The organism is Luteimonas sp. A277, from assembly GCF_054052045.1.
Genome location: NZ_JBSVRG010000003.1, coordinates 1 through 229,321, shown reverse-complemented (window position 1 = coordinate 229,321; position 229,321 = coordinate 1). Strand labels below are relative to the sequence as shown.

Sequence of the window (229,321 nt, the reverse complement as noted above, 5' to 3'; positions counted from 1 at the left end):
TGGCGACTTCCTGCCTTCAAGCGTGCTGGTGACCGGCTTTGACATCATTTTCTTCTGGGTAGCCCGGATGATCATGATGACCGACCAGTTGACCGGCCAGGTGCCGTTCCGCGATGTCTACATCACCGGCCTGGTGCGCGACCGCGACGGGCAGAAGATGTCCAAGTCCAAGGGCAACATCCTCGACCCGCTGGACATCATCGACGGCATTGGTCTGGACGAGCTGGTTGCCAAGCGCACCACCGGTCTGATGCAGCCGCAGATGGAGGCACGGATCGACAAGGCCACCCGCAGGGAATTTCCCGACGGCATCGATGCGCACGGCGCCGATCCGCTGCGCTTCACCATGGCCGCGCTGGCCGGCCCGGGCCGCGACATCAAGTTCGACCTGGGCCGCGCCGAGGGCTACAAGAATTTCTGCAACAAGCTGTGGAACGCCACCCGTTTTGTGCTGATGAACACCAAAGGGGTGGATGCCAGCGGCGCCCACGAGCCGGTGACCGACGCCGAGAAATGGATCCTGGCGCGCCTGGCGGCCACCGCCGCCGAGGCAGAGGCCCACTTCGCCAGCTACCGCTTCGACCTGCTGGCGCAGGCGCTGTATGAGTTCACCTGGGACGAGTTCTGCGACTGGTTCCTGGAGCTGGCCAAGCCCGCGCTCAACGGCACCGACACCGCGGCCGCCGACAGCACCCGCCGCACCCTGCTGCACGTGCTGGAGGCGCTACTGCGAATGCTGCATCCGCTGATCCCGTTCGTGACCGAGGAGCTGTGGCGCCATGTGGCTCCGCGGCTGGGCATGCAGGCAGACACCATCAGCCTGCAGCGCTATCCGCAGGCGGCCGACTTCGACAGCGGCGCCTATGCACAGGCCGAATCGGACGTGGAATGGCTCAAGCAGATGGTGTCCGCCCTGCGCCGGATCCGCAGCGAGCTCGGCGTTTCCCCCAACCGGCAGGTTCCGCTGCTGGTGCAGGGCGGCAGCGCCGACGACACCGCCCGACTGCAGCGCTTTGATTCACAGCTGCGCTTCCTGCTGCGCCTGGACGGGATAGAAGCCGTCGAAGGCGATCCGCCGCCTTCCGCCACCGGCCTGGCCGGGGAGCTGAAGCTGTTCGTGCCGCTGGAAGGCCTGGTGGACCTGGACGCCGAACGCGCGCGTCTGGACAAGGAGATCACCCGGGTCTCGGCCGAGAAGGACAAGAGCAGCGCCAAGCTGGCGAAGTTCAGTGACAAGGTGCCGGCCGCCGTGGTCGAGCAGGAGCGCAAGCGCCTGGCTGACTGGACTGCCCAGCTGGACAACCTCAGCGCGCAGCGCGCGCGCCTGTAAGGCTTGCCGGGGCTGTTGCAGACAGCCTCGGCGGCAGCGCCTCAATCGCCGAACAGCTCCCGCGCCATCACCAGCGCGTCTTCGCGACCTTCGTGGTCCGGGTAGTAGCGCGGACGCCGGCCGATCTCGTTGAAGCCTTCGTCGTGATAGAGCGCCACCGCGTGCTCATTCGAAGGCCGGACCTCCAGGTACATCCGCTCCGCGCCTTGCTGGTGGGCGATCTTCAGCAGCGCGTGCAGCAGACGGCGGCCGTGCCCGTGACTCTGCAGTCGCGGATCCACGCAGATGTTGAGCAGGTGCGCCTCGCCCGCCGCCACGCTCACCACCCCGTATCCGCACAGTCCCTCCTCTTGGTGCAGCACCCACGCCTGGTAGCCCGCCCGCAGGCAGTCGCGGAAGATGCCCGCGGCCCAGGGGAAGGGATAGGCGCGAAGCTCGATCTCCATGACGGACTCGACGTCCGCCTCGCGCATCGGCCGCATTGCCGGGCGCGATGCCGGCAGCCCGGCGGCCGGGGCGCTCACGCCGGCGGCTGTCCGCGCATCGCCCGCAGCCGCGGCCAAAGGGCACGTTTTGCCGCCGGATCGCGCAGCTGGGTCAGTGGCGACCAGGAACGATACAGCGCCCCGGCATCGGCCGAATTCCGGTCACGCCCGGCAGCCTGCAGCAGTGCGTCAAGCAGCGGATCGTCCGGCAGTTCAACTGCCTGCGGATCAATCCGCTGCCACAGCGGATAGCCCAGCGCTTCCAGTGTTTCGCGCTGCAACCCGTCCCAGCTCATGCGGCTGCCTCTGCCGGCCTCCAGCGGCGCCAGAGCCAGGTCGCCGGCCCGGACAGGGCGTACAGCAGCGAAGCGGCAAGCAGGGTTTTGGGGGGATCGATCCACAGCGCGATCAGCAGCCCGACGGCAATCAGCAGCGCCACGAACGGCACCCTGTCCGAACGCGGTCCGCTGCCACTGCCCTTGAAGCTGGAATAACGGATGCGGCTGACCATCAACAATCCGGAAACCACGGTCACCGCGATCGCCGCGAAGCGCATTTCATAGCCGCCCATGCCCAGCGTGTGCGCGGTCCACACGAAGCTGGCCATCAGCCCCGCCGCGGCCGGGCTGGCCAGGCCCACGAACCAGCGCTTGTCCACCTGCGACACCTGGCTGTTGAACCGCGCCAGCCGCAGCGCGGCGCAGGCGGCATACAGGAACGCCGCCAGCCAACCCACCCGGCCCAGGGTGACGCCATCCAGCCGCAGCTCCAGCAGTGCCCAGTGATACATCACCAGGGCAGGCGCCATGCCGAAACTGATCAGGTCGGCCAGGGAGTCGTACTGCACGCCGAACTCGCTCTGGGTGTTGGTCAGGCGCGCTACGCGCCCGTCGATCCCGTCCAGGATCGCAGCCACGAAAATGGCCGCGCAAGCCGGACCAAACCTTCCCTGGGAGGCGGCGATGATGGCAAAAAATCCTGCGAACAGCCCCCCTGTGGTGAACAGGTTCGGTAGCAGGTAGATGCCGCGGGGTCGGGTGCGGGCGGCCGGGGTTTGCTGATCATCCATGCCCGCAGTTTACGGCCCCGGAGCGGAATCCGCAGTTTTCCTTCTTTGCATCCCGATGCGGCGACTTGCGCCCCCGGCAAGGGAGTGCTGCAATCGCTGCCATTCCCAGTCCAGCCGGAGTCTCCATGCGCCTCGCGATTGTCTGTGCAGTTCTTTCCTTGGCCGCAGCCACCGCAGGTGCCAGCGACATCTACCAGTGGACCGACGTCCGTGGCGTTACCCACTACTCCGAAAGCCCTCCCCCCGCTGGCACCCAGTACCAGGTGCGCCGGATCACCGATTCCGGCGCCGGTCTGCGCACCGAGCAGCCCGCCAGCGCCGCACCCGAAGTCAATCCCCAGTGCACCGCCGCGCAGGCCAATATCGAGGTCCTGCAGAGCGAGGGCCCGGTGTTCCAGGAGGATGACAGCGGCGAACGCGTTGCCCTGAGCGACGACGACCGCAGCCGCCAGCTGGAATTGGCCCAGGCCGCGGTACGGGCCTACTGCAGCAGCGCCAGCTGAGTTTCAGCAGCCGGCCCAGCCGGCCCGCCGGCCCGCCGGCACGGACCATGGCGGCCCGCGGCCACCCGCACGGCACATGGCACAATGCCCGGCCCTCCTTTGCCGAAGCCTGATCCATGCGCCTGTCGCGATTCCACCTGCACACCACCCGTGAAGTCCCCGCCGACGCCGAGATCGCCAGCCACCGGCTGATGCTGCGCTCCGGTCTGATCCGGCGCCTGGCCGCGGGCCTGTACACCTGGTCGCCGCTCGGCCTGCGCGTGCTGCGCAAGGTGGAGGCCGTGGTGCGCGAGGAAATGGATGCCGCCGGCGCAATCGAACTGCTGATGCCGGCCGTGCAGCCGCGCGAGCTGTGGGAGGAAAGCGGCCGCTGGGAGGAATTCGGCGGCCAGCTGCTGAAGCTGCAGGACCGCAAGCAGGCCTGGTATTGCGTCGGCCCGACCCACGAGGAAGTGATTACCGACTTCGCCCGCAACGAACTGTCCAGCTACAAACATCTGCCGGTCAATTTTTACCAGATCCAGACCAAGTTCCGTGACGAGATCCGGCCGCGCTTCGGGGTCATGCGTTCGCGCGAATTCCTGATGAAGGATGCGTATTCGTTCCATATCGATGCCAGTGGCCTGGCGGACGAATACGCCAATATGCACGCGGCCTATACCCGCATCTTTACCCGCCTGGGCTTGGACTTCCGCGCCGTGCAGGCCGATTCCGGGGCCATTGGCGGGGATTCCTCGCAGGAATTCCACGTGATGGCCGAATCGGGCGAGGACGCCATCGCTTTCTCCGATGGCTCCGATTACGCGGCCAACGTGGAAGCCGCGACGGCGGCGGAACCGGGCCCGCGCCCGGCCGCAGCCGAAGAAATGCGAAAAGTGGAAACCCCGTCACAGAAAACCTGCGCGGCGGTGGCGGAACTGCTGGATATCCCCCTGCAGCGCACCGTCAAATCGGTGGCGACGATGACCGACAACGGTTTCGTGCTGGTGCTGGTCCGCGGCGATCACGAGGCAAACCCGGTGAAACTGGCCAAGGCCGCCGGAATGGCCGATTACCGCATGGCCACCGAGGACGAAATCATCGAACACCTGGGCAGCGAGCCCGGCTTCATCGGCCCGGTCAATCCACGCGCTGCGATCCGGGTGATCGCCGACCGCGAAATCGCCGCCATGGCGGATTTCGTGGTGGGCGCCAACGAGGCCGGTTATCACCTCACCGGAGTCAATTGGGGCCGCGACCTGCCCGAGCCCGACATCGTGGCCGATGTGCGCAGCGTGCTTGCGGGCGACCGTGCCGCCGACGGCGGCGTCCTGCAGATCGCCCGCGGTATCGAAGTGGGCCACATTTTCCAGCTGGGCCGCAAATACAGCGAATCGATGGATTTCACCGTGCTGGACGAGAATGGCAGCTCGGCCCATCCGTGGATGGGCTGTTACGGCATCGGCGTATCGCGCATTGTTGCAGCGGCAATCGAGCAGAACCACGACGAGGCGGGAATCATCTGGCCCGAGCGGCTGGCGCCGTGGCGGGTGGCGGTGTGCATCATCAACCCGAAGAAGAATCCCGAGGTGGATACCGCCGCTGCGGAGCTTTACGCGGAGCTGGCCGCTGCCGGCATCGATGTGCTCCTGGACGACCGTGGCCTGCGGCCCGGGCCGATGTTTGCCGATATGGAGCTGATCGGCATTCCCCATCGGGTGGTGGTATCGGAACGCGGCCTGGCCGCACAGACCTATGAATACCGCGCCCGGACCTCCGAAGCCTCCGAAAACCTGGACCGCGAGGCCCTGCTGGCACGCATCGGCTGAACAGCGCGTCGGTATCCACGGGTCCGTGCGGCGTGAAATACGCCGCCGGGGTTTGTAAGTCATTAACCCGATCGATTACCATCTCGGTTCCAGCGGCGGGCGCCCTCGCGCCTTCCGCATAATCCTCCAATAACAAGGAGCGCTTCAATGGCAATCGACCTCAATGAACTGACCCCGAAAGAACTCGGCAGCCTGATCACGCGGGCCAAGCGGCGCCAGGTCATCCTGAAGAAGCGCAAGCCCATCGCGACCGTTCGCAACAGGCTCATCACCCAGGCGGAAGCCGAGGGTTACACGATCGAAGACCTGTTTGGCGTCGTGGCAACGAAGAAGACCGCGACCCGCAAGACGACCAAAACCACCACCAAGGGCCGCAAGGTGCCGCCGAAATACCGCAACCCGGAAAACCCGGAGGAGACCTGGACCGGTCGTGGCAAGCAGCCGCGCTGGATGGTGAGGGAAATCGGAACCGGCAAGCAGGTGGAGGATTTCCTGATCAAGTGATCGGGCCCCACCCTGCCCTGTGAAACGCCGGCTATTCGCCGGCGTTTCCATTTCAGGCAAACCCGCTCAGAGATTCTTGCGCGCCGGCAATATCAGGTTGCCGAACAGCAGTCCGGCAATCAGGGCGAGAATGATGTTCATCACTGCCATCATCGCCTCCTGGCCCACGGCCAGGCTCTGCTGCTGGATCAGGTCCATCAATCCGCGCAGGCTGGCCGTTCCAGGCACCAGCATGATGATCCCCGGCACCCGCACGATCGCCCCGGGACGGTTGGCCCAGCGCGCGTACCCGTTGCCGGCCGCTGTCACTACAAGCGCCGCCAGGAACAGCCCGACCGACACTCCCCACGCCAGGCCTGCGTAGCGGGAAATCAGGTAGCCGGTTGCGGCCGCGGCCATCACCAGCGGCACATCGCGCATGCGGGCGCGGAACAGCACCGCAAACGCCGCCGCAGCCACTACCAGGCCCGCCCACTCCACCCAATCGGGCTGGGGGCGCCAGGCACGCACCTGCGGCTCGATGCCCATCATCTGGGCCAGGGTCAGGGCGATCATGGTGCCCACGGTGAGCTTGAGTACGGTGGCAATGGCACCGGAAAACCGCGCCGTGCCTGACACCAGGTGCTGGCTGGTGAGCTCATTCACCGCATTGGTGAGCGCCATACCGGGCAGCAGCACCAGCAGGGAGGCGATCATCACCGTGTTGAGGTTGAGCGGGCCCACCGTGCTGGCCACCGCGATCGCGGCCGCGGCCGCCACCATGCCGGCGATCGCCTCGAACGCCTCCTTCAGGCGGTCGCCGTTGCGGGTCACCATGTCCAGCAGGCCCACCAGCAGGCCGATGCCCGCGGCGGTGGCGATATCCAGCCATGGCAGCCGCCACAGGCTGGCAACGCCCGCGGCGATCAGCACAAAGCCCAACGCGTGCAGGATCTTTCCGCCGCGGCTGGGCCTGCGCCGGTCCAGATCAAGCAGGGCCGCATGGCCTTCGGACAGATCCAGCGTGCCCGCCAGGACTTCTTCGGCGATCCGGTCCGCCTCGCTCAGCTTGTAGAGATCCACCTCGCCCAGGCCCATGCGCAGCACCCGGGTGGTATCGCTTTCACCCGGGGGACATTGGGGATCACTGAAAGAAAACAGCATGCCCGTGGGCGACACCCTGGGCTCGCAATCCAGTCCAAGCTGCTGGGCCACGCCGATCACCGCGCCCTCAAGCCGCTGCGCGGTGGTGCCATAGGCGTGCAGGTGCTCGGCCAGTTCCACCACGAAGGCGATCCGGGCTGCATAGCTGTAGGTAAGGGGAGGCAATCGGGTCATCACAACAGCATGGCATGGGGCCCGCCGGACGGACAGGCCCGACGCACCGGTGCCCCGTGGCGAGGCGCATTTCACTCCCTTGCGACACGATCTCGTACTCTATTGCCTCCCCAGGCCCCTGGCACTCCAGACCGCTGCATGCCGCTTCCTCCCGCTCCGCCGACCGCCCACAGCGATTCCAATGACCCGGCCCGCCTGCGTCTGGAAGGCCGATGGACGCTGCGTCACACCGGACTGATCGGCGAGGTGCTGGCCGAGGCGCCCGGGCAGGTGGCGAGCATCGACGCCACCGGGGTGGAGCGGCTGGATACCCTGGGCGTGCTACAGCTCATCCGTTTCGCACGTAGGCACGAGCTGGACTTCTCCGCGATCGACTTCCACCAGGACCACCACGCCCTGGTCGCCGCCATCGAGGATGTGCAGGACGACCGGCCCGAACGCCAGCACGAATACGGCTTCGGGGCCGCACTGGGCAGGCTGGGTTACGCGGTCCACGACAATCTGAAGGAAGCCACCTCGCTGGTCAGCTTCCTGGGCGAGAACCTGGTCAAGCTGGTGCGCCTGGTCAAGGAGCCCTCGCGCTTCCGGCTCACCTCCACGGTGCACCACATGGAGCAGGTGGGACTGGACGCGGTGCCGCTGGTGATCCTGCTCTGCTACCTGGTGGGCGCGGTGATCGCTTTCCTGGGCGCGACCATCCTTGCGGACTTCGGCGCAGAGATCTTCGTGGTCGAACTGGTCAGCATTGCCTTTCTGCGCGAGTTCGGCGTGCTCCTGACCGCAATCATCCTGGCCGGGCGCACCGCGAGCGCGTTCACGGCCCAGATCGGCGCCATGGTCAGCCGCGAGGAAGTCGATGCCATCCGCACCCTGGGCCTGGATCCGATCGACCTACTGGTGCTGCCCCGGCTGCTGGCCCTGCTGGTGATGCTGCCGCTGCTGACTTTCCTGGCGATGATCGCGGGCCTGGCCGGCGGCCTCAGCGTAGGGGTGTTCAGCCTTGAAGTACCCCCGCAGGCCTATCTGGCGCGGATGCAGGACACCTTCGAAATGCGGCACATGGTGATCGGCCTGTCGAAGGCGCCGCTGTTCGCGCTGCTGATCGGGCTCATCGGCTGCCTGGAGGGCCTGCAGGTGACCGGTACCGCGCAGTCGGTGGGCGAGCGCACCACCTCCAGCGTGGTGCAGGCGATCTCGCTGGTGATCGTGATCGACGCATTCGCGGCGATCTGGTTCATGCACATGGGCTGGTGAGGACGATGGCTGCAGAAAACACGGACGAGCCGATCATCCGCATCCGCGGACTGGAGAACCGTTTCGGCGAACAGGTGGTGCACGAAGACCTGGACCTGGACGTGCGCCGGGGCGAGATCCTCGGCGTGGTCGGCGGCTCGGGCAGCGGCAAATCGGTGCTGATGCGCACCATCATCGGCCTGCGCCGGCCCAACGCCGGCAGCATCCAGGTGCTGGGCCAGGATGCGCTCAGCGATGACCGCCGCGCGCGCCACCACATCGAGCGCAACATCGGCGTGCTGTTCCAGGACGGCGCGCTGTTCTCCTCGCTGACCGTGGGCGAGAACGTGCAGGTGCCGCTCAAGGAGTACTACCCGGACCTGGGCGACTCGCTGCGCTATGAGCTGTCGCTGCTCAAGGTGAAGCTGGCCGGCCTGCCCGCCGATGCGATCGACAAGCTGCCCTCGCAGCTGTCGGGTGGCATGCGCAAGCGCGCGGGCGTGGCGCGTGCGCTGGCGCTGGATCCGCCGCTGATGTTCCTGGATGAACCCACCGCCGGACTCGACCCGATCGGCGCGGCGGCGTTCGACCAGCTGATCCGCACCCTGCAGCAGGCCCTGGGCCTGACGGTATTCCTGATCACCCATGATCTGGATACGCTGTACACCATCTGCGACCGGGTCGCCATCCTGGCCGAGCGCAAGGTGCTGGCCACCGCCCCGATCCAGGAAGCGGAGCAGATCGACCATCCGTGGGTGCAGGAATACTTCCACGGTCCGCGCGCACGCGCAGCACGCACCGCGCGCGACGGCAACCCCACACACGACACACCGCTGGAAGCCTGACCATGGAAACCAGAGCCAACTACGTCCTGATCGGCGCCTTCACCATCGCGGTGGCCGTCTTCGGCCTGCTGTTCGCACTGTGGGCCGCCAAGTTCGCCTCCGATCGCAGCTGGCAAACCTACGCGGTGGTGTTCAACGAGCCGGTCACCGGCCTGTCCGAGGGCAGCAGCGTGCAGTACAACGGGATTGCGGTGGGCACCGTGCAAGGCCTGCAGCTGTCGCCCGACGACCCCCGCCAAGTGGTGGCCAGGTTGCGCATCGACGCCCGCGCGCCGGTCAAGTCCGATACCCAGGCCCGTCTGTCGATGACCAGCTTGACCGGTCCGCCGATCATCCAGCTCACCGGCGGCAGTCCCGAAGCTCCACGTCTGGTCGACACCACCACCCGCGACGTGCCGATCATCCCGACCGCGCCATCGGCGCTGCAGAACATCGCCGACACCGCCAACCGCCTGGTCGAACGGCTCGACGGCCTGCTCAGCGAGGAGAACATCGCCAGCATCGAGAGCACCCTGGCCCACATCGAGAATGCCACCGCAGCCTTCGGCGATCGGCGCGAGGACATCTCCGCCCTGCTGCGCAGCGCACGTGATACCAGCGAACAACTGGAACAGACCCTGGCCACTGCCAACAGCACGATCAAGGATTTCGACCGCAACTTCGTGCAGGAGCTGCCGCCGCTGATGGAGCGGCTGGACGGCACCATGGTCCGGCTCGACTCGGCCGCCGACGGCGCCGACGCGATCCTCAACGAGAACCGCGCCGCGATCAACAGCTTCGCCAACGAAGGCCTGTCCCAGCTCGGTCCGACCCTGGGCGAACTGCGCGGTCTGGTGCGTGATCTTCGCCGGATCAGCGACCGTCTCGACAACAATCCCGTCCGCTATCTGCTGGGCCGCGACACGCCCACGGAGTTCGAACCCGAATGAGCGTCCATCACATCCCCGGCTTCCGCGTCGCTGCCATCGGCGGTCTGGCCCTGCTGCTGGCCGGCTGCAGCCTGCTCGGTGACAGCGGTCCGCGCGAGCGCGGTGCAATCTATTCACCCGACGTGCGCGTGCAGGCCGATCCTTCCTGGCCCAAGGTGGACTGGCAGCTGTCAATCGGAAGCGCCACCGCCGCACGCATGGTCGACAGCCCGCGTATCTCGGTCCGCCCTGCCCCATCGCAGCTGCAGGTCTATGCCGGCGCTTCCTGGGCACAGCCGTCAACCGATCTGCTGGAAACCACGGTGCTGCGTGCGTTCGAGGATTCCGGCCGCATCGACGCGGTGGCCCGCAGCGAAGTGGGCATCCGCCCGGACTACAAGCTGGTGATGGATATCCGCCGGTTCGAGGCGGACTACGCCGGCCAGGCGACCCCCAGCGCCACCATCGAAGTGGCTGCCAAGCTGCTCTACAACCGCGACCAGCGGGTGGTGGCTTCGCGCACCTTCCTTGAAGCCGTGCCTTCCCCCGGCACGGCCGTGCCGGAGGTCGTCACCGCGTTCGAACAGGCCCTTGCTGCGATCAGCACCGACCTGGTGGGCTGGACTCTGTCCAGCGGCCAGGCCGATGCACAAAGGGCGGACGCACCCCTGCCCTAGCCCGGCCCCGCTTCCGGATCATTCCGGATCAGGGGGCGAAAAGAACAGCGTGGCCACCACGCCCTGCCTCTCACCCGGCGCCACCCGCACGTTCCAGCCGTACAGATCGCACAGCCGCCGTACGATCGACAGGCCGATTCCACCGCCCTGCGAATGCTCGGCGTGGGTACCACGGTAGCCGCGCTCGAACAGCTTGGCCGCCTCCTCGCCCCCCAGGCCCGGCCCTGAATCGATCACTTCGGCCGCGCCGGGCAGGATCCGCACAATCACCTCGCCCGCGCTGGTGTACTTGACCGCATTGCCGATCAGGTTGCCCAGCGCGACCGAGACCGCCGACTCCGGCGCATCGACCACGAGCTCGGCCCCGGTTTCCATCCGCAGCTCCAGCGGCTTGTTGCCTACCTGCGCGCGGTGCGCGTCGAGCAGCTGCTCGGCCACCTTGCCCACGTCGGTATTGCCGTGGCCACGTTCGCTGCGTGAGAGCAGCAACAGGGCGCTGATGAGGTCGGTGCATTGCTGCTCTGCGCGCTGGATCCGCAGCAGCCTGGTACGGGTCCGCTCATCAAGCTCCGGGTGCGAGAGCAGCAGCTCGACAGCCCCGCGGATCACCGCCAGCGGCGTGCGCAACTCATGGCTGACGTCGGCGTTGAACTCCCGGTCGCGCTGCACCACCTCGGTGAGCCGGGCGGCGTAGTCGTCCAGGGCACCAGCCAGCTGCCCCACTTCGTCGTCAGGGAAGTGCACCGCGAGCTCTTCGGGCCGGTCACCGCCCGACTGGCGCAACCGGTTGGCAAGCTCGGAGACAGGGCTCATCACCCGGGACGCCGACCACCATCCCAGCAGCACCGACATCAGGGCCACCACCAGCACCACGCCCAGGATGGCGCGCTGGAACTGGGCTTCACCGCGCGTGGCCTGGGTCATGTCATAGGCCAGGAAAAACCACTCGTCCGGGGTCTTGCGCACGGCCAACTTGTAGGCGAACGGCTCGCCATACTCGTCCACGCCGCTGAGGGTGTGGTTGCCATTGGGCAGGTCGTACCAGTCCGGCTCTTCCGCCCTCAGGGCCTCGAACCGCCCGCTCTTGACCACCCGGCCGACCATCTGCTGCACCGGCAGGTCGGGATTCTGGCTGGGATCGGTGTAGTACCGGCGTGCGTACTCGTCGATGTTCTGGTTCATCACGTCCTCCACCAGGTCGTTCTCGACCCGGTTGCGCGCTTCCTGGGCGAGGAAGGCGAACAGCACCGTCAACCCGAAGCCGAGCAGGACGAAGGACACGATGATGCGGCTGCGCAGGCGCCGCCGGTACCGCCTGCGCCTGCGCGCGGGCGTGCTTTCCAGGTCAGCTGCCGCCATCTGGCTGGGCGATCCGGTATCCGATGCCGTGTCTGGTCTGGATCATCGGCGTGGGGAACGGCTTGTCCACCATCGCGCGCAGGCCGTGGATATGCACCCGCAGCGAATCCGAATCCGGCAGTTCCTCACCCCAGACCCGGGTTTCCAGCTCCTGGCGGGTGACCACGGCCGGCGATGCCTCCATCAGCGACTGCAGGATTTTCAGCGCGGTGGGATTGAGCTGCAGCAGCTTGCCTTCGCGGCGCACTTCCAGCGTATCCAGGTTGTACTCCAGGTCGCCCACTTCCAGCACCCGGGTCTGCACCCCGCGGCCGCGGCGCTGCAGCGCGTTGAGCCGCACCTCCACCTCCTGCAGGGCAAAGGGCTTGATCAGGTAGTCATCGGCGCCGGAATCAAACCCGGCCAGCTTGTTGTCCAGGCTGTCGCGTGCAGTGAGCATGAGCACCGGGGTCTGCTTGCGCGCCTCGGTGCGCAGCTTGCGGCAGACCTCCAGCCCGTCCATGCCCGGCAGGTTGAGATCCAGCACGATGGCATCGAAATCGTGCACCACCGCAAGATGCAGCCCGGTCACGCCATCGGCGGCGAAGTCTACGGTGTGGCCACGATCTTCAAGATAATCGCCCAGGTTGGCGGCGATATCCTGATTGTCCTCTATGACGAGTATGCGCATCGGCGGTGATCCATCTCGGTAGTCGACTCCGGATTCTGGCACATCCCCGTGTAAAGCCGCGTGGCCTCAACGCGTGCCCACAAGTTGAGGGAGCAGACACAAAAGACCCGGGCTATGCCCGGGCCAAGAGATCAACCACCCCATTTGCCGCAACCTGATCAAGGAGAGAGATTCATGCGGTGTGATCACACTACGCCCGTAGCGATTAAACGTCTGTTAAGTCGTGCGTAGGGCCCTGTTAAACACGAACGCGCCGCGCTCGCCTGGACCGCTCACCCACCCCGGCGTGGACGTGATCGACGATGGCCCCGGCAATGTCCACCCCGGACACTGCTTCAACGCCCTCCAGCCCGGGCGAGGCATTGACCTCAAGCACCAGCGGGCCACGCCCGGAATGGACCAGGTCCACCCCCGCCACCCCGAGACCCAGCACCCGGGCCGCACGCACCGCCAGCTCCAGCTCATCGGCAGTGGGTTCGGCACGACTGCCGCTGCCGCCACGATGCAGGTTGGCGCGGAAGTCGCCTTCCGGGGCCTCACGCTGCATCGCCGCCACCACCCGGTCGCCCACCACCAGGCACCGCAGGTCGCGGCCCTGGGATTCGGCCACGTACTCCTGCACCAGGAAAGTGGCGTGCAGACCGCGCAGCGCTTCCACCACGCTGCGTGAGGAAGACAGTTTCTCGGTCAGCATCACACCTGACCCCTGGGCGCCTTCGTTGAGCTTGATCACATGCGGCGCCGGACCCAGCATCGACAGCAGGTCGCTGGTGTCGTCGGGGTTGTCGCCAAACACCGTCGCCGGCATGTCGATGCCCTCGGCGGCCAGCAGCTGGTGACAGCGCAGCTTGTCGCGCGCCCGCACGATGGCCGCCGAAGGGTTGGGCGTGTGGCAACCCATCAGCTCAAACTGGTGCAGCACTGCATTGCCATAGCGGGAAATGGACGTGCCGATGCGGGGGATGACCGCGTCATAGCCGGTCAGCGGCTTGCCCTTGTAATGCATGGCAAACCCTTCGCGGGCGATCCGCATATAGCACCGCAATGGATCCAGCACCCGCACGCTGTGACCACGCACGCGCGCGGCCTCGATCAGGCGCCGGGTGGAATACAGCCGGCTGTTGCGGGACAGGATGGCGAGTTTCATCGGCAAGCAGGTGGCTGGCGGCGGGGATTCCTTATATCAGCAGTCCCGGCCCGTGCTCATAAAACCCCGCGCCTTTGGGCCAGGGTGGGCGCCTGCCAACCCCGTGTTTGCGCCATTGGCGCACCCCAGGCCCTGTGCCATAGTCGGCAGGCTGCCAATTATCGGGCGCATTTTCGATGCATCACTCTGGGAGGGGTTTCATGCTCGAGCAATATGGTCTTTGGCTGGCGCTTGGATGCGCCATCATCGCGATTCTCTATGGCGTCATCGCGGCGCAGTGGATCAACCGGCAACCGGCCGGCAACGAACGCATGCAGGAGATCGCCGGGGCGATCCAGGAAGGCGCGCGTGCCTATCTGAACCGGCAATACCTGACAATCTCGATTGTCGGCGCGGTGCTTTTCGTGCTGGTTGGACTGTTCCTGAACTGGCCCACGGCCATCGGCTTCCTGCTGGGTGCAGTGCTGTCCGGCGCGGCCGGCTATATCGGCATGAACGTATCGGTACGCGCCAACGTGCGCACCGCCGAAGCGGCCCGCAACGGCATCAGCGCGGCGATGGAGGTGGCCTTCAAGGGCGGTGCGATCACCGGCATGCTGGTGGTCGGCTTGGGCCTGCTTGGCGTGGCCGGATACTGGGCGGTGCTCAACCTCATGGGCATGCCGACCGAGGACGTGTTGCACGCGCTGCTGGGCCTGGCGTTCGGCTCCTCGCTGATCTCCATCTTCGCCCGCCTGGGCGGCGGCATTTTCACCAAGGGCGCCGACGTGGGCGCGGACCTGGTGGGCAAGGTCGAGGCCGGCATTCCGGAAGACGACCCGCGCAATCCCGCGGTGATCGCCGACAACGTGGGCGACAACGTTGGTGACTGCGCCGGCATGGCCGCCGACCTGTTCGAAACCTACGCGGTTACCGTGATCGCGACCATGCTGCTGGGCTTCCTGATGGTGGCCGAGGTCGGCAGCAACGGCGTGCTGTACCCGCTGGTGCTGGGCGGCGCCTCGATCATCGCTTCGATCATCGGCGCGATGTTCGTCAAGGTGAAGCCGGGCGGCTCGATCATGGGCGCGCTGTACAAGGGCGTGATCGTGTCCGGCGTGCTGGCTGCGGTGGCCTTCTACCCGATCACCACCGAGCTGATGGCCGACAACGTCCACGGCGCCAACAACATCTTCGCCTGCGCCATCATCGGCCTGGTGCTGACCGGGGCGATCGTATGGGTCACCGAGTACTACACCGGCACCCAGTACAAGCCGGTGCAGCACATCGCGGCTGCCTCCACCACCGGCCACGGCACCAACATCATCGCCGGCCTCGGGATCTCGATGAAGGCCACGGCGCTGCCGGTCATCGCGGTGTGTATCGCGATCTGGGCGTGCTTCGAGCTCGGCGGGCTGTACGGCATCGCCATCGCGGCCACCGCGATGCTGTCGATGACCGGCATGATCGTGGCCCTGGACGCCTACGGCCCGATCACCGACAACGCCGGCGGCATCGCCGAGATGGCGGACATGCCGCCGGAGGTGCGCGCGGTCACCGACCCGCTGGACGCGGTCGGCAACACCACCAAGGCCGTCACCAAGGGCTATGCGATCGGCTCAGCCGCGCTGGCGGCGCTGGTGCTGTTCTCCGACTACACCCACAACCTTGAGACGCACCTGGGCGTGGAGACCACGTTCGACCTGTCCAACCACATGGTGATCATCGGCCTGCTGATCGGCGGCCTGATCCCGTATCTGTTCGGGGCGATGGCGATGGAGGCCGTGGGCCGCGCCGCGGGCTCGGTGGTGGAAGAGGTGCGGCGCCAGTTCCGCGAGATCCCCGGAATCATGCAGGGAACCGCCAAGCCGGACTACAGCCGCGCCGTGGACATGCTGACCAAATCGGCGATCAAGGAAATGATCATCCCGTCGCTGCTGCCCGTGGCGGTGCCGATCGTGGTCGGCCTGCTGCTCGGTCCGCAGGCGCTGGGCGGGCTGCTGATCGGCACGATCGTCACCGGCGTGTTCGTGGCGATCTCGATGACCGCCGGCGGCGGGGCGTGGGACAACGCCAAGAAGTACATCGAGGACGGCAACCATGGCGGCAAGGGCAGCGAGGCCCACAAGGCCGCGGTCACCGGCGACACCGTGGGCGATCCCTACAAGGACACCGCCGGCCCGGCGATCAACCCGCTGATCAAGATCATCAACATCGTCGCGCTGCTGATGGTGCCGCTGCTCTGAGCACACCGGCTACAGCCTGACCATACAAAACGGCGGCCCCAGGGCCGCCGTTTCTGTCACACCCGTCCGCGATGGACCCTGCGGCGCAGCGGAAAAACCGGGCAGCGCCGATCAGTCCGCAAATGCGCCGCTGCGGCTATCAAACCACGGCGTGCACAGCAGCTGCTGGCTGCCGGCAAGCGTGAATGATGCCTGCCAGACCTCGATGCCCGCACCCTGTTCCGGGGAGCGGAACAGTTCGTCATCGAACGGGGCGACTCCCAGGCACCAGCGGACCCTGTTCGGCTGGTCGCCCACCAGGGGCGCAAAGCTGAAGTCACCCTCCAGCACGCCACCGGCAGCAAGCCGCGCCGCCAACGGAACCGGCGGCAGCGTGGGGCTGGGATCCGGCAGCGGCAGGGCCTTGTGGCTGAGCGTCAGGCCGCCGTCTTCCTCATGGAACACGGGGTCGCCCACTTCACCAACCGGCAGGCGCCTGGTCAGCACCGCATGGCGGTTGCCACGGTCGAATACCCCCAGATCGGCATTGCCGGTGTTGTGCACCCGGTAACGCACCTGCAGCGGCCCTCCGGCCGCGGTTTCGAACGCAACCTCCAGACGCACGCCGTTCCCTTCAATCGTGGTGGTGGCGCTGGGCATTGCTGCTGTCTCCGTCGCTTCGTCGGCCTGATCGTAACCGGCAGACCGGTCGTGCGCACAAGCAGTGCTGGCTCCTGCTGCAATCGCCAGGGCGAGCACTGTCCGGGCTGCTGCAGCAGTGGAAAAACTGGATGTCATGCGATGTCACCTCGGGATTCGGAACGATCTACCTGAGCATAAAAAAGCGGGCAGTCTGTTGAACAGACTGCCCGCCGCCTCCGTCCCTGGAGAAGCAACCACTGCCTTGCGGCAGGAGGTTACAGCCTGTAACCGGGGCGATCGGGCAGCCCCATTTCCCGACGGATTCCGTTCTCCGTCAGATGGATCGGGTTGTGGGTGGTGGGCGGGGTGGACGGATCGCCGTCGTAATCAAAGGGATCATTCGAGGTTTCCAGGCCCACCGCCTGGCGCTCGGCATTGGAGATGCCGTTATCGGGCCCGCCACCGGTGTAGTTGCCCGGCTGGAACGTGCCGGTCACACCGTTGAATGCGTGCGAGAGCTCGTGGAACAGGACCACGTTGGAAGACGGGAAGGCGTCCATGTGGAATGACGGGTTGTAGCTCACCAGCACGTCGGAGCCGCTGCCGGCCTCGCCGTTGCGGATCTCGGCATTGCGGCGATCCATGGTCTGGGCGAAGCCATTCTGCTCATTGGCCAGTTCGCGGATGGTCACCACGTTGCCCTTTTCGGCCGCGGCATCCAGTTCGGCCAGCATCTGCTGCCCTGCCGGCGAGGCGCGCAGGAAATCAAGCTCTGCCTCCATGCGCTCGCGGAAGGTATCCGAACCCGTCACTTCGATACTGCGGCCCAGCTCCGGATCGATCTCCACGTTGATCACGGTCGGCGCAGCCATGCCCGCGGTGTTGATCAGGTCGCTGGCCTTGGCGTAGACGGTATCCCCCGCCCCGGCCCCGTTCACCGTACTCGTACCCGCGCCAGCGTAAACGGTGTTGGCGTCTCCGCCCGCGAGGTTGATTTCGTCATTGCCGCCGCCGGCGGAAATGATGTTCTGACCGCCACCGCCGTGGATGACGTCATCACCGCGGCCGCCGTCGATGTAGTTGAATCCGCCACCGGCGTGGACCTGGTCGTTGCCGCGTCCGCCATAGACCACGTCGGCGCCGTCGCCGGTGTGGATCACGTCGTCACCGCTGCCGCCGTCGATGTCGTTGCGCCCGCCGATGGTCTGGATGAAGTCATTGCCATCACCGCCGAGGATGCGGTCGTCACCCATGCCGGTCACGATGTGGTCATCGCCGGCACCGGCGTCCACCACCATGTTCACGGTCACGTTGGGCGCGGCCTCGATGACGTCGTTACCGGCGCCGGTGCGGATGGTCAGCTCCTGGCGCTCGGTCAGGCGCACTTCGTACGACTCACCGTTGACGTCGATGTCCAGGGTGCCGTCATCGCGCTGGCTGACCCGCACATGCGCGTCGCCCTGGGTGTTGGTTGTGAAGACCACCTGGTCGCTGGTAATGCTGGTGGAAAAAAGCCCGGCCTGGGTCTGCTCACGGGTCACCGTGGCCTGCTCACCCTGGTGCAGCTGGGCGTTGCGGATGTTCTTGCCGTCGGGGGTCTGCTTGCCGGGCAGGCTGCTGCCCGCGTCGGTGCCGCTGATGGTGACGGCGCCGTCCGTGGCACTGTCATTGGAAGGCTCGGCCGGGGCGCTCATGTCGCTGCGCAGCGGTGCCTCTGCAAACTTTTCGCCGCCGCCCACGGAGGTATCCCAGTACTGCTGCTGGGCCTGCACAAGGGAAGCGGAACTGGCTGTGGGATCAAGATTCAGCGACATGGGACCGTCCTGGTCAGTGTTGTACGGGGGAGGTATTGGGGCTCAACAGCCGGCGCGGGCCAAGCTGGGGCCGACCCTGGGAACGGCTGCACAGTCCGCTCCGGGTCAGATCACGCGATAAAACGCCGGTCAGAAATCGTTGTAGCTCGGGCGCAGGTCCAGCCCCATTTCCTCGCGGATCCCGTTCTCGGTCAGCGGGAACGGGTTGGTGTTGGTGATCCGGCCGTTGCCAAAGTCGAAATCGGGATGGCTCGTGGGCAGACCGACGGCCTGGCGCTCAGGATGGATCAGCCCGAAATCAGGATGGCTCATGCCCTGCTCCCCGCCGTCGTACTCACCCGGCATGAAGGTGCCGGTGACCGCGTTGAAGCCGTGCGCCATCTCGTGATACAGGATCACCGACGGTGCCGGCAGCCCTTCCACGAAGAACGACGGGTTGTAGGCGATGGTCACGTTTGAACCGGGGGCGGCTTCACCATTGCGGATGTAACCGATCTGCATGCTGGCGTAGCCGTTCTGCTCGTTCTGCAGCTCCATGATGGTCACGCTCTTGCCGTTGCCATGGGCCGCATCGAACTCGGCCAGCATCTGCTGTCCGTACGGCGAGTTCTGCATCATGGCAATGTCGGCCTGCACGCGGCTGACGAACTCCTCCGAGCCCTCGATCACCAGACTCTGGCCCAGCGCCGGATCCAGGACCACGTTGACCACGGTATTGCTGGCGCCGTCATCCGCGCTGATGCGATCTGAAATCGCATCCGGTGCGTAGATCACGTCGGCGCCGCCATTGTTGACCACGCTGGTGTCGTTGCCGGCATACACGCGTGAATCACCGGTCCCGGTGTGGATCACGTTGCTGCCCAGGCTGCCGACCAGGATGTTCTGCCCGGCCACGCCATCGATCCTGTCGTCACCGGCACCTGCGTCGATGTAATCGATGCCCTGGCCGCCGCTGATGTTGTCATTGCCATCGCCGCCGTAGAGCACGTTGCGGCCCTCGCCCAGCACGCTGATGCTGTCGTCGCCGGCGCCGCCGTAGACATAGTTGTTGCCGGTGCCGACTTGGATGGTGTCGTCACCCTCGTTGCCGAAGATGCGGTTGTCACCGCTGCCCAGGGCCTCGATGGTGTCGTTGCCCTCGCCGCCCTCGATGACGAAGTTCACCGTCACCCCGGAATCCACCTTGATCACATCATCCCCACCCTGGGCGCGGATGGTGATCTCCTGGCCCCGGGCCAGGCTGGTTTCGAAGGTCTCGCCGTTGACGTCGAAGTTGACCGCGCCATTGGCGCCCTGGGTGACCTGGATGTTGTCGTCACCGTCACCGGCGGTAAACACCAGCTGGTCGCTGATGATGTACCAGACCTGGTTGCCATCCTCGTCCTGCCCTTCGGTCAGCGTCCGTTCGCGGCTGATGGACACTCCGGCGGTCTGGTGCAGCGGATCGCTCAGGATCGGGTTGCCGGTGGTGGTTTCGGTCTGCGTCTGGGCGCCGGAGTTGGTGGCATTGCCATCGATCCGGGTCGCGCCGAACTCCGCGCTGCGACTCTGCGGCTCGCGCACCTGGCCCGCTTCATCGGCACGCGGTGCATTCGCCACTTCCTGGGGGCTGACCCGGGTGAGATGGTCGGTCGACGGATTCCAAACCTCCATCTGGCCGCGCTGGGCTGTATCGATCGGGGTCTGCGACGGGAGTTGGACGGACATTTCGGGTGCCTCCGTGGATACGATGGAGACATAGATACGCCCCCGTATGGACCTGTCCAAGCTGGGGCGTTCCCCAGCTGGGGTTTTCCCGAGGTGGTCGGCGGGGTGCACAATGCCCCGCCAAGCACGGCATGCTGCGTCGCAGCAGAAACCCGTTAAAATAGGGGCCCTTTCCAAACCCCCTGTGCGCTGCCGCGCGCATGTCGGAGACCTTTTATGGCCCCCCTGCACCTGATCCGGACCGGCGACAACCCGCCGGATGAAATCAACGTCGTCATCGAGATCCCCAAGGACTCGGAGCCGGTGAAGTACGAAGTCGACAAGGACAGCGGCGCGATCTTCGTCGACCGCGTGTTGTCCACGCCGATGCGCTATCCCTGCAACTACGGCTATGTGCCCAACACCATCTGCGGCGACGGCGACCCGGCCGACGTGATGGTGATCCTGCCGCTGCCGCTGGTTCCCGCTTCCGTAATCCGCTGCCGTCCGGTGGGCGTGCTGAAGATGTCTGACGAGGCAGGCGCCGATGAGAAGCTGCTGGCCGTGCCGGTACCCGAGGTGTTCGCCGGCTATGCCCACGTCACCGACATCGGGCACGTCTCCCCGCACTGGCTTGAACGTATCGGCCACTTCTTCCAGCACTACAAGGACCTGGAAGAAGAAAAGTGGGTGAAGCTGGAAGGCTGGGGCGACGCCGAGGAAGCCAAGCGCCTGCTGGTTGACGCCATGGAACGCTACAAGGCGGGCTGAGCCGGCCAGTAGCAGGTCCAGATACCGGACAGACAGGAGGCGGACCGCTGGCCCGCCTCCGCGTTGCGGCCCGTACGCGGCAGATCAGAACCGCTGGGTATAGCGCATGTAGGCGAAGCGCCCGATGTCGAACTCGGGGTAATACGGGAACGCCGTGCTGACGTTGTTGCCCGAGAACATGATTGATGCCTCGCGGTCGAGCACGTTGTCCACGCCCAGCGCGATCGTGGCGTTCCACGGCGCCTGGTAGGCCACCTGCACGTCGTGGAAAGTATTCGACCCCAGCCGGTTGCGCGGTGCGGATTCACCATAGGCGTAGCGGTCAGGATCGGAACACGGCCGGGCAGTGACGCAGCCGTCGTGATAGGCCGAGTAGAAGCGTGCAGTCCAGGTGGCATTCCACTCGTCGCTGACCCGCCAGTTGGTACTCAGCACCGAGCGCACCCGGAAGAACCCGGTTTCACCCGCGCCGCCGATCAGGATGTCGTCTCCGGCGGCGTTCTGCCCCAGCACGTCGTAGCTGGACAGGTAGGCGGTCTGCCAGTCGAAGTTGAAGCCGCCAAACGCGGTCTCGGGCGTGCGGTACTTCAAGCCGAAGTCCCAGCCTTCCGTCTCGATCTGACCCAGGTTGGTCAGCCCGAAGAACACGTGGCTGATGTGCCCGTCATCCGGGTCGCGGGTCACCAGTGCGCAGCGGGAGGCATCACCCAGCACGTAGCAGTCCCGCAGGATCCGGTTCACGCTGTCGTCGAAGATCGCATTGCTGATCTTGTACGAATACCAGTCCAGGCTCAGGTCCAGGCCGTCGGCGAACCCCGGGCTCCACACCACCCCTGCCGTCCAACTCTTGGACTCCTCCGGACCAAGCCGGGGGTTGGAGCCGGTGGTGAACTGATCCGGGGTCTGGCACGGCCAAGAAGTGCACGGCTGCAGGCCCTGGCCGAGTTGCACGTAGTTGACGGGCACGCCCGCATTGATGCAGCTGGCGCTGCCTGCGACCGAACCGGCCACTCCCACCGAACAGGGATCGGTATAGAACTCGAAGCTTGATCCGCTGCCGCCAAACAGATTGTCGATCGACGGGGCCCGGAAGCCCTCGGCCCAGGTGGCGCGCACGGCGAGCTCGTCGAGCGGCCGCCACAGGAAGCTGGCCTTGCTGTTGGTGGTGGTGCCGAAGTTGCTGTAGTCGGAATGGCGGCTGGCGAGATTGACCGTCAGCTCCTGGGCGAACGGCACATCGCGCAGCAGCGGGATGTTGAACTCCAAGTAGGCTTCATCCACCTCGTACTCGCCGCGGGTGGTCTGCGCCGCCAGGCCGGTGTGGTTGCCGCTCTGCGCGAATGCATCCGGGACGAACTCGCCCGACTCTTCCCGGCGCTCGACCCCCACGGCGAAGGCCAGGTCACCGCCGGGCAGCGCAAACAGCCCGCCGGTCAGGTTCGCACTGAAGATCTTGGTCTTGGTCTCGCCGCTGTCGGTGTAGAGCGGGAACAGGAACTCCTGGAGGTTCGCGTTGGCCAGCGAACCCTGGCCGGGCACGCCGTACGGCAGCAGGGGGTTCCACGGCACGCAACCATCGATCACCGCGCCCGGTGCACCGCAGCGGGCCACGCCGGCGTCATCAAAGAACGACGGGCCGAGCGCCGGCGCGGTCGCCAGCAGGCTGGCGTCGCCACGGGCGGTCTTGGTCAGGTCGTTCTTGTTGTATGCATACGACACCGTCCAGTCCCACGGCCTGTCGTTGACGTCGAAGTAGCCCTCCAGGCTGCCCACGAAACGCATGGTGTCCAGTTCGCTGCGCGTGGTCCGCGGCACCTCCCAGAGCCTGCGCCGGAAGTCGATGTCGCGGCCGAGTACGTTGAACACGCTGTCGGCCGACAACGGCGTGCCGAACGCACCGGCCTGGTAGGGATAGCCGGCGATCTGCTGGTTGGTGGTGCGCTGGTTGTAGGTGATGTCACCGTTGAAGGTGATACGGTCGGTCAGGTCGTAGTTGATGTTGGTGAAAACGGATTTCCGCTCCAGGCCCGTCTGCAGCAGCATCTGCAGGTTGGAGTTGGCGTACTGGTCCGGGGTGATGGGCACATAGTCAGCGGCGTTGGCCGGGTTGCCGCCCGGGCGCAGCGTGTTCCACACCGGAGTGACGTAGCCGGGATCACCCGGCGACAGGCCGGGCACAGAACAGGGGTTGCAGAACGATCCGTTCTGGCTCACCGGACTCCAACCCGAGCCGGGAAAATCCGGACCGGCGTTGCCGTAGCGGGAAAACCAGCGGCTCCCGGCCAGCACCGGGTCGGACTCCATGACCTCGGCGGCAATGGTCACCCCGCCCCGGTCGTTGCTGGCCCCGAACACGCCGGAGTAGATGGTCTCGCCGCCGTCGCCATCGGTGTACTGGCCGTACTGCACGGACGCCTCGGCACCCTCGAAGCGCTTGCGGGTGATGATGTTGACCACCGCAGCGATCGCATCGGAACCGTAGATCGACGAGGCACCGTCCTTGAGGATGTCGATGCGATCAATCGCCGCCATCGGGATCTGGCTCAGGTCCTGCAGGCCGCCGGTGGTGGACCCCAGCCGCACGCCGTTGACCAGCACCAGGGTACGGGTGGCGCCCAGGTTGCGGATGTCGACGTAATAGCCGCCCACGTTTTCACCCGAGGCCAACGCATCGGCGCGCGAAATGGCCGGCGAGCCCGCCGAGGCGATGTTCTGCAGCAGATCGGCGACCGACACGTGGCCGGTGCGCTCGATTTCCTCGCGGGTGACGGTGACGATCGGCTGCTGGTTCTCGATCTCGACGCCGCGGATGCGCGATCCGGTGACTTCAATGCGATCAAGGGTGGTGGGATCGGCAGGCGGAGTTTCCTGCGCGGCAAGGACCGCCGGAAGCAGGGCCGCTGCGATCGCGCTGGGCAGCACGCCCAGCCGGACCACGTGAGTACGGAACTTCATTGGGGCTCTCTCCGTTAGTGATGCGTTAAACGCACCTCAAACGGTAAGCGCTGCCCGATGCGCCGGCGTTGCACCCATCGCCGGTTCGCTTTGCCGATCTTGTCCGGAATCTGTGCCGAACAGCTGGCGGTATTCGCTCGCCGAGACCCCGTGGCGGGCCCGGAAGGCCCGCGCAAAACTGCAGCAATTGTCGAAACCACTCGCTGCAGCCACCTCCCCGATCATCATCGGAGTACTACGCAGCAGCCATGCGGCACGCTCCAGCCGCAGCCGCGCGCACAGCGCCTGCGGACTCTCCCCGTACAGCGCGTGAAAGGCCTTGGAGAAGTACCAGCTGGAGAAGTTCGCCATCCGGGCCAGTTCCTCCATCCGCACCACCTGATCGCGGTGGCCCTCCAGATACAGCCGGGCGCGCTGCATCCGGCCGAACACCTGGCGCTTGTGACTGCGCGAGCGCCCGGGACAGGACTGCACCCTCGCCGAAAGCTCGTGCTCGACCTCCATCAGGAACAGCAACAGGGGCCGCAGGGTTTGCAGGTCGGCGTCACTTCCCGCACCTCGCCACAGACGCAGCGCAGTGAGCCGGGCACCGGGGGACAGGTGCCCGAACCCCGGATAGAGCACGCCGCCGGTCATTTTCTCCAGCGCATCCACCGCTGCCGGATCCATCACGATGCCCAGGCACAGGCCGCGGCCGTCGACCTGCACTTGGGGGGCGGAGTCGCGTTCGAAAATGATCCAGTCGCCGCGCAGCAGGTCGAAGCGCCCTTCCCGTGCCTCCACCCAGCCGTGGCCGCGAAGCTGCAACCACGCCGTGGGCAGCCCGGCCTTGGCCGACGCCCCGCCCAGGCGCGTCAGCCCGAAGCAGCTGCCGGATGCCGGAAGTGCCGCCGTGTCGAACCGCAGTTGCCGGCCTCGGTCGGCCCAGTGGGTCTGGCTCATGCTCCACCCGCATCGATCGACTGACTCGAAGAACATGCGCCTGGGGGGATGTCGCCACACTGAACGCCTGCCCTTGCCGACGGTGGCCAGCCCAGGCCACCTAGGGTCGGCACCAGATAGGCCCCGCGGGGCTGGCGCCCTAGTCTTCTCGCCATCCCCGCTGATGCCGGCCTGCCATGAATCCCGTCAATGCCTGTTCGCCGCACTTTCCGCTGGATGCGGCTTCCGTTGCATCCCATTCCCGCCTCGACGCCCACGCGTTTGCGCTGCATGCCGCAAGCGCCGGGCCGGACCTTGCCGGTCACCTGGCTGACCTCGCAGCCGAGGGCACCTTGGGCGAATTCCTGGACCAGACCCGGGCCGCAGTCGGCCTGGCTGACCAGACCCCATTTCTGGCCGAGCGGCTTGACCCTGCCCTGACCGTCATCCGTGATGCGCTGGCCGGGCTGGACACCAGCGACCTGCCGCGCACCGGACGCGACGCGGTGGCGGACACCCTGTCCCTGCTCGATGCCCATCTGGAGGGCACGGACGCCGACACCGGCATCCAGGTGCCCGGAGGCGGGCTGCAGGCGCATGAAGACGCTGGCGGCCACCTGATCGACCGTCATGTGGGCAAGAGCGAGCAGTGGCTGGTAGACCGGGTGCGCAATGACAACATCAGCGCTGCCTCCAGCTTCCGCGACCTGCCCGAGGCGGAATACTTCGTGGCCCAGACCCTGAGTGAGCACTCCGGGGATATCGAAGCCTGGCTGGACGGCAAGGGCGGCAACCGCCTGGTGGTGGATGCAAGCTTCGATGCCACCACCGGCATTTCCGTGGGCCGCGGCCAGGACCATGCCGAGGACGTGTTCTCGGTCAGGGTAGTGCTGGAGCGCTCGGACCGACTGGACATCGGCTATAGAATCATCACCGGTTACCCTTCCGCACCCTGATCGGCTGGATGATTACGCATGAGCGATTTCCCCACCCTGCAGAACCTGTTTTCCGCCTACTTCCACCAGGACTGGTCGCTTGAGCATGACAGCGCCGATGCCGTCGTGGACGCGTGGCGCAAGGGCGAAGACGCCGAGCACATCGCCCACGCCCGGGACGAACTGGACCGCCTGCTGGCCCGCGACCTGGACGATGCTGCCCTGGGCGCTGCCGTACGGGCGCTGGGCAGCGAATACGATCCGACCCGTGACGGGTCCCGTAGCGATGGCGGTTGGCGCGACTGGCTGACCTCCGTCCAGCGGCAGCTGCACCCCTGACTCCGGGGCGCAGCCGGGCCGCGCCTACATCGGCGGCGCGGCCATTCCCGCACGATGCGGGTAGCGGGAAAAGATCTCCCCGATCGTCTGGCTGATCCGCGCCTCGCGGTTCTCCGCATTGACGTTGGCGACCCTGCCCACCGCAATTCCTTCCCAGACCAGCCGGTTCTGGGCCGAATCCACCAGGTCCACGTTCATGGTGCCCTCGGTGTAACGGCTGACGTGGGTGCGATCGTGCCAATACGGCACCGCCACATAGCGGCGCGCACGGTAGTGGTAGTAGTAGCCGTAATCCACGGTGGGAATCGAACTCACATCGGTGCGCCGCTGCATATAGGCGTTGACGTTGACCCGCAGGTCCGGATTGGCCTGATCAAAAACATAGCCGCGCGCCTGCATCTCGCGTTCGACCGAGCGCTTGACGATCTCGCTGGTAGCGGTTTCATAGCCGTAGGCTTCCACCGCCAGCGGCTCGTAGAACGCCCAGGTGCGGTAGGAGGAGAAGTCGGCGCGCGGGTCGGCCTCGGCGCTGATGCGCGGGCCGGTGGCGCAGCCGGCCAGCATCAGCGCCGCGCACAGGGCTGCGATCCAGGCGGTACTCCAGACTGTCGTTCGGCGGATGGCGTGCATGGCGGTTTCTCCGGAGGGGATGTGCCGCGGGCGTGTTGCGCTCGCTGATATCCATATACGCCCGACGGCGTCGAACCGGCGCGACGACCGCATGAAGCATTCATTCACGCCACGGCGTCCACCGGTGGGCCGCTATGATCCTGCCCATGCATGCCCATCCCGTCCGCACCGCCACCGCATTCGCCCCTGCCAGCGTGGGCAATATCGGCGCGGGCTTCGACCTGCTCGGCCACGTGATCGAAGGACCCGGGGACATCGCTACGGTCAGTCTGCTGGAGGAGCCGCTCGTACGCGTGACCCGCGTTACCGGCCGGGTCCGCGGAACAGAAGCGATCCCGCTGGAAGCGCGCGCCAACACGGCGGGAAGCGCCCTGATCGCACTGCGTGAGGCGTTGGCCCTGCCGTTCGGGTTTGAAGTGGAGCTGGAAAAAGGGATCCCGCTTGGCTCCGGCATGGGCGGCTCAGCCGCTTCCTGCGTGGCCGCGCTGGTGGCCGCCAACGCACTGCTGGACACGCCGCTCGAGCGCGAGGCCCTGTATCCGTTCGCGCTGGACGGGGAATCGGTGGCCAGCAACAGCCGCCAGGGCGACAACGTCGCGCCGATGCTGCTCGGTGGAGTGGTGCTGGCCACGGCCGAGCGCATGATCCGCCTCTCTGCTCCCGACTGGCTGCACTGCGTGCTGGTCCATCCCGACCAGGTGCTGGAAACCCGGCGCGCACGCGAAGTACTTGCCGATCCCTACCCGCTGGCCACCATCGTTGCCCACAGCGCCCACCTGGCCCAGCTGCTGCTTGGGCTGGAGCGCGCTGATCCCGGACTGATCCGGGCCGGACTGCATGACGTGCTGGTGGAGCCGCGACGCGCCGCGCTGATCCCGGGCTTTGACCGGGTGAAAGCCGCCGCCCTGGATGGCGGCGCGCTGGGTGCCAGCATTTCCGGCGCCGGGCCCGCAGTGTTTGCCTGGTTCGATTCGCGCACAGCGGCGGAGGCCGCGGCGCCTGCCATGCGCACGGGCTTCATCGATGCCGGCTTCGACGCCACGGCCTGGGTCTCGCCCGTGGCCGCCACCGGTGCCCGGCTCCTTTCCCCCACTTCGCAGATCCCCCGCCCATGACCCTGCTCATCATCTACGTTGCCATTGCGCTGGGCGTGTCCTTCCTGTGCTCGATCCTGGAGGCGTCGCTGCTGACCATCACCCCCACCCAGATCGAGGCCGGCAAGAACGACAACCAGCGCTGGGCGCAGGTCTACGGGGAAATGAAGGCGGACGTTGACCGGCCGCTGGCCGCGATCCTCACCCTCAACACCGTGGCCCATACCATGGGCGCGGCTGGGGCCGGGGCGCAGTACGCGCGGGTATTCGGCTACGGCAGCGAAGCCCTGTTCGCCGTGGCCCTGACCGCGGCGGTGCTGATCCTGACCGAGATCATCCCCAAGACCATCGGCGCCCGCTACGCGGTCGGCGTGGCGCCGTTCGTGGCCCGGGTGCTGCCCGTGCTGGTGGTGGGGCTGGCGCCGCTGGTGTGGTTCTCCCAGCAGCTGACCCGCGTGATCACCCGCGGCCGTCCGGCCCCACTGCCCAAGCATCGCGATGAACTGCTGACGGTGGCGCGCATGGGCGAGGATTCGGGACAGCTGCTGCCCGGCGAAAGCCGCGTGCTGCGCAACGTGCTGCAGCTGGACGCGGTCAAAGCCGGCGACATCATGACCCCGCGCACCGTCGTCTTCGCCCTGCCCCAGGACACACCGCTGCAGGAGTTCGTGGCCGCGGTGGAAGAGTCGCCGTTCACCCGCATCCCGGTCTACGAAGGCGACGATCGGGCGGACATCACCGGCTTCGTGCTCAAGAGCGAAGCGCTGATGCGCCATATCCAGACCCGCGACAACCCCGCCCCGACGACCCTGGCCGATCTCGCCCGCCCCCTTGCTTCCACACTGGACAAGATGCCGGTTGACCGATTATTCCGGCACTTCATCAGCGAAGGCCATCACATCCTGCTGGTAGTGGACGAATACGGCACCGCCGTAGGCATCGTGACCCTGGAAGACGTGGTGGAAACGGTATTCGGTTTCGAGATCGTGGATGAGCTGGACACCATCCCCGACCTGCGCGTCTACGCCCGGGAGCTGTGGTTGAAGCGTGCGCAACGCAGCGGCGTGAAGGATGCAGCGAGCCAGCGCTACTGACTCACAGCTGCGCCCTGACCTCCAGCATTACTGAACCTCCCGGTTCAGCATATTTACAGAACTGACAGGTATCATATTGCCGGTGATGATGCCCTCCAGCACCAAGAAAGCCGCCCGGCCCACTGCCAGCCCGGGGCGCCCCAAAGACCTGGCCAAGCGCGCCGCCATTCTCGAGGCGGCTGAACGGCTGTTCCTGCAGCATGGCTTTGAAGGCGTGAGCATGGACCAGATCGCCGCCACGGCGGACGTTTCCAAGCTCACCGTCTACAGCCATTTCGGCGACAAGGACACCCTGTTCACCGAAGCTGCAAAGGCCTATTGCGAACAGCAGATGCCCGGCTCGGTGTTCGAACCGGCGCCCGGAGTGCCGGTGCGCGAGCGGCTGCTGGATATTGCCCGCAGTTTTTTTTCCATGATCAGCGCGCCCGAGGCGGTGGCCGGGCATCGCCTGCTGTGTTCGCCGCAGATGGTGGAAAAGCGGCTGGCCGAGCTGTTCTGGGAAGCCGGCCCCGGACGGGTGCAGAAAGAGTTCGCGCATTTCCTGAGGCGCCGCATTTCGGCTGGCGACCTGGAGATCGACGACGTTACCCGTGCGTCGGCCCAGTTTTTTGCGCTGGTCCGCGGTGAACTGCACATGCGCATGGTGTTTGACTGCCACCACCACCCCGAAATGGCCCAGGCCGAACAGGAGCGCGCCCATCTTGAGGCTTGCGCGGACATGTTCTTGCGCGCCTACGGCACTTCGAAGGCCCGGACTTGAGCCCGCCGTACCAGGTTGCCCTGCCCACCGGGCCGGTGACTTTCGGCACTCAGTGCCGGACAACCGCTGCAGCGATGCTGTTTCCAGCGCAATTGCGCCCATCCCCCGGTAAACTTGCGTTTCCCCGCGATCGAGACCGCCAAAGATGACGATTGATTACGCCCAAACCCGCGATGCCATGGTCGAACAGCAGGTTCGTCCCTGGGATGTGCTGGATGCGCGCGTGCTCGAGGTGTTGGGCACGTTGCCGCGCGAGGAGTTCGTGCCCGCGCCCTACCGTTCGGTGGCCTACGGAGACCTTGAGATCCCGCTCGGCCATGGCCAGCGGATGCTCAAGCCGGTGCTTGCCGGACGTGCGCTGCAGGCGCTGCGCCCGCAGCCGGGCGAAGAAGTGCTGGAGATCGGCACCGGCAGCGGCTACGTCACTGCCGGCCTGGGTCTCATGGCCCGCGAAGTGCTGAGCCTGGAGCGCGAGGCCACCCTGGCCGACGCCGCCCGCCAGCGCCTGGTGACCCTTGGCGCCAGCAACGTGTCGGTGGAACAGGCCGACGTTTTCAGCTGGAACACGGAACGCCGCTTTGACGTGATCTGCGTGAACGCAGCCGTCGCCGAGGTCCCCGCCCGTTTCATCCAGTGGCTGCGTCCGGGTGGACGCATGTTCATTGTCCACGGGCGCGCCCCGGTGATGGAAGCGGTGGTGATCCATCGTGATGGCGACGATGTCAACGCCACGCGCACCGAATCGTTGTTTGATACCGAGCTCGACTATCTGGCAGGCGCCGAACCGGTGCCTGCGTTCCACCTGTAACCGCGGACCGTACCCGGGCCATGCCCCCGCACGGCCCTCCGGAACCCACAAGGATTTCTACATGCTGCGTCCTCTCGCCCTAGCCCTGTCCCTCGCCCTGCTCCCGGCCGCCGCCCAGGCCGCGGACCTGATGACCACCTATGAGATGGCCCGCACCGGCGACCGCCAGCTGTCCATCTCCGAGTCCAGCCGCGATATCGCCCGCGAGGGACGCGTCCAGGCCCGGGCCAACCTGCTGCCATCGGTCAGCGGCAGTGGGTCGATCGGCCGCAACTACGTGGCCGGCCAGTCCGGTGACAACCGCAGCCGCACCTGGGGCATCGGCCTGCAGCAGACCGTGTTCGACCTCGGCCAGATCGCCAATTACCGTGCGCAAAAAGAGCTGGACACCGCCGCAGGGTTCGATCTGAACGCCGCCAACAGCGAACTGATCACCCGCACCTCGGCCTCGTACTTCGACGTGCTGGTGGCGATCGAAACCCTGGCAGCCGCCATTGCCGCGGAAGAAGCGCTGCAGAAGCAGTACGACTTCGCCGACCGGCGCCTTGAGGTCGGTCTGGCACCGATCACCGACGTGCACGAAGCCCGCGCCCAGTACGACACCGCCCGTGCGAATGTCCTGCTGGCCCGCAATGCGCTGGAAGACGCCTACCAGGCCCTGGCCGAGATCACCGGCGTACCGGTGCGCGACCTGCGTGCGCTGCCGGAGGACTTCCAGCCGTCCTTGCCCACCGATGGCGGCGTAGAGCAGTGGGTTGCCAGCGCCTTTGCGCAGAACCCCAACCTGCAGGCCGCCGAATATGACGCGCGCGCTGCCGAACACGGCGTGACTGCCGCCCGTTCCCAGCACCTTCCGCGGGTCACCCTGGGCGCCGACTACAGCAACCGCGCCGGCTGGGGTGATTTCGGCAACCCGGACGTGCCGGGCCAGCCGCGCAACAGTGAAAACGAAGGTTACGGCGTGGGTCTCAACCTGACCGTGCCGCTGTTCGCCGGCGGCGCCATCCGTTCCGGCGTGCGCGAGGCGATCTCGCGCCGCGACATCTCCCACGACAACCTGGAACTGACCCGCCGGGCGCTGGAGCGCAGCACCCGCGCCGCCTACAACGCGGTAGTGGCCGGAGTGAGCGAAGTCGAGGCCAGGCGCCAGGCGGTGGTCTCGGCGCGCAGCGCGTACGAAGCATCGCAGGTGGGCCTGGAAGTCGGGACCCGTACGGTGGTGGACGTGCTGATCAACCAGCAGAACCTGTTCAACGCCGAAAGCAACCTGGCGGACGCGCGCTACCGCTTCCTGCAGAGCCGTCTGCTGCTGGCCCAGGCCGCCGGCACCCTGGACATTTCCGACCTGCGGGAAATCAATGCCCTGCTGACCGTGTCCGCTGAAGCCCAGCTTCCGTCCTCGGTCGAGTAACCCGGCAACGTATTCCGGCGGGCCTGCTCAGGGCCCGCCCTGCCCCGCGGCTGGGGGCATGTCCGCCCTGATCACTTTCAGCGTGCGCTGCACCGCCCCGCGCCCGTCCTCCACCAGCTGGGCGGCGGCCCCGGCCATCCGGCTGCGCAGCTGCGGATCCTCCAGCAGCCTCTCAAGCTCGGCGCCAACCGCCTCGGCATCGCGGCCGACGCACAGCGCGTCCACCTCCCTGAGCCGACGGGCGATGTCGGCAAAGTTGTGCAGGTGCGGACCGGTGACGATCGCGGTGCCGGTGGAGGCCGGCTCCAACAGATTGTGTCCTCCCACGTCCTGCAGGCTGCCGCCGACAAACGCCACGTCGGCGCAGGCATAGAAGCTGGTCAGTTCACCCAGGGTATCGATCACGAACACCGCATCGGCGGAGTCCGGCTCGCGGGTGAGGGTGCGGGTGGCGGTGCGCATCCCGGCTTCAACGGCCTGCTGGGTGACCGCACGGAAGCGCTCCGGATGCCGCGGCGCCCACAGCAGCAGCAGATCCGGCCAGCGCTTGCTCAGCCGGGCGTGGATGGCCAGCACCGCGGCCTCCTCATCCACATGGGTACTGGCGGCGATCCATGTCGGCCGCTCACCGGCCCGCTGGCGGAACTGGCGGGCGAACTCGGCCAGTCCGGGATCAACCTCCATGTCGTATTTCAGGTTGCCGGTCACGGTCACCTGCTGCTCCAGCGCGCCGAGGCGGCGGAAGCGGCGCCCGTCCTCCACCGACTGCGCAGCGATCACGCGCACCGTGCGCAACGCACGCGAGACCAGCGGCCGCAGGGTCCGATAGCCGCGCAGCGAGCGGGCTGACAGGCGCGCATTGACGATGTACAGCGGCACGCCGTAATCACGGCAGCAGAACAGCAGGTTCGGCCACAGCTCGGTCTCCACGATCAGGCCCAGCTGGGGCTGGAAGTGATCCAGGAACCGGTGCACCGCCCCGGACAGGTCATAGGGCAGATACACGTGTTCAACCCGCTCGCCCCACAGCTTGCCCACCCGCGCCGAACCGGTCGGGGTGATGGTGGTCACCAGCAGGCGCATGCCCGGGCGCAGCTCAAGCAGCGCGTCCACCAGCGGTGCGGCGGCGTTGACCTCGCCCACCGATACGGCGTGCACCCACAGCGTGGCCCGGTGTGGTTCGTCCGAATAGGACGCATAGCGCTCGCCCCAGCGCTGGAAATATTCCGCCTGGCGGAAGCCCCGCCAGATCAGGTGGTACACCGTCACCGGCACCAGCACATACAACATGGCCGAATACAGGGCGCGCAGCAGGCGTTCAACGATGGTTTCGCGCATTGAACAAGGATAGCCGTTCATCAAAGGCATGGAGCCCTACAATCTGCATATGTCGAACAAAGACCCCCTGCCCCGCCCGCCACTGTCTCCCCGCCACTGGCCCACCTGGCTTGGAATTGGCCTGGCGACTGCGCTGGCCCGCTTGCCATGGTCGCTGCAGCGCGCGCTCGGCCGGGCGCTCGGGGCAACGCTGCGCCTGGCCCTGCGCAGCCGCCGCGCGGTGGCTGCCCGCAACCTGGAACTGTGCTTCCCCGAGCTGGATGCCAGCGCGCGCGAACGCCTGCTGCGCGAACACTTCGCTTCACTCGGCATCGCCCTGTTTGAATTCGCGCGCGCCTGGTGGGGCTCGGTCGCCCCGCTGCGTCGCGGTCTGGTGGTGGAAGGCCTGGAGCACATGGACGCCGCACGCGCGCAGGGTCGCGGGGTGATCGTGGTGTCGGGCCACTTCACCACGCTGGAGGTCTGCGGACGCCTGATGTGTGAGTACGCGCCGCTGGCGGGAATGTATCGCCCGCACGCGCAGCCGGTGATGGAATGGGCGGTGCGCCGCGGGCGTGCGCGCTACGCGGCGGCCATGTTCCCCAAGCAGGATGTCCGCGGCACGTTGCGCCACCTCAAGCGTGGCGGCCTGCTCTGGTACGCACCCGACCAGGATCCCAGCCGCGGCGATGCGGTTTACGTTCCGTTCTTCGGCCAGCCTGCCCACAGCCTGACATCCACCCATCAGCTGGCACGGATGTCGGGGGCGGCGGTGCTGCTGTTCCAGCATGAGCGCCGCAGTGATGGCGGCTACACGCTGCGCCTGCGACCGGTCGATGACTTTCCCTCCCGGAACGCGACCGCGGACACCGCCCGGATCATCGCCGGGATCGAAGAGATGGCGCGCGCGGCGCCGGCGCAGTACCTGTGGATACATCGCCGCTTCAAGCGCCGTCCGGACGGCGCAGACGTCTATTCCAACTGACTCGGCGGATTCAGCGGGGTTCTTGAGACCCGGCCGGCGGCTCGTCGCTGCCAAGCAGGCTGCCGGCATAGAGGGCCGCCAGCATCAGGGTCAGCCCACCCCAGAAGGTCGAATAGAACGCCAGATGGGTGTTGAGCGGGAATACCGTCACCGCCAAGGCGAGCATGGCTGGTCGTGCGCGCTCGCGTGCCGGGGGATCGGCATAGCGCCACGCACGCCAGGCCAGGGCCGCCCCGGCCAGCCACAGCAGCAGGCCGATGATCCCGGTTTCACTGAGCACCTCCAGCACGATCTGGTGGGCATGGAAGGCAGGCCCGTCACCCCAGGCCGCCAGGTGTTCCGGATCAGGATCGCAATCCGGATAGGCGGCGCGGAAGCCGCGCACGCCCACGCCATTGAACGGACTCTGGCGAACCATGCACAGCGCCGCGCTCCAGATGCGCAGCCGCCCCGACAGCGCCACGTCCACCCCGGACTCGTCAGCGGTGGCCAGCTGCGCCGTGCGCTCCACCCGCTCCTGCACCTGCGGGGACACCAGCGCCAGGGCAACAAGCGTCGCCGCGCCGCCGGCAAGCACCACCAGCATCCGCTTCCAGCCCAGCAGGTTCCAGCCGGAAAAGACCAGCACCAGCGCATAGGTGATCCACGAGGCACGCGCACCGGCCAGCAACACCACCAGCCCCAGCGCAACGGCCGCCACGATCCAGCCGCCGATGCCGAACCGCTGCGCCACCGGGAACAGCAGGAACGGAGCCAGGCTTGCAAGCACCAGGCCCAGCTTCAGGTTGCATGGACCCAGCACGCCGCCCAGCCGGTCGGCAGCCATCACCTGCTCCGCCGTGCACATGGGCCGGTCGCTGAGCAGCTGCTTGATGCCATCGATGCCGAAGAACAGCGGGCTGGTACCGAAGAATGCTTCCACCAAACCGTCCACGCTCCACAGCGCAACGATCACCGCCAGGCCGCCGAACGTGATCTTCCGGCCGCGGCTGTTGGCCACTGCCGATGCCACCAGCCACAGGAACGGCAGGTAGCGCAGGTCCACCAGCGCCTCGCGCAGGGATCGCTGCACATCCACCGCATCGATCGCGGAGATCAGCTCAGGCACCCAGTAGGCGCAGAACAGCACGCTGGTCAGCGCCCAGGCCTGCGGACTCAGCAGCGCGGTGCCGTGGGCGAAACGCGCCATCAGCAGTCGTGAGATCGCCACCAGCGCGCCCAGCACCATCACACCCTCGGCATAGCCGGGTGCGGGCCACAGGGCCACGAAGGCAAGGACGAAATGGGGCGACCAGCGCCATCCCGGCGCGGCCGCAGCCTGGTCAGCGGTCGTAGAGTTCGTCATACACGGAAAGCGTGGCGTCCTGCATCGCGGACAGGGTATACGGGATGGTACCCGGAGGGTCGGGTGGCGCATCAAGCAGTGCGCGGGCACTCACGAGCAGGGCCTGGATGTCGAACGGCACCACGGCTCCACCCGGCGCCAGCTCGCGCAGCACCTCGCCCACGCCGCCGTGCTCCCAGGCCAACACCGGACGGCCCACCGACAGCGCCTCCAGCACGGTGCGCCCGAACGCCTCCGGCTTGCGCGAGAGCTGCAGGACCAGGTCACTGGCAGCGTAGGCCCGGGCAATGGCGGATGTGGGCGGCGTCATCGCCACCGCATCCCCGATGCCGAGTGCGACGGCTTCGCACTCCAGCTCGGCCAGATAACGCTCACGCCCGGGCTCACGCATGCCAGGCATCCACAGCCGCGCATCCATTCCCCCGGCACGCAGTCCGGCCAGGAGCGCCAGCGCATCGGCATGCCCCTTCAGCCGGGTGCCGCGCCCCGGCAGCAGCAGCAGTGGCCCCTCCCCGGTCAGGGCCGGGAACTCCGCCGCCACTTCGGCCCGGGCGCCCCGATCGGGAGACCGGCGCCGCGGGAAGGCTGCCGGATCGATTCCGCGCGGAATCACCCGCAGCTTCTCCGGTCCGATCTGCGGGTAGTGGCGGCACACATAATCACGCACCGTCCGCGACACGCAGATCACCCGCTCACCGCTGGCCATGATCGCGCTGTAGCGCGAGGGAGAGTTGAGCCCGTGGACGGTAGTGACCCAGTGCGGACGCCGCTCGCGTGGCAGGCCGCGCAGCGCGCGCCAGCCCAACCAGGCCGGCAGGCGGGACCGCGCGTGGACGATGTCGGCCCCCGCGTCCTGCAGCATCCGCCGCAGGGCTGGAACGTGGCGCAGGGTCAGCAGTGATTTGCGGCCGATATCCAGTTGCCGATGCTCCGCTCCCACGGCTTCGAGCGCGGGCACAAGGCGTCCGCCTGCGGAAACCACCAGCGCACGGTGTCCGGCGCGCACCAGCGCCTGGGCAATTTCAATAGTGGAGCGCTCGACGCCGCCGGACTCAAGCGCCGGCAGCAGTTGGACTACCGTCAGGCGTTTTCGAGCGGACACGGGAGCGGCGTGCCTGCGGCCGCGGCCTCAGTCAACCAGCACGAAGTGTGCGCTGCAGTACGGGCAGTTGGTCTCGCCACCGTCGTCCTCGATCGGCAGGTACACGCGCGGATGCGAGTTCCACACCGCCATGGACGGAAGCGGGCAGCTCAGCGGCAGCTCGCTGCGACGGACCTCATAGGTCTGCCGGGCATTGGCCTGTTCGGAAGATGTGGTGGCTGCTGTCATGGCAAATGGAATGCATCAAATGGACCGGCGCCCAGTTTAACCTGTCCCCGCGTGGGCGACCGCGGCAGGCACCGGCTCAGCTGATCCAGCCGCGTTTCGCCGCCCGCCGCGCGTACCAGACCAGGGCTGTGGCGATCCCGATCAGCAGCACCGCCATGGGCAGCCCGGCCGCACCGGAGACCTGCCAGGCCGGGGTGAATATGTAAACCCCGGCCATCTGCAGGGTCACCGCCAGCAGCGAAAGAGCGAAGGCCGGCACCGCCCAGGCCCGCCGCAGCAGCAGCCCGAACGATCCGGCGACACCGGCAAATACGGCCACAGCGTAAGCAATCGTCAGCCAATCCGGCATGGCCTCGTACACCAGCCGGCGTCCTGGCGCCATGGCTTCAACCTGCTCCGGGGTGATGCCGGTCTGCATGATGAACATCACCACCCCGACAATGTTCCAGAACAGGGCAAGCCAGCCGATCACCCGCAGGCTGGCGGGTACTTTCAAATTGCTCATGGGTCTGTCCCCTGTGGTCTGGCGGCAGTGTATGCCGGCACGTCGCCGACTACAGCCAGCCCTTCTGTCGTGCCAGGCGATAGGCCTCGATGCGGTTGCCCACGCCCAGCTTGCCGATCGCCTCGGAGAGGTAGTTGCGCACCGTGCCCTGCGACAGGTGCAGCTGCGCCGCGATGTCCCCGGCGGACCGTCCTTCGCCGGCCAGGCGCAGCACCTGTCGTTCGCGGTCGCTGAGCGGGTCGGCCTCCGACCAGGCTTCCAGCGCCAGCTGCGGGTCGATCGCGCGCCCACCGCCGTGCACCTTGCGCAGCGCCGCGGCCAGCTCCTCGGCCGGCGCGTCCTTGAGCAGGTAGCCGGACACGCCCGCATCCAGCGCCCGCCGCAGATAGCCGGAGCGCGCAAAAGTGGTGACGATGACCACCTTGATCGGCAGCTCATGGCGCCGGATCCGCTGGGCAAGCTCCAGCCCGGTCAGGCCCGGCATCTCGATATCGGTCACCAGCAGATCTGGCTGCAGCCGCTGCAGCTCGCGCCATGCGCTTTCGCCGTCGGCGCAGGCGCCAAGCACTTCGATGTCGGGCTCAAGGCCCAGCAGCGCAGAGAGCGCGCCGCGCACCATGGCCTGGTCCTCGGCCAGCAGGATCCTGATCATCCGCGCACGCTACCAGACCACCCGGTAGGAGCGCGCCATGCGCGCGAAGCCGCGCGAATCATGGTCGTCCAACGTGGCGTCGGTTGGGACGCAGTGTCCGAAGTCACCCGCAACGATATATGTCACGCGGCTTCGCGCGCATGGCGCGCTCCTACGGCCCAACGTTGGCGGCGAGCGGGAGGCGGGCCTCGAGGCGGGTGCCGCCGCGCGTGCCCGGCCCGATGCGCAGGCTGCCGCGCGCGCCCTCCAGCCGCTCGCGCATGCCCGCCAGTCCGTTGCCGGGAACGATCGCGCCTCCGCGGCCATCGTCTTCGATCAGCAGCACCGCATCCCCGCCCTCCACCGAGAACCTCACATTCGCTATGCCAGCCCGGGCATGGCGCTGGATGTTGGTCACCGCTTCGCGCACCGTCAGCGCAAGGATCGACTCGACGCCCGGCGGCAGTGCGAGCCCCTCCCCGCCCGCGTCGAACTCGTAGCCGAAATCCACCCCATCGGTCTCCAGCAGCAGCCGGGCGGAGGCAAGCTCGCCGGCCAGCTCCGCGGCACGGATGCCGCTGACCGCCCGCCGCACCTGGTCCAGCGCCTGCCGCGCCCCGGCAGCGACCTCCTCTATCTCGCGACGCGCCGAAGAAGGATCGCGCTCGACCAGGCGCGCGGCCAGGTCCGATTTCAATGCCACCATCGACAGGGTCTGGCCGAGCAGATCATGCAGGTCACGGCCGATGCGCTCGCGCTCGGCGGTTGATGCCAGCCGCCGGATCTCTTCATGGGACAGCTTGAGCGCGGCATCCTTGCGCTGGTTGGCGCGTTCGACATGGATCAGGGGCCCGACGATCAGCACCACCAGCGGCATCCACACCACCGCCTGCCATGGGTAACCGAGCCACAGCGCGTAGCCGACAAAGCCCGCGCCGAGCAGCGACAGCCGCGCCAACGTTGCGGACAGGGAACGATTGCCGTGGACGTGCAGGTACACGCAGCCGAACACGAAGTAGCTCATGCCTGCCGGGTACCACCGCAGCAGCACCAGGCACAGCACGATCATGGCCACTGCCGGTCGCCACGCGTTGCGTTCGGGTACCGTCACCGCCCGCCCGAACAGGACCAGGAACAGCGGATACGACACCAGCGTCAGGGCCAGCCATTGCGAGTTGTAGCCGCCCGGGGTGAACGCCGGGGTGATGAATACCCACGCCGTCCACATCAGATGCACCAGCTCGGTCCAGGCCGCCCTGTCCTGACGCATGGCACAGCCGACCAGCGAATCCGGGGCCGGCGCGAACCAGCGCGCGATGACACCGGTGCCGGACATCAGCCGCCCTCCCCGGGGCCGCAGGTCCGCGCGGCGGTGCACAGCGCGGCGTCAGGGCAGCTCGACATGATCGAGGGAAAATTCAAATGACCCGGCCGGCTGGCCGGCGGTGAAGGCGATGCCACGAACCAGCGACAGGTCTGCCCCCGGGAAGTCGGCCAGCGCCAGCCGCACCTCAGCCCACTCCGAACCGGCCTGGAAGGTCAGCGTGCTCGGCATGCCCTGCACGGACGGGCCGGAGAACAGCATGGCGTTGTAGCTGCGGCCATCGCCGCGGACCTGGAACACCAGCTCGCTGCGGGTGGACAGGTCCACCGGCTGCATCGGCTCGCCGGCTGGGAAGAACATCACTCCGGCCCACGGGAACGGGAAACCCGGGCGGATTTCACCGGTCACCTCAAGCGCGCCTGGTGAACTATTGACACCGCCTGGCACCAGTCGGTGCTCGACCGTCGAAGCGCCACCGGCCATCTGGTCCGTGGTGGGCTGCCAGCTCCCGAACGCTGCGCTGACAGAGTCTGAATCGAAGTCGCTGATCAGGGTCTGCTCCGGAGCCGCCTGCGCGGCAGGCGCCGCGGCCGATGGATCGCGCCCGATCCGATAGCCGTTCTTCCAGACCCCCACGATCGCGCGAGTTGCGGTGATGTCGGTCAGCGGATCGCCGTCCACCAGCAGCAGGTCGGCGCGCATGCCGGGCGCAATGCGACCGCGGTCCCCGATCCCGAAGCGTCGGGCCGGGAGCGCCGTGGCGGCGGCCAGTGCCTGCGCCGGCTCCAGACCGGCGCGGACCAGCAGCTCGAGCTCGCCATGCATGCTCACCCCATGCGCGGTGCCGGGGTTGGGAGCGTCGGTGCCGGCCAGGATGGTGACCCCCGCGGCATGCAGGGCGCGCACGCTGGCAAGCGCCTGCTCAAGCCGGTCGGTGCGTGGAACGCCTGGGATCACCGCGCCAAGCGTCGCCCGCTGCTCACTGGTCAGCGTCGGACCAAGGCGGGGGTCCGCTGCCAGCGTGGCGCCCTCGCCCGCCCCGGAGAACGAGGCCAGGACCGACAGCGTTGGCACCACGAATGCATCGCCTGCCAGGGCTGCATCGATGAAACCCTGGTCGACCGGCTGGTCAGCGAAGATATGCACCAGCCCGTCCGCCCCGGCGTCGATTGCATGGCGGGAGTCACGCAGCGTCGAGGCATGCACCACGGCGAGACGGTCCGCGGCGTGGGCCGCGCCGATCACCGCCGTCACCTGGTCCGGTGTGAGTGTCGGCAGCGACGGCGCGCCGGGGTAGGCGCTCATGTCTTCCACGATCAGCTTGATGAAATCGACACCCTCATCCAGCCGCTCGCCGATGAACGCCTCAACGTTGGTATTGGCATCGATCGCAGGCACCGGGAATCCGTACTGGGTGCCGTGCCCGCCCGGCGCGGTGACCGCGTAGCCGGACGCCCACAGGTCAGCCAGGCCGGTATCGGCCAGCGATTCGCGCTGCTGGCGAAGTTGCGGCAGGCGATCGACCATCCCGTGCATGTCGAAGGCGGTGGTGACGCCGAAGCGCACCGCGTCGCGCCGCGCGTCTCCCCAGGCATGCACGTGGGCATCGATCAGTCCGGGGAGCAGGGTCCTGCCGGTGCCATCGACCACCGGCAGCCCCTCAGGCACTGCGATATCGGCACCTACCGAATCGATCAATCCGTCGCGCACCACCACGGTGGCAATGCCGATGTCACCCTCGCCGTCGAACACCCGCGCATCGCGGATCGCGAAGCTGTTGCCCGGCGCCTCTGTCTCTGCTTCTCCATCGCTGCCAGTACGATCACCGGCGTTGCCCTGCAGCGCCACCGCGAGGCCGAGCACCCCCGCCAGGGCCGCGAAGGCCAGGATTTCCGGAAGTCGTTTCATGGGTCGATTCTCCTGGGACACTGTGGACAGGACACTCAGACGGCTGCTGCCAATCGGCGCTGCGCAAGGATGAAGAACACGCCGGTGACCACCCCCAGCACGCCCAGATGCAGCCACAGGCTGCCACCGGCATCGTGGCCCACGACCTTCATCGCAGCCTGGCCCAGATGGTACGCCGGCCACACCGGTGCCAGGCGGTTGAAGACCTCCGGCAGCACCGACAGCGGCATCCACAGGCCGGACAGGAACGCCATCGGCAGGAACAGGATATTGACCACGGCCACGGCGGCGTTGCCACCCACCAGACTGCCGATATACAGCCCAAGCGCGCAGAACGGCAGCACACCCAGCACGTTGACCACAAACAGCAACAGCCATTGCCAGGGCGCCAGCACCACGCCGCCCAGGGTGGCTGCAAGCACCGCCAGCAGCAGCGAGATCACCGCCGCGAACGCCATCGCCGCTGCCATCTTCGCCAGCAGCCATGCACCGGGCGGGGTCGGCAGCGCGCGCTTGAGCCGCAACAATCCCCGCTCGCGCTCATGCGCGATACCCGCGCCAAACCCGAACAGGGCCGCGCCCATGATCCCGAACACCCCGTAGCCGGCCAGCATGTATTCCGCGTTGGCCGCGCTGCGCGACAACATGACCCCGAACAGCAGGTAGAAGGCGGTGGGAAACAGCAGCGTGGGAAGCACGAAAGCCGGCTCGCGCAGCTGCCGCAGCAGCTCGTACCTGGCTTCAAGCAGGTAGCAGCGCCAGGGCGAAAAAGATCGGGAGTGGGCGATGGCGGCCATCATGCGGCTTCCTGTTCACGGGTGAGGTGGATGAATGCATCGGCGAGGCCGGCGCGCAGCACTTCCAGGTCCTGCAGTGCCGGATCGGCCTCGAGCAGGCGGCGGACCACCGGCTCGGCCGTAGCGGCCACGATCTCCAGCCGGTCGCTGTCACGGCTGGCGGACAGGACCCGTGGCCAGGTGGATATCAGCGCTGCATCGAGCGTCGAGACGCAGCGGATGCGCCGCTGGGCAACGTGCGAGCGGATTTCGCCCACGCTGCCCGCGGCCACGACCCGACCGCGATCAAGCACCACCACCCGGTCGGACAGCGCCTCGGCTTCTTCCAGGTAATGGGTGGTCAGCAGCACGCCGCAGCCTTCGGCGACGAGCGCGCGCACCGCCTGCCACAGCTGCTGGCGGGCCTGGATATCCAGTCCCGTGGTCGGCTCGTCCAGGAACAACAGTTGCGGGCGACCGCACACGGCCAGCGCGAACTGGACCCGGCGCTGCTGCCCTGCCGACAGCTTGTCGTAGCGACGGTCGAGCAATCCCTGCAATCCGGCAAGGGTCGCGCAGTCGTCAATGCTGCGAGGCTGCGGATAGTAGCTGCAGGTCAGCCGCAGCAGCTCCTGCACCTTGAGGTCGCCGTGGACCCCGCCCTCCTGCAGCATCACCCCGGTGCGCCTGCGCGCCTGCATGGATCCCGGCGGGCCGTCGAACAGCGCCACTTCGCCGGCGTCGGGCCTGAGCAGGCCCAGCAGCAATCCGATCGCGGTGCTCTTGCCGGCGCCGTTGGCGCCAAGCACCGAAACGACCTCCCCCGCGAGCACCTGGAGATCGACGCCGTCCAGTGCGATGACGTCGCCGTAGCGTTTGCGGGCGGCCTGCAGCCGGGCAAGGGGAAGCGGGTGGTGGTGGGTGATCATGTCCATGGCGCCCATCGTCCACGCCTGCAGCCGGCGGCGACAGTCGCAACGGTCAGCCAGCGGAGATGACAGGTGTCACGTGACTCGGCCCCACGCGACGTTTAGGCGACAATCGGGACATCCGCACCAACGGCAGAGCCGATGAACACCAAAGCAGACCTGCTCAGGGAACTCCGTATCGACCGCACGCCTGCTCCACCGCCATCGCGCCGATGGAAGTGGATCGTGCTGGCCGTAGTCGCCGCACTGGTGCTGATACTGGCCGCATCGGCGCTGCTCGGCCGCGACGCGCCGGTGGAGGTGCGGGTGGCGCCGGTGACCGCCGCCGGTGCGGCGCCGGCATCGGTGCTGGATGCCAGCGGCTACGTGGTTGCACGACGCATGGCCACGGTGTCAGCCAAGATCACCGGCCGCGTGCGCGAGGTGCTGATCGAGGAAGGCATGGCGGTCGAAGAAGGCCAGGTGATGGCCACCCTCGATCCGATCGATGCCGACGCCCAGCGCAATCTCTCCGCCGCGCAGCTCGCCGCCGTACGTACCCAGGTGGCCAGCGTCGAGGCCCAGCTCAAGGAAGCCGAGGCCAACGCCGGACGGCTGCTGTCCCTGGTGGACCAGCAACTGGTGTCCCGCGCGCAGTACGAACAGGCCGTGGCCCAGCGCGATTCGTTGCGCGCCCAGCTGGCTTCCACCCAGCGCCAGGTCGACGTGGCTGCCGACCAGCTGCACATCGCCGACCTCGGCGTGGACAACACCATCGTGCGCGCACCGTTCGCCGGCGTGGTGATCGCCAAGGCGGCGCAGCCTGGCGAAATCGTTTCGCCGCTGTCTGCCGGCGGCGGTTTCACCCGCACCGGCATCGGCACGGTGGTGGACATGGATTCGCTGGAGGTCGAAGTCGACGTGGGCGAGGCCTACATCGGCCGGGTGCAGCCGAAGATGCCGGTCCAAGCCACCCTCAATGCCTACCCCGACTGGAAGATCCCGGCCGAGGTGATTGCCATCATTCCCGCCGCAGATCGCGGCAAGGCCACGGTCAAGGTGCGCATCGCATTGCTGGAAAAAGACGCGCGGATCGTGCCGGACATGGGCGCATCGGTGAGCTTCCTGGAGCAGGCGCCCGAGCTGGAGGACGGCGAGGCGCCGAGCCTGCGGATCCCCGCCGAAGCGGTGGTCGATCGCGATGGCGCCACGGTTGCATTCACGGTCGACACGGAAGGCCGCGTGCAGCAGCAGGCGCTTGAGCTGGGGGACACCGTTGGCGCTCAGCGCGAGGTCAACTCGGGACTTTCAGCCGGCGACCGCGTCGTCCTCGATCCACCCTCAGGCCTGGCCGACGGCGACCGGGTGCAGGTGCTGCAGTGAACCGCACTCCGCCGCCGCTTGTCTCGGTCCGCAACCTGGGCAAGTCCTACCAGCGCGGTCCGGAGAAGGTCGAAGTGCTCCAGGGCCTGGACCTGGAGATCGCCGAGGGCGATTTCGTCGCGCTGATGGGTCCGTCCGGCTCCGGCAAATCAACCCTGCTGAACCTGATCGGCGGACTCGACACGCCCAGTGCCGGCGAGATCGAGGTGGCCGGCGAGCGCATCGACCAGATGGGACCCGGCCAGCTCGCCACCTGGCGCAGCCGCCACGTCGGCTACATCTTCCAGTTCTACAACCTGATGCCCGCGCTGAGCGCGCAGAAGAACGTGGAGCTGCCGCTGCTGCTGACCAACCTCAGCGCCGCCCGGCGCCGGCGCAACGCGGGAATCGCCCTCGCCCTGGTGGATCTGGCCGATCGCACCCGGCACAAGCCCAACGAGCTGTCCGGTGGCCAGCAGCAGCGGGTGGCGATCGCCCGTGCCATCGTTTCCGATCCCACCCTGCTGATCTGCGACGAGCCCACCGGCGACCTGGACCGGCAGTCCGCGGAGGAGATCCTCGGCCTGCTGCAGGAACTCAACCGCGAATACGGCAAGACCATCGTGATGGTCACCCACGATCCCAAGGCCGCCGAGCACGCCTCGCACACCCTGCACCTGGACAAGGGCGTGCTGGTCGAACAGCCCGCGCACGCGGTGTGACCGGGGCGCGGGCATGAAGTACATGCACCTGATCTGGGCCGCCCTGTTCCGGCGCAAGGCGCGGACGTTCCTGACCCTGGCCTCGATCATGGCCGCGTTCCTGCTGTTCGGCCTGCTCGACGGCATCCGCACCGCATTCGTGCAGATCGGACAGAGCGCCCAGGGCGCCCAGCGCCTGCAGACCAGCTCGCGGCTGTCGTTCATGGACACCCTGCCGCTGGCGCTGCGCCCGCGCATCGCGCAGGTGGACGGCGTGGCTGACGTGTCCTGGGCCAACTGGTTCCTCGCCACCTACCAGAGCCCGCGCAACCAGATATTCGCCTTCGCGGTGGCCGGCAACTACCTGGACCTCTACCCCGAATACGAGGCCTCGCGGGAAGCCCGTGAGGGGTTCGCACGCACCCGCAGCGGGATCCTGGTCGGCCAGGAAACCGCGGACCGGTTCGACTGGAAGGTGGGTGACCGCATTCCGTTGCTGTCATCGATCTATCCCAACAGCGACGGCAGCATGGACTGGGAGTTCGACGTGGTCGGCATCCTCAGCGAAGCCGGCAACAACGACTATCCGCTGGCCAACGTGGTCATCCTGATGCGCTACGACTACTTCGAAGAGTCCACGCCCTACGTCAACGGCGACGTGGGCTGGTACATCGCAAGGGTGGCCGACGTGCACCAGTCAGACCGGATCGCCCGCGACATCGATGCCCTGTCGGCCAACTCGCGCCACGAAACCCGCAGCATGAGCGAGCAGGCGGCGATGGCCTCCCAAGTGCGGCAGATGGCCGACGTCGGGCTGATCGTGGGCTCGATCATGGGCGCGGTGTTCTTCACCCTGCTGCTGCTGACCGGCAACACCATGGCCCAGGCGGTGCGTGAGCGGACCTCGGAGATCGGCGTGCTGAAGACGCTCGGTTTCACCAGCACCAGCGTGCTGTTGATGATCCTGGCCGAGTCGGTGCTGCTGGTGGTGATCGGCGGGGTGGCCGGCCTGGGGCTGGCGATGCTGGCCGGTCCCGCGGTCGGCCAGGCCAGCGGCGGCATGATCACCCTGCCCCCGGTGGGCCTGCAGAGCTGGCTGCTTGGGCTGGCGCTGATGGTCACCATCGGCGTGGTGATCGGCGTGCTGCCGGCGGTGCGCGGCATGCGCCTGTCCATCGTTGACGCGCTGGCCGGGCGCTGAGGGAGAGACCGGGATGAAACTCCGCTCCATGCTCCAGGGTCTTGCACTGGGCGCGGTCGTGTTGGTCGGCCTGGTCGCGTGGATTGCCCTGCCCTGGCCGGTGCTGCTGGCCCTGGCAATCGCGTTTTCCGGCTGGATGCTGGGCACCCGCAGCGGCCGCCAGGCCGGTTCCGTCACCCGGGTGGGCGTGAGCACGCTGCCCCAGCGGCTGGGCGCATCCTCGGTGGTAGTGGTCGGCATCGCCGGCGTGGTGGCGGTGCTGGTGGCGCTGCTGGCGATGGCCGAGGGCTATCGGCAGACGGTTGCTTCGACCGGCGACGAAGGCACCGCCATCGTGCTGCGCGGAGGGTCCGGGGCGGAGGTTCTTTCGGTGCTCTCGCGCGAAAACCTGGTCACCATCGCACAGGCGCCGCAGGTCGCGCGCAATGCCGACAACGTGCCGCTGGCTTCGGCCGAACTGGTCGTGGCCGCCAGCCTCACCCGGCGCGGCGCCGCCGCGGAGGACGGCAGCGTGCAGCTGCGCGGCGTGGATCCGGTGGCTTGGGAAGTGCGCCCGGCGATGCGCATCATCGAAGGCCGCGCGCTGGAGTCCGGGCGCCGCGAGCTGGTGGTTGGGCGCGGCGCGAGGCAGCAGTTCGCCGGCCTGGATCCCGGCGGCGAGATCCGCCTGGGGCCCGACCTGTGGCGGATCGTGGGCGTGTTCGAATCCGGCGACGCGATGGAATCGGAAATCTGGGGCGACGCGGGAATCGTTGCTACCACCTACCGGCGCGGCAGCAGCCGCAATTCGTTGACCGCGCGCCTGACCGGTCCTGACGCGTTCGCGGCGTTCGCGGCCGCGCTCGAGGCTGACCCACGGGTGGAGGTGAAAGTGGAAACCACCGCGGATTATTTTGCGCGCCAGTCCGAGGGCATGACCCTGGTGCTGCGCATTATCGGGCTCGTGGTCGGCTCGATCATGGCCATCGGCGCGGTGTTCGGCGCGCTCAACACCATGTTCGCCACCGTCGCCGCGCGGGCACGCGAGATCGCCACCCTGCGCGCGATCGGCTTCCGCGGCCTGCCGGTGGTGGTGGCGGTGATGCTTGAGACCATGCTGCTTGCGGCCATTGGCGGCGCGCTTGGCGGGCTGATTGCATGGCTGGTGTTCAACGGCTATACCGCCTCCACCCTGGCCGGCGGCGTGGGCCAGCTGACCTTCGAGTTCAGGGTCACGCCGCAGCTGCTGTGGAACGGCCTGAAGTGGGCATTGGCGATCGGCTTCGTCGGCGGCCTGTTTCCGGCGGTGCGTGCCGCGCAGCTCCCGGTAACGACGGCGCTGAGGGCGGCGTGAGCGGCAAGCGCGCAGTTACGGACACTTCGTCGGCAGCGCTGCGGCGCCTTTCCGGCAGCGAACTGGACGCGCTCTACGAACAATTCCATCGCCGGGTGTTTGCCTTCTACGACGGCATCGACGACCTGCCCGAGGCCAAGCGGGGGGCCGCTCAGGTGCGCGCCCGGAACCAGGCCGAACCGCTGATCGACCAGGCCCGGGCAGTGCATGCCGAACGCGTGCGCCGGCTGCGGCTGAAGGCGCGGCGCTGGTGGATCGCCACCGTGGCCGTGGCGGTGGCCGGAAGCGCGGCGATCGCCTGGCTCGCTCTGCGCTGAAGTGCCCGCGGCTTCGCGCGCGTGGCGCGCTCCTACACCACAGGCTCCTACACGACGGGGGCGACCGCGCGGCGGCGGGCGCGCAGCAGGCCGTCGGTGGCGAAGATTGCCAGCGCGATCCAGATGAAGCCGAAGCCGATGGCCCGGTCGCGGCCAAACGGTTCGCCCAGAATCAGCACGCCGCACAGCAGCTGCAGGGTCGGGGCGATGTACTGGATCAGCCCGATCAGCGTGAACGGGATCCGCCGCACCGCGTAGGCGAAGCCGATCAGCGGCAAGGCGCTCAGCGCGCCTGCCAGCACCAGCATCAGCGCCACCGGCGCGCCCCATGCGAACAGTCCCCCGCCTCCCGGGGCACCTGCCGTCAAAGCCAGCAGCACCAGCGCCACCGGCAGCATGTACAGGCTCTCCACTCCCAGCCCGCGCACCGGCCCGACGCTGAGCTGGCGGCGGATCAACCCGTACAGGGAAAACGAGCCCGCCAGGGCCAGCGCGATCCACGGGAAGCTGCCGTAGTTGAAGGTCAGCCACAGCACGCCGCCCCCTGCGATGGCCACCGAGATCCACTGCACCCGGTTCAAGCGCTCGCGCAGCAGCACCACGCCGATCAGCACGTTGAACAGGGGATTGACGAAGTAGCCCAGGCTGCTTTCGACCACGTGCCCGGCGTTGACCGCCCAGATGTACAGCCCCCAGTTGAACGCGATCAGCACCCCGCTCAGGGCCAGCATCCAGGCCGCGCGGGGCTGGGACAGCGTCTCCCGCAGCCAGCCGCGGCCATATTTGTAGAACAGCCACGCGGCCACCAGCACCGCACCCCACAGGACGCGGTGCAGCACGATCTGCAGCGAGGGCACCGCCTTGAGCAGGTGCCAGTACAGCGGCATCAGTCCCCACAGGACGAACGCCGCCACGGCGGTCCACAGGCCGCGGCGATCAACGCCGCCGGCCGATCCGGAATTCACGGGAACTGTTCCTTCGGGTGACGGTCAGCCGGGCCTGCTCAGCGGGCCCAACTTCCGGGGCGGGTCGATTCGGGCAGTACCTGCGCCGAGATCACGCGATCGCTGTCCAGCAGGCGCATGGCATCGGCCAGGATCGCCGCGGCTTCGTCCCGCTGCGGATCCGGACGCTCCTCCGCGGCCTTCACCCGGGCGGTGTCGACCAGGATGTCGCGTTCGTTGGCGTGCAGGCCGTCATCGCGATCCTCGGCCAGCGGATCCAGCGGCAGGCCCAGTTCGCGACGGATCTCCTGGCGCTCGCGGCGCTTGCGGTCCTGACGGTCACGCTCGGCTCGGCGCTCGGCCTCGTTGAGCACCACGTACTTCTTTTCCCGCTCGGCGCGCGACTCGGCCACGTCTTCCAGGAACCACTGGAACTCATGGTGCTCCTTCACCCGCGCCTCATGCAGCGCGGTCAGGCGCGGCAGGATCGGCTTGAAGTCGCCATAGCGGGTGTGCGGCACCTCCGCGATCCGGTTCCACGGCAGCGCGTTGTCGTAGGTGCTCTCACCGAATTCGGTGGCGTCCACCGTCACCGGGAACAGGATGTCCGGCACCACGCCGCGGTTCTGCGTGCTGCTGCCACTAGGGAGGTAGAACTGGGCGACGGTCAGCTTGACCGAGCCATAACGCTGGTCCTCGCCGGAAGGCATCCGGTCCAGGTCGATCAGGTTCTGCACCGTGCCCTTGCCGAAGGTGGTCTCACCAATCACCAGGCCACGACCGTAATCCTGGATGGCGCCGGCCACGATCTCCGAGGCCGATGCCGACCCCCGATTGATCAGCACGGCAAGCGGTCCTTCCCACGCCACGCCGGGCGTGCGCACGCCTTCAACATTGACCCGTCCGCCGGATTCGCGCACCTGGACCACCGGACCGGTGTCAATGAACAGTCCGGTCAGTTCGACTGCCTCATTGAGCGATCCGCCACCGTTGCCGCGCAGGTCGAGCACCACGCCGTCGACGCCGTCGCCCTTGAACGTTTCCAGGATCCGGGCCACGTCGCGGGTGGCCGAGGTGTAGTCCCCGTCGCGATTACGACGGCCCTGGAAGTCCTGGTAGAAGGCCGGCAGCTCGATCACGCCGATCCGCTTGTCGGCTTCGCCCTCGGCGCCGCTGACTTCGATCACTTCGGACTTGGCCGCCTGCTCTTCCAGCTGCACGCGCGCCCGGGTGAGCACGATGTACACCGGCTCGCTGTCCAGGCCCGAACCAGCCGGAATCACCTCCAGGCGCACCTGGGTGTCCTTGGGGCCCTTGATTTTCTCGACCACGTCGTCGATGCGCCAGCCCACCACGTCCTCAACCGGGCCGTCAGTGCCCTGACCCACGCCGGTGATCCGGTCGCCGGGGCGGAACTTGCCGCTCATCGCCGCCGGGCCACCAGCAATCAGCTCGCGGATCACGACCACGTCGTCCTGCTTCTGCAGTTGGGCGCCGATGCCCTCCAGCGACAGCGACATGCTCTGGTTGAACAGGTCCGTGCTGCGCGGATTGAAGTAATCGGTGTGCGGATCAATCGACGCGGTGTAGGCGTTGAGGAAGGTCTGGAACGCGTCCTCGCCCCCAAGCTGGGCCACGTTGTTGGCCAGGTTCTGGTAGCGGCGGTCCAGCGTGGTGCGGATCTCGTCACCCTCGCGTCCGGCCAGCACCAGCCGCAGCCAGTCGTTGCGCACCGACTGGCGCCACACCTCTTCCAGTTCCTCAGTGGTGGCCCACTCGGCGTCCTTGCGGTCGTATTCCCAGCGATCGTCGCCGGTGAAGTCGAAGATGTCCTGCTCCAGCAGGCTGCGCGCGTACTCCACCCGCTCGTTCACCCGCTCCTTGTACAGGGCGAAGATGGCGTAGGCCGGCTCAAGCTTGCCCATGCGCACGGCGGCGCCCATCTGCGGGCGGTAGGGCTCGAACTGCTCCACGTCGTCCGCGGTGAGGAACATCCTGTTGCCGTCCAGCGACTTCAGGTAGCCATCGAAGATGTCCGAGGACATCTCCGCGTCCATCGCCCGTGGCCGGTAGACGAAGCGGCTGTCGGAGAGCAGGCCATATACCAGCCTGGAAGTACGCACCTGGTCCAGGCTGGCCGAATCGGGAATCGCTTCGCCGTCGGCGCGCGCCATCAGGGCCAGCGGCACCGACAGGGTCAGCGCGATCAGCGCGGTAGAGATCAGGCGGGAGGCTTTCATGCGGCGACTCATTACCTCGTGGGAGCCAGCGTGCAGGCTGGCAGATTGAATATGGGAGTGGACTTGGACGCGGTCACAGTGCCGAAAGTTTCACCCGGCCCGGATGCGCCCTGCTGGTCGTGGTTTCCACTCTAACCGCCGCTCGTGGCCTTGGAGTGAACGGGACTTGCGCCCCGCTCAGGACAGGCCGGGATCCGCCTGGACCGGTCAGGCAGCGACGCCGGCTTCCATCGCCTGGCGGTCGGCGTGGTAGGACGAGCGCACCAGCGGGCCGGAGGCCACGTGAGTGAAGCCCAGTTCCATGCCGTATTCCTCCAGCGCCTTGAACTCCTCCGGCGTCCAGTAGCGCAGCACCGGGTGGTGGTGCGCACTGGGCTGCAGATACTGGCCGATGGTGACCATGTCCACGTCGTGGGCACGCATGTCGCGCAGGGTGGCCTGTACCTGTTCCATCGTCTCGCCCAGGCCGAGCATGATCCCGGACTTGGTCGGCAGGTGCGGATGCTGCGCCTTGAACTTCTGCAGCAGGGTCAGTGACCACTGGTAATCCGCGCCCGGACGCACATTGCGGTACAGGTCGGGCACGGTTTCCACGTTGTGGTTGAACACGTCCGGCGGGTTGACGGCCAGGATCTCCAGCGCGCGGTCCATGCGGCCGCGGCCGCGGAAATCCGGGGTCAGGATCTCGACCTTGGTGTTCGGGGTCTGCTCGCGGATGGCGGTGATGCAGTCGACGAAATGCTGGGCGCCGCCGTCGCGCAGGTCGTCGCGGTCCACGCTGGTGACCACGACGTACTTCAGGCCCATGTCGGCGACGGTTTCCGCCAGGCGCCGGGGCTCATCGGCATCCGGGGGCTTGGGCCGGCCGTGGGCCACATCGCAGAAGCTGCAGCGCCGGGTGCACACGTCGCCCAGGATCATGAAGGTGGCGGTGCCGTGGCCGAAGCATTCGTGGATGTTGGGGCAGCTCGCGTCCTCGCACACGGTCACCAGGCGGTTCTCGCGCAGCTTCGACTTGAGCGCGGCGACGGCGCCGTTGGACGGGATGCGTACGCGGATCCAGGACGGCTTGCGCAGCACCGGGGCTTCCACGAATTCCACCGGCGAACGGCCGATCTTGTCACCAGCCACTTGGCGCTCACCCGGGCGCAGGGAACCCTGGGCCGGGGGCGGCGTAACCACCTGCATCGGGATCGACTTGTCTGCAGAACTCATGGCGTACCGGAAGGCTGTTGCACGGGCCAAGCATTGTAGACCACGGGGATGGCGCGTTCCGGCGCCGGGCGGAACGCTGCGGCGCACGGCAACAACGCTCCCGCACGGCCGCGACGCGCTGGTATCAGGCGTCCGGCCGCCTCACGCCGCAGCCAGCTGCTCCGGCAGTCCGCCGGCAGGCTCCAGCGCCAGGCCGAACTGCCGGGCCATCTCTTCCACCAGCACGGCGCTCACCGCCGCCATGCCCGACGGCCCGCCCACGTCACCCACCGAGGTGACCTGCATGCCCGCGTAGCCACAGGGATTGATGCGCGAGAACGGCTCCAGGTCCATGGCGATGTTGAAGGCCAGTCCGTGGAAGGTGCATCCGCGCCGCACGCGGATGCCCAGCGCCGCCACCTTGGCTCCGGCAACGTACACTCCGGGCGCGCCCTCGCGGCGTCCAGCGCCGATGTTCCATTCGGCCAGGGTGTCGATCACGGCCTGCTCCATCCGCTCCACGTACTCGCGCACGCCCAGCTTCAGCCGGCGCAGGTCCAGCAGCGGGTAGGCCACGATCTGGCCCGGGCCGTGGTAGGTCACCTGCCCCCCGCGATCCACCTGCAGCACCGGGATGTCACCGGCACCGAGCACGTGCTCAACCTTGCCCGCCTGGCCCAGGGTGAACACGGGATCGTGCTCCACCAGCCAGATTTCATCGGCGGTGCCGGCATCGCGCACATCGGTGAACTGCTGCATGGCCCGCCAGACCGGCTCATACGGCTGGCGGCCAAGCTCCCTCACCAGGGCGGCCAGGCCGCTTGTGGACATGCTTCCAGAACCGGCTTCCGGAATCACAGCGTCCACTTCACCTGCGGGTGCTCACGCAGGGTGGTATGCGCGGTTTCATATTCCTCGCGCGATGCGGCGCGGAAGCTCAGCCGGACGGACACGTACTTGCCGCCGCTGGAGCCACGCGTGGCCACGGTCTCGTGCAGCACCGTGATGCCGGCAGCGATCAGCAGCTTCGGTATTTCGGTGTCCAGGGCCGCTTCCGCCGGCCCCATGGCGGTGATCTCGAACTCACCGGGGAACTGGAACCCGTGATCGGGGTTGTCGGATTTGATTTCCATCGCCCGATTATGAGGGCCGCCGGCATCATTCCCAAGTGGAGGAGCGCCGGGTACCCTCCATTGCTCTCGCCGGCAAGGAGCCACCGCGGTGTCGATCTACCTGCTCAAAGGACGGTTCCAGGACCTGCTGCGGCCGGGCGTACGCGCGCTCGAGCGCATGGGCGCCACCGCCAACCAGGTCACCGTTGCCGCAGGGCTGCTGTCACTGGCGGTCGCCGCGATGGTGTTTGCCTGGGCCCCCGCCCGCCCGCTGCTCTACCTGCTGCTGCCGGCGTGGATGTTGGCCCGCATGGCGCTCAACGCCGTTGATGGAATGCTGGCGCGTGAATTCGGGCAGAAGTCCCCGCTGGGCGCCTACCTCAACGAACTGTGTGACGCGGTATCCGACGCCGCCCTGTATCTGGCCCTGCTGGGTGTGCCGGGCGCCGCGCCCCTCTGGCTCTGGGCGATGGTGCTGTTCGCCCTGCTGACCGAATATGCGGGCGTGCTGGGGCTGATGGTTGGGGCCAACCGCCGGTATGACGGGCCAATGGGCAAGAGCGACCGGGCGTTCACCGTCGGCGCCGTGGGCATGCTGCTGGCCGGAGACTGGATCGGGGGAAGCGCAGTGAATGCAGTGGCGATCGGCGTGACCGCGCTGTGTGCCCTGACCGTGGTGCGGCGGGTCCGCGCGGGGGTGGCGGAGGCGCGCCTGGCGTCCTGACCAGGGGAAAGGCGGCACATCGGGAAAGGGCTGGGGGTTCCACGTTCAACTGCGAGCGTTTCAGGGGAAAAAGATGCTGGATGGATTGATTGCCCGGGGCTTCAGCGGCGCCATCCGCGCTTTGACCGGCGCGCGTGCGCTGTGGGAAGGCTGCGCGCCCTCGGCGGAGCGGCGGGTGTATTTCGGCAACCATGCCAGCCACGGCGACTTCGTGATGATCTGGTCTGCACTGCCCGCTGCGCTGCGGCGGCAGGTGCGCCCGGTGGCCGGGGCCGACTACTGGAACCGGGGAAGGCTGCGCCGCTACCTGATCCACCGTGTGTTCAACGGCGTGCTGATCGAGCGCGATCCCGCCGTGCGCACTGCGGATCCGATCCAGACCCTGTGCGACGCTACTGACGCAGGCGCCTCGCTGATCCTGTTTCCGGAAGGCACGCGCAACACCGGCGATGGACTGCTCCCCTTCAAGAGCGGCATCTACCACCTGGCCCGGCAACGGCCGGAGCTGGAATTCGTACCGGTGTGGCTGGACAACCTGCACCGGGTGATGCCCAAGGGCCGGCTGCTGCCCTTGCCGCTGCTGTGCACCGCCCGGTTCGGCACTCCCCTGCGCCTGGGGCCCGGTGAAGACAAGCAGGCCTTCCTGGAACGCGCCCGTGCGTCGCTGCTTGCACTGGCCGGCGACGAAACGGCGGCATGGGAGACGAAACCATGAAGGAAGTGTTGCGCGACATTCCGGATACCACGCTGCTGTTCGTGGGGATCGGCGGGGTGCTCCTGCTGGCGACCGCCATCGCCGAAATCCTGCGCTGGCGTGTTGCCGGCCCCAGCGCGGTGCTGGACAACCTGGTGGCGCGCATCCGCGCGTGGTGGGTGATGGCGGCAGTAGTGGGCCTGGCCTTCCTGGGCGGACGCACCGGGGTGACGGTGCTGTTCGCGCTGATCTCGCTGTTTGCCCTGCGCGAGTTCATCACCCTCACCCCGACCCGGCGCGGCGACTACTGGGCCCTGGTGGTGGCGTTCTACGTGGTGCTTCCGTACCAGTACTGGCTGGTCTACAGCGACTGGTATGGCATGTACACACTGCTGATCCCGGTGTACGCATTCCTGTTCCTGCCGATCCTGTCGACCATTGGCGGGGACACCACCCGCTATCTGGAACGTTCGGCCAAGGTGCAGTGGGGACTGATGGTGAGCGTGTTCTGTATTTCGCACGTGCCGGCGCTGCTCAACCTGCAGATCGCCGGCTACGAGGGCCGCAACCTGCTGCTGATCGCCTTCCTGGTGATCGTGGTGCAGTCCTCCGATGTGCTCCAGTACGTGTGGGGCAAGCTGTTCGGGCGCCGCCTGATCGCCCCCAACCTGTCGCCTTCCAAGACGGTGGAAGGATTCATCGGCGGCGTGGCATCCGCCTCGGTGCTGGGTGCGGGGCTGTGGTGGATCACCCCCTTCGCGCCATGGCAGGCGGCCCTGCTGGCCCTGGTGATCAACCTCATGGGCTTCTTTGGCGGACTGGTGATGTCGGCCATCAAGCGCGACCGCGGTATCAAGGACTGGGGCCACATGATCGAGGGGCACGGCGGCATGCTCGACCGCCTGGATTCGGTGTGTTTTGCCGCTCCGGTGTTTTTCCACCTGGTCCGCTACTGGTGGGTGTGAGCGAGGCAGCGGACCGGCGCGCGCCTGCCCGGTAATGCTGTGCAGCAGAGCCTGTCCCTCAAAGGGGTCGAACGGCGTTATAGGGGGTATCCCTTCGCCACCGAAACTGCTCGCCATGACAACACTGCTCAAAATTTCCCTTCCGCTGGCCCTGCTTGGTGGCCTTCTGTGCACGGGCCCCGCGGAAGCACAGCGCGCCCAGGCTGAACGTGCCCAACGCACGGCGGAGATCCCCATGTGCAGCCGCAATCTCGGCGCCATAGCCGTGGACGAACCGCCCGGCCGCAACTGGTGGACCGGTCAGCAGCTGTCCTCCCCATCGGCGCTGATCAAGCTGTTCGTCAACCGTTCGCGCTGCTTTACCCTGGTGGACCGCGGGCGCGGCATGGAGCGCATGCAGGCCGAACGCAACCTGGCCTCCTCGGGCGACCTGCGCGGCGGCTCCAACATCGGCCGGGGTCAGGTACGTGCGGCTGACTACGTGCTCGTTCCGGACCTGATTTCGCAGAACGCCAATTCCAGCGGCAACCGCATCGGCGGCCTGCTCGGCGGAATGATCGGCAACCGCACAGCAGCCGCGGTGCTCGGCGGTATCGACATCAAGCGCAGGACCGCCGACGTGCTGCTGACCGTCACCGACATGCGCTCGTCCGAGCAGGTGGCCATGGCCGAGGGCCATTCCACCCATACCGACCTGGGCTGGAGCGGCGGCGCTGCAGTGTTCCGCGGCGGGCTGGCCGGCGGCGGCGCCACGGGCTACGCCGACACCGAGATCGGCCAGGTCATCACCCTGGCCTACCTGCAGGCCTATACCGACCTGGTCGCCCAGCTTGGCGGCCTGCCCGGCGACGCCTCGGCCGCCAACCACCAGCAGGCCGTGACCATGCAAAAGCCCGGCCGCCTGCTCCGCAGTGCCGATGGCAGCGGCGGCGCGGTGCGCGACCTGGACGTTGGCATGATGCTCTACCCCACCGGCAACCGCGCCGAACTGATGTGGGAAGTGGAAGACGAGCTCGGCAACCGGGGGTGGGTCAACTCGACGCTATTTGGGCTGTCACGCTGAGCGGACAGGTCCGGGCCGACACTTCCGGCCCGGACCTGCTTGTTTCCATCCAAACCCTGCGGCGGCTCCGGCTTTAAAAGCACCGGCCCGGCGTATCGGCCCGCTCTCAGCGCGCTTCCCGACGAAGCCTGAACCCGTCCATCAGCTCTGCCCAAAGAGCATCCAAGGCGTCCTGGTCGAGGCCATGCGCGCCTTCGGCCAGCAGCTCGGCTTCGATCTCCGGCGCGTAGGCGTCCATCGGGCATCCAGATGCATGCCAGAAATACTTGTAGTCGCCTGCGCCGGCGTCTTCCGAAGCCACGCGGATGGCAACGATGTCACCTGACAGCCCGCCGTACTGCGCTCACCGCTGTGCAGACGCGTGACCTGTCCACCCAGACTGGTCAGCTCCGCCAGGTCGCGCGCAGCCCGCTGTGCGAACGGCGGCTCGTTCGCCGCTTCCACGAGGCCGTAGATATTGAGCGAGAACGAAACTCCCGGCATGTCGGAGAACGTAACGACAAGACGCCAGCACATCGTCCCATTCGGCAGCGCCTTGGTGGCGGCCACGCAGTCCTGCGTAGGCAGCACTGAACCGAGGGCCGGCACCCTCGGGCAGATAGATTTGGTGGAGTCCCACGCAATAGGGATGTTCAACGGAGGGACTCATTTGAACCCCTCCGGATCCGGGGTGGGCCTGAGGGTGATGTCGACCAGGCTCTTGCGGAAATGCCGCCGACAGGGAAGACAGCAGCAAAAGCAAGGCCGCACACCCTGGTGCTCTTTTCACGTGCCAGCGGAGCGGACAGATTCCAACATCGCATCCCAAAGGGTGATCAGCTCTGTCTCGCCCGGAGGCATCTCGTCAGGCTGGTACTTGTCACCAACATCCATCCCAACGGTGACATCGTGCTTCGAGCTGGGAACCCGCGCATGCCAGCGGAAGCTGTAGAGCACTGCTCCGTTATTCAGCCTCTCCCTCCAGACCACCTCGCTGCCCGCCAAGCCTCCAATGGCTCGTTCCGCGTTACGCAGCACCTGGAACTCACGCGGATACTCGGGATCCGCCAGCGCTTGCGGCTCTTGTTGCCGAACGGTTGCCATGGCCTCCTGCTTACGCTTCAGCTCCCGGTCGGCAGACGGCGCCTCGTTGTTACCGGAAGGGTCTTCAACGGCGCCCGCCCACAAGCGAACATGGTTCCATGCGGGGATATCTACGCTTACTCCAGCCGTAATCTTGTCGCCGTACCCATGGACAATGGCGCCGTCAATACAGAAGCCGGCGGAGGAGATGGGAACCGGCTCGAGCTGCGGCTGAATCCTGGCAAAGATCTCGGTGAATGGCTGCAGGTCATGCGTGAACTGCGGACGCAAGGCACCTGCCGAGGTGAACGTATAGCCATGATTTTCGAGCCAGAGGTAACGCTGCATCCGGAACGCGCGCGTGGACGCTTCATGTTCCCGATACAGCAGTATTGCTGCGCTATCCCCAATGCGTTCTACCCGGGCCAGGCGCCCGGCCTCGGTGTTGTGTGGCAAAGCCCGCAGCTCGCGCTCCCTGGCCTCGACCAATTCCCAGAACCTTTCCCTCGTTCTGGCTCCACGCACCTTTTCGACTTGCGAGTGGTCGAAGCTCTGCGACCAGAGAAGTTTTCCCGACTCCGGTAAAGACAGCTGCACCTTGCCCACACATACTGTTTTGAAAGATTCGTTGACCATATTGGAAGCACTCGGGAACGCGGGGATCACCGCCATCAAAGCAGCGAGGCAGAGCCGAAGGGGCATGTTCGATTTCTTGAGTTCACGCATTGACAAGTCGGACGATGACATTGAGAACCCAGGACCTGACCCGATCGTCCAGATAGTCCGAGTTGTGGTCAAAACCCTGTTCGTGACTACAGGAAATCTCGCAGAACGGATCTACTTCCGCCGCAGATGCGGCCGCAGGGACAGTACCGTCACCAGAGTCCGCACCTTTGAGAATCCTCGCGCTGATCTCCGCTCCGGTGGGATCCCGCAACACCACATGATCCGTGCCTTTGTGCCTGTGGACCGTCCACGATTCAGGCACTCCTTCACGCGAGCCGTCCTTTTCCGAGGTCCGCCAACCCATCCCCCAGAGATTCCGGCGGGACGGCGTCATTTCCCATACAACTTCGCCCCAGCACGCGTGCGCCTCATCCTCGCTGTAATGGGCGAACGTTCTGGAGTGGAATCCTGAAGCATCCGCCAGCTTGCGGTGGTAGCTCTCCGCCTGATCAAGAACGTCCAGGAACCCGCCCTCGGGATCCAGAGCCAAGCCTGTGGGATCCAGCCATTGCGGATTCACCGCCCTCCACCAGACATCAGTTCGCGAGTAGATTTGTTCGTAGGGGTCTATTTCTTCCCCAGGGCCAACTTCAGGAAGACGCCTTATAGTTTCCCCCGAGTGATTTTTGATCACCAACCAAGGTTTTCCACCGTTGTAGCGATGGTTGGGCGCAAGCTGCAACGGACCCGGATTCAACGCGAGCACCGGCAGTGTTTCCTTTGCGGTCTTGCCAAGCGCATAGGCGGTGATGCGCCCCATGACGTCAAAGAACCCGGTGTGCTCGTTGCTGAATCCAGCCACCATTCGTTTGTAAAAGGCACCTGCGCCGTGCGTGGGCATTACACCGTGGATGACCCCAAGAATCTTGGATTCCGCACCATGTTCCATGGCAGCCGCGCGCGCGACCAGCCCTCCCATGGAATGGGTCAGCAGGATTACCCCGCCGCAGGCTGAAGCAGGCTCTCCTTCCGGATCATTGTGGTGCTTGATGACGCTGTCGATGTACTCCGCCAACTTTCTGCCTGACTCCAAGTTGCAGTCTGCCCAGTTGTACCCGAACGCATAGACCGGAAAGCTGTGATCGAGGAGTTCAACTATCTGGTTGGACCGAATTGGGTCCGGCTGCTGGCGCGCTCCGTCGATCGGCCTGTCCACCAGAGTATCCATCAGCCGCTTGAGTTCAGGGTTTGGGACACCCCGATTTTCCGCATCTTCGCTGCTTCCGGCCCCACCTTGATCTGCGGCGGATGCGACCCCAAGGTTACCCAAGCTTTCCTCCAGCCAGTTCAACAAGGAGCCGTAATAGGCCCAGCTGACTGTGCCCCACCCCCGGCGTCGTTTGTCAGCAACCAGGGCAACCTGGTCACCACCAGCCTCGCTCTTCGAGAGTTCAATCTTCCCTCTCGGATCGACTTCAAGTACGTCCTTGTCCAGCAGGCATTTCCGCGCCGCGGCGCTTCTTCCCAGCCACGCCAGCCCTACACCCGTGGGCGAATTCACCCGCCATACCGGGTCTCCGACACTGGCGAGAACTTCTCCATCCAGTTCCACCTGTACTTGGGCCCTCAAGTTGCTGCCCATAATCCCGGGAAGCAGGATAATCGGAACGACAGAGGGCGGGTCTGCCCGGATTTCCGGCCGGATCGTGTTGGCCACTGGCGACGAAACCAGATCTGAAAATCTTGTACCGTCTGCCCCGTGGTAACTGTGGACTTGCCTTGTACTGTCGCTCACACCTTGCCTCCTGCAGGTCCAAGCAATCTAATCCGGTGGCGCTCAACCCCAGAGCTCTTCTGCAACTCTGTCCAGCCCTTGGCGTCAGTGACTCCACCGATACGAGCACCATCCGCTCTTAAAATTTCATATCGGTAATTTGCGGCAGGTTTACCGCTTGGAAACCTGATCCGTACGCGCTCGTCGAACCTCGTCTCGGGCCATGAGTTCATCTCCCGGCTCAGCTGCGTCGGGCCGCTGAAGCTCTTCTTCCCTGCGTGCACCATGATCTCCCCGGGGCAGGCGATGACGATGTTGCCGTCCTCGATCGTCAGGCTGGCGCCGCCGCTGGTGGCCAGGTGCACGGTTTTGCCAGCTGCAAGGTCCACCTCGGCGTTGGCGCTGACCACCTTGAGCTGGTCGCGGCTGCGGATGCGGATCTGGTTGCTCTGGGCCTGCAGGTCCAGTTCGCCCTCGCCGCTCACCAGGCTCAGGGCCGTGTCTTCCGTCTGGCCCTCAACCGCCGCGGCCAGCATGCCGATCGCCTGCCCGCTGTGGATGCGCAGGTTGTTGGCGATCGCCAGGTTGCTCGACTGCCCGCTGGCCAGGGTCAACGTCTCGCCCACCGACCAGGTCAGACCCTGGCCGGCGACGAAGCCGATGCCGGCAGGCGCAGCCAGGCCCAGCAGGGCATCGCCTGTGTGTGGCACCTTGCCCTCACCTGCCGCAGAGCCGCGTTTAGCCGCTTCGCCGCGTGCGCCATCAAAGTCCTCGCCGGGCACGGTGGTCTTCGCGCTGGCCAGCAGCGCCGCCAGCGGCGCCTGCGTATCCACCAGCCGCGATGAGGCCGCACTTTCCGCGCCTTCATACGCGGCCAGCTTTACGGTCTGGTGGGTGGTGGTCGCCTTGGAGAAGATTTCGCCCAGGGCCTTGAGCTGGGTCAGCAGCGCGGCCGGGCTCACGGCATCGCCGGCGGGCGTGTCACCGGGCTTGGCGTAGGCGCTCAGCCATAGACCTGACCCGGCACGGACTACGCCCCAAGCATCGGTGCGCAGTTCGAAGCCCTCGCCACGAAAGCTGCCCCGATAGTTGTCGGCCTGGTGGATCAAGTGCCCGAGGTTGAGCTGGCTCGCCGCCTGGGTGGTCGCCAGCTGCAGCCGCAGTTGGCCGTCGCTGTCGTCGAATACCAGCCGGCTGTGGCCCTCGCCGCCCCACTCCTTCGACTGGATGCCCCACAGGGCACCCGCGTTGCGGTGCGCTTCCTCGCCCGCGCCCATTCCGTGCCATGCCGGGGCGTTGCCCCCGGCCAGGTTGGCCTGGGCGCTGGGCGCGTAGTCGCCGGCCAGGGCGTATGCCGACAGGTCCTGCTCCGCCGACTCGTCGCCGGGCGTGGCAGCAATCCCGGCTTCCCCCCGGCCGTTGTAGAGGGCACCTGTCACCAGCGGCCGGTCGATATCGCCTTCAAGGAAAGCCACCAGCACTTCTTGGCCGATCCGCGGCAGGAACTGGCTGCCCACGCCGGGACCGGCGTAGCGCTGGGCCACACGCAGCCAGCAGCTGTCACGATCCTCGGCGACTTGGCCCTGCTGCCAGTGGAATTTCACCCGCACCCGGCCCAGCGCGTCACTGTGCAGCTCCTGATGGCCCGAAGGGCTGGACTGCCCGTCCGGCCCGACCACGATCGCCGTCTGGTAGCCCGGTGCCGTGGGCCGTGGATTGAGGCGCTTGCCGGTGCCGTCATGCAGCACCGGGCGCCAGGGGCGGCTGCGGTCCACCGCCACAAAGGCATTGGCGTAACCCACTGCCTTGGCCTGGGGAAGCAGGTTCTGCCCCGCCACTTCTTCGCAAGCTTTCCCTTCCCAATCAGGCGCTTCACCCAGCTCCGCCTCCACGGACTCGCGCAGATCTACCGGAAGGTTGTTCACACCCAGATGGTGCAGGCGGGTCACCAGCAGCTCGGGCGGCGGCGAACCGGTCCCTGCCGCCGGAGCCTGCGTCAGCCGGAACCAGGTGCCGGTGCGCAGGGTTCGCGCCGTGCCGTGGCCCAGCCACTGTTCCCGCCCGGCCTCCGCGGCCTGCGCCATCAGCCGCGCATGACGCGCCGCCTGGCCGGCATCGGCAAACGCGTAGGCGCCCGACGGGTCGTAATCCTCGATGGCCAAGGCGTGGCCGGAAGCCTGCAGCGGCAGCTGTTCGGCAATTGACCGTACGGTTTTGTAGTCGTCCCCCAGCACCGTCATTCGATCCGCGCCAATCCTGCGCTGCAGCCCGATCCCCTGCACGCTGTCGCGCCGCTCGGTGCCGTCGCTGCGGTGATAGCGCAGTCCGCCATCGCTGGCCGAGGTGATGTCTTCCGGTTGGCCGGCACTGTCGGCAAACAGCACCAGCCGATGGCCTGCCGCGGCCTCGGCGTCTTCTTCCAGGCGCCAACCCAGCCCTTCCTCGGCCAGCAGGCGCTGGATGAACGCGGCATCGGTTTCGCGGTACTGCACGCAGTAGCTGCGGATCCGCGACTGGGCCAGGAACGGACCGACATCTTCATCCATCTGCCAGGCCGACAGCGGGGCATAGTCGGCGAACACCGTCTCTGCGATTTTGATCACGCTGCGGTTCTGGAATACCCGGCTATGCAGTCCTTGAGTCATCAACCAGGTCCATGGCACCAGGGTCAGCCGATAGCGCGCCAGACCACCATCAGCGCCCAGGCAGGCAGCCTCGCGCACCAGGCCGCTGCGGCCCGCAGTGCCTCCATCCGCCAGACGGGTATGCAGTGTGGCCGGCTGGCCCAGCCAGTCATCGAGCGGCAGGTCCGCCCGGGTGGACAGCACGTCCACCGTCCACTGGAACTCGCCGGCCAGCTGCTCATGGCCGGCCCAGCGTTCGACAATCAGCGGTGTGTCGGCGTCCGCAAGCTCCAACCGGTACAACCGGTTGGCGTCGTCAACACCGACAAGCGCGGCAAGCTGCGCCGCCGCACCAGATGCTCCATGCATGGTGTGCTCCCTGGCCCGAGGCCATCCTTGCTCAGGATAATGCCACCGGCAGGCACCGCGTCAAGCTGCCGGCGTGCCGGCCGGGCGCTCAGTCGGATTGCCACCACATCAGGAACTCGTGCCACAGGCGCTTGAAGAATCCGGCGCGCTCCACCGTTTCCAGCGCCACCAGCTCCCGCTCGGCGACCACTTCGCCATCCAGCTCCACCCGCACCTTGCCCATTACCTGGCCTTCCTCGACCGGGGCCACGAGGGTCTGCGGCACGTCCATCGACGGCTGCAGCTGGTCGTACTTGCCACGCCCGGTGCTCACCAGCAGCGGCTCGGCCAGGCCAAGGCGCACCTCGTTGGCGCGACCCTTCCACACCTTCTGGGTGGTCAGCGCTTCGCCGGCGTCGTACAGGCGGTGGGTCTCGAAGAAGCGGAAGCCCCAGTTGAGCAGGGCCATCGAATCATTGGCGCGCTGGTTCTCGCTGGTCGAGCCCAGGACCACCGAAATCAGGCGCTGGTCGCCGCGCTGGGCCGAAGCCATCAGGCAGTAGCCGGCGCCGGAATGGTGGCCGGTCTTGATCCCGTCCACGCTGTCATCGCGCCACAGCAACACGTTGCGGTTGCGCTGGGTGATCGGCCCGACGGTGAACTCGCGGATCTTGTTGTGCGCGTAGATTTCGGGATATTCGCCGATGACCGCCCGGCCCAGCACGGCCAGGTCGCGCGCGGTGGAATAGTGGTTTTCCTCGCTCAGGCCGTGGGAGTTGACGAAGTGGCTGCCGGTCATGCCCAGCCGCTGCGCATGTGCATTCATCAGCGAAGCAAAGGCCTCCTCGGTGCCGGCCACGTGCTCGGCCAGGGCGATCGATGCGTCGTTGCCCGACTGCACCGCCATGCCGATCTCCATGTCCAGCAGGCGCGCTGTCTGGTTGACCTCGAAACCGCTGAAGCTGCCGCCGGTGGCGGCGCCGCCCTTGCGCCAGGCGTTCTCGGTCATCATCACCTGGTCGTCTTCGGAGATGCGTCCTGCCGCCAGCTCCGAGGCGATCACGTAGCTGGTCATCACCTTGGTGATGCTGGCCGGCTCGAGCCGCTCGTCGTAGTTCTCGCCGGCCAGGATCTGCCCGGTCTCATGGTCCATCAGCACCCAGGCGGTCCCGGTGATCGACGGCGGGGGCGGGGTGGCCACCTCCGGCATGGCCGGCGCCGGAGCGGGCTGGGGCTGCGGACTCTGCGCCAGCGCCAGTCCGATTGCGGACACGGACAGGGCCACCATGGCGGTGGCGGCGAGGCGGGCGAATCGGGACTTCATCAACGGGCTGGCTCCTTGGACGCCACACCGGGACGCGGCGGACATTCGGACTGGAAAATCTGGGGAAAGGACAAGCGGACGCTCAGGACAAGTTTAATCCCGAACCACCTGGGGCTGCCCGAACCCAAGACCACTGAAGCGGGCGCTGAGTTCCGGCACCAGGGCCGCGGTGACCGGGCCCACGTGCAACCGCCACATTGCCCGGCCGCCACTGGAACCATCCACCAGTCGGGCTCCGGCAATGCCGGCACCCAGCAGGGTAGCCAGCGCGCGCTCGGCATTGGCCCGGGCACCAAAGGCGGCCACCTGGAGGGTCACGCCGTCGTCCATTGCAGGCGGGGCCGGCTCGGGTTGCACAGCAGCCCCCGCCGTCTGCACAGGTGCGGCCACGGCGGGCGAGGTGTCGGCTGCAGCAACCGCTGCCACTGCGCGCAGATCAATCTGCCGCTCCTCCAGCCAGGCATCGAAATCATCGGCGGTCATCACCCGACCGCCCTGCATCATGTTGAAGCGCCGCTCGTGGGCGTATGCGGGGTCCGCCCCCTCGGCGATTTCCGGAACCGCCGCAGCGACGGCGGGTGCAGCCACAGCCGGGGCGGCCGACACGGAGGCGGTTGCTGGCTGAAGCACGCTGGCCTCAACCGTGGCCACCGGGAGCGCATCCACCAGTACATCAATTGCGCTGGGTGCTGCCGGCTCCACCGCGGCCGGGGGCTGCGCGGAAGGCGAAGCCCCCGCCACGGTGCCGTGCACATGGCGCGCATCTTCCCCCGGGCTGAGCGCACGCACCTCCACCTGGCCCGTGCCCTGGCGGTGCATGTCCAGCTTGACCGCCGCCGCCCAGCTCAGATCGACCACGCGCCCCTCATGGAAGGGTCCGCGATCATTCACCCGCACCACCACCGAACGACCATTGTCCAGGTTGGTCACCCGGGCGAAGCTCGGCAGCGGCAGTGATTTGTGCGCGGCGGTGAAGGCGTACATGTCATACACCTCCATGTTGGAGGTCCGGCGGCCGTGGAACTTGTTGCCGTAGTAGGAGGCAATGCCCTGCTCGGCGAACCCGGCCGGCTCATCCTGCACCGTGTAACGCTTGCCCAGTACGGTATAGGGCGAGCGGTTGCCGTAGCGCGAGCGGGGCTCGTCGACGACTTCGGGCTCGGGAATGGCATCTACATCGGGGATGTAGTCCGGCGCCGTATCGCGGATGTGCGGCGCATACAGACCGCCGGAAACGTAGTCACCGCGCTTGGAAAGATCTTCCTGCGCGGCAGGATATGGCGAGCGACGCGGCGGCTGGCTGCCATCCGTGCTGCCGGCTGCGGGTTCACCCACGCCATCCCCGGCCGGGGGTGGCTGCGGCTTCTTCGGCGCCCCGCTGCAGGCGGCCAGTGCAAGCGCGACAGCGGCAGCCGCAATCCGCCTCATCGCCCGGCGCCACCCGACCCTGCAGCAATTTCCTGCGCCAGCTGATGCACCGCCATGGCGTACATCGGCGAGCGGTTGTAGCGGGTGATCACGAAGAAATTCCTGTAGCCCAGCCAGTATTCCGGCCCGGCACTGCCTTCAAACGACAGCAGCGTGGCGCCCTCGGCCAGCGGCTCGCCCGGGCGCGGTTCATAGCCACGCTCGGCCAGCATCGCCAGCGGGTACACCGGCTCCAAGTTGTCGGGCTTGAATTCATCGGCGCCCGGAGCGCGCGTCGCCCGCGCTACCACCGGCGCGTCGCGCTCCCAGCCGTGGACCACGAAATAGTTCGCGATCGAGGCGAACACGTCGTCGAGGTTGTCGATCAGGTTGCGGTGCCCATCACCATCACCGTCCTTGGCCCACAGCCGATAGCTGGAAGGCATGAACTGCCCCAGGCCCATCGCACCCGCATAGCTGCCGCGCAGGGCCAGGACATCCAGCTGCGGCTCCTCGCGCTCAAGCGCGAACAGATGCCCCAGCTCGGCGGCGAAGAACGGCGCGCGCGGGGCATGGTCGAAGGCCAGGGTGTAGATCGCATCCAGGATGCGGTGGTTGCCGGTGAAACCGCCGTAGCTGGTCTCCACGCCGATGATCGCCACGATGTACTCGGCCGGCACGCCCGACTCGGCAGCCACCCGGTCCAGGGCCGCGCGATGGGTGGCGTAGAAACTCCGGCCACCACGGATGCGCGCATCATTGAGGAAAATCGGCCGGTATTCGGCCCAGGTGCGGGTCCGCTCGGCGGGCCGTGACATCGCATCCAGGATGCCCTGGCGTACCTGCGCCTGGGCCAGCACCGTGCGCACCCGTGCGGCATCCGCGCCGTGGGTGCGCACCGCGTAATCAATGAAGTTGTCCACCCGCTGCTGGCGCGGAATGGAAGGATCGGTCACCCCGGTCGGCGCCTCGGGGCGCTGCTCCGGTGGCGGCGGCACCGGGGCCAGCAGCTGCGGCTCGGCCGGCTCCACGATGGGTTCCGGCAACGGCTCAGGCACGGGTTCCCGAGCCTCTGCGGCAGGCGGTGGAAGAGGGGCAGGCGCATCCGTCGCACAGGCGGCGAATGCGAGCACGATCAGGCACGGGGCCAGGCGGAGAACAGTGCGCGGATTCATCGGTGGCGAGGTTAGCATGCCGGGGCGGGGCTGCACGTCCGTCGGGGCCATCGTTCAGCCCCGGTCAGCCACGCGCCGGCCGGTGCCTGCCGATCGACATCACCACGCCCATGCCGGCCAGCAGCGACACCGCCGCGGTACCGCCGTAGCTGAGCAGCGGCATCGGCACGCCCACCACCGGCAGCAAGCCCGACACCATGCCGCCGTTGACCAGGACATAGACGAACATCGCCAGTCCCAGGGAGCCCGCCAGCAGGCGCGAATAGCCCTCTCGAGCCTCGCTGGCGATCCACAGGCAGCGCCCGATCACGAACAGATAAAGCGACAGGGTCACCACCACTCCGATCCACCCGAACTCCTCGGCGAGCACGGCGAAGATGAAGTCGGTGGTGTGCTCGGGCACGAAATCCAGGTGCGACTGGGTGCCTTCACCCCAGCCCTGCCCGGCCATGCCGCCCGAGCCGATGGCGATCTTTGACTGGATGATGTTCCAACCGGCGCCAAGCGGGTCGCGCTCAGGATCCAGGAACGTGAGCAGACGGTCCTTCTGGTAGGGCTGCAGCAGCCAGAGCCACGCCATCGGGGCAACTGCGGCCACCGCACCGGCCACCGCCGCGAACCACCACCACGACAGTCCTGCCAGGTACAGCACGAACAGTCCGCTCACCGCCACCAGCACGGCCGTTCCCAGGTCCGGCTGCAGCATGATCAGCGCGGTCGGCAGGCCGATGATCGCCAGGCACACCAGCACCGCCCACGGCCGCGGCGGCGGACCTACCTGGTTCATGTACCAGGCCGCCATCATGGGCAGGCTCAGCTTCATCAGCTCGGCAGGCTGGAAGTAGAACAGCCCCAGGTTGATCCAGTGCTGGCCGTGACGCCCCGTCCCAATGAACAGCACCAGCACCAGTGGCACCAGCGACAATCCATAGGCCAGCGGTGCGACCGCCCGCAGCCGCAGCGGAGTCAGCCGCGACAACGCCCACATGGCCCCCAGCCCGGCGCCATATCGCAGCGCCTGGGCGGTGACCATCCGTGAATCCTGGCCGCTGGCGCTGTGCAGCACTGCCAGACCGATCACCATCAGGGCGGCCAGCGCGCCCAGCAGCGGCCAGTCGATGGTGCGGGTGAAACGCAGCCACAGGTCCAGCAGCCAGTGCACGATCACCCTCATGGCTGCGCGCCCGCATCGACAGGCGCGCCGTCTTCCGGCACGCTTTCCTCCACCAGCCAGGCGTCGAAAATCTGGCGGGCGATCGGGGCGGCGGTGACCCCGCCGTAACCGCCGTGTTCAACGATTACCGCAACCGCAATGGTCGGATTGTCGGCCGGCGCATAGCCCAGGAAGAGCGCCTGGTGGCGCAGGTGATAGGGCAGGCTGCGTGGATCCACGCCGGCATTGCCGCGCCGGCCCACGCGCTGGGCGGTGCCGGTCTTGCCGGCCATCCGGTATTCAGCGCCACGGGCCATGGCCGTCGCCGTGCCACGCCCGTGGATGGTGTTTTCCATGCCTTCCTGCACCGCCCGCAGATGCGCGGGCCGATCGGTGATGCCCGGGGCTGGGCGTCGGGCAGGCTCGGACCACGGCCGGTCATAGCCATCGCGGCGCGCGGCCAGCAGGCTCAGCGGATGCAGATCGCCGCCGTTGGCGATGGCCGCAGTGCCACGCGCCAGCTGCAGCGCGGTGGCGATCCAGTAGCCCTGGCCGATACCGGCGATCACGGTCTCGCCCGGATACCAGGGCTCGCTGCTGTGCCCGGCCTTCCACTCCCGGGAAGGCACCACGCCGGCGTTCTCTCCCACCAGCTCGATCCCGGTGGGTTCACCAAAGCCGTAGCGCTGCATGAAGCTGGCGAAGCGGTCGATCCCCATCTCGTAGGCCAGCTGGTAGTAGTAGTAGTTGATCGAGCGCGAGAGCGAATCGCGCAGATCCACCCAGCCGCCACCGCGCCCCGCATCGCGATAGCCACGGCTCTGGCCGGGGATGAAGAACTCGCCGGTGGAAAACACCCGCGTTTCCGGGGTGCGCAACCCGCTGTCGACCCCGGCCAGGGCTACGAACGGCTTGATGGTGGAGCCTGGCGGCCCGCCGCCAAGTACGTTGCGGTTGAACAGCGGCCGCGCCGGATCGTCCATCAGCTGGCGGTAGTCGGCGTGGGAAATCCCGTTGACGAACAGGTTCGCGTCGAAGCTGGGCAGGCTGACCATGCCCAGCACCTCGCCGGTGGCCGGCTCCACCGCAACCGCCGAGCCATGCAGCTCACCGAAGGCCTCCACCATCGCCCGCTGCAGGTCCACATCCACGCTCAGGCGCAGATCGGCGCCGGCTTCGGCCGGCAATCGACCCAGAGTGCGCAGCGCGCGCCCTTCCACGTTGGTCTCCACCTGCTCATAGCCCACCTGCCCGCGCAGCGCCTCATCGAACGAGCGCTCAATGCCGGTCCGGCCGGTGTACGGATACAGCAGGTGGGCGCTGCCATAGCGCTCCACATCACTCTCGTCGGTGCGCCCCACGTAGCCGACCACGTGGGCGAACAGCGCGCCGTGCGGGTAGCGGCGATTGAGATAGGGCACCACGTCGACGCCCGGGAACCGCCAGCGATCCACCGCGAACCGGGCCGCCTCTTCCTCGCTCACCCGCATTTTCAGGGTGATCGGGTGAAACCCCCGGCGCGCCCGGCGCTGGGCGCGAAAGCGCTCCACATCATCCGGCTCCAGCGCGAAGATCTGCGACAGCCCGACGATCAGCTCATCCGTGCCGGCTGCGTCCTCCGGAGTCACGTCCAGCCGGTACGCAGGCACATTGTCGGCCAGCACCCGGCCCTGGCGGTCGTAGATCAGCCCGCGCCCGGGCACCACCGGCCTGGGGGTGATGCGATTGGCCTCCGACTGGCGGGCGAATTCGCTGTACTGCACCACCTGCAGGCGAAAATACCAGCCGGCCAGCACCGCCAGCACCAGCGCTACGCCGATGAAGCCGATGAGCGCGCGAATCCGGAACTGCGCCGCCTCGGCAGCGGCATTGCGCAATTTTTCCCTGCTCCGGAACACCATGGCCTACCGCGTCCGCGGCCGGAACCGCAGCGCGTCCATCACCAGGCACAGCGGCACCCACAGCAACAGGCCCAGCGCAGGCGCCAGCCAGTACATCCAGGGCAGCTGGGCCACGCCCAGCGCCAGGTGCACGGCCGCGCTCACCACCCGGTCGTTCAGCAACAGGCCGCCGATGGCCAGTGCCTGCTGGGCCAACGGGAAGAAGCGCAGCTGGCTGCGAAAGCGCTGCAGGATGAATGCCATCACCGTCAGCCGCAGCGCCTGCTCGCCCAGAATGCTGCCGAAAGCCAGGTCGGCGATCAGCCCCATGGAAAACGCGAAGCCAAGGCCCACGCGCTCGTTGTCTTCAAGCACCCAGTAGGCCACCACCAGGGCCAGCCAGTACGGCCGCAGCGGCTGCAGCCCGTCCGGCAGGGGCACCAGCCCCAGCAGCAGGGCCAGCACCACGCTGACCGGCAATACCCAGGAACTCGGCCTGCGCTTCACCGCGTCGTCTCCGTGTCCGCGGCCCCGGAGGCGTCGCCGGATCCAGTCGTGGTCGCTGGCGTACCGGGCTCTCCGGCGTCGCCGCCGGCCGCATCGGCCGCTTCCATGTCGTCCACGCTCCGGGGATCCGCGGCCGGCGGAAGTTCGACTTCGCGCAGCAGCAGCACGTCGCGACCGCGGTCGATCTGCGCTGCAGGCTGAACTTCGCCGACCAGGAACGCGCGGCTGTCATCAGGAGCCAGCGAGGTGATCGTGCCGACCGGGAAGCCGGCCGGGAAGCGCCCGCCCATGCCCGAGGTGACCAGCTCATCGCCCACTTCAACATCGCTGGACAGCGGCACGTTCGGCAGCCGCAACAGATCACTGCGGCCCTGCCCGTACGCCAGCAGGCGCACGCCGGTGCGCGCCACCAGCACGGGCACGGCATGGTCCACGTCGGTCGCCAGCAGGACCGTCGCGGTGGACGGGGTGGTCTGGATGACCTGCCCCACCACACCGCCAGCGTCGATCACGGTCTGGCCCTCGCGCACGCCGTCGCGGGTTCCGGCCCGCAGCATCAGCCGTTGCCGTGTCGGGTCAAGATCAATGTTCAGGATCGGGGCCAGCTGCACGTCCAGCCCGCCGCTGCCAGCGGCCCCCAGCAGTTCCCGCAGCCGCACGTTCTCCGCAGCCGCCGCCTGGATCCTGGCCAGTCTGGCGTTGACCACCAGCAGCTCGTTGCGCAGGCGGTGGTTGTCCTCACTCAGCAGGGCGCGGGTCACCGCGTCTTCGCGCACGCTGCGGCCCAGCCGCGACGGCAGTCCGGCCAGCCACCACACCGGCTGCATGGCCACGCTGGCGTGGGCGCGGACCTGGTCCAGCCAGCCCCCGCGGTGATCGGCCACGATCAGCGCCACCGACACCGCCAGGAAGGCCAACAGGCGCAGCGTGCCGGAGACATCACCGGGCCGGGGAGCGGCGGAACTGGCGAGAGAAGGCACGCTGAAGCCGTCGGTTCACAAAAAAGGGATCAAGGGGTCAGTGCCGCGGCACTGTGGCCCGCGACAGCGGGCAACTATCTCACGACCGGCGCAACGCCGCGGCCGGCGCCTGCCCTGCCGCCCCCTGACGGCAGGTACGCCCGCACCGGACTCAGTCGGAAGAGAAAAACTCGTTGCCGTGCATGTCCAGCAGTTCCAGCGCGCGTCCGCCACCGCGGGCCACGCAGGTCAGCGGGTCCTCGGCGACCTGCACGTGCAGCCCGGTTTCCTGGCTCAGCAGCTTGTCCAGGTCCTTCAGCAGGGCGCCGCCACCGGTGAGCACGATGCCGCGCTCGGCCACGTCGGCGCTCAGCTCCGGCGGGGTCTGCTCCAACGCCTGGCGCACGGCCTCGACGATGCCGGCCAGCGGCTCGCGCAGCGCGTCCAGCACCTCGCTGGCCTTGATCGTGATCACCTTCGGCACGCCCTCGGCCAGGTGGCGGCCGGAGATCTCGGTTTCGAGGTTCTCCTCCTGCGGGCAGGCGCAGCCGATTTCCAGCTTGATCCGCTCCGCGGTGGCATCGCCAATCAGCATTCCGTGGTTGCGGCGCACGTAGTTGATGATCGACTCGTCGAAACGGTCGCCACCCACCCTGGCCGACTGCGAATACACCACGCCGTTGAGTGCGATCACTGCGACCTCGGTGGTGCCGCCGCCAACGTCCACCACCATCGAGCCGCGGGCCTCGGTCACCGGCATGCCGGCGCCGATCGCGGCGGCCATGGGCTCTTCGATCAGCGAAACGTCGCGGGCACCGGCCTCCAGGGCCGAATCCTTGATCGCGCGCTTTTCCACCTGGGTGGAGCCGGCCGGCACGCAGATCAGCACCCGCGGGCTGGGCCGGAGGAAACGGCTCTTGTGCACCTTGCGGATGAAGTGCTTGAGCATTTCCTCGGTGTAGGTGAAGTCTGCGATCACCCCGTCCTTCATCGGCCGGTGGGTGGTGATGTTGCCAGGAGTGCGGCCAAGCATCTGCTTGGCTTCCGCGCCGACCGCGGCGACGGTCTTCTGGCCGCCGCTGCCCTGGCGGACTGCGACCACGGACGGCTCGTTGAGCACGATGCCCTGGCCGCGGACGAAAATGAGGGTGTTGGCCGTGCCCAGGTCAATGGACAGGTCGTTGGAGAACATGCCGCGGAACTTCTTGAACATCGGGCGTAGGGTCCGTGCAGGGCGCACGCGCCGGGGCGCGGTACGCGGAAAAACAATAGGGGGATCGGCGGGGGCCGGAGGGGCGGACAAGCGTAACAAAATCGCGACCCCGCGAGGTTATCCGACTATCACGAATCCGGTCTCCAGGCCCCGCCCCGGCGCGATTTCCAGGCGCTTTTGCCAACCGTCCCGGGCCCGGCGGCCGCCTTCCCGACTGGCCTCCGCGCAGCCGGACCGTTAATCTAGCGCCCTTTGTGCACTCAAGAGCCTTTCGCGATGTCGGTCCTGATCTGCGGTTCCCTTGCCTACGACACCATCATGGTGTTCCCGGACCAGTTCAAGAACCACATCCTGCCGGACAAGGTCCATATCCTGAACGTTTCATTCAACGTGCCGCAGATGCGGCGCGAGTTCGGGGGCTGTGCCGGCAACATCGCCTACAACCTGAAGATGCTGGGCGGCGAGCCGGTGCCGATGGCGACCGTGGGCGTGGATTTCGCGCCGTACCGGCAGTGGTTTGACGACAACGCGATCCGCCTGGACCAGGTGAAGGTGCTGGAGGGCATGTTCACGCCCCAGGCCTTCATTACCACCGACCTGGACAACAACCAGATCACCGCCTTCCACCCGGGCGCAATGATGCGCAGCCACGAGAACCATGTGAAGCACGTGCGCGGGGTGGAATTCGGCATCGTCAGCCCGGACGGGCGCGAAGGCATGCTGCAGAACGCGCGCGAATTCGCCGAGGCCGGGATTCCGTTCATCTTCGACCCGGGCCAGGCCATGCCGCTGTTCAACGGCGAAGAGCTGCGCGAGTTCATCGACCTGGCCGACTACATCGCCGTCAACGATTACGAATCCAACCTGCTGCAGGAACGCACCGGCCTGAATGAAGAGCAGATCGCCAGCCGGGTGAAGGCATACGTGGCCACCCGCGGCCCCAAGGGCGCCTGCATCCGCGCCGACGGCAAGACCTACGAGGCCCCGCCGGCCCGCGAGCGCAAGGTGACCGACCCGACCGGCTGCGGTGACGCCTTCCGCGCCGGCCTGATCCACGGGATCATCCGCGGCCACGACTGGGACACCATCGGCCGGATGGGCAACCTGATGGGCGCGCTGAAGGTGGAGCACCACGGCACCCAGAACCAGCGCTTCAGCTACGAAGAATTCGCGGCGCAGTTCCGCGAGCAGTTCGGGTACGAACTGGGGTGAGTCCGCCCCGCCCTCCGGTCCGCACTCGCGACCTGACCGAGGGCCCGATTGGCCGCACCCTGCTGCTGTTCGCGCTGCCGATTCTCGGCGCCAACGTGCTGCAGTCGTTGAACGGCTCGGTCAACGCATTCTGGATCGGACGGTTCCTTGGCGAGGCGGCGCTGACGGCGATCACCAACGCCAACAACGTGCTGTTCTTCCTCCTGGGCGCGGTGTTTGGCCTCGGCATGGCGGCGACCATCCTGGTGGCCCAGGCCATGGGTCGGCGCAATGAGGCGGAGGCGCGCCGGGTGATCGGCACGGCGGCCACGTTCTTCATTGCACTGTCGCTGGTGATCGCGCTGGCCGGACTGCCACTCTCGCGCCAGCTGCTGCAGTGGATGGGCACGCCTGCCGAGGCCCTGCCGCACGCGGATGGCTACCTGAAGGTGATCTTCCTGGCGGTACCGTTCCTGTACATGTTCACCTTCCTCTCGGCGGTGCTGCGCGGCGCCGGCGATGCGCGCACGCCGTTCCGGTTCCTGATGCTGGTGGTGGCGCTGGACGTGGTGCTGGTGCCGCTGTTCGTGTTCGGCATGGGCCCGCTGCCGGCGCTGGGCATGACCGGCGCGGCGGTGGCCACGGTGATTGCCAACGCCGTCAGCCTGACCGCGATGCTGCTGTGGCTTCGCCATCGCCGCCATCCGCTGTGGATCAGCCGCCACGAGCGGCACCTGTTCAAACCGGACTGGACCCTGGTGCGCACGCTGGTGTTCAAGGGCGTTCCGATGGGCGCACAGATGGTGGTGATCTCGCTGGCGATGATCGCGATGATGACCATGATCAACCAGCACGGCACCACCGTTACCGGCGCATATGGCGCGGTGCTGCAACTGTGGACCTATGTGCAGATGCCGGCCATGGCCATCGGCGCGGCCTGCTCGTCGATGGCGGCGCAGAACGTGGGCGCCGGGCAGTGGGGGCGGGTAGACGCCACGGCTCGCACCGGTCTGGGCTTCAACCTGCTGCTCACCGGCGCGCTGATCGCCGCCCTGCTGCTGCTCGACCGCTGGATCCTGGCCGCGTTCCTGCCCGAGGGCAGCGCATCGCTGGAGCTGGGCCGGCAGATCAACCGCATCGGGATCTGGTCGTTCCTGTTCTTCGGTGCGACCTACGTGCTGTTCGGCGTGGTCCGCTCCACCGGCGCGGTGATCCCGCCGCTGCTGATGCTGGGACTGGCGCTGTGGGGCGTGCGCGTGCCGTTCGCCAACTGGCTGCAGCCTTCGCTCGGCGTGGATGCGATCTGGTGGAGCTTTCCGGTCAGCGCGGTGGCCGCGATGCTGTTGGCGCTGGCCTACTACCGCTTCGGCCGCTGGCGCCAGGCCACCATGCTGCCGCCAGAGGAAGAGCTGCCGATCCCGGCGGACATCCCCGCGCAGCCGCCCGCCCCCGTGGCCGCACCCTGCCCGCGCAGCGAGCCGGCATGATCTCGGTCTACCAGGCGGCGCACGGGTTCGACGCGTATCTGGTGCGGGATCTGTTGGAGCAGGCCGGCATCCCGGCCCAGGTGCGCGGCGAGTACCTGCAGGGCGCGCTGGGGGAAGTGCCGGCCAGCGGGATGGTCACGGTGTGGGTGGCCGGGGCCCACGCCACCCAGGCACGCGAGCTGGTGCTGGACTGGGAGCAGTCGACGCCAGATGGACCGGTGGAGGTGGAGATCGGCGACCAGGCGCAACCTGTCCTCCGGCCCGCCCGCCGCGGCAGCCGCGCCACCGCCCTGATCGCGGCAGCACTGCTGCTGCCGGTCCTGTGGTGGGCGCTGACCCGCCTGCTCGGCTAGTCCGGCCGCACGCGCCGGCCAGTCAGTCCCAGGGCACCCTTGCGCGGTCGAGGCCCGCCACTTCGAATTCAGCGGTGCGGGCGCCATCCGGCTGCACCGGAAACTCGATCACCAGCTGCTGCGCACCATCGATGGCCCGCCACAGCGCGCGGTTGTCATCGATGAACATCGCAATCGCCTCGTCGGTATCCGGACGGTTGGCGGCCATGCGCCGCGGCTCGCCATCATCGATGGTCACGGTGACCCGGCAGGCGCGGTAACAGGCGCGGGCAAAGTCGCCGCCCGGCAGCACCAGGTAGCTGCTGCGGCCCCAGTCCGGATGGTCGCGGAAGATCAACTGCACCTGGCCGCGAACGCCGCCGATCTCCGCCGGTTCCTGTGAATGGATCTGCGCCGAGCGCTGCTGCCCGCCCTTCACTTCCTGCACGTTGTAGGTCCACAGCCGGGCGGCTCGGTCGGCCTCGCGGATGGCGTCGGCCTTGTCCTTGACCTCATCGAACTGCCCGCCTACGCGCTCTGCCGCTTCGGTGTCCGGCCAGCGCGCCAGCAGCACATCGGCGTGGGCTTTGGCCAGCGCCCAGTTTTCGTCCGACACCGCCGTATTGAAGCCGGCCTCTGCCTCGGTGGCCTCACGCTCGCTCACCGCGGCCTGGGCCTCGGCGCGCGCCTGCGCTTCGGCCTCGGGATCGCCACAGGCGGCCAACGCCACCGCGGCTGCCAGCATCAGGGCAAGACGTGCGCCCGCCCTCATGACGGATCCACCGCCTCGTCAGCCGTATCGCCTTGCACGCCGTCCTGCAAGCCTTCCAGCACCGGCGACACCGGTGCGGGCGCCGTGTCACCTGCCGGCTGCGCGCGGGCGATGACCTGCTCCACCGAAGCCGTGGTGATCGGGTGGTAGCCCGGGCGGGCGCGTTCCAGCACGTCCTTTGCCAGGGCCAAGCCCTCGGGCGTCTGCACCAGCGCCTCGTACACCGGCATCACCAGCTTGCGCCGGCCGATGCGCTCCAGGAACGCCTCCATTTGCGACTGCGCAATCGCGTAGCCACTGCGCACCGCCAGCGGGAACCAGCGCATGGCGATCTCGCCGTTGGGGGTGTCGCTGAACATGTAGGCGGTATCGAGCTGCGCCATCTGCTCCAGGCTCAGCGTGTCCGGCATGCCTTCCAGGAAGTGGATCCATTCCTGGGTGCTCCACTCCAGGGTCAGCTGTGGCGGCGGCAGCTGGTCGCTGCCACGCCATGCCAGGCGCGCTGAATCCACCAGGCCAAGTCGCGGCGACAGCACCTGCGGCGCCGACATCGGAATGCCCGGCTGGTACAGCCATTCGTCCAGCTCCGCCTCACTGACCGCGGTCGGGTTCTGCGATACCAGCTCGGCCTTGAGGTACTCCACGAACTCGGGGGTGGTCATGCTTTGGAACGCGAAATGGTCGAAGTACTGGCGCAGGAAGGCATCCAGCGTCTCGCGGCCGAAGCGCTCCTCCAGGAACTGCAGGAACCACGCGCCCTTGTCATAGGCCACCGAGCTGAAGGTGTCCTCCGGGTCTGCGGCATCGTCCGGCTGCACGGCCAGCACCTGCAGGCCGGGACGCACGCCCTCGATCTCCTGCTCCAGCCCGCGGCGCGAGATCACCCACTCCATATCAGCGAATTCCTTGCCGTAGATCTCCTCGACGATGCGGTTCTCCACGTACGAGGTGAAGCCTTCGTTGAGCCACATGTCCTTCCAGCTGGCATTGGTCACCAGGTTGCCCGACCAGCTGTGGGCCAGCTCATGCGCAATCAGCGACACCAGCGACTTGTCGCCCACGATCACCGTCGGGGTGATGAACGACAGGCGCGGGTTTTCCATACCTCCGTAAGGGAAGGACGGCGGCAGGATCAGCAGATCGTAGCGGCCCCAGCGGTAGTCGCCGTACAGCGATTCCGCGGTCTGGACCATCTTTTCGGTGTCTTCGAACTCGGCCACCGCCGCGTCCACCGTGGCCGGCTCGGCCCACACGCCGACACGTTCGGAGATCGGCTTGAACACCAGGTCGCCGGCGGCAATCGCCATCAGGTAGGACGGGATCTTCTGCGGCATGGTGAAGTGGTATTCACCGTCGCGCCCGGCGTCCGGATCGTTGTCGGCGCTCATCAGCACCATCACGTCCGGGCGGGTGGTGATGCGCGCGCTGTAGGTGTAACGCACGCTGGGCGTGTCCTGCAGCGGCACCCAGCTGCGGGCGTGGATGGCCTGCGACTGGCTGAACATGAAGGGCAGCTCGCCGCCCTCGGTCATGGACGGCTCCAGCCACTGCAGGCCGGAGGCTTCCGGGGCCGTGCGGTAGGTCACGCGGACCCGTTCCGGGCGCTCCGGGGTCTGCACGATGAGCCGGCTGCCGAACACCGGATCCTCGTCGTCCAGGGTGAATTCGAGCGGCTGCCAGCCGCTGCCCGCCTCGCCTTCCACCTGCTCAATGGTCAGATCGCGGGTGTCGAGCAGCAGCTCGGTCGCCTCACCGTCCTTCCATTCCAAGGTGTAGCTGGCGGTACCGGCGAGGGTGCGGGTGTCGAAATCCAGCGCCAGATCCAGCGCCAGGTCTTCAATCACCACCTTGTGCGGCTCGGCGTAGGAATGCTCGTCGCGGTCGATGGTGGTCACGGCGGCCTCCGGTCGTGGCGCCGGAGTGGCGGTCTCCGGGGTTGGCTCGCGCTGGCAGCCCACGGCGAGCAGGGCGAACAGGGGCAACGCCATCAGGGGGGTCAGGCGGGATCGGATCAGGGGAAAACGCATGGCAGGGCCAGTCCTCGGAGGATCGGAACTCCCAAGTCTACCGCCGCTCAGGAGGTGTCATGCACCCCTGTGCGGAACTCTCGGCGCCATGGATGGCGCCGCGAAGCCTCCATGGATGGATTTACGGCGTGTTCCGCACAGGGGCGCTGCACCGGCCTGCCCGCGTTGCCAACGGTCAGACCTTGTAGCCGTCGTGGATGGCGACGATGCCGGCCGACAGGTTGCGGTAGCCGCAGCGCGCGAAGCCGGCCGCTTCCATCATCGCCTTCAGCTCTTCCTGCGGCGGATGCTGGCGGATCGATTCGGCCAGGTACTGGTAGCTGTCGGCGTCGCTGGCAAACAGCCTGCCCAGCCGCGGCAGCACCTTGAAGGAATGGAAGTCGTAGATCGGCTTGAACCAGTCCACGGTGACCTCGGAAAATTCCAGCACCCGGGCCTGGCCGCCCACTTTCAGCACCCGGTACATCTCGCGCAGGGCAGCGTCCTTGTCGGTCACGTTGCGCAGGCCGAAGGCGATCGTGACGAGGTCAAAGCTTGCATCCGGGAACGGCAGCGCCTGGGCGTTGCACTGCACATGCTTGAAGCCACGCACCTGCCCGCGGTCGGTCATGCGATCGCGGCCCACGCGCAGCATCTCGCCGTTGATATCGCCCAGCACCACCTCGCCGTCCTCGCCCAGGCGCGGACGCAGCAGCGCGGCGATATCGCCCGTGCCGCCCGCCAGGTCCAGCACCCGGTCGCCAGGCTTCACCAGCGCGGTAGCGGTGAAATAGCGCTTCCAGATCCGGTGGATGCCCAGGCTCATCAGGTCGTTCATCAGGTCGTAGCTACCTGCGACCGAGGAAAACACCTGGCCAACGAGTTTCTGCTTCTCGCCCACCGGCACGTCGCGGAAGCCGAAGTGGGTGGTACCGGATTTGTCGGATGCGCTCATGCGGGGAATTATCGCACCCTCCGGGGTGACGGTGCCGCCGTGGCTGCCTATCCTCGGTCATCCTTCATCTGGAACCGGCCATGACCACGCCCAATTACCGGCCCGACTACCGCGCCCTGCTTGAAACCGCCGTTGCCGAGGCCCGCGCGGGCCTGGCCGAGGGCGGCATCCCGATCGGCGCCGCCCTGTTCCACCGCGACGGCACCCTGCTCGGCCGCGGCCGCAACCGCCGGGTGCAGGAGAACGACCCCTCGGTGCACGGCGAGACCGACGCTTTCCGCAAGGCCGGCCGCCAGCGCAGCTACCGCGACACCATCATGGTCACCACCCTCTCGCCGTGCTGGTACTGCAGCGGCCTGGTGCGCCAGTTCGGCATCGGCACCGTGGTGATGGGCGAAGCGGTCAATTTCCAGGGCGGCCATGACTGGCTGCGCGAGCACGGGGTGGAAGTGATCGATCTCGACGACGCCGGCTGCATCCGCATGATGGCCGACTGGATCGCCGCCAATCCGGGCGTGTGGAACGAGGATATCGGCGTCGACTGAGCGGCCGCGCTGGAACGCAACGGACTGCCAGCGCAACGCGGCGTCCACCCGGGCCGGTGCATCCTTGGGCGACGCAACCTGAGGAGACCGGCCATGGGCCTGTTGATCGACGGCCGCTGGATCGACCAGTGGTATGACACCTCCAGCACGGGCGGGCGCTTCGTCCGCACCGATGCCCAGTTCCGCAACTGGATCACCTCCGACGGCAGCGCCGGCCCCAGCGGCGAGGGTGGCTTCAAGGCCGAAGCCGGCCGCTACAGGTTGTACGTGTGCCTGGCCTGTCCCTGGGCCCACCGCACGCTGATCTTCCGTACCCTGAAGGGACTGGAAGAGATGATCCCGGTGTTCGTGGTCAACCCGTACATGGCCGAAAAGGGCTGGACGTTCGAACCCGGAGACGGCGTGGTCCCCGACCCGGACGGCGCGCGTTACATGTACGAGGTCTATCAGCGGGCGCAGTCCGATTACAGCGGCCGGGTCACCGTGCCGGTGTTGTGGGACACGCAGCGCAACACCATCGTCAACAACGAGTCCGGTGAGATCATCCGCATCCTCAACTCGGCCTTCGACGACGTGGGTGCAAAACCGAGCGACTACGCGCCGCAGGAACTGCTCGCCGATATCGACGCGATCAACCAGCGGGTCTATGACGCCATCAACAACGGCGTGTACAAGGTCGGCTTCGCCACCGAACAGGACGTGTACGAGGAGGAAGTGACGAAGCTGTTCGAGGCGCTGGATGAAATGGACGGACGCCTGGCCGAACGCCGCTACCTGCTCGGCCGGCGCATCACCGAGGCCGACTGGCGCCTGTTCACCACCCTGCTGCGTTTCGATCCGGTGTATCACGGCCACTTCAAGTGCAACCTGCGCCGCATCGCCGATTACCCGAACCTGTCCGGCTACCTGCGCGAGCTGTACCAGTGGCCGGGGGTGGCGGCGACGGTCAACTTCGACCACATCAAGCAGCACTACTACCGCAGCCACGACACCATCAACCCGAACGGCATCGTGCCGCTGGGGCCGATCGAGGATCTGGATGCCGCGCACGGCCGCGGGCACCTGCCGGCCGATCCGGCACCGTAACCGGCGTGCCGCTCAGGCCCCTGGCTGCGGCGCTCGCGCACGCAGCAGCCATGAGGCCGCCGCCACGCCCGCCAGGCCGATCAGCGCGCCCGGCACCACGCCCAGTGCCAGCGCCGCACCCAGTCCGCCGAACAGGGCAATGCCGCCAGCAATGATCGCCGCGTCGCCACCGGCCTGTTCCACATCGCGCCGGCGGCGCATCTCGAAGCCCACCACCAGCGCCATCACCGGTGCCACCACCAGCGCGCAGAGTGCGATCCACAGCAGCCGACCCAGCCAGAACCCCGGCTGGCCGGGATCACCGGCATCGATCGGCGCGCCCAGGCGCTCCCCCAGCCACGCCGCCGGCAGCTCGGCCAGCTTGTGCCACAGGTACAGCGGCATCCCCAGCGCACCCAGCACCGCCACCACCCGCGCCACCGGGTGCCGGGCCAGGAACCGGCGCGCCGGCGCCTCGCCCAGCAGCACCAGGCCCACCTGCACCCACATCACCCCGATCAGGGCCAGGGTGGGCGGCAGCATGTTGTTGCCGGCCAGCTCCACGCCGACCATCGCCACGGGATAGCCGCTGGCGATCGCCGCCGCGAGCCATGCCACGCCAAGCAGCAGCCAGGCAGCACCGGCACGCGCGCCGGCAAAGCGGCCCTGCTTCCAGGCAACGCCCAGCTGCTGGGGCAGCAGCCACACCGCAAGCATGTTGATCCAGCCGATGCCGGGCGCGCTTTCGCGCACGCGTGCGCCAAGTTCAAGCAGATCGGCAGGTGCGCGTATGCCGGCACGAAGCAGGTCCGCCACCGCCGCCAGGGCCACCAGCCCGGCCACCGCACCCAGTCCGAACCTCCGATCGGCCCGCACCGCCAGCGGCAACAGCGCCTGCACAGCCAGCAGCATCAGCAGGAACCACAGGTGGATGGTGAGCGAGGTATTGAATGTTTCCAGCAGTCGCCCGCCGGTGAACAGCGCCATCAGCGCAAGCGCGGCGAGCACGGCGAGGTAGGTCACCGTGGGCCGGGCCAGCCCCAACGCACGCCCTGCCCACCAGCTCCGCTGCGACCCGCCATCGTCCAGCCGCCGCAGCACACCCGGCGTGCTGACCGCGGCCGACACGAAGACGAACAGCGGCACCACCTGCACCAGCCAGGTGATCGCTCCGGCCGCGTCCCAGATGCCAAGCAGATGGTCGGTGCCGGCCAGGCGGCCCTGCTCCATCCGCGGCAGCGTCGCGACCCAGTGGCCGAAGACAACCACCAGCAGCGCGCCTGCGCGCAGGGCATCGGGATAGCGGTCACGTTCGCTCATCGCCGGATCATACCCAAGGCACTTGCGCAGGCCCGGGGCACGCATCTGCAGCGGTCACTGTCGTTTGTTACCCTGACTGAGGATTGCCGCGCCGAGCCGCTCAAGACGGGGTGCGCCCTGGCAGTCCCTTCGCTAGTCGGGGACACCTTCTTTACTTCGCGGCTCTGTCGCGGGCACTCGTTCGCCCGCGCTCCTGCCCACCCGGCCCCAAAAATCGATTTCCAGGCGGCAATTCCGCAGGGCACCCGTGCCCCGCGACTGGCGTCCTCAACTGTGGAGATTTCTATGGAAGCACTTGCGCACGCCTATCAGCCGGACCAGACCGGGGAAGAAGCAGACACCGCCGCACACTTCTCCCCGCGTCAGTTCAAGGTCTATACCCATCGCCAGCTTGACAACATCAAGCAGGTCCAGGCGCTGCCAGAGGCGATGCGGTTCGAGATGAAGGTCGTCAGCCAGGTGCTGCCGTTCCGGGTCAACGACTATGTGCTCGAGGAGCTGATCGACTGGAGCAACGTGCCGGATGATCCGATCTTCCGGCTGGTGTTCCCGCAGCGCGGAATGCTGCTGCCGGAGCACTTCGACGAAGTGGCCGCGCTCGTTCGCAATGAAGCGACCAACGCGGAGATGGCGCCGGTGATCAAGCGGGTGCGCGATGCGCTCAATCCCCATCCGGCCGGGCAGATGGACCTCAACCTGCCCATGCTCGACGGCGAGCCGCTGCCCGGCATGCAGCACAAGTACCGCGAGACGGTGCTGTTCTTCCCCAGCCAGGGGCAGGTGTGCCACAGCTACTGCACCTTCTGCTTCCGCTGGGCGCAGTTCGTGGGTGACAAGGAGCTGCGCTTTGCCTCCAACGAGGCAGACCAGCTGCACGCCTACCTTGCCGCCCACCCGGAGGTCAGCGACCTGCTGATGACCGGCGGCGATCCCATGGTGATGAAGGCGCGCCACCTGCGCAATTACCTCGAAGGCCTGATGAAGCCCGAGCTGGCGCACGTCACCAATATCCGCATCGGCTCAAAGAGCCTGACCTTCTGGCCGTACCGCTTCGTGACCGATCCGGACGCGGACGAGGTGCTGGCGCTGCTGCGCGAGCTGGTGGAGGCCGGCAAGCACGTGGCCTTCATGGCCCACTTCAACCACTGGCGCGAGATGGAAACGCCGATCTGCCGCGAGGCGATCCGCCGCATCCGCGCCACCGGCGCGCAGATCCGCACCCAGGCGCCGCTGCTGCACCACATCAACGACGATGTCGATGTCTGGACGCGGATGTGGAGTACCCAGGTGCAGCTGGGCATGGTGCCGTACTACATGTTCGTGGAACGCGACACCGGCGCGCGCCATTATTTCGAGGTGCCGCTGGTCAAGGCCTGGGAGATCTACCGCGAGGCCATGCAGCGCGTATCCGGCCTGGCCCGCACTGCGCGCGGGCCGTCGATGTCGGCGGACCCGGGCAAGGTCGAGATCCAGGGCGTGACCGAGATCAACGGTGAGAAGGTGTTCGTGTTGCGCCTGATCCAGGGACGCAACCCGGACTGGGTGCAGCGTCCGTTCTTCGCCAAGTACGACGAAACCGCCACCTGGCTGCCGGACCTGAAGCCGGCGCTGGGCGCGGAGAAGTTCTTCTACGAAGAAGAGTTCTCCGACATGAAGGAAGAAAAGCTGGCCCTCATCTAGCCGGCAATCGATCTGTAGGAGCGCGCCACGCGCGCGAAACCGCGTGAATCGAAGCATCGCCGACCGGCTTCGGTTACCGCGTCGTAAACGAAGCCGCGTTCCGGCGCCAAATGTCACGCGGCTTCGCGCGCATGGCCGCGCTCCTACGAGGAAATCCGCGGCCTTGACCTTCCCATCGTGGGAAGGTCTATGCTGCCGGCATGACACAGGAAAAGATCAGCTTGCCCGTCCAGGGCATGAACTGCGGGTCCTGCGTGGGCCGGATCGAGGCCGCGCTGGGCAAGGTGGATGGCGTGGCCAGCGTGGCGGCGAACCTCGCCGCCGGGCGCGTCACCGTGCAGGCCGCGGCGGGACGCACGCTGGACCACGGCACCCTGGTGGAAGCACTGGAAAAAGCCGGCTACCCCGTCCCTGCCACGTCCACCACGCTGGTCATCGAGGGCATGCACTGCGGCTCCTGCGTGGGCAACATCGAGCGCGCCCTGCTGGCCGTCCCCGGCGTTGAAGAAGCCAGCGTCAACCTTGCCACCGAGCGGGCCACGGTCCGCGGCACTGCGGCGGGGCAAGCGGTGCTGGCGGCAGTGGCACAGGCCGGCTACGGCGCCCGGGTCGTGGATGCCCTTGCGTCCGCTGACAACGACGAAGCGGCGATCCGCCAGGACGCCGAGCGCACCAGTTTGCGCCGGGACCTGCTGGTGGCCATCGCCCTGGCCCTGCCGGTGTTCATCCTGGAAATGGGCTCGCACCTGTTGCCGCCGATGCACGACTGGGTGGTGCGCAACGTGGGCCTGCAGAACAGCTGGTACTTCCAGTTCGTGCTGACCTCGCTGGTGCTGGCCTGGCCGGGCCGGCGCTTCTATACGGCCGGCATCCCGGCCCTGCTGCGGCTGGCACCGGACATGAACTCGCTGGTCGCGGTCGGGACCCTGGCGGCCTGGGGCTACTCGGTGGTGGCCACCTTCCTGCCGGACGTCCTGCCCGAAGGCACCGTCAACGTGTACTACGAAGCCGCCGCGGTGATCGTGGCGCTGATCCTGCTTGGCCGCTGGCTGGAGGCGCGGGCCAAGGGCCGCACCTCCGAGGCAATCAAGCGTCTGGTCGGGCTGCAGCCGCGGCAGGCGCGAGTCTCGCGCGATGGCCAGATCGTGGAGATCCCGATCGACGAAGTGGCAGACGGTGACCTGGTGCACGTACGCCCCGGCGAGCGCGTACCGGTAGACGGAGAGGTGGTCGAGGGCACCAGCTGGATCGACGAATCCATGGTGACCGGTGAACCGGTCCCGGTGGAGAAATCACCCGGCAGCAGCGTGGTGGGCGGCACCGTCAACCAGAAGGGCGCGCTGGTGCTGCGGGCCACCGCGGTGGGCGGCAAGACCGTGCTGGCGCAGATCATCCGCATGGTCCAGGAAGCGCAGGGCGCCAAGCTGCCGATCCAGGCCGCGGTGGACCGGATCACCCTGTGGTTCGTACCCGCGGTCATGGCCGCGGCCGTGCTGACATTCCTGATCTGGCTGGCGTTTGGGCCCTCTCCGGCGCTGACCTTTGCCGTGGTCAACGCGGTGGCGGTGCTGATCATCGCCTGTCCCTGCGCCATGGGTCTGGCCACCCCGACTTCGATCATGGTCGGCACCGGCCGCGGCGCCGAGCTGGGCGTGCTGTTCCGCAACGGCCAGGCGCTGCAGCTGCTGCGCGAGGCGCGGGTGGTGGCGGTGGACAAGACCGGCACGCTGACCGAGGGGCGCCCGTCGCTGACCGACCTGGAGCTGGCCGAGGGCTTCGCGCGCGAAGAGGTGCTGCGTCTGGTGGCGGCGGTGGAGTCGCGTTCGGAGCATCCGATTGCGCGGGCCATCGTGGACGCTGCCGCGGAGGAAGGGATTCAGATGCCCGACCCGGAGGAGTTCGAGTCAATCACCGGCATGGGCGTGCGCGCCAGCGTCGATGGCCGCTCGGTGGAAGTGGGCGCCGACCGGCACATGCGCTCGCTGGGCCTTGCTGTGGACACCTTCGCCGCGGTCGCCGAGCGCCTGGGCAGCGAAGGAAAGTCGCCGATGTACGCAGCGATCGATGGCCGTCTGGCCGCAATCCTCGCCGTCGCCGATCCGGTCAAGACCGATACCGCCGGCGCCATCGACGCCCTGCACGCGCTCGGCATCAAGGTGGCCATGGTCACTGGCGACAACGCCCGCACCGCGCGCGCGATCGCCGATCGACTCGGGATCGACGAGGTTGTGGCCGAGGTCTTGCCCGACGGCAAGGTGGACGCGGTGCGCAAGCTGCGCGAGCAGCACGGCCGACTGGCCTTTGTCGGCGACGGCATCAACGATGCCCCGGCACTGGCCGAGGCCGACGTGGGCATTGCCATCGGCACCGGCACCGATATCGCCATCGAGGCCGCCGACGTGGTGCTGATGTCCGGCAGTCTGCAGGGCGTGCCCAATGCCATCGCCCTGTCGCAGGCCACGATCCGCAACATCCGCCAGAACCTGTTCTGGGCCTTCGCCTACAACGTGGCCCTGATCCCGGTGGCGGCCGGCGTGCTGTATCCGGCCTTCGGGATCCTGCTTTCGCCCATGTTCGCGGCCGGCGCGATGGCGCTGTCCAGCGTGTTCGTGGTCACCAACGCGCTGCGGCTGCGCGGCTTCCAGCCGGCGGCGCCCGCCACGGCGGCGAGCGCGCGATGAACATCGGCGAAGCGTCCAGCGCCTCCGGCGTTTCGGCCAAGATGATCCGCTACTACGAACAGGCCGGACTGATCCCGGCGGCCAGCCGCAGCGCCTCCGGCTACCGCATCTACGACGATGCCGACGTGCACCGCCTGCGCTTCATCCGCCGCGCCCGCGACCTTGGCTTTTCAGTCGCCGAGATCGGCGAGCTGCTGGACCTGTGGAACGACCGCTCGCGCCGCAGCGCCGACGTCAAACGCCTGGCCAGGACCCACATCGCCGACCTGCAGGAGCGCATCGCCAAACTGCAGCAGATGGCCGACACCCTGCAGACCCTCGCCGACTGCTGTGCCGGCGACGACCGGCCGGACTGTCCGATCCTGGAAGGCCTGCAAGAGAGCGGCGCGGCGCGCGCATAGCGCAGCGGCGAATGCCTGGTCCTACGGCCCCGCCACGCGCAGGGCCAGCACGCTTGTCTCCACTTCTTCCTTGCCACCAAAACGCTTGGTGGCCACGTGCTCCATGTGCTGCACCACGCCGGTGAACGGGTCGATGCGGTAAGTGACCGTGGTACTGAAGCTGGCATCACGGCCCAGCGCCTCCAGCTCCCGGTCAATCAGCTCGTCGGCACCTTCATGGCCGTCCACAACGCCGCCGATCAGGTGCCGCGCCGCAGCGCCGATTACAGACCAGGTGGCTTCCGGATCCGGCACGATGGTCCACACCAGCTCGTAGTGCCCGGGCACCTGCTGGGAAGCGCGCAGCAGCATGGTGTTGTTCATGGGAATGGTCTCACCGCCGAACGGGCTGGCACCTTCGTCCTGGTAGGCATACTCCCGGTCCAGCTGCAGGCCTCCGCCTGCCGGAAAGTTGTACGCCACCAGCAGTTCGGCCAGCTGGCCCTCCAGCACCTGGGGAGCGGTCAATGCGTCAAGCATTGACTCCATCCCCGCCATCCCGGCCGACACTTCATCGACCACGTTGCCTTCCATCAGCGCAGCGCCGAGGTTGGTGAACATCCCGCGCATGGTTTCCCGATACAGCGGCTGGATCTGTTCCAGGTTGGCGATCGCGGTGTAATGGCCCTCGTCATCCAGCTCCACTTCCAGCACGATCCCGTCGAACGCGCGGATCGCATTGGAGAGGACCTCCTCCAACTCCGCCGGGGCCCCCTCCACGTCAACGCTGGTCTGGCTGGACATCCAGCGCTGCAGGTAGCCGTCGGCATCGGCGTCGCCGTCCTCCAGCCAGATGCGGGTCAGGCCACTGGAACGGATCTCCACGCGTCCCGCATCACTGGCGTTGACCGAGGCATGGCTGCTGTCATACAGCAGGGACCCGCCCGGCAGCGGCGCCATCGGCCATGCAATCCGCTCCTCTTCCCAGCTGCCACCATTGCGATGAAAGTCCATCGCCCGGGTGAAGGAATCCACCAGCCCCTCCCAGATGCCCAGGTGGGTGCGCAACTGGCTGGCGTGATCGGCGTGGGTCATTTCCACGTCCATCAACAGGAACGGATCGCTTTCCGCGTCCAGAAAGCTGCGCCCATAGCGATAGTCGCGGTTGAAGTCATTGACCATGTCCGCGGTGGCACCGTCCGCAAGGTCCAGCCCAAGGCGGAACTGCAACGCCTCGCAGGCGCCGTCCTCGCAGTCGTAGAAATAGATGCGGTAGCCCAGCTCCCCCACCCCGGTGAGGATCAGCGGATCCCCCACGCCATCCTGGTCCAGCTCCGCGCTGTGCCCCACCTCTTCCAGCAGGGTCATCACCTCTGGGCCGGTGACCGGCCCCCCGGCGACAGCCACCGACAGCGGCGCAAACAGCGCCAACAATGCCGCGTACTTCATCCACTCCCCCTGTGCCCGCCCGCAGGCGGAAGCGACTGGGCCCGTATGCGGGCGGGCCCTGCCCCGGGTCAGGCCGGCCTCCGGCCTACCCGCACTTGCTGTAGCCGCAATTCAGACACGTGGCGCAGCCATCCATGATCACGATGGCCTTGGTGCTGCACTTGTGGCACATGGTGGCCGAGGGCGGGAAGCTGGTGCCGTCGCCGGTGACTGCAATGTCCTCACCGGCGCCGTCCCGGCCCTGCTCGCCCAGCAGGTCGCCTACCGGGCCGGCGTCTTCGGCGCGGCTGGTGGCGTCAGCGTTTTTTTTTGAGCGGTCCTCGTACTGGCGCCGCTTCTCGGCGATCAGCGCGCGCTGCTCGTCGCTCATGTCCGGATCGTGCAGCAGGCCGATGCTCTTCAGGTGCTCTTCAACGATGTAGCCCAGCTCGGCCACCAGCGAGGGCATGTACACGCCGCCGGCCTTGAAGTAGCCGCCACTGGGGTCGAACACAGCCTTCATTTCCTCCACCAGGAAGGTCACGTCGCCGCCCTTGCGGAACACGGCGCTCATGATCCGGGTCAGCGCCACGATCCACTGGAAGTGCTCCATGGACTTGGAGTTGATGAAGATCTCGAACGGGCGGCGCTGCTCGTGCTCGGTGCCGGCGTTGAGCACGATGTCGTTGATGGTCACGTACATGGCGTGCTCCACCAGCGGCGACTTGATCTTGTAGGTGGAGCCAATCAGCACGTCGGGGCGCTCGATGCGCTCGTGCATCTGGATCACTTCGGCAGCCCGCGGCGCCTTGCTTTCGGCTGCCGGCGCGGACACGGGTTCCTTTTTGTCATCCGGGGTGACAACGGAGTATCCGGTGATCTTCTTCTCGATCCTGAGGGTCATTTGCGGGTCTCTCGGTAATGCGTTGCGTCGTTGGGTCCGGCCTGGCTGGCCGCGCTGCGGGAGGCGGCCAGGTCAGAACTTGCCGTAATAGCCTTCCTTCAGGGCGTCGAACAGGTTGGCCGCGGTATGGGTCTCCCCGTCGTAATCGATCTCCTGATTGCCCTTGGCCTCCACCACTTGGCCGTCCTCCAGCTCGAAGCGGTAAGTGGTGTTCTCCAGGTCCTTCTCCTTGACCAGCACGCCCTGGAAGGCGGCCGGATTGAAGCGGAAGGTGGTGCAGCCCTTCAGGCCCTGGCGGTGGGCATAGGTGTAGATGTCCTTGAAGTCCTCAAACGGATAGTCCGTGGGCACGTTGGCGGTCTTGGAGATCGAAGAGTCCACCCACTTCTGCGCCGCGGCCTGTACGTCCACGTGTTCCTTGGGCGTGATGTCGTCGGCGGAGATGAAGTAGTCCGGCAGCTGCGCTTCCGGATCCTCGGAGTACGGCATCGCCTTGGGGCTGATCAGCTCGCGATAGGCCAGCAGTTCGAAGGAGAACACGTCCACCTTTTCCTTCGACTTCTTGCCCTCGCGGATCACGTTGCGGCTGTAGTGGTGCGCGAACGAAGGCTCGATGCCGTTGGAGGCGTTGTTGGCCAGGCTCAGCGAGATCGTGCCGGTCGGCGCGATCGAGCTGTGGTGGGTGAAGCGCGCGCCGGCTTCGGCCAGCTCCTCCACCAGCTCAGGGGCCACCGTGGCCACCTTCTGCATGTAGCGCGAGTAGCGGGCGTGCAGCACCTTGCCGGAAATCTCCTGGCCGACCTTCCAGCCGTCCTTCTTCATCTCCGGGCGCTTGCGCAGCATCCCGGCGGTCACGGTGAAGCGCTCTTCCATGATCGGCGCGGGGCCTTTTTCCTTTGCCAGCGCCAGGCCGGTTTCCCAGCCGGCAACGGCCATGTCGCGGGCCACCCGCTCGGTGAACTCGCAGCTTTCCTTCGAGCCGTACTTCATCCGCAGCATGGTCACCGTGCTGCCCAGGCCAAGGAAGCCCATGCCGTGGCGACGCTTGCGCATGATCTCGGCACGCTGCCGTTCCAGCGGCAGGCCGTTGATCTCCACCACGTTGTCGAGCATGCGGGTGAACACGTGCACCACTTCGCGGTACTCGTCCCAGTCGAATTCCGCCCGGTCGGTGAACGGATTGCTTACGAACTTGGTGAGGTTGATCGAACCCAGCAGGCAGGCACCGTAAGCCGGCAGCGGCTGCTCGCCGCAGGGGTTGGTGGCGCGGATGTCCTCGCACCACCAGTTGTTGTTCATCTCGTTGACGCGGTCGATCAGGATGAAACCCGGCTCGGCGTAGTCATAGGTGGACGCCATGATCATGTCCCACAGGTGCCGGGCCTTGACCTTGCCGTAGATCTTGCATGCCACCAGGCCGTCATCGCGGACGATGTAGCCCTCGTGCTGCGGCCAGTCACGCCAGACCACCTGCTCGGGATCCTTCATGTCCAGGTCGTCGACTTCCTTCTTGCTGACCGGGAACACCAGCGGCCAGTCGGCGTCGGTGTCCACCGCTTCCATGAAGCCATCGGTGATCAGCAGCGACAGGTTGAACTGGCGCAGGCGCCCGTCCTCGCGCTTGGCGCGGATGAAATCGCGCACGTCGGGATGCGACACGTCGAAGGTGCCCATCTGCGCACCGCGGCGGCCGCCGGCCGAAGACACGGTGAAGCACATCTTGTCGTAGATATCCATGAACGACATCGGACCCGACGTGTAGGCTCCCGCACCCGCAACGAACGCCCCGCGCGGGCGCAGGGTGCTGAACTCGTAGCCGATGCCGCAGCCGGCCTTCAGGGTCAGGCCCGCTTCGTGGACCTTTTCCAGGATGTCGTCCATCGAGTCGCCGATGGTGCCGGACACGGTGCAATTGATGGTGCTGGTGGCGGGCTTGTGCTCCAGCGCGCCGGCGTTGGAGGTGATGCGGCCGGCAGGGATGGCCCCGCGGCGCAGCGCCCACAGGAACCGGTCGTACCAGTAGCTGCGCTTCTCGGCGTCGCCCTCGGCATCGGCCAAGGCACGGGCCACGCGCTGCCAGGTTCCGTCGATGTCGGCGTCCAGGGCTTCGCCCTGCTTGGTCATCAGGCGGTATTTCTTGTCCCAGATGTCCAGCGATGCGGGCTGCATCGGGATCTCCAGCGCCTTGCGCTTGGGTACCGCCTCCAGGCGAACCGTGCTCATGCTGTGTTGTCTCCTGTTCTCCGGCCCGGAGCTGTCCGGACACGCGTTGTTCTGTAGGGCCGCCGCCGGCCTGTTGGCGCCGACGGCAATACACGCCGCGCAGCGCGCTACGCAGCGGTCATGGAATAATTTGCGTGGCGCACGTCACAGTAAGCATGTTCCGGCGCCGTCCCCCGCGACGATGGGTCCTGTTCATACGAACCCCCATTGCTTGTGCCATGTCCACTTCGGTAACCCCAAGATGTAGTGGCCAGCGGCACTCAAAACTACGCCCCGGGGAATCGTAAGTCAAACCAAACCGGTCGGCACGGCGAGGGACTGGCACGGTCGCGATTCAGCATTGGCGAGGCGGGATGGAAAGTGCGCCCATCGCCCCGCTCGAGTGGCTTCCGTGGGGCCGGGCGGACTACGCTTGACCCTCGCCGAACGTGCCCCACTTCACGTATCTGCAACCCTCCGTGCGAGATAAACAGGAGCATCATGCGCCCGCTTCCCACCGTTCTGGCCCTGGTTGTTGCCGCCGCGTTCGGCGGCCTGGTGGCCACCGTATTGCGCGACGGCCTGCCGCCGGCCCTGGCCCAGCCAGCGTCCGTCGAACTGGCTGATCCCACAGGGCGGACGCTGCCTGATCTCGCCCGCCCCATGCCTGTCGCGCTGCCGACCGCCGTGGAGGGCCAGCCCCTGCCTTCGCTGGCGCCCATGCTCGAGCGGGTGACGCCCGCAGTGCTGAGCGTGCACACCCGCCAGCGGGTACGCACCCAGAGCCCGTTCGGCGATGACCCGTTTTTCCGGCGTATGTTCCCGGAACTGGCGCAGGAGCGGATCAACGAATCACTGGGCTCGGGGGTGATCGTGGATGCGGAGCGCGGCCTGGTGCTGACCAACCACCATGTGATCGAAGTGGCGCGCGGCGCCGAAGCGGTATCGGTGTCGGTGACCCTCAGCGACGGGCGCACCATGGAAGCAGAGTTCATCGGCTCCGACCCGGAAACCGACATCGCCCTGATGCGCATCCCCGCCGAGGATCTGACCGCGGTGCCGCTGGCCGACAGCGGCACCCTGCAGGTGGGCGACTTCGTGGTCGCCGTGGGCAATCCCTTCGGCTTCAGCCAGACGGTCACCTCGGGGATCGTCTCGGCGGTGGGCCGCAGCAATGTGCCAGGGGTGGGTTATCAGAACTTCATCCAGACCGACGCCTCGATCAACCCGGGCAATTCCGGCGGTGCGCTGGTCAACCTGCGCGGCGAGCTGGTCGGCATCAACACCGCCAGCTTCAACGTGCAGGGCAGCATGGCCGGCAATATCGGCCTGGGCTTTGCGATTCCTTCCAACCTGGCCGGCAGCGTCATGCGCCAGCTCTACGCAACCGGCGAGGTCCGCCGCGGCACGCTGGGCATCGATACCCAGACGGTGGATGCGCAGCTCGCCCGCGGCCTGGAGCTGGAGACACCGCGTGGCGCAGTGGTGACCCGCGTGCATGCGGGGTCGTCCAGCGCGCAGGGTGGTCTGCGCGCCGGCGATGTGATCATCGCCGCCAACGGCCAGCGCATCGACAACAGCGAATCGCTGCGCAACTTCCAGGGCCTGCAGCCGCTGGACACCGAGGTCACCCTGGAAATCATCCGGAATGGGCGCACCATCAACGTCAGTACCCGCCTGATGGAAGTGCCTCGCGACGGCGCCAGCTACGACCCGCGCCTGGCCGGTGCCACCCTGGCCGACCTGCCTGAAGCGCTGCGGCGCAGCGCCGGTGACCGCGTGGGCGGCGTGCGGATTGAAAGCGTGGAGTCCGGCAGCCGCGCCGAGCGCAATGGCCTGCGCGCCGGCGACCTGATCCTGGCTTCGTCCGGCGGACCGTTCCGGGACCTGGCCGGCTTCCGCGCTGCGCTGTCCGAATCGCCGGAGGATCTGGTGCTGATCGTGCAGCGCGGCCGCTCGCGTGGCCAGGTCCGTCTGCAATAGCAGCCGTGCTCGCATGGCGTGCACAAGGCATGCTACAGACTCACAAACTCGCCCCACCACCACCCACAGGAGACATCCGATGAACGACCCCTCCACCGATTCGGTCAAGACCAACCCTTCCGCAGAGTCGGTCAAGGTGAACCCCTCCAGCGACTCGGTCAAGAGCAACCTTGGCGAGGCCAGCAGCCACCTCAAGCAGGCCGCCCGCGATGCCGGCGATGCCGTCCGCAGCGCCGCCAGCGTTGCCGGAGATGAGCTCAAACAGGGCCGCGCCAACGTCAGGAGCGACCTGGCTGATACCGCCCTGTCCGGCAAGGCCGCAATGGAAGACCTGAGCGAAGCCGGCAAGGAACAGCTTGACCAGGTGATGGACAAGGGCCGCGACCTGGTGGACAGCGCTGCCGACCTGATCCGCGAACGCCCGCTGGCTTCGTTCGGCGTGGCATTTGCCGCAGGCTGGATCATCGCCAAGCTGGCGCGCAGCCGGTAATCCCTCACGTCTTCATCCAAGCAGCCGGGGCATGCCTTGAACGATGATCATCCCGACAGCGCCGGTGCGCAGGACGCCGCCGGACCCGCTGGGGAAGCACCGCATCTGGACGAAAGCGTCCGCCGCGTCACCGCGGCCGGACGCCAGACCCTTGCCTCCGGGCGCGACGCCGCCCGCGCCCTGCGCCGCCTGTTCCGTGCCGACCTGGCGCTGGCTCGGGCGGCCCTCGGTCGCGCGGCGGCGTGGTTGGCCCTGACCGTCGTCTTCGGCACTTCCGCCTGGCTGTTGACCATCACCTTCCTGGTCATCCTGCTGCATTCGTTCGGGCTGAGCTGGCTGGCTTCGGCCCTGATCGCGGCAGCGCTCAACTTCATCATCACCGCCCTGGCCGCGTGGCGCGTAGCCGTCTACGCCCGGCATACCGGGCTGCAGGCCACCCGTCGCCAGCTCGCCCGGTTGGGCCTGCTGCAGGACGAAGATGACGAGGACGAAGAAAGCAGCACACAGCCGCGTGCCCAGGCACCGGTTCCGCAGAGGCCACCCGCATGAACTTCCAGCAGCTGAAACGTCGGGTCGAACGCGGCGAAACCCTTGTGGAAGGCCGCTTCCTGCAGACCCGGGAAAGCCAGGGGCGCATGAGTCGCGAATGGCGCGAAGCCTGGACCCCGCTGCGGATCGTGGTGGCCGGCCTGGCGTCGGGCTTTCTCATGGGCCGTGCGGAGCCGGAAAAGGCCCTGAAACAGCTGGGCAAGTTCGGAAGTCCCCGCACCCTGCAACTGGTCGGCTCCGTGGCCGGGCTGGTGGGTTCGCTCCAGGCGGCTTTCGCAGCGATGACTGCCAAGAGCGCAGCCGAGACCGCTGACGAAGCCGCTGAAACGGCCGACGAAGCCGCTGTGACCGCGGCGGAAGCGGATGCCGGCACGGCACCCGGAGCCGCCGCGCCTGCCGGTATGCACACCGCCGGGCCCGCAACCGGGCCGCAGCCCCGAACCGACCGTCGCCAACCCGAGCCTCCCTGGGACCACCAGCCGTCGCCCGCCGAGGCGGCGACCGAACTGTCCGAGCGCTAGGAGGCCGGCCCATGGGCAGCGCCGATCTGCCAGCGCCGTCGCCTGCCGCCCCGGCCCCTCCGCCGCCGCGCCCGCGCGCATCGATTCCAGTAGTGATCCTGGCCACCCTGGCCGTGCTGTTCGCAGCCTGGGCCGCGCGCGACCTGCTGCTGCCAGTGCTGCTGGCGATGTTTTTCGCCCTGATCGGCAACCCGGTCATGCGCCTGCTCAGGCGGGCGCGCATCCCGTCCTTCCCCGGCGCCCTGCTGCTGCTGGGCACGGCCCTGGTGCTGACGGTGCTGCTCGGCCGCCAGCTGGTGGCCCCGGCCGCGGAGTGGATGCAGCAGCTTCCCAGCGAGCTGCAGGTGCTTTCGCCCAAGCTGCAGCAGATGACCGGGCCGATGCAGCAGGCCAGTGAAGCCGCGGCCAGCGTTGCCCGCGCCGCCGACGGTACCGATGCCCGCCAGCTCGAGGTGGTGGCGGTGCGCGAGCAGGATCCGTGGGAGCGGCTGGTGGCCACGCCGAAGATGGTGATGGCGGTGCTTGCAGTGTTGCTGCTCACGTTCTTTTTCATGGTCTACGGAGAGCGCTTGCAGCGGCATGCGATTTCGCTGCTGCCCAGCCGCTACCAGCAGAAAGTGAGCGTGGAGATCATGCAGGGAATCGAGCAGGAAGTGTCCCGTTACGTGTTCACCATCACCATGATCAACGCCGTGCTCGGCGCGGCGGTGGCGGTGGCGCTGCACCTGATCGGGCTGAGCCTGCCCAATGCACTGCTGTGGGGCACGCTGGTGGCACTGCTCAACTACGCACCCTATGTAGGCGCCTTCATGGCCGCCACGGGGTTGCTGCTGATGGGCCTGATCGTCTGGGACGACCTTGGCCAGGCCCTGCTTCCCCTCGGCGTCTACCTGGTATTGCAGACGCTGGAAGGTCAGATCTTCACCCCGATCGTGGTCGGCCATCGCATGGCGCTTTCCCCGCTGCTGCTGGTACTGGCGCTGATGCTGTTCGGCTTCCTGTGGGGCTTCATCGGCCTGCTGCTGGCGGTGCCACTGCTGGTATGCACCAAGAAGGTGCTCTCGCGCATCGATGGCATGGAGCCCTGGGCACGACTGCTGGAATGATCCGTTGCAGGCCGGAAGCCCCGCCGGCCGTTGCGTAGAATGGGCACATGCAGTTTTTCCCTGTCCGCGCCATCACCCTTGATCTTGACGACACCGTATGGCCGTTCGCGCCGATCGGGGAGCGGATCGAGCGGGCGCTGGATGAGTGGTTCCGCACCCACAGTCCGCGTACCGCCGAGCGCTTCTCCACCGGGGCCATGCGCGATCTGCGACTGCGGGTGCACCAGCAGCACCCGCATCTGGCACACGACGTTTCGGCCCTGCGCCGACTGACCATTGAACAGGCGCTGCGCGAAAGCGGCGGCGACCCGGACCTGGTGGATTCGGCCTACGAGGCTTTCTTCGCCGCCCGCAACCAGGTGGATTGCTACCCCGACAGCGTCCCGGCGCTTGAGCGCATCGCCGCCCTGGTGCCGATCGCGGCGCTGACCAACGGCAATGCCGATCTCGGCCGGATCGGACTGGATCAGCACTTCGTCTTCCAGCTCGGTGCCGTGGAGCATGGCAAGGCCAAACCTTCGGCCTGCATCTTCCACGCCGCCTGCACACGTCTGGGCTGCGCCCACGGCCAGGTGCTACACGTGGGCGATCACATCGAGGCCGACGTGGTCGGTGCTGCGCGGGCCGGCCTGCGCAGCTGCTGGATCAACCGCGACGGCCGCACCTGGCAACACCCCACCATCACCCCCGACCTGGAGTTCGACAGCCTGACCGGCCTGGCCGACTGGCTGGACGCAGGGCTCCGGGATGCATCCCACAGGAGCGTTTCAGAATGACCCTTCCCCCCGGGCTGACCACCTCCGCAGCGGCAGCAAACCCACGCCCGCTGCATCTGCTCGACCGCGAGTCCCTGCCCGCATGGCTGGACCAACAGCCCGCCACCACCCGGCAGTGGCTTGATGCTCATGGCTTCGACGCTGCGCCCGGCACCTGGCTGAGCCTGCCCGCCGAAGAAGGCAGCGCTCCCGGCGCGGTGCTGGGGCTCGCCGACCGCCTGGATCCGTTTTCCTATGCGCATGCCCCGTTCGGCCTGCCGGCGGGCGACTGGCAGCCTGTGCAGGCGCCGGAAGGTGAGGCCCGCAATGCCCTGGTACTGGGCTGGGGCCTGGGCAGCTACCGTTTCGACCGCTACAAGAAAGCCCCGCGTGCGCCGGCGCAGCTGGCACTGGAGGCCGACGCGGAAACCCTGGCAGTGATCGCCGCCTGCAGCCGCGTGCGCGACCTGGTCAACACGCCGACCGAAGACCTGGGCCCGGAAGAGCTGGAAGCAGTGGCCCGCGGCATTGCCGATGCGCACGGCGGCCGGCTTGAAAGCATCGTCGGCGACGAACTGCTGGAGCAGAACTTCCCCGCCATCCACGCCGTCGGCCGCGCCTCGCACCGCGCACCGCGGCTGCTGCACCTGACCTGGGGCAAGCAGGGCGACCCGCTGCTGTCACTGGTCGGCAAGGGCGTGTGCTTCGACACCGGTGGCCTGGACATCAAGCCCGCCGACGGCATGCGCAACATGAAGAAGGATATGGGCGGCGCTGCCCACGCACTGGCACTGGCCGAGCTGGTCATGACCCGCGGCCTGCCGGTGCGCCTGTCGCTGCTGATCCCCGCGGTGGAAAACGCGATCGGCCCGGACGCCTTTCGCCCCGGCGAAGTGGTCGCCACCCGCAAGGGCATCAGCGTGGAGATCGACAACACCGACGCCGAGGGCCGGGTGGTGCTGGGCGATGCGCTGACCTATGCCGGCGAATCCTCACCCGACCTGCTGATCGACTTCGCCACCCTCACCGGCGCGGCGCGGATCGCGCTGGGGCCGGACCTGCCTGCGCTCTACAGCAACAACGACGCCGTGGCCAACGCATGGCTCAAGGCCGGCATGGACCAGCGCGATCCGGTCTGGCGCATGCCCCTATGGCGTCCGTACCTGCGCTACCTCACCAGCCGCGTGGCCGACATCGCCAACGCCGGCTCACGCATGGCCGGTTCCGTCACCGCGGCCCTGTACCTGGAGCGCTTCGTGCCCGAAGACACCCAGTGGGCGCATCTTGATGTGTTCGCCTGGAATGAAAGCGAACGCGCCGGCCGCCCCGTCGGCGGCGAAGCCCAGGGCCTGCGCTCGGTGTGGGCCATGCTCAAGTCGCGCTACGGAGGCTGAGGCGGAATGAACCAGGGGTTCCAGGGAAGGTCACCCAAACCATCTATCCACACCGCAATCCTCGTGGCGGTGGCCTTGGCGGCCAGCGCCTGCGCCACACTGGAGGACCGCATCGCCGAACCAAGGGGACGGTCCATGCTGTCCGGCGCTTCAGCCGTACAGTTCGAGACCGGCATGGGAATCACCCGCGGGCAGTTCCAGGTGCCCAGCGGGCCCCTGCTGGAATACCGCCTGGTGGAACCCCGCACCTACGACATCCAGTATCGCTACGTCCGTACCGACGAGGGCGTGAAGTTCGGGTTCAATGCTGGAAACAGCGCCGATGAGCGCCTCCCGGTGCCGGTGAAAGGGACGGTGGTGCTGGTCCACGGCTGGGGCATGGACGGCAGTTCGATGTTGCACTGGGCCCTGGCCCTTGCCGAACACGGCTGGCGCGGCATCGCGATCGACCTTCGCAATCACGGTACCTCCGGCCGCGCGCCAGCTGGCTTCGGACCCCGCGAGGGTGGGGATATCGCCGCCCTGGTCAGTGCCCTGCGCGAGTCCGGCGAGATCGATGGCCCGCTGGCCCTGTTCGGTGTGTCATACGGCGCAGTGGCATCGCTCTACGCCGCAGCCGAACTTGGCGCGGACCAGGTCGATGCGGTAGTCGCCATGGCCCCGTACGCCAACGCCGCCGATGGCATCCGCGACATGATTGGCGGAATGAAGGCGATGCCATCGCTGGGCGTGCGCAGCCAGCTGTTGAGAACCTACGCCCGGGCGCGCTATGACCAAGCGCGAATCGATCGGGCAATCAGGACCGCAGGCAGACGGCTTGATGTGGATCTGGCGAATGTGGACGTGCGCGTGCCCGCAGCCGGATTTACCGGCTGCATGATTCTGCTCCATGGCACCGAGGACGGCTTCTTCCCGATGGAGGTCGTCCAGTCGCTGGCCGAGGTTTCGCCGCGTGGTCAGCTGGTGGCGCTGGAAGGCGAACATCACTTCACCGCCCCGATGCGCGTGGACTGGTTGGCGGAGCCGATTGCGGAATGGCTGGATGCAGCAGCTGCTGGCTGCAGGCCCTTTGTACTTCCATCACCGCCCCCGGCCGACTCCTGACCGGACGGACGCGAGACACATTCAAAGGACCGGTGGCATTCCGTCAGGCGGGAAGATCGAACAGAAGGATGTCGGCCAGGCTGCCCTCGCCTGTGCCGGTGATGCGCAGCTCGCCGAACTCGTCGGCGTAGCCGATGGCGTCGCCGGCGGCCAGGCGCTGGTCGTCGACGCGGGCTTCGCCCTGGACGGTCTGCAGCCAATAGCGACGCGCCGGGTCCAGCGTCAGGGCGACTGACTCTCCGCTCCCCAACTGCACGCCAAGAAGGCGCGCGTCCTGGCGGATCGCCAGGCTGCCTTCCGCCCCATCCGGCGAGGCCAGCAGGCCCCATTGGCCGCGACGAGTGGCCGGGTCGAAGGCCTTCTGCGCATAGTCGGGCGCGGCGTTGAGCCGGTCCGGCTGGATCCAGGTCTGCAGGAAATGCACCGCTTCGGAGTCGGAGTGGTTGTACTCGCTGTGCTCGACGCCGTGGCCGGCACTCATCCACTGCAGCTCGCCCGGACGCAGCACGCCCTCGCTGCCGGTGCTGTCGCGATGGGCCAGGCCGCCTGAAATCACGTAGCTGATGATCTCCATGTTGGCGTGGCCGTGCGGAGCGAATCCACCTCCCGGCGCGACCCGGTCCTCGTTGATCACCCGCAGCGGTCCCCAGCCCATCCACTGTGGGTCGTGGTAGTGGCCGAAGGAAAAGCTGTGGCGGCTGTCGAGCCAGCCGGTACGGACGTGGCCGCGCTCACCGGCTGGACGGAATATTTTCATGGTGTTGAACCGATCAGATGTAGGAGCGCGCCATGCGCGCGAAGCCGCGTGAAGTCTGGCAGCGGGGTGTGGTTTCGGACCGGCAGCGCTGCCTGAAGCCCGCTGCGAAAACGCGCGGGGGCCGGAGCTTCGCGCCGCGACAGAAGTCACGCGGCTTCGCGCGCATGGCGCGCTCCTACGAAAGAAGGCCGGCGGGGGTGCCGCCGGCCTTGGAATCAGGCCTCGTCGCCTTCGGCGGCGGGCGCCTCGGTGGTGATGTGCAGTTCGATTTCATCGGCCACGTTGGGCACGAACATGCCCAGGTCGAACTCGCTGCGCTTGATGGTGGCGCTGGCGTCAAAGCCGGCGGTCTGCTTTTCGGTCGCCGGGTGCGCGGCAATCTGGTTGATCGTGGCGTCAAGTACGACTTCCTTGGTGATGCCCTTGATGGTGAGCTCGCCGGTGATCTTCAGCTCGCCTTCGCCAGCGGCTTGGACCGAGGTGCTGCGGAAAGTGGCCTCCGGGAAGTTCTCCGCATCGAAGAAATCATCGCTGCGCAGGTGGTCGTTGAAGGCCGACACGTTGGACTCCATGCCCGACAGCGGCAGCGTCACCTGGACGCTGGAAGCGGCCACGTCGTCCGCGTCGTAGACGATGGTGCCGTCCACGTCGCCGAACAGGATCACCGGATTGGAGAAGCCGAAGTGGTTCCACTTCGCGGCCACGGTGGTGTGGTCCGGATCCATGGTGTAGGTCACCGGCGCGGCGAACGCGGCGGTGGCGGACAGCGACAGGGCGGCGGCAAGCGCCAGGCGGCGGAAATTGCGATGGTTCATGGTGATGTCTCCAGAAATAGGGGATGTGGCAGGGGAAGTAACGTCTTTACTCGATGCGGCAGGCCTCGTCGAACCCGAGCCGCGGCGACCGGTCGAAGATGCTGGCCGGGTCACCCTTGCCCAGGTTGACCAGGAAGTTGGAGCGGATGGAGGTGTCCTTGAAGAACGCCTCATCCACCTTCGCCGCGTTGAATCCGGTCATCGGACCGGTATCCAGGCCAAGTGCGCGTGCGGCGAGGATCAGGTACGCACCCTGCAGGGAGCCGTTGCGGATGGCGTGCTCGCGGCGGTTTTCCTGCGGGCCTTCGAACCACGCCTTGGCATCGGTGTGGGGGAACAGGTACGGCAGCTTCTCGTGGAACTCCAGGTCATGGCCGACGATCACCGTCACCGGCGCCGCCATGGTCTTGGCGCGGTTGCCCTCATCCAGTGCGGGCTCCAGCCTGGCCTTGGCCTCGGCCGAGCGCACGAACACGAAGCGCGCGGGCGTGGTGTTGGCAGTGGTGGGCCCCCACTTGATCAGGTCGTAGAGGCGCGTCAGGGTGGCGTCATCAATCTCGCCGCTGAACCGGTTGTAGGTGCGGGCGGTGCGGAACAGCTGGTCAAGCGCTGCGCCGGTCAGGACTTCAGTCATGTGGAAAGTGTCTCCCCCGCGGCGGATGCCGCATGTGAATTGGTGTCCAGTGTAGAGTTCCACGGATGTTTGGGGAGCCTGTTGACCGGAACATAAGATCACAAAAACAGAACGATGAATGGATATTGACCCGCACATCAACATTAATGGAACGGCGTGGGCGCTTACCGAAGGTCACGCGGGCAACCTGCGCCAAGCGCTTTCGCTGGCGGCAGCGATGGGGCACGACTCTGTCCGCAACTGGCACCTGACGCCGCAGCGCCCTTGGCGCTGGGCCGCTCCGCGCCGCCTTCCCGGCGCGCGACACGCCTTCGGCAGCGAATTCGCTCGCGCCCTCGCCACACCGCCAGCATTGGCCATCGGCTGCGGACGCCAGTCGGCCTTGGCTACGCGGCTGCTGCGCGAAGCAGGCGCCCGTGCGGTGCAGATCCTGGATCCACGCGTGGATCCCGCTCACTGGGACCTGGTGATCGCACCCGAGCACGACGGACTCGAAGGCCCCAACGTGCTGACCCTGCTTGGCAGCCTCAACCCGGTGGACGATGCGTGGCTGGCCACAGGACGCGCGGACTTCCCGCTGCTGGCCGAACTGCCGCGCCCGCGCATTGCCGTGCTGCTCGGCGGCAGCAGCCGCCATGCACGCTTTGATCGCGCCGCATTCGAGGCCTTGGCCCAATCCATATCGACAGTGCTGGACAGCGAGGGCGGCAGCGTATTGGCCACGGTCTCGCGGCGCACGCCGGTGGAGGTCACCTCTGCCCTGCGCGCACGGATGGACAGCGAGGCATGGCCGGGAGTGGCCTGGTCCGGGCAAAGCGGGGGCACCAACCCGTATCCGGGCCTGCTGGCCTGGGCCGACCGCATCATCTGCACGCCCGACTCGGTGAACATGGTGTCGGAAGCCTGTGCCACCCGCGCGCCGGTGTTCGTGTTCGATCCCACGCGTACTGAAGGCCGGCCGCGCCGCTTCCTTGATGCCCTGCTCACCCGCGGACGCATCCGGCCGGTGGACGGCACGCTGGCCCGCTTCGACTGCGAGCCACTGCGCGAAACCGCACGCATTGCAGACCAGGTGCGCGAGCGGATCAGCTGACCCGCCCGCCCTCCTGTGGTTCACGCCGCCGCAGGGTCAGGACTGGACGTGGACCTGGGCATCAATGGCCGCGTAATCGCGGTCACCGAACCCACCCGCCGTGCTGCCGTCCGAGATCGAGAACAGCCGCTCGGCCAGCCCGTAGTCGCTGTTGCCCATGTTCCCGCCCAGCGACAGGGCGAAATCCCAGGCATCCGGCGTCGGGTAGGAACCGTCCGGCTCCATGTAGCCGAGCAGGTGCCCAAGATCCATATGGGCGCCGTTCTCCACTGCGCTGCCGGTCTGGCCGGCCAGCGCCTGCATCTGGCTTTCGTTGAAGCTCAGGGTCACGGTCTGGCCGGCTTCCACCGGGCCGCTGGCAGCCTGTTCCAGGTCGCCGGTCAGTGCCGCGTTGAGCAGCTGCTCGTTCTGCTCGTCCACCTGGAAGTCGTAGCTGTAGACGCGATCGGCGGCGATCTCATTGTCATCCGCGTCCCAGCGCTGGGTGATGTTCATCGGCACGTTGCCCGAGTACTGCAGATCTACCGTGCGCTCCAGCGAGCCGTCCGGGAAGGTGGTCACCACCATGTTGCCGGTGTTCTGTGCGCCATCCAGGGTCAGCTTGAGCGGGCCGAGCTTGCCGGTGAGCTGGGTCTGGGAGCTGAAATCCACCTTCTCGATGGTGGCCACGTTGCTCACGCCATCGCCGTTGTCTTCGGGCAGGCTGCCGGTGGTGATGAAATCGTTGTAGCCCGCCAGCCCCTCTTCGGTGGACAGGTCGAACTCGGCGGTCTGCAGGGTGGCTTCGGACAGGCTGTCGTTGCGGCCCAGCATCACGTTGGCCACGCCAATATCCACGCCTATGCCGTTGTAGGCCTTGATCGCCTCGGTCGGCCCGGCGGTGACCCGCACGGTGTCCTCACCGGTGCGTTCAATCGCCGTGCTCACTCCGCTCTCGTCGGTGACCTTGGTCTGCAGGGCGAGCTTCTGGAAGGTGGCCTTGAACTCGTTGGTGCTGTAGTCCGAGCCGTTCATGGTCACCACGGTGCCTTCCGGCATTGAGTAGGGATCGAACGGATTGATGTCCTTCGGATCGACCGCGGCGTCCTCCGGCATGGTCACCTGGTAGGAGGTGCGGATGCCTTCGGTGCGGCCGATCTCGAGCCCGGCCTTGGGCGTATTCACCCCGCCCTTGAGGAACACCGACACGTCGGTCGACAGCTGGTACGTGGTCACGCCGTCTTCGGTCTTGCCACCCTCGGTGACCGACGCGTTGCCGCCGGCGCTGAAGCTGACCCCGTAGCCCTTGGCGTTCTTCACCGACTCCGAGAAGGAGCCTCCCCCGGAGAGGGTGACGGTGCCCTTTTCTTCATTGGCGCTGATGCCCACGGTGCCCGAGGTGGACGACTGCCGCACGGTGCCGTCATCGGACGTGGTGGTGGTCCGCTCCGTCGTGGTGTTGCTGGCGCCAACGCTGCCGTCGTTGGACAGGCTCACGCTGGGATCGTCCGTGACCCGCGCCGGGATGGTCAGCTCCTGGTTCGGGTACACCATGTCCGGGTTCTGGACCGACGGATTCGCCTTCATGATGTCCTGCACCGACACGCCGTGGCGGTTGGCGATGTCGGTGATGCTTTCAGCCGGAGCCACCGTGTGCTTGGCCTCGTTGCGGGTCGGGGGCGGCGGCGGTGGCTGGTAGCCGCCGTCACGGATAGCGTGGATGCTCATGGGCCGTCCTGGGTGCAGGTATGGGATGGCCCAATGCTAGGCAGTCCGGGCCTCCCTGCCATCTGGGGTTTTCCCCAGCTTGGCCAGGGCATGATGGAATCCCTACCGGCGCTCTCAGCCCAGGCCCGCCGCCCGCATTCCGCACCGGATTGCAGCGCGGGCACAAGCCAGTGCGTCGCTATCGGGCACGAGCCGCGAGCGCCGGTCCAGGCCGCAGGCCAGGGCGAGTCCGGCCAGGGTGGCGTGGGCGGCGCGCAGGCTTTCGACTGCAGCCGGTTCCAGCAGCCCGGCGTCGCCGGCTGCCTGCAGCAGCGACGGGGTGGCGCGCGGCGCAAGCAGGTCCGGGTGCGCGTGCGCCTCCCGCAGCACCAGGTACTGCAGCAGGAACTCGAGGTCGGTCAGGCCGCCCTCGCCCTGCTTGAGGTCGAAGCGGTCGGACGTGCTCCGGTCCAGCTCAGCGCGCATCTTCGCGCGCATGTCGACGATCTCCCGGCGCAACGTGTCGGGATCACGCACGCGGGTCAGCGCACGTTCGCGCACCTGCTCGAAATCCGCGCACAGGCTGTCCTCGCCGGCCACGCAGCGACCGCGCACCAGCGCCTGGTGCTCCCACGTCCAGGCACGCTGGCGCTGGTAGTCGTCGTAACTGGTCAGCGAAGACACCAGCAGGCCACTCGCGCCGTCCGGGCGCAGGCGGATATCAACCTCGTACAGCCGGCCGGCGCCGGTGACCGTGCCCAGCAGCGCCACCACCTTCTGCGCCAGGCGCGCAAACCAGCGTGGGGCATCCAGCGGGCGCTGGCCGTCCGACTGCGCATCCGCCGGCGCGTCGTAAAGGAACACCAGGTCAAGGTCCGAACCCACGCCCAGTTCCTCGCCCCCCAGGCTGCCGTAACCAAGGACGGCAAACCGGGCATTTTCGATTCCGCCACGGGTCGCATACAGATCGCGCCGCGCCAGCTCCACCACTACGCCCACCACGGCATCGGCCAGCCAGGCCAGCTGGCGGGTGGCCTCCTGCGCCCGCTGACGGCCGTCCAGCACCGCCAGGGCGATACGGAAGCTGAGCGCATGGCGGGTCTCATTGAGCACAAACAGCGCCTGCTCCAGGTCGTCATGACGAAGCGCCGGGGCACAGGCACGTGCAAACAGGGCGCGCTCAGGCAGCGGCCCTTCGGCGCGGGCATCCAGCAATTCATCCAGCAGAAGCGGGTGCGCGGCCACGCGTTCGGCCAGAAAGGCGCTGCGGCTGACCAGGTCGATCAGGCGCTGGAGTGCGCTCGGCTGTTCGTCCAGCAGAGCCAGATAAGCGGAGCGGCGCAGGATGTTGTGCAGCAGCGCCAGCAGCCGGCGCACCGCCTGCAGCGGCCGGTCGGCCGGGGCGCTGGCCTGCAGCAGCACCGGCATCACCCGGTCCAGGCGCGCGCGGGTGGAATCGGACAGGTCGCGGACGCTGGGCGAGCGGGCGAAGTCGCGCAGCGCCGCATCGACGTTGCCGGCGTCATCGAATCCGGCCGCGGCAAGCGCATTTGCATCCCCGCCTTCCGGCAAGGCGCGCCAGTAGCCGGCGATATCGCTGTCCACCGCCGGCAGCTCGCTGCGCTGGGCCAGCAGGTCATCGAATTCACTGCCGACCCGGGCGCGGTGCGTTTGCAGCTCGGCGTCCAGCGCGGCCCAGTCCGCGTAGCCCAGTCCACGGGCGATACGCAGCCGGTCCAGCGGCGCGGCCGGAATCGCGTGCACCTGGGCATCGCGCAGCATCTGCAGGCGATTTTCCAGCCGGCGCAGGAAGCGGTAGGCCTGGCACAGGTCATCGGCGCTGTCTTCGGGAATATGCCGCGCTGCGACCAGCGCGCGCAGCGCCGGTTCCAGGCGCGGTTCGCGCAATGCCGGTTCGCGCCCGCCGCGGATCAGCTGCAGCACCTGGGCCAGGAACTCGACCTCGCGGATGCCACCAGGCCCACGCTTGATGTCATCAGCCAGCTCCTTGCGCACGACCTCGGCTGCGATCGAGGCCTTCATCGCGCGCAGGCCGTCCAGCGCGCCGTAATCGAGGTAACGGCGGTAGACGAATGGCCGCAGCTGATGGAGGAATTCCTGCCCGGCAGCCACATCCCCGGCCACCGGTCGCGCCTTCTGCCAGGCGTAGCGCTCCCAGTCGCGTCCTTCACTCTGGAAGTACTGCTCCATCGCCGCGAAGCTCAGCACCACCCGGCCAGCGCCACCAAAGGGACGCAGGCGCAGGTCCACCCGATGGCAGAAGCCATCGGCGGTGTTGTCATCCAGCAGCCGGCCCAGCGCCTGCCCGAGCTTGGCGAAGTACTGCTCCGCCGCCAGCGGACGTGCGCCATCGCTTTCGCCGCCCCGCGGGTAGGCATGGACCAGATCCACATCGGAGCTGAAATTCAACTCCTGCCCACCCAGCTTGCCCAGCGCGAACACCACCAGGCGCACGACTTCGCCATCGCTGTCACGGACCCGGCCATGACGGGCGGCGAACTGTTCCTCCAGCGCGTCATGGGCCAACTGCAGGCAGGTATCAGCCAGGCTGGTACTGCCAGCCAGCGTGGCATCCAGATCATCCAGCCCCAGCACATCGCGCCACACCAGCCGGGTGGACTCGGCTGCGCGAAAGCGGCGCAGCAGGCGCGGCCAGCTGTCGCTGTCGTCGGCCTCCAGCGTGGGCGCCGGAACCGGGTCGGGGCCGTCATCGGCCACCAGGGCAAGGATCAGCCCCGGCTGCCGCTCCAGGGTATCGATGGCGAAGTCACTGGCGATCGCCACCCGCCGCACGCGCTCCGCATTGGCTGCCACGTCCAGCGCCTCCGCATCGCTGCCAAGCGCCCGCCTCAGGCGCTCCAGCGCGCGATCAGCCAGTGGTTCGAGTTGCGCTTCAAGGTCGGCGTCATCCATGCCAGCAATTGTGGCACCGGATGAGCGCGGCGCAGATACAACGCCGGGCCCGCCGGGAAGAGCCACGCGCAGTCCTGCCCGCACCTGCATCCGCAAGCCCAGCCCCGTCGTGGCCCTTCAGCTCACGACGGAATGAATCGAAGAAGCCGTGGCCTGCCCCGGCAACCCCCGAGCGGGTGAAGAGCCGAATAAAAAAAGCCCGCTACCGGAAAACCGGTAGCGGGCTTTTGCTCCCTCCCCCACGTCGGGTGCAGGACGACTGTGAAGGAAAGGTTATGCAACTTGCACGCTGCACTGCAAAACGATACCTGCGAGTACAGTAAGAAATCACGCGATTTCGCGCGCATGGCGCGCGCCTACACAAGCATGCGCTCGACGGTGTCGGCGAGCAGGGAGGCGGCTTCGGGCTTGCCCAGCTTCGCGGCCGCGCGCGCGGCTTCGGGCAGGACGGTGGGCGAGGCGAACAGTTCGGCCAGCAGCGCGGCCAGTGATTCCGGGGTGAGTTCCGGCTCGGGCATGCACCAGCCCACGCCGGCGTTGGCCAAGGTCTCGGCATTGCGCCGCTGCTCCTCGCGCGAGCCCCCGTGCGGGATCGGCACGAAGATCGCCGGCCGGCCCATCACCAGCAGGTCGGCAGCGGTGGTGGCTCCCGCACGGGCGATGAGCAGATGCGCATCGCGCAGGCGCTCGCCCATGTCGTTGAAGAACGGTTGCACATCGGCCCGGATGCCGGCCTGCGCGAGCCGGCCCGCAATCGCAACCGCGTCCTCGCCCCGGTACTGCAGTGATACCCGCAGCCGATGGCGGATGCCTTCATCCAGCGCCAGCAGCGCTGGCGGCACCACCCGGCCGAACACCGCCGCGCTCTGGCTGCCGCCCACCACCAGGAGCCGCAGCTCCTGGTCGCTGCCGAACGGCGGATAGCCAGCGCGCGCCTCCAGGATCGAACGCCGCACCGGGTTGCCGGTCTCGAACACCTTGGCGGCATCGAAACCCTCCAGGCCGGCCACCTGCGGGAACGAAGTGGCCACGCCGTCGGCCAGGCGCAGCAGCTGCCGGTTGGCCATGCTCAGCCGCGTGGCCTGCTCGTGCAGCAGCAGCGGCAGGCCCAGCGACTTGGCCGCCAGCGCCGGGGCGAAACTGGGATAGCCGCCGAAGCCGATCATCAGCCGCGCCCGCCGCCGCGCCAGATCCCGCCGCGCACGCACGGCGGCCCGGCCGATGGTGATCGCCGCCTGCAGCTTGCCCGCAACCCCGCCCGCCAGGGATCGCGCCGGCAGCACCAGGTGCTCGATGCCGGCCAACGCTTCGGTGTAGGCGGCGCCGCGCTGCTCGGTGTGGATCACCACCTCATGGCCGCGTGCCATCAGCTCCCGGGCCAGGGCCTCGGCGGGAAACAGGTGCCCGCCGGTGCCGCCGGCAGCCAGGGCGATTGCGCCGCCCGTGGGACGTGTACTGGAACCGCTCATCACCGCTCGCATGTCAGGGGGACAGCGACTATAACGGCGCCCGCCGCAGGCGTCAGCGCAGCAGGTGGGGCCGCGACTGATACCACTCGCGTGCGTTGCGCAGGTGCAGGTTGCGCTCATCGCCATCCAGTTCGAGGCCCACACCCAGCCGTCCCCAGCGTGCGTAGAGGTCACCGCTGCGGCGAGCTCCACGCATCCGCAAGCGGGCATCTACATGGAAACGCTCGTTGTGGGCGTGGCCGCGATCAAGCACGAACGTGCCGTCCCGCCACTGCACCCGGCCAGTGGCCTCCGCGCGCCCCGAATCCACCAGCCGGCCAATCCAGCGCGGGTAGTCGGCGCGGGTGGCAAACAGCGCCAGCAGGAAGTCCACGTCCTTCAACTGCGCACGCACGTTGCCTTCAATCCGCGGCCGGTCATCGGCCTGGAACCCCATCCGCCCATCGGCCACCGCCACCTCCGCCCACCAGCCCGAGCGTGCCCGGCCGTCGCTGCCGGTGAAGGCGGCATTGCGAAGCCGCAGGGTGGAGCCACCGAGCGCGAACTCGCGGTCCTTCAGGTCGGCTCTCACCAGGCGCGCATCGATCGCCACGTCACCACGCACGTCCAGGCCGGCGAAGGCGATCCGCGCGCCGCGTCCATCCACCCGCAGCCGGCCATCGCCGGCATGGCCCTTGCTGTCGATCCGCAGCTCGCCCGAGGTGCGTCCCTGCCCGCCGAGGAAGCGCAGCTCTCCCGCCGGCAGGTAACGGTTGTAGGCGCGCAGGTCCGGCACCACCGCATCGTTGAAACGCAGGCTCGCCACCGCGCTGTCCTGCACCCGGGCCAGTTCGCCATCGGCCTCCACCTGCAGCCGCAGGTCGCTGCCGTTGACGTAGGCCACCGCGCCGTCCTCGTCCGGGGCAATGTCGAACCTGTCCATGACCAGCTCCAGGCGCGAACGCGGCCCTTCCGCGCCCGCCTCGATCAAACCCATGGCACGGGCCTGGCCGGAGAAGCGCTGCCCGGCCACCGCCACGCTGGCCGCCACCGTCGGCGCTTCCACCCGGCTGCCGGCCTGCAGCCGTCCAGCCTCGATCGCCAGATCGGCCTGGATCGCGCCGTGTCCTTCCAACTCCAGCAGCCCCTCGGGCGCGAACAGGCGAGCCAGCCAGGCCAGTGACGAAAAGTGCCAGTCGGTGCGCAGCCGGCCCGAAGTGCCAGCCACGCGCTCGCGCCAATCAGCCAGCGGCAGCCGATTGCCGACCATGCGAAGGTCGGCATCCAGCATCAGCGGTTCTGCGCCTTCGCCGCCGGTGTCGGGTACGTCCACGCGCAGATGGATGTCGCGGTTCACGTCCACACGCAGGTCCAGCGTGTTGCGGCGAGAAGTGCCCGTGGCATCCACTGCCACCAGCGGGGCCGCCAGGTGCAGCCGCCCGCCCGGCGCCAGCACGCCACGCTCCAGCGCAAACCCGGCCTGCAGGTGGCCGCTGCCCGGTTGCATGGCGAAACGGTAACTCCCGCCCTCATCCAGCGCCGCCTGCAGCAGCATCGCCGTCGCGTCCAGCTCCAACGTGGCGGTGATCACTTCCAGACGGGCCAGTCCCGGCAACGCGGCGCTGACGTGCTCGTCCATGGCGAAAGTGGCGCCGATACGGGCCTGTCGGGCAAACGGCTCGCCACGATGGATCAATGTCGCCGCCGGGAATCTTGCCGAAGAAGGAAACAGCTCCATCGGCCCGCCCCGCAGCTGCTTGCGAAAGCCCACCTCGGCGTGGCCGCGGCCCTCGATGGCCCAGTCCTCGAACAGCCTGCCACCGAGCACGCTGTCGCTGGCGATCCGATCGAAACGCAGCGTCCAGCCGCCCGGCCGCGGCTCCGGACGCGGCCGCTCGCTGCCAGACCGCCCTACGCTGCCGGACACCCCTTGCGCGTGCACATGGGGCACCCGCACCTCGCGCGCCAGCAGCGGCCACAGTGCAATGCGCCCGCGCGCGCGATCAGCGCGCACCGACCAGAGCGTATTGCCCACGTGGCCCTGCATGTCCACGCCCCATGCGGTGACCCGGCCCGGCCACAGGGTGATCCCACCGCGCCAGTCGATCCGGAATTTTTCCGGCTGGTGATTGGCGATCCGTGGTCCCAACGGCGTATTGAGAAACAGGTTGCCCAGCAGCAGCCAGGCCAGCCAGATCATGGCCAGGGCGGCCAGCAGGCGACCCACCCAGCGGGGCGTGCGGTGCAAACGGGAGCGGAGGGAGGACATCGGCGCAGCATGCCGCAAGCCGCGTGGCATCGTCACCGTGACGACCCCCGGGCATGACTTTCGGCTGCGCCATCTGTCAAGGGCCCGCTGTAAAATGCGCACGCCAGCACTCCGCGCAAGCCCACCCCCCTTTCCGAACGCCTGATCCGCGGCGCCGGCCGATTGCGGCCGCCGTGCCGCCACCCCGCACATCCCGGACCCCTCCATGAAGCAAGCCTCCCCCACCAAGACCCTCCTGATTGCCGTGGCCGTCATTGCCGCATTGCTGCTGCTGTGGCGCGGCTGCGCGGGTGGAGACGAAGCCGCGACGCCGCCGGGGCCTGGCCGGGGCGGCGGCTTCTTCGGACCCGGTGGCCCCGCCACCCCGGTGCGGGTGGCCGCAGCCGAGCGGGCACCGCTGCTGGTCCAGCTGCGGGCGCTGGGCACGGTGACCCCGCTGCACCAGGTGACCGTACGCTCGCGCGTGGACGGCGAGCTGCTGCGGGTGGAGTTCGAGGAAGGCCAGCGGGTGGAGGTCGGGCAGCTGCTGGCCAAGATCGACCCTGCCCAGTACCGCATCCGCCTGGCCGAAGCCGAGGGCCAGCAGCGCCAGAACCTGGCGGAACTTGAGAACACCCGGATCCAGCTGCGCCGCTTCCGCGACCTGGCCAAGAGCGACTACGTCGCCGCCCAGGACGTCTCCGACCTGGAAGCGCGGGTGCGCCAGCTGGAAGCGCGCCGCGAGATCGACCAGGCCGCCGTCGACGAAGCGCGCCTGCAGCTGGATTACACCCGCATCACCGCCCCGGTCGCCGGGCGCGTGGGCCTGCGTCAGGTGGACGCCGGCAACCTGGTGCGCAGCGGCGATGCCGAGGGCATCGTCACCATTACCCAGACCAGCCCGATCAGCGCCCTGTTTTCGATCCCCGAGACCGCGGTGCCGACGCTGATCGACGCCATGCGCCGCGCCGACGACCTGCCGGTCGAGGCCTGGGACCGCGAAGAGCGGCGCCTGCTGGCCACCGGCACCCTGTCCAGCGTCGACAACCGCATCGACACGCAGACCGGCACCCTGCGCCTGCGCGCCCTGTTCGAGGATGACCGCCTGTTCCCCAACCAATCGGTCAACATCCGCCTGCAGCTGGGCAACGAGGAAACCCTGTCCATTCCCGACGCAGCCGTGCAGTTCGGCAGCCAGGGCACCTATGTGTATGTGATCGACGCCGAAGACACCGCCAGCGTGCGCCCGGTGGTGCTGGGCGCCTCCAGTGACGGCCGGGTGGAAGTGGTCGAAGGCCTGGCCGACGGCGAACGGGTGGTGCTGGAGGGCATCGACCGGCTGCGCGATGGAGCCAAGGTGGAGGTGGTGCAGGTGGATGGCGAGCCCCCCACCGCCACGGACGACGACGCCGCCGACGCCGCTGAAGGCGACGCCGGCAACGGAGCCGGGCCGGCTGCATGAACCTCTCCCGTCCCTTCATCCTGCGCCCGGTAGCGACCACGCTGCTGATGCTGGCGCTGCTGCTGTCGGGCATCTTCGCCTACCGGCTGCTGCCGGTGGCGGCGCTGCCGCAGGTCGACTACCCCACCATCCAGGTGCTGACCTTCTACCCGGGCGCCAGCCCATCGGTCACCACCAGCGCGGTCACCGCGCCGCTTGAGCGCCACCTGGGCCAGATCCCGGGGCTCAACCAGATGTCGTCCACCAGCTCCGGGGGCGCCTCGGTCATCACCCTGCAGTTCTCGCTGGAGGTGGACCTGGGCGTGGCCGAGCAGGAGGTGCAGGCCGCACTCAACGGCGCCAGCAACCTGCTCCCCAACGACCTGCCGATGCCGCCGGTGTATCGCAAGGTCAACCCGGCCGACACCCCGATCCTGACCCTGGCGGTTACCTCAGCCACACTGCCGCTGCCCGAGGTCTACGACCTGGTGGATACGCGGATGGCCCAACGGCTGTCACAGCTGCCCGGCGTGGGCCTGGTGAGCCTGGCAGGCGGCCAGCGCCCGGCAGTGCGGGTGGAGGTGAACCCCAACGCACTGGCGGCGGCAAACCTCGGCATGGACGACATCCGCGCGGCGATTTCAGCCGCCAACGTCAACATGCCCAAAGGCAGCTTCGACGGCCCGAACCGGGCGATCATGCTCGATGCCAACGACCAGATGCGCTCGGCTCAGGAATACCGGGACCTGGTGATCACCTGGCGCGGCGGCGCGCCGCTGCGCCTGGGCGACCTGGCCGAGGTCGAGCAGGGGCCGGAGAACCGCCAGCTGGCCGCCTGGTCCGGCGAGACGCCGGCGATCCTGATCAATATCCAGCGCCAGTCCGGCGCCAACGTGATCGAAGTGGTCGACGCGGTGCACGAACTGCTGCCACGCCTGCGGGCAGCCATGCCCACCGCGGTGGACGTGACCGTGCTCAGCGATCGCACCGAATCGATCCGGGCCTCGATCAAGGGCGTGCAGACCGAGCTGCTGCTGGCGATCGGGCTGGTGGTGCTGGTCACCTTCGCGTTCCTGCGCACCATCCCGGCCACCATCATCCCCAGCCTGGCGGTGCCGCTGTCGCTGGTGGCCACCTTCGGCTTCATGCTGATGGCCGGCTACTCGCTCAACAACCTGACCCTGATGGCGCTGACCATCGCCACCGGCTTCGTGGTCGACGATGCGATCGTGATGCTGGAAAACGTGGCCCGGCATCTTGAGGAGGGCAAGCCGCGGCTGCAGGCCGCACTGGATGGCGCCAAGCAGATCGGCTTCACCCTGATCTCGCTGACCGTGTCGCTGATCGCGGTGCTGATCCCGCTGCTGTTCATGGGCGACGTGGTCGGCCGCCTGTTCCATGAGTTCGCCATGACCCTGGCGGTGGCGATCGCGGTGTCGCTGGTGGTCTCGCTCACGCTGACGCCCATGCTGTGCGCGCGATTCCTCAAGGCCGGGCGCGATCACGGCGTGGCCGAGCCCGGCACGGCTGCTGGTGACGACGAGGCCGGCGCGGAAGGCGACATGTTCGACCGGGTGATCGCGCTCTACGACCGTGCCCTGCACTGGACCCTGGCCCGCCAGCCGCTGATGCTCGGCATCACCGTGGGCACGCTGGCGCTGACCGCGCTGCTGTATGTGGCCGTGCCCAAGGGGTTCTTTCCATCGCAGGATTCGGGCCTGATCCAGGGCATCAGCGAAGCGCCCGCACAGGTCTCGTTCCAGGCCATGTCCGAACGCCAGCAGGCGTTGGCAACGGCGATCCTTGAAGATCCCGACGTGGCTTCACTGTCCTCGTTCATCGGCGTGGACGGCACCAATGCCACGCTCAACACCGGACGCCTGCTGATCGAGCTCAAGCCGCACGCCGATCGCGCCGAAGGCGCCCACGCGATCATCGCCCGTCTGCAGCAGCGCGCGGCCCAGGTGCCGGGAATCGCGCTGTACATGCAGCCGGTGCAGGAGCTGTCGATCGAGGACCGGGTCAGCCGCGGCCAGTACCAGTTCGCGCTCACCAGCCCCGACAGCGCCGAGCTCGCCCTGTGGGCCGACCGCCTGATCGAACGCCTGCAGGACGCCCCGGCAATGGCGGCCGTGGCCGGCGACCTGCAGGACGGCGGGCTGCAGGCCTGGGTGGACATCGACCGTGATGCCGCCGCGCGCCTGGGGATCCGCGTGTCCGACGTGGCCGATGCGCTCTACGACGCCTTCGGCCAGCGCCAGATCTCGACCATCTTCACCCACGCCAACCAGTACCGCGTGGTGCTTGAGGTCGACGGCCACTTCCAGCTGGGACCGGAGGCGATCGGACGCATCCACGTGGCCACCGGCGACGGCCAGCAGACCCCGCTGGCGGGGATTGCCCGGGTCGAGACCCGCGCCGCGCCGCTGATGGTCAGCCATATCGGCCAGTTTCCGGCGGCCACGGTGTCGTTCAACCTCGCCCCCGGCGCATCGCTGGGCGAGGCGGTGGACCAGATCGAGGCCGCCCGCGCCGAGCTCGGCCTCCCCGCAGCCGTGGAACTGCGCCTGCAGGGTGCGGCGCAGGCGTTCCGCAACTCGCTGTCCAGCACGCTGTGGCTGATCCTGGCCGCGGTGCTGGTGATGTACATCGTGCTGGGCGTGCTCTATGAGAGCTTCATCCACCCGATCACCATCCTCTCCACCCTGCCCTCGGCCACGGTGGGCGCACTGGCTGCACTGCTGGTGACCGGGCGCAGCCTGGACCTGATCGCGATCATCGGCATCATCCTGCTGATCGGGCTGGTGAAGAAGAACGGGATCATGATGGTCGACTTCGCCCTGGAGGCGGAGCGCGACCAGGGCATGGCACCGCAGCAGGCAATCCACCGCGCGGCGCTGCTGCGCTTCCGCCCGATCCTGATGACCACCCTGGCCGCACTGTTCGCCGCGATCCCGATGATGCTGGCCTCCGGCTCCGGCGCCGAACTGCGCCAGCCGCTGGGCCTGGTGATGGTCGGTGGGCTGATGGTCAGCCAGGTGCTGACCCTGTTCACCACGCCGGTGATCTACCTGTTCTTCGACCGCCTCACCAACCGCCGTCGCGCCGCGGCTCGCGAAACAGGACCGGCGCTCTGATGGAAGCCAAGCGCGCCAACCTGTCGCGCCCCTTCATCGAGCGCCCGGTGGCCACGATGCTGCTGGCCGTGGCGATCGTGCTGGCGGGCATGCTGGCCTACCGGATGCTGCCGGTGGCGCCGCTGCCGCAGGTCGACTACCCGGCCATCCAGGTGACCGCCAGCATGCCCGGCGCCAGTCCGGAATCGATGGCGGCCACGGTGGCCACGCCGCTGGAGCGGGCGCTGGGCACGATCCCGGGCATCACCCGCATCACCTCCTCCAACAGTCAGGGTTCGACCCGGATCAGCCTGCAGTTCTCGCTGGACCGCAACGTGGACGAGGCCGCGCGCGAGGTGCAGGCGGCGATCAACGCCGCGCGCTCGCAGCTGCCCTCGGGCATGCCGGGGATGCCGCAGTACCGCAAGATCAACCCTTCTCAGGCGCCGATCATGTCGCTGGCGCTGAGCTCGGAAACGCTCAGCCCGGGCGAGCTCTATGACGTGGGCTCCACCATCCTGGCGCAGAAGATCGCGCAGATCCCGGGCGTGGGCCAGGTGGAGGCCGGCGGCGCCTCGCTGCCAGCGGTGCGGGTGTCGCTGAACCCTTCGGCGCTGAACCAGTACGGCATTGCCCTGGACGAAGTCGCCGGCGCGATCCGCAACGCCAACGCCCTGCGCCCGCTCGGCCACGTGGCCACCGATGACCGCCAGTGGCAGGTGGAAGCCAACCTGCAGCTGCGCACCGCCGACGAGTACCGCGAGCTGATCGTGGCCTGGCGCAACGACCGTCCGGTGCACCTGCGTGACGTGGCCCAGGTGGCCGAAGGCACCGAGAACCGCTACGCCGCGGGCTTTCACAACAACCGCGATGCGGTGCTGCTGGTGATCAGCCGCCAGCCCAACGCCAACATCATCGAGACCGTGGACGCGATCCACGCGCAGATGGACCAGCTGCGCGCGCTGCTGCCTGCCGGCGTGGACATGGAAGTGGTGATGGACCGCTCGCCGGTGATCCGCGCCACCCTCAGCGAGGCCGAGCACACCCTGCTGCTGGCGGTGGGCCTGGTGGTGCTGGTGGTACTGGCGTTCCTGGGCAGCTGGCGCGCGGCGCTGGTACCCACGCTGGCAATCCCGGTATCGCTGTTCGGCGCGCTGGCGATCATCTGGATGCTCGGCTTTTCGCTCAACACCATGTCGCTGATGGCCCTGATCGTGGCCGCGGTGCTGGTGGTGGACGATGCCATCGTGGTGCTGGAGAACATCTCCCGCCACATTGAAGCCGGACTCTCGCCGTGGAAGGCGGCCATGCGCGGCGCCGGCGAAGTCGGCACCACCCTGCTGTCGATGAACCTGGCGCTGGCGGTGGTGTTCGTCTCGATCCTGTTCCTGGATGATTTCGTCGAACGTCTGTTCCGCGAGTTCTCGCTGACCCTGGTGGCGGCGATGGGCGTCTCGCTGCTGGTGTCGCTGAGCCTCACTCCCACGCTGGCGGCGCGGCTGCTCGGGCGCAAGGATCCGGACAGGGTGGTCACCCCTTGGCAGCGGCTGGGCGGCATGGCGTTCGAAGGGCTGCGCGGTGCGTACCTGCGCTCGCTCGGCGGCGTGGTGCGCAACGTGCCGGTGGTGCTGCTGGTGCTGGCTGGCGCGATCGGCCTGAGCGTATGGCTGTCGGGGCAGGTGCCGCGCGGCACCGTGCCGCAGCAGGACACCGGCCAGCTGCGCGGCTTCGCCCGCGGCGACGACGGCCTCTCCTTCCAGGTCATGCAGCCCAAGATCGACGCCTACCGGCAGCTGCTGATGTCCGACCCCGCGATCGAGCACATTTCCGGCTACATCGGCGGCACGAGCGGGGTCAACAACGCCTTCATCATGATCCAGATGAAGCCGCTGCAGGAGCGCGGAGTCTCCAGCCGCGAAGTGATCGACCGCCTGCGCATGCAGATGCCGTCCGTACCCGGCGGACGCATGGGCCTGTGGGTGGACCAGGACATCCGCATCGGCGGCGGCGGCGGTGGTGACGAGGAAACCTACCGGCTGGACCTGCTGTCAGGCGACATCGCCCCGCTGCGCGAATGGACACCGCGCATCCGTGACGCGCTCGAAGCCCTGCCCGAGCTGGTGGACGTGGACTCGCGCGGCGACGAGGGCAGCCGCCAGGTGGTGCTGGACATCGACCGCACCGCGGCCGCGCAGCTGGGCGTGGACATGCGCATGGTGGCGACCGTGCTCAACAACTCCTTCAGCCAGCGCCAGGTCGCCACGCTCTATGACACCCTCAACCAGTACCGGGTGGTGATGGAGCTGGACCCGCGCCACACGCAGACACCCGACACGCTGGATCAGGTGTACGCCATCGGCGAGGGCGGCAAGCGGGTGCCGCTGTCGGCCTTCGCCAGCTGGTCCTACGGCATGGCACCCGACCGCATCCAGCACCGCGAGCAGTTCATCGCCACCCGCATCAACTTCGCCCTCGCCCCGGGGGTGTCGCTGGGCGAGGGCGTGGAGGCAATCGATCGCGCGATGGCCGGGATCATGCTGCCCAGCGAGGTGCAGGCCCGGCTGAGCGAAGACGCCGGCAGCCTGCAGGACATGGGCCAGCGCCAGCTGTGGCTGATCCTGGGCGCGGTGCTGGCGGTGTACCTGGTGCTGGGCGTGCTGTACGAGAGCTTCCTGCTGCCGCTGGCGATCCTGTCGATCCTGCCGTCGGCCGGCGTCGGCGCGCTGCTGGCGCTGCTGCTGTTTGACACCGAACTCGACCTGATCTCCCTGCTCGGCCTGTTCCTGCTGGTGGGGGTGGTGATGAAGAACACCATCCTGATGATCGACTTCGCCCTGGCGGCGCAGCGCGATCACGGCATGACGCCGGAGGCGGCGATCGTGGAAGCCGCGCGCCTGCGCTTCCGCCCGATCCTGATGACCAGCCTGGCAGCCCTGCTTGGCATGCTGCCGCTGATGCTGGCCACCGGCGAGGGCTGGGAAATGCGCCGCCCGCTGGGCATCGCCGTGGTGGGCGGCCTGCTGGTGAGCCAGCTGCTGACCCTGTACACCACCCCGGCGATCTACCTGGCCCTGGCCCGCCTGCGCGCACGCTTCGTACGCCAGCCGGCGGCGGAACCGGCCACGCCCTGACCGTCGCCCGGGCCACGGCCCGGACCGTTCAGTTTCCAGGTGTTTGCCCCGATTGCGTGGCCCCCTGCCCCCTGCTAGCGTCAGCGCACAGGGAAGGGGATGGCCAAGGTGGTCGAGACCGATATCACACGCCTGCTCGCGCAGGCCCGCGAAAACGGGCCCGGGCACCTGTCGGCGGTGTTCGAGGCGCTGTACCCCGAACTGGTACGTCTGGCCAACTCCCGCCTGCGTGGCAGTGAGCACACCATCTCACCCACCGTACTGGTCCACGAGCTGTATCTGCGCATCACCCAGGGCAGTGCGCTCCCACTGAACGACCGCAACCACTTCTTCGCGGCGTCGGCCAAGGCAATGCGCTGGATCCTGGTGGAACACGCGCGCGCGCGCGGCGCGGCCAAGCGCGGCGGCGGGCAGCTGATGGTGGAACTGGACGACCGGATCCCCGGCGTCGATCCGGCCATGACCAGCGTGCTCGCCCTGGACAAGGCGCTTGAAGCGCTGGAAGCGATCAGTCCACAGCGCCGGCAGGTGGTAGAGCTGCGCTGGTTCGGCGGTCTGGAGTTTTCCGAGATCGCCTCGCTGCTGGATGTCTCCGAGCGCACGGTCTACCGCGACTGGGAGCGGGCCCGTGCTTTCATGCAGGCGATGCTGGAGGAAGACGGCAATGGATCCTGACCAGCTCGCGCAGTGGCAGGCTGCCGATGCGCTGTTCGACCACTGGCTGGATCTGCGCCCCGCTGAGCGGGACGCCTGGCTGGCTGGGCAGGATCCAGAACCGCCTGTCCGCCAGCGCCTGGAGCAGCTCATCGCTGCCCACCAGCGCCCGCGCGCCACCATGGATCCCACCGGCAGCAACCTGTCCGGCTGTCAGCTTGGCGACTGGACCCTGGAATCCGAGCTCGGCCGCGGCGGCATGGCGGTGGTCTACCGGGCCTGGCGCGAACAGGGCATGGCCCGGCAGCAGGCGGCGATCAAGATCCTCACCCTCGGCGCACTGGGCCTGACCGGCCGCGAACGCTTCCATCGCGAAGCCGCGATCCTCGCGCGGCTCAACCACCCCAACGTGACCGCCCTGGTCGACTCCGGGGTGGCCGACGACGGCACCTGCTGGCTGGCAATGCCGCTGGTGGATGGGGACCGCATCGACGCCTGGTGCGACGCGCAGTCGCTGGACGCACGGGCGATCGTGCGCCTGTACCTGCAGGTCTGCGACGCCGTTGCCTATGCCCACCGCAACCTGGTCATCCATCGCGACCTCAAGCCGTCCAACGTGCTGGTGGACCGCGACGGCCATGTGCGCCTGCTGGACTTCGGCATTGGCCAGTTCGCCGATGACGACGGCGAACGGACCCACACCATGTGGCGCGCCCTGACGCCCGGCTACGCCGCTCCGGAGCATCTGCGCGGCGCACCACCGACCACAGTGATGGACATCTACGGCTTGGGCGCGCTGCTGCATCGCCTGCTCACCGGCCGCACCCCCGGCGGCGGCGAAGCGGGTACCCACAGCACCCGGCCTTCGCTGCTGGTGCGCGATGCCGGCGACGCCTACCACCGCCACTACGTGCCGCTGAAAAGCGACCTGGACCGGGTGCTGCTGAAGGCGCTGGCCGAAGAACCCGGGCAACGCTACGCCACCGCCGAAGCGCTGGCCGACGACCTGCGCCGCTGGCTCGACGGTCGCCCGGTGCTCGCGCAGAAGCCGAAGATCGGCTACCGGGCACGCAAGTTCATCACCCGCAACAAGGTGGGCGTGGCGGCGGGCATGCTGCTGGCAATCACCATGGCCGGCGGCATCGCGACAACGCTGTGGCAGGCCGGGAAGGCCCGCGAGCAAGCCGAGCTGGCCGAGCATCAGGCTGAACTGGCACAGCGCGAGGCCGGTAAAGCGAACGCGCGCGCGGGCCGGGCGGAGGACGTGCGCGACATGATCGGCTACGCGTTTCTCAATGCGCGCGGCAGCGACGGGGGACCGCCTTCCGCCGCCGACCTGCTGCAGACAGCCTCGGACCGGGCCAGGAGCGAAGACTTCGCCGATACGCCGCTTACCGCTGCCGACGTGTTGTTGCTGACCGGCACCGTACGCTTCAATCTCGAGGACCACGAGCACTCGCTCGAAGACCTGGAACAGGCACTCGAACTGCTCGCGCCGCATCGCGATATCGCCGCCGGCGAGCTCGCGCGTGCACACTGGGAGCTGGGACGCCACGCCAGGCGCAACGGTGATTACCGGGCGGTAGCCGCTCACGCACGGGAAGCCATGGAGCTGAACGCGCTTTGGGACGCTCCACCGCTGGAGCGCTTCCGCACCCGGGTCATGCTCGGGGACGCCCTGCTGCAGATCGAGCCCGACGCCGCCGGAGACCACTTCCGCACCCTGCTGGCCGATGTAGAGGGCAGCGAGGTTCGCGAGTCATACATGCACCTGCATGTGATCAATGGCCTGCTGGCGGCTATGTGGGAGGCATCCGCGGAGGAGAAGCTGCCGATCCAGGAAGAGCGGCTACGGATCGCCCGGGCGTTCTATGGGCCCGGGACCGCGGGACTTTCGTTCAATCTGGGCGAGGCGACCCATACGCTTCGTGCGCTGGGCATGCTTGACCGCGCCGAAGCGCTGGCCAGGGAATCGATTGAAACCGCGGACATTTCCGAACAGAGGCCGATGCTGATGCGCGGGATGGCGCGGTGCTATCTGGGGTTCGTACTGCAACAGCGGGGCGCGCATGCTGAATCGTTGGATGCGTTCCGGGAGGGCGACGGACTCATGAGTCAGCAGAGCGACAGCAAGGGTGCATTCGGTCGCTGCCTTTCCGCCCAGGCATACGCGGAGGTGGCCAGCGGCAACCCGGCGGAGGCAATCGAAGTCCTTGCCCGCAGCGATGAACTGCTGCGCGCTTCGGTCGGTCCGGCGCACTTCGGGATCTTCACCAACTGCGGCTTCCGGGCGAGCGCCGAACTGCGACGCGACAGGCTGGTCGAGGCCAGCCGCGTGCTTGACGCGTGTATCCCGGAAGACGAGGACGCCATGCAGCTGGGCTGGCACCAGGCGCGTGCCGAATGGCTGTTGGTGACGGGAGAAGTGAATGCGGCCAGCGAAGCGCTTGCGGATCTGCGGGAGAAGTATCCGCCGCAGGAAAACCACCGCGAATGGATGCGGCCGTGGATGGCCTCGCTTCTGTTGGCGCACCAGACGGACGATGCCACCGCCATGGCCGCACTTGCCGGTCAGCTGACTGCTCACGCAGGAGTGGCCCCGCTGTCGCAATGCCTGGCCGCCCCAGGCGAACACACCTGCCTGGCCCTGCCCTAGGGTCAGCGCCCGCCGGTCCGGCGGCAGGAACATCGTTGCACCCCGCTGTCAGTTTCTGCCACCCGATCTCGTGGATGAGATGCCCGGACGAACCGGGCGCGGCCGGGCCGCCGTTCGGCCCGCAGCTCACCGGGTGGTTTCCAACATGCATCGCTCCCACTCCCTCGTTCCCGCAGCGCTGGCCCTGGCGCTGGCCGCCGCATCCACGCCAGCAGGCGCGCAGGACACGCAGGCCGATCTCTACATCGACGTCGCCACCCACACCATGCCCGGCATGGGCGCCATGGGTGCGCTCGGCCGCTTCGCCGGAGCAGTGTCCGGCGGCAATGCCCATTACGGAATGGCGCGGCATCCGGCAATGCCCGGCCGATACATGGACGTGGCCCTGTACAACCGCAGCCAGCCCGGAACGCCGGCCATGCAGGCCGTGCCCCGCGGCCTGCGCGTTGGCGGCGAGATCGCACTGCTGCCGCCAGCTTCCCGACAGGCGTCCAACGACGGCGGTGCCGGCGGCCCGGCCAGCCACCAGGCCCTCGCCGACGGCGGCCCCTACACCATCCGCTATTACTGGGGCTGCGGCGACCAGGTGTCTGCAGGCCAGCCGGCCACGTTCACCATGAGCGTCCGCGACGGCCAGCCGGTCAACAGTGGCCGCGCCATGACCCCGCGCAGCGTGCCGCAGGCGGGCATCAATCCGGGCCCGCACTACGCGCTGTGGCCCAACCCTTCCACCCGCAGGCCGGTGTCCGCGAAGGCGTCGCTGGTGGGCGCGCACCAGGTCACCGGCGATGGCCTGCCGGCTTCGATCGGGTTCGACCTCGGCTCCGAGCACGACTTCCTGCCTGCCCTCGAGCTTGAGCGCGAAACCAATGACCACGGCACTCTGCTGAGCTGGAACAGCGTCGACGGCGCCCGCGCCTACTTCATCCACGCAACCGCGATGGACGGGGACACGGTCGTGATGTGGAGCAGCGCCGCGGACGCCTACGCTGGCCCTGAGCTGGTCGACTTCCTGCCCGAACCCCTGGTTACCCAGTGGACGCAGCAGGGCACGCTGCTGGGTGCAGACGCGCGCAGCTGCCGGATCCCGAAGGAAGTGTTCGCAGATGCCCCGATGGTGCAGATGATCGCCTACGGCAACGAGCGCACGATCGACGAACCCGTCGCCAACCCAGGCTGGAGCGTACGCGTGCGCAGCAAGTCCACAGCGATGCTGATGCCATCCGGCATCGCCGCGCCGACGGCACGTGAGGCCGGCAGCGAGGCAGCCCGGGAAAGCGGCAAGGGCCTGCTGCGCGGACTGCTCCGCCGCTGAGCGGGCACCCGGCACCATCCGCTGTCAGTTACCGCCAGCCGTTGTCGTGGCTGGAGGGTCCGGCGCCTTGTCCTGCCGCCGGCAGGACCAAGGCGTAGCTGGATCACATCCAACCATGACGGAGAACACCATGCAGCACCCTGCGATCCCCCACACCCTCAAGCTCTTCCCGCTCGCACTTGCGCTCGGGCTGGCCATCACGTGGCCTGCCAAGGCCGATCCCGCCGGACCCACCTGCTGGGTGTTCAACACCACCACCCAGGCGTGGGAGCAGGCGGCCACCGCCGACCGTACCCTGGGCAGCGAACACGGCAACGCCAACAGCACCTGCCACGCCAACGCCAGCGCCTACGGGCGCGACAACAACGCCAGCAGCTTCAACTCCAGCGCGATCGGAAGCGAAAACATCGCACGCGGCGACTACAGCTCGGCCATGGGCCACGGCAATACCGCAAGCTCGGTACGCACCAGCGCGTTCGGCTATGCAAACAGCGCCACCGGGACCGACGCCAGCGCAGTCGGACGGGGGAATACCGCCAGCGACGTGCGAGCCAGTGCGTACGGCTACGACAACACCGCAAGTGGTGCCGACGCCACGGCCGTGGGCCGAAGCAACCTGGCCGCCGGAACCGCGAGCGTCGCGGCAGGTGAGCGCAACACCGCGGGTGGCGACAGTTCCCTCGCAATTGGCAGGACCAACGCTGCCTCGGCAAGCGGTGCGAACGCGTTCGGAAGCGGCAACCGCAGCGAGGCAACCTCCTCCAGTGCGTTTGGTGGCGGCAATGTGGCCAGCGGGTCATCCAGCAGCGCGTTCGGCGCCTCCAACACCGCCGCCGGCGAGCACGCCAACAGCTTCGGCTTCAGCAACACCGCAGACGGGGCGCACGCCAACGCGTTCGGGCGCCTGAACAGCGCCCAGGGAACGTCCAGCACCGCTTTCGGTTACAGGAACGAGGCCGAAGGAGCGAGCGGCAACGCGTTCGGTGAAGGAAACACAGCGTCGGGTGACTATGCGAATGCGTTTGGCTCTTCGAACACCGCCACCGCGCGCAACAGCATCGCTTTTGGCACGGGGAACACTTCGAGCGCGGTGTACGGCGTCGCCGTCGGCTACTCGAACGTCGCCAGCGGGCAGCAGTCCAGCGCAGTGGGGAACGGGAACACGGCCGAGGGAGAGTATGCCTCGGCTTTCGGGCGCGGAAACTCCGTCACCGGCGACCGGGCCAATGCGTTTGGCTACGGCAACACTGCGGCGGGCGCACGCAGCACCGCGCTGGGGTACGCGTCTGCCGCGACCGGAGACAACAGCATTGCCCTGGGCATGGAAGCCAATGCCGAGGCCACCAACGCGGTGGCACTGGGTGCCGGTTCGGTCGCGGACACCGCCAATACGGTGTCGGTGGGCAGCGCCGACAACCTGCGCCGGATCACCAACGTGGGCGATGCAACCGGCGGCACGGACGCGGTCAACCTGCGCCAGCTGCAGGCCGCGCTGGACGGCGTTGTGGGCGGGGGTGGCGTGACCGAGGCGCGGGTGCGCGAGCTCGCCGACGCCGGCGATACCACCACCCTGACCGCGGCCAATGACTACACCGACGCGCAAATTGCCGATCTCGACCTGGTCAGCGAAACTCGGGTGCACGAAATCGCCGCCGCCGGCGACGCCACCACCCTCACCGCCGCCAACGGCTATACCGACACCCGCGAAACCGCCATCCGCGCGGACATGCAAGCGGGCGACGAGGCGACTTTGGCCGAAGCCAACCAGTACACCGATGCGCGCAGCTTGGCGACCCTGTCCTCGGCAAACACCTATACCGATCAGGCGATCCATGCGCTTGTGGGCTTTGACGCCGGTGGCATCAACGACCGGCTCAACGTGCTTGAGGACCGCTTCGACGACTTGGACCACCGTCTGCACCACCAGGACCGCCGCATCGACCGCATGGGCGCGATGAGCTCGGCGATGCTGAACATGGCGATCAACGCGGCGGGCACCCAGAGCCCGCGCGGCCGCGTCGCGGTCGGCGCCGGCTTCCAGGGCGGCGAGCAGGGGCTGTCGGTCGGCTACGGCAAGCGCATCGGTCGCACCGCCTCGTTCTCCATCGGTGGCGCCTTCAGCAGCGGTGAGAAGTCGGCTGGTATCGGCTTCGGCGTGGATCTGTAGTACCCGTCCTGCCACCGGGCCCGGCATCGCAGCGCCGGGCCCGGCGCGCGCGAACATGCGGTGGAAACACCTCGTCCCCGCCCCGGGACACCGCTCGGCGGCTCCCGGGGCGACAATAGGGGCCCCCCACTGCCCACCGCCATCCATGCCGACAGACCGCATCCAGAGTCCGCTCCTGCGCCAGCGCATCGTTGACGCAGCCACCGCCGCCAGCCACATCCAGCCGGGCAACACCGTTGCCATGAGCGGCTTCACCGGCTCCGGCTATCCCAAGGCAGTCCCGGGGGCGCTGGCCGAGCGCATCCGCCAGCACAATGGCGGCGGCAAGTTCCAGATCAACCTGCTCACCGGCGCTTCCACCGCGCCGGAACTGGACGGTGCACTGGCCGAGGTGGACGGCATCGCCCTGCGCCTTCCGTACCAGAGCGACCCGCAGACCCGGGATCGGATCAACGACGGCTCGCTGGCCTACATCGACGCCCACCTCAGCCACGTGGCCCCGCACGCCTGGTTCGGCTTCTACGGCGATATCGACGTGGCGGTGATCGAGGCCGTCGCGATCCGCGAGGACGGCGGCATCGTGCCCTCCACCTCGGTCGGCAACAGCAAGACCTGGCTGGACCTGGCCAAGAAGGTCATCGTGGAGGTCAACGAGTGGCAGCCCGCCGGGCTGGAGGGCATGCACGACATCTACTACGGCACCGCCCGGCCACCGCAGCGCAAGCCCATTCCACTTGAACACGTGGATGACCGCATCGGCGACACCGCGCTGCAGGTGGATCCGGAACGGATCGTGGCGGTGGTACGCACCAATGCGCCGGATCGCAACAGCCCGTTCAACCCTGTCGACGCCACCAGCGAACGCATCGCCGGGCACCTGATTGAATTCCTGCAGCACCAGATCGCCAACAAGCGCATGCCCGCCGACCTGCTGCCACTGCAGTCGGGCGTGGGCAATATCCCCAACGCAGTGCTGGCCGGCCTGGCCAGCAGCGGCTTCCGCGACCTGACCGCGTTCACCGAGGTCATCCAGGACGGCATGCTCGAGCTGCTGCGCAGCGGTGTGCTGCGGGTGGCCTCGTGCACCGGTTTCGCCCTGAGCCCGGACGCACATGCGGCCTTCAGCCGCGATATCGATTTCTTCCGCGAGCGCATCATCATGCGCCCGCAGGAGATCTCCAACCATCCGGAGCTGGTGCGCCGGCTGGGCTGCATCGGCATGAACGGCATGGTCGAGGTGGACCTGTACGGCAACGTCAATTCCACCCACATCATGGGCAGCCGGATCATGAACGGCATCGGCGGCTCGGGCGATTTCACCCGCAACGCATTCCTGTCGATCTTCCTGTCGCCCAGCACCGTCAAGGGCGGCACCATCTCTTCCATCGTGCCGATGGCCAGCCATGTCGATCACACCGAGCACGATGTGTCGATCATCGTCACCGAGCAGGGCGTGGCCGACCTGCGCGGGCTGTCGCCCAAGCAGCGCGCGCAGACCCTGATCGACAACTGCGCGCACCCGGACTTCCGCGATGAGCTGCAGGACTATTTCGACCGCGCCTGCCGGGAGAGCTATGGCAAGCACACCCCGCACCTGCTTGGCGAGGCCCTGAGCTGGCACCAGCGCTGGCTGGACACCGGCTCGATGCTGCCGGACTGATCCGCCGGGTCCTGCCGGCGCGAGTCCGCGTCCGGCAGGTGTCCCGCGGGATTCAGGGGCAGAGTCCGCCGGGCGGTGCGAAGCCGCCGCCACGGCCACACTCGGATGCACTGGCGCGAAATATCGCTGGCTCCAGGCCCGCGCGGAAAGCCGCCAACCGCTGCCAGATCGCCGTCACGGAGTCGTCCATCAGCCCGCCCCAGCGATAGGCGGCGTCCAAGCCCTCATCCTGCCCAAGGTTCACTTCGACCACTGCCTCGATGGCCCACGTCGGGATGGCCGGCATGCCCGCCTCCGCGTCCGCCTCAATGCTGTCCACTTCACCCAGCAGCAGGTCAACCGCCCCCGCCGCCGTCATTGCATCACCTGCGATACCGGCCGGCCCGACACTGCCTGGTTCCATGTCACCCCAGGCCGCGGCGCCTTCAATCAGCGGCGCGGCATCCAGACAGGGCGCACCCAGGCAGGCTTCTTTGCGAGCCTCGGGCTCATCGACCTGCATGCGCCCCGCCGCCACCACGATTGCCCGGTTGCCCATCACCGGCTGGGTCACGATCCGCCAGCCAACGTGGGGGCCGATGCCGAACTCTTCCGCATCGGCCACTGCGTCGTTGCCGAGGGAGTCGATCAGGTCCCGGCGGATGGCCGGCCCCAGGTTGAACCGGACCACTTCCACATAGCTCAGCGGCTGCGGCGCACCGCCCGGCGATCCGTGTATCCAATCGGTGCCATAGCGCAGCCGATAGCGCACCCGCTCCAACGCCGGTTCGGACGCCTCCAGCGCCAGCAGCGCGACCGGGATCGGTCCAAGTCCGGCTGCCGGCAGGAACATCGCCCCCGGATCACCGGGCAGGGCGCCGTTGATCCTTTCCCACACCTCGTCGGCATCAAGCGGCGCGTAGCCGCCTTCGCTGACAAAGCGCGTGGTGGGCTCGGCTTGCGCGATCGCCGGAACGGCGACGGCAGCGGTGGCAACGAAAGCGGCGATGAACATCGCGATGGTCAGTTTTCTCATGGATGGCAACGCTGATGGGGTGAACCCTGACCTACGGCACCTGCCGCCCGATGCGGACAAAAAAGGGCCCCGCATCGCTGCGGGGCCCCTTAGTTTTGCAATGGAACGCTGGATGGACGGGATCAGAAACCCATGCCGCCCATGCCACCCATTCCGCCCATGTCACCACCGCCCGGCATCGCCGGCTCGTCCTTCTGCGGCAGGTCAGCCACCATCGCTTCGGTCGTGATCATCAGACCGGCAATGGAAGCGGCGTTCTGCAGCGCCGAACGGGTCACCTTGGTCGGGTCCAGGATGCCGAACTCGATCATGTCGCCGAATTCGCCATTGGCGGCGTTGTAGCCGTAGTTGCCCTTGCCTTCCTTGACCTGGTTGACGATGACCGACGGCTCTTCGCCCGCGTTGGCGACGATCTCGCGCAGCGGGGCTTCCATCGCACGCAGGGCGATGACGATGCCGTGGTTCTGGTCTTCGTTGGCGCCCTTGAGTTCACCAATGGCCTGCAGCGCGCGGATCAGCGCAACGCCGCCGCCCGGGACCACGCCTTCTTCCACCGCCGCACGCGTGGCGTGCAGGGCGTCTTCGACGCGGGCCTTCTTTTCCTTCATTTCGATCTCGGTCGAAGCACCGACCTTGATCACCGCCACGCCACCGGCCAGCTTGGCCACGCGCTCCTGCAGCTTCTCGCGGTCGTAGTCCGAGGAGGTGTCCTCGATCTGCGCCTTGATCTGCTTGATGCGCGACTCGATGGACGGGGAATCGCCCGCACCGTCGATGATGGTGGTGTTCTCCTTGGTCACCTGCACCTTCTTGGCGCGGCCCAGGTCCTGGATGGTGGCCTTTTCCAGCTGCAGGCCCACTTCCTCGGAGATCACGGTGCCGCCGGTCAGCACGGCCATGTCTTCCAGCATCGCCTTGCGACGGTCGCCGAAGCCCGGGGCCTTCACTGCCACGACCTTGACGATGCCGCGGATGGTGTTGACCACCAGGGTCGCCAGGGCTTCGCCCTCGACTTCCTCGGCCACGATCAGCAGCGGCTTGCCGGCCTTGGCCACGCCTTCCAGCACGGGCAGCAGGTCACGCACGTTGGAGATCTTCTTGTCGTGCAGCAGGATGAACGGATCATCCAGGTCGGCCGACATCGACTGCTGGTTGTTGATGAAGTACGGCGACAGGTAGCCGCGGTCGAACTGCATGCCCTCGACCACGTCCAGCTCGTTGTCGAGCCCTGAGCCTTCTTCAACGGTGATCACGCCTTCCTTGCCGACCTTCTTCATCGCGTCGGCGATGATGGTGCCGATCGACTCGTCGGAGTTGGCGGAGATGGTGCCGACCTGGGCGATGGCCTTGTCGTCGGCGGTGGGCTTGCTGATGTTCTTCAGCTCTTCCACTGCGGCGCGGACGGCCTGGTCGATGCCGCGCTTGAGGTCCATCGGGTTCATGCCCGCGGCGACGGCCTTGGAGCCCTCGCGGATGAAGGCCTGGGCCAGCACGGTGGCGGTGGTGGTGCCGTCACCGGCATTGTCGGAGGTCTTGGAAGCAACTTCCTTGACCATCTGCGCGCCCATGTTCTCGAACTTGTCCTGCAGCTCGATTTCCTTCGCTACGGACACGCCATCCTTGGTGATGGTCGGGGCGCCGAAGCTCTTGTCGAGCACGACGTTGCGGCCCTTCGGGCCGAGGGTTGCCTTGACGGCATTGGCGAGAGTGTTGACGCCGCGCACCATCTTCGAGCGCGCGTCTTCACCGAAACGGATTTCCTTGGCAGCCATTTGCTAACTCCGGAATAAATTCTGTGATTGGGGGATGTCGGAATCGCCAGGCTGGATCAGCCCAGGATCGCCAGGATGTCGTCTTCGCGGACCACCAGGTATTCGGTGCCCTCGAGCTTCACTTCGGTGCCGCTGTACTTGCCGAACAGCACCTGGTCGCCGATCTTGACCTTGGGGGCGCGCACGTCGCCGTTGTCCAGGGCCTTGCCGTCGCCGACGGCGACAACTTCACCCCTGATCGGCTTTTCGGTCGCGGAATCGGGGATCACGATCCCGCCGGCCGACATCTTTTCTTCTTCGGTACGCTTGATGACCACACGGTCGTAAAGCGGCTTGATATTGCTCATGTCGATCCTCGTCAAGTGATTGATCGGGTTGGGATTTGGGCGGCGATATTAGCACTCTGCCCGGCAGAGTGCCAAAGCCGTGGACAGCACAGACCCGGTGAGCCGGGCGTGGTCAGGAGATGGGACCTGGTTTTTTCTTTTCAAGGGCCACGGCCGGAAATTTTCCGGTCCTTCGTCTGACATCGGGGGGGACACGAGGAACAGCGGTTTCTTCGCTTGGGCGTGCGGTGACCTGATCGGCCCCGCCGCGGCCGGGAGGCCTTCGCTGCTCATGTCCCCCGGCCTCCGCCTGCGGCGGATGCCTCCTCCTTTACTTCGCTGCGAAGGCCCCCCGGCCACGACGGGGCTCGCTTGCGGAGACATCTGAAGCCACACGACGTCGGCTTTGCTTGCCCCGGCGCCCCGCGTGGTCTCAGCCCCGCTCTCCCGGAATGGGATGAAGAAAGCGCAATCAATCCTCCAACGGCAGTTCCAGCGTCTCCTTCACCTCCTCCATCACGATATAGCTGCGTGACTCGCGCACATACGGCAGGGTCAGCAGGGTGCTGCCCAGCAGCTTGCGGTAGGAAGCCATCTCCGAGATCCGCGCCTTGATCAGGTAGTCGAAGTCACCCGACACCAGGTGGCACTCGAGCACGTGCGGCAGCTTCAGCGCCGCGCGGCGGAATTCCTCGAAGATATCGCCCGACTTGTAGGCCAGGCTGATCTGCACGAACACCAGCAGCGCCGCTTCCGCCGCCTGTGGCGCCACGCGGGCGTGGTAGCCGGTGATCACCCCGTCGCGCTCCAGGCGCCGGACCCGCTCCGCGCAGGGAGTGGTAGACAGCCCGACCCGCTCGCCCAGCTCGGTGAAAGGGATGCGCCCTTCGCGCTGCAGGATGCGCAGGATCCTGCGGTCGATACGGTCCAGACCGCGCTTGGCCATACAAGCCTCCTCCAAAAGACGTGTTCCCGGGATTATTCACCACAGAACCCAGAACAAATGGGGAATATCACTGCCCCGTCGCAAATATACTGGATGGTCCAACTGCATAGTCACCATTACACGAGAGTAGATGAGCATGCGCATCCTGGTTCTGGGTTCTGGAGTAGTCGGCGTTACCAGCGCCTGGTACCTGCGTCAGGCCGGGCACGAGGTGGTCGTGGTCGACCGCCAGCCCGGGCCGGCGCTGGAAACCAGCTTCGCCAACGCCGGCCAGGTTTCACCTGGCTACGCTTCCCCTTGGCCCGCGCCGGGCATCCCCGCCAAGGCCATCGGCTGGCTGCTGTCGCGCCACGCCCCGCTGGCCATCCGCCCTACCGCCGATCTGGCCCAGTACCGCTGGCTGTGGCAGATGCTGCGCAACTGCACCAGCGCGCGCTACGCGGTCAGCAAGGCGCGCATGGTGCGCCTGGCCGAGTACAGCCGCGAGAGCCTTGACGAGCTGCGCCGCGAAGTGGGCCTGGAATACGAGCAGCGCACCCTGGGCACCACCCAGCTGTTCCGCACCCGCGAGCAGCTTGATGCCGCCGCCCGCGACATCACCGTGCTGGAGCAGTACGGCGTGCGCTACGAGCTGCTCGATGCGGACGGCATCATCCGCGTGGAACCCGCTCTGGCGAAGGTGCGCGACAGCCTGGTCGGCGCCCTGCGCCTGCCGGGGGATGAAACCGGCGACTGCCACCTGTTCACCACCCGCCTGGCCGAAATGGCCCAGCAGCAGGGCGTGGAGTTCCGTCATGGCCAGCAGATCGAAGCGCTGCAGGCCGGCGGCAACCGCATCACCGGCGTGCGCATCGACGGGAAGCTTGAAACCGCCGACCGCTATGTACTGGCCCTGGGCAGCTGGTCGCCGCAGCTGCTGGCACCGCTGGGCATCCGCCTGCCGGTGTACCCGCTCAAGGGCTACTCGCTGACCATCCCGATCAGCAACCCGGACATGGCGCCGGTCTCCACGGTGCTGGACGAGAGCTACAAGGTGGCCATCACCCGTTTCGACGACCGCATTCGCGTCGGCGGCATGGCCGAGGTGTCCGGCTACGACCTGTCGCTGCCGGCGCGCCGCCGCCAGACCCTGGAGATGGTGGTGCGCAGCCTGTACCCGGACGGCGGCAATCTGGAGCAGGCCGAGTTCTGGGCCGGCCTGCGCGCCTCCACCCCGGACGGCCCGCCGGTGATCGGCCCGACCCGCTATTCCAACCTGCTGCTCAACACCGGCCACGGCACGCTGGGCTGGACCATGGCCTGCGGCTCGGCGCGCTACCTGGCCGACCTCGTCGACGGGCGCACCCCGGCCATCGATCCGGAAGGCCTGGACATCTCCCGCTACGAGCGCCCCTGGCCGGCCATCCCGGCCGGCGGGCGCTGAGCCGCCGGAGGAATCCGGATATGCGCCCAGCCCGTGCCCTGGTTGATCTCGATGCCGTCGCCCACAACTACCGGCACGCCCGGCAGCTGGCCGGCGGCCGCGCGCTGGCCGTGGTCAAGGCCGACGCCTATGGCCACGGCGCAGTCCAGTGTGCGCAGGCCCTCGATAGCGAGGCCGACGGCTTCGGCGTGGCCTGCATCGAAGAGGCGCTGGAGCTGCGGGAAGCCGGCATCCGCGCGCCGATCCTGCTGCTGGAAGGCTTCTTCACCGCCGACGAGCTGCCCCTGATCGAGCGCCATCGCCTGTGGACCGTGGTGGCCTCACCCTGGCAGGCGGAGGCGCTGGAGCGCCACGGGGGCCAACAGCCGGAGCAGGTGTGGGTGAAGCTCGACAGCGGCATGCACCGGCTTGGGCTTGCCCCCGGGGAGTTCGCCGACGCATGGCAGCGCGTGCGTGCGCTGGACGGAGTCGAAGGCATGGTGGCGATGACCCATTTCGCCCGCGCCGACGAGCTGGGCCAGGACCGCACCGCGGAACAGCTGCACAGCTTCGACCAGGCGCTGGCCAGCCTGCCCGCCGACACCATGGTGAGCGTGGCCAATTCCGCCGGCCTGATGGCCTGGCCAAACGCGCGCCGCGGCTGGGGCCGACCGGGGCTGATGCTCTACGGCACCCACATGCTCGACGCCCCGTGCGCGCCGGCCGAGGCGCTGCAGTCGGCGATGACGCTGGAATCGGCAATCATTTCCGTGCGCGAGCTGGCTGCTGGCGAACCGATCGGCTACGGCGGCGGCTTCGTCACCGACCGTCCCACCCGGGTAGGCGTGGTGGCCATGGGCTATGCCGACGGCTACGCCCAGTACGCGCCCGCCGGAACGCCGGTGCTGGTGGATGGACGCCGCAGCCGGCTGATCGGCCGGGTTTCAATGGACATGCTCACCATCGACCTCAACGATCATCCGCAGGCGCAGGTGGGCACGAAGGTGGAGCTTTGGGGCAGCCGCCTGCCCGTGGCCGAAGTGGCCTCGCACGCCGGCACCAGCCCCTACCGGCTGCTGTCAGGACTCAAGCGTGTGCCGCGGGTGTACCGGTCAGACGGTTAGAACCGCCAGGTCGCCATCAGCATCGTCTCGCCGTCGTTGGGCTGCTTGATGCTGGCGTTGGAGATATGCCGGGCCAGCAGGGCGAAGCGATCCCAGCGCCAGCCCACGGTGCTGACAAACTGCGGATTGCCCGACAGCGCGTCGGTGCGGCCGACCTGCAGGCCAGCGCCGAACCCGGCGGTGAAACCGCTGGTGTGCTCCCAGCGCAGGCCGCCATGGGCGACCACCACGTTTTCATCAAGGTCCAGGTGGGTGTCCTTGCGCCCATGCACGTACATGGCACCGATATCCCAGCGCAGCTGGCCGTTCCAGGCATCGCGCCAATATGGCTGCCAGGCCACCGCGCCGATGGCAGTGGTTTCGGAGTCACGGGTGATCGAAACCGCAGCACCCACCTCCACCTGGGCCAGGGCGAGGGGGGCACTGGCCAGCAGCATCAGTGCAAAAGCGGGGCGGATCAGTCTGTGCATGGGGACGGTACTTGTGGCTGGGAGGGCGGCGGCGGCGCGCGGACGCCCTGTTCATCGGGGTGCACAAGCTTATAACGTCGCCGCTGTAACACCATGTATACGCGGGGCTGCCGCTCCGGGACATACCGTTCCATACAGGTCAGCGCCATTCTCTCGCGCTACCCTATGGCATCAATCGCAACGTGCGAGCACAACCTGTCCGTGGCATCCGCCCTGCTCTGCCTTTCCAACTGTCCCGACCGCGCCAGCGCCGACCGCATCGCGCGCGATCTGGTCGAACGCCGGCTGGCGGCGTGCGTCAACCTGCTGCCGGGAATCGAATCCGTATACCGCTGGCAGGGCGCGGTGGAAACCGGCAGCGAGGTCATGCTGCTGATCAAGACCATGCCGCGGCACCTGGACGCTGTGACCGCACGCATCGTGGAGTTGCACCCCTATGAGCTGCCCGAAGTGATCGCCCTGGAATCCAGCGGCGGGCTTGCCGGTTACATGGACTGGATCGCCAGCGAAACCGGCGGGGACCGGCAGGCTTGAGCCCGCTCATGCGCCGCTTGCGGGCCTTGCTGCTGGCCGCCACCCTGCTGGGCGGCGCGGCCCAGGCCGCCGGCGTTGACCCGGATGAGCTGCTGCCGATCGAAGATGCGTTCCGCCTCAGCGCGGTGGCACCCGCGCGCGATCGGATCGAGATCCGCTTCGACGTGGCCGAGGGCTATTACCTCTACCGGCACCGCATGGGCGCCAGCGCCGAAGGCTTTGACAGCGGCGAAGCGATCTGGCCCGCCGGCATTCCCCACGTGGACGAATTCTTCGGCGAGGTCGAGACCTACCGCCAGCAGGTGACCGGCGTGCTGGAGGGCCAGGCCGGGCCCGGCACCCAACGTCTCCAATTGAAGGTCCGCTACCAGGGCTGCGCCGACATTGGCGTGTGCTATCCACCCGATACGCGCACGGTGACCGTGGACCTGCCCGCGGCCTCCGCATCGACTTCCACGCCGACATCCGCGCCAGCCTTGGGCGGCGACGGCCTGGCCGCGCTTGGCCGTTCGCTTCAGGGGAGCGCTGCGGGCGGAGCCGGGGTTGGCACCGGACTGGATGGATCGACCCAGCCGCTGCCGCTGCCCGAAGAGCAGGCATTCGGTTTTGAAGCCATCGTCGGCGATGGCGACACCATCCTGATGCGCTTCACCCCTGCCCGCGGCTATTACCTCTACCAGGACCGCAGCAGCTTCAACATCGAAGGCGCGCAGGGCATCGCGGCCGGCCAGCCGCGCTGGCCCGAGGGCGTCGACCACAACGATCCCTACTTCGGCGACACGGTGGTGTACTTCGACCAGATCGACGTACCACTGCCGCTGCTCCGCAGCCATGGCGAGGCGGCGGCAGCCACCCTGACCGCGACCTTCCAGGGCTGCCAGGACGAGGGCATCTGCTACCCGCCGATGACCCGTAGCGTGCAGGTGGCGATGCCGGCCGGCACCGTGACATCGCCGGCAACCGCCTCCGAAGCGGCGACACCGGCACCCACGCCGGATCCGGACCCGGCCGCCGCGCCAGGAGAACCCATCCCCGATACCGGCCAGCAAGCCGCTGGCCCGGCGCAACCTGCGTCCAGCGCCACGCCGAGCGCAGCAGGCGACGCATCAGCCGACAACGCCGTGCGCAGCACCGCGCCGCCGTTGCCGCGGGGAGGCCTGCTGAGCGCATTGGCGCTGGGGCTGCTGGGCGGGTTGATACTCAACCTCATGCCCTGCGTGCTGCCGATCCTTTCACTGAAGGTGGTGGGATTGGCGCAGAGCGGCGGCAGCCGGGCCAGCGCGCGCAGCCACGCGCTCTGGTACACGCTGGGCGTGCTGAGCGCGTTCGCGGCGATCGGCGCGCTGGTGCTTGCCCTGCGCTCGGCCGGCACCGCGCTGGGCTGGGGGTTCCAGCTGCAGCAGCCGTGGTTTGTTGCCCTGCTGGTGTACCTGATGTTCGCGGTGGGCCTGAGCCTGTCCGGCGTCTTCAGCATCGGCGGCGGACTGGGCAGTGCCGGGCAGCAGCTGGCCTCCAGGGGCGGCCGCACCGGCAACTTCTTCACCGGGGTGCTGGCCTGCGTGGTGGCCAGTCCCTGCATCGCACCGTTCATGGGCGGCGCGCTGGCCTTCGCGTTCACCGCATCGGCTCCGGTGGCGATGGCCGTCTTCCTGGCGCTGGGCCTCGGCCTGGCGCTGCCGTTCCTGCTGATCGGCTTCGTGCCCGCGCTGGCCTCGCGCCTGCCGAAGCCCGGGCCGTGGATGGAAACGCTGCAGCGCTTCATGGCCTTCCCCATGTACCTGACCGCGATCTGGCTGGCCTGGGTGCTTGGCCGCCAGCACGGGGTGGACGCCATGGCGCTGGTGGCCGTGGGCCTGGTGCTACTGGCACTGGGGCTGTGGTGGTACGAACGCAAGCGCTGGACGGGCTCGCTGGCCGGGCGGGTCTTCGCCATGGCGGTGCTGCTGGTGGCGCTGGTGCCGGTGATCGCGGTGGCGCGGATGGATCCTTCGGCGACGGGCACCGAACAGGCCCAGGTGCACGGCACCCCCTGGTCGGCCGAAGGGTTGGCAGCGCTGCGCGCCGAAGGCCGGTCGGTGTTCGTCAACATGACCGCCGACTGGTGCGTGACCTGCAAGGCCAATGAGCAGCGGGTGCTGGCGCGCGAGCCGTTCCGCAGCGCGCTGGCCGACACCGGCACCGCCTACCTGGTCGGCGACTGGACCAACGTGGATCCCGACATCAGCGCATTCCTGCAGGAACACAACGCCGTGGGCGTGCCGCTGTACGTGGTCTATTCCGCTGGCGGCGGGCCCGGCGAGGTGCTGCCCGCCCTGCTGACCGAGGACATCGCCATCGGCGCATTGCACAGGGCTGCCCAATGAAACTGACCACTCCCAGGATCCTGCTGGTGGCGCTGGCGGCCGGCACGTTCGGCATCGTGGCCAGCCTGTTGATGAGCGGACCGGGCCCTCTGCTGCGCACCGAACCGGGCCAGCGCCTGGCCCAGCAGGTGCTGCAGGCCAACGCACCGCCGGTGCCCGAGGGCGTGGAAGTGGCCGAGCGCGGCGGTCCAGTGCCGCGATTTGCGGTTCCGCAGCTGGATGAAGGCAACTGGACCCTGCCCGACGACTTCTCCGGCCGGCCGCTGCTGGTCAACATCTGGGCCAGCTGGTGCCCGCCGTGCATCGAGGAAATGCCGGAGCTGGACCGCTTCGCCCGTTCCCAGGGGAGCAACGGCGTGCAGGTGCTGGGCATCGCCCTGGACGATGTCGAGGCCGTGCGCGAATTCCTTGCACAGGTGCCGGTGGACTATCCGCAGGGCATCGACAGCCCCGGCAACGCCGACGCTGGCGTCCGCCTCGGCAACCCGCGCGGCGTGCTGCCCTATTCGGTGCTGATCTCCGCCGACGGGCGGGTGCTCAAGCAGCGGATCGGGCCGTTCGAGCACGGCGAGATCGACGGCTGGGCCCGGCACTGATCCCCGGGTGGCCACGCCCCATGCCGGCGGCCGGAAACCCGCCAAACTCAAACAACCGCTTAAAATCCCGCAACATCGTCGAACTGGACAGGAATATCAGGTTTGCCGCAGACTGCGCGACTGTTTTGACGAAGGCACCGCACCCGTCCCCTGATGGCGAACCTCCTGCTCCTGCACGGCCCCAATCTCAATCTGCTCGGCAGCCGCGAGCCGGAGATCTATGGCCGCGCCACCCTGGCGCAGATTGATGCCACTCTGCAGGAACAGGCCATCGCAGCCGGCCACCGCTTGCAGGCGTTCCAGTCCAACGCCGAACACGCGCTGGTCGAACGGATCCAGGCCGCTGCCGCCGACGGCACCGGTTTCATCCTGATCAACCCCGCCGCCTTCACCCACACCTCGGTGGCGATCCGCGACGCGCTGGCCGCCGTCGCCATCCCGTTCATCGAGGTGCACCTGTCCAATCCACATGCGCGCGAGCCGTTCCGCCGCACCAGTTACTTCAGCGACCTGGCCGTGGGCGTGGTCTGTGGCTTCGGCCCGACCAGCTACACCCTGGCGCTGACCGCCGCGATCGACCGGCTTGAAGCCGGCAACGACCGCTGACCCCTGATTCCGAATCAGCATCCCAATCAACCACAGATATTCACGAGGCCGACATGGATCTTCGCAAGATCAAGAAGCTCATCGACCTGCTCGAAGCGAGCAACCTTTCCGAGATTGAAATCAAGGAGGGTGAGGAATCCGTGCGCCTGTCGCGCGCGCCGGCCGCTCCGGCCTACGCCGCACCGGCAATGATCGCGGTCCCGCGCAATGAGCCGGTGATGCCGATGCAATCGCCGGTGCAGGCTGCCACCGGCGGCCGCGCCACTGCGGCTGAAGAAGCCGCCGACGCCGGACCGGTGTTGCCCGACGGGCACGTGGTCACCTCGCCCATGGTGGGCACCTATTACACCGCCCCGTCGCCGGACAAGCCGCCGTTCGTCACCGTCGGCCAGGCCGTGGCCGTGGGCGATACGCTGGGCATCGTCGAAGCAATGAAGATGTTCAACCCGATCGAAGCCGATGCCGCCGGCACCGTGGTTGCGATCCTGTGCGAGAACGGCCAGCCGGTGGAGTTTGACCAGCCGCTGTTCGTGATCGGCTGAGGCCTGCCATGCTCGACAAAGTAGTTATCGCCAACCGCGGCGAAATCGCCCTGCGGATCCTGCGCGCCTGCCATGCCCTGGGCATCCGCACGGTCGCGCTGCATTCAACCGTGGACCGCAACCTCAAACACGTGGCCATGGCCGACGAGTCGGTGTGCATCGGCCCCGCCCCTTCGGCCCGCAGTTACCTGGATATGCCGGCCATCATCGCCGCGGCCGAGGTCACCGACGCCCAGGCCATCCATCCCGGCTACGGCTTCCTGGCCGAGAACGCGGACTTTGCCGAGCGGGTCGAGCAGTCCGGATTCATCTTCATCGGCCCCAGGGCCGAGACCATCCGCCTGATGGGTGACAAGGTCGCCGCGATCAAGGCGATGAAGGAAGCCGGCGTGCCGTGCGTGCCAGGCTCTGACGGTCCGCTGGGCGACGACGCCGCGGTCAACATCAAGCTGGCCCGGGAGATCGGCTATCCGGTCATCGTCAAGGCCTCCGGCGGCGGTGGCGGGCGCGGCATGCGCGTGGTGAACACCGAGGCGGCCCTGGCCAACGCGATTTCCACCACCAAGTCGGAAGCCAAGGCGGCGTTCGGCAACGACGTGGTGTACATGGAGAAGTTCCTCGAGGATCCGCGCCACATCGAGATCCAGGTGCTGGCCGACGGCCAGGGCAATGCCATCCACCTGGGCGAACGCGACTGCTCGATGCAGCGCCGCCACCAGAAGGTGGTGGAAGAAGCGCCGGCACCGGGCATCACCGATGAGCAGCGCGCCGAGATCGGCCAGGTGTGCGTGGAGGCGTGCCTGCGCATCGGCTACCGCGGCGCAGGCACCTTCGAGTTCCTGTACGAGAACGGGCACTTCTACTTCATCGAAATGAACACCCGGATCCAGGTCGAGCATCCCGTGACCGAGATGGTCACCGGCATCGACCTGATCCGCGAACAGCTGATGATCGCCTCCGGGCGCCCGCTGTCGATCCGCCAGGAAGACGTGGTGCTGCGCGGCCACGCCATCGAGTGCCGTATCAACGCCGAGGATCCGGACAGCTTCCTGCCCTCCCCGGGCTTGATCCAGCACTACCACGTCGCCGGCGGCGCGGGCGTGCGGGTGGACTCGCATGTCTACGCCGGCTACCGCGTACCGCCGGACTATGACTCGATGATCGGCAAGCTGATCGTGCACGGCTCGGACCGCGAGCAGGCGATCTGCCGCATGCGGGTGGCGCTGAGCGAGATGGTCATCGACGGCATCAAGACCAACATCCCGCTGCACCAGCGCATCATGCGCGACGTGGGCTTCCAGCAGGGCGGGCAGAACATCCACTACCTGGAAAAGCGTTTGGCCGAGCGCCGCGACAAGTCACTGTCGATCAGCTGACGGTCCGCCGTTTTCAATGACCACCGGCGCGGCCTGCAGCTCGCCCGCCGGGGTCATCATCTCCCCGGTCCGCAGCTGGGTATCGGGCAGCAGCTGCACGCCCGCCCTGGACGACTGGCTGACCACGGTGACGTATTCGCTGGAACCGTCCGGCCAGATGACCTTGAACGTGCTGCCCGGTGGCAGCGCGGAGAACGGCGTGCCGCTCTGCGCCCGGTACACCGCCGCCAGCTGGGCCGCGCCTCCGATGCGCGCCTCGGCCGCCGAGTCCACGCTGGTCACGGCCACCTGCGACAGGCTGTCGTGCTCCTCCCCTACCAGGGCATGGACCATCACCCCGAGGGCGGTCACCGAATAGGCCCCGAACAGGGCCACCCACAGCCAGAACCTCAGACGCGGCAGATAGTTCTTCTTCATCGCGTAGTTTTTTTTCATCGCGGTACTCCCTCGCCCAACAGCGAGCCAACCATTTCATCAAGTGCATTCCGACCACGCCGCGGGACCGCGGAGTCGTGGACGAATGCGGGAAAATCCTGGCGCGCATCGCGGGAACAGATGCCCCCGTTCGCGCAGTAGGAAGTCATCAGTGCGCCTTCCTGGGCGCAGTCCAGTCCGAGCGCGCAGGCGCCCAGCTGCCAGGCCAGCTCGGCCATCGGCGTGCCGGCCATCTGGCCGGCATATGCAGGATCCCCACTGGCGGCCAGGCCCATGGCCGGTGCCAGCGCGGAGAATGCTTCCGGATCGCCCGAGGCCTGGACCCGATCCACCAGGTCGCGCCGGTAATCCGCCTCTTCATCCAGCGGCTCGCCCATTGCCAGCAGCGCAGCCTCGGCCGCCAGGCTGCCGGCTTCGGCCGCCTCCACCCGGTACCAGAGCACCAGCTCACGGTCGATACCGTCGATGGGCGCAAACTGCCGGCAGCGATGCGCCATCCGCTCGCGCGCCGCCACCATCGATGCAGACGTCGTGAGCCCCATGCGACCCAGCTGGGCGGTATCGCGGGCGAAGCCGGCCGGATCCGTGGCGTGCGCGGCGCAATAGTCGTAGACCCTGCTGACCATCCACGCAGCCCCGGCATCTCCGGCCATCGCCGCGGGCAGCAGTCGATGCACGAAGGCATGCAGGTCCTCGGCGGCTTCAAACGCCTCACCCAGGCCCTGCGGCCGGGCATGAACCGGGGCTGCGGGAAAGGCCGTCGAGCTGGATACGGAAGCCTGCATGCGCCGTGCGCTACCGGCTCCCTGCAGCGACAGCCCGCCGGAACGCCCGGCGATCGCTGCGGCCGGATCGCCGACCGGATCGACACCCGGCACGGCGCCGCCGCCATCGCCCCACAGGGCATACAGCAGCGCCAGCAGCAACGATGCCAGCAGTGCAAACAGCACCGCGGGCCGGTTGAGGACCATGTCCATCGGGTATCGCAATCGCGGCGACCGTTCCGGTCGCGTTTCCGGAACCCCGGATGGTAAAACAAACCCGCCGGTCAGCCTTGACGGCCGTCGGTGACCGCGCCGCCACGGCCCCCGGCTTTACCCCGTGCGCCGCGCACCGCACCATGCCCGCTTCTCCCCCCTTTCGCGGAAAAGCTCCATGCCCTATCTGGAACTGGCCCTGCGCTGCAGCGAATCCGAGCAGCCGCGCTACGAGCGCGCGCTGGAAGACGTTGGTGCCCTGGCCGTGACCCTGCTCGACGCTGATGCCGACACCACCAACGAGTCGGCGATCCTGGAGCCGGGCGTGGGCGAAACGCCGCTGTGGCGCTCGCTGTCGCTGAGCGCGCTGTTTCCACACGATGCCGACGGGCTGCTGCTGCTGGCAGCGCTGGAAGCCTTTGACCCGGAGCTGGACTGGTCCCGGGTGCAGTTCCAGATCATTGAGGACCAGGACTGGGAGCGGGTCTGGATGGACACCTACGCACCGCTGCAGTTCGGCCGGCGCACCTGGATCGTGCCGTGGAACCACGAACTGCCCGAAGCGGCAGGGGACGCGGACGCGGCGGTGATCCGGCTCGATCCCGGCCTGGCCTTCGGCTCCGGCACCCATCCCACCACCTCACTGTGCCTGCAGTGGCTGGACACGCTGGCCGATGAGGGCGCGCTGGACGGTGCCGAGGTGCTCGACTACGGCTGCGGCAGCGGCATCCTTGCCCTGGCCGCGCTGCGGCTGGGCGCCGCCGGCGCGGTGGGTGTGGACAACGACCCCCAGGCGCTCGCCGCCAGTCGGGACAATGCCGAACGCAACGGCCTGTCCGCAACGCTGGACCTGTATCCACCGCAGGAAACGCCCGGCCGCGCCTTCCCGGTGGTGGTCGCCAACATCCTTGCCTCGGCCCTGGACGGCCTGGCTGACACCCTGGCCGAGCGCACCGCGTCCGGCGGCCGCATTGCCCTGTCGGGCATCCTCGATGGCCAGGAGGAAGCGCTGTTGCGCCGTTACCGGCCCTGGTTCGAAAACCTGGCTTTGGCCCGGGAAGGAGACTGGGTTCGCATCGATGCGGTGCGCCGGCGTGATTGAATAGGCGCCATGTTCATCAACTGCCCGAACTGTGGCGCGCTGGTGGCCACCAACCTCGCCACCGACCTGCCGCCCGAGCGCTGCCCGAGCTGCGGGTTTGGGCTGCCGGCCGAACCTGACAGCCCAGCTGCTGAAGCCGCGCCGGCGCCGCCCACCCCTGCGGCTCCCACATTCGTCGCACCCCCGCTGGCAGCGGCCACGCCCATTCCGGCCACTGGGCGGGCGGCGCCTGCCGTTTTCGTGCCGCTCCGTCCCTCGCGTCCGGCGTCCGAACCGGACGGAGATGTGGAACCGGGGCAGCCCCATCCCCCACCCGACGCCGCGGCGGAACAACCCTCGACACCTCCTGGTGACGGGGTCGTCGGCGCGGCCACCCCGGTGGACCCTGCGCCCACCGCACCACAACCGCCCCCCATCAGCCCGGACACACTGACCGACGCCCAACCGCATCCGGACCCTCCCGGATCCCCCGCGGCGGCTGAAGCCCCTGATGCTCTGCAACTCCCTGAAGGATCCGGAGCCCCGGAAGCACCTGAAGAAGCCCCCGACTCTTCGGCTGCCGACTCCGTCCCCACAGCCACCGTGCCGGCCGCTCGCTCGGCGCCGCGCTTCGCGCTGTCGCGCCCGGAAGCCAAAGCCGCATCCAGCTGGCGACTCATCGCGGCCGCCGGCGGACTGGCACTGCTGCTCGTAATCCAGCTGCTGCTGGCCGAGCGCGCGCACTTGGCCAGTCACGCCGCATGGCGGCCGGTGGTCGCCGCGCTGTGCACCGTGGTGCGCTGCCAGCTGCCCGCCTGGCGCGAGCCGGCGGCCATCACCGTGCAGCAGCGCGACGTGCGCCCGGTGGACGGCCGCCCCGGCGTGCTCCGGGTCAGCGCCACCATCCGCAACGAAGCGGGCCGGGCCCAGGCCTGGCCGCGCATCACCCTGACCCTGTCCGACATCGATGGTCGAGCTCTGGGCATGCGCACCTTCGAGCCGGCCGAATACCTGCTCCAGCCGCCGGCCAACATCACCCTGGCCAGTGGCGAGGCCGCTGCGATCGGCCTGGAGATCGTGGAGCCGTCACCACACGCCGTCGCCTTCAACTTCCGCTTCCACTGAGGCTCGACGTATTGGCGCCTGCCGCCCCGGCGGGATAGACTGGCCGGCCCCTTGCCGCACCCCCGGCCGCCTCGCGGCCGCCGTCGCTGGCGGCAAGCGCTGCAACGCATCACCGGGAAGAACCATTGGACTCCTCCGAACGCTCCCAAGCCGCCAACCTCTCCGGCCCGCGGACGCCCCTGCGCGACCATGTGGCCCGATCGGTGCGGCGTCTTTTGCGCGACCTCAACGGCAGTGGCGCTGACGACCTGTATCAGATCGCGCTGCGTGAGCTTGAGATCCCGCTGTTCGTAGAGGTGCTCAATCACTGCGATGGCAACCAGAGCCGTGCCGCCGGCATGCTCGGCATCCACCGCGCCACCCTGCGCAGGAAGCTGCGCGAATACGGCCTGAGCTGACCCATGACCACCCCTGACCGCCTGCCCGTCCGCCGGGCGCTGCTGTCTGTCTCCGACAAGACCGGATTGATTGAACTGGCCCGCGCGCTTGCTGCGCGCAACGTGGAGCTGCTGTCCACCGGCGGCACCGCGAAGGCGATCCGCGAGGCGGGTCTTGCGGTGCGTGACGTGTCCGAAGTGACCGGCTTTCCGGAAATGATGGATGGCCGGGTCAAGACCCTGCATCCGGTAGTCCACGGCGGCCTGCTCGGTCGCGCCGGCACCGATGACGCGGTGATGGCCGAGCACGGCATCGGCGCGATCGACCTGCTGGTGCTGAACCTGTACCCGTTCGAGCAGGTCACCGCGAAGACCGACTGCACCCTCGCCGACGCGGTGGAGAACATCGACATTGGCGGCCCGGCGATGCTGCGCAGCGCGGCCAAGAACTTCGCCCGCGTGGCCGTGGCCACCTCGCCGGACCAGTACGCCGGCCTGCTGGCCGAGCTGGAAGCCAACCACGGTGAGCTCTCTGCTGCCACCCGCTTCGCCCTGTCGGTGGCCGCGTTCAACCGCGTGGCCCAGTACGACGCGGCAATCAGCAGCTACCTGTCCGCGGTCACCGACATCAGCGCCGCGGTGCCGGCGCGCAGCGCCTTCCCAGCCCAGGCCAATGGCAGCTTCGTCAAGGTGATGGACCTGCGCTACGGCGAGAACCCGCACCAGCAGGCCGCGTTCTATCGCGACCTGTATCCGGCGCCCGGCTCGCTGGCCACCTTCGAGCAGCTGCAGGGCAAGGAGCTGAGCTACAACAACATCGCCGACGCCGACGCCGCCTGGGAGTGCGTCCGCCAGTTCGACGCCGCGGCCTGCGTGATCGTCAAGCATGCCAATCCCTGCGGCGTGGCCGTGGGCAGCGGCTGCGGCGAGGCCTACGAGGCGGCCTACGGTACCGATCCGACCAGCGCCTTCGGCGGCATTATCGCGTTCAACCGCACCCTGGACGCGGCCACCGCCAAGGCCATCCTCGACCGCCAGTTCGTCGAGGTGCTGATCGCACCGGACTACGAGGACGGCGCGCTGGAATACGCCACGAAGAAGGCCAACGTGCGCGTGCTGCGCATCCCGATGGCCGCGATCGCGTCCGGCTTCATGGACACCAAGCGCATCGGCTCGGGCCTGCTGATGCAGACCGCCGATGACCGCGTAGTCACCCGCGACGAGTTGCAGGTGGTGACGAAGCTGGCGCCGACAGACGCCCAGTTTGCCGACCTGCTGTTCGCGTGGAAGGTGGCCAAGTTCGTCAAGTCCAACGCCATCGTCTATGCAAAGGAGAGCCGCACCATCGGCGTGGGTGCCGGTCAGATGAGCCGCGTGTATTCGGCGCGCATTGCCGGGATCAAGGCCACGGACGCGGAGCTGGTGGTGGAGGACTCGGTGATGGCTTCCGATGCGTTCTTCCCGTTCCGCGACGGTATTGATGCGGCGGCGGAGGCCGGCATCAAGGCGGTGATCCAGCCGGGCGGCTCCATGCGCGATGCCGAGGTGATTGCGGCAGCGGACGAGCACGGCATCGCCATGGTCTTCACCGGCGTGCGTCACTTCAGGCACTGAGCTCCGCCCTCGCGGAGGTCGCCGCGCTTGAACCTGCGCGGCGCACGTTGATGTGCGGAGGCGACGGTAGAATGCACGCGAGTCCATCGGGAGCGGCACCGTGAAAATTCTTGTCATCGGCGGCGGCGGCCGCGAGCATGCATTGGCCTGGAAGCTGGCGCAGTCGCCGCGGGTGTCCGAAGTGCTGGTCGCGCCTGGCAATGCCGGCACGGCCACCGAGGACAGGTGCCGCAACGTGGACGTGTCTGCGACCGACCTGGACGGCCTGCAAGCACTGGCGCGCGATGAAGCCGTGGCCTTCACCGTGGTCGGTCCCGAAGCGCCGCTGGTGGCGGGCATCGTGGACCGGTTCCGCGAAGCAGGCCTGGCGGTCTTCGGGCCCACCGCAGCGGCGGCCCGGCTGGAGGGCAGCAAGGCCTTCGCCAAGGAGTTCCTCGACCGCCACGGCATTCCCACCGCCCGCCACGAGGTGTTCACCGACGCCGTGGCGGCGCTGGAGTACCTGAAGGCCCACGCCGCCCGCAATGGCGAGGACGCGCCCATCGTGGTGAAGGCTGACGGCCTGGCCGCGGGCAAGGGCGTGATCGTTGCCGCCGACCTGGTCGAGGCCGAGGCGGCGGTAACCGACATGCTGTCGGACAACGTCTTCGGCGAGGCCGGTTCGCGGGTGGTGATCGAGGAGTTCCTGGAAGGCGAGGAGGCCAGCTTCATCGCCATGGTCGATGGCAGCACCGCGCTGCCGATGGCCACCAGCCAGGATCACAAGCGCGTGGGCGATGGCGATACCGGCCCCAACACCGGCGGCATGGGCGCCTATTCCCCGGCGCCGGTGGTCACCCCGGAACTGCACGCGCGAATCATGCACGAGGTGATCGAGCCGACCGTGCGCGGCATGGCCGCCGACGGCGCACCGTTCACCGGCGTCCTCTACGCCGGCTTGATGATCACCAGTGACGGTATGCCGAAGGTGATCGAGTTCAACGTGCGCTTCGGCGATCCGGAAACCCAGCCCATCATGATGCGGCTGCAGTCCGACTTCGCCGAGCTTGTACAGGCCGGGATCGATGCCCGCCTGGAGTCAGTCCAACCGCAGTGGGATCCGCGCCCGGCGGTGGGCGTGGTGATGGCCGCCGAAGGCTATCCCGGCACCCCACGCACCGGCGACACCATCAACGCCTGGGACGTGCCCGAGCCGGAAGACAGCAAAATCTTCCACGCCGGCACCCGTCTGGAAGACGAACACGCGGTCACCGCCGGTGGCCGCGTGCTGTGCGTCTGTGCACTGGGTGACACGGTAGAAGCGGCTCAGCAGCGGGCCTACTCGGCCGTGGCCGGGATCTCCTGGCACGGCGAATTCCACCGCCACGACATCGGCTGGCGGGCGATTCAACGCGAGCGCGGCTGAAGCCGCCTGCTATCCGCGCAGCAGGCAGGGAATCTCGACCAGGATCACGGCGGCAGCCATGCCCACCGCAAACCACTGCAGGGCGCCGAGCAGCTTCGGCTCCTTGCCCTGGCGCGCGGCGCCCACACCACCGATCACCAGCACCGCCATCAGCGGCACCCCCAGCAATACCCAGGCCCAGGCCGCGAAAGCGAGGGTGTCGCCCAAGGTGTGATCGGGTCCACGGGCCCACAGCAAAGGGATTGCCAGCGCCATCGCCCCGGCCACCGCGCAGGCAGCCGGTCCCATCCACCCCCCCGGTTTGCCATCCACCAGCGGCTTTGCGCGCGGTACTGATGCTTCGGACATCCAGCCTTCTCCCGTCAGCTGTTGCGGCGCCGGCTGCATTGCCGGCGCAACTCCCGTCTAACACGGCCTCGCCCCGGCCTGCAATCGTGCACTGCACCACATTGCGTCCGGAACCGGGCCCTCCAGCAGTGACCGCAACCGCGCTCTGGTAGTCTCCGCCGGTTCGCCAAGGAGCCCTGCATGGCCGGTCAAAGCCAGTTTTCCCTGCTGACCCAGCGCCGCTTCCTGCCGTATTTCACGGTGCAGGCGCTGGGTGCATTCAACGACAACGTCTACCGCCAGGCGATCATCGGCCTGCTGTTTTTCCTCGGCGTGAGCAGCGAAGAACGCACGCTCTACACCAACCTCGCGCCGGCGCTGTTCATCCTGCCCTACTTCCTGTTTTCCGGGATCGCCGGGCAGGTCGCCGAGCGGATGGAGAAGCAGAAGCTCATCGTGGTCACCACCACGATGGAGATCTTCGTCATGGCGACGGCCGCGACCGGGTTCCTCACGTCGAACATGGTCGTGCTGCTGGTGGCGCTGTTCGGCACCGGCCTGCAGTCGGCGCTGTTCGGACCGGTGAAATATTCGATCCTGCCCTCGGTGCTCAAGCCCGAGGAGCTGACCGGCGGCAACGGCCTGGTCGAGATGGGCACCTCGATCTCGATCCTGTGCGGGATGATCTACGGCGGGCTGGTGTTCCAGGTGGCCGGAAGCTGGGGGCCGGAGGCCGCGGCCGCGTCGGTCATCGCCTTGGCGGTGTTCGGCAACCTGGTGGCGCGCACCATTCCCAAAGTCGATGCCGGCGATCCGTCGCTGAAGGTCAACTGGAACCCGATCCCGGAGAACATCGCGGTTTGGAAGCTCACCCGCCGCGTGCCGGCGGTGCGCAACGCGGTGCTGGGAGTGTCCTGGTTCTGGTTCATCGGCACCATGCTGACCGCCCAGCTGCCCACCTATGCCGAGGTCAACCTGGGCGGCGCACAGGGCCTCTACATCTTCGCCCTGGCGCTGTTCTCGGTGGGCGTGGGGGTGGGCTCGCTGCTGTGCGAGAAGCTGTCGGCGCGCACGGTGGAGATCGGGCTGGTGCCGCTGGGTGCGCTGGGCATCAGCGCCTTCATGTTCGACCTGTACTTCGCCCGGCCCGGCGAGGCACTGGCGGCCGGGCTGGGCGTGGGCGGGTTTCTGGCCGCGCCGGGCAGCTGGCGGATCGTGATGGACCTGACCGGTATCGGTCTGTTCGTGGGCTTCTACGTGGTGCCGCTGTTCGCGCTGATCCAAAGCCGCTCGCCGCGCAACGAGCTGTCGCGGGTGATCGCCGGCATGAACATCCAGAACGCGGCCTTCATCGTCTCGGCCGCCATCGTGGGCATCGCCCTGCAGCGCTACCTGGACTGGAGCATCCCGCAGATGTTCCTGGCCCTGGCCATCGCCAACCTGATGGTGGCGACGTACATCATCACCATCGTGCCCGAGTTCCTGATGCGCTTTCTGAGCTGGCTGCTGGTACGCACGCTGTACCGGCTGCGGATCGAAGGCATCGAGGAGCACGTGCCGGACGAAGGCCCCGCCCTGCTGGTATGCAACCACGTCAGCTATATGGACGCGCTGATCCTGGCGGCCAGCACGCCGCGACCGGTGCGCTTCGTGATGTATCACCGGATCTTCGACATCCCGCTGCTGCGCTGGATCTTCCGCACCGCGCGCGCGATCCCGATCGCGCCGGAGAAGGAAGACCCGGCCCTGATGCAGCTCGCGCTGGATGAGATCGACCGCACCCTGGCCGAGGGCGAGCTGGTGCTGATCTTCCCCGAGGGCCGGCTGACCGCGGATGGCGGGATCGCTCCGTTCCGGCGCGGGATCGAGCGCATCGTCGAACGCGCCGCCGCGCGCGGGCAGCAGATGCCGGTGGTGCCGATGGCCCTGCGCAACATGTGGTCGAGCATGTGGAGCCGGCGCAGCGTGTCAGCCGAGGCCGGCCGTCTGGGAAGAATGCGGATGCCACGCCGGCTGCGGGCCCGGATCGGCGTCGCCGCCGGCCCGCCGATCGCGGGCGCCGACGCCAACGCGGCGGGTTTGGAAACGCTGGTCAAAAAGCTGCGCGGCGACCTCCCGTAGGAGCGCGCCATGCGCGCGAAGCCGCGTGAATCCTGGTCCGGGACAAGGCGTCGGAACCTGCTATCCGGCCGAAACCACGCCGCGTGGCCATGCGTCACGCGGTTTCGCGCGCATGGCGCGCTCCTACAGTGGGATGGGTCAGCTGCTCTGGTACCAGCGCTCGATGAGCCAGCGGGAGATCGAGACCGACGGTGAAAGCAGGACGCCCTCGTCCCCGGTCTCGCCGCGCAGGGCGGCGCCGATTTCCTCGCGCCCGAACCAGCGCACGTCTTCCAGCTCATCGGTGTTGGGAACCGGCTCGTCCGGCTCTGCGTCGGCTTCAAAACCAAGCATGAGCGAGGACGGGAACGGCCACGGCTGGGAGCCCAGGTAGCGGCTCGCACGCACCCGCACCTGCGACTCCTCGAACACCTCCCTCTCCACGGTCTGCTCCAGGGTCTCGCCGGGCTCCACGAAGCCGGCCAGCACCGACCAGCGCCGCGCGGGCCAGGTGGCTTCGCGTCCCATCAGCAGACGCTCGCCATCGGAGACCGAGACGATCACCGCCGGATCGGTGCGCGGGTAGTGTTCGATCGCACAGCGCGCGCAGTGGCCGAGCCAACCCGCCCGGGCAAAGGCCAGCGGTCCGCCGCAGGCGCCGCAGAAGCGGTGCCGGGAGCGCCAGTGCAGCACCGCTCGCGCCTGGGCAAAGGCAGTGGCCTCGCGCAGCGGCCACAGCGCTGCCGCGGCGCGCAGGTTGATCCGCCCTTCGGCCTCGATCCCAGCCTGCTCCGCCGGCAGCGCAAACCAGCCGCGCTCACCGTGCAGGCCCAGGAACACCGCATCCTCCGGCAGGGCAACGGCCACGGCCGCGCATTCCACCGTGAACAGCGCATCGTCGGCGGCGGTAAGCGCATTGCCGTCCGCATCAAGCAGCAGCAATCGCGCCTGCGGCCACAGAGCTGCAAGCGCGGAGGGTTCGTTGCGCAGGTGTTCGGCGCGGTCGAGCGGCGCCCCGACGAAGGCGAATGACATGCCGCCATCATCGCATGGCGCGCGCCGCCGGCAAGGGGCTACATGGTGAAGCTTGAGCCGCAGCCGCAGGTGGTCTTGGCGTTGGGGTTGCGGATGGTGAACTGGGCGCCGTGCAGGCTCTCCACGTAGTCCACTGCCGAGCCCATCAGGTACTGCAGGCTGAGCGGATCGACCACCATCACCACGCCGTCGGTGTCCACGGCCAGGTCGTCCTCGGCCTGCTCTTCGTCAAATTCGAAGCCGTACTGGAATCCGGAGCAGCCGCCGCCCTGGATATAGACACGCAGTTTGAGTTCAGGGTTGCCTTCGCTTTCGACCAGCTCCTTCACCTTGGCCGCGGCTGCGGGGGTGAAGTCGATCGGGCGCTGCAGGGACTGGTAGCCGGGGGCGGCTTCGGGGAGACCTACGATATCCATGGTGCTCAGGATGGGGGGCCGGAGGCCCCGGTTCAAGGTGCGGGAGTGGAACGGCCCGTCGCATCGGCCCAGGGGAACGACTGTTCCGCCGCTTCACCGCGAGCCGGCGCGGCGCGAACCGTGATGCGTACCGGGGTGAAACCATCCGGCAGCACGATATCGCCCTCCACCTGCTGGAAGTATTTGAACGAGTACTCCACCGCTGGCGCTTCATCGTGCTGGCGCAGATCAGACCACTCCAGCTGCTCCAGCCGGCCGTTGCGGCTGCCTTCGATCGCCAGGGTCAGGCCGCCTTCGCTGGCCTGGCCGCGATCCAGGTTCTGGGTCAGGGTGGCGGCGAAGTGCCACACCCGGCCCTCACCGGGACGGATCTGCAGTTCATGCACGGTCAGCCCGCGGCGCTGGGCGGTCGAGCCGACAAAGCGCTCGTAGAAGGCCACCTCGGCCCTGAGCCCGGCCACCTGCTCTTCCCGCTCGGCCAGCGCGCCCTGCAGCTCGCGGTTGGCCTCGCGGCTGATCTGGTCGGAGCGGGCCAGGGTGGTCACGCGCTGCTCCAGCGCCTCCACCTGCTCGTGCAGGACCCGCGGGTCGTCACCGCCGCCGCCACCGAACACTGTCAGCAGGCCCCAGATGCCAAAGCCCAGCAACAGCAGAACCAGGGCAAGCAGCCCGTAGACCCAGTTGACGTGGAGATCTCGCCGCTCTCCCTCGGAATGCTGGCCGTTGTCCATCCAGCCATGTTATCGCCCGTGGGGCGTGCCGGCACACCTGACCCTGGCCAGCCGGGTTCGACGGCATTCAGCCGCCTTGGCCCGGCACCGGCCCATGTGCGGTTGCCTATACTTTGCCGGGAAGGCGGTCCGCTCCGCTGCCACCGAGACGCACATGTCCGAGGCACACCTGTTCGCAATCGGCATCCTGCTGGCCTGGCTGGCTGGGATCCGCGCCTACCTGACCGTCTTCGGCGTGGGCCTGGCGGGCGCCCTTGGCTGGCTGGATCTGCCCGAGGCGCTGCAGGCCACCACCTCGCCCTGGGTATTGGGCGTATCCGGCGCGCTGGCGGCCACCGAATTCCTGGCCGACAAGATTCCAGGCGTGGACTCGGTCTGGGACCTGCTGCAGACCCTGGCCCGGGTGCCGGCGGGCGCCTTCCTGGCCGCAGCGGCGCTGTCTCCGGATGGCGAACTGGGGGCCGGCATGCTGGCCGCTGGCGGCGGCGTGGCGCTGGTCAGCCACGTGCTCAAGTCCGGCTCGCGCGCCATGCTCAACACCTCACCAGAGCCGGTCAGCAACTGGGCCGCATCGATCTCCGAGGATGTCGTGGTGGTCGGCGCGCTTGCCCTGGCCCTTGCCTATCCGTGGCTCGCCCTGGCACTGGTACTGGCCATCGGCATCTCCAGCGCGTTGCTGGTGTGGTGGATCTGGCGCTGGATTTTCAGGCGTCGCCCGCGGCAGGCCGTCACTCCGTCCTGAGTTTTCCGGCACAGCCCGAATGCGGACCGGCTCACGGAACTTCCGACCGGAACTGCACATAATCCGCGTTGCACTCGGGGAGCAGGCAGCTCAGCTGATCGGTTTGCAGGCCGCTGCTCCAGGCAGTTGCCTGCACCGGTCAATCACGGCACAGTCGAACAATGGGGACTTCCAACGACATTCCCCGCGCCGAATTTCCACCGGCGCGGTACTGGCGACGCTGGGGCGCGGATGCTGGCCCGCCCACGTCGCCTGCACTGGATAGCGATGCCGGCAACGGCCACGTCGCGGGCGCCACTGGTTCCGGCCCGGCTGCGGCAGCGGCGGAGAGCGGTGAGCCGCCGTATCGCGTGCTGGTGGTGGAAGACGATCGCAGCCAGGCGCTGTTCGCCGAGTCGGTGCTGGCCGGTGCCGGCATCCAGGCCCGGGCGATCTCCGATCCGGCCCAGGTCATGCAGACGCTCGAGTCGATGCGACCGGACCTGGTGCTGATGGATCTGCACATGCCGGCCATCGACGGCGCCGAGCTGACCGACATGATCCGCGCCCACCCCACCCTGGCCCACACGCCGATCGTGTTCCTGACCGGAGACCCGGACCCCGAACGCCAGTTCGAGGTGTTGGAGATCGGCGCCGATGACTTCCTGTCCAAGCCGGTGCGTCCGCGCCACCTGATCGCCGCGGTGGAAAATCGCATCATGCGCACGCGCCAGCAGCAGGCGCAGCGTGCCGCCGCGAACGGCAACCTGGATACCGGTCTGCTTACCCGGTCGCGCATGTTCCAGCGCCTGGCCGCGGCCATCCCCAACGACTCCGGCAGCCTGTACCTGGTGGAGATCGAAGGCATGGCTGCGCTACGCGAACGGCTCGGCTACAGCGCGCTGGAAGAATTACTGGACGCGGCCGCCCGCCGGATTGCCGGTCTGGCCGGCGAACATGCCGCGGCGCGGATCAACGACAACAGCTTCCTGGTCCACGCCGGCCAGGCGCTGGATATCGACGAATTCGCCCGCGAGCTGCGTGACGGGCTGGCACGGCAGGAAGAAGGTGACGAGCATGGGCCGCGCCTGCGCGCCTGCGTGGGCTGCACGCAGATCACCCGGGCGTTCGCCAATGCAGGCGATGCCCTGACCGCGGCCGAGCAGGCCCTTCGCAGTGCCCGCACCCAGTCGCATGGCATCGGTGTGTACGCGCCATCCGCCGCTCCGGAGCAGGAGGCCAGCGGCCTGGCCGGGCAGGTAGCCAGCGCCGTGGCGGAACGGCGGATCGAGCTGGCATTCCAGCCGATCGTAGCCGTGGCCGGCGGCGACGAAGCCCAGTACCAGGTATTGATGCGGCTGCGCGACGCCGACGACAACCAGCTCACCGCGGCGCAGGTGCTGCCGATCGCCGAGGCCGCTGGGCTGGTACACGAGATCGACCGCCAGGTGCTCGAGCAGGCGATCGCCGTGCTGCAGCGCCAACAGCGTTCCGGCGCCGGTGTGCGGCTGTTCGTGTCCCAGTCCGCTGCCAGCCTCGCACGCATCAGCTATGCCGAATGGCTGCTGGAGGCGCTGGCCGCAGCCGGGGTGGAAACAGGCTCGCTGGTGATCGATGTGCAGCAGGATGACGCACTGATCCAGGCCATCGCGCTGCAGGAATTCAGCGCCAAGATGGTGCCTGCCGGCGTACAGCTGTGCCTGGGCCGTTACGAACCGGGCGGCGAGATCGACACCCTGCTGCCACAGCTTCCGCTGAGCTTCGTACGCCTGACCCCGGGCTTTTCCAGCAGGCTGGGTGAGCCGGAAGTACGCGACCGCATGCGTGAGGCCGTAGAGCGCGCGCATCGCCTGGGCCTGCTGGTGATCGGCCAGCAGGTGGAGGACCCGCAGGCGGCGGCCACGCTGTGGATGAGCGGCATTGATTTCATCCAGGGCAACCTGGTGCAACAGGCAGCAGGTGACCTGGACTTCGACTTTCACGACTCGGTGCTCTGATCATGCAAACGTTGGCAAGGACCCGCCCGTCTGCCCTCATGCTCCGCTGGCTCGCCCTGGGTGCAGCCTGCGGCGCGGCCATCATGCTGCTGCTGGATTTCTTCGGCCTGGCCGGCCCGTGGCAAGGCATCGCGCTGGTGCTGACGCTGCTGGCAGCGTTCGCCCTCTGCGCAACGACCTATTTCATGCAGCATTACGATCGGGAGATCGAAGAGGCGCAGGAACAGATGCGCCACAGCGAGGCCGAGCGCGCCGAGCTGCGCGAGCAAGTTGTCCGGCACGCCGAGCTGGAACAGCAGCTGCGCCACGCCAAGCGCACCGCAGAGGCCGCTGTGATGGCCAAGGGCGAGTTCCTGGCCACCATGAGCCACGAGATCCGCACGCCCCTCAACGGCATCGTGCCGATGCTGGACCTGCTGATGCATGCACGGTTGGCCGCAGACCACGCCGAACTGGTGCGCACCGCACACACGTCATCCCAGCATCTGCTGCGGATCGTTGACGACATCCTCGATTACTCCAAGCTCGAGGCCGACAAGCTCGAGCTGGAAAGCACCGCCTTCAACGTGCGTGAGCTGCTGGAGGAAGTGATCCAGATGATGGAGCGTCCGGCGCAGAGCAAGGGCCTGCGCATGCACCTGCAGATCGACTCCAGCGTTCGCCTGCCCGTACGCGGCGACCCGGTTCGCCTGCGCCAGGTACTGGGCAACCTGCTCAGCAACGCGGTCAAGTTCACCGAACGCGGCTCGATCACGGTCAACGTGCACCGCATCGGGGAAAGCACGGCCCAGCACCAGCTGCGGTTCGAGGTGCGTGATACCGGCGTAGGCATTTCCAGGGCGGCGCAGCCGCGCCTGTTCCAGGCGTTCAACCAGGCCGACGCCTCCACCACCCGCCTGTACGGCGGGACCGGCCTGGGCCTGGCCATCTCCAAGCGCATCGTGGAGCTGATGGACGGGCAGATCGGGGTGGACTCGGAGGCCGGCCAGGGCGCCACTTTCTGGTTTGAAGTGCCCATGCTCAAGGTCCAGGGCGACATGCCCACCAATGAGCGGCTTGCCGATGGCGGCCGCCTGCTGCTGCTGAGCGCCGATCCGCGCCTGCGTCTGCGCCTGTCCATGCTGTTGCCCAATTGGGGGCTGCGGGTCAGCACGGTGGAGACCACCCAGGAAGCCCTCAACCGCCTGCGTACCGCTGCAAGCCAGGGCGCACCGTGGGCCTATTCGATCGTGCTGGCGGACCTGGCCGGCATGCGCCACACGGCCCTGGCCCTGCACCGCAACCTCGGCCGCCAGGCCATCTACGGCGATCTCCAGCTGGTCTGCCTGTACGGCGACGATGAAGTGCCCGAGGAGCTGCGCCGCAGCGCCACCGTGCTCAGCCGCCAGGCACCCGACGCCGACCTGCGCGCTGCCCTGGTAGGCGAGCCGGAGAGCCGCCCGTTGATGGCCGTGGACGTGGATTACCTGGAGCCGACAGAGAGCCAGACTGCACCTGCCGCGGAAACGGCTGCCGCAGCCGACGCGCCCGCCCGCCCTGCCCGTACCCCCCGGGTACTGCTGGTGGAAGACAACCCCGTCAACCTCATGGTCGGCCAGCGCCTGCTGACCATGCTGGGCATCACCTGCGACACCGCCGGCAACGGCGAGGCCGCGCTGCTGCGCATGTCCGCATCGCGCTACGACCTGGTGCTGATGGATTGCCAGATGCCGGTGATGGACGGTTACACCGCCAGCCGCCAGTGGCGCGAGAGCGAAGCCGGCTCGGGGCGCCACCTGCCAATCATCGCCATGACCGCCAACGCCATGGCCGGCGACCGCCAGAAATGCCTGGATGCCGGCATGGACGACTACCTGCCCAAGCCGGTCACCCGCAGCGAGCTGGAGCGCTGCATCTATCACTGGTGGAACCCGGATATGCCCCCTGTCGATGAGGTGGACACGGGCGGGGAAGATCTTGCTGAAGATGACGCCCAGAAGACGCAGGCGGCACCAGCAGTTGTGGCACCCACACCGGTTGCCCCCCCGACTTCAACCACCAGGCCGCCGCCCGCACCGGTGATCGATGAAGAAGTGCTGGATGAACTTCGCAGCATGCTCGGAGACGAGGTCGAACACCTGATTGACCTGTTCCTGGAAGATACGCCCAAGCTGCTCGCGCGGCTGGAGATCGCCGCCTCCAAACCGGACTACGCTGCCCTGCGTGACGCTGCCCATTCGCTCAAATCGTCCAGCGCCAACCTGGGGGCCATGCTGCTCTCGGCCGCGGCCAGGCGGGTTGAGCAGGGCGCGCGCGAAGGCAAGCTGGAGCGTCCGGCAGTGGCGGTGGCAGTGGTGATCAACGAGTTCGGCAGGGCCCGGCGCCAGCTGCGTTCGCGCAGCGACGCCGCCATCTGACCGGAATCAGTCCGCCATCTGCCCCTGCAGATAGTTCTCCATCCCGACCCGCTCAATCAGGTCAAGCTGGGTTTCAAGCCAGTCCACGTGCTCTTCCTCATCTTCGAGGATATCGACAAACAGCTCACGGCTGACGTAATCACTCACTTCTTCACAGTAGGCGATGGCATCGCGCAGCAGCGGGACCCCCTCCAGCTCCAAGGCCAGGTCGCAGTCCAGGATCTCGCGCGGGCCCTCACCGATCTTCAGCTTGCCCAGGGCCTGGAAGTTGGGCAGCCCCTCCAGAAACAGGATGCGCTCCGCCAGCTTGTCGGCGTGCTTCATCTCATCGATCGACTCTTCGTACTCGTGCTTCGCCCAGCGCTCCAGACCCCAGTGCTTGAGCATCTTGGCGTGCAGGAAGTACTGGTTGATCGCGGTCAGTTCGTTGTAGAGCACCTTGTTGAGGAACTCGATGACCTTCTTGTCGCCTTTCATGGGGGCACCTCCGTCAGCGGTTGCGGCCACCACTGTACCGCCCCGGTGAATCCCGTGGCGGAACGCGAATCGTGCTCATTCCGGCCCGGGAGCGGGCCGGGGCTGACAGCCGCTCAGGCGGCTTCGGCGATGACCGGCAGCGCGAGCGGCGCCGCCTCCAGTGCGTCTTCCGCGTCGCGACCGTGGACCTCGTCCAGCAGCCCGCTCGCGGTTTCGATGCAGGAGCCGCAGCTCGAACCGCACCCGGTACGCATCATCAATTCCGACATCTCCCCGCAACCGGCCGTGGCCGCATCGCGGATTTCGCTGTCGGTAACCCCGTGGCAAAGGCAAACGTACACAGTGCAAAGACCGGTCTGGGAAACGGCCTCCATTTCACCGCAGTCGAGAATGATTGTCAATTACGGTCGCAAACGGTTCTCAGTTCGTGCCGGGTTTGCGACCTCGGGCGCGCTCACCCGCCGGAGCCCTGTCCTGCGGGCGCTTGCGACGCAGCCCGTGGCGACGCGGCGGATCGAACGTCCTGGGCGGGACGGCCGCGGTTCCCGCCACCTGCCGCGCAAACGGCGCCAGGTGGCGCAGGGCGCTGGCGTACACTCCGCGCTTGAAGGTGACCACGTTCTCCATCGGGTACCAGAAATCCACCCAGCGCCAGTGGTCGAACTCGGGCTTGTCGGTCAGGTCCAGGCGCAGATCGCCCTCCTGCCCGGTGAACTGCAGCAGGAACCACACCTGCTTCTGGCCGATGCACACCAGCTTGTCGTTGCGGCGGATGGCCCGCGGCGGCAGCCGGTAGCGCAGCCAGCCAGGCGTAGCCCCAAGCACGGCCACGTGATCGGGGAGCAGCCCGGTTTCCTCGCGCAGCTCGCGATACATCGCCTCAAGCGGCGTCTCGTCGGTGTTCATCCCGCCCTGCGGGAACTGCCAACCGTCACGACGCACGCGTCGGGCCCAGAACACCCGACCGTCGGCATGCATGAGCACAATGCCGACGTTGGGCCGGTAGCCGTCCGGATCGATCACGACACGGACTCCAAAAATATACTGTCATCGACTCTGCCACGCCCCAGCCCTGTCGACAAGCGGCGCCTGCGCGGATTGACTACGGCACCACAAGCATGGAAAATTGAGGGTTCGCCGCGCCCCTGCGCGCAGGCCCGATGGCTATGTAGCTCAGCCGGTTAGAGCACAGCACTCATAATGCTGGGGTCGGTGGTTCGAGTCCACCCATAGCCACCATCCGGACTTCGCACGAACCCCATGATTTTCATGGGGTTTTTTGTTTTCTGAACCATGCGTCAAACCCGGTTCGAGGTGCGATGCGCACCGCCTGTGACACTTTCTGTGACAGTTCCAAGTGTCACAGACCCGGGCGAGCCCGCGAAAACGACCCCAACACTCGAACAGGCGGCCCACGCCGACGGCTGCGACCCGGCGCTGCCAACGCTGAGAGTCGTTCAGCGGCATACTGCCCCAAGGGGATACCGGGGCCGCGCACGGAATGAAGGAAAACCACCTCGAAGACGCCTGTCTGGATTGGCTGGCCAGCGCTGGCTGGTCGGTCGTGGAGGGCGAGACGGTCGCGCCCGGCGGAGATCTGCAAGCGCGTGAGCGCTGGTCAGAGGTAGTACTGGCTCCGCGGCTGCAGGAGGCCGTGGCGCGGCTCAACCCGGCACTTTCCGCATCCGAAATGGACGCCGTAGTCACCAAGGTCGCCGGCTACGGCCACCAGTCCCTGGTTGATGGCAACCGCGAGGTCTACGACTGGCTGCGTAACGGCGTGCCGCTTGAGCGCACCGCGAGCGATGGCCGGCGGGAAGTCCTGCGGATCCCCGTGATCGACTTCGCCGGCAGCAACGACCTGCTGGCGGTCCGCCAGTTCACCGTGCAGGGCACGAAGCTCCGCCGGCCGGACATCGTGCTGTTCGTCAACGGCCTGCCGCTGGTGGTCATCGAGCTCAAGAACCCGGCCGATCTCAACGCCGACCACGAAGCCGCCTGGAACCAGATCCAGAACTACAAGGCCGAGATCCCGCAGCTGTTCTGGTTCAACCTGCTCAACGTGGTCTCCGACGGCACGGTGGCGCGCTACGGCTCGCTGAGCGCCGAACTGTCGCGCTACTCGCGCTGGCGGCTGCTGGACGGCAAGAAGGTCGGCAAGGAGCAGCTTGAGCTCGAAGTGCTCATGCGCGGCCTGTTCAAGCCCGGGACGCTGCTGGATTTCTTCCGGGGTTTCGTCGCGTACGGCGGTGCGGACGGCGGGGCCAGCTTCAAGATCATCGCCCAGTGGCACCAGTACCACGGGGTGAAGAAGGCCGTGGAACGCGCGGTGGAAGCGCTCACTCAGCGCAAGGACGGCAAGGGCGGCGTGATCTGGTTCACCCAGGGCTCCGGCAAGTCCCTGCTGGCACTGTTCTACGTGATGGCGCTGCGCGACCGGCCGGAGTTCCGCAACCCGACCGTGGTGATGGTCACCGACCGCAACGACCTGGACGGCCAGCTCTACGAGACCTTCGCCGACAGCGCCTGGTCGCTGCGCGCCACGCCCGTACAGGCCGACAGCCGCGAGGACCTGCGCCGGCACCTGTCGCAGGTGCAGGCCGGCGGCGTGTTCTTCACCACCATCAACAAGTTCGCGCCCGAGCCGGGCCAGACCTCGGTGCCGGTGCTGTGCGAGCGCGACAACGTGGTGGTGATCGCCGACGAAGCGCACCGCACCCAGTACGGCTTCCGCGCCGACATGGATACGAAGACCGGCCAGACCAAGTACGGCCTGGCCAAGTACATGCGCGACGCCCTGCCCAAGGCGATCTATCTGGGCATGACCGGCACGCCGGTCAGCCTGGACGACCGCGATACCGAGGCGGTGTTCGGCACCTACGTCGACGTCTACGACATGATCGCCGCCCAGGAAGACGAGGCGGTGGTGCCGGTCAGCTACGAGTCGCGGATCATCGAGCTGCGCTTCAACGAGGCCGAGAAGCAGGCGCTGATGGACGAGTTCCTCGACGCCACGGACGACGAGGACGAAGCCGAGCAAGGCCGCACGGCCAGCCGCTATACCCGGCTGGAAGCACTCGCCATGGCCGATGGCCGGATGGCAACCCTGGCCGAAGACCTGGTGCAGCACTGGGAAGCGCGCAAGGAGTCGGTGGCCGGCAAGGCCATGATCGTTGCGGTCTCGCGCGAGGCTGCGGTGCGCCTATATAGCGAACTGGTGAAGCTGCGTCCGGACTGGCACTCGGACGACATCAATACCGGGCGGCTCAAGGTGGTGATGACCGGCACCTCGGTCGATCCACCGCACTTCCAGCCCCACCGCACCGACAAGTCCGACCGCAAGCTGCTGGAGAAGCGCTTCAAGCAGTCCCCCGACGACCTGAAGCCAGGCGAAGTGCCGCTGGAACTGGTGATCGTGCGCGACATGTGGCTGACCGGCTTCGACGCGCCGCCCGTGCACACGCTGTACGTGGACAAACCCATGCAGGGCCACGGCCTGATGCAGGCCATCGCCCGCACCAACCGCATCTGGAAGGACAAGCCCGGCGGGCTGGTGGTGGACTACATCGGCATCGGCGAGGAGCTGAAGAAGGCGATCCGCCAGTACACCCGCGACAGCGGCGCGGAGCGCGAGCCGGTGGACACCTCCGGCGCGGCCCTGGGGATCCTGCTCGATACGCTGGACGTCATCCGCAAGGAGTTCTTCGCAGGCTTCGACTACAGCGGAATCGAGGATCCAAAGCGGGCGCTGGCGCTGCTGGCACCGGCGATGGAGCACATCCTCAAGCTGGACCCCGAAGCCGACGACAAGGGCCGCAACCGCGGCGTGCGCGCCTACCTCGACCAGGTGGCCAAGCTGACCAAGGCGCAGGCCCTGGCCGGCACCCGGCCCGAGGCCATGGCGGTGCGCGAGGAGATCGCCTTCTTCCAGGCGGTGCGCGTGAGCCTGATCAAGCTGACCCGCTCGGCCGGCGGCATGTCGCGGCTGGAGAAGGAGGCCGCGCTGCGCCAGCTGGTGGCCAAGGGCGTGCTGGTCGAAGGCGTGAACGACCTCTACAGCACGCTGGGGCTGGAGAAGCCGGACATCAGCCTGCTGGACGAGCAGTTCCTCGCCCAAATCCGCGAGATGCCGACGAAGAACCTTGCCGCCGAGCTTCTGGAGCGCCTGCTGGCGGACCAGATCCGCTCGCGTGGCCAGAGGAATGCGCTGCAGGGCAAGGAATTCGCCACCCGGCTGGAAGAAGCGATCAACCGCTACCAGAACCGCGGCCTGACCACGATCGAGGTGATCGAGGAGCTGATCCGGCTGGCCAGGGAGATCAACGAGGCGCGCCCGCCGGATGGGATGACCGAGGAGGAGTTCGCCTTCTACCAGGCGCTGGCGGAGAACGAGTCCGCGGTGCGCGAACTCGGCCATCCCGTGCTCCGTGCAATGGCCCAGGAGCTGACGGACAAGCTGCGCAAGTCAGCGACGATCAACTGGCAGAACCGAAAGGATTCGCGGGCGCGGATGGTGGCGATGGTCAAAGTGCTACTAGCGACGCACAAGTATCCGCCGGACAAGCAGCCGGAGGCGATTGCGAAGGTGATTGCGCAGGCCGAGTTGTTGGCGGATTCGTGGGCAGGGTAGTGCCATGTCCTACTGGGCAGCTGCTCACGACCCTAAGCGGATGCGTCGCCACCGCGCAGGCCGAACATGTGCACATGATCGAAACTCTGATCCCCGAGAATAATTTGAAGCTATGGTCCGACTGATTAAGCCTGCAGATATCCCCGAAACGCTTTGGCGCACTGAAACGAAATGTCTGCACCTTGCTCCGACCCTGCTCAGTGCTTGGAGGCACTTGCTGCAACACTCCGGTCTCGAAAAAAAGGCACTACAGCCTGTTCCCGGAGGGAAAATAGGTGGTCTCAGCAAGGAAGATACGGATGAGCATCTAGCATGGAGCTTCACCGGCTCGTCGGCGCGGGTCCAGCTCGGCTTTCTTGATCCTCGGGACGAACTTGCTGGGGTGGCAGACGCGTTTGCAAAGGTCTTTTCAGGCGGGACTGTATTAGTCGCAGATCTGCCCTGTGGTTCCGGTGCGGCAGTTTTGACACTGCTCGCAAGCATTGCAGAGTTGCGGCGCCAGAACCGGATCCCGCGCAGCCCGCTGCACATCAAGGTCGTTGGCGGCGAGCTATCTGAGCCCGCGCGAGACTATGCATGCCGAGCAATGAATCACATCAAGCCGGCGTTATCCGAGCAGGCGATCTGGGTCTCCGCTGAGTTCCTGCCGTGGGATGCGCTGGATAAATTTTCCACCGCCGACTTAACCAACCGCCTGACCGTGCTTGGCCAAGGATGTTCAGCCCGCATTATGGTTCTGGCCAATTTTTCCGGCTTTCTACAGGGCGAAGGAAAGTGGAAAGAATCTACCCCGCAATTCGAAAGCCTGTTCGTACACGGTCGAGCTCACAACAGCTTTGTGCTCTGGATCGAGCCGCAAACGAATAAGGTGCTTGGCTCAGGTGGATTCTTCGGTCGAGCTATCGCCTGGTTCGGGAAACTGTTCTCATCACATCAGACCACTAACGAAAAAGAAGATCTTGTGGTTGATAACCTTGGCAAGAGCAGTGCTGGCGTTCAGCACCCACTTAAGGACCATCAGTTCAACGTACACCTAGTAATCCAGCGTTTCGACTTACCTCTGAATGGAGTGAAGGCGTGAGGCCACAGATACTCGCACTACGCGCGGCAAATCAGTACCGGACTCGCGACATCATGGCCTACCTTGGGTTGCGTTATTACTTCGCTAATCAGTGCGCACGAAGGGATCGCTGGGCTGAGGAAGTGTCTGCCTACCTCGTGATGAGTCGGAGCAACGGTGCCTACTTCCGCTCTCTGCACTTCAAGGACGTTCGCGCAGACGGCCAGATCGATCACCGCGACATTTTTTTGCCGGGGCCAAATGAGTCGTTCGCGGAAGCTGCATTGCTCGCAGAGTGCAGCCAGCACGCAGCATTTCGCTCCCCTGCCTTTGTCTTCAGCTACCGGCTGGCAGAAGGCGACGACGCTCAAGGAGCCTACAAGCCTTACTTCTCGGGACTACAAGAGCGGCAAAAAAAGATCGCCGTCGCGTGTAAAGCCGACGCCAGTCAGATCGTGCGCTACACCGACATTAAGCGTTTCTACCCGAACATCTCCGGCGACCTGGCGGTTGACGCCTGGCTGAGGGCGTGCGACACAGCTCAGACGGCCTCATTGTTTCGTGAGTTAGGCATGAAACTCTTGGCCGACCACGCGCTGGCCTGTCAAAACGTTTCTCATGGCCAAGGTCTGCTGACCGGCCCCATGTTCAGCCACCTAATTGCCAATCTAGTGTTGCGAGATGTAGATGTAACAATGTCCGATGCCTTTCCGAACCGTTACTTCCGCTATGTGGATGACGTGGTATTGGTGGGCTCACCGAAAGAGGTCGCCGCCGGGCGAGCTCAATTGGCTGAATTGTTGAACGAGCTGGGGCTATATTTACATGACGTTGGTGCCGGCAAGGACTTTGAACTAACGGCGAGTGATTGGTTGACAGGTGAGTCTGATTTCAGCGGCGACGACTCACAAGGCTGGATGTTGTTCGCCCGCGATCTAAAGCAGCTCTTGATTTCACAGCCTTCGTCTCGCGCGAGACTTGCCGCCATATTTGCTGAAGAGGGATTTAGAATCCCGCTGCCGGATTACAGTGTTGACGTGAGTGACGCGAGGTATCAAGATCGCTTTATCGATAACCTTAGGCGTCATCCGTGGCTGCTAAGAAGAATATTTCGGCAAGCTACGCCAAGCTTGCTCTTGCTCTCTGCGAAGGCTCTTCGAACTCAATATACAGAACGTTTAAATAACCTCATCGAGGCTGGTCCGAACCTAGATGATTACTCACGCAAGCGAATCATCCCGAAGATTCGTTATTTCGCGGGTCGACTGCTCTACCTAGCCAAAGCGGAAGATTTGCATTCAATTGCAGAGCGGCTACGGCAATACCCGGAGCTCGCCATGCTTGCCGAAGTACTAAGCGCAGTCGGCGCACGAGACGTCACGCGTCTTCTTCGATTGGGGGGCAATGCAGCCCAGTCGGCTGCCCAGATCCTGAAACTTACCCGTGGTGAAATTACTTGCCGGATCGAGTCCTGGGGTTCTGTCGAACGTCAAGGCTTGGCCATCTTGCGGGCGAACGGTATCAGCGTTTCCGGCCCGGACGATGATGAGCTTAATCGCTTCGCCTTGTGGCGCAAGGACGGGTATGCGTTGATGGAGTCACGCGACCCCTTCATCCAGGAATTGGCGTGCCTTCACGGTATGTCCGAACACCCTCTCCATGCCGGAGTTCTCGGCACGGCACTAGATCGCGGGGAGGAGCTCGCCTTTGATGCAACGAATCCTATTGATACGTACTGAGTTCTCATAGTCATGAGATTCGCGCGCGGCATCCCACATGGATCGCAGTCACTATCTCGGACACCAGCATCTCCAGCGCGACCATGGTCTTCCTCAGCCGGCGGTATTGGTCCAGGTTCTGCGCGTGCATCCGGGCCATGTCCATAGGCAGCTGCGCACCAATGGCATACTGCACAGCGTTTTTCTTCGGATGAGGGACACTCAGCCAGCCGCCGTCCTCCTGTTGCACCATGTCTTCCCAAGGCTTGATCGAACGCCTGGCAGAGAGGATGTCACCCTGCGTCCAGCGCGAGGCTAAGGAATGCACTGCACGGTTGCGGAAATTCGAGGTCGCCCTGCGGTATTCCTTACCGTCGATCTGGCAGTATAGTTCTCTGAAGTGGGAATAAGCCGCCCAGCCCTGGCCAAGCCGATCCGCTTGCGCGAACGCTTGTTTCCGTTGCAGGTGCCTTCCGGCCGGCAGAGAATCCTGGTCGAGCCGGTCTTCGTATCCCTTGATCACGATCAGATTTCCCTGATGCAACAGGTTCTCGACAAGCTCCAGCAGCCGGTCCGAGTGCGCCGCCGGCTGCAGCATGCAAAAGAAAGCAACGGGATTAACGCTGCTCGATTCCAGCTCCCATCGTTGCTCTCCGGACAGCTCTGGCAGCACGTGCAACCAGATATTCCAGATGTGCAGTTGTTGGCACCAATCGTTGGCACAGTTGATCGTTTCGCCAATCTGGGGAGAGACGGAGAGACCCCAGATCATCCGCCCCTTCACTGACTTGGCCGTATCCAGCGCGGCAAAGGAAACAAGGCCGGGATACGCACTCGCGAAACTGGGGACCAGATCATGGAAGCGTTCGTGGGCAGCCAGCATTAACTGCCTGAGCTCGTCGAAACCCATATACGAAGCACTCCAAGCTTGGGGCAACAAGAAATCTTCAGTCAACTTCCGCTGACTTTCCCTTCACAACCGCTCTTGTCCCTTGCTCGATTTCTGTTGTATCGATAAATGAAGCCAGACCATCCTGACTAGAAACCAACTTCGCAAGCTGCTGCTTGATTGCAGAAAGCTCATCGGCAATCTTCACTAAAGGAGACTTGCTGGCTATCCCTGGCAACCCAGAATAAGTGGAAACATCCAGAGAATAGCTAGCGGACTGCACCATCTCATCCACAGAACGCCAGCTGACTTTCACACCGAATGGCTTGAGTCGCTTGCTAATTCCCGGGTCTTTAGGTCTGAACAAATTGAATCCCACGGCGAATATAAAGCTAAATTTCTCACCTTGGCCGATCATGGTTAGAGGTGGCCGCTCTTTTAAGTCCCGAATAATAATTTCGTAGTTGTCAAAATCATTCTGATCACACTCGATCTTATAGGATACGTCAAGTGCTGGTCCGGTCCCGACATTAGAGAACGCGAGCAGTACCGCTCCATTTCCATCAGGGTGTGTTTCAAAGTGTGCGACAACCAGCGGGGAGTTACCTGCTTTTCGGAGCAGCTTGTTCTCCTTGATTAAGATGCAGGTAAGCAGTGCAACTGTAAATGTAGAAAGGCCGCCAACCATTCCACCTGTAGCCACCCAATCTATATTTACGAACCATTCTCCGATCATCCCAACGCCTCCGCAGTCGCCTGTTGCATCTCATCAACTCTTATCTTGCCGGAGATCAGGCGGGGGAGGAAGGTGTCGCGAACGTTACCCAAGGTTTTCGCGTGCTCGATGTTCTGATGAATTCGCAGGATCATCGGGCGGATCAGTCGATCAAAGGCAGCGGCTATTTCAACTGGTGGCGTAACGACCTGGTATGCGGCCAGATCCTTCCAGCCTACGCGGGGCATCCGCGCACCATTGGATACTTGGGTTGCGTATGCGATCAGTGCATCACTACTGAATTGACAGATGCAGTATCCGAACCACTCTGGTTCGTGCGGCCGGACAACCAGAATATCGGTAGAGCAGATGCCCCTCTCCGCTGCAACACCAACTTTGTGGAAGTAGGGCCGGAGCCGTCCGAAAAGAATGTCGCAAGGCGAGTACCAAAACTTCCCGCTTGCCAAGCCCTCTGCCTCGCCCCGGTCCATCAAGGCAATTGACTTGCGAGGCATATGTTCCAGTCCGAGGTAGGGAGTCTCGGGATCAAGCAACTCCGGCTTGGCCTGCTCCCTGAAGTTCCCAGCGACTGAACCCAGACTTTGAATCTTCCAGCTCGATGGGACGCCCCCCAGCTCAGAGCGACTGAACCCTGCGGGAAACAGCGCGCCCGTGGCGGCATCCATGCCCTCGGGATCGCGACCTTCGGCCTTGGCGCGGACGGGATCGAAGTCCACGAACCAAGAATTGAACAGGGCTTGGGCGATGGCTTCGAGGGCGTTGTTGGTTTGGCGAAGGAGTTCTATACGCGTCTCGATCCCCTCCAACAACTCCACAAGCGAAAGTGTGTCGCTTCTTGGCGCGGGCAAGCGATACCCAAGAAAGTCCTCTCTAGCCAGCCCTAAGTTGGTCGTTCCCGTTGCGTGCGCACGACAGAAAGCACGGTACTGAGGTGCTCGCAATGCCCAATAGAGCAACGACCTTGGATACGGGGTTCCGGTGAAATCAAGCTTTACGGTGTCCTGCGTCAGCCGCCCGAGAAAAACGGCCTCAGGGAGTCGCGCAATTGCACCCAGCAGGTCAGCTGACTGAGTTACGTCCTTCAGCGACACATAAAGATCGCCGGGAAGCAGCAAAATCTTTTCCGCTGACTCCCCACCGTATGTCTTAAGAGAATCGGCACGGAAGCCACCGTTCCTCTGAATCGTTCCAAGTCCAAGTAACATCGGGCCGTCACGCCCAAGCAGTGCGCTTTTGTAGGTGTTCCCTCGCACTAAACTGACGACTTCACCAATAGTTGGGCCCTGAAGATCAGACACCATAACCCAACGCCCCCAGCCTCTCCCTGATCACCACGTCCAGTTCCACACCCTTCGTCATCTGTTCGGCCATCTGCTCGGTCAGTCCTCCAAAAACGCCACACCTTATGTCTCGCGGAGTCCATGCCCGCAGACTCACCGAACCGTGCCATTCCGCGTGTCGACAGGGGCTGATACCATTAATTCCCTCGCCACACCTGCCCGCCGCCCACTCATGCCTTCCGCCAGAACGCGCCCACTGAAGCTCCCCAGCCGCGACGCCATCGTGCGCGCCGTAGCCAGCTCCACGGCGATCGAGACCGGACAGAAGATCGCTGACCTGGAGGCGACTCTGCGTAGCGGTGGGAATCACAAGCCTCATCTTTCCCTCGCGCTCACTCGTTGCCGGCAGCCAGCGCGCAACTGACCAACGCCCGCATCGGCGAATAGTCCATCTCCATGCCACGCTGGATGGCGGCAAAGTACACCGACTTATCCGCATCCCAGGCGCTGTAATCCAATAGCTCGCGCCCTGCCTGCACAGCCATCACGTCCGCCAGGAGCCGCGCGATGCGCCCGTTACCCTCTCGGAACGGGTGAATCAGTATGAACTCCACGTGGCATGCCGCAATTGCCTCTTCAAGCTCACTCCCATCCAGATCGTGACAGGGCGTGTAGCGGTGCAGAAACTTCTGCTCGAACTCATTGAGCAGCGACGGAATACGTGAACTCGCGGCAAAGTGGAACCCGTCTTTGCCGATGTTCACCGAGCGTTCCCGCCCGGCCCAGTCATACAGGTTCCCCAACCAGAGACGGTGCCACTCGCTGATGTCGGCCACGCTGAGCCGGTGATCGGGAAAGCCCTGCTGCAGGACATGATCGTAAAGCTGTAGCAACAGCTCCAGCTCGACTTCATCGATCTCCGCTGGGTCCGTGATGCCCTGGCGATTGCGCAACACCTGTCCATCGGAGCCGGGCTGCCACTCACCTTCCGGGCCACTGGCCTGGTAGCGATCAGACGCCATATCCAAGTGTCTCCAGTTTCTTCCGGATCACCGCATCCAACTCGGCTCCCTTGGTCATCTGCTCGGCCAGCTCCGCAGTCAGCCGCTCCATCTTGTCATTGAAGGCTTCATCGTCGTCCTCTTCGACCTGCGCGCCTACGTAGCGCCCGGGCGTGAGCACAAACCCGTGCTTCTCCACGTCCTCCAGTGAGGCGCTGTAGCAGAACCCCGGCTCGTCAGCGTACTCTCCGCCATCACTGAACTCCGTACCACGCCAGCGGTGATACGCCTGCGCGATGCGCTGCAGATCGTCGTCGGTGAACTCGATCTGCGTGCGGCTGATACGTCCACTCGCCGTCTTGCGGGCGTCGATGAAAAGGATCTGACCCTTGCGGTCGACACTGCCGCCCTGCCCTGCGCCCTTGTCACGACTCAGAAACCACAAGCAGGCCGGGATCTGCGTGTTGGAAAACAGCTGCCCCGGCAGGGCCACCATGCACTCCACCACGTCGTCCTGCACCATGCCGCGGCGGATCTCGCCCTCGCCGCTCTGCTGCGAGCTCATGGAGCCGTTGGCCAGCACGATGCCGGCGCGGCCGCGCGATGACAGGCGCGCGAGCATGTGCTGCAGCCAGGCGAAGTTGGCGTTGCCCTTCGGCGGGATGCCGTACACCCAGCGCGGGTCGTCGCCGAGCTTGTCGCCGCCCCAGTCGGAGATGTTGAACGGCGGGTTGGCCAGCACGTAGTCGGCGCGCAGGGTCTTGTGCTGGTCGTTGTGGAAGGTGTCGCCGTAGGTGGCGCCCAGGTCGCCGTGCAGGCCATGCACGGCCAGGTTCATCAGCGCCAGGCGGCGGGTGGCGGCCATCAGCTCTTGGCCGTGGATGGCCAGGTCGCCCTTCTTCTTCAGCTTCGCGGCGTGGGCGTCCTTGAACTTCGCCGACTGCACGAACATGCCGGCCGAGCCGCAGGCCGGGTCGTAGATCTTGCCCTTGAACGGGGCCAGGATCTCTACCAGCAGGTTGACTACGCTCTTGGGCGTGTAGAACTCGCCGGCCCGCGCGCCTTCCTTGAGCGCGAACTGGCCGAGGAAGTATTCGTACACCTCGCCGAATACGTCGCGGCTGCCGTGGCGCTCGGGATCGAAGCTGAGCTTGGCCAGGAGCTGCATCAGCTCGCCCAGCTTGCCGGGCTCAAGCTCCAGACGGGAGAACTCGCGGTAAAGCACGCCTTTCAGGCTAGGATTCTCGGCTTCGATCTCCCCGAGCGCCTTGTCCAGGCGCTGAGCCAGGTCCGGTGCGGCCGCCTGACCCAGCAGCGTGCTGAAGTGCGCCTTCGGCGGCACCCAGAAGACGTTGTCGGCGTCGTAGAAGGTCTTGTCCTGGGTGAACTGTGCGGCGATCTCCGTGCGGCTGTCCGCGTCGGGGATGTAGTACTCGGCCTTGGGATCAGCCAGCCGCTTCTCGATCACCCGTCCCTGGGCATCGAACATGTCCGAGACGTACTTCAGGAACACCAGGCCGAGGACCGGGTACTTGTAGGTCGCCGCCGAGACGGAGCCGCGCAGTTTGTCGGCCGCTTCCCAGAGGGTGCGCTTGAATTCGTCGTTGGTCATTTCATCCCCTGTCGATGGCTGCAATCCTCGCAGATTGCCTTCTCATGCCGCGCTGGTCTGCCCGGCGGGACTGGGAACCGGTCATGAAAGGACAAATACCACGGCCGAGTTATCAATCATGGCCATGTTAACCCTCACCGCGCCAGCAGCCGCCGCGTCCAGTCCAGCAGCACCAGTGGCAGCCTCTCCGGGGCCGACAGCACCGCGTAGTTGTCGGGCCCGAATACCTTGGGCAGGTAGCGGGGGGCCTGCAGGTCCACGGTCAGGCAGAACGGGAAGATGCCCTGCAGGCGCGCTTCGGTGACCGATTGGCGCATGTCTTCGACGCCGAACCGGCCGTCATAGCGGTCCGCGTCGTTGGGCTTGCCGTCGGACAGCATCAGCAGCAGCCGGTGCTCGGCGGGCTGGTGCATCAGCATCGCGCTGGCGTGGCGGATGGCGGCGCCGGCGCGGGTGTAGTGTTCCGGCTCCAGGCCGGCGATCCGCAGCGCGACTTCGTGCCCGTAGGGCTCGTCGAATCCTTTCAGCATGCGCATTGACACGCCGTGCGGGCCTTCGCCGGAGAAGGCGTTGACCGAGAACGGCTCGCCCAGCCCCTGCAGGGCGACGCAGACCAGCAACAGCGCCTCGCGCTCGACGTCGATCACCCGGCGGCCGTCGCCGATGAAGCCGTCGGTGGAGCCGCTGGCGTCGACCAGCAGCGAGACGGCGATACTTCGCCGGCCGGGGCGTCGCGCCTCGTACAGGCCCTCGCGCAGGAATCCGCCGGCGCGCAGGTCGGCGCGGCCCTCCACGCAGGCGTCGATGTCGATGTCCTCGCCCTCGGCTTGGCGCCGTAGACGGACTCGTTCGGGTCGCAGGGCTTCGAACTGGCGGCGGATCCCGTCCAGGTGGGAGCTGTGACGGGCCAGGGTGGCGTCGACCCAGCCCGGATCGCCGTCTGCCGGCGAGAGCATCCGCACCGTAGTGGCGTCTTCGATGTAGGACGCGTCCGCGTGGTTCCACTCCGGATAGCGAAATCGGGTGCCCGCTTCGTCCCGGTCCTTGAACTCGAACACCGAGCGGCTGTCGGGCGGATCGTCCGACAGGAGCACTTCACGCGGCGGGTCGGGCGCGGCGACCATCCGGGTGGATGCCAGCTCGGAGAGCATGTCGCCGTACTCGTCGGGGCTGGTTTCATCGTCGCGGTCAACCGGACGCTGCAGGCCGAACGGATCCTCGGCGATCTCATGCGGCGCGTCCTGCTGGATCATCCACGCGCCGGGATCGCCCGGCTTGTCCTCGTCTTGCGTTGCTTCCCGCTGCTCGGGCCGCCGCTCCATCCGGGCGCTGCGCACGTCCTCCGGCGCCTGCCCATGATCGAACGGCTTGCCGTCCACGACGCTCGCCTTGCCCGCGCTGGCCTCACGCAGTTCACCGGTCCACCAGTCGCGATACAGCGGCATCGGTCCGAGCCGGCGGCATTGGGCCAGGTCAATGGCCCACTCCTGCAGCAGCTCCCTGGCCCGGGCGATCGACGCTTCAACCGGGCCGGGGAGATCACGGGCCGGCTGCAGCTCGGCCTCCAGGATGCCGCGCACCAACCGCTCCAGCGGCTGTCTTGCGGGCGCCAGTTCATCCAGCGCCGGCCGCGCCGCCAGGGCCAGCCGCCGCAGCCGCCGCAGCGGGGTCAACAGGCCCGGGAACCGGTGCACCACCTCTGCTTCCACGGCCTGCGCCTCCAGCACCAGCGCAGTGTCGCGGAGCAGCGGCCGGGGCTGGGCAAGGATCGCCTGCGCGCTTCCGCGCAGCGTCCTGAAGGCCTGCTGCAATGCCATGGCGCGGTACAGCTCGGACGCCGCGACCGCATCGCACGTATCCAGGTGCGCCGGCAACCAGATCGTGTCGGCGCTGGCAGCCGGGATCGTTTGCCGGTGGCGCGGATAGGCGGCGGGATGGAACAGCCGGTGCAGCATGGTTGGGCGTGCCGGCGGCAGCGCCACCCGCATCGGCAGGCTGGACCCGCAGGCGGCCGAGAGCAGCAGGTCCAGGCGCCGGGCCAGCGAAGCGAGCGCTATGGGTTGGTCGGGATCGTGCGGGTAATGACGACGCCAGGTGTCGCGGATGAAGACCGTCGCGCTGCGCGCCACATCAACAACGAAGTCTTCGGGTTCAGACACGTCGGCATCCGCCTACGGGAACATCGCGTCGACCAGTTCGCGCATCGCGCCAAGCAGGGTCGGGTCGTCGCTCAGCGGCGAGACCACCGCTGCGTTGCATGCTTCGCGAACCCCGATGCCGCTGGCCACCAGGCGACCGGCGGCGATCAGCAGGCGCGTGCTCGGCACTTCGGCCAGACCGCGGTCGCGCAGTGAGCGTAAGCGGCCGGCAAGTTCCACCAGGGCTACCGCTGTGCCACTGTCCACGCCGCTTTCGGCAGCAACGATCGCCGCTTCGGTCGGTGCCTCTGGAAAATCGAGGTCGATGGCGACGAAGCGCTGGCGCGTGCTCGGCTTGAGGTCCTTGAGCATGCGCTGGTAGCCGGGGTTGTAGGAAATGATCAGCTGGAAGCCCGGCGCGGCCTCCAGGGTCTCGCCGGTGCGGTCGATCGGCAGGATGCGCCGGTAGTCCGTCAGCGGATGCAGCACCACGATGGTGTCCTGGCGCGCTTCGACCACTTCATCCAGATAGCAGATCGCGCCTTCGCGCACGGCTCGGGTCAGCGGTCCGTCCTGCCAAACCGTCTCGTCGTGGCGGATCAGGAACCGCCCGATCAGGTCGCTGGCGGTCAGGTCGTCATGGCACGCAACGGTGATCAGCGGCCGCCCAAGCCGCCACGCCATGTGCTCCACCAACCGGGTCTTGCCGCAGCCCGTGGGGCCCTTGAGCATCACCGCCAGGCCACCGGCGTGGCACTGCTGCACGATCTCGACCTCGTTGCCGGTGGGCAGGTAGTACGGTTCGGCCGTCTCCGGCCTCATGCGCTCATCCACCGATCAGCCATCCCCCAGCACAACAGGCCGGTCTTCGACAGCATCGTCGATCACCACGAAATGCGGCCGGTACCTGAAGAAGTCGAAGATGAACATGCCAACGCCTGTGGCGAACACCGTCGCGGTCAGGATCAGCATCAGGAAGTGCACCTGGATCTTGAGCTGGGCATCGAGGTAACCCATGCCCATGATCCGCTCCAGGTACACCTGGGCGATGCCCGCAGTCCCGAACGACAGCGTCATCCCGAACATGCCCGCCACCTGCAGCCAGAACGCCCAGTAGCCCAGCGGCGAATACCTGTCCTGCGGCCGGTTGGTCAGGCCCGGCAGCGCGTAGGTGATCATCGCCATGATGATCATCGCGTAGGCACCGTAGAACGCCGAGTGCGCGTGCATCGCGGTGATCAGCGTGCCATGGGTCCACTTGTTTACCGAAGGCCAGGTATGAGCCAGGCCGAGCAGCCCGGCGCCGAACAGCGCGAAGATGGCGCTGCCGATGGTCCAGTGCAGGGCCAGCGTGTTGGGATGCTTTACCCCGCCGCGCCGCATCGCCGCGTAGGCGTAGATCGCCATGGCCGCCAAGGCCAGCGGCTCCAGCGCGCTGAAGAAGCCGCCGACCGGCAGCCAGATCTGCGGTACGCCCACCCAGTAGTAGTGGTGCGCGGTGCCGAGGATGCCGGCGATGAACACCAGGCCCACGATCACGTACAGCCACTTCTCCATCACCTCGCGGTCGATGCCGGACAGGCGGATGAGCAGGTAGGCAAGGAAGCCGGCCATGATCATCATCCACACGCCCTCCACCCACAGGTGGATGGTCCACCAGCGGTAGAAGATCGAGACGGTGTAGTTCTCGTAGTACAGCAGCGCCGGGATGTAGAGCACCGCCGAAAGCCCCAGGCCCAGCAGCAGCACCCCTTCCGTCGTGGTCAGCCGCCGCGCCTTCTTGATCGTCATGCCGATGTTGTAGAGGAACATCACCATGCAGATGACGATCACGATCTTGTGCGGCAGCGGCTGCTCCAGCAGCTTGTTGCCGGTGCCGTAGCGGAACAGGTAGCCGATGACCGCGGTCACGCCCATCAGCGTCCACAGGGCGAGCTGCCAGTAGGCAAGCTTCACGCTGTACAGCTCGGTGCGCGATTCATCGGGCACCAGCCAGTAGGTGGCGCCCATGAAACCGGTGAGCACCCAGACGATCAGCAGGTTGGTGTGGATGGTCTTGGTGACGTCGAACGGGAGGATGTAGAGCAGCGGGTCCGGCCCCAGGTACTTGGTTGCAGACAGCAGGCCGAACACGATCTGCAGCCCGAACAGCACCATGGCCACGGCGAAGTACCAGTAAGCCACCGATTGGGACTTGTAACGCATGGAAGATCTCCCGGTGCCGGCGCAGGACGCCCGCCAGTCTTATTTCATCGATCCAAGGAAGGCCACGAGCTGCTCGATCTGTTCTTCGGTCAGGGTGTCCGGATAGGTGTTGGGCATGAAGGACGTGCCTTCCGCCGAGAACATCGCGCCGGGCACCAGGTGCGCGCTGGGCGCCACGATCGATTCGCGAATGTAGCCCTCGACGTCGGTCGCGCTGCCGCTGTAGTCCGGCGATGCCAGCGTCTGCGCCGCGCGCTCCGCCATGCCGGCCATCGACGGACCGGCGAGCTGGACGCCCGGCTGCAGCGAATGGCAGGCCGTGCAGACCGGCACCGCGGTGCCGAACAGGTTTTCGCCGATCGCGCGCGGGTCGCTGTCCGCGCGCACGGGCCTGACTTCCTGCGCCTCGGCCGCGCCCTCGGCCGTGCCCTGCGCGGCCACGACGACCGAGCCTCCGGACACCAGGATCGGACGCGGTGGCCAGCCCTGGTTGTCGACCTTCGACACCCAGTCCAGGAACTTGACCAGGTTCGCGATCTCGACCTCGCTGAGGTCCTGCGTCGGCATCAGGCGCCGATGGCGCTGCTCGTCATAGAACTGGGACGGATCACGCATGTAGGCCTTGAGGTAGGCCTCGCCGCGGTGCTGCGCGATCTTGGTCAGGTCCGGGGCGTAGTAGGCGCCTTCACCAAACAGGGTGTGACAGTTGATGCAGTTGTACTTGTGCCAGACATCCTTGCCGTGGGTGACCTCCGGCGTGATGTCCTGCGCATTGGTGAGCTCGCCAAAGCGCATGTGGCTGTGAATGGTCAGGCCAACGAAGGCAAGAGCGGCCAGGGCCGTTCCCACGATGGCGAAGATTCGGGACTGCCGCTTGTTCATGGGTCCTTCCTCAGACGCGGATCTCGGGCCAGTAGGAAATTGCCGTATAGCCGGCGTACACCACAGCCACCACCATCAGCAGCAGTACAACCTTCCCGACCCAGCGAAGGATTGACTCCAGGCTTGTCGCGTTCATTCGACTGCTCCCCGACCCGTGCGGGACACACTGTGGCACTGGTTGACAAAATGTGCATTGTGCGATGCAACGTTTTCCGCGCGCGTGGCGCGATCCTACTGGGCGTGGATTTCGTCGGCGACGATGTTTCCGTCGACCAGGGTGAGCGTGCGGTCGCAGGTTTCGGAAAGGCGCGGGTCGTGGGTGACCACCAGCACCGCGCAGCCGAACTGCTCGTTGAACCGGCGCAGCAGCTCGAACACTTCCGCAGCAGTCTTCGTATCCAGGTTGCCGGTGGGCTCATCGGCCAGCAGCAGCGACGGCCTGGTGACCAGGGCGCGGGCAATGGCCACGCGCTGCTGCTGGCCGCCGGACAGCTGGTCCGGCTTGCGGTCGAGATATTTCTCCAAGCCTACGTCGGCCAGCAGTCCGCGGGCGATGTCGGTCACCTCTCGATCGGGACGGCCGTTGGCCACCATCCACGGCATCAGCACGTTTTCCAGCGCGGTGAATGCACTGATCAGATGATGGAACTGGAACACGAAGCCGATATGCCGCCCACGCAGGGCGGTGCGCGCCTCGTCATCCATCTGGCGGGTGGGCTGGCCCTGCAGATAAAGTTCGCCATCGGTCGGGGAGTCGAGCAGGCCGATCAGGTTGAGCAACGTGCTTTTGCCCGATCCCGAGGGACCGACCAGCGCGGCGAAGTCGGCGCTGTCCAGGCGCATGTCGATGCCATGCAGCACCTCGACCTCGTTGGGCCGGCCGATGTTGTAGGACTTGCGCAGCCCCTCCAGGCGCAGCACTTCGGCGGCTTCAGCCACGGATCGCCTCCACCGGATCAAGTCGCGATGCGCGCGACGCAGGCACCATCGCGGCCGCTACGCCTGCGACGGTGGCCAGCGCCATCGCCGCAGGCACCAGCATCGGCGGCAGGGGCACATCGAACAGCCCCGGGCCGAGGTTGTTGAAAGCCCAGACGAGGCCGAATCCGGACAGCGCACCGATGGCCGAACCCGCCATGCCCAGCACCGCACCCTGCACCAGGAACACGCGCAGCATCTGCGCCCGCCGGGTGCCCATGGCGCGCAGGATGCCGATCTCGCGCGTTCGCTGGGCCACGCTTACCGCCAGCACGCTGGCGATGCCCAGCCCCACCGAGATCGCTACAAAGAAGCTGATCATGTTCGTCGACATGCTTTGCGAGCGAAGCGCGTTCATCAGCTGGGCGTTGGTTTCCATCCAGCTCTCGGCCTGCAGTCCGGTGAGCCCGTCCACCCGGCCAGCCATGCTGTCGGCGGCGAAGAGGTCCTGGACGGTCATGTCGATCACGGTCACGCCGCCAGGCAGGCCCAGCAGCGACTGCGCCTGCTTCAGGTCCACGTACACGTAGCGCGCATCCAGTTCCCGCACGCCCAGCTCGAAAATGCCGGCCACATTGACCACTACATCGCCACCGTCACCTGCCTGGAGGCGCAGTTTTCCGCCCAGGCGCAGGCCAAGATCCTCGGCCAGTTTCTTGCCGATCACGGCATTGCCAGAACCGACCTCAAGCCGCCCTTCCACCATGCTTTCATGCAGCGGGATCACCTGCAGGTAGCGGTCCAGGTCAACGCCGACCAGGGCCACGGATTCCAGTGCCTCACCGCGGCGGCCGAACGCGGGCCCGGACACCACCGGGGACACCGCAGTCACGCCCGGCAGGCGATCCAGTACATCAACGACCTGCAGCCAGTTGTCGATGGGACGCAGCGCCTGTGGGCGCGGATCCTCCAGCACCAGCTGCAGCGTTCCAGCCGCGGCCGGGGCAACCCGGTTCACTTCCCGTGGTGCTTCCACCCGTATGTGCGACTGGGTGCCCAGGGTGCGCTCGATGATGTTGTCCTGCAGCCCCGCGATCAGCGCGGTGACAAACACGATCACCGCCACGCCAACCGCGATGCCCAACAGGATCAGCAGCGTCTGCGCCCGGCCCTGGCGCAGGAAACGCATGGCGATGGTGGTCTCGATCCACATGGCTCAGTCGAACCGGACGGGCAGTTCACCGCGGGTGGCGCTGCTGCCCGGCTCCGGCAGGGGTTCGATGCTGATACGGGCGCGGCTGCCATCCTCCGGCAGCGCCGTCTGGTCGATGGCGCTGGCGGCCACTACGCGATCGCCTTCCTGCAGACCTTCCACCACCTCGCTCATCGCCAGCCCGCGCAGGCCCAGCTGCACTTGCGTGCGCTGCAGGCGACCACCGCGCAGCACCAGCACCGATGCACGGTCGGAGCCGGGGTCGGCGCCGATCAGCGCGTCGTTTGGCACTGCCAGCGCCTGGTCGCGACTGCCGGTGAGGATGGTGGCGGTGACCGTCATGTCCTGGCGTACGAAGTCGGCCGCCGGATCCAGCCGCAGACGTACATCCACCGTGCCGCGTGCGGGATCGATACCCGGCGCGATGTGATGCACGGTGGCCCGGAACGGGCGGCCCGGAAACGCGTCGGCAATACAGATGGCGGGCTGGCCCACGGCCAGCATCGACAGGTTTTTCTCGTCCAGCGGCAGCAGGATTTCACCCGGTGCATCGACGGCGATCTCCAGCAGCACGTCGCCCGGCACCACGGTGTCGCCCGGCTCCACCAGCCGGGTCAGCACGACGCCAGGGGCAGTGGCGCGGATTTCCGCACGCGAAAGCTCGGCTTCGGCCGCCTGCAGGCGTTCGCGCAGCTGTGCTTCGCGGGCCCCTCCGGCCAGTGATTGAAGGGCAAGGCGCGCCTGTTCGGCGGCAGCGCGGGCGGCCACTTCCACCTGCGCTGCCTCCTCCACGCTCTCGCGGGCTACCAGCTGTCGTTCGGCCAGCTCGCGGCGACGCGCATGGGCGCGTTCCGCCTGGGCCAAGTCGGCGCTGGCCTGGCGCAGACGCGCTTTGGCGTCGGGCCGGTCCGCCTCGCGGAGCGCAGCCAGTGCGGCGCGCGCCTCATCGCGGCGCGCTTCAAGATCACGGGCGCGCAGGGTCACCAGCACATCACCCGGCGCCACGCGGTCGCCGTCCATCACCCTGCGCTCAAGCACCAGCCCGGCGATCTCGGCGCCTACCTCGACGCGCGAGGGCGAGGCCACCCGGCCGGTGGCCACCACGTTCTGGACCATCGGTCCCGCCTGCACTTCGTAGCCGGGCAGCATCGGGCCGCGCAACGCCACAATGCCCCAGGCAACCAGCACCAGCGCCAGCACTGCGACCACTGCAATGGTCCACTTTTTCGGCGCGCGCATCAGCTTCCCATGGCCACTTGGAGAAGCGGCATATTGGCTGGAACCGCAGCTCCGCGCCAACGACGCGGCCAACCCGGCCACCCGCGCATCGTCGGGAGGACCCTCATTGCTCCGCGACAGGCCCAGGGTGAGCTTGCCGATCGACTCCATTTTTTGTGATGCGTGGAGCAGCCGCGAATCGAAAGGATGAATGCTTCATGGGCATTTTCGTGCCCACGGCTCGCGTTCAGCATCTTTTCGCGCCGGCTCCACGCGTCCGGCCCAATGATCAACCACCCCCAACCCCCGGAGCCCCACCATGCCCATCAAGACAATGGAAGAACTTTTCATCCACGACCTGTCCGACACCTACAGCGCCGAGAAGCAGATGTCCAAGGCGCTTCCGAAGCTGGCAAAAGCGGTCGAGAACGAGCAGCTCGCAGCCGCTTTCGAGGCCCACCTGGAGGAAACCCTGGTGCAGATCGAGCGCATCGAGGAAGTGGCGCAGACGCTGGGGTTCAAGCTGAAGCGCATCAAGTGCGAGGCGATGGAGGGCCTGGTGGAAGAAAGCAAGGACACCATCGAGAAGATCGAAGAAGGCCCGGTGCGTGACGCCGCGCTGATCGGCGGCGCGCAGAAGGTCGAGCATTACGAGATTGCCGCCTACGGCACCCTGTGCGCGATGGCCAAGCAGCTCGGCTACAAGGATGCCCTGCCCCTGCTGAAAGCCTCACTGGATGAAGAAAAGGCGACCGACGAAAAGCTCACCATGTTGGCCGAAGGTGGCGGCAATCAGCGCGCCGCCAAGGCCGCATGATCAGCACTTCACGACGCTGATGTCACCCGATGTCTCCAACATTGCCAGATCCACTTCCGATATGTCCTGGCAGCCGGCGTCACGCATCGCGATCTCCAGATCACTCAGCGTCAGTGATTGACGGCGAAGCTCGTCATCAAAGACCTTGCCGTACCGTGCGAGCACCACCGGCCGCCCCTCCACCACACTGTCGAACAGCTTCCATCGCGCGCTGATGAAGCCCACCAGCCAGTTCAGGCCCAGCAGGGTGGCCGCCAAAATCAGGCCGCCCACGAGCGACGTGTCGTCGCTGATAAGCGAGTTCTGCACAGCGGTGCCGAGCAGGACCACCACGATCAGGTCGAACGGGGTGTACTGGCCCACCGTGCGCTTGCCCACGATACGCACCAACACCAGCACCGCCACATAGACGGCAACGGCCCGGACGATAAATTCGTACCAGGGCACGCTCATCGAGAACAGGCTTTCCAGCAGGTCTTCCATGTTTCCTCCTAACAGCCCGCGCCACCGCAGCGGTCGGCGACTCGGTGACTTCCGGCACCACTTCCTCCTCCAGCACCCGCGGCATCGGCGGGGCCGCTGTTGCTGCGCGCGGCGTTTTTTGATTTGGGGCGCGGGAGGGACTGCCCTTTCTCTGTAGCCATCGGAAAACACCTGGGGAGTGAAAGCCAAGCTCCGCCATCCCCAGTGAAACCCCGGTGATATTTCCACCGATCGGCAGGAGCGCGCGTGGCGCGCTCCTACGAGGGATGGGGTGCTATTGGATCAGTGGAAATCGCGGCTGCGCACATCGAGCTTGCCGAGCAGCGGCGTGAGGTCATGCAGGCGATGGGCCACCAGGTGCCGCACGCCGTTTTCGGCCTCCAGCTTCCCCTCCACCATCAGCAGCTGCGCCTCCAGGAACGGGCGGCGCTGGCGCTCGGCCAGCTGGCGCCAGACCACCACGTTGATCATGCCGTGCTCGTCTTCCAGGGTGACGAAGGTGACCCCGCTCGCGGTTTGCGGGCGCTGTCGTCCCACCACAATGCCGGCCGCGCGGATGTTGCGCCCATGGGGAATGTCGGCCAGGTCACGCGAGCTGCGGCACCGCCGCTCGCGCAGCCGGGCGCGCAACAGCGCCATCGGATGCCGGCCCAGAGTGGTGCCGACGGTGGCGTAATCGGCAAACAGATCCTGGCCGGCTGTGGGCAGCGGCAGCGCCACCTGTTGCTCGCGCGGCTGCGTGGCCGCATCCAGCAGCGGGCGACGCTCTTCCACCCCGGCCACCGCCCAGCGCGCGCGGTGGCGGTGGCCGGCCAGGCCGCGCAGGGCACCGGCGTCAGCGAGCAGCTCGCGTGCACGCGCTTCCAGAGCCGCCCGTTCACTCAGGTCTTCCACACCGTCGAATGACCGGGACACGCGCACCTGTTCAATCCTGTGCGCGTCCTCTTGCCGGAATCCGCGCACCATCCGCAGCCCCATGCGCAGGGCAAACCCCTTCTTGCCATCCTGCTCCAGCGTTGAGTCCCAGCAGCTCCAGCGCACATCCACCGGCCGCACTTGGCCGCCGTGCCGGCGCAGGTCCTGCAGGATCTGGTCGGCGCTGTAGAAGCCCATGGGCTGGCTGTTGACCAGGGCGCAGGCGAAGGCGACCGGATACTTCCGCTTGAGCCAGCAGCTAGCCCAGGTAAGCAGGGCAAAGCTGGCGGCGTGCGATTCGGGGAAGCCGTAGCTGCCAAAGCCCTTGATCTGTTCGAAGATGCGGGCGGCGAACTCGGCTGAGTAGCCGCGCTCCAGCATGCCCGCGGTCAGCTTGTCGCGATGATGCTCCAGCCCGCCGTGGCGCTTCCACGCGGCCATGGAGCGGCGCAGGTCGTCGGCCTGGCCGGGCGAGTAGCCGGCGGCCACCACCGCCAACTCCATCACCTGTTCCTGGAACAGGGGCACGCCGAGGGTGCGTTTGAACACCTTTTCCAGCTCCGGCGAGGGATAGGTCACCGGCTCCTCGCCGCTGCGCCGGCGCAGGTAGGGGTGGACCATGTCGCCCTGGATCGGTCCCGGGCGCACGATCGCCACCTGGATCACCAGGTCGTAGAACCGCCTCGGTCGCAGCCGCGGCAGCATCGCCATCTGCGCCCGCGATTCGATCTGGAAGGTGCCGATGGTGTCGGCGCGGCCGATCATCTCCCAGGTGTCATCGTCGCTGCCGGGGATGCTGGCCAGATCCCAGCGACGGCCGTGGTGCTCTTTCACCAGGTCAAAGCAGCGGCGCAGCGCGGTGAGCATGCCCAGCGCCAGGATGTCGACCTTGAGCAGGCCGAGCGCATCCAGGTCGTCCTTGTCCCACTGCACCACGGTGCGCCCCTCCATGCTGGCGTTTTCCACCGGCACCAGCTCATGCAACGGCTGTTCGCTGATCACGAAACCGCCCGGATGCTGGGACAGGTGGCGGGGGAAACCGATCAGCTCGCCAGCCAGCACCAGGATCCGGTGCAGCAGCGGGCTGTCCGGATCAAAGCCGTGTTCGCGCAGGCGCTCCGGCGCGGGCAGCGCATCGCTCCAGTGGCCGATGCAGCCCGCCAGCGCATCGATCTGGTCCGGCGGCATGCCCAGCACCCGCGCCACGTCCCGCACCGCCCCCGCGCCGCGGTAGCTGCTGGCCACCGCGGTGAGCGCGGCGCGGTGGCGGCCATAGCGCCCGAACACGTACTGGATGACTTCCTCGCGCCGCTCGTGCTCGAAATCGACGTCGATGTCCGGCGGCTCGTTGCGTTCGCGCGAGATGAAGCGCTCGAACAGCATGCCGATCCGGTCCGGGTCGATCGCGGTGATGCCCAGCGCGTAGCAGACCACCGAATTGGCAGCCGAACCGCGCCCCTGGCAGAGGATGTCGCGGCTGCGGGCAAAGCGAACGATGTCGTGCACGGTGAGGAAGTAACTTTCGTAGCCGAGCTCGGTGATCAGCGCCAGTTCCTTCTCCACCAGCGCCCGCGCCTTGTCCGGCACGCCGTCGGGCCAGCGCCAGCGCACGCCTTCTCCGGTCAGCGCACGCAGCCACGAAGCCGGGGTATGGCCCTGCGGCACCAGCTCATGCGGATACCGGTAGCGGAGCTCGCCCAGGTTGAAGCGGCAGCGGCCGGCGATGCGCACGCTTTCTTCCAGCAGCTCCGGTGGATACAGCTCCCTCAACGCCGGCAGCGGTCGCAGGTGGCGCTCGCCATTGGGAAACAGCCTCCAGCCGGCTTCGGCCACGGTGGTGCGGTGACGGATCGCGGTCATTACGTCCTGCAGCGCGCGCCGCCCGCGCGCGTGCATGTGCACATCGCCCGCGGCCACCAGCGGAATGCCGAGGCTTTCCCCCAGCGTCTGCAACACTGTCAGCCGGGCGGCATCGTCCGGTCCACGGTGCAGTTCCACCGCGATCCACAAGCGCCCGGGGAACAGCTGCTTCAACCAGCCGGCGTGTTCATCCTGCACGGCCGCGCCTTCCGCTTCCTTTGCGTTGAAGCTTTCTTCCGGGATCCACAGGGCAAGCAGCCCGTCGACGCCTGCCTCGAAGTCCTCGCGCAACAGCCGGTATTCACCCTTGGACGCGCGCCGCCGGGCGGCAGTGATGATCCGGCACAGCGCCTGGTAGCCGGTCAGGTCCTCGACCAGCAGCACCAATTTCGGTCCGTCTTCCACGCGCATCTCGCTGCCCACCACCAGCGCCAGCCCGGCCTTCTTCGCCGCCTGCCAGGCGCGCACGATCCCGGCCAGCGTGCACTCATCGGTGATCGCCAGCGCCTGGTAGCCATGTCGCTTGGCCCGCTCGAACAGTTCCGCGGCGCTGGAGGCCCCGCGCTGGAAGCTGAAGTTGGACAGGCAATGCAGCTCGGCGTAGTCCAGGCTCATGCGAACCACCCGTGCAGCCACCAGCCGCCCTCGCCGCGCACCGGCTGGTACACCCAGGCCTTCTGCCCGGTAGACAAGTGTGCAATGCGGTAGTCGCGGCGTACGTCACCACCATCCCACCAGCCGGTTTCGATGCGCTCGCCGCCTTCCAGCTCCCGCGGAGGTGGGCCGCGCAGCGGGATCGGATGCGGCAGCAACCAGCCCGGCCGTGGGGCCTGCAGGGAGGGGGCGGCAGCGCTTCCGGATTCGGGAAGCCAGGCTTTTTCCGGCCGGTGGTCGGCGTGCACGCCCAGCCCATGCACCGCGTCCTCACCCAGGCGCGCGCGCAGCCGTTCGCGCAGCTGCTCCCAGGCCATCGCCTGCTGTGGGCGCTCATCGAACAGTTCGCGGTGCGCGGGCACGAATGCGGGCAACTCGTCGGCCACCAACGCCAGCGCACGCACCGCGGCCGGCACCCGCGCCTGCTCCAGCCGCCCGCGGGCGAGTTCAAACAGCATCGCCTCTTCACGCTCGGGCGCCAGCAGGCCCACCGGCACCTTCGTATCGGCGCGCCCGTCGTGCTCAAGCAGCAGGCTGAAGCGCTGCACCCCGCCATCGCGCCCGGCCAGGTACGCGGCCAGGTCCGAGGTCAGCCGCCGCAGCGGAAACAGCAGCGCCTGCGAGGATGCCGTCTCGTGACCCAGCTCGATGCGCATGTCGAAACGGTCCGGCGGCCGGTACCAGTCCAGTACCACCTCACGCTCACCCGTCAGCTCATCCAGGTGCTGCAGCACCTGGGCCGGAAACCTGCGGACGATGGCATCGCGCGGCAGGGCCATCACTTCACGCAGGCTGCGCAGCCCCATGCGCGCAAACGCGGCCGCCGCCTCGGGCGCAAAGCCGGCGCGCTCCACGGGGAGCTGGCCCAGCACGCGCCGCAACGGCGCCCCGGCATCGACTGCCAGTCCATCGTGGGCATTGGCCAGCGCCCGTGCCGCGACCGGGTTTGGTGCAGCCACGATCCGATGGGCGAAACCGAGCTGCGTCAGCTCTTCCCGCAGCCTGGCCTCAAACCGCCGCCACGGGCCAAACAGCCCCAGGCTGCCCTGGATCTCCACCATCAGCGCATGCGGCCAGCGGGGACTGACCTGCGAGCTGAAGCGGTAGGCCCACGCGGCCAGGAAGCGGTGCCAGCGCGCCTCTTCATCGGGATCGTGATCACGGGTCGCCAGACCGTGGGCCAACGCCTGCGCCGCGGTCAGCGCCATGCCCCGGCGCAGGCCCAGTGCCCGTGCGGCGGGATTGACCGCATGCAGCACCCGCCGCTGGCGCGCGCCGGATACCAGCGCCAACGGCGCCTCCGGATTGGCACAGCGTCGCAGCACGCCGTCCAGCGCCAGCCGCGGCAACAGGATGCAGGCCCAGCGCATGGCTCAGCCCTTGCGCCCGATCCAGCGGATCGCAGCCCCGGCGTTGGCAGGCGCGGCACCGGATGGAGCAGCACCGAATGGAATGGGCTGCGGCGGTGCCAGCCCGCCGCGGCACTTGAGCACCCGCAGCTGCGACGGGCGCGCATCGATCGCGATCCGCAGCGCCGCCGGGGAAGGATTGCGCGCCGCCACCAGCGGGCGGGTCGCCAGGCCCAGGGTGCGACCGGCCTCGGCTGCCACCTGCAGCCGGCGCAGCGCACGGTCATCGGCCTTCAGCGGCCAGCACAACACCGCACCGCAGCTGCCTGATCGCAGGCACTGCTCGGTGGCCCACAGCGCATCGCGCTCCGTGGCGGCCTCCACCACTTCCATCTGGCGCAGGTCCACGCCCGCCGCTTGCCAGGCCGGAGCAAACGGCACGTACGGCGGCGCCACCAGCACCATCCGTTCTCCCGCCCGGCTCAGCCGCGCCAGCACCGGCCACAGCAACTGCAGCTCGCCTACCCCGTCAACCGGAACCAGGATCTCGCTCAACGCCCCCTCCGGCCAGCCGCCCGCGGGCAACACCGCATCCAGTGCCCCATGTCCAGTGGGCTGGCCTTCGGCCGGGCGCGGGGGCGGCCGCCCCTTCCAGATCCGGCGCTGCTCGACCAGCGCATCAATGGCGATCACCGCGCCCATCTCAGCCCCGCCGCACCAGACCGCAGAACACGCCTTCAATGGCGAAGTCCTGGCCCGGCTCGACCACGATCGGCGCATAGGCGGGATTGCGCGGCAGCAGCCGCAGCGCATCGGCCGAGCGCGACAGCCGCTTGATGGTCAGTTCCCCGTCCAGCCGCGCCACCACCGTCTGCCCGTCGCGGGCATCGGCGCTGCGCTTCACCCCCACCAGGTCGCCATCGAGGATGCCGTCGTCGATCATCGAATCGCCCTGCACCCGCAGCAGGTAATCGGGCACGGAGGAAAACAGCCGCGCATCCAGGCTCAGCGTGTCCACCAGTCCCGCATCGGCCCCGATCGGCGCACCCGCCGCCACCCGGCCCAGCACCGGCACCCGCAGCAAGTCGGCCCGCGCCCGCATCCCCGCCGGTCTCACTCCGCGCGCCTGCCCCGGCACAAAATCCACCAGCCCGGCCTCCGCCAGCGCCAGCACGTGCTTGCGCGCCGCCCCGCGCGAAGCCAGGCCGGCGGCCTCGGCAATCTCGGCCAGCGTGGGCGGCTGGCCATGGTTGGCCACCCGGTCACGGATGAACGAGAGGATGGCGGCGCGGCGGGGACTCAGGGCTGGGCTCATGGGGTACATTTGTACTCTAACTGCGGGAATTTGTCCTCCTCCCCCACTTCCCAAAGAGGCTTCGCAAACGACGTGGGACGTGCCCCGGGCTGGGGGCATTGCTACGCCCGTGGAGGAAACATCCTGTTTCCACACGGGGGCGCGCCGTCCCTGGCGCGCTTGCTCCGCAATACCCCCAGCCCGGGGCACTTCTTCACGATTACGGGCTTCGGCAGGCAAAGATCACTCCACGTCCATCCGCAGCCCAAATCCACGTGCTTCCATCCTGAACGCGGGCAGGGTCTACTGGATGGGCACCTCTACCCAGCTCCAGCCTCTCCCGCAATGACCTTCGCCTTCGTCACCCTGCTCGATTTCATCGGCACCTTTGCCTTCGCCATCAGCGGCGGTCTGGTGGCCGTGCGTCACCGCCTGGACCTGTTCGGCGTGCTGGTGCTTTCCTTTGCCGCCGCTACCGCCGGCGGCATGACCCGCGACATCGTGCTGGGCGTGACCCCCGTGGCCGTGGCCGACTGGCGCTACCTGGCCATTTCCCTCGCCGCCGGCCTGCTCACCTTCTTTCGCCACGGACAGGTGGAACGGATGCGCAACCCGGTGCAGCTCACCGACGCCATCGGCCTGGCCCTGTTCGCGGTGATTGGCTCGGACAAGGCTCTGCACGCGGGAATCGGGCCGGTGGGCGCGGTGATGATGGGGATCCTGTCTGGCATCGGCGGCGGCATCGTGCGCGATGTGCTGGTGGCGCAGGTGCCTACCGTCCTGCGCTACGAGCTGTACGCGCTGGCGGCGCTGGCGGCTTCGGTGGTGATGGTCATTGGCCACGAACTCGACCTGCCCCATGCACCGGTAGCGGTCGCAGGCGCGACGCTGTGCTTCACCCTGCGCTGGCTGGCAGTGCGGCGGGGGTGGCGGCTGCCGGTCGCGAGGGGCCGCGGGGACTGAAGTACGGGGCACGCTGAAGTCACGCGGCTTCGCGCGCATGGCGCGCTCCTACGGGGAGGCAGCCTTTCCGTTTTTTACCGGGAGCGTGACGACCATGACGGTCATGTCGTCGGGGTCGGCGGTCACGTTAAAGCCCAGGTGTCGGCACATCGAGAGCATGGTGGTGTTCTCGCGCAGCACCTGGCCTTCGATCACATCCAGACCAAGCCAGTCGGCCAGCTCGACCATGATCTGCATCAGCTGCCAGCCCAGGCCCGCACCCTTCAGGTCGGAGCGAACCATGATCCCGTACTCGCCCCGGTCGTAATTGGCATCTGATACCAGTCGCACCGCGCCCAGCATTTCGCCGGTCTCCGGATTGATCGCCGCCAGCGCCATCTGCCGCGCGTAGTCCAGCTGGGTCAGGCGGGCGATGAACTCGTGGCTGAAATCGCGCACCGCCTGGAAGAATCGCAGGCGCAGGTCATCGGCCGTGACCTTTTCAAAGAACCTGCGGAACATCGCCTCGTCCTCCGGGCGCACGGGCCGCACGAAGGCCTGCTTGCCATTGGCCAAGGTGATGTTGCGTTCCCATTCCCGCGGATAGGGCAGAACCGCGAAACGCGGATGGCCGCGGCCCCGGTGCAGCCTGCGTGAGGGCGCAACCGACACCCGCGCATCCACCGCAACCACGCCGTCACGATCGGCCAGCAGCGGATTGATATCCACCTCCAGCACTTCCGGCAGGTCGGCCGCCAGCTGGGCCAGCTTGACCAGCACCAGCGCCACCGCGCGCTCATCCGCGGCGGGCACATCGCGGTAGGACTTGAGGATGCGCGACACCCGGGTGCGGCCGATCATCTCGTGGGCCAGGCGCAGGTCCAGCGGCGGCAGCGCCAGCGCCTTGTCGTCGATCATTTCCACGGCCACCCCGCCGCGCCCGAACACCACTACCGGACCGAACACCGGGTCGTCGGCGATGCCGGCAATCAGCTCGCGCGCCTTGGGCCGCACGATCATCGGCTGCACGCTCAAACCTTCAATGCTGGCATCCGGTCGCAGTTCGGTGGCCCGCTGCAGAATCGCCGTGGCGGCCTCGCGCACGCCTTCGACACTGACCAGGTTCAGGCGCACGCCATCCACATCGGACTTGTGCGGAATATCCGCTGAGAGCACCTTCACCGCCACTGCTGAGCCAGCCGCCAGCAGCGCTCCGGCAGCCTGTGCAGCCGCCTCGGGATCCGTGGCCAACACGCTGGGCGCATAAGGAATGTCATAGGCCGCGAACAGCTCGGCCACCTCCATCGGATCCAGCCAGGTCCGGCCCGCCTCCAGCACCCGCTGCACCAGCGCCTGGGCGGCGGCGAGGTCGACGGTGAAGTCGTCGGGCAGGCTGGGCGGGGTTTCGCGCAGCGCGGCCTGCGCCTGGCGGTGCCGGGCCAGATACATGAAGCCACGCACCGCCTCGGCCTCGGTGGCGTAGGTAGGCACCCCCGCCGCGCCCAGGATACTTTCGGCCTCGCCGTCTGCGCCCATCCAGACCGCCAGCGTCGGCTTGCGCCGCGCCTTGGCCGGGTGCGCCCGCAACGTGTCGGCCACCGCCCGGGCGGTGTCCTGCGGTTGCGAGAGCACCGTGGGCACGTGGATGGCGAGCACCGCATCGGCGCCGTCGTCATGCAGCAACGCTTCCATGGCCTGCGCATAGCGCTCGCCATCCGCATCGCCCAGTACATCAACGGGATTGGTCCGCGACCAGCCGCGCTGCAGCAGCCCGTCGAGGGTTTCCACCGTCTGCCCTGACAATTCCGCCGGCCGGCCACCCGCGTCCACCAGCCGGTCCAGGGCCAGCATGCCGGTGCCCACGCCGTTGGTCAGTACCGCCATCCGGTCGCCCGGCAGGCTCACCAGGTGCGAGAGCGTCTCGGCAGCGGCAAACAGTTCGTCCAGCGCATGCACCCGCAGCACGCCCGCGCGGCGGAAGGCGCTGTCATACACGTGGTCCGGCAGGGCAAGGGCGGCGGCATGGGTCTGTGCGGCGCTGGCCCGGGGCGCATGGCGACCGGATTTGACCACCACCACGGGCTTGGCGCGGGCAGCCGCGCGGGCGGCGGAGAGGAATTTGCGCGCATCGCGCACGTGTTCGATGTAGAGCAGGATCGCGCGGGTGCGATAGTCGGTGGCGAACCAGTCGAGCATGTCGGCGAAATCGACATCAATGGCATCGCCTAATGAGATCGCCGCCGAGAACCCGATCGAGCGGGTATGTGCCCACTCCAGCACAGCTGCGGCAACGGCACCCGACTGGGAGACCAGGGCCAGATCGCCCGGTTGCGGACGCTGCGCGGCAAAACTGGCGAACAGCTTCGAATGCGGCGCCACCACGCCCAGGCAGTTGGGGCCCACGATGCGCAGCCCGCGCGGGCGGGCCACCGCTTCCAACGCGGCGTTGTAAGACTCCGGTCCCGAACCCATACCTCGGGTCAGTACCACCACGGCGCGGGCGCCACAGTCAGCCGCCACCCCGGCCACCTTTGCCACCGCCCTTGGCGGCACGGCGATCACCACCAGGTCGGGCTTGAAGCCCAGTTCGGGCATGCGCTTTACCGTGCGGACGCCTTCGACCTCCGGATAGCGGGCATTGACCACGCCCACCGGGCCGGCGAAGCCGCCCTCAAGCAGCTGCCGCAGCACCAGCCGGCCCAGCGAGCGTTCCCGCGGGCTGGCACCCACCAGCGCGATTGACCGTGGGCGGAAGACGGCGTCGAGGGAATAGGTGCTCACGGAAGACCGAATGCAGGAGGGACCGCCACCTTACTACCGGACGCCGGGGTTCCGGAGCCGGCGCGGTATCCTGTTGTCCCCCACTGATATTCCCCACGTCTGCCATGTCCATGCATATCTACAAGGTGTTCACCATTGAAGCCGCGCACCGGCTGCCGAACGTGCCCGAGGGCCACAAGTGCGCGCGCCTGCATGGGCATTCCTTCCGGATCGAGCTGCACGTGACCGGTGAGCCGGGCGAGCACACCGGCTGGATCATGGATTTCGCCGACCTCAAGGCCGCCTTCCGCCCGCTGTACCAGCAGCTCGACCACAACTACCTCAATGACATCGAGGGCCTGGAAAACCCCACCAGCGAACGGCTGGCCATGTGGATCTGGGACCGGCTCAAGCCGGTGGTGCCGGAGCTGGACGAGGTGGTGGTGCACGAGACCTGCACCGCGGGCTGTCGCTACCGCGGACCCTGAGCCGGGGCCCGCAACACCGCGCTTGAAGCCGGAAACCAGGCGGAACCACGAAAGTGAACGGTTCCTGCAGTGGCACGACCGAAATATGTTGCATCGCAACAAAAGCTGGGATATGGTGCATCGCACAAACCGGCAAAAGCCTGCCGGCCCCAAAGCCCCAGGAGAACCGCCATGAACCAGTACAACCAGTACAACGAACAGTTCGCCACCGCGACGCGCCAGTTCGCCGACACCGCAGCCCAGGTCAACCAGCTGGCCCTGCAGAATGCCGAGAAGGTGTTCGCGCTGCAGATGAGCACTCTGGAAGAAAGCGTCAACGCGGCGTTTGCCTTCTTCGGTCAGGCGACCGAAGCCCGCGACGGCGACAGCTACAAGAACCTGTGGCCGAAGGGCGTGCAGGTTGCCCGCGAGAACGTCGAGCGCAGCATCAATGCCGGCCAGGAAGCCCTCGCCAGCACGCTGAAGACCAACGAAGCCATCGGCCAGATCGCCAAGGGCCAGATCGAAGCCGCCACCGAGCAGGCCAAGGACGTTGCTTCCAAGGCTGCCAAGGCCACCCGCAAGAGCTGATCGAACGACCTGCTGCCGCCTCTCTCCGGCAGCGTCGTTTCCCCCGGAACCCGGTCGCGCAAGCGGCCGGGTTTTTTCATGGGTGCCGTTCGGCAACCAGACCCATGCGCATACGCTGGCCTGACTACCGGATAGTGGCTAGGATTACCGGCAGCCAGCAAGACGCGAGCAAGGGGTGCACGATGGGGGAAATTACTGCTCAGCCGGGCAAACGCCGGGAGCTGCTGCTGTTCCTGTTCCTGACCGTGGTGCTGTTCCCGCTGCTGTCGGTGATGGTGGTGGGAGGCTACGGCTTCGCGGTCTGGATCTGGCAGATCTTCAACGGACCGCCAGGACCTCCCTGATGGCAGACCATGCCATTAGCGTGACCCCTGCTTCGCACTCCCATTCGCGCCGCGCCCTGTTGCGCGGACAGCTGCACGCCGAAGCTCCGTTGCGCCCACCGTGGGCCCTGCCCGAGGCGGCGTTCACCGATGTTTGCACCGCCTGCCATGCCTGCCTGACCGCGTGTCCTGAAAGCGTGCTGGTGCGTGGCCCGGGCGGCTATCCGGTGTTCTCGCCCCAGCGCGGCGAATGCACTTTCTGCGGCGATTGCGAAACCGCGTGCAAGCCGCGCGCGCTCGACCGCGGTGGAAACCGTGACCCGTGGAACCTGCTTCCGCAGTTCGGTGAAAACTGCCTGACCGCCAAGGGCGTGGTGTGCCGCAGCTGCAGCGATGCGTGTGGCGATGACGCGATCGTTTTCCCGCGGGCCAGGGTCCCATCACCCCAAGTCAACGCCGACTGCTGCACCGGCTGCGGCGCCTGCGTGGCCGCGTGTCCAACCCATGCGATCAACCTGCATCACCTGGAGGCACCTGCCCCATGAGCGAGCGCGACGAGCTGCATATCGCCAGTCTGCTGATCCACCACCAGGCCGAAGCCGCGGACGCGATCCGGCAGCTGGTGGACACCAGCGACGGGCTGGAAATCGCCCTGGCCGACCACAACCGCAGCGTGCTGCTGCAGGAATCCGCAGACACCCGCGGCCTGATGGACAACGTGGACCGGCTGCGCGACCTGCCCGGCGTGGTCAGCGTGAACCTGGTCTACCACCACGTCGAGTCGCGCGCCGAACTCGAGCAACCCTATGTCCAGCTATCCCCAGCTATCCGGAGCAGACCATGACCACGCGTCGTGAATTCATCCGCACCTCCGCCGTGGCCGCCGCCGCGGCCGCCGCCGGCATGCCCATGCCCGGCGCCGGCAACCCCCCGGTCACGGAGGAGATCGGCACCGACACCGCCGGCCTGAAGTGGAGCAAGGCCCCCTGCCGCTACTGCGGCACCGGCTGCGGCATCAACGTGGCCGTGCGCAACAACCGGGTGGTGGCCACGCATGGTGACGTGCACGCCGAGGTCAACCGCGGCCTGAACTGCGTCAAGGGCTATTTCCTGTCCAAGGTGATGTACGGCGCCGACCGGCTGACCACGCCGCTGCTGCGCAAGACCAACGGCGTCTACGACAAGGAAGGCGACTTCACCCCGGTCAGCTGGGACGAGGCCTTCGACGTGATGGAGGAGAAGTTCCGCGCCGTGCTCAAGGCCAAGGGTGGCGACGGCATCGGCATGTTCGGCTCCGGCCAGTGGACGGTGTGGGAAGGCTACGCCGCCAACAAGCTGATGAAGGCCGGCTTTCGCAGCAACCACATCGACCCCAACGCGCGCCACTGCATGGCGTCGGCAGTCACCGGTTTCATGCGCACCTTCGGCATGGACGAGCCGATGGGCTGCTACGACGACATCGAGGCCGCTGATGCGTTCGTGCTGTGGGGCTCGAACATGGCCGAGATGCACCCGATCCTGTGGACCCGGGTCACCGATCGGCGGCTGTCCAACCCGCACGTCAAGGTCGCGGTGCTGTCGACGTATGAGCACCGCAGCTTCGAGCTGGCCGACATCCCGATGGTGTTCAAGCCGCAGACCGACCTGGTGATCCTGAACTACATCGCCAACCACATCATCCAGTCGGGCAGGGTCAACCAGGAGTTCGTCGACAAGCACACCACGTTCAAGCGCGGCAACGATGACATCGGCTATGGCCTGCGCCCCGAGCATCCGCTGGAAGTGGCCGCCGCGAATGCCGATGACCCCAATGGCGGAACCCCGATCAATTTCGACGAGTTCGCCGCCTTCGTCGCGCCCTACACACTGGAGCGCACGATCGAGATGACCGGCGTGCAGCGCGACTGGCTCGAGCAGCTGGCCGAGCTGTACGCGGATCCGGACACCAAGGTGATGTCGTTCTGGACCATGGGCTTCAACCAGCACACGCGTGGCACGTGGGCGAACAACATGGTCTACAACATCCACCTGCTGACCGGGAAGATCGCCACGCCGGGCAACAGCCCGTTCTCGCTGACCGGCCAGCCCTCTGCCTGCGGCACCGCCCGCGAGGTGGGCACCTTCAGCCACCGCCTGCCGGCCGACATGGTGGTGGCCAACCCCGAACACCGGGCGATGGCCGAGGACATCTGGAAGATTCCGCGCGGAATCATCAAGGAGAAGGACGGCTACCACGCGGTGCAGCACAACCGCGCGCTCAAGGACGGCCTGCTCAACGCCTACTGGGTGCAGGTCAACAACAACATGCAGGCCGGCGCCAACATCATGGAAGAAGGCTGGCCGGGCTATCGCAACCCGGACAACTTCATCGTGGTTTCCGATGCCTACCCGACGGTCACCTGCCAGGCCGCCGACTTGATCCTGCCCACCGCCATGTGGGTGGAGAAGGAAGGCGCCTACGGCAACGCCGAGCGACGCACCCACTTCTGGCATCAGCTGGTGGATGCGCCGGGCGAGGCCCGCTCCGACCTGTGGCAGCTGATGGAGTTCTCCAAGCGCTTCACCACCGATGAGTGCTGGCCGGAGGAGATCCTCGCCGCCAACCCGGAGTTCCGCGGCAAGACCCTTTACGACGTGCTCTACCGCAACGGCAAGGTCGACGCCTTCGGCGTGGATGAGATCGAAGAAGGCTACGCCAACCACGAGGCCGACGCGTTCGGCTTCTACGTGCAGAAGGGCCTGTTCGAGGAGTACGCCGAGTTCGGCCGCGGCCACGCCCACGACCTGGCGCCGTTTGACGTGTACCACCAGGTGCGCGGCCTGCGCTGGCCGGTGGTGGACGGCAAGGAAACCCGCTGGCGCTACCGCGAGGGCGCGGATCCGTACGTGACCCCGGGCACCGGCTTCGAGTTCTACGGCAACCCGGACGGCAAGGCGGTGATCTGGGCCTTGCCCTACGAGCCGCCGGCCGAGTCGCCGGACGACGAGTTCGACATGTGGCTGATCACCGGGCGGGTGCTGGAACACTGGCACTCGGGCTCGATGACCATGCGCGTGCCGGAGCTGTACCGCAGCTTCCCCTCGGCCGTGGTGTTCATGCACCCCGACGATGCGCGCAGCCGCGGGCTCAAGCGCGGTGACGAGGTGGTGGTGAGTTCGCGCCGCGGCGAAATGCGCACGCGGGTGGAAACCCGCGGCCGTAACCGGATGCCGCGGGGCTCGGTGTTCGTGCCGTGGTTCGACGCGGCCCAGCTGATCAACAAGGTCACCCTGGACGCAACCTGCCCGATTTCCAAGCAGACCGATTTCAAGAAGTGTGCCGTGCGGGTGACTGCGGCCTGACGGTCCGCATCCATCGTGCGTTGAACCAACTGGAGACCACCATGCGTACCGCCACTGCCGTCTTGATCCTCCTGCTGCTGGCCCTGTCGGGTTGCGACCGTTCCTCCTCCCGCGCGGAGGTCGAGGTGCAGCCGCCGTCACCGCCCATCAGTGCGCGCGGCGACGCCCGCAACGATATCGACGCGCTGCGCCGCCACGTGCCGATCGACGTCGAGGTCACACCGCTGCCGATGGCCGCGGTGGAGAACTTTGACATGCGCCGCGGCCGCGCGTATCCGATGCAGCCGCCGACCATCCCGCATTCGGTCGATGGTTATCAGGTGGACCTGAACTCCAACCGCTGCATGGTCTGCCACGCTCGTGCCAATGCCACCCGCTTCCAGGCGCCCGAAGTCAGCGTGACCCACTACATGGACCGGGATGACCAGTTCCTGGCCACGATCTCGCCCCGTCGCTACTTCTGCATGCAGTGCCACGTGGTGCAGACCGACGCCGCGCCCCTGGTGGCCAACAACTTCCTCGATATCGACAGCCTGCTGATGCAGGAACAGGTGCAGGAGCGGAATCAATGAGCTGGTGGCGCAGAGCCGGTGACCGGGTGCGGCCGTTGTGGCGCACGCTGCGCTCGCCCAGCGTCCATTTCAGCCTGGGCTTCCTGACCCTGGGCGGGTTCATTGCCGGGATCATCTTCTGGGGCGGCTTCAACACCGCGATGGAGGTGACCAACACCGAGCAGTTCTGCGTGAGCTGCCACGAGATGAAAGACAACGTCTTTGAAGAGCTCAAGACCACGATCCACTACAGCAATCGTTCGGGCGTAAGGGCCACCTGCCCCGACTGCCACGTGCCGCACGAGTGGACCGACAAGATCGCCCGCAAGATGCAGGCCTCCAAGGAAGTCTGGGGCAAGATCTTCGGCACCATCGACACCGAACTGAAGTTCCGCGAAGGGCGGCGACGCCTGGCCGAGCACGAATGGGCCCGGCTGAAAGCGAACGATTCGCTGGAATGCCGCAACTGCCACGAGTACGACTCCATGGACCTCACCCGCCAGGCCAGCCGCGCGGCGTGGATCCACCAGCAGTACCTCGGCCCCGGCCAGGCCACCTGCATCGACTGCCACAAGGGCATCGCCCACCAGCTGCCGAACATGAGCGGCGTGCCGCAGGGCGGCGTGGTTTACTGACGCCCGGCAGGCACTTCAGCATTGTCACGACCGCGACCCGGCCCCGGATAGCGACCAGGCACCAGCTCCGTTGTAGGAGCGCGTCATACGCGCGAAACCGCGTGACTTGTGGTCGGGAAGGGGCTTCGGTCCCGACGTCGTTGCCGCAATCCACGGCAAAGCCGTGATTCACGCGGCTTCGCGCGCGTGGCGCGCTCCTACGGGTGGGGCGGGCTGATGTTGCGGCTGGCTTCCAGGGGCTCGGGCATGGCCATGTGCGGTATCACGCCCAAGCATGGCACCGGCAGGGCTTCGCGCAGCAGCTCCACGTATTCCTGCTGCCGGTGGGGCACCGGATCCACGCCGCTGCCGATCCAGCCCGCCAGCCGCAGGCCGTCGGCCTCGATCGCCCGCGCGGTCAAGCGGGCATGGCTGAGGCAGCCCAGGCGCAAGCCGACTACCAGCACCACGTCGGCGCCCAGCGCCCGGGCCAGCGCGGCCTGGTCCAAGCCGTCGGCCAGGGGCGCCATCCAGCCGCCGACGCCCTCCACCACTACGGTGTCGGCCATCGCAGCCAACCGTGCGCATGCCGCCTGCAGCGGTTCGATCCGCACTTCGATCCCCGCCTCGCGCGCGGCCAGCTGCGGAGCGGTCGGCACCGGCAGGGCGTACGGATTCACGTCTTCATAAGCGGGGCGCGGATCGCTGGCGGCCTGGAGCAGCAAGGCATCTTCGTTGCGCCATCCCTGCTGCGTGTGCTCGCAGCCGCTGGCCACGGGCTTCATGCCCACGGCGCGGCGCCCGTGCGCACGCAGGGCGTGCAGCAGCGCAGCCGACGCCAGGCTCTTGCCCACCCCTGTATCGGTGCCCGTTACGTAGAGGCGGGTAGCACTCACGACCGCCCTCCGACTACCCATTCGTTCGCGATCCTGGCCATCATCCGGCGGCTTTTCCTGCTGTTGCTACACTGCGGCCATGTTCTCATCCACACCCCTCCAAGGCGACAAGGCCAGTCAGTACGAACAGCTCCAGGCGCAGGCACTGTCCCTGCTGACCGGCGAGCGCGACCGCATTGCCAACGCGGCCAACCTGTCGTCGCTGGTCTTCAACGCCCTGCCCGACCTGAACTGGGTAGGCTTTTATTTCTTTGATGGCACCGAGCTGGTGGTCGGCCCCTTCCAGGGCCAGCCGGCCTGCGTGCGCATCCCGCTGGACCGCGGCGTGTGCGGTGCTGCAGCGAGTACGCGCACCACCCAGCGGGTCGACGACGTGGACGCTTTCCCCGGCCACATCGCCTGTGACGCCGCCTCCCGCTCGGAAGTGGTGGTGCCGCTGGTCGACGGCGGCGACAGGCTGATTGGCGTGTTCGATATCGACAGCCCCGTGCCAGCCCGGTTCGACCAGGTTGACCAAGCCGGTCTGGAGCAGATCGCCCGCATCTTCATCGAGTCGCTGCAATGAGCGAAGAGAAGATGCGCAACATCGGCCCGAAGTCCGCCGCCTGGCTCCGCCAGGTGGGCCTGCACACGCGCGCCGACCTGGAAGCCGCCGGTCCGGTGGAGGCCTACATGCGGGTGCGTCGCGCGGGCTTCCGGCCCAGCCTCAACCTGCTCTATTCGCTGGAAGGCGCACTGCGCGATTGCCACTGGCAGGAAGTGCCGGACGAGCGCCGCAAGGAGATGGTGACAGCCGCCGAAGCGGCCATCGCCGACCTGCCGCTGCCGCGGGGCCAGGAAGAAGCCGGCCCGGTGACCACCACCATCATGCAGCCCGATCCCACGGACGACTCCCTGTAGGAGCGCGCCACGCGCGCGAAGCCGCGTGACGCTGATCTGTGCGGGCGGCGACGGCAACGGCAACGGCAACGGCAACGGCACGCTAACCGACGCCCTGCGCCACGATTGAATTCACGCGGCTTCGCGCGCATGGCGCGCTCCTACGGGCTACAATCGCTGCGCTTCAGGTGACCTGCCGGCGTCCGTCGTCAGGTTGAAACGGGAAGCCGGTGACGCCCGCAAAGGCCATCCGGCGCTGCCCCCGCAACGGTAAGCGAGTCCAAGGCGTCGCACACCGCCACTGTGCCCCCTGTTGATGCCACAGGGATGCATGGGAAGGCGCGACGGCCCGGATCGGAGCCGGCCATCCGGCCACTCCGCTCCACTCGCCAGCCCGGAGACCGGCCTGGAGCATGGGGTATCCATCCCCCCACCCTGGTTGCGATGCGGAGGGCATTGCGGCGGAGATGCCGGAATCCGTGCCGCACCGTTCCCGCGCCCCTGCCCTGTCCTCTGTCCTGCAGCTGCCCCTCACGGGCGTCATGGCGCGTGCCACGGCGTCCACTTTCCTGGCGGAGAGACCATGCAGCAACACATCCTTCCCCTGTCCCTTGCCCTTGCCCTTGCAGCCGTGCTGGCATCACCGGCGGCGATGGCCCAGCAAGACCCTGTCCATTCTCATCCCACCCAGCTCGACGAAGTGGTGGTGACCGCCACCCGCACCCCGGTCGCGCTGATCGACAGCATCGCCCCGGTGCAGGTGCTCGACCGCGAGGAGATCGAACGCAGCCAGGCACGCAGCCTGCCCGAACTGCTGCGTGGGCGCGCCGGCATCGACCTGGTCAACCAGGGCGGCGCGGGCAAGCTGACCACCATGTCCATCCGCGGCACCGAATCCGACCACGTGCTGGTGCTGGTGGATGGCGTGCGCATGGGCACGGCCAGCGCCGGCCTGGTGATGTTCCACGACCTGCCGGTGGACCAGATCGACCGCATCGAGATCGTGCGCGGGCCGCGCTCGAGCCTGTACGGCTCCGAGGCGCTCGGCGGGGTGATCCAGATCTTCACCCGCCGTGACAGCGGCGCGGTCACGCCGCGCTTTCGCGCCGGCATCGGCAGCAACAGCCTGCGTGAGGCCAGCGCGGGGATCGGCGGCGGCAACGAACGCGGCTGGTTCGGCATTGATGCCGCCTACCAGCGCACCGACGGCATCAATTCATGCCGCGGCTCGGCAGAGCTGTCCACCGGCTGCTTTGCCGACGAGCCCGACCGCGACGGCTACCGCAACCGCTCCATCAGCGCGCGCGGCGGCGTAAACCTGGGCGAGGCGCTGTCACTTGAAGCCAATCTGCTGCGCGCCGAGGCCGAGAACGAATACGACGGCACCATTTTCGGCGGCAACGAGTCGGACAACCTGCAGCAAGCCATGGGCGCCACGCTGACCTGGACGCCTTCTGACCAGCTGCAGCTGACGGTGCAGGCGGGCCGCTCGCGGGACGATTCCGATAATTACTTCCGCGACGGTGACGCACCGCGCGAGTTCGTCAGCGCGTTCGATACGCGCCGCGACAGCGCATCGTTGCAGGCCGATTTCATCGCGGCCGCCGGACAGACCCTGACCGCAGGCATCGACTGGCTGGAAGACCACCTGGACAGCACCACGCCCTATGACGAGGGCAGCCGCGACAACCTTGGCGTGTTTGCCGGCTATGAAGGCAGGTTCGGTGCCCAGCGCCTGCAGGCCAGCCTGCGGCATGACGACAACGAGCAGTTCGGCGGCCACACCACCGGCAGCGCCGGCTGGGGCATGACCCTGGAGAGCGGCTTGCGGGTGAGCGCGGGCTATGCCACCGGCTTCCGCGCGCCCAGTTTCAACGAGCTCTACTTCCCCGGCTCCAGCAATCCCGACCTCGGGCCGGAGAAGTCCCGGGGCGTCAACCTGGGCCTCGGCCAGCGCCTGGACGGCTGGCACTGGGAACTCGACGCCTACCAGACCCGGATCGATGACATGGTCGGCTACGACGCCGGCTGGAACCTGATCCAGGCGGACGAGGCGCGCATCCGCGGCGCCGAGCTCACCCTGGGCACCCGCCTGGCCGACTGGGACATGGCGCTGCAGCTGAGCCATGTGGATCCGCGCAACCGCAGCGGCGGCGACCTCCACGACAATCTGCTGACCCGCCGCGCCCGCAACACCGGCCGGATGGACCTGGACCGCGCCTTCGGCGCCATGCGCTTCGGCGTGACCGTCAACGCGGCCGGCAGCCGCTACGACGACGCTGCCAACACCGTGCGCCTGGGCGGCTACTCCACCACCGACCTGCGGTTCGAGTACGCGATCAACCCGGCTTGGACCCTGCAGGCCCGCGCCAGCAACGTATTCGACCGCGAGTACGAAACGGTGGCCTGGTACAACCAGCCGGGCCGCGAGTACGGCCTGTCGCTGCGCTACAGCCCGGCACGCTGAGTCTCACCGGGGCCGGCCGGATCTGATCCGACCGGCCCCGGTAGGAGCGCGCCATGCGCGCGAAGCCGCGTGACATTGATCCGCGCAACACACGTCCGGACGTACGGATTCAGGGAATACGGCCTGGTAAAGATCATCTCGGCCGATCGCCCGGCCCCCGCCATGATTCACGCGGCTTCGCGCGCATGGCGCGCTCCTACCGAGGGCACCCACCCAACCGGCGGCATCCCCGGAGGTCAGGAAGCCTGCGGGAGGGTGAGGAGGTCCTCGAAGCGGTCGATCACCGCCAGCGCGCCCGCACCGTGCAGGTCGAAGCCGCGCGGATAGCCGTAGCTGACCAGCACCACCGGCATCCCGGCCGCGCGCGCGGCGTTGAAGTCGGTTGGTGAGTCGCCGACCATCAGGCAGCGTTCCGGCTCGATCCCGAACTGCTCCGCCAGGTGCAGCAGCGGCTGCGGATGGGGTTTGCGCTCGGGCAAAGTCCCTGCACCAACCACGCCGGAAAATGCACCGTCAATCTGCAGTTCCTTGAGCAAAGGCGCGACGAAGGGTTCCGGCTTGTTGGTGCACACCGCCATGATCACGCCTTTTGCGGCAAGTGCATCGAGCGTTTCGCGCACCCCGGGATACAGCTGCGGGCTGAGCAACAGGGTGTCGCCGTAGTGCTTCATGAAGCGCGGGAGCAGTTCTTCGGTTGTGCGCGGACTGCCCACATGCTCCAGCGCGGTCTCCAGCAGCATGCCGCTGCCGTCGCCGATCCAGCTGCGTACCAGCGATTCGTCCACCTCGGCCAGGCCCTCTTCGGCCAGCATGCGGTTGACCGCAGCGGCGATGTCGGAAGCGCTGTCGACCAGGGTGCCGTCAAGGTCGAACAGGACGGCGGGAAACGGAAAGGACACGGCAAACTCCCAATAAAAGGTCCCCCATTGTAGGAGCGCGCCATGCGCGCGAAGCCGCGTGACCTTGATCAACCTGGATGGGCGGTTCTCGCGTGGGCGGGCCGGCTCAGGCGAAGAGGGGGGGTTGGAGCGGGATTTCTTCGCGGTCGCGGAAGCTGGACAGGCCGACGCCGACGAGGCGGTAACGGGTGCCGGGCGGCAGATCCACCCGGTCACGCAGGGCCAGGGCAATTGCCATCAACTCTTCCACGGACGCGGGCGGGATCTCCGGCGTATGGCTGCGGGTGATCGTGCGGAAGCGGTCGGTCTTGAGCTTGAGCACCACCGTCCGGCCGATGCGCTCGGTCTTGCGGGTAGCGGCCCAGGTCTTTTCCGCCAGCGCGCGGATGGCCGGCGCCAGTTCCTCCAGCAGGAGATCGTGCTGGAAGGTGTCTTCCGAAGAGATCGACTGCACCGGCTGGTGCGGCTGCACGGGGCGCTCGTCGATGCCGCGGGCACGCTCGTACAGGCGCAGGCCGAAGCTGCCGAAGCGCTCCTGCAGCACGTTGCGCGGGATCGCCTGCAGGTCGCCCACCGTCTTTACGCCCAGCCCGGTCAGCCGGCCCTGCATCACCTTGCCCACGCCCGGGATCAGCGCCACCGGCAGCGGGGTCAGGAATGCCGCTACCCGCGCCGGGCTGAGTACGAACAGCCCATCCGGCTTGTTCCAGTCCGAGGCGATCTTGGCCAGGAATTTATTGGAGGCCGCACCCGCCGACGCAGTCAGCCCGGTCTCTTCACGGATCTGCGCGCGAATCACCTGCGCCGTCGCCGTGGCGCTGGGCGAGGGGATCTTCGGGGCAGTTACGTCCAGATAGGCCTCGTCCAGCGACAGCGGCTCGACCAGGTCGGTATGGCGGTGGAAAATTTCCCGCACCTGCCGCGAGACGGCCTTGTACCGGGTGAAGTCCGGGGGCACGAATACCGCCTGCGGACACAGCCGTTCGGCGCGCATGGCTGGCATGGCCGAGCGCACCCCGAACGGCCGCGCCTCATAGGACGCCGCGACCACCACCGAGCGCGCCCCGCGCCAAGCCACCACCACCGGGCGCCCGCGCAGCGAGGGATCGTCACGCTGCTCCACCGATGCGTAAAACGCATCCATGTCGATATGCAGGATCTTGCGCACCGCCCCATTATCGCCGCTCACAGCGCCGGCAGGCGGCTGACTGATCAGGGCTTGAGCATGACCGGAACGGCTTCCTGCAGCGCCTCCAGCAACAGCGCGCGCTCCAGGTTGGGCTCACGCGCTTCGCGCAGCTTGAGGCCCTCAAACAGGCACTGCAGCATCAGCGCGCGGCGCGGGGCCACCTCCTCGGCCAGGCCATGGCCACCATCGGCCTTGCTGCGTGCGATCCACTCGCACAGCGCCGAGCGCACCGCAGCGTCGTAATCGTTCAGGGCGGCCGCGATCTGCGGATCGCGGGTGGCCTCGGCGGAGATTTCCAGCAGCAGCACGGAGTTCATGCCGCGCTGCTCCTTGGCACAGGAACGACCGTAGTTGTCGGCCATCAGCTGTGGCAGGTCGGGCTGGGCGTTGAGCCTGATCTCCTCGCGCAGCAGCACCAGCTGCTCTTCGACGATGGCCAGGATGATCGCGCTCTTGTTCTCGAAGTAGCGGTAGATCAGCCCGGCACTCATCTCCGCGGTCTCGGCGATGTTGGCCATGCTGGCGCCGTGGAAACCGTGCTCGATGAAGCACTGCTGCGCCGCGTCGAGGATGCGCTTGCGCTGCGCCTCGACGCGGGCTTCGGCCTTGCCGGCTTTCTGGTCCGCGTTCATTTCACCGAGCCCGTGATGGCAACCCGATCACGCATCCGGGTGACCCGCCACCGGAACTGCCTCCGGTTCCACGGCCTTGTCACGGCCGCCGAACACCTTCTGCACCACCACGAAGAACAGCGGGATGAAGAACACGCCGATCAGGGTGCCCACGAACATGCCGCCCACCACGCTGGTGCCGATCGCATTCTGCGCACCCGAGCCAGCACCCGAGGACAGCGCCAGCGGGGTCACGCCCAGGCCGAACGCCAGCGAAGTCATGATGATCGGGCGGAACCGGTCGCGCACCGCCTGCATGGTGGCCTCGATCAGCTTCATGCCCGACTCCAGGTTCTGCTTGGCGAACTCCACGATCAGGATCGCGTTTTTACTCACCAGTCCCACCGTGGTCAGCATCGCCACCGTGAAGTACACGTCGTTGTCCATGCCGAACAGGTTGGCCGCCAGCACCGCGCCCAGGATGCCCAGCGGCGCGGCCAGCAGCACCGCGGTCGGCACCTTCCAGCTCTCGTACAGCGCGGCCAGGCTCAGGAACACGATCAGCAGCGACAGGGAGTAGAGCAGCGGCGTCTGGTTGCCCGCCGCACGCTCTTGGTACGACAGCCCCGTCCACTCGACACCGAAGCCCGGCGGCAGCTCCGCCACCAAACGTTCGATCTCAACCATCGCATCGCCCGTGGACACACCCGGCGCGGCCTCGCCCTGGATCTCCATGGCCGGCATGCCGTTGTAACGCTCCAGCCGCGGCGAACCGTACTCCCAGTGGGTGGTGGCGAAGGCCGAGAACGGCACCATCTCGCCCAGGGAATTCTTCACCGACCACTGGTTGAAGTCCTCCGGGGTCATCCGGAACGGTGCGTCGGCCTGGATGTAGACGCGCTTGACCCGGCCGCGATCGATGAAATCGTCGATGTACTGGCCGCCCCAGGCCGCGGCCAGGGTCTGGTTGATGGCCGCCTGCGGCAGCGACAGGGCCCCGGCCTTGGCCACGTCCACGTCCACGCGAAGCTGCGGGGTGTCGTCCTGGCCGTTGGGACGCACGTTGACCAGCAGATCACTCTGCCCAGCCATGCCCAGCAACTGGTTGCGCGCGTCCAGCAGGGCCTCGTGGCCCATGGCGGCGTTGTCCTGCAGGAAGAACGAATAGCCGGCGGCCACGCCCAGCTCCGGCATCGCCGGCGGCGCGAACACGAAGATCAGGGCGTCCTTGACCTGGCTCATCGCCGCCATGCCGCGCTCGGCCACCGACGTCGCGCTGAGCGAGTCGTCGGTGCGCTCGTCCCAGTCCTTGAGCTTGACGAAGGCCATGCCGTTGTTCTGGCCCATGCCGGCGAAGCTGAAGCCCTGCACCGCGAACACCGACTCCACCGCCTCGGACTCGTTCTCGAGGAAGTGGTCCTCAAGCGCGTAGATCGACTCCATGGTGCGTTCCTGGGTGGCGCCAACCGGGGTCTGGATGGTCGTCATCAACACGCCCTGGTCCTCTTCGGGCAGGAACGAGCTGGGCAAGCGCATGAACAGCAGGCCCATGACCACCACCATCGCGCCAAAGATCGCCATCGAGCGGCCCGGGCGCGACAGGATGCCGCGCACGCCGCGGTGGTACTTGCCGCTGGTGTTCTGGAAAGTGCGGTTGAACCAACCGAAGAAGCGCGCCATGGGCCCGGTGCCCTGGTGCTGTTCGCCCTTGTTGATCGGCTTGAGCATGGTCGCGCACAGCGCCGGGGTCAGCACGATCGCCACCAGCACCGACAGCGCCATCGCGGTCACGATGGTCACCGAGAACTGCTGGTAGATGACGCCGGTGGAGCCGGCCATGAAAGCCATCGGCACGAACACCGCCGACAGCACCACGCCGATACCCACCAGCGCGCCGGTGATCTGGTCCATGGACTTGCGCGCCGCCTCAAGGGGCGAGAGCCCCTCCTCGGTCATGATGCGCTCGACGTTCTCGACCACCACGATCGCATCGTCCACCAGCAGGCCGATCGCCAGCACCATGCCGAACATGGTCAGCATGTTCACCGAGAACCCGAGCACGGCCATCACGCCGAACGTGCCCAGCAGCACCACCGGCACGGTGATCGCGACGATCAGGGTGGCGCGGAAGTTCTGCATGAACAGGTACATCACCAGGACCACCAGCGCGATCGCCTCGATCAGGGTCATGATCACGCTCTTGATCGACACCCGCACGAACGGGGTGGTGTCGAACGGGATCACCATCTCCATGCCCGCCGGGAAGTACGGCTCCAGTTCGGCCAGCGCCTCCTGCACGCCGGCGGCGGTATCCAGCGCATTGGCGCCGGTGGCCATGGAGATCGCGACGCCCGTGGCCTGCTGCCGGTTGTAGCGGGTATCGAACTCGTACATCTCGGTGCCCATCTCCACCCGGGCGACGTCGTCCAGGCGCAGCACCGACCCGTCCGGATCCGAGCGCACCACGATGTCGCGGAACTGCTCTGGCGTCTCCAGCCGGTCCTGGGCGTTGATGGTGGCGTTGATCATCTGGCCGTCCACCGCCGGGGCGCCGCCCAGCGCGCCGATGGCGACCTGCGCGTTCTGGCCCCGGATCGCGGCGACGACCTCGTCGACCGACAGCGCGTAGGTATGCAGCTTGTTCGGATCCAGCCAGATGCGCATGGCGTACTGGCCGCCGAACACCTGGATGTTGCCCACGCCGGGCACGCGGCTGAGCGGGTCGACGATGTTGGCGCCGACGTAGTCGGCGAGGTCGACCCGATCCATGCTGCCGTCTGCGGACACGAAGCCCACCACCTGCAGGAAGCCGGAGGTCGACTTGGCCACGTTCACGCCCTGCTGCTGCACCTCCTGGGGCAGCAACGGCATCGCCAGCTGCAGCTTGTTCTGCACCTGCACCTGGGCGATGTCCGGATTGGTGCCGGTCTCGAAGGTCAGGGAAACGGTGGCGATGCCGTTGGACGAGGACTGCGAAGAAAAGTACATCAGCCCGTCCAGGCCGGTCATGTTCTGCTCGATGACCTGGGTCACCGAGTCGCTCACCACCTGGGCCGAAGCGCCCGGGTAGGTGGCCCGGATCTCGACCGCCGGCGGGGCCACGGTGGGATACATCGATACCGGCAGGCCGGTGATGGCCAGGCCGCCGGCGAGCATGATGACGATCGCGATGACCCACGCGAAGATCGGGCGATCAATGAAGAAGCGTGCCATGGAATTCTCCGCTTACTGCTGCGAGCCGGGGGCGTCGGCGGCCGGTTCGGCCGCATCGGGATGCGCGTCGCCCTCCGCGTCGGCGGGAGCCGGGGCCGGTGCTTCGGCGGGGGCCGGCTGGGCCGCGGGCGCGGCGGCCGGCGCCGAAGCGCCCTCAAAATCGACTGCCTGCACCTGCACGCCCGGCTGGATCTTCTGCAAACCTTCAACCACCACCCGGTCACCTGCGGCCAGGCCGTCCTCGACCAGCCACTGGTCGCCGATGGTGCGGCTGACCGTGACCGGCCGGTTCTCCACCACGCCCTCGGCGTTGACCGCCATCACGCTGGTGTTGCCCTTGGGATCGCGCGCCACGCCGCGCTGCGGCACCAGGATCGCGTCCTGGCGGACGCCCGCGCCGATCAACGCGCGCACGTACATGCCCGGCATCAGCACCTGGTCCGGGTTGTCCACCACCACCCGCAGCCCGAAACTGCCGGTGGCCGGATCCACGCTGACCTCGGAAAACGCCAGCGTGCCTTCATGACCGAACGGAGTGCCATCCTCCAGCAGGATCGTGACCGGAAGCTCCGATCCGCTTTGCAGCGTGCCGGCCTCCAGCTCCCTGCGCAGCTCCAGCAGTTCGCTGGACGACTGGGTGAGGTCTACATAGATCGGATCCAGCTGCTGCACCGTGGCCAGCGCCTGCGGCTGATTGGCAGTCACCAACGCACCCACGGTCACCGTGGACTTGCCGATGCGGCCGTCGATCGGCGAGGTGATGCGGGCATAGCCCAGGGTCACGTTGGCCGCGTCCAGCGCGGCGCGGGCGGCAGCGACCTCGGCCTCGGCCTGGCGCGCGGCGGCAATTGCGTTCTCGTGCTCCTGGGCGGAGACGTAGCGGGTCCCGGACAGCTCACCAACGCGCTGTTCCAGCGCGCGGGCATTGGTCCGCGCGGTTTCGGCGCGCGCCATCTGCGCACGGGCGCTGCCGGCGGCGGCGCGGTAGGTGGAATCTTCAATCTGGTACAGCGGCTGCCCCGCCTCCACCATGCTGCCCTCGGTGAACAGGCGCTCCTTGATGATCCCGTTCACCTGCGGCCGCACCTCGGCCACCATGAAGGCATTCGTGCGACCCGGCAGCTCGCGGGTCAGGGTGACGGTCTGCGGCGCCAGCGTGACCACCGACACCTCGGGGGGCGGCGGCGGCGCGGCTTCCTCGCCTCCACCACAGGCCACCAGGGCAAGGGACAGGAACAGCGGAACGGCAACCAGGCGGACGGGGGCTTTACGCATGGGGGGAAGGCTCGATTCGGGAAGGAAAAACCGCCGGGGAGGGCCCCGACGGCAGTACATAGAATGAACGATCATTCTTTTTTTGTCAAAGCGATTTTTGCAACGCAGCATCCGCATTCAGGTTGACGGCGCAGGCTGCCCTCGCAGGTCGGCGCTACGCGGCCGACACGGGTGATGGCTTGATTCGCGGGGCGTCGGGGGCGTAACCCCGACCTACGGGGCCGGGCAGGCCGCCGGTACCAGGATCACCCCAGCGATTCGATGTGTTCCACCATACGCTGGCGACCGGCCTCGTCCGGCAGGCGCCCGGTGGCAGCGCCCAGGTTGTCGATCATGTGGCGAGGATTGCTCGTGGCAGGTGTGGCCGCCGTGACGGCCGGATGCGACACCACGAATTTGAGGAAGAACTGGCCCCAGGTGGCGATGTCGTATTCCGTCGCCCAATCCGGCACCTGCTTGCCTTCCACCGCCTCCCACAGCCGGGTGCGGCCGAACGGCAGGTACACCAGCACGCCGATACCACGCTCCTGGGCCAGCGGGAAGATCCGCTCTTCCATGGCGCGGTTGTCCACCGCGTAATCAACGCCGATGAAGTCGATCGGCTCGCTGCGCATCAGCTGCTCCAGCGCCTCATAGGTACGCGTGGAGGTGGTGGTGGCGCCGATGTAGCGGATCCGCCCTTCCTGTTTGTACTCCTTCAGGATGCCCAGCTGGGTGGGCACATCGGCCATGTTGTGCACCTGGACCAGGTCGATCGGGTCCTTGCCCACGTGCGCGAAAGACTGGTCCAGCTGCGCGCGCGCGGCTTCCGGATCGGCGCTGTCGCCACCGCGGGGCACCACGTTGAGCTTGGTGGCCCAGAAGATGCGCTCGGCCAGGCCGCTGTCACGGGCCACGTTGCCGGCCACCTGCTCGGCCGCGCCATAGCTGGGCGCGGTGTCGAACACCTTGCCGCCGTGCTCCACCAGCGCCTGCAGCACCTGGCGGATGCGGTCGGTCTCGCCTTCGCCGGCAATCCGGGAAAATGACGCCGAGCTGCCCAATCCCACCACCGGCAGCCGCTCGCTGGTGCCGGGAATCAGGCGGGTGATGATCTCGCGGGGGCTGTCATCAGCCAGCAGCAGCTTGGGATTGATCGCCAGCGCCACGCCCGCCAGGGCGGACAGCTTCAGGTATTCGCGTCGGGTGAGCATGGGTACGCCTCCCTCCAGGTCGGTTTCCGGTTTTACCACATGCCGGCCGCACGCCCGTTCGGTCGCTCCGACCGGCACGCCTCATCGCGGTTTCGATATCACCTTCGGCATCCGCGTTGTCACGAGCGTTGAATAACGACTGGTTAGCTTCAACGCCTCCCCTTCCCTTCGCGCTGCACAGCAGACCACTTGGATGCGGTGTCCTGATGCACGCCCGTCGCCCCAATGGACACCAAACGCAATCTCATCGCAGCCTGGGTCGCGCAGGAGGTCCTCCCGCACGAGGCCGAGGTCCGTAGCTGGTTGATCCGCCACTGGCGCACGGTGATCGACGTCGACGACGTGATCCAGGAGGCCTACTGCCGGATATCCGAACTCGAATCGGTGGAGCACATCCGCAACGGCCGGTCCTACTTTTTCACCACCGCGCGCGCGGTCGCCATCGATACGGTCCGTTCGGCCAGGCACAGGAGTTCTGTCTCGATGACGGAAATCGAGTGGCTGTACGTCATAGATGAAGGTCCATCACCGGACCGCGCTGCGGAGTCCGACCAGAAGTTGCAACAGACGGCGGAACTCCTGTCGCGTCTGTCCTGGACCTGTCGACAGGTGATAGAACTGCGTCGGGTACACGGATTGTCGCAGGCAGAAACAGCGCGCCAGCTGGGCGTCAGCGAGAACGTTGTCGAAAACCACATCGTGCGTGGAATCAGAAGCCTCCTGAAGGCGATATCGGAACAGGAAGCGCACGATACAAGCGAAGGTGAACACCGGTGGAGCAGCGCCACTCAATCAGGCAGTCAGAAGAAGAGGCAGCACGGTGGGCGGTCCGTCTGAACCATGGACAGATGACGGACCGTTGCCGCGCCGCCATGGAAACCTGGCTGCGGACGGATCGTCGTCATCGAGGTGCTCTGCTGCAGGCCCAGGCGGCGCTCCACGCCATTGAGACCGCGGTGGTGCATGGCCCTTCTGTGCTCGCGTCGGACAACGACGCGAACTACGGCCAGGCAAGGCGATCAGGCTTCCAGCGTCGCCGGCTCGCCATCGGCGCAATCGCGGCATGCTTCCTGGCCGTTATTTTCGTTGAGCCCGCGCGGTTGTGGCTGACCACGCCAGACCCGATCGCCGCCCCGGCTGTCCTCGACCTGGCCGATGGCAGCATCGTCACCCTCGGCGGCGGTGCGGAAGTCACCGTCCAACTGACAGATCACGCCCGCACGGTAACGCTGGAAAGCAGTCAAGCCGTCTTCAACGTTGCCAAGGATGCGAAACGTCCGTTCGTGGTCCGCTCCGGCGAGGTGTTCGCCCAGGCGCTGGGGACGGTCTACTCGGTTACCCGGGTGGGCACCAGGGGCGCACTGATCAACGTGTCCGAGGGCAGCGTGCTGGTCTGGGCAGACGGCAAAGCCGACCAGGCCATCGCCCTGACCGCCGGCGACCAACTGACGCTGGACCCAGGGGCACCCATGACCCAGGCCCAGGACCCCGGGAAGATCTCGCTGGACAACGAGTCGATCCTGGCCGCGTCGAAGCGGTTCAACCGCGTCAACGGCATCCAGATCGTGGTGGAGGATCCGACTGTCGGCGACGTCAGGATTGTCGGGCTGTTCAAGGCGAACGATCCGGAACAGTTCGCCAAGGCCGCTGCAATCGTCGCTGGCGCGCAGGTCATCCACCGGGACGGTCAGATCATCCTTCAGGGCAAGGGATCGGCTGTCACAAAAAATTAATCTGCCCAAGTGAAGGAAACCGCCAGGCACGCCGTCATCAATGGGGTACGTCCTCCCTACAGGAACCCCACGCAGTGCGCCCTACCTCCTCCCGTTTGGCCATCTCGATCGCCGCCGCCATGGTCGCGATCTCACTTTCAGTCCCCCTGCACGCACAAGACCATGCACAGGACTTCAACGTTCAACGCCAGGATGCGTCGAGCGGAATCCGCGAGTTCGCGCAGCAGGCCGGAATCCAGGTCATCGTCTCCGGCGATGACGCCCAGGACCGCATCGTCAATGGCGTGTCGGGAGCGCTGCCACCGCGCGCCGCACTCGATCAGCTGATCGCCGGAACCGGCCTGGCCGTTCTCTCGTTCGACAACGACGTCGTGGTCCTGGGCCCACAGACCCCGGCGGCGTCAACCGCCACCGAGGCGCCCGGGGACGACGTTTCGACGCTCTCCAACGTGGTGGTCACCGGTTCACGCATCGCGCGGCCAGAGCTCGAGTCGTCCATGCCCATCGGGGTGATCGACATGGACCGCGCCATGAGCCAGGGCAAGACCACACTGTACGAAACCGTATTGCAGGACGTCGCGGTCGGCCCTGGCAACGGCCCCTACAACAGCGCACCGGAAGGCCAGTACGACGGCGGCATGGCGACCATCGAACTGCGCAACATGGGCGTTGCCCGCTCGCTGACCCTGGTCGACGGGCGTCGTCGCGTGTCCAGCGGCCAGTCCTCGTCGGCGGTCGACATCAACATGATCCCGGCAGCAATGGTTGAACGCATCGAGATCATCACCGGCGGCGCGGCCGCGGTGTATGGCGCAGATGCCGTGACCGGCGCGGCCAACATCATCACCCGGAGGGATTTCGAGGGGCTGGAATTCTCGGCAACCACCGGCACCACCCAGGATGGCGGTGGCGACAAGACCCAGTTCTCGGTCGTGGCCGGCACCAGCTTCGCCGACGGGCGCGGCTCCATGATGTTGGGCGGCACCTGGGCGAAGAACGACCCCATCCACGTCTTCGACCGTTATGCGAAGGACGAGAACCTCAGCTATCAGGCCAATCCGGAAAACACCGGACCCGACGACGGCATTCCCGACCGCATCATCCGTTACAACACCACCAATATGTACCTGCAGCCGGTCCCGACCATCTTCGCAGGCGGACAGACGTATTTGTTGAACCCGGACGGCTCGGCCTACGTGGGCGCCTACGACACCTGCCATGCCGGTTGCGGCACTTCGCGCGATGGTGGCGATGGCGGCATGCCGCAGAGCCAGCACTGGAGCGACTTCATGATCGCGCCGATCGAAAACACGTCGCTCATGGGTCATTTCGACTATCAGCTGACCGATCGGCTGAACTTCGGCATGAACTTCGACTACGGCCGCTCCAAGTACGATTCCTACCGTCGCCCGTACCGCGACGACGACCGCCTGACCTGGATCAACGGTGCCGGTGGCGCGGTTGCCTACCTGGACAATCCGTTCCTGCCCGACTCCTTCCGCGACGTCATGCTGGCCAATGGCCTGGAATCAGTGGTCGTGCAGCGCAGCTACGAAAACTTCGGGCAGATGACCGACCACAGCGACCGCCAGACCTTCAACATCGGCGCCGCGTTCGACGGCGAGATTGCCGGCGGATTCCAATGGGAAGCGTTCTGGCAGCACGGCCGCAGCACCAATGACATCCACGCCAACAACGTACCCATGGCCTCGCGCCTGCTCGCCGCGCGTGACGTGATCGCCGATGAGAACGGCATTCCGGTGTGCCGCGATGAAGACGCCCGCGCGATCGGCTGCGTGCCGCTCGACGTCTTCAGCACTGAAGAACTCAGCCCGGAACTGCGCGACTGGATGATGGCCACGCGCCGCAAGCACCGCGAACAGAGGCAGACGGTCTTCGGCGCCAGCCTGGCCGGCGACCTGTTCTCCCTGCCGGCCGGCCAGGTGCAGGCGGTGCTCGGCGTCGAACACCGCAAGGAGTCCATCCACAACGTCGACGACAACGGCGCCGCGCCGCCAGCCAACGAACTGTCGCACCTGGGTACCTGGGCGCCCTACGAGCCGGAACTTGCCGCGTCCAACGACGTATCCGAGGTCTATGCCGAACTGGTAGTGCCCGTGCTGAGGGACCTGCCCTTCGCGCACCGCCTGACCGTGGAAGGCGCCTACCGCTATTCGGACTACAGCGACTTCGATTCCACCAATACCTGGAAGCTGGGAGCGAGCTGGGCACCGATCGAAAGCCTGACCTTCCGCGCCACCAAGTCCAGGAGCGTGCGCGTCCCGAACTTCGGTGAGCTGTACTCCTCGCGCGCCGTGCAGGAGATCGGCGTGCGTGATGCGTGCCTTGAAACCAGCTACCAGGCCAACCCGACCCGCATGGCCAACTGCGCCGCGCTGATGCAGGAACTGGGCGTCGACACGCCTTACCTGCCCAGCGAAATCGGCACCGGCTACGTCATCACCGGCGGCAGCCAGGACGTCACCCCGGAGATCTCCGACAGCATCAGCGCGGGCCTGGTCTGGCAGCCGCAGTTCGTGCGCGGTCTGGACCTGACCCTGGACTACTGGAACATCAAGCTCGACAACATGATCACCGCGGTCTCGCGGCAGAACATCCTGAACCTGTGCATGGACCTGCCCAGCAGCGACAATCAGTTCTGCGACCGCATCACCCGTGACTCGCGCGGCTATGCCGAAGGCGTCGATACCAGCTTCATGAACGTGTCCGAGTCCGAGGCCAAGGGCATCGACCTCGGCGCGAACTACCGCTTCGACCTCGGCCCGGGCCGGCTGAGCATGGGCCTGCGCGCCAGCTACCTGCTCAAGTACGAGACCACCACCCTGCCGGGCGTGGACACCAGCCGGATCATCTACGACGGCGGCTACCAGAACCCGGAGTTGCGCGGCAACCTGTCGTTGAACTACGACATCGGCGACTGGGAAATCGGCCTGAACAACCGTTACTGGGGCAAGACGGTCAACTACACCAACGTGTCTGACGAGGCCTACGAGGGCAACAGGCTCCCGGCGCGGCTCTACAACGACCTGACCGTCGGCTGGCATATGAACGAGCGCACCACCCTGCGCGTGGGCGTCAACAACCTGTTCGACACCCAGGTGCCGTACCGGCCGCGCATCTTCAAGGGCGGCGGTGGCGTTTACGACGTCTACGGCCGCTACTTCTACGTCAACGCAAAGTTCAGCTTCTGATGGCACCCAACCACAGCGTAGTAGGCGCGCCCTCGTGTTGTTCACATGAGTGGCGCGCAATAACCGATACCGGAGTAAACATGATTCTGACCGTCAACCCGAACAATCTGGCAAGCCAGTTGCACACCAGGAATGCAAGCCGCAGGGGAGGTGCGAAATGATGCGAACAGACGCCTGCCTGCTGTCCGCCTGCCTTGCCGTAGCGCTGGCCGCCTGCGCAGCAGCGGAAACACCCGCACCGGAAGCCGGCAGTCTGCCGGCGGTCGCCGCCCACCGCGGCGGGGCGATGCATCGCCCCGAGAACACCATCAGCGCGTTCGACCATGCCATCGCGTTGGGCGTGGACGTGCTGGAGCTCGACATGGTGATGACCGACGACGACCAACTGATCGTGCATCACGACGCCACCATCAACCCGGACATCTGCACTCCCGACCCGGGCTCGAACGTTGTGGCTGGGCCGGTCCGTGGCCTGACCCTCCAGCAGACCCAGGAGTTCGACTGCGGGACGCAGGTGCGCGACATCTATGACGTGAAGGGCTTCAAGGCGGTGCCGGGTGCGCGCATCCCGACGGTGGATGAAGTCCTGCAGCGCTACCGGAACCAGGACGTCGTCTTCTATGCCGAGACCAAGGTGCCCAAGTCCATGCCGGGCGTGACCGATGTGGATCCGGTGGCATTCGCGACCCTGGTGGAAGCAGCAGTGCGCCAGAACGGGCTGGAAGACAGGTTCATCCTGCAATCGTCCGACTACCGCACCATCGACGCCCTGCACGCGATCAACCCCCGCATCCGCACCTGCCTGCTGGGCGCGCACAATTGGGACCATCGCGACTTTCTCGCGACGCTGCAGCAGCACCACGCCACCTGCATCCTGCTGCGCGACTCCATTGCCGACAAGGACGATGTGCAGGCGCTGCAGGACGCCGGTGTGCAGGTCTATTCGGAAGTCGTCGACACACCGGAGGCCTGGCGCAGGTACCTCGATCTCGGCGTGGATGTCCTCTTCACCAACCACCCGGAAGGCGCGATCGAGTTCGTGGAGCAACAAACCCAGTGACGCGAAGGGCGCCTCACTGAGTCAGTTGGGCAGCCCACCACGCGCATCAGCGCACCGCCAAACGAGGCAGCGGTTGTTGGCCGGCATCGCCAAGTCCGTCACCAACCGCAGCCCCGCATCGTTGGCCAGCCCATCCACTGCCTCGAAGCCACGGATCCCGGACTGCGGGTCACGCGCCTTCAGCCAGGCATCGAACTCCTGGTTGCTGTCGCTGGTGAAGGCCCCGTCGTACTTGAATGGTCCGTATGCCACCAGCTTGCCGCCGTCCGCATCGGCCAACACCTGGCCCACCCCGCTGAAGAACGACTGCACCGCGTCCCAGCCCATGATGTGCAGCGTATTGGCGGTGAACACCGCATCCGCATCCACCGCCGGCCACGGCGACTGCGCCACGTCCAGCACCACTGGTGCCGGCGTGTTCGGCAATTGCGCATCGTCCAGCCAGGCGCGGATGCCCGGCTGGTTGTCCGCCACGTCGCTCGCCTGCCACTGAAGCCACGGCATCGCCTGCGCGAAATGCACCGCGTGCTGGCCGGTACCGCTGCCGATCTCCAGCACCCGACGGCGATCGGTGAAGTGCTCGCGCAGGACGGCAAGGATGGGATCGCGGTTGCGGTCGCAGGCAGGGGCGTGTGGTTTTGGAAAGATCATGACAGGCTCAACCGGATCACCAGCGCCGCCAGAGTAACGAGCAACACCGGCAGCGTCAGCACAATTCCCACCTTGAAGTAGTAGCCCCAGGTGATTTTGATGTCCTTGCGGGCCAGCACGTGCAGCCACAGCAGCGTGGCCAGGCTGCCGATCGGTGTGAACTTCGGCCCCAGGTCGCTGCCGATCACGTTGGCGTAGATCATTGCCTCGCGCACCGCGCCCTCGGCCTGGCTGGCATCGATGGACAGCGCCCCCACCAGCACGGTGGGCATGTTGTTCATGATCGAAGAGAGGAAGGCGGTCAGCAGCCCGGTGCCCATCGTCGCCCCCCACAGGCCGTACTCCGCGAACCCATCCAGCAGCACCGCGAGATGGTCGGTCAGCCCCTGGTTGCGCAGGCCGAACACCACCAGGTACATGCCCAGCGAGAACACCACGATCTGCCAGGGCGCATCCCGGATCACCCTGCGGGTCGAGATCACGTGCCCGTTGGCAGCAACCGCCAGCAGCACCAGCGCCCCGGCCCCGGCCACGGCGCTGATCGGCACACCAAGCCGCTCAAGCCCGAAGAACCCCACCAGCAGCAGCGCCAGCACGGCCCAGCCCGCATTGAATGTGGTGCGGTCCACGATCGCCGATCGCGGATCCTTCAACTGGGTCGCGTCATAGCTGGCCGGGATTTCCTTGCGGAAGAACCACATCAGCATGAGCAGCGTGGCGCCGACCGACACAAGGTTCACCGGCATCATCACCGAGGCGTACTCGGCGAAGCCGATACCGAAGTAATCCGCTGAAACAATGTTGACCAGGTTGGACACCACCAGCGGCAGGCTGGCGGTATCGGCGATGAACCCCGCTGCCATCACGAACGCCAGCGTGGCCGCGGGGCTGAACCGCAGCGCCAGCAGCATGGCGATCACGATTGGCGTCAGGATCAGCGCCGCACCATCGTTGGCGAACAGCGCCGCCACCGCCGCACCCAGCAGGATCAGCAGCACAAAGAGCTTGCGCCCGCTGCCCCTGCCCCAGCGCGCGACATGCAGCGCGGCCCATTCGAAGAAGCCAGCCTCATCCAGCACCAGACTGATGATGATCACCGCCACGAAGGTGAAAGTGGCGTTCCAGACAATGGCCCAGACGGTCGGAATATCCGACAGCGTCACCACGCCCGTCAGCAGTGCCAGCGCGGCGCCGAACATGGCGCTCCAGCCCACCCCCAGCCCCCGCGGCTGCCAGATGACCAGAACAATGGTGGCAATGAAGATCAACAGCGCGAGCAGCATGGATCAGGCTCCGCCGGTCCGGGTGTCCCTGGAAGCAGGGCGGGAGGCCGGTAGGCAGCGGGTTTCATCACCGCCGCAGCAGTTGCGCGTGAGGAATTCGACAAGCCCGTTCATGGCCTCGAAATCGGCGCTGTAGGAAATGTTCCGGCCGTGCGCCTCTCCTTCAATCAGCCCTGCCGCCGTCAGCTCCTTGAGATGGAATGACAGCGTCGCCCCCGGCAGAGACAGGGTCTCGGCGATTTCGCCCGGCGTACGCCCTTCGGGCCCAGCCTCGACCAGCAGGCGGAAAATGGACAGCCGCTTGGGATGCCCCAGGGCGGCCAGTGCAACGGTTGCATCATTCAGTTCCATTTTTCTAGAATAGTCGAATTGAATTGCAAGAGGCAATCATGCCGCACCCCGACGAACTGCCCAACGTGTCCCCTGCCGCCCTTGAGACGCCCACCCGTGAAAGCCTGGGCGTGCCTGGCTCCGCGCACCCGCCGCGGATCCTGGTCCTCTATGGGTCGCTGCGGCCGGAATCCTACAGCCGCAAGCTGGCGCTGGAGGCCGAACGCCTGTTGCGCCGCTTCGGTGCCGAAACCCGGGTCTTCGATCCACACGGCCTGCCGATCCAGGGCAGCTGCGAGACCGACCACCCCAAGGTCCGGGAGCTGCGCACCCTGTCCGAATGGTCCGAAGGCCACGTGTGGGTCAGCCCCGAGCGCCACGGCACCATCACCGCCGTATTCAAGAACCAGATCGACTGGCTTCCCCTGGAGGAAGGCGGCGTGCGCCCGACCCAGGGGCGCACCCTGGCAGTGATGCAGGTCAGCGGCGGCTCGCAATCGTTCAACGTGGTCAACGCGCTGCGCGTGCTGGGCCGCTGGATGCGCATGGTCACCATCCCCAACCAGTCATCCGTGCCCAAGGCCTGGCAGGAGTTCGACGAGCAGGGACGCATGAAGCCTTCGCCCCTCTACGATCGCGTGGTCGACGTGATGGAAGAGCTGGTGAAGTTCACCCTGCTGGTGCGTGACCGCAGCGACTACCTGACCAGCCGCTACAGTGAACGCAAGGGCGACCTGGCCGCCGCAGCGCTGGCCAGCGCCTCCGGCGCCTCCGCCGCGAGAGCCGCGACATCAACCGCAAGCTGAGGAACCACCATGGACGCGACCATCTATCACAACCCTGCCTGCGGAACCTCGCGCAATACCCTCGCCCTGATCCGGCACGCGGGCATCGAGCCAACGGTGATCGAGTACCTGCAGGATCCGCCCACGCGCGAGCGACTGATTGAACTGATTACAGCCGCCGGCCTCAGCGTCAGGGACACCCTGCGCCAGAAGGGGACACCCTACGCCGAACTTGGCCTGGACGATCCAGCGCTGACCGACGATCAGCTGCTCGACGCCATGTTGGCCAACCCGATCCTCATCAACCGGCCCTTTGTCATCACTTCGCAGGGCACCCGTCTGTGCCGGCCGTCGGAAGTGGTGCTCGAGATCCTGCCGCCGCTGACCCAGCCGTTCACCAAGGAGGACGGCGAAGTGATCAGCGCCCAGGACTGACAGCAGGCGGCCGGTAAAGCGCCCACTGCTTGTATGCTCTGCCCTGACCACAGGGATCAAGGCAGGGGGGCCTGGGTGGCAGACGCGGACAGCAAGCAGGCAGCGGGCGACGACGCCGCTGCGATCTTCATCGCCAAATGGCAGGGCGTGACCGCCTCGGAGCTCTCCACTTCGCAGAGCTTCCTGATCGACCTGTGCGCGCTGCTGGGGGTGGATGGCCCGCACGCCACCGCCGAACAGGACTACATGTTCGAGCGCCCGATCACCTTCCACCACGGTGACGGCAGCACCAGCGCCGGGCGCATCGACCTGTACCGCCGCGGCGCTTTCGTACTCGAGTCCAAGAAGATCCGCGCAGGCGCCCATACCAAAGGCTTCGACGACGCGCTGCTGCGCGCACGCAGCCAGGCCGAGAATTACGCCCGCGCGCTGCCGGCCGCAGACGGCCGCCCTCCGTTCGCGGTGGTGGTGGACGTGGGCAACCGGGTCGAGCTGTATTCCGAGTTCAGCCGCTCCGGCGGCACCTACGTGCCCTTCCCGGATCCGCGCAGCCACCGCATCCAGCTGGCCGACCTGGCCAAATCAGAAATTCGTGAGCGCCTGCGCCGCGTCTGGACCGACCCGCTCAGCCTCGACCCCAGCCGCGAATCGGCCCGGGTTACCCGCGAGATCGCCGAACGGCTGGCCAAGCTCGCCCGCAGCCTGGAGAAAAGCGGCCACGACCCGGAGACCGCCGCGCAATTCCTGATGCGCTGCCTGTTCACCATGTTTGCCGAGGATGTGAAGCTGCTGCCGGTCGACAGCTTCCGCACCCTGCTCACCCGTCACCGCGAGCAGCCCGACGTGGCCATGCGCATGCTGGCCCAGCTGTGGCGTGACATGGATGCCGGCGGCTTCTCCGCCGTACTGGCCGGCGATGTGCTGCGCTTCAACGGCAAGCTGTTCAAGCAGCCGGACACCCTGCCGCTGAACACCGAACAGCTTGACCTGCTGGTGGAAGCCGCCCGCGCCGACTGGAAGCACGTGGAGCCGGCCATCTTCGGCACCCTGCTCGAACGGGCGCTCAGCCCGAAAGAACGCCACAAGCTCGGCGCCCACTACACCCCGCGCGCCTACGTGGAGCGGCTGGTGCTGCCCACCGTGATCGAGCCGCTGCGCAAGGAGTGGAATGAAGTGCAGGTGGCTGCTCTCACGCTGTCGGCCGAAGTCGGCGAAGCCGACGAGGCCGACAGCGCGACAGCGCGACAGCGCGACAGCGCGACAGCGCGACAGCGCGACAGCGCGACAGCGCAAGGAAAGCATCAGTTGCGCTGCTTAGAAAGTTCCATCTGCGACTATGCAATATCCGGGTTTTGGACCCGGCATGCGGCAGCGGAAATTTTCTTTACGTCACCCTCGAGCACCTCAAGCGCCTGGAAGGTGAGGTACTCAATGCCCTGGACGAACTCGACTACCGCCAGACCGGCCTGGCCCTGGACGGCGAGCGCGCCGACGCCGCCGCCGGCGAAACCGTGGACCCGCACAACCTGCTGGGCATCGAACTCAACCCCCGCGCCGCCGCCATCGCTGAGGTCGTGCTGTGGATCGGCTACCTGCAGTGGCATTACCGCACCCGCGGCGACGTGCATCCGCCGCAGCCGGTGATCCGTGATTTCCGGAATATCGAGAACCGGGATGCGGTGCTGGCGTACGACCGGGTGGAGTGGGTCACCGACGAGCACGGCGTGCCGGTAACGCGCTGGGACGGCGACACCATGAAGGCTTCACCGGTGACTGGGGAGCCGGTGCCGGATGAAAGTGCGCGTAAGCCGGTGGAGAAGTACGTCAATCCGCGTAAGGCCGCGTGGCCGGAGGCGGATTTCGTGGTGGGGAATCCGCCGTTTATTGGCAACAAGCGCATGCGCGCCGCGCTCGGCGATGGCTATGTGGAAGCACTGCGTAGTGTCTGGGAGCAGGTGCCCGAATCGGCCGACTTCGTCATGTACTGGTGGCACTATGCGGCGCTGTTGGCACGACGCGGCGCACTCGAGCGGTTCGGACTCATTACTACGAATGGCATCCGGCAGGCATTCAATCGACAGGTGCTTTCAAAGCATATGTCGAGCCCAGATTCACCGTTGTCGTTAGTGTTTGTGGTTCCCGATCATCCTTGGGTTGATTCACAAGATGGCGCCCAAGTACGAATCGCGATGACTGCTGCTGCCGCTGGCTCGTTCAACGGGATCTTGTCAACGGTCGACGCAGAGATTCCCGGAGCCAACGACGAGCTGGATGTCGTACTCAAACGCCAGCGAGGAAGGATCTTTGTTGATCTTCGAACCGGGGTAGATGTTGCATCTGCAGGGCCGCTAACGTCGAACGTGGGCCTGGCGTCACGGGGTGTAACACTTGTTGGCCAAGGATTCCTCGTGCCGGACGAACATTTCACTATGGTGGCGGACGCTGGTCGTCACCTTAAGCCTTATCTAACGGGGCGAGTGCTCAGCACAGGGGCGCCGCGGCCGATGGTATTGGACTTCTTCGGGTTCGATGAAGATGAAGTTCGACTGAGGGCGCCTGGCGCCTATCAATGGATAGTTGATCGAGTCAAACCGGAAAGAGCGCAAAATAATCGCGCTACCTATCGCGATAGGTGGTGGGTATTCGCTGAGCCACGCACTGCATTTAGAAAAGCCGCTGCAGGTCTCCCAAGGGTGATCGTAACCCCGCGAACGGCCAAGCACCGCTTCTTCCAGTTCGAGCAGCCTATCGTGCAGTTCGAAAGTGAAGTGGTAGGAATCGCACTGGCTGATCCGATATGGCTCGGAGTCCTATGTTCTTCTGTGCACATGGCGTGGGTGGAAGCAAATGCTGCCTCCTTCGGCGCCTTTGTTGGGAACATTCGGTACAACCAAACCCGGTGCTTTGACCCCTTTCCCTTCCCGGGTTCTTTGCTGGCGACTACGGTAGACCCCTCCACTGGCAGCACTACAACTAATACAGCGACCCGGGATGATCAAGGTGCTTTTTGTCATCAGCTCGTCAGCGGTATCCGCAACCTGGCAGAACAACTCGACGCCCACCGCAAGCGCCAGCAGCAAGCCCACCCGGGCCTGACCCTGACCGGCATGTACAACGTGCTGGAAAAGCTGCGCAGCGGCGAAGACCTGACTCCGAAGGAGCTCACTTTCCACGAACAGGGTCTGGTCTCCGTCCTGCGCCAGCTCCACGACGAACTCGACGAAGCCGTCCTAGGCGCCTACGGCTGGGCCGACCTCGCGCCGACTCTGCGTATTGCCCACGGCAATCTTCCGCCGACAGCAGATGTCTCTCGCGAAGACGCGAAGAGGAGATTTGAGGAGGCGGTGTTGGAGCGGTTGGTTGCCCTCAACGCCGAACGCGCCGTTGAAGAAGCCCGCGGCCACGTCCGCTGGCTCCGCCCCGAATTCCAGAACCCCGAAGCCGAACGCGCCCCCGACCAGCCCGGCCTCTCCACCACCCAGGCCCAGCCGACCGCCGAGCAGCCAACTGCAGTCGTGCCCGCCAAACCAACTCCTTGGCCCAAGGACCCCATCGACCAGGTCCGCGCCGTCGCCGACCTCCTCGCCGCCAGTCCCATCCCCCTTTCAACCGACGAGATCGCCGCCCGCTTTACTGCCAGGGGCCGCTGGAAAGAACGACTGCCCAAGCTCCTGGAAATGCTCGTGGCCCTCGGCTCCGCCCAGGAAAAGGACGGAACATTCACCGCATAACTGGTGTTAGGCGCGCCTGACGGGAGTAGCCACTTGAGCCCTCACGAAAAATCAATCATTAGGCACACGCGCTACTTTTGGGCACTGATTTCTCTTGCACTCCTCAGTCCTGTACTGGCCTCACTCCCTCCACTTCATCCATCTTTGGCTGTCCCAGACGCGTTTTCTCGTAGTGGCGCCTTCGTAGTTTCGTTTTCTTTGGCAGCCGAGTTCTTTGCCATTAAAATATTCAACGCCCTCAAGCCGGCTGGCGGCAACTTCGTCCCCCCCGATCGTGCCGCTATCTCAACTAAGTACAGGGGTCGCCCAAGCTTCATGACCAAAGTTGTACTCATCTTTGCCGCAATAGGGACTTTAATAAGCAGCTATGGTGATCTGCTACTTTGAAAAGCGGCGGCTTAACTTAGGTGTTATACGGCAGGGAGAGTGCTGTGGCTGACATGAGTTCTGAGAAGCAGAAGCAGCTTGCGGTCAGAATCGCAGCTACTGCCAATGCCGTTGAGAAGGAAGCACTCCGTATCTGGATCGAGAGGCTGCTTGCTCTGAAGGCAGCTGACCTTCCGACTTCTGTGAAGGCAAGAAAGGCAATTTCTCTGACAGCCGAGAGTAAGGTTGTCCTTCCTACCGTCAAGATTATTGCACGCGAGACAAAGCGGCTAGCTTGGGATGAGCGCGGAATTACAGCTAGATTGGGGCTCGGGGGCGCGGCAATGGGTGTCGCATTGTTCGGTGGCCAAGGAGCGGGCATCGCTGCACTCGGCACAGCTATTGGCGTTCCACTATGGGTGGTCTTCGGCGCCGGCGCAGCATTCGTTGGGGTGCTGTACGAAGAGATCACTGGCAAAAGGCCGAGCAGCAAAACTACCTACACCGTGATCGACGGAGAACGGAAGGATCCAGAGGATGCCGCATAACAGTTCGTTCAAGCCGAAACCGCTTCGCGGTTCGGCTTAACTCAAGGTGTTAGGCCGCTTCACACATCCAGGGGAACTGAAATGAAAAGGCTTTTGCTCGTACTTCTTGGTGCACTTCTCGCATCGTCCAGCCTGCACGCTCAGACTAGGTGCTCCACAGACTCCTTCGGCAACACCACCTGTCGAGATGGCTACGGCAACACTAGCCGTACTTCCACAGACTCTTTTGGCAACACCGTCACTCGCGATAACCGGAGCAACATTATCCGCGGATCAACCGATTCCTTCGGCAACACGACTCACCGCGACAACAGGGGCAACACTGTTCGCGGGTCAACCGATTCGTTCGGGAACAGTACTTACCGCAGCAACACTGGCAGTACCATTCGCTCAAGTACCGATTCCTTCGGTAACACTACGTATCGTGATAACAATGGCAACACGGTACGTTGCAACACAGATAGCTTCGACAATACCACTTGCCGGTAAGCAGCCTAACAATGCGTTCAAGCCGAAACCGCTTCACGGCGGCTTAGTTTAAGGGGCAGGGCTCATGTCAGACATCTCTACGACTCCTCAATCCAACCTTTACCGTCTCTGGTCGGTCCCTTTGTTGGCGTTCTCTGGATGATCGGGTCGCACCTGGCCCGGTGATGCGACGCGAGGGGATCCCACGGATGCGATGGCCCTGGCGGCTGCTCCTGAGCATCGTGGGCGCGCTGTCGGCGGGAGTGATGGCGGCGCTGGCCGTGACCATCGTGGACCTCTATCTGACCGGCCACGGCCACTTGCCATTGAACCAGATGGGCATCGGTCGCCTCGGCCCGCAGGTGCCCGTAGGCGATGTGATCTTGCTCGCGAGCATGCTGCTTTCCGGATTGTTCGTGTGGTTCATTCTTCGCGCTTTCACGAGGTCACGCTGATGTCACCTACCCAGCATCTTTTCGCAGCCTGCCTGGCGATGGTGGCTCTCACCTTTGTCGTCGGCCTGCACATGTTCCGCATCCGCGTCGGCGAGATGATGGCCCGGCGGATCCATCCGCAATCGGTCGCGCTCTCCGGACAGCGCGCGCAGCGCCTTGAGGATTCGCGCGCGTCGGACAACTTCAGCCACCTGTTCGAGGTGCCGGTGCTGTTCTACCTGCTGTGCGCGGTGGCCATCGGCACCGGCCACGTCCCGGTCTGGCTGCCGGCGCTGGCGTGGCTGTTCGTGCTGTCGAGGATTGTGCACAGCGCGATCCAGTGCAGCTACAACAAGGTGATGCACCGGTTCGTGGTGTTCCTCGTCAGTTTCTTCCTGCTACTGGCGATGTGGGCAATGTATGCCGTGTCGTTCCTGGCCCTATAGGATCGGCAGCTATGCCTATTGGTGACCCGACCCGGCAGGTTCCCGAATCCGAAAGGAAGGGCTGAGAATGGAAGCGTGCCCGGACACCGGGACACAACAGAAGGGAGTCTGTGATGGGATTGAAGGCATTGTGCGCGGCCGTTGCTCTGATGGCCGCAGGTTCCGTGCACGCCAGCACCGGGTGCGAACTCAGGATCAGACCTGAAACCAGCGGCTTTTTCCTGAGCCCGACGCTCGACAAGGTCACCGTGGTGGAAGCCAAGGCTTCCGGCCCGGACAAGCCCTGTCTGTTCATGGCGGGCGATGAGCTGCTGCGGATCAACGACCAGGTGGTTCCGGGGCGCAAGGCCAGGGAAGTGATGAAATATTGGGAGTCCCTGCCTACTGGCGCTGCGCTGGACTTCAGCGTCCGTCGCAACGATGAGGTCATTTCGCTGGTCATCGACTGATCGGGAACCGGTATTTGCACAGGATCTGAGCCGATCGCCGCATGATCAAAGCCGGTGAGGGCGAAATCGCCAGCGTCCATGATCGAATCGCGGGCTTGCCGCTCTGGGCCTATTGCCTGGTCAGTGCCCTTCGCGCCCGGCGGCGTCGGCCGCGCGCGCTGCGCGGAACTCGCTGTCCTCATCCCACTCCGGCCAGGCTTCCGCGTCGGCCACGTCCTGCACCAGCCGCAGCACCACTTCCGTGTCCTCGGTGGGTCCGCGCATGTCCCACCAGTCGCCGAACTCGTCGCTGGGCTGGTGGTAATGCCTGTCGAAGTATTCGGCGCGTGCGGCCATGCCGCCCTCCACGCCGCCCTCGACCTGGTCCATGCCGGGGCCCACGGTGATGGCCGGCACGCCGGCCTGGGCAAAGGCGAAATGGTCGGCGCGGTAGAAGAAGCCGGCCTCCAGGTTCGGATCGGCCGAGTACCTGCGGCCGAGCGCCTGCGCGGCTGCGGCCAGGTCGCGCTCCAGCGACACCTTGCCCAGCCCCCAGCTTGAGATGTCATGGGTGGGGCCATCGGGGCTCCACATTTCCATGTTGATGGCCGCGGCGGTGGTCTCCAGCGAGCGCAGGGGATTGGCCGCGTACCAGGTGGCGCCGAGCAGGCCGCTCTCTTCCGCGGTGAGGGCGATGAACAGCACGCTGCGCGAGGGGCGTGGGCCTTCCGCCATGACCCGCGCGATCTCGATCATCGAGGCGATGGCGGTGGCGTTGTCAACCGCGCCGTTGATGATCGCGTCACCGGTGTCATCCGGCTCGCCGATGCCGAAGCTGTCCCAGTGGCCGGAAACGATCACGGTCTCGTCGGCGCGCGTGGTGCCCGGCAGCAGGCCCAGCACGTTGCGGGTGGTGATGCGGCTGCGCTCGACATTGAAGGCGGTAGAGAAGGTGACATCGCCCAGCGGGTGCGCGCGGAAGCCGTGCTGCTGCGCGGCGCGCTTGGCCTCGTCTAAGTCCAGGCCGGCATCGGCAAACAGGCGTTCGGCGGTGGCGCGCTGGATCCAGCCGCGCACGCGCAGGTGATGGTCGGCGGCGTCCTCGCGCACGATGTCGAACTGCGGCGCCGCGCGCCCGCTGCGCACGGTGGCCCAGGGGTACGCGGCCGGTTCGGTCTCATGCACGATCAGCACGCCGGCGGCGCCGCGGCTGGCGGCCTCCAGGTATTTGTAGACCCAGCGCCCGTACCAGGTCATGGCGCGGCCGCCAAAGCGGCCGGGCTCTGTTTCGAAATCCGGGTCGTTGACCAGCACCACCACCACCTTGCCTGCGACATCCAGATCGGCGTAGTCGTCCCAGTCCAGCTCCGGTGCGGTGATGCCATAGCCGGCGAACACCACCGGCAGGCCGCTCAGATCGACATTGCCGTCCGGATGCAGGGTTTCCAGGGCGATGTCCTCCCCGTTGGCCAGTTCCCACGCCACGCCGTTGAGCGAGAACGAGGCGGCCACCGGCCCGGTGATTTCGGTGCGCTCGAGGGTGACGGCCTGGGTCCATCCGCCGTCCTCGCCGGCGGGTTCAAGCCCGGCGGCGGCAAACTGCTCTTCGATGTAGGCCACGGTGCGCTCTTCGCCCGGTGTGGCGGGCGCCCGGCCCTCGAACTCATCCGAGGCCAGCATGCCCAGGTGCCGCGCGAGGTTGAAGCCGCTGATCCCGGCCGGCTCTGCATGAACGGGGCTCGGCGCCGCAACGTCGCCTTCTGCCGGGGTCGGGGCCTGCCCATCGCAGGCTGCCAGAAACAACGCCGCAATGGCCGTCGCCTTCAGACTTTTCATGCCGTTCCCCGGCTCATGGAAAGCCGTCATTGTAGGAGCATCTTGACCCGCTGCTAATGCGCGCCGTGCCACGCTCCTCGTCCCGTCCGGAGCAGACCCATGCCACGCGGCGACAAGTCATCCTATACCGACAAGCAGAAGCGCCAGGCCGCCAAGATCGAAAAGCAGCAGAAGGCCGATGGCAAATCCGAAGAAACGGCCGAGCGCATCGCCTGGGCCACCGTCAACAAGCAGGACGGCGGCGGCAAGAAGTCCGGCTCCGGTCGCAAGCACTGATTGCTCAAGCGTCATCGAGGAAGCCAACCATGACGGAAATGATCACCTGCCTGTGGTTCGACCAGGGCAAGGCGCGCGAGGCCGCGGAGTTTTACGCGGCCACCTTTCCCGACAGCCGCGTAGGCAAGACCATGCACGCGGCAACCGACTATCCCTCCGGTGCGAAGGGCGATGAGCTGACCGTGGAGTTCACCGTGCTGGGGCAGAAGTTCGTCGGACTCAACGGCGGTCCGGAATTCCAGCCCAACGAAGCGGTCAGCTTCCAGGTCATTACCGCGGACCAGGAAGAGACCGATCGCTACTGGGATGCCATCGTCGGCAACGGCGGCAGCGAGAGCGAGTGCTCATGGTGCAAGGACCGCTGGGGATTTTCCTGGCAGATCGCGCCACGCGTGTTGCTGGAAGGCATGTCCGACCCGGACCCGGCCACCGCCGAGCGGGTGATGCAGGCGATGATGACCATGCGCAGGATTGATGTGGCCGCGATCGAGGCGGCGCGCCGGGGGGAGGGAGCCGCCTGACTATGGAAAGGCTGGCGCCTTTCATGCATTTTCAGCAGCTTGATTCGACGACCCCACGGGCACATCGGGGAACTGCATCCTCAGAACGGAGCTGCGCAAAGGCCAAGCCGAACGCTCTGGCTGGCTGCAGCTGTGGCTGAGGGACGCGCCGCTGATGGGATTCGAGCAGGGGCGAGGGGCGCCGTCCTGATCCGCGGGCAGCGTCAAGGAAAAGCCTGTCGTCGAGTTGTATTGGCTGCCGGGCGCTGCTAGGTTCGGCTTGGGGAGTCGCATGACTGGGGAGTTAGGCGGCAGATCGGAACCAATAACGGGCAGGGGGAGGGTTTTATGCGTCAATTTTGCATGGAGTTCCGCGTTACGCCGCGGGATTACACCCTTATTTTGCCCCCTAATTATTGTTAGGGCGCACCTGCGGTCCGTCGCAAGATCACATTCCCGTCAATCCTCTGATCAAGCTGACGCCTCAGGAGGATGAACTTTTGATCCCGCGCGCTGTCAAGACTCTGACTCCACTGCCCCGAGCTGATCACCCCATGATTGCATCGTTGCTGCTGGCCATCCTGCTCGTATCTCCATCATCAGCGGCCGATGACTCTGCTGTCACCGCATGCCCAGCCCTTCCAGAGCGTCCCACGCTGACCTGTGTCGCAACGAAGCACGGTTGGTTTTACGCAGCCTCGGCGGAAGCTGCTACACAAGCCGCTCATGACGGCGCAGAAGCGGTCGCGGCCTTTCGTCATTACTTGGGACGGGATGTTCCGTTCGGTGCTGTAGTGCTGGCCGACGAATTTCCAAAGGCAGAGCAAGAAAACTTCATCGCGCGCCATTCACTGAACTATCTGCGTCTATGGATTCCACCTGAATCTAAGGCTGCCGTTCTTGAGGAGAGCATCCGCAAGAGCATGCCGGACTTGCCGGACAACCAAGTTCGCGCAATCGTTCAACGGGCCAGTCAAAGTTCCGGAGACGTGCTGCGCCACGAGATTGGCCACTCTTTATACCGGGCCGTGTTCTGGCCACAACATGCTGTTGATGATGCAATTTACGGCACTCCAGCTCCTGATTGGCTGGACGAGGCGAGTGCAATCCTGCTGGAGCCGGAGGCAATGCTGACTGAGCGGCGTGTTCGTTTCAGGGACCTGCTGCGGGAGGGTTCGACATCGATTCGTCCCCTGAGTGAGTTTCTGACCGCTCCTCACCCATTGGGTACCGCAAACCAGCGAGCCCAGCTTGTTGCACAAGGTGGTACTCAAACCAGCACGGGCATCGTCATGGCGGCAAGGTCAGGAGAGGCCGCAACGGAGCTTTCTGCATTCTATCTCCAGAGCCTTGCTGTCGGAGATTTTCTGATTGAGATTAGCGGCAAGCAGGATCTGCTGGGCGATATCAGCATGGCTCTGGCCAACGACGTACCACTCGATGCATGGTTGGCAGAACACGGCGGTAGCTATCAACTCGGAACCGATATCGCTGAGCTTGATCAACAATGGAGCACTTGGTTGGATGCACAGCTGTAGTTTGGCACTCCCACCGGAGTGCGCCCTAACAATGCGTTCAAGCCGAAATTGCATCGCTACGCCACCCACATGGCAGAAGGAGCTTGCCATGTGGTCAGCTACGCGCTGCAATTCGGCTTAACTTAGGTGTTATGCGTCACAGGGGGATTCATGGATATCTGGGAGGTTGAGAAGCTATCTTTGTTCCTGGCGTTCGTCATACCGGGATTCATCAGCATCAAGTGCTATCAGGTCGCTTTTCCTGGCACGGCCAGAGGCTCTGCTGAGCAGCTTCTTGATGCCATAGCCTATAGCTGCATCAACTATGCCGTGCTCGCTATACCGATCGGTAATCCCCCCACAGGTTAGCTGACGTCAGAAGTGGAATTTTCTCGTACCCTTTCCCGAGGAGGTTCC

197 protein-coding genes, 1 tRNA gene, 2 pseudogenes and 1 riboswitch (1 of these 201 cut by a window edge) are annotated in these 229,321 nt (G+C 66.9%); of the genes and pseudogenes, 102 read left to right on the top strand and 98 right to left on the bottom strand.

Annotated elements, in window-relative coordinates:
* Positions 1-1,330, top strand: the final stretch of a protein-coding gene (locus ACW7G2_RS04670) for a valine--tRNA ligase (protein WP_456973229.1). Its footprint begins 1,502 nt before the window's first position; only the last 1,330 of its 2,832 coding nucleotides appear in the window; the start codon falls outside the window, past its left edge; it ends in the stop codon at positions 1,328-1,330.
* 41 nt (positions 1,331-1,371) lie between these two features.
* Here ACW7G2_RS04670 and rimI read toward each other — a convergent pair whose 3' ends face one another.
* The 3 genes from rimI to pssA are packed head-to-tail and all read right to left on the bottom strand — an operon-like array spanning position 1,372 to position 2,884.
* The gene (rimI, locus tag ACW7G2_RS04665; RefSeq protein ID WP_456973334.1) at positions 1,372-1,812 is read right to left on the bottom strand and encodes a ribosomal protein S18-alanine N-acetyltransferase; all 441 of its coding nucleotides are present in this window, start codon (positions 1,810-1,812) and stop codon (positions 1,372-1,374) included.
* A gap of 38 nt (positions 1,813-1,850) precedes the next feature.
* Positions 1,851-2,111, bottom strand: coding sequence for a hypothetical protein (locus tag ACW7G2_RS04660; protein WP_456973227.1), 261 nt, complete (start codon positions 2,109-2,111; stop codon positions 1,851-1,853).
* A complete protein-coding gene (gene pssA, locus ACW7G2_RS04655; RefSeq protein ID WP_456973225.1) occupies positions 2,108-2,884 on the bottom strand; it encodes a CDP-diacylglycerol--serine O-phosphatidyltransferase in 777 nt (258 codons plus the stop codon). Before pssA ends, ACW7G2_RS04660 begins: the two co-directional genes overlap by 4 nt.
* 125 nt (positions 2,885-3,009) lie before the next feature.
* Between pssA and ACW7G2_RS04650 the strand changes: the two genes are divergently transcribed.
* The 3 genes from ACW7G2_RS04650 (at position 3,010) to ACW7G2_RS04640 (ending at position 5,699) form a co-directional block, all read left to right on the top strand.
* A complete protein-coding gene (locus ACW7G2_RS04650) occupies positions 3,010-3,387 on the top strand; it encodes a DUF4124 domain-containing protein (protein WP_456973223.1) in 378 nt (125 codons plus the stop codon).
* 116 nt (positions 3,388-3,503) lie between these two features.
* Positions 3,504-5,195 carry a proline--tRNA ligase gene (locus tag ACW7G2_RS04645; protein WP_456973221.1) on the top strand — a complete coding sequence of 564 codons (1,692 nt, stop codon included), beginning with the start codon at positions 3,504-3,506 and terminating at the stop codon, positions 5,193-5,195.
* 147 nt (positions 5,196-5,342) lie between these two features.
* Positions 5,343-5,699, top strand: a complete 357-nt coding sequence (locus ACW7G2_RS04640; protein ID WP_456973219.1) for an H-NS histone family protein — start codon at positions 5,343-5,345, stop codon at positions 5,697-5,699.
* A gap of 66 nt (positions 5,700-5,765) precedes the next feature.
* Here ACW7G2_RS04640 and ACW7G2_RS04635 read toward each other — a convergent pair whose 3' ends face one another.
* Positions 5,766-7,016: a threonine/serine ThrE exporter family protein gene (locus tag ACW7G2_RS04635; RefSeq protein WP_456973217.1), complete on the bottom strand. Its 1,251-nt coding sequence runs from the start codon at positions 7,014-7,016 to the stop codon at positions 5,766-5,768.
* Between the two features lie 138 nt (positions 7,017-7,154).
* Here ACW7G2_RS04635 and ACW7G2_RS04630 point away from each other — a divergent pair, with 138 nt between their 5' ends.
* Genes ACW7G2_RS04630 through ACW7G2_RS04615 form a run of 4 tightly spaced genes read left to right on the top strand, consistent with a single transcriptional unit; the run spans position 7,155 to position 10,679 of the window.
* Positions 7,155-8,270: an MlaE family ABC transporter permease gene (locus ACW7G2_RS04630; protein ID WP_456973215.1), complete on the top strand. Its 1,116-nt coding sequence runs from the start codon at positions 7,155-7,157 to the stop codon at positions 8,268-8,270.
* Positions 8,271-8,275: 5 nt separating this feature from the next.
* Entirely contained in the window at positions 8,276-9,094 is an 819-nt protein-coding gene (locus tag ACW7G2_RS04625) for an ABC transporter ATP-binding protein (protein WP_456973213.1), read from the top strand.
* 2 nt (positions 9,095-9,096) lie between these two features.
* Positions 9,097-10,023 carry an MlaD family protein gene (locus ACW7G2_RS04620; RefSeq protein ID WP_456973211.1) on the top strand — a complete coding sequence of 309 codons (927 nt, stop codon included), beginning with the start codon at positions 9,097-9,099 and terminating at the stop codon, positions 10,021-10,023.
* On the top strand, positions 10,020-10,679 hold the full coding sequence (locus tag ACW7G2_RS04615; RefSeq protein ID WP_456973209.1) for an ABC-type transport auxiliary lipoprotein family protein: 660 nt from the start codon (positions 10,020-10,022) through the stop codon (positions 10,677-10,679). Before ACW7G2_RS04620 ends, ACW7G2_RS04615 begins: the two co-directional genes overlap by 4 nt.
* A gap of 18 nt (positions 10,680-10,697) precedes the next feature.
* Here ACW7G2_RS04615 and ACW7G2_RS04610 read toward each other — a convergent pair whose 3' ends face one another.
* The 3 genes from ACW7G2_RS04610 to rimK all read right to left on the bottom strand — a co-directional run bounded on the left by ACW7G2_RS04610 (position 10,698) and on the right by rimK (position 13,855).
* Entirely contained in the window at positions 10,698-12,038 is a 1,341-nt protein-coding gene (locus ACW7G2_RS04610; protein ID WP_456973207.1) for a histidine kinase dimerization/phospho-acceptor domain-containing protein, read from the bottom strand.
* Positions 12,025-12,708, bottom strand: a complete 684-nt coding sequence (locus tag ACW7G2_RS04605) for a response regulator transcription factor (protein WP_456973205.1) — start codon at positions 12,706-12,708, stop codon at positions 12,025-12,027. The genes ACW7G2_RS04610 and ACW7G2_RS04605 overlap by 14 nt, the downstream gene beginning before the upstream one ends.
* Positions 12,709-12,946: 238 nt before the next feature.
* Positions 12,947-13,855, bottom strand: coding sequence for a 30S ribosomal protein S6--L-glutamate ligase (gene rimK / locus ACW7G2_RS04600; RefSeq protein WP_456973203.1), 909 nt, complete (start codon positions 13,853-13,855; stop codon positions 12,947-12,949).
* 200 nt (positions 13,856-14,055) lie between these two features.
* Here rimK and ACW7G2_RS04595 point away from each other — a divergent pair, with 200 nt between their 5' ends.
* Positions 14,056-16,080 carry a sodium-translocating pyrophosphatase gene (locus ACW7G2_RS04595; protein WP_456973201.1) on the top strand — a complete coding sequence of 675 codons (2,025 nt, stop codon included), beginning with the start codon at positions 14,056-14,058 and terminating at the stop codon, positions 16,078-16,080.
* Positions 16,081-16,191: 111 nt separating this feature from the next.
* Here the strand turns inward: ACW7G2_RS04595 and ACW7G2_RS04590 are convergent, their stop codons facing one another.
* The 3 genes from ACW7G2_RS04590 to ACW7G2_RS04580 form a co-directional block, all read right to left on the bottom strand.
* Positions 16,192-16,857 carry a hypothetical protein gene (locus ACW7G2_RS04590; protein ID WP_456973199.1) on the bottom strand — a complete coding sequence of 222 codons (666 nt, stop codon included), beginning with the start codon at positions 16,855-16,857 and terminating at the stop codon, positions 16,192-16,194.
* A 119-nt stretch (positions 16,858-16,976) separates the two neighbouring features.
* Positions 16,977-18,515, bottom strand: coding sequence for a M91 family zinc metallopeptidase (locus ACW7G2_RS04585; protein ID WP_456973197.1), 1,539 nt, complete (start codon positions 18,513-18,515; stop codon positions 16,977-16,979).
* Between the two features lie 129 nt (positions 18,516-18,644).
* On the bottom strand, positions 18,645-20,222 hold the full coding sequence (locus tag ACW7G2_RS04580; RefSeq protein WP_456973195.1) for a M91 family zinc metallopeptidase: 1,578 nt from the start codon (positions 20,220-20,222) through the stop codon (positions 18,645-18,647).
* Positions 20,223-20,438: 216 nt separating this feature from the next.
* Here ACW7G2_RS04580 and ppa point away from each other — a divergent pair, with 216 nt between their 5' ends.
* Positions 20,439-20,972 carry an inorganic diphosphatase gene (gene ppa / locus ACW7G2_RS04575; RefSeq protein WP_456973193.1) on the top strand — a complete coding sequence of 178 codons (534 nt, stop codon included), beginning with the start codon at positions 20,439-20,441 and terminating at the stop codon, positions 20,970-20,972.
* Between the two features lie 84 nt (positions 20,973-21,056).
* Here ppa and ACW7G2_RS04570 read toward each other — a convergent pair whose 3' ends face one another.
* Together ACW7G2_RS04570 and ACW7G2_RS04565 are read right to left on the bottom strand one after the other, a co-directional pair.
* Positions 21,057-23,927, bottom strand: a complete 2,871-nt coding sequence (locus ACW7G2_RS04570; protein WP_456973191.1) for a TonB-dependent receptor — start codon at positions 23,925-23,927, stop codon at positions 21,057-21,059.
* Positions 23,928-23,963: 36 nt separating this feature from the next.
* A complete protein-coding gene (locus tag ACW7G2_RS04565; RefSeq protein ID WP_456973189.1) occupies positions 23,964-24,869 on the bottom strand; it encodes a helix-turn-helix domain-containing protein in 906 nt (301 codons plus the stop codon).
* Positions 24,870-25,045: 176 nt separating this feature from the next.
* Here ACW7G2_RS04565 and ACW7G2_RS04560 point away from each other — a divergent pair, with 176 nt between their 5' ends.
* A complete protein-coding gene (locus tag ACW7G2_RS04560; protein WP_456973187.1) occupies positions 25,046-25,804 on the top strand; it encodes an RNase A-like domain-containing protein in 759 nt (252 codons plus the stop codon).
* Positions 25,805-25,822: 18 nt separating this feature from the next.
* Positions 25,823-26,122: a contact-dependent growth inhibition system immunity protein gene (locus ACW7G2_RS04555; RefSeq protein WP_456973185.1), complete on the top strand. Its 300-nt coding sequence runs from the start codon at positions 25,823-25,825 to the stop codon at positions 26,120-26,122.
* Positions 26,123-26,146: 24 nt separating this feature from the next.
* On the opposite strand, the gene ACW7G2_RS04550 is transcribed toward ACW7G2_RS04555, so the two are convergent.
* Complete coding sequence (locus ACW7G2_RS04550) at positions 26,147-26,752, bottom strand: DUF4136 domain-containing protein (RefSeq protein WP_456973183.1); 606 nt, start codon at positions 26,750-26,752, stop codon at positions 26,147-26,149.
* A 146-nt stretch (positions 26,753-26,898) separates the two neighbouring features.
* Here ACW7G2_RS04550 and ACW7G2_RS04545 point away from each other — a divergent pair, with 146 nt between their 5' ends.
* The 5 genes from ACW7G2_RS04545 (at position 26,899) to ACW7G2_RS04525 (ending at position 31,919) form a co-directional block, all read left to right on the top strand.
* Positions 26,899-27,867: a homoserine kinase gene (locus ACW7G2_RS04545; protein WP_456973181.1), complete on the top strand. Its 969-nt coding sequence runs from the start codon at positions 26,899-26,901 to the stop codon at positions 27,865-27,867.
* Positions 27,864-28,940, top strand: coding sequence for a CNNM domain-containing protein (locus ACW7G2_RS04540; RefSeq protein WP_456973179.1), 1,077 nt, complete (start codon positions 27,864-27,866; stop codon positions 28,938-28,940). The genes ACW7G2_RS04545 and ACW7G2_RS04540 overlap by 4 nt, the downstream gene beginning before the upstream one ends.
* 85 nt (positions 28,941-29,025) lie before the next feature.
* Complete coding sequence (locus ACW7G2_RS04535; RefSeq protein ID WP_456973177.1) at positions 29,026-29,700, top strand: TetR/AcrR family transcriptional regulator; 675 nt, start codon at positions 29,026-29,028, stop codon at positions 29,698-29,700.
* Positions 29,701-29,845: 145 nt separating this feature from the next.
* Positions 29,846-30,508 carry a protein-L-isoaspartate O-methyltransferase family protein gene (locus tag ACW7G2_RS04530; protein WP_456973175.1) on the top strand — a complete coding sequence of 221 codons (663 nt, stop codon included), beginning with the start codon at positions 29,846-29,848 and terminating at the stop codon, positions 30,506-30,508.
* A 61-nt stretch (positions 30,509-30,569) separates the two neighbouring features.
* Positions 30,570-31,919, top strand: coding sequence for a TolC family outer membrane protein (locus ACW7G2_RS04525; protein ID WP_456973173.1), 1,350 nt, complete (start codon positions 30,570-30,572; stop codon positions 31,917-31,919).
* 27 nt (positions 31,920-31,946) lie between these two features.
* Here the strand turns inward: ACW7G2_RS04525 and waaA are convergent, their stop codons facing one another.
* Complete coding sequence (gene waaA, locus ACW7G2_RS04520; RefSeq protein WP_456973332.1) at positions 31,947-33,257, bottom strand: lipid IV(A) 3-deoxy-D-manno-octulosonic acid transferase; 1,311 nt, start codon at positions 33,255-33,257, stop codon at positions 31,947-31,949.
* 49 nt (positions 33,258-33,306) lie between these two features.
* On the opposite strand from waaA, the gene lpxL reads away from it, so the two are divergent.
* Complete coding sequence (gene lpxL, locus ACW7G2_RS04515; RefSeq protein WP_456973171.1) at positions 33,307-34,221, top strand: LpxL/LpxP family Kdo(2)-lipid IV(A) lauroyl/palmitoleoyl acyltransferase; 915 nt, start codon at positions 33,307-33,309, stop codon at positions 34,219-34,221.
* 10 nt (positions 34,222-34,231) lie between these two features.
* Here lpxL and ACW7G2_RS04510 read toward each other — a convergent pair whose 3' ends face one another.
* The 9 genes from ACW7G2_RS04510 to ACW7G2_RS04470 all read right to left on the bottom strand — a co-directional run bounded on the left by ACW7G2_RS04510 (position 34,232) and on the right by ACW7G2_RS04470 (position 42,966).
* A complete protein-coding gene (locus ACW7G2_RS04510) occupies positions 34,232-35,566 on the bottom strand; it encodes an O-antigen ligase family protein (protein WP_456973169.1) in 1,335 nt (444 codons plus the stop codon).
* Positions 35,544-36,668 carry a glycosyltransferase gene (locus ACW7G2_RS04505; protein WP_456973167.1) on the bottom strand — a complete coding sequence of 375 codons (1,125 nt, stop codon included), beginning with the start codon at positions 36,666-36,668 and terminating at the stop codon, positions 35,544-35,546. Before ACW7G2_RS04505 ends, ACW7G2_RS04510 begins: the two co-directional genes overlap by 23 nt.
* A gap of 27 nt (positions 36,669-36,695) precedes the next feature.
* On the bottom strand, positions 36,696-36,896 hold the full coding sequence (locus ACW7G2_RS04500; RefSeq protein ID WP_456973165.1) for a zinc-finger domain-containing protein: 201 nt from the start codon (positions 36,894-36,896) through the stop codon (positions 36,696-36,698).
* Between the two features lie 76 nt (positions 36,897-36,972).
* Positions 36,973-37,401 (bottom strand): hypothetical protein, encoded by a 429-nt coding sequence (locus ACW7G2_RS04495; protein WP_456973163.1) that lies wholly within the window; start codon positions 37,399-37,401, stop codon positions 36,973-36,975.
* 49 nt (positions 37,402-37,450) lie between these two features.
* The gene (locus ACW7G2_RS04490) at positions 37,451-38,053 is read right to left on the bottom strand and encodes a response regulator transcription factor (protein ID WP_456973161.1); all 603 of its coding nucleotides are present in this window, start codon (positions 38,051-38,053) and stop codon (positions 37,451-37,453) included.
* Positions 38,054-38,204: 151 nt separating this feature from the next.
* On the bottom strand, positions 38,205-39,368 hold the full coding sequence (locus ACW7G2_RS04485; RefSeq protein ID WP_456973159.1) for a sensor histidine kinase: 1,164 nt from the start codon (positions 39,366-39,368) through the stop codon (positions 38,205-38,207).
* A 51-nt stretch (positions 39,369-39,419) separates the two neighbouring features.
* Positions 39,420-41,264, bottom strand: coding sequence for a CIA30 family protein (locus ACW7G2_RS04480; RefSeq protein WP_456973157.1), 1,845 nt, complete (start codon positions 41,262-41,264; stop codon positions 39,420-39,422).
* A gap of 35 nt (positions 41,265-41,299) precedes the next feature.
* Positions 41,300-42,064: an ABC transporter permease gene (locus ACW7G2_RS04475; protein WP_456973156.1), complete on the bottom strand. Its 765-nt coding sequence runs from the start codon at positions 42,062-42,064 to the stop codon at positions 41,300-41,302.
* Positions 42,061-42,966, bottom strand: coding sequence for an ABC transporter ATP-binding protein (locus ACW7G2_RS04470; RefSeq protein ID WP_456973330.1), 906 nt, complete (start codon positions 42,964-42,966; stop codon positions 42,061-42,063). The genes ACW7G2_RS04475 and ACW7G2_RS04470 overlap by 4 nt, the downstream gene beginning before the upstream one ends.
* A gap of 144 nt (positions 42,967-43,110) precedes the next feature.
* Here ACW7G2_RS04470 and ACW7G2_RS04465 point away from each other — a divergent pair, with 144 nt between their 5' ends.
* The 5 genes from ACW7G2_RS04465 to ACW7G2_RS04445 are packed head-to-tail and all read left to right on the top strand — an operon-like array spanning position 43,111 to position 47,862.
* Entirely contained in the window at positions 43,111-44,331 is a 1,221-nt protein-coding gene (locus ACW7G2_RS04465; RefSeq protein WP_456973154.1) for an efflux RND transporter periplasmic adaptor subunit, read from the top strand.
* Positions 44,328-45,032, top strand: coding sequence for an ABC transporter ATP-binding protein (locus tag ACW7G2_RS04460; protein WP_456973152.1), 705 nt, complete (start codon positions 44,328-44,330; stop codon positions 45,030-45,032). The genes ACW7G2_RS04465 and ACW7G2_RS04460 overlap by 4 nt, the downstream gene beginning before the upstream one ends.
* Positions 45,033-45,045: 13 nt before the next feature.
* Entirely contained in the window at positions 45,046-46,212 is a 1,167-nt protein-coding gene (locus ACW7G2_RS04455; protein ID WP_456973150.1) for an ABC transporter permease, read from the top strand.
* 13 nt (positions 46,213-46,225) lie between these two features.
* Positions 46,226-47,545, top strand: coding sequence for an ABC transporter permease (locus ACW7G2_RS04450; RefSeq protein WP_456973148.1), 1,320 nt, complete (start codon positions 46,226-46,228; stop codon positions 47,543-47,545).
* The gene (locus ACW7G2_RS04445) at positions 47,542-47,862 is read left to right on the top strand and encodes a hypothetical protein (RefSeq protein WP_456973146.1); all 321 of its coding nucleotides are present in this window, start codon (positions 47,542-47,544) and stop codon (positions 47,860-47,862) included. Before ACW7G2_RS04450 ends, ACW7G2_RS04445 begins: the two co-directional genes overlap by 4 nt.
* A gap of 47 nt (positions 47,863-47,909) precedes the next feature.
* Here the strand turns inward: ACW7G2_RS04445 and rarD are convergent, their stop codons facing one another.
* From rarD to ACW7G2_RS04420, 5 genes are all read right to left on the bottom strand, one after another.
* The gene (rarD, locus tag ACW7G2_RS04440; protein WP_456973144.1) at positions 47,910-48,827 is read right to left on the bottom strand and encodes an EamA family transporter RarD; all 918 of its coding nucleotides are present in this window, start codon (positions 48,825-48,827) and stop codon (positions 47,910-47,912) included.
* Between the two features lie 38 nt (positions 48,828-48,865).
* Positions 48,866-51,046: a carboxy terminal-processing peptidase gene (locus ACW7G2_RS04435; RefSeq protein WP_456973142.1), complete on the bottom strand. Its 2,181-nt coding sequence runs from the start codon at positions 51,044-51,046 to the stop codon at positions 48,866-48,868.
* 207 nt (positions 51,047-51,253) lie between these two features.
* Positions 51,254-52,261, bottom strand: a complete 1,008-nt coding sequence (gene lipA / locus ACW7G2_RS04430) for a lipoyl synthase (protein WP_456973140.1) — start codon at positions 52,259-52,261, stop codon at positions 51,254-51,256.
* Positions 52,262-52,402: 141 nt separating this feature from the next.
* A complete protein-coding gene (lipB, locus tag ACW7G2_RS04425) occupies positions 52,403-53,071 on the bottom strand; it encodes a lipoyl(octanoyl) transferase LipB (protein ID WP_456973138.1) in 669 nt (222 codons plus the stop codon).
* 23 nt (positions 53,072-53,094) lie between these two features.
* Positions 53,095-53,373, bottom strand: a complete 279-nt coding sequence (locus ACW7G2_RS04420; RefSeq protein ID WP_456973136.1) for a DUF493 family protein — start codon at positions 53,371-53,373, stop codon at positions 53,095-53,097.
* A gap of 88 nt (positions 53,374-53,461) precedes the next feature.
* Here ACW7G2_RS04420 and ACW7G2_RS04415 point away from each other — a divergent pair, with 88 nt between their 5' ends.
* The 4 genes from ACW7G2_RS04415 (at position 53,462) to ACW7G2_RS04400 (ending at position 56,798) form a co-directional block, all read left to right on the top strand.
* Positions 53,462-54,076, top strand: coding sequence for a CDP-alcohol phosphatidyltransferase family protein (locus ACW7G2_RS04415; RefSeq protein WP_456973134.1), 615 nt, complete (start codon positions 53,462-53,464; stop codon positions 54,074-54,076).
* A 73-nt stretch (positions 54,077-54,149) separates the two neighbouring features.
* Positions 54,150-54,791, top strand: coding sequence for a lysophospholipid acyltransferase family protein (locus ACW7G2_RS04410; RefSeq protein ID WP_456973132.1), 642 nt, complete (start codon positions 54,150-54,152; stop codon positions 54,789-54,791).
* Complete coding sequence (locus ACW7G2_RS04405; protein ID WP_456973130.1) at positions 54,788-55,735, top strand: phosphatidate cytidylyltransferase; 948 nt, start codon at positions 54,788-54,790, stop codon at positions 55,733-55,735. Before ACW7G2_RS04410 ends, ACW7G2_RS04405 begins: the two co-directional genes overlap by 4 nt.
* A gap of 235 nt (positions 55,736-55,970) precedes the next feature.
* The gene (locus ACW7G2_RS04400; RefSeq protein ID WP_456973128.1) at positions 55,971-56,798 is read left to right on the top strand and encodes a CsgG/HfaB family protein; all 828 of its coding nucleotides are present in this window, start codon (positions 55,971-55,973) and stop codon (positions 56,796-56,798) included.
* Between the two features lie 106 nt (positions 56,799-56,904).
* On the opposite strand, the gene ACW7G2_RS04395 is transcribed toward ACW7G2_RS04400, so the two are convergent.
* From ACW7G2_RS04395 to ACW7G2_RS04340, 12 genes are all read right to left on the bottom strand, one after another.
* The gene (locus ACW7G2_RS04395; RefSeq protein ID WP_456973126.1) at positions 56,905-57,036 is read right to left on the bottom strand and encodes a hypothetical protein; all 132 of its coding nucleotides are present in this window, start codon (positions 57,034-57,036) and stop codon (positions 56,905-56,907) included.
* 527 nt (positions 57,037-57,563) lie between these two features.
* On the bottom strand, positions 57,564-58,586 hold the full coding sequence (locus ACW7G2_RS04390; protein ID WP_456973124.1) for a T6SS immunity protein Tli4 family protein: 1,023 nt from the start codon (positions 58,584-58,586) through the stop codon (positions 57,564-57,566).
* Positions 58,579-60,243: an esterase/lipase family protein gene (locus ACW7G2_RS04385; RefSeq protein ID WP_456973122.1), complete on the bottom strand. Its 1,665-nt coding sequence runs from the start codon at positions 60,241-60,243 to the stop codon at positions 58,579-58,581. Before ACW7G2_RS04385 ends, ACW7G2_RS04390 begins: the two co-directional genes overlap by 8 nt.
* Positions 60,244-60,317: 74 nt before the next feature.
* Positions 60,318-63,293 (bottom strand): type VI secretion system Vgr family protein, encoded by a 2,976-nt coding sequence (locus ACW7G2_RS04380; RefSeq protein ID WP_456973120.1) that lies wholly within the window; start codon positions 63,291-63,293, stop codon positions 60,318-60,320.
* Between the two features lie 88 nt (positions 63,294-63,381).
* A complete protein-coding gene (locus ACW7G2_RS04375; RefSeq protein WP_456973118.1) occupies positions 63,382-64,596 on the bottom strand; it encodes a D-alanyl-D-alanine carboxypeptidase family protein in 1,215 nt (404 codons plus the stop codon).
* A gap of 93 nt (positions 64,597-64,689) precedes the next feature.
* On the bottom strand, positions 64,690-66,024 hold the full coding sequence (locus tag ACW7G2_RS04370; protein WP_456973116.1) for a septal ring lytic transglycosylase RlpA family protein: 1,335 nt from the start codon (positions 66,022-66,024) through the stop codon (positions 64,690-64,692).
* Positions 66,021-67,178 (bottom strand): lytic murein transglycosylase B, encoded by a 1,158-nt coding sequence (gene mltB / locus ACW7G2_RS04365; RefSeq protein ID WP_456973114.1) that lies wholly within the window; start codon positions 67,176-67,178, stop codon positions 66,021-66,023. The genes ACW7G2_RS04370 and mltB overlap by 4 nt, the downstream gene beginning before the upstream one ends.
* 64 nt (positions 67,179-67,242) lie before the next feature.
* Positions 67,243-68,352, bottom strand: a complete 1,110-nt coding sequence (rodA, locus tag ACW7G2_RS04360; protein ID WP_456973112.1) for a rod shape-determining protein RodA — start codon at positions 68,350-68,352, stop codon at positions 67,243-67,245.
* Positions 68,349-70,208: a penicillin-binding protein 2 gene (gene mrdA, locus ACW7G2_RS04355; RefSeq protein WP_456973110.1), complete on the bottom strand. Its 1,860-nt coding sequence runs from the start codon at positions 70,206-70,208 to the stop codon at positions 68,349-68,351. Before mrdA ends, rodA begins: the two co-directional genes overlap by 4 nt.
* Before the next feature lie 27 nt (positions 70,209-70,235).
* Complete coding sequence (gene mreD, locus ACW7G2_RS04350; protein WP_456973108.1) at positions 70,236-70,718, bottom strand: rod shape-determining protein MreD; 483 nt, start codon at positions 70,716-70,718, stop codon at positions 70,236-70,238.
* Positions 70,715-71,698 carry a rod shape-determining protein MreC gene (mreC, locus tag ACW7G2_RS04345; RefSeq protein WP_456973106.1) on the bottom strand — a complete coding sequence of 328 codons (984 nt, stop codon included), beginning with the start codon at positions 71,696-71,698 and terminating at the stop codon, positions 70,715-70,717. Before mreC ends, mreD begins: the two co-directional genes overlap by 4 nt.
* Positions 71,699-71,849: 151 nt before the next feature.
* Positions 71,850-72,890 (bottom strand): rod shape-determining protein, encoded by a 1,041-nt coding sequence (locus ACW7G2_RS04340; RefSeq protein WP_456973105.1) that lies wholly within the window; start codon positions 72,888-72,890, stop codon positions 71,850-71,852.
* A 276-nt stretch (positions 72,891-73,166) separates the two neighbouring features.
* On the opposite strand from ACW7G2_RS04340, the gene ACW7G2_RS04335 reads away from it, so the two are divergent.
* Genes ACW7G2_RS04335 through ACW7G2_RS04325 form a run of 3 tightly spaced genes read left to right on the top strand, consistent with a single transcriptional unit; the run spans position 73,167 to position 75,921 of the window.
* Positions 73,167-74,102, top strand: a complete 936-nt coding sequence (locus tag ACW7G2_RS04335; protein ID WP_456973103.1) for a carbohydrate kinase family protein — start codon at positions 73,167-73,169, stop codon at positions 74,100-74,102.
* Entirely contained in the window at positions 74,099-75,568 is a 1,470-nt protein-coding gene (locus tag ACW7G2_RS04330; RefSeq protein ID WP_456973101.1) for an MATE family efflux transporter, read from the top strand. Before ACW7G2_RS04335 ends, ACW7G2_RS04330 begins: the two co-directional genes overlap by 4 nt.
* A complete protein-coding gene (locus ACW7G2_RS04325; protein WP_456973099.1) occupies positions 75,565-75,921 on the top strand; it encodes a putative signal transducing protein in 357 nt (118 codons plus the stop codon). Before ACW7G2_RS04330 ends, ACW7G2_RS04325 begins: the two co-directional genes overlap by 4 nt.
* Before the next feature lie 22 nt (positions 75,922-75,943).
* Here the strand turns inward: ACW7G2_RS04325 and ACW7G2_RS04320 are convergent, their stop codons facing one another.
* The 3 genes from ACW7G2_RS04320 to ubiE form a co-directional block, all read right to left on the bottom strand.
* Positions 75,944-76,672: a hypothetical protein gene (locus ACW7G2_RS04320; RefSeq protein ID WP_456973097.1), complete on the bottom strand. Its 729-nt coding sequence runs from the start codon at positions 76,670-76,672 to the stop codon at positions 75,944-75,946.
* Positions 76,669-78,699 (bottom strand): M1 family metallopeptidase, encoded by a 2,031-nt coding sequence (locus ACW7G2_RS04315; protein ID WP_456973095.1) that lies wholly within the window; start codon positions 78,697-78,699, stop codon positions 76,669-76,671. The genes ACW7G2_RS04320 and ACW7G2_RS04315 overlap by 4 nt, the downstream gene beginning before the upstream one ends.
* A 175-nt stretch (positions 78,700-78,874) precedes the next feature.
* Positions 78,875-79,633 carry a bifunctional demethylmenaquinone methyltransferase/2-methoxy-6-polyprenyl-1,4-benzoquinol methylase UbiE gene (gene ubiE, locus ACW7G2_RS04310; RefSeq protein WP_456973093.1) on the bottom strand — a complete coding sequence of 253 codons (759 nt, stop codon included), beginning with the start codon at positions 79,631-79,633 and terminating at the stop codon, positions 78,875-78,877.
* Between the two features lie 80 nt (positions 79,634-79,713).
* On the opposite strand from ubiE, the gene ACW7G2_RS04305 reads away from it, so the two are divergent.
* Both ACW7G2_RS04305 and ACW7G2_RS04300 read left to right on the top strand, forming a co-directional pair.
* Positions 79,714-80,178 carry a nucleoside deaminase gene (locus ACW7G2_RS04305; RefSeq protein ID WP_456973092.1) on the top strand — a complete coding sequence of 155 codons (465 nt, stop codon included), beginning with the start codon at positions 79,714-79,716 and terminating at the stop codon, positions 80,176-80,178.
* Positions 80,179-80,271: 93 nt separating this feature from the next.
* Positions 80,272-81,264 (top strand): glutathione S-transferase family protein, encoded by a 993-nt coding sequence (locus ACW7G2_RS04300; RefSeq protein ID WP_456973090.1) that lies wholly within the window; start codon positions 80,272-80,274, stop codon positions 81,262-81,264.
* Positions 81,265-81,276: 12 nt separating this feature from the next.
* On the opposite strand, the gene ACW7G2_RS04295 is transcribed toward ACW7G2_RS04300, so the two are convergent.
* Positions 81,277-82,563, bottom strand: coding sequence for an acyltransferase family protein (locus tag ACW7G2_RS04295; protein WP_456973088.1), 1,287 nt, complete (start codon positions 82,561-82,563; stop codon positions 81,277-81,279).
* 285 nt (positions 82,564-82,848) lie between these two features.
* Here ACW7G2_RS04295 and ACW7G2_RS04290 point away from each other — a divergent pair, with 285 nt between their 5' ends.
* The 3 genes from ACW7G2_RS04290 to cueR all read left to right on the top strand — a co-directional run bounded on the left by ACW7G2_RS04290 (position 82,849) and on the right by cueR (position 87,325).
* The gene (locus ACW7G2_RS04290; protein WP_456973086.1) at positions 82,849-84,243 is read left to right on the top strand and encodes a KamA family radical SAM protein; all 1,395 of its coding nucleotides are present in this window, start codon (positions 82,849-82,851) and stop codon (positions 84,241-84,243) included.
* Positions 84,244-84,443: 200 nt separating this feature from the next.
* Complete coding sequence (locus ACW7G2_RS04285) at positions 84,444-86,924, top strand: heavy metal translocating P-type ATPase (RefSeq protein WP_456973084.1); 2,481 nt, start codon at positions 84,444-84,446, stop codon at positions 86,922-86,924.
* A complete protein-coding gene (gene cueR, locus ACW7G2_RS04280) occupies positions 86,921-87,325 on the top strand; it encodes a Cu(I)-responsive transcriptional regulator (RefSeq protein ID WP_456973082.1) in 405 nt (134 codons plus the stop codon). Before ACW7G2_RS04285 ends, cueR begins: the two co-directional genes overlap by 4 nt.
* Positions 87,326-87,346: 21 nt before the next feature.
* Here cueR and ACW7G2_RS04275 read toward each other — a convergent pair whose 3' ends face one another.
* The 3 genes from ACW7G2_RS04275 to ACW7G2_RS04265 form a co-directional block, all read right to left on the bottom strand.
* A complete protein-coding gene (locus tag ACW7G2_RS04275) occupies positions 87,347-88,753 on the bottom strand; it encodes a YbjN domain-containing protein (RefSeq protein ID WP_456973080.1) in 1,407 nt (468 codons plus the stop codon).
* 85 nt (positions 88,754-88,838) lie between these two features.
* A complete protein-coding gene (locus ACW7G2_RS04270; protein ID WP_456973078.1) occupies positions 88,839-89,636 on the bottom strand; it encodes a TSCPD domain-containing protein in 798 nt (265 codons plus the stop codon).
* Positions 89,637-89,708: 72 nt separating this feature from the next.
* A complete protein-coding gene (locus ACW7G2_RS04265; protein WP_456973076.1) occupies positions 89,709-91,859 on the bottom strand; it encodes an adenosylcobalamin-dependent ribonucleoside-diphosphate reductase in 2,151 nt (716 codons plus the stop codon).
* 480 nt (positions 91,860-92,339) lie between these two features.
* Between ACW7G2_RS04265 and ACW7G2_RS04260 the strand changes: the two genes are divergently transcribed.
* From ACW7G2_RS04260 to ACW7G2_RS04225, 8 genes are all read left to right on the top strand, one after another.
* The gene (locus tag ACW7G2_RS04260; protein WP_456973074.1) at positions 92,340-93,821 is read left to right on the top strand and encodes a trypsin-like peptidase domain-containing protein; all 1,482 of its coding nucleotides are present in this window, start codon (positions 92,340-92,342) and stop codon (positions 93,819-93,821) included.
* A 79-nt stretch (positions 93,822-93,900) separates the two neighbouring features.
* Positions 93,901-94,311 carry a DUF883 family protein gene (locus ACW7G2_RS04255; protein ID WP_456973072.1) on the top strand — a complete coding sequence of 137 codons (411 nt, stop codon included), beginning with the start codon at positions 93,901-93,903 and terminating at the stop codon, positions 94,309-94,311.
* A gap of 36 nt (positions 94,312-94,347) precedes the next feature.
* A complete protein-coding gene (locus ACW7G2_RS04250) occupies positions 94,348-94,860 on the top strand; it encodes a phage holin family protein (protein WP_456973070.1) in 513 nt (170 codons plus the stop codon).
* Positions 94,857-95,381, top strand: a complete 525-nt coding sequence (locus tag ACW7G2_RS04245; RefSeq protein WP_456973068.1) for a protein sip-5 — start codon at positions 94,857-94,859, stop codon at positions 95,379-95,381. Before ACW7G2_RS04250 ends, ACW7G2_RS04245 begins: the two co-directional genes overlap by 4 nt.
* An 11-nt stretch (positions 95,382-95,392) precedes the next feature.
* Positions 95,393-96,487, top strand: a complete 1,095-nt coding sequence (locus tag ACW7G2_RS04240) for an AI-2E family transporter (protein ID WP_456973066.1) — start codon at positions 95,393-95,395, stop codon at positions 96,485-96,487.
* 47 nt (positions 96,488-96,534) lie between these two features.
* Positions 96,535-97,263, top strand: coding sequence for an HAD family hydrolase (locus ACW7G2_RS04235; protein ID WP_456973064.1), 729 nt, complete (start codon positions 96,535-96,537; stop codon positions 97,261-97,263).
* Complete coding sequence (locus ACW7G2_RS04230; RefSeq protein ID WP_456973062.1) at positions 97,260-98,636, top strand: leucyl aminopeptidase family protein; 1,377 nt, start codon at positions 97,260-97,262, stop codon at positions 98,634-98,636. The genes ACW7G2_RS04235 and ACW7G2_RS04230 overlap by 4 nt, the downstream gene beginning before the upstream one ends.
* 6 nt (positions 98,637-98,642) lie before the next feature.
* The gene (locus ACW7G2_RS04225) at positions 98,643-99,740 is read left to right on the top strand and encodes an alpha/beta fold hydrolase (protein WP_456973060.1); all 1,098 of its coding nucleotides are present in this window, start codon (positions 98,643-98,645) and stop codon (positions 99,738-99,740) included.
* A 43-nt stretch (positions 99,741-99,783) separates the two neighbouring features.
* On the opposite strand, the gene ACW7G2_RS04220 is transcribed toward ACW7G2_RS04225, so the two are convergent.
* From ACW7G2_RS04220 to ACW7G2_RS04210, 3 genes are all read right to left on the bottom strand, one after another.
* The gene (locus tag ACW7G2_RS04220) at positions 99,784-100,497 is read right to left on the bottom strand and encodes a pirin family protein (RefSeq protein WP_456973058.1); all 714 of its coding nucleotides are present in this window, start codon (positions 100,495-100,497) and stop codon (positions 99,784-99,786) included.
* 215 nt (positions 100,498-100,712) lie between these two features.
* Complete coding sequence (locus ACW7G2_RS04215; protein ID WP_456973056.1) at positions 100,713-101,312, bottom strand: YceI family protein; 600 nt, start codon at positions 101,310-101,312, stop codon at positions 100,713-100,715.
* 46 nt (positions 101,313-101,358) lie between these two features.
* Entirely contained in the window at positions 101,359-101,946 is a 588-nt protein-coding gene (locus ACW7G2_RS04210) for a malonic semialdehyde reductase (protein WP_456973055.1), read from the bottom strand.
* A gap of 118 nt (positions 101,947-102,064) precedes the next feature.
* On the opposite strand from ACW7G2_RS04210, the gene ACW7G2_RS04205 reads away from it, so the two are divergent.
* A complete protein-coding gene (locus ACW7G2_RS04205) occupies positions 102,065-103,039 on the top strand; it encodes a mitochondrial fission ELM1 family protein (protein WP_456973053.1) in 975 nt (324 codons plus the stop codon).
* Between the two features lie 36 nt (positions 103,040-103,075).
* Here ACW7G2_RS04205 and ACW7G2_RS04200 read toward each other — a convergent pair whose 3' ends face one another.
* The 4 genes from ACW7G2_RS04200 to ACW7G2_RS04185 form a co-directional block, all read right to left on the bottom strand.
* Positions 103,076-104,746, bottom strand: coding sequence for a LysM peptidoglycan-binding domain-containing protein (locus ACW7G2_RS04200; protein ID WP_456973051.1), 1,671 nt, complete (start codon positions 104,744-104,746; stop codon positions 103,076-103,078).
* Between the two features lie 114 nt (positions 104,747-104,860).
* Positions 104,861-107,659, bottom strand: a complete 2,799-nt coding sequence (gene glnE, locus ACW7G2_RS04195) for a bifunctional [glutamate--ammonia ligase]-adenylyl-L-tyrosine phosphorylase/[glutamate--ammonia-ligase] adenylyltransferase (RefSeq protein ID WP_456973049.1) — start codon at positions 107,657-107,659, stop codon at positions 104,861-104,863.
* A 356-nt stretch (positions 107,660-108,015) separates the two neighbouring features.
* Entirely contained in the window at positions 108,016-109,128 is a 1,113-nt protein-coding gene (locus ACW7G2_RS04190) for a glycosyltransferase (RefSeq protein WP_456973047.1), read from the bottom strand.
* A 52-nt stretch (positions 109,129-109,180) separates the two neighbouring features.
* Positions 109,181-111,376: a hypothetical protein gene (locus ACW7G2_RS04185; protein ID WP_456973045.1), complete on the bottom strand. Its 2,196-nt coding sequence runs from the start codon at positions 111,374-111,376 to the stop codon at positions 109,181-109,183.
* A 205-nt stretch (positions 111,377-111,581) separates the two neighbouring features.
* On the opposite strand from ACW7G2_RS04185, the gene ACW7G2_RS04180 reads away from it, so the two are divergent.
* The 8 genes from ACW7G2_RS04180 (at position 111,582) to ACW7G2_RS04145 (ending at position 127,495) form a co-directional block, all read left to right on the top strand.
* The gene (locus ACW7G2_RS04180; protein ID WP_456973043.1) at positions 111,582-112,817 is read left to right on the top strand and encodes an efflux RND transporter periplasmic adaptor subunit; all 1,236 of its coding nucleotides are present in this window, start codon (positions 111,582-111,584) and stop codon (positions 112,815-112,817) included.
* On the top strand, positions 112,814-115,933 hold the full coding sequence (locus ACW7G2_RS04175) for a multidrug efflux RND transporter permease subunit (RefSeq protein WP_456973041.1): 3,120 nt from the start codon (positions 112,814-112,816) through the stop codon (positions 115,931-115,933). Before ACW7G2_RS04180 ends, ACW7G2_RS04175 begins: the two co-directional genes overlap by 4 nt.
* Positions 115,933-119,043, top strand: a complete 3,111-nt coding sequence (locus ACW7G2_RS04170) for an efflux RND transporter permease subunit (protein ID WP_456973039.1) — start codon at positions 115,933-115,935, stop codon at positions 119,041-119,043. Before ACW7G2_RS04175 ends, ACW7G2_RS04170 begins: the two co-directional genes overlap by 1 nt.
* Before the next feature lie 99 nt (positions 119,044-119,142).
* Positions 119,143-119,718, top strand: a complete 576-nt coding sequence (locus ACW7G2_RS04165) for an ECF-type sigma factor (RefSeq protein ID WP_456973038.1) — start codon at positions 119,143-119,145, stop codon at positions 119,716-119,718.
* Positions 119,708-122,353, top strand: coding sequence for a protein kinase domain-containing protein (locus ACW7G2_RS04160; RefSeq protein WP_456973036.1), 2,646 nt, complete (start codon positions 119,708-119,710; stop codon positions 122,351-122,353). The genes ACW7G2_RS04165 and ACW7G2_RS04160 overlap by 11 nt, the downstream gene beginning before the upstream one ends.
* Positions 122,354-122,498: 145 nt before the next feature.
* A complete protein-coding gene (locus ACW7G2_RS04155; protein WP_456973034.1) occupies positions 122,499-123,668 on the top strand; it encodes a hypothetical protein in 1,170 nt (389 codons plus the stop codon).
* 115 nt (positions 123,669-123,783) lie between these two features.
* Complete coding sequence (locus ACW7G2_RS04150; protein WP_456973033.1) at positions 123,784-125,835, top strand: hypothetical protein; 2,052 nt, start codon at positions 123,784-123,786, stop codon at positions 125,833-125,835.
* Between the two features lie 145 nt (positions 125,836-125,980).
* Positions 125,981-127,495, top strand: a complete 1,515-nt coding sequence (locus ACW7G2_RS04145; RefSeq protein ID WP_456973031.1) for an acetyl-CoA hydrolase/transferase family protein — start codon at positions 125,981-125,983, stop codon at positions 127,493-127,495.
* 52 nt (positions 127,496-127,547) lie between these two features.
* Here ACW7G2_RS04145 and ACW7G2_RS04140 read toward each other — a convergent pair whose 3' ends face one another.
* The 4 genes from ACW7G2_RS04140 to ACW7G2_RS04125 form a co-directional block, all read right to left on the bottom strand.
* A complete protein-coding gene (locus ACW7G2_RS04140; protein WP_456973029.1) occupies positions 127,548-128,510 on the bottom strand; it encodes a hypothetical protein in 963 nt (320 codons plus the stop codon).
* A 122-nt stretch (positions 128,511-128,632) separates the two neighbouring features.
* Positions 128,633-130,282, bottom strand: a complete 1,650-nt coding sequence (gene groL / locus ACW7G2_RS04135) for a chaperonin GroEL (protein ID WP_456973027.1) — start codon at positions 130,280-130,282, stop codon at positions 128,633-128,635.
* A 56-nt stretch (positions 130,283-130,338) separates the two neighbouring features.
* On the bottom strand, positions 130,339-130,629 hold the full coding sequence (gene groES, locus ACW7G2_RS04130; RefSeq protein WP_456973025.1) for a co-chaperone GroES: 291 nt from the start codon (positions 130,627-130,629) through the stop codon (positions 130,339-130,341).
* Positions 130,630-131,080: 451 nt separating this feature from the next.
* Complete coding sequence (locus tag ACW7G2_RS04125) at positions 131,081-131,554, bottom strand: AsnC family transcriptional regulator (RefSeq protein ID WP_456973023.1); 474 nt, start codon at positions 131,552-131,554, stop codon at positions 131,081-131,083.
* Between the two features lie 136 nt (positions 131,555-131,690).
* Here ACW7G2_RS04125 and ACW7G2_RS04120 point away from each other — a divergent pair, with 136 nt between their 5' ends.
* On the top strand, positions 131,691-132,977 hold the full coding sequence (locus ACW7G2_RS04120; RefSeq protein WP_456973328.1) for a D-amino acid dehydrogenase: 1,287 nt from the start codon (positions 131,691-131,693) through the stop codon (positions 132,975-132,977).
* Positions 132,978-132,997: 20 nt separating this feature from the next.
* A complete protein-coding gene (gene alr / locus ACW7G2_RS04115; RefSeq protein ID WP_456973021.1) occupies positions 132,998-134,080 on the top strand; it encodes an alanine racemase in 1,083 nt (360 codons plus the stop codon).
* Here alr and ACW7G2_RS04110 read toward each other — a convergent pair.
* Positions 134,077-134,550, bottom strand: a complete 474-nt coding sequence (locus ACW7G2_RS04110) for an acyloxyacyl hydrolase (protein ID WP_456973019.1) — start codon at positions 134,548-134,550, stop codon at positions 134,077-134,079. The two genes, alr and ACW7G2_RS04110, sit on opposite strands and share 4 nt — an antisense overlap.
* A gap of 195 nt (positions 134,551-134,745) precedes the next feature.
* On the opposite strand from ACW7G2_RS04110, the gene cutA reads away from it, so the two are divergent.
* The 6 genes from cutA (at position 134,746) to accC (ending at position 140,567) form a co-directional block, all read left to right on the top strand.
* Entirely contained in the window at positions 134,746-135,084 is a 339-nt protein-coding gene (cutA, locus tag ACW7G2_RS04105; protein WP_456973326.1) for a divalent-cation tolerance protein CutA, read from the top strand.
* Positions 135,085-135,092: 8 nt separating this feature from the next.
* Entirely contained in the window at positions 135,093-137,447 is a 2,355-nt protein-coding gene (locus ACW7G2_RS04100) for a protein-disulfide reductase DsbD domain-containing protein (RefSeq protein ID WP_456973017.1), read from the top strand.
* Positions 137,444-138,043: a TlpA family protein disulfide reductase gene (locus ACW7G2_RS04095; RefSeq protein WP_456973015.1), complete on the top strand. Its 600-nt coding sequence runs from the start codon at positions 137,444-137,446 to the stop codon at positions 138,041-138,043. Before ACW7G2_RS04100 ends, ACW7G2_RS04095 begins: the two co-directional genes overlap by 4 nt.
* A gap of 153 nt (positions 138,044-138,196) precedes the next feature.
* Positions 138,197-138,649, top strand: a complete 453-nt coding sequence (gene aroQ / locus ACW7G2_RS04090; protein ID WP_456973013.1) for a type II 3-dehydroquinate dehydratase — start codon at positions 138,197-138,199, stop codon at positions 138,647-138,649.
* Between the two features lie 53 nt (positions 138,650-138,702).
* Complete coding sequence (gene accB, locus ACW7G2_RS04085; RefSeq protein ID WP_456973011.1) at positions 138,703-139,191, top strand: acetyl-CoA carboxylase biotin carboxyl carrier protein; 489 nt, start codon at positions 138,703-138,705, stop codon at positions 139,189-139,191.
* A gap of 8 nt (positions 139,192-139,199) precedes the next feature.
* The gene (accC, locus tag ACW7G2_RS04080; protein ID WP_456973010.1) at positions 139,200-140,567 is read left to right on the top strand and encodes an acetyl-CoA carboxylase biotin carboxylase subunit; all 1,368 of its coding nucleotides are present in this window, start codon (positions 139,200-139,202) and stop codon (positions 140,565-140,567) included.
* Here the strand turns inward: accC and ACW7G2_RS04075 are convergent.
* On the bottom strand, positions 140,550-141,002 hold the full coding sequence (locus tag ACW7G2_RS04075) for a hypothetical protein (RefSeq protein WP_456973008.1): 453 nt from the start codon (positions 141,000-141,002) through the stop codon (positions 140,550-140,552). The two genes, accC and ACW7G2_RS04075, sit on opposite strands and share 18 nt — an antisense overlap.
* The gene (locus ACW7G2_RS04070) at positions 140,999-141,979 is read right to left on the bottom strand and encodes a hypothetical protein (RefSeq protein WP_456973006.1); all 981 of its coding nucleotides are present in this window, start codon (positions 141,977-141,979) and stop codon (positions 140,999-141,001) included. The genes ACW7G2_RS04075 and ACW7G2_RS04070 overlap by 4 nt, the downstream gene beginning before the upstream one ends.
* A 178-nt stretch (positions 141,980-142,157) precedes the next feature.
* On the opposite strand from ACW7G2_RS04070, the gene prmA reads away from it, so the two are divergent.
* The 5 genes from prmA to purD all read left to right on the top strand — a co-directional run bounded on the left by prmA (position 142,158) and on the right by purD (position 147,581).
* Positions 142,158-143,081: a 50S ribosomal protein L11 methyltransferase gene (prmA, locus tag ACW7G2_RS04065; RefSeq protein ID WP_456973004.1), complete on the top strand. Its 924-nt coding sequence runs from the start codon at positions 142,158-142,160 to the stop codon at positions 143,079-143,081.
* 582 nt (positions 143,082-143,663) lie between these two features.
* Positions 143,664-144,185 (top strand): DUF3426 domain-containing protein, encoded by a 522-nt coding sequence (locus ACW7G2_RS04060; RefSeq protein WP_456973002.1) that lies wholly within the window; start codon positions 143,664-143,666, stop codon positions 144,183-144,185.
* Positions 144,186-144,310: 125 nt separating this feature from the next.
* Positions 144,311-144,583 carry a DNA-binding transcriptional regulator Fis gene (gene fis, locus ACW7G2_RS04055; RefSeq protein ID WP_456973000.1) on the top strand — a complete coding sequence of 91 codons (273 nt, stop codon included), beginning with the start codon at positions 144,311-144,313 and terminating at the stop codon, positions 144,581-144,583.
* A 3-nt stretch (positions 144,584-144,586) separates the two neighbouring features.
* Positions 144,587-146,176 carry a bifunctional phosphoribosylaminoimidazolecarboxamide formyltransferase/IMP cyclohydrolase gene (gene purH / locus ACW7G2_RS04050; RefSeq protein WP_456972998.1) on the top strand — a complete coding sequence of 530 codons (1,590 nt, stop codon included), beginning with the start codon at positions 144,587-144,589 and terminating at the stop codon, positions 146,174-146,176.
* Between the two features lie 100 nt (positions 146,177-146,276).
* On the top strand, positions 146,277-147,581 hold the full coding sequence (purD, locus tag ACW7G2_RS04045) for a phosphoribosylamine--glycine ligase (protein WP_456972996.1): 1,305 nt from the start codon (positions 146,277-146,279) through the stop codon (positions 147,579-147,581).
* 9 nt (positions 147,582-147,590) lie between these two features.
* Here the strand turns inward: purD and ACW7G2_RS04040 are convergent, their stop codons facing one another.
* The gene (locus ACW7G2_RS04040) at positions 147,591-147,929 is read right to left on the bottom strand and encodes a hypothetical protein (RefSeq protein ID WP_456972994.1); all 339 of its coding nucleotides are present in this window, start codon (positions 147,927-147,929) and stop codon (positions 147,591-147,593) included.
* Positions 147,930-148,109: 180 nt separating this feature from the next.
* Between ACW7G2_RS04040 and ACW7G2_RS04035 the strand changes: the two genes are divergently transcribed.
* Positions 148,110-150,029, top strand: a complete 1,920-nt coding sequence (locus tag ACW7G2_RS04035; protein ID WP_456972992.1) for an MFS transporter — start codon at positions 148,110-148,112, stop codon at positions 150,027-150,029.
* A 138-nt stretch (positions 150,030-150,167) separates the two neighbouring features.
* Here the strand turns inward: ACW7G2_RS04035 and nudC are convergent, their stop codons facing one another.
* From nudC to ACW7G2_RS04020, 3 genes are read right to left on the bottom strand one after another with little or no spacing between them, the layout of a single operon-like run.
* Complete coding sequence (nudC, locus tag ACW7G2_RS04030) at positions 150,168-151,043, bottom strand: NAD(+) diphosphatase (protein WP_456972990.1); 876 nt, start codon at positions 151,041-151,043, stop codon at positions 150,168-150,170.
* A gap of 38 nt (positions 151,044-151,081) precedes the next feature.
* The gene (gene erpA / locus ACW7G2_RS04025) at positions 151,082-151,459 is read right to left on the bottom strand and encodes an iron-sulfur cluster insertion protein ErpA (RefSeq protein WP_456972988.1); all 378 of its coding nucleotides are present in this window, start codon (positions 151,457-151,459) and stop codon (positions 151,082-151,084) included.
* Between the two features lie 32 nt (positions 151,460-151,491).
* Complete coding sequence (locus tag ACW7G2_RS04020; protein ID WP_456972986.1) at positions 151,492-152,190, bottom strand: DUF6776 family protein; 699 nt, start codon at positions 152,188-152,190, stop codon at positions 151,492-151,494.
* Positions 152,191-152,344: 154 nt separating this feature from the next.
* Between ACW7G2_RS04020 and ACW7G2_RS04015 the strand changes: the two genes are divergently transcribed.
* The 3 genes from ACW7G2_RS04015 (at position 152,345) to ACW7G2_RS04005 (ending at position 157,304) form a co-directional block, all read left to right on the top strand.
* Positions 152,345-152,932 (top strand): DUF4126 domain-containing protein, encoded by a 588-nt coding sequence (locus tag ACW7G2_RS04015; RefSeq protein WP_456972984.1) that lies wholly within the window; start codon positions 152,345-152,347, stop codon positions 152,930-152,932.
* Positions 152,933-153,093: 161 nt separating this feature from the next.
* On the top strand, positions 153,094-154,908 hold the full coding sequence (locus tag ACW7G2_RS04010) for an EAL domain-containing protein (protein WP_456972982.1): 1,815 nt from the start codon (positions 153,094-153,096) through the stop codon (positions 154,906-154,908).
* Between the two features lie 38 nt (positions 154,909-154,946).
* Positions 154,947-157,304: an ATP-binding protein gene (locus ACW7G2_RS04005; RefSeq protein ID WP_456972980.1), complete on the top strand. Its 2,358-nt coding sequence runs from the start codon at positions 154,947-154,949 to the stop codon at positions 157,302-157,304.
* 6 nt (positions 157,305-157,310) lie between these two features.
* On the opposite strand, the gene bfr is transcribed toward ACW7G2_RS04005, so the two are convergent.
* The 3 genes from bfr to ACW7G2_RS03990 all read right to left on the bottom strand — a co-directional run bounded on the left by bfr (position 157,311) and on the right by ACW7G2_RS03990 (position 158,804).
* Complete coding sequence (bfr, locus tag ACW7G2_RS04000; RefSeq protein ID WP_456972978.1) at positions 157,311-157,781, bottom strand: bacterioferritin; 471 nt, start codon at positions 157,779-157,781, stop codon at positions 157,311-157,313.
* Positions 157,782-157,894: 113 nt separating this feature from the next.
* Positions 157,895-158,182 carry a (2Fe-2S)-binding protein gene (locus tag ACW7G2_RS03995; RefSeq protein ID WP_456972976.1) on the bottom strand — a complete coding sequence of 96 codons (288 nt, stop codon included), beginning with the start codon at positions 158,180-158,182 and terminating at the stop codon, positions 157,895-157,897.
* 19 nt (positions 158,183-158,201) lie between these two features.
* On the bottom strand, positions 158,202-158,804 hold the full coding sequence (locus tag ACW7G2_RS03990; RefSeq protein WP_456972974.1) for an RNA pyrophosphohydrolase: 603 nt from the start codon (positions 158,802-158,804) through the stop codon (positions 158,202-158,204).
* A gap of 139 nt (positions 158,805-158,943) precedes the next feature.
* On the opposite strand from ACW7G2_RS03990, the gene ACW7G2_RS03985 reads away from it, so the two are divergent.
* From ACW7G2_RS03985 to ACW7G2_RS03970, 4 genes are all read left to right on the top strand, one after another.
* A tRNA-Met gene (locus ACW7G2_RS03985) sits at positions 158,944-159,020 on the top strand.
* Between the two features lie 262 nt (positions 159,021-159,282).
* Entirely contained in the window at positions 159,283-162,411 is a 3,129-nt protein-coding gene (locus ACW7G2_RS03980; RefSeq protein WP_456972972.1) for a type I restriction endonuclease subunit R, read from the top strand.
* A gap of 112 nt (positions 162,412-162,523) precedes the next feature.
* Positions 162,524-163,492, top strand: coding sequence for a hypothetical protein (locus ACW7G2_RS03975; RefSeq protein WP_456972970.1), 969 nt, complete (start codon positions 162,524-162,526; stop codon positions 163,490-163,492).
* A gap of 53 nt (positions 163,493-163,545) precedes the next feature.
* A complete protein-coding gene (locus ACW7G2_RS03970) occupies positions 163,546-165,210 on the top strand; it encodes an RNA-directed DNA polymerase (protein ID WP_456972968.1) in 1,665 nt (554 codons plus the stop codon).
* A gap of 10 nt (positions 165,211-165,220) precedes the next feature.
* On the opposite strand, the gene ACW7G2_RS03965 is transcribed toward ACW7G2_RS03970, so the two are convergent.
* The 13 genes from ACW7G2_RS03965 to ACW7G2_RS03905 all read right to left on the bottom strand — a co-directional run bounded on the left by ACW7G2_RS03965 (position 165,221) and on the right by ACW7G2_RS03905 (position 179,452).
* Positions 165,221-166,099: a hypothetical protein gene (locus ACW7G2_RS03965; RefSeq protein ID WP_456972966.1), complete on the bottom strand. Its 879-nt coding sequence runs from the start codon at positions 166,097-166,099 to the stop codon at positions 165,221-165,223.
* A 37-nt stretch (positions 166,100-166,136) separates the two neighbouring features.
* Positions 166,137-166,814 carry a hypothetical protein gene (locus tag ACW7G2_RS03960; protein WP_456972964.1) on the bottom strand — a complete coding sequence of 226 codons (678 nt, stop codon included), beginning with the start codon at positions 166,812-166,814 and terminating at the stop codon, positions 166,137-166,139.
* Positions 166,811-168,115: a restriction endonuclease subunit S gene (locus ACW7G2_RS03955; RefSeq protein WP_456972962.1), complete on the bottom strand. Its 1,305-nt coding sequence runs from the start codon at positions 168,113-168,115 to the stop codon at positions 166,811-166,813. The genes ACW7G2_RS03960 and ACW7G2_RS03955 overlap by 4 nt, the downstream gene beginning before the upstream one ends.
* A gap of 371 nt (positions 168,116-168,486) precedes the next feature.
* Entirely contained in the window at positions 168,487-169,116 is a 630-nt protein-coding gene (locus ACW7G2_RS03950) for a Fic/DOC family protein (protein WP_456972960.1), read from the bottom strand.
* Positions 169,106-170,707, bottom strand: coding sequence for an N-6 DNA methylase (locus tag ACW7G2_RS03945; protein ID WP_456972958.1), 1,602 nt, complete (start codon positions 170,705-170,707; stop codon positions 169,106-169,108). Before ACW7G2_RS03945 ends, ACW7G2_RS03950 begins: the two co-directional genes overlap by 11 nt.
* 134 nt (positions 170,708-170,841) lie before the next feature.
* Positions 170,842-172,866 (bottom strand): nitric oxide reductase activation protein NorD, encoded by a 2,025-nt coding sequence (locus ACW7G2_RS03940; protein ID WP_456972956.1) that lies wholly within the window; start codon positions 172,864-172,866, stop codon positions 170,842-170,844.
* 12 nt (positions 172,867-172,878) lie between these two features.
* Positions 172,879-173,667, bottom strand: coding sequence for an AAA family ATPase (locus tag ACW7G2_RS03935; RefSeq protein WP_456972954.1), 789 nt, complete (start codon positions 173,665-173,667; stop codon positions 172,879-172,881).
* A 15-nt stretch (positions 173,668-173,682) separates the two neighbouring features.
* A complete protein-coding gene (locus tag ACW7G2_RS03930; RefSeq protein ID WP_456972952.1) occupies positions 173,683-175,050 on the bottom strand; it encodes a cbb3-type cytochrome c oxidase subunit I in 1,368 nt (455 codons plus the stop codon).
* A 39-nt stretch (positions 175,051-175,089) separates the two neighbouring features.
* Positions 175,090-175,932, bottom strand: coding sequence for a c-type cytochrome (locus ACW7G2_RS03925; protein WP_456972950.1), 843 nt, complete (start codon positions 175,930-175,932; stop codon positions 175,090-175,092).
* Positions 175,933-175,942: 10 nt separating this feature from the next.
* On the bottom strand, positions 175,943-176,068 hold the full coding sequence (locus ACW7G2_RS03920) for a hypothetical protein (protein WP_456972948.1): 126 nt from the start codon (positions 176,066-176,068) through the stop codon (positions 175,943-175,945).
* A 95-nt stretch (positions 176,069-176,163) separates the two neighbouring features.
* Entirely contained in the window at positions 176,164-176,871 is a 708-nt protein-coding gene (locus ACW7G2_RS03915) for an ABC transporter ATP-binding protein (RefSeq protein WP_456972946.1), read from the bottom strand.
* Positions 176,864-178,063 carry an ABC transporter permease gene (locus ACW7G2_RS03910; RefSeq protein ID WP_456972944.1) on the bottom strand — a complete coding sequence of 400 codons (1,200 nt, stop codon included), beginning with the start codon at positions 178,061-178,063 and terminating at the stop codon, positions 176,864-176,866. The genes ACW7G2_RS03915 and ACW7G2_RS03910 overlap by 8 nt, the downstream gene beginning before the upstream one ends.
* Positions 178,064-178,066: 3 nt before the next feature.
* A complete protein-coding gene (locus tag ACW7G2_RS03905) occupies positions 178,067-179,452 on the bottom strand; it encodes an efflux RND transporter periplasmic adaptor subunit (protein WP_456972942.1) in 1,386 nt (461 codons plus the stop codon).
* A 148-nt stretch (positions 179,453-179,600) separates the two neighbouring features.
* Between ACW7G2_RS03905 and ACW7G2_RS03900 the strand changes: the two genes are divergently transcribed.
* On the top strand, positions 179,601-180,098 hold the full coding sequence (locus ACW7G2_RS03900) for a YciE/YciF ferroxidase family protein (RefSeq protein WP_456972940.1): 498 nt from the start codon (positions 179,601-179,603) through the stop codon (positions 180,096-180,098).
* Here the strand turns inward: ACW7G2_RS03900 and ACW7G2_RS03895 are convergent, their stop codons facing one another.
* The 5 genes from ACW7G2_RS03895 to lexA form a co-directional block, all read right to left on the bottom strand.
* Positions 180,099-180,569: a DUF421 domain-containing protein gene (locus ACW7G2_RS03895; protein ID WP_456973324.1), complete on the bottom strand. Its 471-nt coding sequence runs from the start codon at positions 180,567-180,569 to the stop codon at positions 180,099-180,101.
* Positions 180,570-180,863: 294 nt separating this feature from the next.
* Entirely contained in the window at positions 180,864-183,992 is a 3,129-nt protein-coding gene (locus tag ACW7G2_RS03890; protein WP_456972938.1) for an error-prone DNA polymerase, read from the bottom strand.
* Positions 183,968-185,380, bottom strand: coding sequence for a Y-family DNA polymerase (locus tag ACW7G2_RS03885; RefSeq protein ID WP_456972936.1), 1,413 nt, complete (start codon positions 185,378-185,380; stop codon positions 183,968-183,970). Before ACW7G2_RS03885 ends, ACW7G2_RS03890 begins: the two co-directional genes overlap by 25 nt.
* A 3-nt stretch (positions 185,381-185,383) precedes the next feature.
* Entirely contained in the window at positions 185,384-186,061 is a 678-nt protein-coding gene (gene imuA, locus ACW7G2_RS03880) for a translesion DNA synthesis-associated protein ImuA (protein ID WP_456972934.1), read from the bottom strand.
* Between the two features lies 1 nt (position 186,062).
* Positions 186,063-186,683, bottom strand: coding sequence for a transcriptional repressor LexA (lexA, locus tag ACW7G2_RS03875; RefSeq protein WP_456972933.1), 621 nt, complete (start codon positions 186,681-186,683; stop codon positions 186,063-186,065).
* Positions 186,684-186,998: 315 nt separating this feature from the next.
* Between lexA and ACW7G2_RS03870 the strand changes: the two genes are divergently transcribed.
* Complete coding sequence (locus ACW7G2_RS03870; RefSeq protein ID WP_456972932.1) at positions 186,999-187,616, top strand: trimeric intracellular cation channel family protein; 618 nt, start codon at positions 186,999-187,001, stop codon at positions 187,614-187,616.
* A gap of 48 nt (positions 187,617-187,664) precedes the next feature.
* Here the strand turns inward: ACW7G2_RS03870 and ACW7G2_RS03865 are convergent, their stop codons facing one another.
* Positions 187,665-190,376, bottom strand: a complete 2,712-nt coding sequence (locus tag ACW7G2_RS03865) for a bifunctional acetate--CoA ligase family protein/GNAT family N-acetyltransferase (RefSeq protein ID WP_456972930.1) — start codon at positions 190,374-190,376, stop codon at positions 187,665-187,667.
* 110 nt (positions 190,377-190,486) lie between these two features.
* Here ACW7G2_RS03865 and queD point away from each other — a divergent pair, with 110 nt between their 5' ends.
* From queD to ACW7G2_RS03825, 8 genes are all read left to right on the top strand, one after another.
* The gene (gene queD / locus ACW7G2_RS03860) at positions 190,487-190,843 is read left to right on the top strand and encodes a 6-carboxytetrahydropterin synthase QueD (protein WP_456972928.1); all 357 of its coding nucleotides are present in this window, start codon (positions 190,487-190,489) and stop codon (positions 190,841-190,843) included.
* 171 nt (positions 190,844-191,014) lie between these two features.
* Entirely contained in the window at positions 191,015-191,413 is a 399-nt protein-coding gene (locus ACW7G2_RS03855) for a phasin family protein (RefSeq protein ID WP_456972926.1), read from the top strand.
* A 182-nt stretch (positions 191,414-191,595) separates the two neighbouring features.
* Positions 191,596-191,757, top strand: coding sequence for a periplasmic nitrate reductase, NapE protein (gene napE, locus ACW7G2_RS03850; protein WP_456972924.1), 162 nt, complete (start codon positions 191,596-191,598; stop codon positions 191,755-191,757).
* The gene (gene napF, locus ACW7G2_RS03845; RefSeq protein ID WP_456972922.1) at positions 191,757-192,281 is read left to right on the top strand and encodes a ferredoxin-type protein NapF; all 525 of its coding nucleotides are present in this window, start codon (positions 191,757-191,759) and stop codon (positions 192,279-192,281) included. Before napE ends, napF begins: the two co-directional genes overlap by 1 nt.
* Entirely contained in the window at positions 192,278-192,580 is a 303-nt protein-coding gene (locus tag ACW7G2_RS03840; protein WP_456972920.1) for a chaperone NapD, read from the top strand. Before napF ends, ACW7G2_RS03840 begins: the two co-directional genes overlap by 4 nt.
* Positions 192,577-195,078 carry a periplasmic nitrate reductase subunit alpha gene (gene napA / locus ACW7G2_RS03835; protein WP_456972918.1) on the top strand — a complete coding sequence of 834 codons (2,502 nt, stop codon included), beginning with the start codon at positions 192,577-192,579 and terminating at the stop codon, positions 195,076-195,078. The genes ACW7G2_RS03840 and napA overlap by 4 nt, the downstream gene beginning before the upstream one ends.
* A gap of 41 nt (positions 195,079-195,119) precedes the next feature.
* Positions 195,120-195,650, top strand: coding sequence for a nitrate reductase cytochrome c-type subunit (locus tag ACW7G2_RS03830; protein ID WP_456972916.1), 531 nt, complete (start codon positions 195,120-195,122; stop codon positions 195,648-195,650).
* Positions 195,647-196,264 carry a cytochrome c3 family protein gene (locus ACW7G2_RS03825; protein ID WP_456972914.1) on the top strand — a complete coding sequence of 206 codons (618 nt, stop codon included), beginning with the start codon at positions 195,647-195,649 and terminating at the stop codon, positions 196,262-196,264. Before ACW7G2_RS03830 ends, ACW7G2_RS03825 begins: the two co-directional genes overlap by 4 nt.
* A 197-nt stretch (positions 196,265-196,461) precedes the next feature.
* Here ACW7G2_RS03825 and bioD read toward each other — a convergent pair whose 3' ends face one another.
* On the bottom strand, positions 196,462-197,160 hold the full coding sequence (bioD, locus tag ACW7G2_RS03820) for a dethiobiotin synthase (protein WP_456972912.1): 699 nt from the start codon (positions 197,158-197,160) through the stop codon (positions 196,462-196,464).
* 58 nt (positions 197,161-197,218) lie between these two features.
* On the opposite strand from bioD, the gene ACW7G2_RS03815 reads away from it, so the two are divergent.
* From ACW7G2_RS03815 to btuB, 3 genes are all read left to right on the top strand, one after another.
* A complete protein-coding gene (locus ACW7G2_RS03815) occupies positions 197,219-197,704 on the top strand; it encodes a GAF domain-containing protein (RefSeq protein WP_456972910.1) in 486 nt (161 codons plus the stop codon).
* Positions 197,701-198,039 (top strand): TfoX/Sxy family protein, encoded by a 339-nt coding sequence (locus ACW7G2_RS03810; protein ID WP_456972908.1) that lies wholly within the window; start codon positions 197,701-197,703, stop codon positions 198,037-198,039. The genes ACW7G2_RS03815 and ACW7G2_RS03810 overlap by 4 nt, the downstream gene beginning before the upstream one ends.
* A gap of 148 nt (positions 198,040-198,187) precedes the next feature.
* Positions 198,188-198,442, top strand: a riboswitch (cobalamin riboswitch).
* A 159-nt stretch (positions 198,443-198,601) separates the two neighbouring features.
* On the top strand, positions 198,602-200,485 hold the full coding sequence (gene btuB, locus ACW7G2_RS03805; RefSeq protein ID WP_456972906.1) for a TonB-dependent vitamin B12 receptor: 1,884 nt from the start codon (positions 198,602-198,604) through the stop codon (positions 200,483-200,485).
* Positions 200,486-200,721: 236 nt separating this feature from the next.
* On the opposite strand, the gene ACW7G2_RS03800 is transcribed toward btuB, so the two are convergent.
* The 6 genes from ACW7G2_RS03800 to ACW7G2_RS03775 all read right to left on the bottom strand — a co-directional run bounded on the left by ACW7G2_RS03800 (position 200,722) and on the right by ACW7G2_RS03775 (position 208,865).
* Complete coding sequence (locus ACW7G2_RS03800; protein WP_456972904.1) at positions 200,722-201,384, bottom strand: phosphoglycolate phosphatase; 663 nt, start codon at positions 201,382-201,384, stop codon at positions 200,722-200,724.
* 106 nt (positions 201,385-201,490) lie between these two features.
* Positions 201,491-202,552 (bottom strand): DNA polymerase IV, encoded by a 1,062-nt coding sequence (gene dinB / locus ACW7G2_RS03795; protein WP_456972902.1) that lies wholly within the window; start codon positions 202,550-202,552, stop codon positions 201,491-201,493.
* A 44-nt stretch (positions 202,553-202,596) separates the two neighbouring features.
* Positions 202,597-203,205 carry a TetR/AcrR family transcriptional regulator gene (locus tag ACW7G2_RS03790; protein ID WP_456972900.1) on the bottom strand — a complete coding sequence of 203 codons (609 nt, stop codon included), beginning with the start codon at positions 203,203-203,205 and terminating at the stop codon, positions 202,597-202,599.
* A 27-nt stretch (positions 203,206-203,232) separates the two neighbouring features.
* Positions 203,233-206,397 (bottom strand): efflux RND transporter permease subunit, encoded by a 3,165-nt coding sequence (locus ACW7G2_RS03785; protein WP_456972898.1) that lies wholly within the window; start codon positions 206,395-206,397, stop codon positions 203,233-203,235.
* 12 nt (positions 206,398-206,409) lie between these two features.
* On the bottom strand, positions 206,410-207,672 hold the full coding sequence (locus ACW7G2_RS03780) for an efflux RND transporter periplasmic adaptor subunit (RefSeq protein WP_456972896.1): 1,263 nt from the start codon (positions 207,670-207,672) through the stop codon (positions 206,410-206,412).
* A gap of 245 nt (positions 207,673-207,917) precedes the next feature.
* On the bottom strand, positions 207,918-208,865 hold the full coding sequence (locus tag ACW7G2_RS03775) for an aldo/keto reductase (RefSeq protein ID WP_456972894.1): 948 nt from the start codon (positions 208,863-208,865) through the stop codon (positions 207,918-207,920).
* A 225-nt stretch (positions 208,866-209,090) separates the two neighbouring features.
* Between ACW7G2_RS03775 and ACW7G2_RS03770 the strand changes: the two genes are divergently transcribed.
* The 4 genes from ACW7G2_RS03770 to ACW7G2_RS03755 all read left to right on the top strand — a co-directional run bounded on the left by ACW7G2_RS03770 (position 209,091) and on the right by ACW7G2_RS03755 (position 214,870).
* A complete protein-coding gene (locus ACW7G2_RS03770) occupies positions 209,091-209,702 on the top strand; it encodes an RNA polymerase sigma factor (RefSeq protein ID WP_456972892.1) in 612 nt (203 codons plus the stop codon).
* A 35-nt stretch (positions 209,703-209,737) separates the two neighbouring features.
* Complete coding sequence (locus ACW7G2_RS03765) at positions 209,738-210,598, top strand: FecR family protein (protein ID WP_456973322.1); 861 nt, start codon at positions 209,738-209,740, stop codon at positions 210,596-210,598.
* Between the two features lie 74 nt (positions 210,599-210,672).
* A complete protein-coding gene (locus tag ACW7G2_RS03760) occupies positions 210,673-213,810 on the top strand; it encodes a TonB-dependent receptor (protein WP_456972890.1) in 3,138 nt (1,045 codons plus the stop codon).
* Positions 213,811-213,967: 157 nt separating this feature from the next.
* Positions 213,968-214,870 (top strand): glycerophosphodiester phosphodiesterase, encoded by a 903-nt coding sequence (locus ACW7G2_RS03755; RefSeq protein WP_456972888.1) that lies wholly within the window; start codon positions 213,968-213,970, stop codon positions 214,868-214,870.
* Between the two features lie 21 nt (positions 214,871-214,891).
* On the opposite strand, the gene ACW7G2_RS03750 is transcribed toward ACW7G2_RS03755, so the two are convergent.
* From ACW7G2_RS03750 to ACW7G2_RS03740, 3 genes are read right to left on the bottom strand one after another with little or no spacing between them, the layout of a single operon-like run.
* Positions 214,892-215,521 carry a DUF938 domain-containing protein gene (locus tag ACW7G2_RS03750; RefSeq protein WP_456972886.1) on the bottom strand — a complete coding sequence of 210 codons (630 nt, stop codon included), beginning with the start codon at positions 215,519-215,521 and terminating at the stop codon, positions 214,892-214,894.
* A complete protein-coding gene (locus ACW7G2_RS03745) occupies positions 215,518-216,804 on the bottom strand; it encodes an arsenic transporter (RefSeq protein ID WP_456972884.1) in 1,287 nt (428 codons plus the stop codon). The genes ACW7G2_RS03750 and ACW7G2_RS03745 overlap by 4 nt, the downstream gene beginning before the upstream one ends.
* A gap of 3 nt (positions 216,805-216,807) precedes the next feature.
* On the bottom strand, positions 216,808-217,155 hold the full coding sequence (locus tag ACW7G2_RS03740; RefSeq protein ID WP_456972882.1) for an ArsR/SmtB family transcription factor: 348 nt from the start codon (positions 217,153-217,155) through the stop codon (positions 216,808-216,810).
* Positions 217,156-217,193: 38 nt separating this feature from the next.
* Here ACW7G2_RS03740 and arsH point away from each other — a divergent pair, with 38 nt between their 5' ends.
* The 8 genes and pseudogenes from arsH (at position 217,194) to ACW7G2_RS03700 (ending at position 224,796) form a co-directional block, all read left to right on the top strand.
* On the top strand, positions 217,194-217,940 hold the full coding sequence (gene arsH, locus ACW7G2_RS03735; RefSeq protein WP_456972880.1) for an arsenical resistance protein ArsH: 747 nt from the start codon (positions 217,194-217,196) through the stop codon (positions 217,938-217,940).
* Between the two features lie 9 nt (positions 217,941-217,949).
* Complete coding sequence (gene arsC, locus ACW7G2_RS03730) at positions 217,950-218,354, top strand: arsenate reductase (glutaredoxin) (protein ID WP_456972878.1); 405 nt, start codon at positions 217,950-217,952, stop codon at positions 218,352-218,354.
* Positions 218,355-218,387: 33 nt separating this feature from the next.
* Positions 218,388-219,239 (top strand): annotated as a pseudogene (locus tag ACW7G2_RS03725) (type IIL restriction-modification enzyme MmeI); the annotation flags it as partial.
* A gap of 467 nt (positions 219,240-219,706) precedes the next feature.
* A complete protein-coding gene (locus ACW7G2_RS03720) occupies positions 219,707-222,085 on the top strand; it encodes a class I SAM-dependent DNA methyltransferase (protein ID WP_456972876.1) in 2,379 nt (792 codons plus the stop codon).
* Between the two features lie 440 nt (positions 222,086-222,525).
* A complete protein-coding gene (locus tag ACW7G2_RS03715; RefSeq protein WP_456972874.1) occupies positions 222,526-222,999 on the top strand; it encodes a hypothetical protein in 474 nt (157 codons plus the stop codon).
* Between the two features lie 677 nt (positions 223,000-223,676).
* Entirely contained in the window at positions 223,677-223,922 is a 246-nt protein-coding gene (locus ACW7G2_RS03710) for a hypothetical protein (protein WP_456972872.1), read from the top strand.
* Positions 223,922-224,347, top strand: a complete 426-nt coding sequence (locus ACW7G2_RS03705) for an MAPEG family protein (RefSeq protein WP_456972870.1) — start codon at positions 223,922-223,924, stop codon at positions 224,345-224,347. The genes ACW7G2_RS03710 and ACW7G2_RS03705 overlap by 1 nt, the downstream gene beginning before the upstream one ends.
* Positions 224,348-224,496: 149 nt before the next feature.
* Complete coding sequence (locus tag ACW7G2_RS03700) at positions 224,497-224,796, top strand: hypothetical protein (RefSeq protein ID WP_456972868.1); 300 nt, start codon at positions 224,497-224,499, stop codon at positions 224,794-224,796.
* 120 nt (positions 224,797-224,916) lie between these two features.
* Here ACW7G2_RS03700 and ACW7G2_RS03695 read toward each other — a convergent pair whose 3' ends face one another.
* Positions 224,917-226,611 carry a M28 family peptidase gene (locus ACW7G2_RS03695; RefSeq protein ID WP_456972866.1) on the bottom strand — a complete coding sequence of 565 codons (1,695 nt, stop codon included), beginning with the start codon at positions 226,609-226,611 and terminating at the stop codon, positions 224,917-224,919.
* A 99-nt stretch (positions 226,612-226,710) separates the two neighbouring features.
* Between ACW7G2_RS03695 and ACW7G2_RS03690 the strand changes: the two are divergent.
* The 4 genes and pseudogenes from ACW7G2_RS03690 to ACW7G2_RS03675 all read left to right on the top strand — a co-directional run.
* Positions 226,711-226,881 (top strand): annotated as a pseudogene (locus tag ACW7G2_RS03690) (HupB); the annotation flags it as partial.
* Positions 226,882-226,916: 35 nt separating this feature from the next.
* Complete coding sequence (locus ACW7G2_RS03685; RefSeq protein ID WP_456972864.1) at positions 226,917-227,408, top strand: VOC family protein; 492 nt, start codon at positions 226,917-226,919, stop codon at positions 227,406-227,408.
* 533 nt (positions 227,409-227,941) lie between these two features.
* On the top strand, positions 227,942-228,925 hold the full coding sequence (locus ACW7G2_RS03680) for a hypothetical protein (protein ID WP_456972862.1): 984 nt from the start codon (positions 227,942-227,944) through the stop codon (positions 228,923-228,925).
* A gap of 150 nt (positions 228,926-229,075) precedes the next feature.
* Complete coding sequence (locus ACW7G2_RS03675) at positions 229,076-229,273, top strand: DUF6338 family protein (protein ID WP_456972860.1); 198 nt, start codon at positions 229,076-229,078, stop codon at positions 229,271-229,273.
* Positions 229,274-229,321: the final 48 nt, after the last annotated feature.

What these genes read in the sequence shown, in the direction of transcription:
- rimI (WP_456973334.1), bottom strand. Translation starts at nt 1,812, where the DNA reads ATGCGGCCGATGCGCGAGGCGGACGTCGAGTCCGTCATGGAGATCGAG.
- ACW7G2_RS04660 (WP_456973227.1), bottom strand. Translation starts at nt 2,111, where the DNA reads ATGAGCTGGGACGGGTTGCAGCGCGAAACACTGGAAGCGCTGGGCTAT.
- pssA (WP_456973225.1), bottom strand. Translation starts at nt 2,884, where the DNA reads ATGGATGATCAGCAAACCCCGGCCGCCCGCACCCGACCCCGCGGCATC.
- ACW7G2_RS04650 (WP_456973223.1), top strand. Translation starts at nt 3,010, where the DNA reads ATGCGCCTCGCGATTGTCTGTGCAGTTCTTTCCTTGGCCGCAGCCACC.
- ACW7G2_RS04645 (WP_456973221.1), top strand. Translation starts at nt 3,504, where the DNA reads ATGCGCCTGTCGCGATTCCACCTGCACACCACCCGTGAAGTCCCCGCC.
- ACW7G2_RS04640 (WP_456973219.1), top strand. Translation starts at nt 5,343, where the DNA reads ATGGCAATCGACCTCAATGAACTGACCCCGAAAGAACTCGGCAGCCTG.
- ACW7G2_RS04635 (WP_456973217.1), bottom strand. Translation starts at nt 7,016, where the DNA reads ATGACCCGATTGCCTCCCCTTACCTACAGCTATGCAGCCCGGATCGCC.
- ACW7G2_RS04630 (WP_456973215.1), top strand. Translation starts at nt 7,155, where the DNA reads ATGCCGCTTCCTCCCGCTCCGCCGACCGCCCACAGCGATTCCAATGAC.
- ACW7G2_RS04625 (WP_456973213.1), top strand. Translation starts at nt 8,276, where the DNA reads ATGGCTGCAGAAAACACGGACGAGCCGATCATCCGCATCCGCGGACTG.
- ACW7G2_RS04620 (WP_456973211.1), top strand. Translation starts at nt 9,097, where the DNA reads ATGGAAACCAGAGCCAACTACGTCCTGATCGGCGCCTTCACCATCGCG.
- ACW7G2_RS04615 (WP_456973209.1), top strand. Translation starts at nt 10,020, where the DNA reads ATGAGCGTCCATCACATCCCCGGCTTCCGCGTCGCTGCCATCGGCGGT.
- ACW7G2_RS04610 (WP_456973207.1), bottom strand. Translation starts at nt 12,038, where the DNA reads ATGGCGGCAGCTGACCTGGAAAGCACGCCCGCGCGCAGGCGCAGGCGG.
- ACW7G2_RS04605 (WP_456973205.1), bottom strand. Translation starts at nt 12,708, where the DNA reads ATGCGCATACTCGTCATAGAGGACAATCAGGATATCGCCGCCAACCTG.
- rimK (WP_456973203.1), bottom strand. Translation starts at nt 13,855, where the DNA reads ATGAAACTCGCCATCCTGTCCCGCAACAGCCGGCTGTATTCCACCCGG.
- ACW7G2_RS04595 (WP_456973201.1), top strand. Translation starts at nt 14,056, where the DNA reads ATGCTCGAGCAATATGGTCTTTGGCTGGCGCTTGGATGCGCCATCATC.
- ACW7G2_RS04590 (WP_456973199.1), bottom strand. Translation starts at nt 16,857, where the DNA reads ATGACATCCAGTTTTTCCACTGCTGCAGCAGCCCGGACAGTGCTCGCC.
- ACW7G2_RS04585 (WP_456973197.1), bottom strand. Translation starts at nt 18,515, where the DNA reads ATGTCGCTGAATCTTGATCCCACAGCCAGTTCCGCTTCCCTTGTGCAG.
- ACW7G2_RS04580 (WP_456973195.1), bottom strand. Translation starts at nt 20,222, where the DNA reads ATGTCCGTCCAACTCCCGTCGCAGACCCCGATCGATACAGCCCAGCGC.
- ppa (WP_456973193.1), top strand. Translation starts at nt 20,439, where the DNA reads ATGGCCCCCCTGCACCTGATCCGGACCGGCGACAACCCGCCGGATGAA.
- ACW7G2_RS04570 (WP_456973191.1), bottom strand. Translation starts at nt 23,927, where the DNA reads ATGAAGTTCCGTACTCACGTGGTCCGGCTGGGCGTGCTGCCCAGCGCG.
- ACW7G2_RS04565 (WP_456973189.1), bottom strand. Translation starts at nt 24,869, where the DNA reads ATGAGCCAGACCCACTGGGCCGACCGAGGCCGGCAACTGCGGTTCGAC.
- ACW7G2_RS04560 (WP_456973187.1), top strand. Translation starts at nt 25,046, where the DNA reads ATGAATCCCGTCAATGCCTGTTCGCCGCACTTTCCGCTGGATGCGGCT.
- ACW7G2_RS04555 (WP_456973185.1), top strand. Translation starts at nt 25,823, where the DNA reads ATGAGCGATTTCCCCACCCTGCAGAACCTGTTTTCCGCCTACTTCCAC.
- ACW7G2_RS04550 (WP_456973183.1), bottom strand. Translation starts at nt 26,752, where the DNA reads ATGCACGCCATCCGCCGAACGACAGTCTGGAGTACCGCCTGGATCGCA.
- ACW7G2_RS04545 (WP_456973181.1), top strand. Translation starts at nt 26,899, where the DNA reads ATGCATGCCCATCCCGTCCGCACCGCCACCGCATTCGCCCCTGCCAGC.
- ACW7G2_RS04540 (WP_456973179.1), top strand. Translation starts at nt 27,864, where the DNA reads ATGACCCTGCTCATCATCTACGTTGCCATTGCGCTGGGCGTGTCCTTC.
- ACW7G2_RS04535 (WP_456973177.1), top strand. Translation starts at nt 29,026, where the DNA reads ATGATGCCCTCCAGCACCAAGAAAGCCGCCCGGCCCACTGCCAGCCCG.
- ACW7G2_RS04530 (WP_456973175.1), top strand. Translation starts at nt 29,846, where the DNA reads ATGACGATTGATTACGCCCAAACCCGCGATGCCATGGTCGAACAGCAG.
- ACW7G2_RS04525 (WP_456973173.1), top strand. Translation starts at nt 30,570, where the DNA reads ATGCTGCGTCCTCTCGCCCTAGCCCTGTCCCTCGCCCTGCTCCCGGCC.
- waaA (WP_456973332.1), bottom strand. Translation starts at nt 33,257, where the DNA reads ATGCGCGAAACCATCGTTGAACGCCTGCTGCGCGCCCTGTATTCGGCC.
- lpxL (WP_456973171.1), top strand. Translation starts at nt 33,307, where the DNA reads ATGTCGAACAAAGACCCCCTGCCCCGCCCGCCACTGTCTCCCCGCCAC.
- ACW7G2_RS04510 (WP_456973169.1), bottom strand. Translation starts at nt 35,566, where the DNA reads ATGACGAACTCTACGACCGCTGACCAGGCTGCGGCCGCGCCGGGATGG.
- ACW7G2_RS04500 (WP_456973165.1), bottom strand. Translation starts at nt 36,896, where the DNA reads ATGACAGCAGCCACCACATCTTCCGAACAGGCCAATGCCCGGCAGACC.
- ACW7G2_RS04495 (WP_456973163.1), bottom strand. Translation starts at nt 37,401, where the DNA reads ATGAGCAATTTGAAAGTACCCGCCAGCCTGCGGGTGATCGGCTGGCTT.
- ACW7G2_RS04490 (WP_456973161.1), bottom strand. Translation starts at nt 38,053, where the DNA reads ATGATCAGGATCCTGCTGGCCGAGGACCAGGCCATGGTGCGCGGCGCG.
- ACW7G2_RS04485 (WP_456973159.1), bottom strand. Translation starts at nt 39,368, where the DNA reads ATGTCCGGCACCGGTGTCATCGCGCGCTGGTTCGCGCCGGCCCCGGAT.
- ACW7G2_RS04480 (WP_456973157.1), bottom strand. Translation starts at nt 41,264, where the DNA reads ATGAAACGACTTCCGGAAATCCTGGCCTTCGCGGCCCTGGCGGGGGTG.
- ACW7G2_RS04475 (WP_456973156.1), bottom strand. Translation starts at nt 42,064, where the DNA reads ATGATGGCCGCCATCGCCCACTCCCGATCTTTTTCGCCCTGGCGCTGC.
- ACW7G2_RS04465 (WP_456973154.1), top strand. Translation starts at nt 43,111, where the DNA reads ATGAACACCAAAGCAGACCTGCTCAGGGAACTCCGTATCGACCGCACG.
- ACW7G2_RS04455 (WP_456973150.1), top strand. Translation starts at nt 45,046, where the DNA reads ATGAAGTACATGCACCTGATCTGGGCCGCCCTGTTCCGGCGCAAGGCG.
- ACW7G2_RS04450 (WP_456973148.1), top strand. Translation starts at nt 46,226, where the DNA reads ATGAAACTCCGCTCCATGCTCCAGGGTCTTGCACTGGGCGCGGTCGTG.
- ACW7G2_RS04435 (WP_456973142.1), bottom strand. Translation starts at nt 51,046, where the DNA reads ATGAAAGCCTCCCGCCTGATCTCTACCGCGCTGATCGCGCTGACCCTG.
- lipA (WP_456973140.1), bottom strand. Translation starts at nt 52,261, where the DNA reads ATGAGTTCTGCAGACAAGTCGATCCCGATGCAGGTGGTTACGCCGCCC.
- lipB (WP_456973138.1), bottom strand. Translation starts at nt 53,071, where the DNA reads ATGTCCACAAGCGGCCTGGCCGCCCTGGTGAGGGAGCTTGGCCGCCAG.
- ACW7G2_RS04420 (WP_456973136.1), bottom strand. Translation starts at nt 53,373, where the DNA reads ATGGAAATCAAATCCGACAACCCCGATCACGGGTTCCAGTTCCCCGGT.
- ACW7G2_RS04410 (WP_456973132.1), top strand. Translation starts at nt 54,150, where the DNA reads ATGCTGGATGGATTGATTGCCCGGGGCTTCAGCGGCGCCATCCGCGCT.
- ACW7G2_RS04405 (WP_456973130.1), top strand. Translation starts at nt 54,788, where the DNA reads ATGAAGGAAGTGTTGCGCGACATTCCGGATACCACGCTGCTGTTCGTG.
- ACW7G2_RS04400 (WP_456973128.1), top strand. Translation starts at nt 55,971, where the DNA reads ATGTGCAGCCGCAATCTCGGCGCCATAGCCGTGGACGAACCGCCCGGC.
- ACW7G2_RS04395 (WP_456973126.1), bottom strand. Translation starts at nt 57,036, where the DNA reads ATGGACGCCTACGCGCCGGAGATCGAAGCCGAGCTGCTGGCCGAAGGC.
- ACW7G2_RS04390 (WP_456973124.1), bottom strand. Translation starts at nt 58,586, where the DNA reads ATGCGTGAACTCAAGAAATCGAACATGCCCCTTCGGCTCTGCCTCGCT.
- ACW7G2_RS04380 (WP_456973120.1), bottom strand. Translation starts at nt 63,293, where the DNA reads ATGCATGGAGCATCTGGTGCGGCGGCGCAGCTTGCCGCGCTTGTCGGT.
- ACW7G2_RS04375 (WP_456973118.1), bottom strand. Translation starts at nt 64,596, where the DNA reads ATGAAGTCCCGATTCGCCCGCCTCGCCGCCACCGCCATGGTGGCCCTG.
- ACW7G2_RS04370 (WP_456973116.1), bottom strand. Translation starts at nt 66,024, where the DNA reads ATGAGGCGGATTGCGGCTGCCGCTGTCGCGCTTGCACTGGCCGCCTGC.
- mltB (WP_456973114.1), bottom strand. Translation starts at nt 67,178, where the DNA reads ATGAATCCGCGCACTGTTCTCCGCCTGGCCCCGTGCCTGATCGTGCTC.
- rodA (WP_456973112.1), bottom strand. Translation starts at nt 68,352, where the DNA reads ATGAGGGTGATCGTGCACTGGCTGCTGGACCTGTGGCTGCGTTTCACC.
- ACW7G2_RS04340 (WP_456973105.1), bottom strand. Translation starts at nt 72,890, where the DNA reads ATGTTCAAGAAGTTCCGCGGCATGTTCTCCAACGACCTGTCCATTGAC.
- ACW7G2_RS04335 (WP_456973103.1), top strand. Translation starts at nt 73,167, where the DNA reads ATGTCGGTCCTGATCTGCGGTTCCCTTGCCTACGACACCATCATGGTG.
- ACW7G2_RS04325 (WP_456973099.1), top strand. Translation starts at nt 75,565, where the DNA reads ATGATCTCGGTCTACCAGGCGGCGCACGGGTTCGACGCGTATCTGGTG.
- ACW7G2_RS04320 (WP_456973097.1), bottom strand. Translation starts at nt 76,672, where the DNA reads ATGAGGGCGGGCGCACGTCTTGCCCTGATGCTGGCAGCCGCGGTGGCG.
- ACW7G2_RS04315 (WP_456973095.1), bottom strand. Translation starts at nt 78,699, where the DNA reads ATGCGTTTTCCCCTGATCCGATCCCGCCTGACCCCCCTGATGGCGTTG.
- ubiE (WP_456973093.1), bottom strand. Translation starts at nt 79,633, where the DNA reads ATGAGCGCATCCGACAAATCCGGTACCACCCACTTCGGCTTCCGCGAC.
- ACW7G2_RS04305 (WP_456973092.1), top strand. Translation starts at nt 79,714, where the DNA reads ATGACCACGCCCAATTACCGGCCCGACTACCGCGCCCTGCTTGAAACC.
- ACW7G2_RS04300 (WP_456973090.1), top strand. Translation starts at nt 80,272, where the DNA reads ATGGGCCTGTTGATCGACGGCCGCTGGATCGACCAGTGGTATGACACC.
- ACW7G2_RS04295 (WP_456973088.1), bottom strand. Translation starts at nt 82,563, where the DNA reads ATGAGCGAACGTGACCGCTATCCCGATGCCCTGCGCGCAGGCGCGCTG.
- ACW7G2_RS04290 (WP_456973086.1), top strand. Translation starts at nt 82,849, where the DNA reads ATGGAAGCACTTGCGCACGCCTATCAGCCGGACCAGACCGGGGAAGAA.
- ACW7G2_RS04285 (WP_456973084.1), top strand. Translation starts at nt 84,444, where the DNA reads ATGACACAGGAAAAGATCAGCTTGCCCGTCCAGGGCATGAACTGCGGG.
- cueR (WP_456973082.1), top strand. Translation starts at nt 86,921, where the DNA reads ATGAACATCGGCGAAGCGTCCAGCGCCTCCGGCGTTTCGGCCAAGATG.
- ACW7G2_RS04275 (WP_456973080.1), bottom strand. Translation starts at nt 88,753, where the DNA reads ATGAAGTACGCGGCATTGTTGGCGCTGTTTGCGCCGCTGTCGGTGGCT.
- ACW7G2_RS04270 (WP_456973078.1), bottom strand. Translation starts at nt 89,636, where the DNA reads ATGACCCTCAGGATCGAGAAGAAGATCACCGGATACTCCGTTGTCACC.
- ACW7G2_RS04265 (WP_456973076.1), bottom strand. Translation starts at nt 91,859, where the DNA reads ATGAGCACGGTTCGCCTGGAGGCGGTACCCAAGCGCAAGGCGCTGGAG.
- ACW7G2_RS04260 (WP_456973074.1), top strand. Translation starts at nt 92,340, where the DNA reads ATGCGCCCGCTTCCCACCGTTCTGGCCCTGGTTGTTGCCGCCGCGTTC.
- ACW7G2_RS04255 (WP_456973072.1), top strand. Translation starts at nt 93,901, where the DNA reads ATGAACGACCCCTCCACCGATTCGGTCAAGACCAACCCTTCCGCAGAG.
- ACW7G2_RS04245 (WP_456973068.1), top strand. Translation starts at nt 94,857, where the DNA reads ATGAACTTCCAGCAGCTGAAACGTCGGGTCGAACGCGGCGAAACCCTT.
- ACW7G2_RS04240 (WP_456973066.1), top strand. Translation starts at nt 95,393, where the DNA reads ATGGGCAGCGCCGATCTGCCAGCGCCGTCGCCTGCCGCCCCGGCCCCT.
- ACW7G2_RS04235 (WP_456973064.1), top strand. Translation starts at nt 96,535, where the DNA reads ATGCAGTTTTTCCCTGTCCGCGCCATCACCCTTGATCTTGACGACACC.
- ACW7G2_RS04230 (WP_456973062.1), top strand. Translation starts at nt 97,260, where the DNA reads ATGACCCTTCCCCCCGGGCTGACCACCTCCGCAGCGGCAGCAAACCCA.
- ACW7G2_RS04225 (WP_456973060.1), top strand. Translation starts at nt 98,643, where the DNA reads ATGAACCAGGGGTTCCAGGGAAGGTCACCCAAACCATCTATCCACACC.
- ACW7G2_RS04220 (WP_456973058.1), bottom strand. Translation starts at nt 100,497, where the DNA reads ATGAAAATATTCCGTCCAGCCGGTGAGCGCGGCCACGTCCGTACCGGC.
- ACW7G2_RS04215 (WP_456973056.1), bottom strand. Translation starts at nt 101,312, where the DNA reads ATGAACCATCGCAATTTCCGCCGCCTGGCGCTTGCCGCCGCCCTGTCG.
- ACW7G2_RS04210 (WP_456973055.1), bottom strand. Translation starts at nt 101,946, where the DNA reads ATGACTGAAGTCCTGACCGGCGCAGCGCTTGACCAGCTGTTCCGCACC.
- ACW7G2_RS04205 (WP_456973053.1), top strand. Translation starts at nt 102,065, where the DNA reads ATGGATATTGACCCGCACATCAACATTAATGGAACGGCGTGGGCGCTT.
- ACW7G2_RS04200 (WP_456973051.1), bottom strand. Translation starts at nt 104,746, where the DNA reads ATGAGCATCCACGCTATCCGTGACGGCGGCTACCAGCCACCGCCGCCG.
- glnE (WP_456973049.1), bottom strand. Translation starts at nt 107,659, where the DNA reads ATGGATGACGCCGACCTTGAAGCGCAACTCGAACCACTGGCTGATCGC.
- ACW7G2_RS04190 (WP_456973047.1), bottom strand. Translation starts at nt 109,128, where the DNA reads ATGAGCGGTTCCAGTACACGTCCCACGGGCGGCGCAATCGCCCTGGCT.
- ACW7G2_RS04185 (WP_456973045.1), bottom strand. Translation starts at nt 111,376, where the DNA reads ATGTCCTCCCTCCGCTCCCGTTTGCACCGCACGCCCCGCTGGGTGGGT.
- ACW7G2_RS04180 (WP_456973043.1), top strand. Translation starts at nt 111,582, where the DNA reads ATGAAGCAAGCCTCCCCCACCAAGACCCTCCTGATTGCCGTGGCCGTC.
- ACW7G2_RS04175 (WP_456973041.1), top strand. Translation starts at nt 112,814, where the DNA reads ATGAACCTCTCCCGTCCCTTCATCCTGCGCCCGGTAGCGACCACGCTG.
- ACW7G2_RS04170 (WP_456973039.1), top strand. Translation starts at nt 115,933, where the DNA reads ATGGAAGCCAAGCGCGCCAACCTGTCGCGCCCCTTCATCGAGCGCCCG.
- ACW7G2_RS04165 (WP_456973038.1), top strand. Translation starts at nt 119,143, where the DNA reads ATGGCCAAGGTGGTCGAGACCGATATCACACGCCTGCTCGCGCAGGCC.
- ACW7G2_RS04160 (WP_456973036.1), top strand. Translation starts at nt 119,708, where the DNA reads ATGGATCCTGACCAGCTCGCGCAGTGGCAGGCTGCCGATGCGCTGTTC.
- ACW7G2_RS04155 (WP_456973034.1), top strand. Translation starts at nt 122,499, where the DNA reads ATGCATCGCTCCCACTCCCTCGTTCCCGCAGCGCTGGCCCTGGCGCTG.
- ACW7G2_RS04150 (WP_456973033.1), top strand. Translation starts at nt 123,784, where the DNA reads ATGACGGAGAACACCATGCAGCACCCTGCGATCCCCCACACCCTCAAG.
- ACW7G2_RS04145 (WP_456973031.1), top strand. Translation starts at nt 125,981, where the DNA reads ATGCCGACAGACCGCATCCAGAGTCCGCTCCTGCGCCAGCGCATCGTT.
- ACW7G2_RS04140 (WP_456973029.1), bottom strand. Translation starts at nt 128,510, where the DNA reads ATGAGAAAACTGACCATCGCGATGTTCATCGCCGCTTTCGTTGCCACC.
- groL (WP_456973027.1), bottom strand. Translation starts at nt 130,282, where the DNA reads ATGGCTGCCAAGGAAATCCGTTTCGGTGAAGACGCGCGCTCGAAGATG.
- groES (WP_456973025.1), bottom strand. Translation starts at nt 130,629, where the DNA reads ATGAGCAATATCAAGCCGCTTTACGACCGTGTGGTCATCAAGCGTACC.
- ACW7G2_RS04125 (WP_456973023.1), bottom strand. Translation starts at nt 131,554, where the DNA reads ATGGCCAAGCGCGGTCTGGACCGTATCGACCGCAGGATCCTGCGCATC.
- ACW7G2_RS04120 (WP_456973328.1), top strand. Translation starts at nt 131,691, where the DNA reads ATGCGCATCCTGGTTCTGGGTTCTGGAGTAGTCGGCGTTACCAGCGCC.
- alr (WP_456973021.1), top strand. Translation starts at nt 132,998, where the DNA reads ATGCGCCCAGCCCGTGCCCTGGTTGATCTCGATGCCGTCGCCCACAAC.
- ACW7G2_RS04110 (WP_456973019.1), bottom strand. Translation starts at nt 134,550, where the DNA reads ATGCACAGACTGATCCGCCCCGCTTTTGCACTGATGCTGCTGGCCAGT.
- ACW7G2_RS04100 (WP_456973017.1), top strand. Translation starts at nt 135,093, where the DNA reads ATGCGCCGCTTGCGGGCCTTGCTGCTGGCCGCCACCCTGCTGGGCGGC.
- ACW7G2_RS04095 (WP_456973015.1), top strand. Translation starts at nt 137,444, where the DNA reads ATGAAACTGACCACTCCCAGGATCCTGCTGGTGGCGCTGGCGGCCGGC.
- aroQ (WP_456973013.1), top strand. Translation starts at nt 138,197, where the DNA reads ATGGCGAACCTCCTGCTCCTGCACGGCCCCAATCTCAATCTGCTCGGC.
- accB (WP_456973011.1), top strand. Translation starts at nt 138,703, where the DNA reads ATGGATCTTCGCAAGATCAAGAAGCTCATCGACCTGCTCGAAGCGAGC.
- accC (WP_456973010.1), top strand. Translation starts at nt 139,200, where the DNA reads ATGCTCGACAAAGTAGTTATCGCCAACCGCGGCGAAATCGCCCTGCGG.
- ACW7G2_RS04075 (WP_456973008.1), bottom strand. Translation starts at nt 141,002, where the DNA reads ATGAAAAAAAACTACGCGATGAAGAAGAACTATCTGCCGCGTCTGAGG.
- ACW7G2_RS04070 (WP_456973006.1), bottom strand. Translation starts at nt 141,979, where the DNA reads ATGGACATGGTCCTCAACCGGCCCGCGGTGCTGTTTGCACTGCTGGCA.
- prmA (WP_456973004.1), top strand. Translation starts at nt 142,158, where the DNA reads ATGCCCTATCTGGAACTGGCCCTGCGCTGCAGCGAATCCGAGCAGCCG.
- purH (WP_456972998.1), top strand. Translation starts at nt 144,587, where the DNA reads ATGACCACCCCTGACCGCCTGCCCGTCCGCCGGGCGCTGCTGTCTGTC.
- ACW7G2_RS04040 (WP_456972994.1), bottom strand. Translation starts at nt 147,929, where the DNA reads ATGTCCGAAGCATCAGTACCGCGCGCAAAGCCGCTGGTGGATGGCAAA.
- ACW7G2_RS04035 (WP_456972992.1), top strand. Translation starts at nt 148,110, where the DNA reads ATGGCCGGTCAAAGCCAGTTTTCCCTGCTGACCCAGCGCCGCTTCCTG.
- nudC (WP_456972990.1), bottom strand. Translation starts at nt 151,043, where the DNA reads ATGTCATTCGCCTTCGTCGGGGCGCCGCTCGACCGCGCCGAACACCTG.
- erpA (WP_456972988.1), bottom strand. Translation starts at nt 151,459, where the DNA reads ATGGATATCGTAGGTCTCCCCGAAGCCGCCCCCGGCTACCAGTCCCTG.
- ACW7G2_RS04020 (WP_456972986.1), bottom strand. Translation starts at nt 152,190, where the DNA reads ATGGACAACGGCCAGCATTCCGAGGGAGAGCGGCGAGATCTCCACGTC.
- ACW7G2_RS04015 (WP_456972984.1), top strand. Translation starts at nt 152,345, where the DNA reads ATGTCCGAGGCACACCTGTTCGCAATCGGCATCCTGCTGGCCTGGCTG.
- ACW7G2_RS04010 (WP_456972982.1), top strand. Translation starts at nt 153,094, where the DNA reads ATGGGGACTTCCAACGACATTCCCCGCGCCGAATTTCCACCGGCGCGG.
- ACW7G2_RS04005 (WP_456972980.1), top strand. Translation starts at nt 154,947, where the DNA reads ATGCTCCGCTGGCTCGCCCTGGGTGCAGCCTGCGGCGCGGCCATCATG.
- bfr (WP_456972978.1), bottom strand. Translation starts at nt 157,781, where the DNA reads ATGAAAGGCGACAAGAAGGTCATCGAGTTCCTCAACAAGGTGCTCTAC.
- ACW7G2_RS03980 (WP_456972972.1), top strand. Translation starts at nt 159,283, where the DNA reads ATGAAGGAAAACCACCTCGAAGACGCCTGTCTGGATTGGCTGGCCAGC.
- ACW7G2_RS03975 (WP_456972970.1), top strand. Translation starts at nt 162,524, where the DNA reads ATGGTCCGACTGATTAAGCCTGCAGATATCCCCGAAACGCTTTGGCGC.
- ACW7G2_RS03970 (WP_456972968.1), top strand. Translation starts at nt 163,546, where the DNA reads ATGGCCTACCTTGGGTTGCGTTATTACTTCGCTAATCAGTGCGCACGA.
- ACW7G2_RS03965 (WP_456972966.1), bottom strand. Translation starts at nt 166,099, where the DNA reads ATGGGTTTCGACGAGCTCAGGCAGTTAATGCTGGCTGCCCACGAACGC.
- ACW7G2_RS03960 (WP_456972964.1), bottom strand. Translation starts at nt 166,814, where the DNA reads ATGATCGGAGAATGGTTCGTAAATATAGATTGGGTGGCTACAGGTGGA.
- ACW7G2_RS03955 (WP_456972962.1), bottom strand. Translation starts at nt 168,115, where the DNA reads ATGGTGTCTGATCTTCAGGGCCCAACTATTGGTGAAGTCGTCAGTTTA.
- ACW7G2_RS03950 (WP_456972960.1), bottom strand. Translation starts at nt 169,116, where the DNA reads ATGGCGTCTGATCGCTACCAGGCCAGTGGCCCGGAAGGTGAGTGGCAG.
- ACW7G2_RS03945 (WP_456972958.1), bottom strand. Translation starts at nt 170,707, where the DNA reads ATGACCAACGACGAATTCAAGCGCACCCTCTGGGAAGCGGCCGACAAA.
- ACW7G2_RS03935 (WP_456972954.1), bottom strand. Translation starts at nt 173,667, where the DNA reads ATGAGGCCGGAGACGGCCGAACCGTACTACCTGCCCACCGGCAACGAG.
- ACW7G2_RS03930 (WP_456972952.1), bottom strand. Translation starts at nt 175,050, where the DNA reads ATGCGTTACAAGTCCCAATCGGTGGCTTACTGGTACTTCGCCGTGGCC.
- ACW7G2_RS03925 (WP_456972950.1), bottom strand. Translation starts at nt 175,932, where the DNA reads ATGAACAAGCGGCAGTCCCGAATCTTCGCCATCGTGGGAACGGCCCTG.
- ACW7G2_RS03920 (WP_456972948.1), bottom strand. Translation starts at nt 176,068, where the DNA reads ATGAACGCGACAAGCCTGGAGTCAATCCTTCGCTGGGTCGGGAAGGTT.
- ACW7G2_RS03910 (WP_456972944.1), bottom strand. Translation starts at nt 178,063, where the DNA reads ATGTGGATCGAGACCACCATCGCCATGCGTTTCCTGCGCCAGGGCCGG.
- ACW7G2_RS03905 (WP_456972942.1), bottom strand. Translation starts at nt 179,452, where the DNA reads ATGGAGTCGATCGGCAAGCTCACCCTGGGCCTGTCGCGGAGCAATGAG.
- ACW7G2_RS03900 (WP_456972940.1), top strand. Translation starts at nt 179,601, where the DNA reads ATGCCCATCAAGACAATGGAAGAACTTTTCATCCACGACCTGTCCGAC.
- ACW7G2_RS03885 (WP_456972936.1), bottom strand. Translation starts at nt 185,380, where the DNA reads ATGCGCTGGGCCTGCATCCTGTTGCCGCGGCTGGCGCTGGACGGCGTG.
- imuA (WP_456972934.1), bottom strand. Translation starts at nt 186,061, where the DNA reads ATGGGCGCGGTGATCGCCATTGATGCGCTGGTCGAGCAGCGCCGGATC.
- lexA (WP_456972933.1), bottom strand. Translation starts at nt 186,683, where the DNA reads ATGTACCCCATGAGCCCAGCCCTGAGTCCCCGCCGCGCCGCCATCCTC.
- ACW7G2_RS03870 (WP_456972932.1), top strand. Translation starts at nt 186,999, where the DNA reads ATGACCTTCGCCTTCGTCACCCTGCTCGATTTCATCGGCACCTTTGCC.
- queD (WP_456972928.1), top strand. Translation starts at nt 190,487, where the DNA reads ATGCATATCTACAAGGTGTTCACCATTGAAGCCGCGCACCGGCTGCCG.
- ACW7G2_RS03855 (WP_456972926.1), top strand. Translation starts at nt 191,015, where the DNA reads ATGAACCAGTACAACCAGTACAACGAACAGTTCGCCACCGCGACGCGC.
- napE (WP_456972924.1), top strand. Translation starts at nt 191,596, where the DNA reads ATGGGGGAAATTACTGCTCAGCCGGGCAAACGCCGGGAGCTGCTGCTG.
- napF (WP_456972922.1), top strand. Translation starts at nt 191,757, where the DNA reads ATGGCAGACCATGCCATTAGCGTGACCCCTGCTTCGCACTCCCATTCG.
- ACW7G2_RS03840 (WP_456972920.1), top strand. Translation starts at nt 192,278, where the DNA reads ATGAGCGAGCGCGACGAGCTGCATATCGCCAGTCTGCTGATCCACCAC.
- napA (WP_456972918.1), top strand. Translation starts at nt 192,577, where the DNA reads ATGACCACGCGTCGTGAATTCATCCGCACCTCCGCCGTGGCCGCCGCC.
- ACW7G2_RS03830 (WP_456972916.1), top strand. Translation starts at nt 195,120, where the DNA reads ATGCGTACCGCCACTGCCGTCTTGATCCTCCTGCTGCTGGCCCTGTCG.
- ACW7G2_RS03825 (WP_456972914.1), top strand. Translation starts at nt 195,647, where the DNA reads ATGAGCTGGTGGCGCAGAGCCGGTGACCGGGTGCGGCCGTTGTGGCGC.
- bioD (WP_456972912.1), bottom strand. Translation starts at nt 197,160, where the DNA reads ATGGGTAGTCGGAGGGCGGTCGTGAGTGCTACCCGCCTCTACGTAACG.
- ACW7G2_RS03815 (WP_456972910.1), top strand. Translation starts at nt 197,219, where the DNA reads ATGTTCTCATCCACACCCCTCCAAGGCGACAAGGCCAGTCAGTACGAA.
- ACW7G2_RS03810 (WP_456972908.1), top strand. Translation starts at nt 197,701, where the DNA reads ATGAGCGAAGAGAAGATGCGCAACATCGGCCCGAAGTCCGCCGCCTGG.
- btuB (WP_456972906.1), top strand. Translation starts at nt 198,602, where the DNA reads ATGCAGCAACACATCCTTCCCCTGTCCCTTGCCCTTGCCCTTGCAGCC.
- ACW7G2_RS03790 (WP_456972900.1), bottom strand. Translation starts at nt 203,205, where the DNA reads ATGAACGCGGACCAGAAAGCCGGCAAGGCCGAAGCCCGCGTCGAGGCG.
- ACW7G2_RS03785 (WP_456972898.1), bottom strand. Translation starts at nt 206,397, where the DNA reads ATGGCACGCTTCTTCATTGATCGCCCGATCTTCGCGTGGGTCATCGCG.
- ACW7G2_RS03780 (WP_456972896.1), bottom strand. Translation starts at nt 207,672, where the DNA reads ATGCGTAAAGCCCCCGTCCGCCTGGTTGCCGTTCCGCTGTTCCTGTCC.
- ACW7G2_RS03775 (WP_456972894.1), bottom strand. Translation starts at nt 208,865, where the DNA reads ATGCTCACCCGACGCGAATACCTGAAGCTGTCCGCCCTGGCGGGCGTG.
- ACW7G2_RS03770 (WP_456972892.1), top strand. Translation starts at nt 209,091, where the DNA reads ATGGACACCAAACGCAATCTCATCGCAGCCTGGGTCGCGCAGGAGGTC.
- ACW7G2_RS03765 (WP_456973322.1), top strand. Translation starts at nt 209,738, where the DNA reads ATGGAAACCTGGCTGCGGACGGATCGTCGTCATCGAGGTGCTCTGCTG.
- ACW7G2_RS03755 (WP_456972888.1), top strand. Translation starts at nt 213,968, where the DNA reads ATGATGCGAACAGACGCCTGCCTGCTGTCCGCCTGCCTTGCCGTAGCG.
- ACW7G2_RS03750 (WP_456972886.1), bottom strand. Translation starts at nt 215,521, where the DNA reads ATGATCTTTCCAAAACCACACGCCCCTGCCTGCGACCGCAACCGCGAT.
- ACW7G2_RS03745 (WP_456972884.1), bottom strand. Translation starts at nt 216,804, where the DNA reads ATGCTGCTCGCGCTGTTGATCTTCATTGCCACCATTGTTCTGGTCATC.
- ACW7G2_RS03740 (WP_456972882.1), bottom strand. Translation starts at nt 217,155, where the DNA reads ATGGAACTGAATGATGCAACCGTTGCACTGGCCGCCCTGGGGCATCCC.
- arsH (WP_456972880.1), top strand. Translation starts at nt 217,194, where the DNA reads ATGCCGCACCCCGACGAACTGCCCAACGTGTCCCCTGCCGCCCTTGAG.
- arsC (WP_456972878.1), top strand. Translation starts at nt 217,950, where the DNA reads ATGGACGCGACCATCTATCACAACCCTGCCTGCGGAACCTCGCGCAAT.
- ACW7G2_RS03715 (WP_456972874.1), top strand. Translation starts at nt 222,526, where the DNA reads ATGAGTTCTGAGAAGCAGAAGCAGCTTGCGGTCAGAATCGCAGCTACT.
- ACW7G2_RS03710 (WP_456972872.1), top strand. Translation starts at nt 223,677, where the DNA reads ATGCGATGGCCCTGGCGGCTGCTCCTGAGCATCGTGGGCGCGCTGTCG.
- ACW7G2_RS03705 (WP_456972870.1), top strand. Translation starts at nt 223,922, where the DNA reads ATGTCACCTACCCAGCATCTTTTCGCAGCCTGCCTGGCGATGGTGGCT.
- ACW7G2_RS03700 (WP_456972868.1), top strand. Translation starts at nt 224,497, where the DNA reads ATGGCCGCAGGTTCCGTGCACGCCAGCACCGGGTGCGAACTCAGGATC.
- ACW7G2_RS03695 (WP_456972866.1), bottom strand. Translation starts at nt 226,611, where the DNA reads ATGAAAAGTCTGAAGGCGACGGCCATTGCGGCGTTGTTTCTGGCAGCC.
- ACW7G2_RS03685 (WP_456972864.1), top strand. Translation starts at nt 226,917, where the DNA reads ATGACGGAAATGATCACCTGCCTGTGGTTCGACCAGGGCAAGGCGCGC.
- ACW7G2_RS03680 (WP_456972862.1), top strand. Translation starts at nt 227,942, where the DNA reads ATGATTGCATCGTTGCTGCTGGCCATCCTGCTCGTATCTCCATCATCA.
- ACW7G2_RS03675 (WP_456972860.1), top strand. Translation starts at nt 229,076, where the DNA reads ATGGATATCTGGGAGGTTGAGAAGCTATCTTTGTTCCTGGCGTTCGTC.